Source organism: Pseudomonas sp. LBUM1657 (genome assembly GCF_059716075.1).
In genome coordinates this window covers 4,255,449-4,486,134 of the sequence record NZ_CP166799.1, presented here as the reverse complement: position 1 = coordinate 4,486,134, position 230,686 = coordinate 4,255,449, and the positions used below count along the sequence as shown (strand labels likewise).

General features: G+C 58.5%; 183 protein-coding genes, 3 tRNA genes and 11 pseudogenes (2 of these 197 only partly in view). 99 read left to right on the top strand and 98 right to left on the bottom strand.

Annotated features, from left to right (window positions below; all coding sequences use genetic code 11):
* The 5 genes from ACA055_RS20665 to ACA055_RS20645 form a co-directional block, all read left to right on the top strand.
* Positions 1–8,284, top strand: the 3' portion of a protein-coding gene (locus ACA055_RS20665; RefSeq protein WP_497680333.1) for a non-ribosomal peptide synthase/polyketide synthase. 2,702 nt of this gene lie to the left of the window's left edge; only the last 8,284 of its 10,986 coding nucleotides appear in the window; the start codon falls outside the window, past its left edge; its stop codon occupies positions 8,282–8,284.
* Positions 8,284–20,058 carry a non-ribosomal peptide synthase/polyketide synthase gene (locus ACA055_RS20660; protein ID WP_497680332.1) on the top strand — a complete coding sequence of 3,925 codons (11,775 nt, stop codon included), beginning with the start codon at positions 8,284–8,286 and terminating at the stop codon, positions 20,056–20,058. The genes ACA055_RS20665 and ACA055_RS20660 overlap by 1 nt, the downstream gene beginning before the upstream one ends.
* Before the next feature lie 177 nt (positions 20,059–20,235).
* Positions 20,236–21,192, top strand: a complete 957-nt coding sequence (locus tag ACA055_RS20655; protein ID WP_497680331.1) for an alpha/beta hydrolase — start codon at positions 20,236–20,238, stop codon at positions 21,190–21,192.
* Between the two features lie 6 nt (positions 21,193–21,198).
* Positions 21,199–21,405 carry a hypothetical protein gene (locus ACA055_RS20650; RefSeq protein WP_497680330.1) on the top strand — a complete coding sequence of 69 codons (207 nt, stop codon included), beginning with the start codon at positions 21,199–21,201 and terminating at the stop codon, positions 21,403–21,405.
* Positions 21,406–21,762: 357 nt separating this feature from the next.
* A complete protein-coding gene (locus tag ACA055_RS20645; protein WP_497680329.1) occupies positions 21,763–22,125 on the top strand; it encodes a DUF6124 family protein in 363 nt (120 codons plus the stop codon).
* Between the two features lie 202 nt (positions 22,126–22,327).
* Here ACA055_RS20645 and ACA055_RS20640 read toward each other — a convergent pair whose 3' ends face one another.
* The 5 genes from ACA055_RS20640 to pvdM all read right to left on the bottom strand — a co-directional run bounded on the left by ACA055_RS20640 (position 22,328) and on the right by pvdM (position 30,609).
* Positions 22,328–24,802: a TonB-dependent siderophore receptor gene (locus tag ACA055_RS20640; protein WP_497680328.1), complete on the bottom strand. Its 2,475-nt coding sequence runs from the start codon at positions 24,800–24,802 to the stop codon at positions 22,328–22,330.
* Between the two features lie 241 nt (positions 24,803–25,043).
* Positions 25,044–26,693, bottom strand: coding sequence for a cyclic peptide export ABC transporter (locus tag ACA055_RS20635; RefSeq protein ID WP_497680327.1), 1,650 nt, complete (start codon positions 26,691–26,693; stop codon positions 25,044–25,046).
* A 232-nt stretch (positions 26,694–26,925) separates the two neighbouring features.
* Positions 26,926–27,804, bottom strand: a complete 879-nt coding sequence (gene pvdO / locus ACA055_RS20630) for a dihydropyoverdine dehydrogenase (RefSeq protein WP_497680326.1) — start codon at positions 27,802–27,804, stop codon at positions 26,926–26,928.
* Between the two features lie 142 nt (positions 27,805–27,946).
* Entirely contained in the window at positions 27,947–29,227 is a 1,281-nt protein-coding gene (gene pvdN / locus ACA055_RS20625; protein ID WP_497680325.1) for a pyoverdine-tailoring periplasmic protein PvdN, read from the bottom strand.
* Between the two features lie 32 nt (positions 29,228–29,259).
* The gene (gene pvdM, locus ACA055_RS20620; protein WP_497680324.1) at positions 29,260–30,609 is read right to left on the bottom strand and encodes a pyoverdine-tailoring dipeptidase-like protein PvdM; all 1,350 of its coding nucleotides are present in this window, start codon (positions 30,607–30,609) and stop codon (positions 29,260–29,262) included.
* Between the two features lie 251 nt (positions 30,610–30,860).
* On the opposite strand from pvdM, the gene pvdP reads away from it, so the two are divergent.
* The 5 genes from pvdP (at position 30,861) to ACA055_RS20595 (ending at position 37,477) form a co-directional block, all read left to right on the top strand.
* Positions 30,861–32,480: a pyoverdine maturation tyrosinase PvdP gene (gene pvdP / locus ACA055_RS20615; RefSeq protein WP_497680323.1), complete on the top strand. Its 1,620-nt coding sequence runs from the start codon at positions 30,861–30,863 to the stop codon at positions 32,478–32,480.
* Positions 32,481–32,867: 387 nt separating this feature from the next.
* Positions 32,868–33,662, top strand: a complete 795-nt coding sequence (locus tag ACA055_RS20610) for a hypothetical protein (protein ID WP_497680322.1) — start codon at positions 32,868–32,870, stop codon at positions 33,660–33,662.
* Positions 33,663–33,675: 13 nt separating this feature from the next.
* The gene (locus tag ACA055_RS20605; protein WP_497680321.1) at positions 33,676–34,470 is read left to right on the top strand and encodes a hypothetical protein; all 795 of its coding nucleotides are present in this window, start codon (positions 33,676–33,678) and stop codon (positions 34,468–34,470) included.
* Positions 34,471–34,483: 13 nt separating this feature from the next.
* The gene (locus tag ACA055_RS20600) at positions 34,484–35,278 is read left to right on the top strand and encodes a hypothetical protein (protein WP_497680320.1); all 795 of its coding nucleotides are present in this window, start codon (positions 34,484–34,486) and stop codon (positions 35,276–35,278) included.
* Between the two features lie 12 nt (positions 35,279–35,290).
* Positions 35,291–37,477, top strand: coding sequence for a lipase family protein (locus ACA055_RS20595; RefSeq protein ID WP_497680319.1), 2,187 nt, complete (start codon positions 35,291–35,293; stop codon positions 37,475–37,477).
* Between the two features lie 152 nt (positions 37,478–37,629).
* Here ACA055_RS20595 and ACA055_RS20590 read toward each other — a convergent pair whose 3' ends face one another.
* From ACA055_RS20590 to ACA055_RS20580, 3 genes are read right to left on the bottom strand one after another with little or no spacing between them, the layout of a single operon-like run.
* Complete coding sequence (locus tag ACA055_RS20590) at positions 37,630–39,024, bottom strand: efflux transporter outer membrane subunit (RefSeq protein ID WP_497680318.1); 1,395 nt, start codon at positions 39,022–39,024, stop codon at positions 37,630–37,632.
* A gap of 7 nt (positions 39,025–39,031) precedes the next feature.
* Positions 39,032–41,005 carry a MacB family efflux pump subunit gene (locus ACA055_RS20585; protein ID WP_497680317.1) on the bottom strand — a complete coding sequence of 658 codons (1,974 nt, stop codon included), beginning with the start codon at positions 41,003–41,005 and terminating at the stop codon, positions 39,032–39,034.
* Positions 41,006–42,178 (bottom strand): efflux RND transporter periplasmic adaptor subunit, encoded by a 1,173-nt coding sequence (locus ACA055_RS20580; protein WP_497680316.1) that lies wholly within the window; start codon positions 42,176–42,178, stop codon positions 41,006–41,008.
* 320 nt (positions 42,179–42,498) lie between these two features.
* On the opposite strand from ACA055_RS20580, the gene ACA055_RS20575 reads away from it, so the two are divergent.
* The 6 genes from ACA055_RS20575 to ACA055_RS20550 all read left to right on the top strand — a co-directional run bounded on the left by ACA055_RS20575 (position 42,499) and on the right by ACA055_RS20550 (position 52,266).
* The gene (locus tag ACA055_RS20575) at positions 42,499–42,981 is read left to right on the top strand and encodes a sigma-70 family RNA polymerase sigma factor (RefSeq protein WP_497680315.1); all 483 of its coding nucleotides are present in this window, start codon (positions 42,499–42,501) and stop codon (positions 42,979–42,981) included.
* Between the two features lie 132 nt (positions 42,982–43,113).
* Complete coding sequence (locus tag ACA055_RS20570; protein WP_497680314.1) at positions 43,114–44,451, top strand: lysine N(6)-hydroxylase/L-ornithine N(5)-oxygenase family protein; 1,338 nt, start codon at positions 43,114–43,116, stop codon at positions 44,449–44,451.
* Between the two features lie 522 nt (positions 44,452–44,973).
* Entirely contained in the window at positions 44,974–47,676 is a 2,703-nt protein-coding gene (mgtA, locus tag ACA055_RS20565; protein ID WP_497680313.1) for a magnesium-translocating P-type ATPase, read from the top strand.
* 207 nt (positions 47,677–47,883) lie between these two features.
* A complete protein-coding gene (locus ACA055_RS20560; protein ID WP_497680312.1) occupies positions 47,884–48,297 on the top strand; it encodes a response regulator in 414 nt (137 codons plus the stop codon).
* A 108-nt stretch (positions 48,298–48,405) separates the two neighbouring features.
* On the top strand, positions 48,406–49,032 hold the full coding sequence (locus ACA055_RS20555) for a response regulator (protein WP_497680311.1): 627 nt from the start codon (positions 48,406–48,408) through the stop codon (positions 49,030–49,032).
* Entirely contained in the window at positions 49,033–52,266 is a 3,234-nt protein-coding gene (locus tag ACA055_RS20550) for a transporter substrate-binding domain-containing protein (RefSeq protein WP_497680310.1), read from the top strand.
* Positions 52,267–52,269: 3 nt separating this feature from the next.
* On the opposite strand, the gene dkgB is transcribed toward ACA055_RS20550, so the two are convergent.
* The 3 genes from dkgB to ACA055_RS20535 all read right to left on the bottom strand — a co-directional run bounded on the left by dkgB (position 52,270) and on the right by ACA055_RS20535 (position 54,865).
* Positions 52,270–53,073, bottom strand: coding sequence for a 2,5-didehydrogluconate reductase DkgB (dkgB, locus tag ACA055_RS20545; protein WP_497680309.1), 804 nt, complete (start codon positions 53,071–53,073; stop codon positions 52,270–52,272).
* Between the two features lie 240 nt (positions 53,074–53,313).
* Positions 53,314–53,853, bottom strand: coding sequence for a PaaI family thioesterase (locus tag ACA055_RS20540; protein WP_497680308.1), 540 nt, complete (start codon positions 53,851–53,853; stop codon positions 53,314–53,316).
* Positions 53,854–53,956: 103 nt separating this feature from the next.
* A complete protein-coding gene (locus tag ACA055_RS20535; RefSeq protein ID WP_497680307.1) occupies positions 53,957–54,865 on the bottom strand; it encodes a LysR substrate-binding domain-containing protein in 909 nt (302 codons plus the stop codon).
* A 104-nt stretch (positions 54,866–54,969) separates the two neighbouring features.
* On the opposite strand from ACA055_RS20535, the gene ACA055_RS20530 reads away from it, so the two are divergent.
* From ACA055_RS20530 to ACA055_RS20520, 3 genes are all read left to right on the top strand, one after another.
* Positions 54,970–55,836 carry a pirin family protein gene (locus ACA055_RS20530; RefSeq protein WP_497680306.1) on the top strand — a complete coding sequence of 289 codons (867 nt, stop codon included), beginning with the start codon at positions 54,970–54,972 and terminating at the stop codon, positions 55,834–55,836.
* Between the two features lie 126 nt (positions 55,837–55,962).
* Complete coding sequence (gene ycaC / locus ACA055_RS20525; protein ID WP_497680305.1) at positions 55,963–56,589, top strand: isochorismate family cysteine hydrolase YcaC; 627 nt, start codon at positions 55,963–55,965, stop codon at positions 56,587–56,589.
* 189 nt (positions 56,590–56,778) lie between these two features.
* The gene (locus ACA055_RS20520) at positions 56,779–58,221 is read left to right on the top strand and encodes a mechanosensitive ion channel domain-containing protein (RefSeq protein WP_497680304.1); all 1,443 of its coding nucleotides are present in this window, start codon (positions 56,779–56,781) and stop codon (positions 58,219–58,221) included.
* A gap of 143 nt (positions 58,222–58,364) precedes the next feature.
* Here ACA055_RS20520 and ACA055_RS20515 read toward each other — a convergent pair whose 3' ends face one another.
* The 3 genes from ACA055_RS20515 to ACA055_RS20505 all read right to left on the bottom strand — a co-directional run bounded on the left by ACA055_RS20515 (position 58,365) and on the right by ACA055_RS20505 (position 62,360).
* Positions 58,365–60,794 (bottom strand): TonB-dependent siderophore receptor, encoded by a 2,430-nt coding sequence (locus ACA055_RS20515; RefSeq protein WP_497680303.1) that lies wholly within the window; start codon positions 60,792–60,794, stop codon positions 58,365–58,367.
* 100 nt (positions 60,795–60,894) lie between these two features.
* Complete coding sequence (locus ACA055_RS20510) at positions 60,895–61,854, bottom strand: FecR domain-containing protein (RefSeq protein WP_497680302.1); 960 nt, start codon at positions 61,852–61,854, stop codon at positions 60,895–60,897.
* On the bottom strand, positions 61,854–62,360 hold the full coding sequence (locus ACA055_RS20505) for a sigma-70 family RNA polymerase sigma factor (RefSeq protein ID WP_497680301.1): 507 nt from the start codon (positions 62,358–62,360) through the stop codon (positions 61,854–61,856). Before ACA055_RS20505 ends, ACA055_RS20510 begins: the two co-directional genes overlap by 1 nt.
* A gap of 214 nt (positions 62,361–62,574) precedes the next feature.
* Here ACA055_RS20505 and ACA055_RS20500 point away from each other — a divergent pair, with 214 nt between their 5' ends.
* On the top strand, positions 62,575–63,015 hold the full coding sequence (locus ACA055_RS20500; RefSeq protein ID WP_497680300.1) for a carboxymuconolactone decarboxylase family protein: 441 nt from the start codon (positions 62,575–62,577) through the stop codon (positions 63,013–63,015).
* Positions 63,016–63,036: 21 nt separating this feature from the next.
* Here ACA055_RS20500 and ACA055_RS20495 read toward each other — a convergent pair whose 3' ends face one another.
* Entirely contained in the window at positions 63,037–64,629 is a 1,593-nt protein-coding gene (locus ACA055_RS20495; RefSeq protein WP_497680299.1) for a DHA2 family efflux MFS transporter permease subunit, read from the bottom strand.
* Positions 64,626–65,747 carry an HlyD family secretion protein gene (locus tag ACA055_RS20490; RefSeq protein ID WP_497680298.1) on the bottom strand — a complete coding sequence of 374 codons (1,122 nt, stop codon included), beginning with the start codon at positions 65,745–65,747 and terminating at the stop codon, positions 64,626–64,628. Before ACA055_RS20490 ends, ACA055_RS20495 begins: the two co-directional genes overlap by 4 nt.
* Positions 65,748–66,078: 331 nt before the next feature.
* Between ACA055_RS20490 and ACA055_RS20485 the strand changes: the two genes are divergently transcribed.
* Together ACA055_RS20485 and ACA055_RS20480 are read left to right on the top strand one after the other, a co-directional pair.
* Positions 66,079–66,792: a hypothetical protein gene (locus tag ACA055_RS20485; RefSeq protein WP_497680297.1), complete on the top strand. Its 714-nt coding sequence runs from the start codon at positions 66,079–66,081 to the stop codon at positions 66,790–66,792.
* A 53-nt stretch (positions 66,793–66,845) separates the two neighbouring features.
* A complete protein-coding gene (locus tag ACA055_RS20480) occupies positions 66,846–67,697 on the top strand; it encodes a hypothetical protein (RefSeq protein ID WP_497680296.1) in 852 nt (283 codons plus the stop codon).
* A gap of 32 nt (positions 67,698–67,729) precedes the next feature.
* Here the strand turns inward: ACA055_RS20480 and ACA055_RS20475 are convergent.
* The 5 genes and pseudogenes from ACA055_RS20475 to ACA055_RS20455 form a co-directional block, all read right to left on the bottom strand.
* Positions 67,730–68,207: pseudogene (locus ACA055_RS20475) on the bottom strand (glycine betaine ABC transporter substrate-binding protein); the annotation flags it as partial.
* Positions 68,208–68,242: 35 nt separating this feature from the next.
* Positions 68,243–68,941: a 7-cyano-7-deazaguanine synthase QueC gene (queC, locus tag ACA055_RS20470; RefSeq protein ID WP_497680295.1), complete on the bottom strand. Its 699-nt coding sequence runs from the start codon at positions 68,939–68,941 to the stop codon at positions 68,243–68,245.
* 159 nt (positions 68,942–69,100) lie between these two features.
* Complete coding sequence (locus ACA055_RS20465) at positions 69,101–69,229, bottom strand: hypothetical protein (RefSeq protein ID WP_497680294.1); 129 nt, start codon at positions 69,227–69,229, stop codon at positions 69,101–69,103.
* Between the two features lie 19 nt (positions 69,230–69,248).
* Complete coding sequence (locus ACA055_RS20460) at positions 69,249–69,500, bottom strand: DUF2790 domain-containing protein (RefSeq protein WP_497680293.1); 252 nt, start codon at positions 69,498–69,500, stop codon at positions 69,249–69,251.
* A gap of 99 nt (positions 69,501–69,599) precedes the next feature.
* Positions 69,600–70,013, bottom strand: a complete 414-nt coding sequence (locus tag ACA055_RS20455; protein ID WP_497680292.1) for an ester cyclase — start codon at positions 70,011–70,013, stop codon at positions 69,600–69,602.
* 135 nt (positions 70,014–70,148) lie between these two features.
* Between ACA055_RS20455 and ACA055_RS20450 the strand changes: the two genes are divergently transcribed.
* Positions 70,149–71,027 carry a LysR substrate-binding domain-containing protein gene (locus ACA055_RS20450; protein WP_497680291.1) on the top strand — a complete coding sequence of 293 codons (879 nt, stop codon included), beginning with the start codon at positions 70,149–70,151 and terminating at the stop codon, positions 71,025–71,027.
* Positions 71,028–71,039: 12 nt separating this feature from the next.
* On the opposite strand, the gene ACA055_RS20445 is transcribed toward ACA055_RS20450, so the two are convergent.
* Positions 71,040–72,221, bottom strand: a complete 1,182-nt coding sequence (locus tag ACA055_RS20445; protein ID WP_497680290.1) for an acetyl-CoA C-acyltransferase family protein — start codon at positions 72,219–72,221, stop codon at positions 71,040–71,042.
* Between the two features lie 220 nt (positions 72,222–72,441).
* Here ACA055_RS20445 and ACA055_RS20440 point away from each other — a divergent pair, with 220 nt between their 5' ends.
* The 3 genes from ACA055_RS20440 (at position 72,442) to ACA055_RS20430 (ending at position 76,487) form a co-directional block, all read left to right on the top strand.
* Positions 72,442–72,942, top strand: coding sequence for a sigma-70 family RNA polymerase sigma factor (locus ACA055_RS20440; protein WP_497680289.1), 501 nt, complete (start codon positions 72,442–72,444; stop codon positions 72,940–72,942).
* Between the two features lie 40 nt (positions 72,943–72,982).
* On the top strand, positions 72,983–73,966 hold the full coding sequence (locus ACA055_RS20435) for a FecR family protein (RefSeq protein ID WP_497680288.1): 984 nt from the start codon (positions 72,983–72,985) through the stop codon (positions 73,964–73,966).
* Between the two features lie 97 nt (positions 73,967–74,063).
* Positions 74,064–76,487 (top strand): TonB-dependent siderophore receptor, encoded by a 2,424-nt coding sequence (locus ACA055_RS20430; RefSeq protein WP_497680287.1) that lies wholly within the window; start codon positions 74,064–74,066, stop codon positions 76,485–76,487.
* Between the two features lie 114 nt (positions 76,488–76,601).
* On the opposite strand, the gene ACA055_RS20425 is transcribed toward ACA055_RS20430, so the two are convergent.
* Positions 76,602–77,753: an MFS transporter gene (locus ACA055_RS20425; RefSeq protein WP_497680286.1), complete on the bottom strand. Its 1,152-nt coding sequence runs from the start codon at positions 77,751–77,753 to the stop codon at positions 76,602–76,604.
* A gap of 165 nt (positions 77,754–77,918) precedes the next feature.
* On the opposite strand from ACA055_RS20425, the gene ACA055_RS20420 reads away from it, so the two are divergent.
* A complete protein-coding gene (locus ACA055_RS20420) occupies positions 77,919–78,911 on the top strand; it encodes a diaminopimelate epimerase (protein ID WP_497680285.1) in 993 nt (330 codons plus the stop codon).
* 115 nt (positions 78,912–79,026) lie between these two features.
* Here ACA055_RS20420 and codA read toward each other — a convergent pair whose 3' ends face one another.
* The 5 genes from codA to ACA055_RS20395 all read right to left on the bottom strand — a co-directional run bounded on the left by codA (position 79,027) and on the right by ACA055_RS20395 (position 84,456).
* Positions 79,027–80,265: a cytosine deaminase gene (codA, locus tag ACA055_RS20415; RefSeq protein ID WP_497680284.1), complete on the bottom strand. Its 1,239-nt coding sequence runs from the start codon at positions 80,263–80,265 to the stop codon at positions 79,027–79,029.
* Positions 80,266–80,278: 13 nt separating this feature from the next.
* On the bottom strand, positions 80,279–81,553 hold the full coding sequence (codB, locus tag ACA055_RS20410) for a cytosine permease (protein ID WP_497680283.1): 1,275 nt from the start codon (positions 81,551–81,553) through the stop codon (positions 80,279–80,281).
* Between the two features lie 251 nt (positions 81,554–81,804).
* Positions 81,805–82,635: an alpha/beta fold hydrolase gene (locus tag ACA055_RS20405; RefSeq protein ID WP_497680282.1), complete on the bottom strand. Its 831-nt coding sequence runs from the start codon at positions 82,633–82,635 to the stop codon at positions 81,805–81,807.
* A 208-nt stretch (positions 82,636–82,843) separates the two neighbouring features.
* Entirely contained in the window at positions 82,844–83,200 is a 357-nt protein-coding gene (gene queD, locus ACA055_RS20400) for a 6-carboxytetrahydropterin synthase QueD (protein ID WP_497680281.1), read from the bottom strand.
* Between the two features lie 176 nt (positions 83,201–83,376).
* Positions 83,377–84,456 (bottom strand): patatin-like phospholipase family protein, encoded by a 1,080-nt coding sequence (locus ACA055_RS20395; RefSeq protein WP_497680280.1) that lies wholly within the window; start codon positions 84,454–84,456, stop codon positions 83,377–83,379.
* A 245-nt stretch (positions 84,457–84,701) separates the two neighbouring features.
* Here ACA055_RS20395 and ACA055_RS20390 point away from each other — a divergent pair, with 245 nt between their 5' ends.
* From ACA055_RS20390 to ACA055_RS20375, 4 genes are read left to right on the top strand one after another with little or no spacing between them, the layout of a single operon-like run.
* Positions 84,702–85,010, top strand: coding sequence for a PepSY domain-containing protein (locus ACA055_RS20390; protein WP_497680279.1), 309 nt, complete (start codon positions 84,702–84,704; stop codon positions 85,008–85,010).
* The gene (locus ACA055_RS20385) at positions 85,010–85,342 is read left to right on the top strand and encodes a PepSY domain-containing protein (RefSeq protein WP_497680278.1); all 333 of its coding nucleotides are present in this window, start codon (positions 85,010–85,012) and stop codon (positions 85,340–85,342) included. Before ACA055_RS20390 ends, ACA055_RS20385 begins: the two co-directional genes overlap by 1 nt.
* A 3-nt stretch (positions 85,343–85,345) precedes the next feature.
* Positions 85,346–86,014, top strand: a complete 669-nt coding sequence (locus ACA055_RS20380) for a response regulator transcription factor (protein ID WP_497680277.1) — start codon at positions 85,346–85,348, stop codon at positions 86,012–86,014.
* The gene (locus ACA055_RS20375; RefSeq protein ID WP_497680276.1) at positions 86,011–87,324 is read left to right on the top strand and encodes a sensor histidine kinase; all 1,314 of its coding nucleotides are present in this window, start codon (positions 86,011–86,013) and stop codon (positions 87,322–87,324) included. The genes ACA055_RS20380 and ACA055_RS20375 overlap by 4 nt, the downstream gene beginning before the upstream one ends.
* Positions 87,325–87,471: 147 nt before the next feature.
* Here ACA055_RS20375 and ACA055_RS20370 read toward each other — a convergent pair whose 3' ends face one another.
* Both ACA055_RS20370 and ACA055_RS20365 read right to left on the bottom strand, forming a co-directional pair.
* On the bottom strand, positions 87,472–88,227 hold the full coding sequence (locus ACA055_RS20370; protein ID WP_442965655.1) for a methyl-accepting chemotaxis protein: 756 nt from the start codon (positions 88,225–88,227) through the stop codon (positions 87,472–87,474).
* 102 nt (positions 88,228–88,329) lie between these two features.
* A pseudogene (locus ACA055_RS20365) lies at positions 88,330–88,476 on the bottom strand (HAMP domain-containing protein); the annotation flags it as partial.
* 1,433 nt (positions 88,477–89,909) lie between these two features.
* Between ACA055_RS20365 and ACA055_RS20360 the strand changes: the two are divergent.
* Together ACA055_RS20360 and ctpM are read left to right on the top strand one after the other, a co-directional pair.
* Complete coding sequence (locus ACA055_RS20360; RefSeq protein WP_497684458.1) at positions 89,910–91,226, top strand: Na+/H+ antiporter family protein; 1,317 nt, start codon at positions 89,910–89,912, stop codon at positions 91,224–91,226.
* Between the two features lie 207 nt (positions 91,227–91,433).
* Complete coding sequence (ctpM, locus tag ACA055_RS20355) at positions 91,434–93,116, top strand: methyl-accepting chemotaxis protein CtpM (RefSeq protein ID WP_497680275.1); 1,683 nt, start codon at positions 91,434–91,436, stop codon at positions 93,114–93,116.
* Positions 93,117–93,238: 122 nt separating this feature from the next.
* Here the strand turns inward: ctpM and ACA055_RS20350 are convergent, their stop codons facing one another.
* Positions 93,239–94,180, bottom strand: a complete 942-nt coding sequence (locus ACA055_RS20350; protein WP_497680274.1) for a LysR family transcriptional regulator — start codon at positions 94,178–94,180, stop codon at positions 93,239–93,241.
* A 206-nt stretch (positions 94,181–94,386) separates the two neighbouring features.
* Here ACA055_RS20350 and ACA055_RS20345 point away from each other — a divergent pair, with 206 nt between their 5' ends.
* From ACA055_RS20345 to ACA055_RS20335, 3 genes are all read left to right on the top strand, one after another.
* Positions 94,387–94,881 carry a DMT family transporter gene (locus ACA055_RS20345; protein WP_497680273.1) on the top strand — a complete coding sequence of 165 codons (495 nt, stop codon included), beginning with the start codon at positions 94,387–94,389 and terminating at the stop codon, positions 94,879–94,881.
* A complete protein-coding gene (locus tag ACA055_RS20340; RefSeq protein ID WP_497680272.1) occupies positions 94,881–95,336 on the top strand; it encodes a DMT family transporter in 456 nt (151 codons plus the stop codon). The genes ACA055_RS20345 and ACA055_RS20340 overlap by 1 nt, the downstream gene beginning before the upstream one ends.
* Positions 95,337–95,408: 72 nt before the next feature.
* Positions 95,409–95,576 carry a metallothionein gene (locus tag ACA055_RS20335; protein WP_150766720.1) on the top strand — a complete coding sequence of 56 codons (168 nt, stop codon included), beginning with the start codon at positions 95,409–95,411 and terminating at the stop codon, positions 95,574–95,576.
* 69 nt (positions 95,577–95,645) lie between these two features.
* Here the strand turns inward: ACA055_RS20335 and ACA055_RS20330 are convergent, their stop codons facing one another.
* A complete protein-coding gene (locus tag ACA055_RS20330) occupies positions 95,646–95,873 on the bottom strand; it encodes a DUF6555 family protein (RefSeq protein WP_059405408.1) in 228 nt (75 codons plus the stop codon).
* Between the two features lie 247 nt (positions 95,874–96,120).
* On the opposite strand from ACA055_RS20330, the gene selD reads away from it, so the two are divergent.
* Both selD and mnmH read left to right on the top strand, forming a co-directional pair.
* Positions 96,121–97,155: a selenide, water dikinase SelD gene (selD, locus tag ACA055_RS20325; protein ID WP_497680271.1), complete on the top strand. Its 1,035-nt coding sequence runs from the start codon at positions 96,121–96,123 to the stop codon at positions 97,153–97,155.
* The gene (gene mnmH / locus ACA055_RS20320) at positions 97,155–98,258 is read left to right on the top strand and encodes a tRNA 2-selenouridine(34) synthase MnmH (protein ID WP_497680270.1); all 1,104 of its coding nucleotides are present in this window, start codon (positions 97,155–97,157) and stop codon (positions 98,256–98,258) included. The genes selD and mnmH overlap by 1 nt, the downstream gene beginning before the upstream one ends.
* Positions 98,259–98,384: 126 nt before the next feature.
* Here the strand turns inward: mnmH and ACA055_RS20315 are convergent, their stop codons facing one another.
* Positions 98,385–99,059: a histidine phosphatase family protein gene (locus ACA055_RS20315; protein WP_497680269.1), complete on the bottom strand. Its 675-nt coding sequence runs from the start codon at positions 99,057–99,059 to the stop codon at positions 98,385–98,387.
* A gap of 371 nt (positions 99,060–99,430) precedes the next feature.
* On the opposite strand from ACA055_RS20315, the gene ACA055_RS20310 reads away from it, so the two are divergent.
* Both ACA055_RS20310 and hemB read left to right on the top strand, forming a co-directional pair.
* Complete coding sequence (locus ACA055_RS20310) at positions 99,431–100,141, top strand: glutathione S-transferase family protein (protein ID WP_497680268.1); 711 nt, start codon at positions 99,431–99,433, stop codon at positions 100,139–100,141.
* Between the two features lie 244 nt (positions 100,142–100,385).
* Positions 100,386–101,360 carry a porphobilinogen synthase gene (gene hemB, locus ACA055_RS20305; protein ID WP_497680267.1) on the top strand — a complete coding sequence of 325 codons (975 nt, stop codon included), beginning with the start codon at positions 100,386–100,388 and terminating at the stop codon, positions 101,358–101,360.
* A gap of 124 nt (positions 101,361–101,484) precedes the next feature.
* On the opposite strand, the gene ACA055_RS20300 is transcribed toward hemB, so the two are convergent.
* Positions 101,485–103,020: an FAD-dependent oxidoreductase gene (locus ACA055_RS20300; RefSeq protein WP_497680266.1), complete on the bottom strand. Its 1,536-nt coding sequence runs from the start codon at positions 103,018–103,020 to the stop codon at positions 101,485–101,487.
* A 126-nt stretch (positions 103,021–103,146) separates the two neighbouring features.
* Entirely contained in the window at positions 103,147–105,360 is a 2,214-nt protein-coding gene (locus ACA055_RS20295; protein ID WP_497680265.1) for a TonB-dependent receptor, read from the bottom strand.
* A gap of 385 nt (positions 105,361–105,745) precedes the next feature.
* On the opposite strand from ACA055_RS20295, the gene ACA055_RS20290 reads away from it, so the two are divergent.
* The 3 genes from ACA055_RS20290 (at position 105,746) to ACA055_RS20280 (ending at position 108,370) form a co-directional block, all read left to right on the top strand.
* Positions 105,746–106,831: a DUF1615 domain-containing protein gene (locus ACA055_RS20290; RefSeq protein WP_497680264.1), complete on the top strand. Its 1,086-nt coding sequence runs from the start codon at positions 105,746–105,748 to the stop codon at positions 106,829–106,831.
* A gap of 225 nt (positions 106,832–107,056) precedes the next feature.
* Positions 107,057–107,677 (top strand): cysteine hydrolase family protein, encoded by a 621-nt coding sequence (locus tag ACA055_RS20285; protein WP_497684457.1) that lies wholly within the window; start codon positions 107,057–107,059, stop codon positions 107,675–107,677.
* Positions 107,678–107,746: 69 nt separating this feature from the next.
* Entirely contained in the window at positions 107,747–108,370 is a 624-nt protein-coding gene (locus ACA055_RS20280) for a glutathione S-transferase (protein WP_497680263.1), read from the top strand.
* A 44-nt stretch (positions 108,371–108,414) separates the two neighbouring features.
* On the opposite strand, the gene ACA055_RS20275 is transcribed toward ACA055_RS20280, so the two are convergent.
* Entirely contained in the window at positions 108,415–108,855 is a 441-nt protein-coding gene (locus tag ACA055_RS20275) for a CBS domain-containing protein (RefSeq protein ID WP_131059904.1), read from the bottom strand.
* 411 nt (positions 108,856–109,266) lie between these two features.
* Here ACA055_RS20275 and ACA055_RS20270 point away from each other — a divergent pair, with 411 nt between their 5' ends.
* The gene (locus ACA055_RS20270; RefSeq protein WP_497680262.1) at positions 109,267–111,627 is read left to right on the top strand and encodes a DNA polymerase II; all 2,361 of its coding nucleotides are present in this window, start codon (positions 109,267–109,269) and stop codon (positions 111,625–111,627) included.
* On the opposite strand, the gene ACA055_RS20265 is transcribed toward ACA055_RS20270, so the two are convergent.
* The 3 genes from ACA055_RS20265 to ACA055_RS20255 form a co-directional block, all read right to left on the bottom strand.
* On the bottom strand, positions 111,592–112,062 hold the full coding sequence (locus ACA055_RS20265; protein ID WP_497680261.1) for a DUF1810 domain-containing protein: 471 nt from the start codon (positions 112,060–112,062) through the stop codon (positions 111,592–111,594). The two genes, ACA055_RS20270 and ACA055_RS20265, sit on opposite strands and share 36 nt — an antisense overlap.
* Positions 112,063–112,091: 29 nt before the next feature.
* On the bottom strand, positions 112,092–112,913 hold the full coding sequence (locus tag ACA055_RS20260) for an aldo/keto reductase (protein WP_497680260.1): 822 nt from the start codon (positions 112,911–112,913) through the stop codon (positions 112,092–112,094).
* 123 nt (positions 112,914–113,036) lie between these two features.
* Positions 113,037–114,185, bottom strand: coding sequence for an aldose epimerase family protein (locus ACA055_RS20255; protein WP_497680259.1), 1,149 nt, complete (start codon positions 114,183–114,185; stop codon positions 113,037–113,039).
* A gap of 226 nt (positions 114,186–114,411) precedes the next feature.
* Between ACA055_RS20255 and ACA055_RS20250 the strand changes: the two genes are divergently transcribed.
* From ACA055_RS20250 to ACA055_RS20235, 4 genes are all read left to right on the top strand, one after another.
* A complete protein-coding gene (locus ACA055_RS20250; protein WP_497680258.1) occupies positions 114,412–115,161 on the top strand; it encodes a hypothetical protein in 750 nt (249 codons plus the stop codon).
* Between the two features lie 216 nt (positions 115,162–115,377).
* Complete coding sequence (locus ACA055_RS20245) at positions 115,378–116,163, top strand: sulfite exporter TauE/SafE family protein (protein WP_497680257.1); 786 nt, start codon at positions 115,378–115,380, stop codon at positions 116,161–116,163.
* Between the two features lie 188 nt (positions 116,164–116,351).
* A complete protein-coding gene (locus ACA055_RS20240) occupies positions 116,352–116,951 on the top strand; it encodes a biliverdin-producing heme oxygenase (protein ID WP_497680256.1) in 600 nt (199 codons plus the stop codon).
* Complete coding sequence (locus tag ACA055_RS20235) at positions 116,948–117,115, top strand: ATP-binding protein (RefSeq protein WP_497680255.1); 168 nt, start codon at positions 116,948–116,950, stop codon at positions 117,113–117,115. The genes ACA055_RS20240 and ACA055_RS20235 overlap by 4 nt, the downstream gene beginning before the upstream one ends.
* On the opposite strand, the gene ACA055_RS20230 is transcribed toward ACA055_RS20235, so the two are convergent.
* Positions 117,102–117,470 (bottom strand): VOC family protein, encoded by a 369-nt coding sequence (locus ACA055_RS20230; RefSeq protein ID WP_497680254.1) that lies wholly within the window; start codon positions 117,468–117,470, stop codon positions 117,102–117,104. The two genes, ACA055_RS20235 and ACA055_RS20230, sit on opposite strands and share 14 nt — an antisense overlap.
* Before the next feature lie 180 nt (positions 117,471–117,650).
* On the opposite strand from ACA055_RS20230, the gene ACA055_RS20225 reads away from it, so the two are divergent.
* Positions 117,651–118,187: a DUF4174 domain-containing protein gene (locus ACA055_RS20225; protein ID WP_497680253.1), complete on the top strand. Its 537-nt coding sequence runs from the start codon at positions 117,651–117,653 to the stop codon at positions 118,185–118,187.
* A 129-nt stretch (positions 118,188–118,316) separates the two neighbouring features.
* Here ACA055_RS20225 and ACA055_RS20220 read toward each other — a convergent pair whose 3' ends face one another.
* Positions 118,317–118,952, bottom strand: coding sequence for an HNH endonuclease family protein (locus ACA055_RS20220; RefSeq protein ID WP_497680252.1), 636 nt, complete (start codon positions 118,950–118,952; stop codon positions 118,317–118,319).
* Positions 118,945–119,874, bottom strand: a pseudogene (locus ACA055_RS20215) (AAA family ATPase); the annotation flags it as partial. The pseudogene ACA055_RS20215 and the gene ACA055_RS20220, both read right to left, overlap by 8 nt.
* Positions 119,875–120,388: 514 nt before the next feature.
* On the opposite strand from ACA055_RS20215, the gene ACA055_RS20210 reads away from it, so the two are divergent.
* Both ACA055_RS20210 and ACA055_RS20205 read left to right on the top strand, forming a co-directional pair.
* The gene (locus tag ACA055_RS20210) at positions 120,389–120,766 is read left to right on the top strand and encodes a DUF6124 family protein (RefSeq protein WP_497680251.1); all 378 of its coding nucleotides are present in this window, start codon (positions 120,389–120,391) and stop codon (positions 120,764–120,766) included.
* Positions 120,767–120,783: 17 nt separating this feature from the next.
* Positions 120,784–121,050: a hypothetical protein gene (locus ACA055_RS20205; protein WP_497680250.1), complete on the top strand. Its 267-nt coding sequence runs from the start codon at positions 120,784–120,786 to the stop codon at positions 121,048–121,050.
* Between the two features lie 55 nt (positions 121,051–121,105).
* On the opposite strand, the gene ACA055_RS20200 is transcribed toward ACA055_RS20205, so the two are convergent.
* The 5 genes from ACA055_RS20200 to ACA055_RS20180 form a co-directional block, all read right to left on the bottom strand.
* Entirely contained in the window at positions 121,106–122,539 is a 1,434-nt protein-coding gene (locus tag ACA055_RS20200; protein ID WP_497680249.1) for an N-acyl-D-amino-acid deacylase family protein, read from the bottom strand.
* Between the two features lie 25 nt (positions 122,540–122,564).
* Positions 122,565–123,338 carry an ABC transporter substrate-binding protein gene (locus tag ACA055_RS20195; RefSeq protein ID WP_497680248.1) on the bottom strand — a complete coding sequence of 258 codons (774 nt, stop codon included), beginning with the start codon at positions 123,336–123,338 and terminating at the stop codon, positions 122,565–122,567.
* 195 nt (positions 123,339–123,533) lie between these two features.
* Entirely contained in the window at positions 123,534–124,691 is a 1,158-nt protein-coding gene (gene ampC, locus ACA055_RS20190; RefSeq protein ID WP_497684456.1) for a class C beta-lactamase, read from the bottom strand.
* Between the two features lie 194 nt (positions 124,692–124,885).
* Positions 124,886–126,229, bottom strand: coding sequence for a glucarate dehydratase (gudD, locus tag ACA055_RS20185; RefSeq protein WP_497680247.1), 1,344 nt, complete (start codon positions 126,227–126,229; stop codon positions 124,886–124,888).
* A gap of 24 nt (positions 126,230–126,253) precedes the next feature.
* Entirely contained in the window at positions 126,254–127,600 is a 1,347-nt protein-coding gene (locus tag ACA055_RS20180) for an MFS transporter (protein ID WP_497680246.1), read from the bottom strand.
* A gap of 280 nt (positions 127,601–127,880) precedes the next feature.
* Between ACA055_RS20180 and ACA055_RS20175 the strand changes: the two genes are divergently transcribed.
* Both ACA055_RS20175 and ACA055_RS20170 read left to right on the top strand, forming a co-directional pair.
* Complete coding sequence (locus tag ACA055_RS20175) at positions 127,881–128,594, top strand: FadR/GntR family transcriptional regulator (protein ID WP_497680245.1); 714 nt, start codon at positions 127,881–127,883, stop codon at positions 128,592–128,594.
* Between the two features lie 92 nt (positions 128,595–128,686).
* Positions 128,687–128,917, top strand: a complete 231-nt coding sequence (locus tag ACA055_RS20170; RefSeq protein ID WP_497680244.1) for a hypothetical protein — start codon at positions 128,687–128,689, stop codon at positions 128,915–128,917.
* A gap of 165 nt (positions 128,918–129,082) precedes the next feature.
* Here the strand turns inward: ACA055_RS20170 and ACA055_RS20165 are convergent, their stop codons facing one another.
* Positions 129,083–129,991 carry a DMT family transporter gene (locus ACA055_RS20165; protein ID WP_497680243.1) on the bottom strand — a complete coding sequence of 303 codons (909 nt, stop codon included), beginning with the start codon at positions 129,989–129,991 and terminating at the stop codon, positions 129,083–129,085.
* 97 nt (positions 129,992–130,088) lie between these two features.
* Here ACA055_RS20165 and ACA055_RS20160 point away from each other — a divergent pair, with 97 nt between their 5' ends.
* Positions 130,089–130,952: a LysR family transcriptional regulator gene (locus ACA055_RS20160; RefSeq protein WP_497680242.1), complete on the top strand. Its 864-nt coding sequence runs from the start codon at positions 130,089–130,091 to the stop codon at positions 130,950–130,952.
* Between the two features lie 115 nt (positions 130,953–131,067).
* On the opposite strand, the gene trhP is transcribed toward ACA055_RS20160, so the two are convergent.
* The gene (gene trhP, locus ACA055_RS20155; protein WP_497680241.1) at positions 131,068–132,393 is read right to left on the bottom strand and encodes a prephenate-dependent tRNA uridine(34) hydroxylase TrhP; all 1,326 of its coding nucleotides are present in this window, start codon (positions 132,391–132,393) and stop codon (positions 131,068–131,070) included.
* Between the two features lie 170 nt (positions 132,394–132,563).
* Here trhP and ACA055_RS20150 point away from each other — a divergent pair, with 170 nt between their 5' ends.
* Positions 132,564–133,625 carry an AI-2E family transporter gene (locus ACA055_RS20150; protein WP_497680240.1) on the top strand — a complete coding sequence of 354 codons (1,062 nt, stop codon included), beginning with the start codon at positions 132,564–132,566 and terminating at the stop codon, positions 133,623–133,625.
* Here ACA055_RS20150 and ACA055_RS20145 read toward each other — a convergent pair.
* From ACA055_RS20145 to ACA055_RS20135, 3 genes are all read right to left on the bottom strand, one after another.
* Positions 133,622–133,804 carry a hypothetical protein gene (locus tag ACA055_RS20145; RefSeq protein ID WP_497680239.1) on the bottom strand — a complete coding sequence of 61 codons (183 nt, stop codon included), beginning with the start codon at positions 133,802–133,804 and terminating at the stop codon, positions 133,622–133,624. The two genes, ACA055_RS20150 and ACA055_RS20145, sit on opposite strands and share 4 nt — an antisense overlap.
* A gap of 100 nt (positions 133,805–133,904) precedes the next feature.
* Positions 133,905–134,099, bottom strand: a complete 195-nt coding sequence (locus ACA055_RS20140; RefSeq protein ID WP_003179723.1) for a hypothetical protein — start codon at positions 134,097–134,099, stop codon at positions 133,905–133,907.
* A 233-nt stretch (positions 134,100–134,332) separates the two neighbouring features.
* Complete coding sequence (locus ACA055_RS20135) at positions 134,333–134,695, bottom strand: hypothetical protein (RefSeq protein WP_497680238.1); 363 nt, start codon at positions 134,693–134,695, stop codon at positions 134,333–134,335.
* A 244-nt stretch (positions 134,696–134,939) separates the two neighbouring features.
* On the opposite strand from ACA055_RS20135, the gene ACA055_RS20130 reads away from it, so the two are divergent.
* Entirely contained in the window at positions 134,940–135,758 is an 819-nt protein-coding gene (locus tag ACA055_RS20130) for a shikimate 5-dehydrogenase (protein WP_497680237.1), read from the top strand.
* A gap of 248 nt (positions 135,759–136,006) precedes the next feature.
* Complete coding sequence (locus ACA055_RS20125; protein WP_497680236.1) at positions 136,007–136,525, top strand: cupin domain-containing protein; 519 nt, start codon at positions 136,007–136,009, stop codon at positions 136,523–136,525.
* A 129-nt stretch (positions 136,526–136,654) separates the two neighbouring features.
* On the opposite strand, the gene ACA055_RS20120 is transcribed toward ACA055_RS20125, so the two are convergent.
* The 3 genes from ACA055_RS20120 to moaA form a co-directional block, all read right to left on the bottom strand.
* Positions 136,655–137,302, bottom strand: a complete 648-nt coding sequence (locus tag ACA055_RS20120; RefSeq protein ID WP_438662099.1) for a YceH family protein — start codon at positions 137,300–137,302, stop codon at positions 136,655–136,657.
* Positions 137,303–137,831: 529 nt separating this feature from the next.
* Complete coding sequence (locus ACA055_RS20115) at positions 137,832–138,731, bottom strand: bestrophin family protein (protein WP_497680235.1); 900 nt, start codon at positions 138,729–138,731, stop codon at positions 137,832–137,834.
* A gap of 4 nt (positions 138,732–138,735) precedes the next feature.
* On the bottom strand, positions 138,736–139,734 hold the full coding sequence (gene moaA, locus ACA055_RS20110) for a GTP 3',8-cyclase MoaA (protein WP_497680234.1): 999 nt from the start codon (positions 139,732–139,734) through the stop codon (positions 138,736–138,738).
* 321 nt (positions 139,735–140,055) lie between these two features.
* Between moaA and ACA055_RS20105 the strand changes: the two are divergent.
* Together ACA055_RS20105 and ACA055_RS20100 are read left to right on the top strand one after the other, a co-directional pair.
* A pseudogene (locus ACA055_RS20105) lies at positions 140,056–140,746 on the top strand (molybdopterin-dependent oxidoreductase); the annotation flags it as partial.
* Between the two features lie 472 nt (positions 140,747–141,218).
* Entirely contained in the window at positions 141,219–141,728 is a 510-nt protein-coding gene (locus ACA055_RS20100) for a DUF1993 domain-containing protein (protein WP_497680233.1), read from the top strand.
* Between the two features lie 97 nt (positions 141,729–141,825).
* On the opposite strand, the gene sstT is transcribed toward ACA055_RS20100, so the two are convergent.
* Positions 141,826–143,058, bottom strand: coding sequence for a serine/threonine transporter SstT (gene sstT / locus ACA055_RS20095; protein WP_497680232.1), 1,233 nt, complete (start codon positions 143,056–143,058; stop codon positions 141,826–141,828).
* Positions 143,059–143,338: 280 nt separating this feature from the next.
* On the opposite strand from sstT, the gene ACA055_RS20090 reads away from it, so the two are divergent.
* Positions 143,339–144,493 carry an MFS transporter gene (locus ACA055_RS20090; RefSeq protein WP_497680231.1) on the top strand — a complete coding sequence of 385 codons (1,155 nt, stop codon included), beginning with the start codon at positions 143,339–143,341 and terminating at the stop codon, positions 144,491–144,493.
* Positions 144,494–144,497: 4 nt separating this feature from the next.
* Here the strand turns inward: ACA055_RS20090 and nhaR are convergent, their stop codons facing one another.
* The gene (nhaR, locus tag ACA055_RS20085) at positions 144,498–145,397 is read right to left on the bottom strand and encodes a transcriptional activator NhaR (protein ID WP_497680230.1); all 900 of its coding nucleotides are present in this window, start codon (positions 145,395–145,397) and stop codon (positions 144,498–144,500) included.
* Between the two features lie 135 nt (positions 145,398–145,532).
* Between nhaR and ACA055_RS20080 the strand changes: the two genes are divergently transcribed.
* Entirely contained in the window at positions 145,533–145,775 is a 243-nt protein-coding gene (locus ACA055_RS20080) for a hypothetical protein (RefSeq protein WP_497680229.1), read from the top strand.
* Positions 145,776–145,804: 29 nt separating this feature from the next.
* Positions 145,805–146,554 (top strand): TerC family protein, encoded by a 750-nt coding sequence (locus ACA055_RS20075; protein ID WP_497680228.1) that lies wholly within the window; start codon positions 145,805–145,807, stop codon positions 146,552–146,554.
* 82 nt (positions 146,555–146,636) lie between these two features.
* On the opposite strand, the gene ACA055_RS20070 is transcribed toward ACA055_RS20075, so the two are convergent.
* Positions 146,637–146,807, bottom strand: coding sequence for a hypothetical protein (locus tag ACA055_RS20070; RefSeq protein WP_497680227.1), 171 nt, complete (start codon positions 146,805–146,807; stop codon positions 146,637–146,639).
* Between the two features lie 166 nt (positions 146,808–146,973).
* Between ACA055_RS20070 and ACA055_RS20065 the strand changes: the two genes are divergently transcribed.
* The 3 genes from ACA055_RS20065 (at position 146,974) to ACA055_RS20055 (ending at position 148,234) form a co-directional block, all read left to right on the top strand.
* The gene (locus tag ACA055_RS20065) at positions 146,974–147,702 is read left to right on the top strand and encodes a C39 family peptidase (protein WP_497680226.1); all 729 of its coding nucleotides are present in this window, start codon (positions 146,974–146,976) and stop codon (positions 147,700–147,702) included.
* 92 nt (positions 147,703–147,794) lie between these two features.
* On the top strand, positions 147,795–148,001 hold the full coding sequence (locus ACA055_RS20060) for a DUF6021 family protein (RefSeq protein WP_497680225.1): 207 nt from the start codon (positions 147,795–147,797) through the stop codon (positions 147,999–148,001).
* 17 nt (positions 148,002–148,018) lie between these two features.
* On the top strand, positions 148,019–148,234 hold the full coding sequence (locus ACA055_RS20055) for a hypothetical protein (RefSeq protein ID WP_497680224.1): 216 nt from the start codon (positions 148,019–148,021) through the stop codon (positions 148,232–148,234).
* Between the two features lie 54 nt (positions 148,235–148,288).
* On the opposite strand, the gene pbpG is transcribed toward ACA055_RS20055, so the two are convergent.
* Together pbpG and folD are read right to left on the bottom strand one after the other, a co-directional pair.
* Positions 148,289–149,227: a D-alanyl-D-alanine endopeptidase gene (gene pbpG, locus ACA055_RS20050; RefSeq protein WP_497680223.1), complete on the bottom strand. Its 939-nt coding sequence runs from the start codon at positions 149,225–149,227 to the stop codon at positions 148,289–148,291.
* 238 nt (positions 149,228–149,465) lie between these two features.
* Positions 149,466–150,320, bottom strand: coding sequence for a bifunctional methylenetetrahydrofolate dehydrogenase/methenyltetrahydrofolate cyclohydrolase FolD (gene folD / locus ACA055_RS20045; RefSeq protein WP_497680222.1), 855 nt, complete (start codon positions 150,318–150,320; stop codon positions 149,466–149,468).
* A 279-nt stretch (positions 150,321–150,599) separates the two neighbouring features.
* On the opposite strand from folD, the gene ACA055_RS20040 reads away from it, so the two are divergent.
* From ACA055_RS20040 to ACA055_RS19990, 11 genes are all read left to right on the top strand, one after another.
* Positions 150,600–150,676 (top strand) — tRNA-Arg (locus ACA055_RS20040).
* Between the two features lie 40 nt (positions 150,677–150,716).
* Positions 150,717–150,792: transfer RNA gene (locus ACA055_RS20035), tRNA-His, on the top strand.
* Between the two features lie 56 nt (positions 150,793–150,848).
* Positions 150,849–150,933: transfer RNA gene (locus ACA055_RS20030), tRNA-Leu, on the top strand.
* A 422-nt stretch (positions 150,934–151,355) separates the two neighbouring features.
* Complete coding sequence (gene tig, locus ACA055_RS20025) at positions 151,356–152,666, top strand: trigger factor (RefSeq protein WP_497680221.1); 1,311 nt, start codon at positions 151,356–151,358, stop codon at positions 152,664–152,666.
* A 93-nt stretch (positions 152,667–152,759) separates the two neighbouring features.
* Positions 152,760–153,401: an ATP-dependent Clp endopeptidase proteolytic subunit ClpP gene (clpP, locus tag ACA055_RS20020; protein WP_105344076.1), complete on the top strand. Its 642-nt coding sequence runs from the start codon at positions 152,760–152,762 to the stop codon at positions 153,399–153,401.
* A 107-nt stretch (positions 153,402–153,508) separates the two neighbouring features.
* Positions 153,509–154,792: an ATP-dependent Clp protease ATP-binding subunit ClpX gene (gene clpX / locus ACA055_RS20015; protein ID WP_054596541.1), complete on the top strand. Its 1,284-nt coding sequence runs from the start codon at positions 153,509–153,511 to the stop codon at positions 154,790–154,792.
* A gap of 161 nt (positions 154,793–154,953) precedes the next feature.
* Positions 154,954–157,350 carry an endopeptidase La gene (gene lon, locus ACA055_RS20010; protein WP_045060166.1) on the top strand — a complete coding sequence of 799 codons (2,397 nt, stop codon included), beginning with the start codon at positions 154,954–154,956 and terminating at the stop codon, positions 157,348–157,350.
* 150 nt (positions 157,351–157,500) lie between these two features.
* On the top strand, positions 157,501–157,773 hold the full coding sequence (locus ACA055_RS20005) for an HU family DNA-binding protein (RefSeq protein ID WP_002552737.1): 273 nt from the start codon (positions 157,501–157,503) through the stop codon (positions 157,771–157,773).
* 233 nt (positions 157,774–158,006) lie between these two features.
* Positions 158,007–159,878: a SurA N-terminal domain-containing protein gene (locus ACA055_RS20000; protein ID WP_497680220.1), complete on the top strand. Its 1,872-nt coding sequence runs from the start codon at positions 158,007–158,009 to the stop codon at positions 159,876–159,878.
* A 230-nt stretch (positions 159,879–160,108) separates the two neighbouring features.
* The gene (locus ACA055_RS19995; protein ID WP_497680219.1) at positions 160,109–160,969 is read left to right on the top strand and encodes a DUF2242 domain-containing protein; all 861 of its coding nucleotides are present in this window, start codon (positions 160,109–160,111) and stop codon (positions 160,967–160,969) included.
* Between the two features lie 193 nt (positions 160,970–161,162).
* Positions 161,163–161,309, top strand: coding sequence for a hypothetical protein (locus tag ACA055_RS19990; protein ID WP_497680218.1), 147 nt, complete (start codon positions 161,163–161,165; stop codon positions 161,307–161,309).
* A gap of 3 nt (positions 161,310–161,312) precedes the next feature.
* Here the strand turns inward: ACA055_RS19990 and ACA055_RS19985 are convergent, their stop codons facing one another.
* The 7 genes from ACA055_RS19985 to ACA055_RS19955 all read right to left on the bottom strand — a co-directional run bounded on the left by ACA055_RS19985 (position 161,313) and on the right by ACA055_RS19955 (position 169,244).
* Entirely contained in the window at positions 161,313–162,353 is a 1,041-nt protein-coding gene (locus ACA055_RS19985; protein ID WP_497680217.1) for an AraC family transcriptional regulator, read from the bottom strand.
* A 2-nt stretch (positions 162,354–162,355) separates the two neighbouring features.
* A complete protein-coding gene (locus tag ACA055_RS19980; RefSeq protein ID WP_497680216.1) occupies positions 162,356–163,486 on the bottom strand; it encodes a carbon-nitrogen hydrolase family protein in 1,131 nt (376 codons plus the stop codon).
* 381 nt (positions 163,487–163,867) lie between these two features.
* On the bottom strand, positions 163,868–165,355 hold the full coding sequence (locus ACA055_RS19975) for a hypothetical protein (protein WP_497680215.1): 1,488 nt from the start codon (positions 165,353–165,355) through the stop codon (positions 163,868–163,870).
* Positions 165,356–165,861: 506 nt separating this feature from the next.
* Positions 165,862–166,101, bottom strand: a complete 240-nt coding sequence (locus ACA055_RS19970; RefSeq protein ID WP_497680214.1) for a hypothetical protein — start codon at positions 166,099–166,101, stop codon at positions 165,862–165,864.
* Between the two features lie 156 nt (positions 166,102–166,257).
* Positions 166,258–166,791 carry a TniB family NTP-binding protein gene (locus tag ACA055_RS19965; protein ID WP_497680213.1) on the bottom strand — a complete coding sequence of 178 codons (534 nt, stop codon included), beginning with the start codon at positions 166,789–166,791 and terminating at the stop codon, positions 166,258–166,260.
* Positions 166,781–168,616, bottom strand: a complete 1,836-nt coding sequence (locus ACA055_RS19960; protein WP_497680212.1) for a TnsB C-terminal domain-containing protein — start codon at positions 168,614–168,616, stop codon at positions 166,781–166,783. Before ACA055_RS19960 ends, ACA055_RS19965 begins: the two co-directional genes overlap by 11 nt.
* Positions 168,558–169,244 carry a hypothetical protein gene (locus ACA055_RS19955; protein WP_497680211.1) on the bottom strand — a complete coding sequence of 229 codons (687 nt, stop codon included), beginning with the start codon at positions 169,242–169,244 and terminating at the stop codon, positions 168,558–168,560. The genes ACA055_RS19960 and ACA055_RS19955 overlap by 59 nt, the downstream gene beginning before the upstream one ends.
* A gap of 2,309 nt (positions 169,245–171,553) precedes the next feature.
* Here ACA055_RS19955 and ACA055_RS19950 point away from each other — a divergent pair.
* Positions 171,554–171,988 (top strand): hypothetical protein, encoded by a 435-nt coding sequence (locus ACA055_RS19950; RefSeq protein WP_497680210.1) that lies wholly within the window; start codon positions 171,554–171,556, stop codon positions 171,986–171,988.
* A 125-nt stretch (positions 171,989–172,113) separates the two neighbouring features.
* Here the strand turns inward: ACA055_RS19950 and ACA055_RS19945 are convergent, their stop codons facing one another.
* Positions 172,114–172,323, bottom strand: coding sequence for a hypothetical protein (locus tag ACA055_RS19945; RefSeq protein WP_419712687.1), 210 nt, complete (start codon positions 172,321–172,323; stop codon positions 172,114–172,116).
* A gap of 549 nt (positions 172,324–172,872) precedes the next feature.
* On the opposite strand from ACA055_RS19945, the gene ACA055_RS19940 reads away from it, so the two are divergent.
* From ACA055_RS19940 to ACA055_RS19920, 5 genes and pseudogenes are all read left to right on the top strand, one after another.
* Positions 172,873–173,655: an SIR2 family NAD-dependent protein deacylase gene (locus ACA055_RS19940; RefSeq protein WP_497680209.1), complete on the top strand. Its 783-nt coding sequence runs from the start codon at positions 172,873–172,875 to the stop codon at positions 173,653–173,655.
* A gap of 195 nt (positions 173,656–173,850) precedes the next feature.
* Complete coding sequence (locus ACA055_RS19935; protein WP_497680208.1) at positions 173,851–174,084, top strand: BPSL0761 family protein; 234 nt, start codon at positions 173,851–173,853, stop codon at positions 174,082–174,084.
* Positions 174,085–174,220: 136 nt separating this feature from the next.
* Positions 174,221–174,349: pseudogene (locus tag ACA055_RS19930) on the top strand (hypothetical protein); the annotation flags it as partial.
* Positions 174,350–174,442: 93 nt separating this feature from the next.
* Complete coding sequence (locus ACA055_RS19925; protein ID WP_497680207.1) at positions 174,443–174,661, top strand: antitoxin Xre/MbcA/ParS toxin-binding domain-containing protein; 219 nt, start codon at positions 174,443–174,445, stop codon at positions 174,659–174,661.
* 234 nt (positions 174,662–174,895) lie between these two features.
* Positions 174,896–175,054, top strand: a pseudogene (locus ACA055_RS19920) (LysR substrate-binding domain-containing protein); the annotation flags it as partial.
* A gap of 76 nt (positions 175,055–175,130) precedes the next feature.
* Here ACA055_RS19920 and ACA055_RS19915 read toward each other — a convergent pair.
* The 17 genes and pseudogenes from ACA055_RS19915 to paaF form a co-directional block, all read right to left on the bottom strand.
* The gene (locus ACA055_RS19915) at positions 175,131–175,871 is read right to left on the bottom strand and encodes a GIY-YIG nuclease family protein (RefSeq protein ID WP_497680206.1); all 741 of its coding nucleotides are present in this window, start codon (positions 175,869–175,871) and stop codon (positions 175,131–175,133) included.
* 82 nt (positions 175,872–175,953) lie between these two features.
* Positions 175,954–176,148 (bottom strand): annotated as a pseudogene (locus ACA055_RS19910) (aminotransferase class I/II-fold pyridoxal phosphate-dependent enzyme); the annotation flags it as partial.
* 55 nt (positions 176,149–176,203) lie between these two features.
* Positions 176,204–178,258 (bottom strand): phenylacetic acid degradation bifunctional protein PaaZ, encoded by a 2,055-nt coding sequence (paaZ, locus tag ACA055_RS19905; protein WP_497680205.1) that lies wholly within the window; start codon positions 178,256–178,258, stop codon positions 176,204–176,206.
* A 58-nt stretch (positions 178,259–178,316) separates the two neighbouring features.
* Complete coding sequence (locus ACA055_RS19900) at positions 178,317–179,570, bottom strand: OprD family porin (protein ID WP_497680204.1); 1,254 nt, start codon at positions 179,568–179,570, stop codon at positions 178,317–178,319.
* Positions 179,571–179,604: 34 nt separating this feature from the next.
* Positions 179,605–181,251 (bottom strand): cation acetate symporter, encoded by a 1,647-nt coding sequence (locus ACA055_RS19895; protein WP_497342256.1) that lies wholly within the window; start codon positions 181,249–181,251, stop codon positions 179,605–179,607.
* The gene (locus tag ACA055_RS19890; protein ID WP_497680203.1) at positions 181,248–181,556 is read right to left on the bottom strand and encodes a DUF485 domain-containing protein; all 309 of its coding nucleotides are present in this window, start codon (positions 181,554–181,556) and stop codon (positions 181,248–181,250) included. The genes ACA055_RS19895 and ACA055_RS19890 overlap by 4 nt, the downstream gene beginning before the upstream one ends.
* Before the next feature lie 175 nt (positions 181,557–181,731).
* Positions 181,732–182,808 (bottom strand): 1,2-phenylacetyl-CoA epoxidase subunit PaaE, encoded by a 1,077-nt coding sequence (gene paaE, locus ACA055_RS19885; RefSeq protein WP_497680202.1) that lies wholly within the window; start codon positions 182,806–182,808, stop codon positions 181,732–181,734.
* Positions 182,809–182,841: 33 nt separating this feature from the next.
* Complete coding sequence (gene paaD, locus ACA055_RS19880; RefSeq protein WP_497680201.1) at positions 182,842–183,375, bottom strand: 1,2-phenylacetyl-CoA epoxidase subunit PaaD; 534 nt, start codon at positions 183,373–183,375, stop codon at positions 182,842–182,844.
* Positions 183,362–184,123: a 1,2-phenylacetyl-CoA epoxidase subunit PaaC gene (paaC, locus tag ACA055_RS19875; protein WP_497680200.1), complete on the bottom strand. Its 762-nt coding sequence runs from the start codon at positions 184,121–184,123 to the stop codon at positions 183,362–183,364. The genes paaD and paaC overlap by 14 nt, the downstream gene beginning before the upstream one ends.
* An 8-nt stretch (positions 184,124–184,131) precedes the next feature.
* Positions 184,132–184,413 carry a 1,2-phenylacetyl-CoA epoxidase subunit PaaB gene (paaB, locus tag ACA055_RS19870; RefSeq protein WP_007943393.1) on the bottom strand — a complete coding sequence of 94 codons (282 nt, stop codon included), beginning with the start codon at positions 184,411–184,413 and terminating at the stop codon, positions 184,132–184,134.
* Between the two features lie 27 nt (positions 184,414–184,440).
* Positions 184,441–185,430 (bottom strand): 1,2-phenylacetyl-CoA epoxidase subunit PaaA, encoded by a 990-nt coding sequence (gene paaA / locus ACA055_RS19865; protein ID WP_497680199.1) that lies wholly within the window; start codon positions 185,428–185,430, stop codon positions 184,441–184,443.
* Between the two features lie 364 nt (positions 185,431–185,794).
* Positions 185,795–187,120 carry a phenylacetate--CoA ligase PaaK gene (paaK, locus tag ACA055_RS19860; protein ID WP_497680198.1) on the bottom strand — a complete coding sequence of 442 codons (1,326 nt, stop codon included), beginning with the start codon at positions 187,118–187,120 and terminating at the stop codon, positions 185,795–185,797.
* 99 nt (positions 187,121–187,219) lie between these two features.
* Positions 187,220–188,431: a 3-oxoadipyl-CoA thiolase gene (pcaF, locus tag ACA055_RS19855; protein ID WP_497680197.1), complete on the bottom strand. Its 1,212-nt coding sequence runs from the start codon at positions 188,429–188,431 to the stop codon at positions 187,220–187,222.
* Positions 188,424–188,873: a hydroxyphenylacetyl-CoA thioesterase PaaI gene (gene paaI, locus ACA055_RS19850; protein ID WP_497680196.1), complete on the bottom strand. Its 450-nt coding sequence runs from the start codon at positions 188,871–188,873 to the stop codon at positions 188,424–188,426. Before paaI ends, pcaF begins: the two co-directional genes overlap by 8 nt.
* Positions 188,866–190,383 carry a 3-hydroxyacyl-CoA dehydrogenase PaaH gene (gene paaH / locus ACA055_RS19845; protein ID WP_497680195.1) on the bottom strand — a complete coding sequence of 506 codons (1,518 nt, stop codon included), beginning with the start codon at positions 190,381–190,383 and terminating at the stop codon, positions 188,866–188,868. Before paaH ends, paaI begins: the two co-directional genes overlap by 8 nt.
* A gap of 3 nt (positions 190,384–190,386) precedes the next feature.
* Entirely contained in the window at positions 190,387–191,178 is a 792-nt protein-coding gene (gene paaG / locus ACA055_RS19840; protein WP_497684455.1) for a 2-(1,2-epoxy-1,2-dihydrophenyl)acetyl-CoA isomerase PaaG, read from the bottom strand.
* A gap of 66 nt (positions 191,179–191,244) precedes the next feature.
* A complete protein-coding gene (paaF, locus tag ACA055_RS19835) occupies positions 191,245–192,018 on the bottom strand; it encodes a 2,3-dehydroadipyl-CoA hydratase PaaF (protein ID WP_497680194.1) in 774 nt (257 codons plus the stop codon).
* Positions 192,019–192,378: 360 nt separating this feature from the next.
* Between paaF and paaY the strand changes: the two genes are divergently transcribed.
* Entirely contained in the window at positions 192,379–192,975 is a 597-nt protein-coding gene (gene paaY / locus ACA055_RS19830; protein WP_497680193.1) for a phenylacetic acid degradation protein PaaY, read from the top strand.
* A 207-nt stretch (positions 192,976–193,182) separates the two neighbouring features.
* Entirely contained in the window at positions 193,183–194,106 is a 924-nt protein-coding gene (paaX, locus tag ACA055_RS19825; RefSeq protein ID WP_497680192.1) for a phenylacetic acid degradation operon negative regulatory protein PaaX, read from the top strand.
* A 553-nt stretch (positions 194,107–194,659) separates the two neighbouring features.
* On the opposite strand, the pseudogene ACA055_RS19820 reads toward paaX, so the two are convergent.
* Positions 194,660–194,746: pseudogene (locus tag ACA055_RS19820) on the bottom strand (hypothetical protein); the annotation flags it as partial.
* A gap of 54 nt (positions 194,747–194,800) precedes the next feature.
* Between ACA055_RS19820 and ACA055_RS19815 the strand changes: the two are divergent.
* From ACA055_RS19815 to ACA055_RS19805, 3 genes are all read left to right on the top strand, one after another.
* Positions 194,801–195,502, top strand: coding sequence for a hypothetical protein (locus tag ACA055_RS19815; protein WP_497680191.1), 702 nt, complete (start codon positions 194,801–194,803; stop codon positions 195,500–195,502).
* A 140-nt stretch (positions 195,503–195,642) separates the two neighbouring features.
* Entirely contained in the window at positions 195,643–197,007 is a 1,365-nt protein-coding gene (locus tag ACA055_RS19810) for a DUF6861 domain-containing protein (protein ID WP_497680190.1), read from the top strand.
* An 11-nt stretch (positions 197,008–197,018) separates the two neighbouring features.
* Entirely contained in the window at positions 197,019–197,627 is a 609-nt protein-coding gene (locus ACA055_RS19805) for a GAD-like domain-containing protein (RefSeq protein WP_497680189.1), read from the top strand.
* Positions 197,628–197,654: 27 nt separating this feature from the next.
* Here ACA055_RS19805 and tnpC read toward each other — a convergent pair whose 3' ends face one another.
* From tnpC to ACA055_RS19780, 5 genes are all read right to left on the bottom strand, one after another.
* Positions 197,655–199,244, bottom strand: a complete 1,590-nt coding sequence (gene tnpC, locus ACA055_RS19800; protein WP_497680188.1) for an IS66 family transposase — start codon at positions 199,242–199,244, stop codon at positions 197,655–197,657.
* Between the two features lie 61 nt (positions 199,245–199,305).
* Positions 199,306–199,641: an IS66 family insertion sequence element accessory protein TnpB gene (gene tnpB / locus ACA055_RS19795; protein WP_497680187.1), complete on the bottom strand. Its 336-nt coding sequence runs from the start codon at positions 199,639–199,641 to the stop codon at positions 199,306–199,308.
* Entirely contained in the window at positions 199,638–199,970 is a 333-nt protein-coding gene (gene tnpA, locus ACA055_RS19790; RefSeq protein WP_497680186.1) for an IS66-like element accessory protein TnpA, read from the bottom strand. Before tnpA ends, tnpB begins: the two co-directional genes overlap by 4 nt.
* Positions 199,971–200,814: 844 nt before the next feature.
* Positions 200,815–201,090 carry a LysE family transporter gene (locus ACA055_RS19785; protein WP_497680185.1) on the bottom strand — a complete coding sequence of 92 codons (276 nt, stop codon included), beginning with the start codon at positions 201,088–201,090 and terminating at the stop codon, positions 200,815–200,817.
* A gap of 429 nt (positions 201,091–201,519) precedes the next feature.
* Positions 201,520–202,086, bottom strand: coding sequence for a nucleotidyltransferase family protein (locus tag ACA055_RS19780; RefSeq protein WP_497680184.1), 567 nt, complete (start codon positions 202,084–202,086; stop codon positions 201,520–201,522).
* Positions 202,087–202,316: 230 nt separating this feature from the next.
* Here ACA055_RS19780 and ACA055_RS19775 point away from each other — a divergent pair, with 230 nt between their 5' ends.
* Positions 202,317–202,856, top strand: a complete 540-nt coding sequence (locus ACA055_RS19775; RefSeq protein WP_497680183.1) for a P-loop NTPase family protein — start codon at positions 202,317–202,319, stop codon at positions 202,854–202,856.
* A 418-nt stretch (positions 202,857–203,274) separates the two neighbouring features.
* Here ACA055_RS19775 and ACA055_RS19770 read toward each other — a convergent pair whose 3' ends face one another.
* On the bottom strand, positions 203,275–203,910 hold the full coding sequence (locus ACA055_RS19770; protein ID WP_497680182.1) for a TetR family transcriptional regulator: 636 nt from the start codon (positions 203,908–203,910) through the stop codon (positions 203,275–203,277).
* A gap of 246 nt (positions 203,911–204,156) precedes the next feature.
* On the opposite strand from ACA055_RS19770, the gene ACA055_RS19765 reads away from it, so the two are divergent.
* The 5 genes from ACA055_RS19765 to ACA055_RS19745 are packed head-to-tail and all read left to right on the top strand — an operon-like array spanning position 204,157 to position 215,886.
* Positions 204,157–211,323, top strand: coding sequence for an amino acid adenylation domain-containing protein (locus ACA055_RS19765; RefSeq protein WP_497680181.1), 7,167 nt, complete (start codon positions 204,157–204,159; stop codon positions 211,321–211,323).
* Positions 211,324–211,343: 20 nt separating this feature from the next.
* On the top strand, positions 211,344–212,519 hold the full coding sequence (locus ACA055_RS19760) for an FAD-dependent monooxygenase (protein WP_497680180.1): 1,176 nt from the start codon (positions 211,344–211,346) through the stop codon (positions 212,517–212,519).
* Between the two features lie 39 nt (positions 212,520–212,558).
* Positions 212,559–213,440, top strand: a complete 882-nt coding sequence (locus ACA055_RS19755; protein ID WP_497680179.1) for an SDR family oxidoreductase — start codon at positions 212,559–212,561, stop codon at positions 213,438–213,440.
* Positions 213,437–215,140, top strand: coding sequence for an aldehyde dehydrogenase family protein (locus tag ACA055_RS19750; RefSeq protein ID WP_497680178.1), 1,704 nt, complete (start codon positions 213,437–213,439; stop codon positions 215,138–215,140). The genes ACA055_RS19755 and ACA055_RS19750 overlap by 4 nt, the downstream gene beginning before the upstream one ends.
* The gene (locus ACA055_RS19745) at positions 215,137–215,886 is read left to right on the top strand and encodes a 4'-phosphopantetheinyl transferase family protein (RefSeq protein WP_497680177.1); all 750 of its coding nucleotides are present in this window, start codon (positions 215,137–215,139) and stop codon (positions 215,884–215,886) included. The genes ACA055_RS19750 and ACA055_RS19745 overlap by 4 nt, the downstream gene beginning before the upstream one ends.
* On the opposite strand, the gene ACA055_RS19740 is transcribed toward ACA055_RS19745, so the two are convergent.
* Entirely contained in the window at positions 215,867–216,448 is a 582-nt protein-coding gene (locus ACA055_RS19740) for a TetR/AcrR family transcriptional regulator (protein ID WP_497680176.1), read from the bottom strand. The genes ACA055_RS19745 and ACA055_RS19740 overlap by 20 nt on opposite strands.
* 134 nt (positions 216,449–216,582) lie before the next feature.
* On the opposite strand from ACA055_RS19740, the gene ACA055_RS19735 reads away from it, so the two are divergent.
* The 6 genes and pseudogenes from ACA055_RS19735 to istA form a co-directional block, all read left to right on the top strand.
* Positions 216,583–217,791, top strand: a complete 1,209-nt coding sequence (locus ACA055_RS19735; protein WP_497680175.1) for an MFS transporter — start codon at positions 216,583–216,585, stop codon at positions 217,789–217,791.
* A 245-nt stretch (positions 217,792–218,036) separates the two neighbouring features.
* Positions 218,037–218,315: pseudogene (locus ACA055_RS19730) on the top strand (pirin-like C-terminal cupin domain-containing protein); the annotation flags it as partial.
* Positions 218,316–218,375: 60 nt separating this feature from the next.
* Positions 218,376–218,960, top strand: a pseudogene (locus ACA055_RS19725) (isochorismatase family protein).
* 222 nt (positions 218,961–219,182) lie between these two features.
* Positions 219,183–220,214, top strand: a complete 1,032-nt coding sequence (locus tag ACA055_RS19720; RefSeq protein ID WP_497680174.1) for an IS110 family RNA-guided transposase — start codon at positions 219,183–219,185, stop codon at positions 220,212–220,214.
* A 355-nt stretch (positions 220,215–220,569) separates the two neighbouring features.
* Positions 220,570–220,935 carry an avidin-fold protein gene (locus ACA055_RS19715; protein WP_497680173.1) on the top strand — a complete coding sequence of 122 codons (366 nt, stop codon included), beginning with the start codon at positions 220,570–220,572 and terminating at the stop codon, positions 220,933–220,935.
* 379 nt (positions 220,936–221,314) lie between these two features.
* A pseudogene (gene istA, locus ACA055_RS19710) lies at positions 221,315–222,112 on the top strand (IS21 family transposase); the annotation flags it as partial.
* Positions 222,113–222,270: 158 nt separating this feature from the next.
* Here istA and tssA read toward each other — a convergent pair.
* The 5 genes from tssA to ACA055_RS19685 all read right to left on the bottom strand — a co-directional run.
* Positions 222,271–223,368 (bottom strand): type VI secretion system protein TssA, encoded by a 1,098-nt coding sequence (gene tssA / locus ACA055_RS19705; RefSeq protein ID WP_497680172.1) that lies wholly within the window; start codon positions 223,366–223,368, stop codon positions 222,271–222,273.
* Positions 223,369–223,462: 94 nt separating this feature from the next.
* Positions 223,463–223,981 carry an Hcp family type VI secretion system effector gene (locus ACA055_RS19700; RefSeq protein ID WP_059404755.1) on the bottom strand — a complete coding sequence of 173 codons (519 nt, stop codon included), beginning with the start codon at positions 223,979–223,981 and terminating at the stop codon, positions 223,463–223,465.
* A 165-nt stretch (positions 223,982–224,146) separates the two neighbouring features.
* Positions 224,147–226,642: a type VI secretion system membrane subunit TssM gene (tssM, locus tag ACA055_RS19695; RefSeq protein WP_497680171.1), complete on the bottom strand. Its 2,496-nt coding sequence runs from the start codon at positions 226,640–226,642 to the stop codon at positions 224,147–224,149.
* Complete coding sequence (gene tagF / locus ACA055_RS19690; protein ID WP_497680170.1) at positions 226,639–227,565, bottom strand: type VI secretion system-associated protein TagF; 927 nt, start codon at positions 227,563–227,565, stop codon at positions 226,639–226,641. The genes tssM and tagF overlap by 4 nt, the downstream gene beginning before the upstream one ends.
* 31 nt (positions 227,566–227,596) lie before the next feature.
* Positions 227,597–230,686: the 3' portion of a type VI secretion protein IcmF/TssM N-terminal domain-containing protein gene (locus ACA055_RS19685; RefSeq protein ID WP_497680169.1), read on the bottom strand. The gene runs 795 nt beyond the window's last position; the window shows 3,090 of its 3,885 coding nt (coding positions 796–3,885); its start codon lies beyond the right edge, outside the window — the gene reads right to left on this strand; the stop codon is at positions 227,597–227,599.

Below are 230,686 nucleotides of genomic sequence, written 5' to 3'. Positions count from 1 at the left end.
CCATCAGGTCAAGGTCCGTGGCTTCCGTATCGAGCTGGGTGAAATCGAAGCGCGGCTGCTGCAACAGGACGCGGTTCGCGAACTGGCGGTGCTGGCCCAGGACAGTGTCAACGGTCAGCAACTGGTGGCTTACATCGTGCCGACCGATTCGGCAGTGCTGGCCGATACCGACGCGCAAGCGACCCTGCGTGAAACCCTCAAGGCCGCTCTACGCCAGCACTTGCCGGACTACATGATCCCGGCATTTTTGCTGTTTCTCGATCACCTGCCGCTGACGCCCAACGGCAAACTCGACCGCAAGGCCTTGCCGGCGGTGGACGGCTCTCAACAACAACGGCAACACGTCGCGCCGCGCAGCGCCCTGGAAAAATCCCTCGCGGCGATCTGGCAAGACGTGCTGACCATCAACAACGTCGGTCTGGAAGACAACTTCTTCGAACTGGGTGGTGACTCCATCGTGTCCATGCAAGTGGTCAGCCGCGCCCGCCAGGCCGGGATCGTGTTGAGTCCCAAGGATCTGTTCCAGCACCAGACCATCCGCAGCCTGGCCCAGGCCGCCCGCAGTGGCGAACAACAGCTGATCGACCAGGGCCCGGCCGTGGGCGCAGTGGCGTTGGCGCCGGTGCAGCAGTGGTTCTTCGAGCAAGCGATCCCCGAGTGTCAGCACTGGAACCAGTCGCTGCTGCTGGTACCGCGCGAGCCGTTGAATATCGAGGCGCTGGATCAGGCCTTGGTGAAACTGCTGACGCACCACGATGGTTTGCGCTTGCGTTACCAACAGACCGACAGCGGTTGGCAGCAGGCCTATGCCGCGCCGACCACGGAGACAGTGTTGTGGCAGCGCCAGGCGCAGTCGGTTGCAGAACTCAATGCCTTGTGTGACGAGGCCCAGCGCAGTCTGGATTTGAAAGAGGGCCCGTTGCTGCGGGCACTGTTGGTGGCAATGGCCGACGGCACCGAGCGTTTGCTGCTGGTCATCCACCACTTGGCGGTGGATGGCGTGTCCTGGCGCGTGTTGCTGGAAGATCTTCAGCAGTTCTACAACGGCGGCGCTTCAATGGCGAAAACCAGCACGTATCAGCGCTGGGTCGCCCGTCTACAGGATCATCTGCCAGACTTTGAACACAGCCTCGATCACTGGCAGAGCCAACTACAAAACGCGCCCGTCGATCTGCCGTGCGAGCGCCCGAATGGCGCGCTGGAAAACCGCTTCGAAGAGAAACTCGAACTCAAATTCGACGCAGAACAAACCCGCAAACTGCTGCAACAGGCCCCGGCGGCCTATCGCACCCAGGTCAACGACTTGCTGCTGACGGCGTTGGCACGGGCGGTTTGCGGCTGGAGCGGGCAGGGCAGCACGCTGATCCAGCTTGAAGGCCATGGCCGCGAAGACTTGTTCGACGGCATCGATCTGACCCGCACCGTCGGTTGGTTCACCAGCCTGTTCCCGGTCAACCTGACGCCTGCCGGCGACGTCGGCACGTCGATCAAAACCGTCAAGGAACAGCTGCGCGCCTTGCCGGACAAAGGCCTGGGCTACGGCGCGCTGCGCTACCTCGGCACCCCGGCGATGCGCGCGGAACTGGCGGCGTTACCGCAACCGCGCATCACCTTCAATTATTTGGGGCAGTTCGACCGTCAGTTCGACGATGGCGCGTTATTCACTCCGTCCACCGAAGGCAGCGGCGTGGCGCAAGATCCGTCGGCACCGCTGGGTAACTGGCTGACGATTGAAGGCCAGGTCTACGGGGGCGAATTGTCCCTGAGCTGGGGCTTCAGCCGCGAGATGTTCGACACCGCGACCATCCAGCGTCTGGCGGATGATTACGCGCTGGAGCTCAACGCGCTGATCGAGCATTGCTGTGCCCTTGAAGCACCGCAAGCCACGCCGTCGGACTTCCCGCTGGCGCGGATCAATCAAGCACAACTCGACGCATTGCCGGTTGTCGTTGCGACCCTCGAAGACCTTTATCCACTGTCGCCGATGCAGCAGGGCATGTTGTTCCACACCCTGTACGAACCCGAAGTCGGCGCCTACATCAGCCAATTGCGCCTGGACATCCAGGGCCTCGACCCAAAACGCTTCGCTGACGCCTGGCAAGCCGCCGTCGAGCGTCACGATATTCTGCGCAGCAGCTTCCACTGGCAGGGGCTGGATACCGCGCACCAGGTGATTGCTCGCCAAGTGGCGCTGCCGCTTGAAGTGCTTGAAGCGACCGATGCCGATGCGTTGGCCGACGCCGAACGCGCCCAGGGTTTTGTACTGGGCACGGCGCCACTGTTCCGCTTGAAACTGGTGCGTACTGGCGCTGACGCCTGGCACCTGATCTACACCAGCCACCACATTTTGATGGACGGCTGGAGCAACGCGCAGTTGCTCTCCGAAGTGATCCAGCACTATGCGGCCGGGCAATCGCTGACGGCGCCGACTGGGCAGTACCGCGATTATCTGGGTTGGTTGCAGCAGCAGTCGGCCGCGGCTGGCGAGCAATTCTGGACCGCCGCATTGGCACCGCTGGAAGCACCCACGTTGCTCGCCGAGGCCTTGCGTCCACCCGTGGGCGCCGAGGGCAGCGAGGACTATCGCGTGGCGTTGGACAGCCGCGCGACCCAGCGTCTGGCCGAGTTCGCCCGTCAGCAGAAAGTCACCCTCAACACCCTGTTGCAAGCGGCCTGGAGCCTGTTGCTGCAACGCTATACCGGCCAAGACTGCGTGGTGTTCGGCGCTACCGTGGCGGGCCGATCGGCGCCACTGCCGGGGATCGAAGAGCAACTGGGACTGTTCATCAACACGCTGCCGCTGGTGTGCGCGATGAAGCCGGATCAGACCGTCAGCCAATGGCTGAGCGAGTTGCAAGGCCTGAACCTGGCCATGCGCGAGTTCGAGCATGTGCCGCTTTACGACATTCAGGGTTGGGCGGGGCAGCAGGGTTCGACGTTGTTCGACAGTCTGCTGGTATTCGAAAACTTCCCGGTGGCCGAAGCGCTGAAGCAGGGCGCACCGGCCGGGTTGTCGTTCGGCAACCTGCACAACCACGAGCGCACCCACTATCCGTTGACCTTGGGCATCGAGTTGGGCGAAGGCCTGGGCCTGGACTTCAGCTACGACGCGGCGCGGTTCAGTGCTGCTCAGGTCGCCGGGTTGTCGACCAATTTGCAGCATCTGTTGGTGCAATTGGTCGCAGCGCCGGACGCGGCATTGGGCACGCTGGAACTGCTCGATCAGGCCGGCAAAAACGCTGTGCTCGCGGTTAGCCAACCGGCCTCGGTTGAGTTATCTACAACGCTTTTGGTGCACGAACAAATCGCGGCTCAGGCCGCCGCCACTCCGCATGCAATGGCCTTGCAGGTCAATGGTCAGTCCTTGAGTTACGGCCAATTGAACGCCCAGGCCAACCGCCTGGCCCATCGGCTGATCGACAACGGTGCCGGTCCCTGCACGCGTGTCGGTCTTGCCGTGCGTCGTGGTCCGCAGTTGATCGTCAGCCTGTTGGCGGTACTGAAAAGCGGCGCGGCCTATGTGCCTCTGGACCCGAACTACCCGGCTGAACGCCTGAGCTACATGATCGACGACAGCCGTCTCAACGTGCTGCTGTGCGAATCCGGTCTGCTGGACGATTTGCCTCTGCCGGTGGAATTGCGTCTTTTGAGCCTGGATGAGTCGTTCGGTTATCCCGACAGCAATCCGCAGAATCACGCGGTCGCCGAAGATCTGGCTTACGTCATCTACACCTCTGGCTCCACCGGCCAACCTAAAGGCGTGGCCATCGCCCATGCTGCGTTGCGTGAGTTCTGCCAGACCGCCGCCGATTACTCGGTGTTGTCGGCGGCGGACCGCGTGTTGCAGTTCGCGACTTTCAGTTTCGATGGCTTCGTCGAACAGTGCTTCCCGGCGTTGTGCGTCGGCGCGGCGTTGATCATGCGCGGCGATGAGTTGTGGGATGCGGGCCGACTGGCCGCCGAAATCGTCCAGCAAAATGTGACCGTCGCGGACTTGCCGGCGGCATATTGGTATTTGCTGGCCCGCGAATGTGCCAGCGGTGCGGTGCGCAGCCTGGGCAATTTGCGTCAGGTTCACGTCGGCGGCGAAGCGATGTCGGTGGAAGGTTTGCGCCTGTGGCATCAGGCCGGTTTGAGCCACGTGCGACTGCTCAACACCTACGGCCCGACCGAGGCGACTGTGGTGTCCAGTGTGCATGAGTGCCGCTTGGAGGATGCCAGCGACGCCTTTGGCATTCCGATTGGTCGGGCCATCGCTGGCCGCGCATTGTATGTGCTGGACGCAGCGGGTCAGTTACTGCCCAACGGTGGCGTTGGCGAACTGTGCATCGGCGCTCCGGCCAGCCTGGCGCAAAGCTACTTCGACCGCCCGGCGCTGACCGCCGAACGTTTCCTGCCGGACCCGTTCGCCCGTGAACCGGGCGCGCGGCTGTACCGCAGCGGCGACCTGGCGCGCTACAACGCCCATGGCGATCTGGAATACGTCGGGCGCATCGACCATCAAGTGAAGATTCGCGGTTTCCGCATTGAAATGGGCGAAATCGAAGCCTGCTTGCAAGCCCGGGACGACGTGCGCGAAGCGGCGGTCATCGCACAGGACGGCACGCAATTGGTGGCGTACATCGTGGCCAGCGGCGCGGTGGTTTCTCAGGTTGAATACCTGGAAGGGCTCAAAGCTGTTTTGCGCCAGTCGCTGCCGGAATACATGGTGCCAAGCCACTTGATCCTGCTGGCGAGATTGCCGCTCAACAACAACGGCAAGCTCGACCGCAAAGCCTTGCCGCGCGCTGAAGCCGGCGATGCGCAACGCGAGTTCGTGGCCCCGGCCGAAGGGCTGGAAACGCACCTGGCGCTGATCTGGCAGGACGTGTTGCAGGTCGAACGCGTGGGTCGCGACGACAACTTCTTCGAGCTGGGCGGGCACTCGTTGCTGGTGCTTCAGGTGATCTCCCGCGTACGTCAGCAATTGCAGCTTGAACTGTCGGTGAGCAGCCTGTTCTCTGCGGCGAATCTGGCGGAGTTTGCCGAGCGTGCAGCAGTGGCGAACGTCAGCGGCCAACCGGTCCTGCAACGCGCGCCGGTCGATCAGCCGCAGATTCTTTCTTATGCCCAGCAACGCCAATGGATTCTCTGGCAACTGGACCCACAAAGCTCGGCCTACAACATTCCAGCCGCGCTACGCCTGAAAGGAACGCTGAATCGCGAAGCCCTGCGCGCAGCCTTCGCTCAATTGCAGGCCCGTCACCAAACCCTGCTTACGACCTTCGAACAGGATGGTCAGCAGGCCCGCCCGCTCGTGCACGCCGACATGCCGTTGCAGTTGAATGAGCGTCAACTCGATCAAGCGTCGATCGACACCGCCGTGGCCGAAGAAATCGCCCGGCCGTTCGACCTGCGCAACGGTCCGCTGTGGCGAGTGTTGCTGCTGCAAGTCGGCGCCGACGACCATGTGCTGGTGCTCACCGTGCATCACATTGCCGCCGATGGCTGGTCGATGCAGGTCATGGTCGATGAGTTCAGTGCGTTGTATCAGGCCGCCGTTGAAGGCAAAGCTGCGAATGTGTCGAGCCTGCCGGTGAACTACAGCGACTACGCCCGTTGGCAGCGTGACTGGCTGGAGGCCGGCGAGGGTGCGCGGCAATTGGCATGGTGGCGCGAACAACTGGCGGGCAGCCAGGCACCCCTTGAGTTGCCGAGTGAACTGACCCGTCCGGCCCGTCGTACCGAGCGCGGGGCGACCCTGGCGCTGAACGTCGACCGCGCGTTGCTGGCCGGTTTGCGCCAACGAGCCCAGGAACAACAGGTGACGTTGTTCATGCTGTTGCTGGCGAGTTTCCAGACCTTGCTGCATCGCCAGAGCGGGCAGTCGAGCATCAGCGTCGGCGTGCCGAGCGCCGGACGTTCGCGCATCGAAACCGAAGGCCTGATCGGCTTCTTTATCAACACCCAGGTGCTGCGTGCCGAGATCGACGGGCAGCAACCGTTCAGTACATTGCTGCAACAGGTCAAACAGGTCGCGTTGGGTGCACAGGCGAATCAGGACTTGCCGTTCGAGCAGTTGGTCGATGCCTTGCAGCCGGACCGCAGCCTCAATCACAGCCCGCTTTTCCAGGTGCTCTACAACCATCAACAGCAGTTGGGCGCCAGCGTCGAACGTGCGGTGGCGGACATGCAGGTCGAACGTCTGCATTGGCAGCAACACACCACTCAGTTCGACCTGGTGCTCGATACTCAGGAGCAGGGCGAAACGCTCGACGCCAGCCTGACCTACGCCACCGATCTGTACGACGAAGCGTCCATGCAACGCCTCGCTGAGCAATGGCTGAACCTGTTGCGAGCGGTGGTTGCCGATCCGCAGCAGCGCGTCGCCGAACTGCCGTTGCTGGAAACGCCGCACTACGATGCGTTGATCCAGCACTGGAACCCAGCGTTCCAGGCGCAACCGCCGTCGCCGACCTTGCATCAGTTGTTCGAAGTCCAGGCTGCCCAGCGACCGGACTCAATTGCGCTGGTCTACGAAGGCGAGCAACTGACCTACGCCGCGCTCAATGCCCGGGCCAACCGATTGGCGCGCAAACTGCGTGAACAGGGCGTCGACCCCGAAGTGCGGGTCGGCATTGCCACCGAGCGGGCGATGCCGCTGGTGGTCGGTTTGCTGGCGATTCTCAAGGCTGGCGGCGCTTATGTGCCGCTGGATCCGCAATACCCGGCCGAGCGTCTGAACTACATGATCGAAGACAGCGGCATCACGCTGCTGTTGACCCAACAACACCTGATCGACGGTTTGCCGTCCCGCGACGGCGTGCAGGTGCTGAGCCTGGAGTCGTTGCAACTGGACGCTTACAGCGCCGATAACCTGCCAGGGCTGGCGACCCCGGACAACCTGGCGTATGTCATCTACACCTCCGGCTCCACCGGGCGACCGAAAGGCGCATTGCTCAGCCATGGCAACGTCGGACGTCTGCTGTCCGCCACCGCTGGCGAGTTCAACTTCGGCCCGGACGATGTCTGGACGCTGTTCCACTCCTACGCCTTCGATTTCTCGGTATGGGAGCTGTTTGGCTCGCTGTGCTCCGGCGGGCGTCTGGTGATCGTGCCGTATTACATCAGCCGCGAGCCGCAAGAGTTCCACCGCTTGCTCTGTGATGAAGGCGTGACGGTGTTGAACCAGACCCCGACCGCCTTCCGCCAATTGCTGCCGATTGCCTGCGCCAGCGAACGCAACCTGGCGCTGCGTCAGGTGATTTTCGGTGGCGAAGCCCTGGAAGTCGCGAGCCTGCGTCCATGGTTCGAGCGCTTCGGCGACCAGCAGCCAACCCTGGTCAACATGTACGGCATCACCGAAACCACCGTGCACGTGACCTACCGTGCCATCCGCCTGGCTGACCTCGATGGCAAGGCCCAGAGCCCGATCGGCTTGCCGATTCGCGACCTGCGCTGGTACTTGCTCGACAGCCAGTTGCAACCGGTGCCGGTGGGCGTGGCGGGCGAGTTGTACATCGCCGGTGCTGGTCTGGCGCGGGGTTATCACGGGCGTTTCGGCCTGACTGCCGAGCGCTTTGTGCCGAGCCCGTTCGATGCCTCGCAGCGCCTCTATCGCAGTGGCGACCTGGCTCGCCAGCGCGCCGACGGCAGCATCGATTACCTCGGACGCATCGACCAGCAAGTGAAGATCCGTGGTTTCCGCATCGAGCTGGGCGAAATCGAGGCTGCATTGCTGGCTCAGCCGGGCGTGCGTCAAGCGGTGTTGAGCGTGCATTCCGGCGATGGCGGGCCGCAGCTGTGCGCCTACGTCGTCGCAGAGCAAACCCCGCACGACCCGATTGCCTGGCGCGACAACCTGCGCACCGCGCTCAAGGTCGACCTGCCGGATTACATGGTGCCGAGTCACTGGCTGCTGCTGGATGCCTTGCCCCTGACCGGTAACGGCAAGCTCGACCGCAAGGCCTTGCCGGTGCCCGATGCCGAGGACTGGCAACGACCGTTCGAAGCTCCCGAAGGCGATCTCGAACGGCAACTGGCGGCTATCTGGGCCGACGTGCTGGGCGTGGCGCAGATCGGCCGGCGCGACAACTTCTTCGAATTGGGCGGGCATTCGCTGCTCGCCGCCCAGGCCAGCGCCCGTGTGGAACTGGAACTGGGCATCGAGCTGCCGCTGCGCGCGCTGTTCGAGTCCAACGACCTTCAGGCTTATGCCGCCATGGCCGGGCAACAAGCCCCGGCTGACAACGATGCACGTCTTGATGCGCTTGAGTCGCTTCTCGACGAGATGGAGATCAACTGATGGAACACACCACTGCCCAGCGCATCGCCACCCGCTTCGCCGGCCTGCCTGCCGACAAGCGCCGCGAGTTTCTGCAACGCATGCAAGAGCAGGGCGTGAGCTTCGGCCAACTGCCGATTCCGCCTGCTGCCGAACCGCAAGCGAGTTTCGAACTGTCGTACGCGCAGCAGCGCCAATGGTTCCTTTGGCAGCTCGATCCGCAAAGCTCGGCGTACAACATTCCTGCCGCCCTGCGTTTGCACGGGCCGCTGAATGTCGCGGCGTTGCAGCAGAGTTTCGATGTGTTGCTGGAGCGTCACCAGAGCTTGCGCAGCCGTTTCGTCGAGGACGATGGTCAAGTCGTTCAGACCCTGGCCGAGTTCACTTCGCTGCCGATCGAACAGATTGACCTGCGCGGGCAATCTGAGGATCAACGCCTCGATTTGGCGATGAACAGCGTCGAGCAGGAAATCGCCCGGCCATTCGATTTGCAGCACGGTCCGCTGTTGCGGGTCAGCCTGTTGCAGCTCGATACCGAGGATCATGTGCTGCTGCTGACCTTGCACCACATCGTCACCGACGGCTGGTCGATGGGCGTGTTGGTCGAGGAGTTTTCCCGACTCTATGCCGCCCATTGCCAAGGGCAGGGTGCTGCGCTGGAAGCACTGCCAATTCAATATTCCGACTACGCGATGTGGCAGCGCCGCTGGATGGAAGCGGGCGAACTGGAGCGTCAGCTCAACTGGTGGCGTGAAACACTGGGCAGCGAACAACCGCTGCTCGAATTGCCCACCGACCGCCCGCGCCCAGCGCAACCGAGCCAACGCGGCGCGCGTCTGGACTTCGCCCTCGACGCGACCCTGGCCAGCGGCTTGATGACCTTGGCCAAACAGCGCGGTGTCACGCCGTTCATGCTGTTGCTGGCGAGCTTCCAGGCGTTGCTCTATCGCTACAGCGGTCAGTCCGACCTGCGCATCGGCGTGCCGATTGCCAATCGTAATCGTGCGGAAACCCGTGGCCTGATCGGCTTCTTCGTCAACACCCAGGTCATGCGTGCGGAGCTCGATGGCCGTCTGCCGTTCAGTCAGTTACTCGACCAGACCCGCGCCGCTTCGCTGGATGCCCAGGCCTATCAGGACCTGCCGTTCGAGCGTCTGGTGCAAGCGCTGCAAGGTGAACGCAGCCTCAGCCACAGCCCGCTGTTCCAAGTGATGTTCAACCACCAGCAAGCCAAACCGGCAGCGGTCAGCGGCTTGCTCGCCGGCCTGCGCGTCGAAGCGCTGAACGCCACGGCGCACACCACGCAATTCGACCTGCAACTGGATACTCAGGAAGAAGGCGACAAGCTGTTCGCCAGCCTGACTTACGCCACCGATCTGTTCGACGCCGAGCGCATCGAACACTTGGTTCGTCACTGGCGCAACTTGCTGGCCGGCGTGCTGGCGAACCCGCAATGTCCGCTCGCCGAGTTGCCATTGCTGGATGCCGACGAGCGCCTGCGCATTCTTGATGACCTCAATGACACGGCTCAGGCGTATCCGGGCGAAGTCTGCGTGCAGCGCCATTTCGAAGAACGCGTGATTGAAAACGCTGAAGCGACAGCGCTGGTGTTCCAGGGGCAGAGCCTGAGTTACGCCGAGCTGAACCTGCGCGCCAACCGAGTGGCCCATCACTTGCGCGCCCAGGGTGTCGGCCCGGAAGTGCTGGTGGGGATTGCTTGCGACCGCTCTTTTGAAATGGTTGTCGGCCTGCTGGCGATTCTCAAGGCCGGTGGCGCCTATGTGCCGCTGGACCCGGAATACCCGCTCGATCGCTTGAGCTACATGATCGAAGACAGCGGCATTTCGTTGTTGCTGACTCAGGAACATTTGCTGGCGCAACTGCCAACCCCGGACAACGTGCGCACCTTGTGCCTGCATGCCGAGGCCGATTGGCTGAGCGACTTGCCGAGCACGGATCTTACGAACCTTGCCGTCGCAGAAAACCTCGCCTATGTGATTTACACCTCCGGTTCCACCGGCAAACCCAAAGGCGCAGGCAACCGCCATATCGCCCTGCATAACCGTCTGGAGTGGATGCAGGAAGCCTACAACCTGCTGCCGAGCGACCGCGTGCTGCAAAAAACGCCGTTCAGTTTTGACGTGTCGGTGTGGGAGTTTTTCTGGCCGCTGATGAAGGGCGCGACCCTGGTCATCGCTGCACCGGGTGAGCATCGCGATCCGCAACGCCTCGCCGCATTGATCGTCGAGCAGGCGATCACCACGCTGCACTTCGTGCCGTCGATGCTTTCGGCGTTTATCGGTGCCGATGAGTCGTTGGCCTGCACCTCGCTGACTCGCATTATTTGCAGCGGCGAAGCACTGCCGATGGAGCTGCAACGTCAAACCCTGCGCAGCCTGCCGCAAGCGAATTTGTACAACCTGTACGGCCCGACCGAAGCGGCCGTCGACGTGACCCATTGGACCTGCGTGGAAGAGGGTCGCGACAGCGTGCCGATCGGCCGTCCCATCGCCAACCTGCGCACCTGCATTCTCGACAGTGAACTGCAACCCTTGCCGCTGGGCGCGGTGGGCGAGTTGTACCTCGGCGGCGTCGGTCTGGCTCGCGGTTACCACCGTCGTGGCGCACTGACCGCCGAGCGTTTTGTGGTCGACCCGTTCGGCAGCGGCGAGCGTCTGTACCGCACCGGTGACCTGGCGCGCTATCGCGCCGATGGCGCCATCGACTACTGCGGCCGCATCGACCATCAAGTGAAGATTCGCGGCTTGCGCATCGAGCTGGGGGAAATCGAAGCGCGTCTGCAAGAACATGCCGACGTGCAGGAAGCCGTGGTGTTGGCCCTCGATGGCCCGAGCGGCAAGCAATTGGTCGCGTACCTGGTGCCGCAGAATCGCGCACTGCTCGACGCCACTACCGAGCAACAAGGCGCCTGGCGCGAAACTCTGAAAAGCCATTTGCTCGCCAGCCTGCCGGATTACATGGTGCCGGCGCAAACCGTGCTGATCGAGCAGATGCCCCTGAGCCCCAACGGCAAACTTGACCGCAAGCGCCTGCCAGCGCCGACTGCACAGGTCAGCCAGCGCGCGTTCGAAGCGCCACGCAGCGAGCACGAGCAAGTGCTGGCGCAGATCTGGCAGGACGTGTTGGGCGTGGAGCAAGTCGGGCGTCAGGACAACTTCTTCGAACTGGGCGGCGACTCGATCATTTCGATTCAGGTGGTCAGCCGTGCCCGTCGTGCCGGCCTGAGCCTGCAACCGCGCGACCTGTTCCAACAACAGACCTTGCAAGCCCTGGCCGCTGTCGTGAAAGAACAAGCGGCGCCGCTGGCGCAACAAGGACCGGTGGACGGTGTGCAAAAGCTCACGCCGATTCAGCGCTGGTTCTTCGACGAGCCGATCCCGCAACGCGCGCACTGGAACCAGGCCGTGTTGCTGGTGCCGCGTGAAACCCTCGAATTGCCTCGCCTGCAAGCCGCGCTGCAACGTCTGCTCAAGCAACACGACGCCCTGCGTCTGCGCTTCAGTCAGGTGGACGGCCAATGGTCGGCACGCTATGTCGGTGCTGACAGTGCCGATGTTATCGACATGCTCTGGACCGCTCGCGTGGCCAGTGATGCATCGCTGGAGTCAGTGTGTGACGAAGCCCAGCGCAGCCTCAGTCTGCAAGACGGGCCGTTGCTGCGAGTGGCGTTGATTGCTCAAGCCGATGGTTCGCAACGCTTGCTGTTGGTGATCCATCACTTGGCGGTGGACGGTGTGTCCTGGCGCGTATTGCTGGAAGACTTGCACGCCGCTTACCAAGGGCAAGACCTGCCGCCGAAGACCAGCGCCTTCCAGGCGTGGGCCGACAAACTCGACGCCTATGCACGCTCCGACGCTGCCGTCAGCGAACTGAACTGGTGGCAAACTCAACTGACCGATGCCAGCGACTCGTTGCCAGCCGCCAACGCCCAGGCCAGTCAGGCCGGGCATCTGCGCCAAGGCGTCAGCATCGGTCTGGACCGCGAGCAGACTCGCCAATTGCTGCAACAGGCGCCGGCGATCTATCGCACTCAGGTCAACGACTTGTTGTTGACGGCGCTGGCCCGCACCCTCAGCCGCTGGACCGGCAACGAATCGGCATTGATCCAGCTCGAAGGCCACGGCCGCGAAGAGCTGTTCGATGACATCGACCTGACCCGCACCGTCGGCTGGTTCTCCAGCCTGTTCCCGGTGCGCCTGACACCGACCACCGACCTCGCGGGTTCGATCAAGGCAATCAAACAGCAACTGCGCGAAATTCCCGGCAAAGGCATGGGCTACGGCCTGTTGCGCTACATGGGCGATGCCACGAGCCAAGCGGCATTGGCCGCGCTACCGCAAGCGCGGGTCACCTTCAACTACCTCGGGCAGTTCGACCAGAGCTTTGCCGAGGACGCACTGTTCACCCCGGCCAAGGAATCCAGCGGCGCCGCGCAATCGGCGGACGCACCGTTGCCCAACTGGCTGTCGGTGGATGGCCAGGTGTATGGCGGCGAACTGAAACTCGACTGGACCTTCAGCCGCGAATGCTTCGACCGCAACGAAATCGAAACCCTGGCCGCGAACTTCCGTAATGAATTGCTGGCGCTGATCGCCCATTGCCTGAGCGATGGCGCAGGCGGCGTGACCCCGGCGGACTTCCCGTTGGCGCGCCTCACCCAAGCACAACTCGACGGCCTGCCGGTGCCGCCGGCGCAAATCGAGGACGTGTATCCGCTGTCGCCGATGCAGGCGGGCTTGTTGTTCCACAGCCTCTACGAATCGGATTCCGGCGCGTATGTGAACCAGCTCAGCGTCGAAGCTCGCGGGCTCGACTCCGAGCGTTTGGGCCGCGCCTGGCAAGCGGTGCTCGACACGCATCCGATCTTGCGCAGCAGTTTCCACTTCCCTGACGGCTTCGACGCGCCGGTGCAATTGGTGCATCGTCATCTGCAATTGCCGCTTACCTGCCTCGATTGGCGCAGCCGTGGCGATCAAGCCGAAGCATTGGCGCAATTGATCGACAGCGAACGCCTGCAACTCGATTCGACCCAGGCACCGTTGATGCGCTTGACCCTGGTGCGACTCGACGATGAGCGTCAGCAACTGATCTACACCCACCATCACTTGTTGCTCGATGGCTGGAGTAACTCGCTGCTGTTGAGCGAAGTCTTGCAGCGTTATGCCGGGCAAGAAGTGCAAGCGCCAACCGGACGTTTTGCCGACTACATTGGTTGGCTGCAACGTCAGGATGCCCAGGCCGACGAGCTGTTCTGGCGCGAGCAACTGGCAACCCTGGACAACCCGACGCTGTTGGCGCAGAGCCTGGCCCATGGCGACAGCAACAACCTGTCGACGGCGGCATTTGCCGACCATCGCCAGACCTTCGATGTCGCCACCAGCCAGCGTTTCAGCGAGTTTGCCCGGCAGCAAAAAGTCACCCTAAACACCTTGGTCCAAGGTGCCTGGGCAATCTTGCTGCAACGCTACAGCGGCCAACGCAGCGTTGCGTTTGGCGCGACAGTGGCGGGGCGTCCGGTGGACTTGCCCGGTGCTGAAAGCCAGCTCGGTCTGTTCATCAACACCTTGCCGGTGATCAGCAGCCCGGACGCGGTCGAAAGCGTCGGCCAGTGGCTGACCCGTTTGCAGGCGCAGAACCTGGAGTTGCGTGAACATGAGTTCACTGCGTTGGGTGACATTCAGCGTTGGGCCGGTCGTGCCGGTGAGCCGCTGTTCGACAGCCTGCTGGTGTTCGAAAACTTCCCGGTGGCCGAAGCGTTACAACAGGGTGCGCCGGCCGGGTTGAGCTTCTCGATTCCACAGAACCACGAACGCACCAACTTCCCGCTGACGTTGGCGGCCAATGCCGAAAGTCAGTTGAGCCTGAACTGGAGCTACCAATGCGCCCACTTCAGCAGCGAAGCCATTGCCCGCATGAGCGAGCATTTGGCTGCGCTGCTGGCGGCGATGGTCGCCGCGCCACAGGCTGCATTGAGTGAACTGGACCTGCTGACCGCGCCGGAACGTGCGCAGCAATTGCTGGAATGGAACCCACCGTTCACCGTGGCGGAAAACCCGCTGTGCGTGCATCAGTTGATCGAGGCCCAGGCCGTTACCCGACCGGACGCCACGGCGCTGATCTTCAACGATCTGGAATTGAGCTTCGACGAACTCAACCGTCGCGCCAACCGTTTGGCCCATCACCTGCGCGCACTGGGTATCGGCCCGGAAGTGCGGGTCGGCCTGTCGATGCAGCGCTCGCCGGAGATGATCATCGGCCTGTTGGCGATCCTCAAGGCTGGCGGCGCCTACGTGCCGCTGGACCCGGCCTACCCAGCCGAACGGCTGCGCTATCTGATGGAAGACAGCGGCATATCGCTGCTGATCAGCCAATCGTGGCTACGGGACAAACTGCCCTTGCCGCAAGGCCTGTCGGTGCTGGAAATCGACCGCGAACCGCTGGAGTTCATGGCGGATACCAACCCGGTCAACCTCACCTGCGGCGAAAACCTCGCGTACCTGATTTACACCTCGGGCTCCACCGGCCGGCCGAAAGGCGTCAGCGTGGCCCATGGTCCGCTGGCCATGCATTGCCTGTCGATCGGCGAGTTGTACGGCATGACGCCGGACGATCGCGAACTGCAATTTGCTTCGATCAGCTTCGACGGCGCCCACGAACGTTGGCTGACGCCACTGGTGTTCGGTTCGGCGGTAATGCCGCGCGACGACGAGTTGTGGAGCGTGGAGCGCACCTGTGCCGAGATCGAAAAACACGGCATCACCATCGCCTGCTTCACCCCGACCTATCTATCGCAGATCGCCGATTTCATGGGCGAAGCGGGGCGTGATTTGCCGATCCGTTCCTACACCCCGTGCGGTGAAGGCATGGCCAAGCACGCGTTCGATGAAGTCCAGCAGGTGCTGCAACCCAAGCGCTTGATCAACGGCTACGGCCCGACCGAAACGGTGATCACGCCGCTGATCTGGCTGGCGTACCCGGATACCGAATTCGACTCGGCGTTCATGCCGATTGGCCGGCCGGTCGGTAACCGCAGCGCCTACATTCTGGACGGCAGCTTGCAGCCGCTACCGGTCGGCGTGGCGGGTGAGTTGTACCTGGGCGGCGAGGGCGTCGCGCGGGGTTACCATCAACGTCCGGACCTGACCGCTGAACGTTTCGTGCCGGACCCATTCGTGCCGGGTGGGCGTTTGTATCGCAGCGGCGACCTCGCACGGTTCCGCGCCGACGGCGTCGTTGAATACCTCGGCCGCATCGACCAGCAAGTGAAGATTCGCGGGTTCCGCATCGAACTCGGCGAAATCGAAGCCTGCTTGCTTGAACACGAAGGCGTGCGTGAAGCCTTTGTGATTGACCGTGAAGGCCCGGTAAGCCGGCAGTTGGTCGGTTACGTGGTGCCGCGCGATCCGCTCACCGATGAGCACGATTTGCGTGAAGCGCTGACGTCTCACCTGCGCAGCCGTCTGCCGGCGCACATGCTGCCGGCGCATTTGATGTGCCTGGCCGCGCTGCCGCTGACGCCGAACGGCAAGCTTGATCGTCAAGGTTTGCCGGCGCCTGAAGCATCGCGTCAGAATCAGGATCAAGTGGCCGCCGCGTCGCCGGCCGAAGCGCTGCTGGTGGAAATCTGGCAAGAACTGCTGGGGCTGGAGTCGGTGGGTGTCACCGAGAACTTCTTCGAACTGGGCGGTGACTCGATCATTTCCCTGCAAGCGGTGAGTCGTGCCGGGCAGCGCGGGTTGGTGTTCAGTCCGAAGCAACTGTTCGAGCAGCAGACTATTCGTGCTTTGGCTGCTGTAGCCAGCAGTCGTGAAGCGGCGTTGATCGAAGCGCCAAAAGTCGAGGCTTTTGCCTTAGTTCCGCACATAGCGCCGCACATCGACATCGCCGCCCGCGAGGGGTTGCAAGACCTGTATCCGCTGTCGCCAATGCAGCAAGGCATGCTGTTCCATTGCCTCGATTCGCCGGAGCTGAACCCTTACGTCAACCAGTTGAGCGTGGCGGTGGACGGTTTGCAGGTGCCGCGTTTCCGTGCCGCTTGGAAAACCCTGGTCGAGCGTCATGAAGTGCTGCGCGCAGCATTCCGCTGGCGCGATGGTTTGGCCGATCCGCTGCAAGCGGTGTTCGCTGACGTCGAGTTACCGATCGAAGAACTCGACTGGCGCGACCGAACCGACACCGAACAGGCGTTGAGTGAACTGGCAGCTGCGGAACAGGCAAAAGGCTTCGACCTGAGCTGCCCGCCGTTGATGCGTTTTATCCTGGTTCGCCTGGGTGACGACCGTTACCAGATGATCTGGATCTACCATCACCTGCTGCTGGACGGCTGGAGTGCTTCGCGTCTGCTGGGCGACATGCTGCGCCTGTACCACAACGACAGCCTGCCAACCCTGACCGGTCGCTACGCCGACTACATCGCCTGGCTGCAACGCCAGGACGGCGCACAGGCCGAAGGCTTCTGGCGCGAGCGCCTGGCGTTGCTGGAAGAGCCAACCATTCTGGCCAAGGCCTCGGGTGCCGCAGGTTCCGGTCACGGCGTGATGTACAGCAACCTCGACGCCGAGGCGACGCGCAAGCTGCACACGTTCGCCAAGCGTCAACGCGTGACGCTGAACACGCTGGTGCAAGGCGCCTGGCTGTTGCTGTTGCAACGCCACAGCGGCCAACGCAGCGTGGCGTTCGGCGCCACAGTGGCGGGGCGTCCGACCGGACTGGCTGGTGCCCAGGACATGCTGGGTTTGTTCATCAACACCTTGCCGGTGATCCAGACCCTCGACCCGCAACAACCGCTGGGCGAGTGGCTGCGTGCCTTACAGGATTACAACCTGATGGTGCGCGACTACGAGCACACGCCGTTGTCGGACATCCAGCGTTGGGCCGGGCAGGGTGGCCAGGGCTTGTTCGACAGCATCATCGTGTTCGAAAACCATCCGGTGGACCGTGCCTTGCGCGGTGGCGAGGAAGGTGAGCTGCGTTTTGCCGAAGTCGGCAGCGGCGGGGTGACCAACTTCCCGATGGACTTGATGGTCAGCGCCAACGAAGAAGGTCTGGAAGTCGAATACCTGTTCCTGCGCGATCGCTTCAGCGAGCAGGAAGTGGAACGGATTCGTGCACAACTGGAAGGCTTGCTGCGTGCGTTGCCGGAGGACGCCGCTTGCCTGCTCGGCAATATTGGCTTGCCGGAAGCACTGATCAGCCTGCCGCAAGCGCCTACCGATGACGCCGATCTGCTGCACGCCTTCAATCAGTTTGTACAAACCCAGCCGCAGAAAATCGCCTTGTTCTGTGAGGATCGGGAAGTCAGTTACGCCGAGCTTGAAGCTCAGGCCAACGGGCTGGCGCAGCAACTGATCACACGCGGCATCGGGCCGGAAAGTCTGGTGGCGGTGGCGTTGCCCCGTTCCGAACGCACCATCGTTGCATTCCTCGCGGTGCTTAAAGCAGGTGCGGCTTATCTGCCTTTGGACCTGGCATACCCAGCCGAGCGACTGGCTTACATGCTCAGCGATTCAGCCGCCAGCCTGTTGCTGTGCGACAGCGATCTCGGTGAACGCCTGACCTTAGCCGCCAGCCCACCACGCTTGTTGCTCGATCAACTGACCGTTGTCGACAGCGCCGAGTGCCCGGTTTCCAACCCGCTTCCGGGGCATCTCGCGTACCTGATCTACACCTCCGGTTCCACCGGCCAGCCGAAAGGCGTGGCCGTGGCCCGGGGGCCGATTGCCCGGCATTGCCGCGGCATCATCGAGCTCTACGAACTGGCACCGCGCAGCCGCGAGCTGCACTTCATGTCGTTCGCTTTCGACGGTGCCCAGGAGCGTTGGCTGAGTGTGCTGTTGGCCGGCGGCAGTCTGGTGATTCGCGATGACAGTTTGTGGACGCCGGAACAAACCCTGGACGTGCTGCATCGCCACAGCGTGACCGTGGCGTGCTTCCCGCCGGCGTACCTGCAACAGATGGCCGAGGTGGCCGAACGTTTGGGCAATCCGCCGGCGGTTGAGGTGTATTGCTTTGGTGGTGACGCGGTGCCGGAGGCCAGTTTCGAGCAGGTCAAACGTGCGTTGCGTCCGCAGCGTCTGGTCAATGGCTACGGCCCGACCGAAACCGTGGTCACGCCGCTGTTGTGGCGCGCCGAAGCCAGCGAAACCTGCGATGCGGCCTATGCGCCAATCGGACGTGGTGTCGCCGGGCGTGGTTTGTACGTGCTAGATGCCGACCTTAATCCGTTGCCGGTCGGTGTCAGCGGCGAGTTGTATTTGGGCGGCGAATGCCTGGCCCGTGGTTACCATCAGCGTCCCGGCATGAGTGCCGAACGATTCATCCCCGATCCGTTCGAGGCGGGTGGTCGCATGTACCGCACCGGCGACCTGGTGCGCCAGCGTGAGTGCGGGTTGATCGACTACCTGGGGCGTCTCGACCAGCAAGTGAAGATCCGTGGTTTCCGCATCGAACTGGGCGAAATCGAAGCGCGTCTGCGCAACTGCGCCGGCGTGCAGGATGCCGCCGTGGTGGTGCACGACACGCCGACCGGCAAGCAGTTGGTCGGTTATGTGGTGGCGGCCGGTGCTGTTGGGCTGGATCGTCGCTTGAAGTCTGAACTGCAAGCGCAACTGCCGGACTACATGGTGCCGGCGCGAATCCTGGTGCTGGAGCGCTTCCCGCTGTCGGCCAACGGCAAGCTCGACCGTCGCGCACTGCCTACACCTGAATGGGCGCTCGGTGGATATCGCGCACCGCGCAACGATTTGGAAACGGCGCTGACGGCAATCTGGCAAGAAGTGCTCGGCGTGCCGCAAGTGGGCATCGACGACAACTTCTTCGAACTCGGTGGCGACTCGTTGCAGGTGCTCAAAGTCATCTCACGGGTACGCAGTCAGCCGCAACTGGGCTTCGAATTGAAGCTGCGGGATTTGATGCAGAAACCGTGCATCGCTGAACTCAGTGGCTATCAGGTTGTGGAGCAGGCGTCTGCGCCTGACCCGTTGCTGGCGCTGAATGCGCGGATTCCAAACGTGCCGGCGTTGTTCTGCCTGCACGCCGGTTTCGGCACGGTGTTCGACTACGAACCGCTGGCCCGTCGACTGGAAGGACGGCGCACGGTGTATGGCCTGCAATGCCGCATGTTGCTCGATCCGCAATGGCAGGACGAGTCGCTGCTGGCGATGGCCAGGGCTTACGCGCAACGGATTCGCGCGCAGCAACCTGAAGGCCCGTATTACTTGCTCGGTTGGTCATTGGGCGGGGCGTTGACGCAACTGGTTGCTCACGAACTGGAAAGCCAGGGTGAGACGGTCGCGTTTGCCGGGTTGGTCGACAGCTACGTGGCGGGTACCGCAGAAGCGGGGGACTGGCGCGAGGACCTGGGGGACTTCCTGAAGTTTGTGCTGGGGCTGCCAGCCGATGAGGCTCAGGCGCTGATCGCACTGAAAGCCGCTGAGCTGAATGAGCGCGAGGGCGCCATCGCGGTGATCGAGGCGGCCATGCACGGTTCCAATGAGCAAGCCGCGTTGGGCGCGGGCGAACTCACGCAGATCTTCGCCACCGGTTCACGCCTCAAGCAACTGGCGCTGGCGCATCGGCAGTTACCGCCGATTCAGGTCACGGCGCATCGCTGGTGGGTGGCGGAACGCGACGACGAACGTCGGGTGTTCGAGGCGCAGGTCGGCCGCCATGGCGTTGATCGTTTGTTGGCCGGTGGGCACTACGAGCTGTTGCGCGGTGATGAGTTGCTCGACGAGCTGGAAGACCTGTTGGAACGCAGGCTGGTTATCGCGTAACCCCTGTGGGAGCGGCGGTGCGGCGATCCGACTTGCTCGTGAATGCGGTGTGTCAGCAACATTAATGTCGACTGACACTCCCTCTTCGCGAGCAAGCCCGCTCCCACAGGATTCAGGCTCGTTTCAAAATTTTGTATTACCCGATTTTTGACCTCTTTGTGTAAAAGGATTCGTCCCATGGCTGTGTTGCCAGAACTTGAAGCTTTTCTCGAACTCGCCGAATTCGGCCGGATGACCGGCAAAAGCCGCGCGATGCATGAACTGTCGCCGCAGCAGGCGCGGATTGATTTTGAGGCGTCGTCGGGCTTTCTCGATGTGCCGCTCGACAGCGTCGCCTGCGAGGACTTCACCATCGCCGCGCGGGATGGCCACAGCCTGTCGGCGCGGTTGTATCGCGACGGGCAAGCGGTCGAAGGGTTGCAACCGGTGGTGCTGTATTTCCACGGCGGCGGTTATGTGGCCGGCAGTCTCGATTCCCATGACGCGCTGTGCCGGCGGCTGGCGGCGCAGGGTGGTTTTGCGTTGTTGACGGTGGATTATCGCCTGGCGCCGGAGTGGCGTTTCCCGACACCGGTGCAGGATGCGTGCGATGCCGGCAACTGGCTGGTGCGCGAGGGCGCGGCACGTGGTCTTGACGCAACGCGAGTGGCCGTGGCCGGTGACAGTGTTGGCGCGACCTTGGCGACGGTGTTGTCGATCATGGCGGTGCGTGAACCTGAGGAACTGGTGTTGAAACCCAAGGCGCAATTGTTGGTGTACCCGGTGACGGATGCCACCACCAAGCGCGCATCGCATCGGGATTTCGCCGAGGGATATTTGCTGGAAACGCCGACGCTGGATTGGTTCTATGCGCATTACGGACGCACGCCGGCAGACTTGGCGGACTGGCGCTGCTCGCCGTTGCTGGCCGATGACTTGTCGGACGTGGCGCCGGCGTTGGTGTACCTGGCCGGGCATGATCCGTTGCATGACGAAGGGCTGGCGTATGCCGAGCGGCTGCGTGCTGCGGGTAATGACGTGACGTTGCTGGAACAGCCGGGCATGACCCATGACTTTATGCGCATGGGTGGGTTGCTGAGTGAAGTGGAAGGGATTCACGCGGAAGTGGCGGGGTGGGTGCGTTCGCGGTTGTGAGATGAAATGAAAAAAACCGCCATCTCTTTGAAAGGGAATGGCGTTTTTTTTGTGCCTGGTGGGGGATTTTTGTTGTGGCAACTGTTGTCATCGCGGGCAAGCCCGCTCCCACAGGGATTTATGTTGGCCGCAAGACTTGAGCACGACTCAAAAAACTGTGGAGCGGGCTTGCCCGCGATGGCGGCATTTCAGTCACCACAAACTGATTATTAAACAGTGCTTGATCGCGCTTGTTTAATCGCCCGCAAGGTTACTTCATGAAAGCTACAACACCTTGCGTCGTTGCCTACAGGTACGCCAGAATCCGCCGGCTTGTGCGCCTTGGGCCTGGGTTTTATCGTTTCCCGGTCGCTGAAAATCAGTGATCGGGTTTGGTAGCCTGGGTTTGTTTGTTAGGTGCAGCACCACCTTTTGCCGAGTATTTCTCGTCTCGGCTTTATGGTGGTCATGCGCAGGGCGCCTTTGGGCGCGCCGGTTTCCTAACGCCCGGTCTACCAACCTGCGTATGGCCACCACCCATCGTTTGGTAGCGAAGGTGATGGCTCCTTATATCTGTTAGGAGTTTCATCTATGTTCAAAGTAACCCCCAACCCGCCAGACACCGATCCGACATCCCCCTACGAAAGCCCCGATTCAAAAAAACTCCACGAAGCCGCCGACCGCGCGCTCGATTACTACCTCGGCTCGGCTGCCGATATCAAAGCCATCCCGCGCAAACTCAGCAGCATGTTCATCGTCAACCCGGAGCTCGATACCGAAACCCTGCTGGCCCATGCGTGCGAGTCGCTGGCCTCGGCCAATGTCATGACCATGGATCTGGCGGATCATGTTGAAGGGCCGAGTCGCAACACCCTGCTGGGGATTGCACAGGTCATCATGCTGGGTGAGCTGGCGGTGAATCGGGCGCTGGATAGACTTGATCCGCCTGAGTAGGCATTGGTAGGGCGACTACCGCTTTCGCGAGCAAGCCCGCTCCCACACTTGATCTCGGTCGTACGCAGGTTTTGTATCCACCAAAGATCCACTGTGGGAGCGGGCTTGCTCGCGAAGACGGCATCACAGTCACCACAAATCCCGCGCCCAAAAAAAATGCCCGTATCTCGCGATACGGGCATTTTTCATTTCAGCTCAGCACTCAGAAATCATACTTCGCGGTGAGTTGCAGGTTGCGCGGCTCGCCGGAGAAGGTGGTGCCGAAGTTGCCCAGGCCCGTCAGGTACTTCTTGTCGAAGACGTTGTTGGCATTGACGGTGAAGCTCAGGTGATCGTCGAACTCGTAACGGGTCATCAAGTCCACGAGGGTGTAGCCACCTTGCTTGATGTTGACGGTACCGCCTTCACCACCCCCTGTGTTGGGGTTGTAGGTCTGGCCGTAGAAACCACTCTGCCAGCTGATACCGCCACCGACGGTGACCTGGTTAAGCGCGCCGGGCAGACGGTAGGTCGTGAACGTGCGCACGCTGTGTTCCGGTTTGGTGGTGGACAACGGGAAACCGAAGATGCGTTGTTCGTCCTTGTCGCGGGTACGGGCGTAGGTGTAGCCGGCGGATACGTTCCAGTCTTGCGCCAGTTCGCCGGCCAGTTCCAGTTCCACCCCTTTGGTGGTGGCGCCGGAGATGGCTTCGTACACGTCCTGGCCAGTGCCGTCGGTGGTGACGTATTGGGCGACGTTGTCTTGCTCGATGCGGAAGAAGGCCAGGCTGGCGTTCAGTTTGCCTTCGAAGTAAGCCGCTTTCAGGCCGGTTTCGTAGCTGTCGCCTTCAACCGGTTCCAGGGTCTTGCCGCTGGCGTCCTTGTAGATTTGTGGCTGGTAGATACTGGTGTAGCTGGCGTAGACCGAGTACGTGTCGTTCAGGTCATAGACCACACCGGCGTATGGCGTGACGACGCCATGTTCCTTGTAGCTGGCGTGGGTGTCGGCCAGGGGCGAGCCTTCGTAGTAGGAGTAATCTTCGTTGTACTTGAAGGTGCTCAGACGGCTGCCGAGGATGAACGACAGGTCATCGGTCGGACGCAGGCGTGTGGCCAGGTAAAGACCGTTCTGGCTCTGGGTGCGTTCGTACTTGCCGTTTTTCGGGAATTCCTGTTCCGGCAGATTGCCTTTCCAGTCGTAGATGCTGCCCGGGACCATTTCGAAGGCACTGGTGTCGTACGTCGCACCGGTCTGGCGCGAGTGGGAGGCCATGAAACCGGCAACCAGTTCATGCTCGCGACCGCCCAGGGTGAACGGGCCGGTGACGTTCACGTCAGCGGTGTTCTGCACGCGATGACCTTCCCAGCGACCCCAGTAAAGGAACATGCCTTCACCGGTGGCGCGGTCCGGGTTGCCGCCGCTGGCCGAGGCCAGACGCGTATCGTGATCGGTGGTTTTCTGGTCGAGGCTGAGCTTGAGTTTCCAGTCATTGGCCAGCGCTTGTTCCAGCGAGGCGAAATAGGTGGTGCTGTCGAAATCACGACGGCTCCAGTCGGCACCCGGGTTGAAACTGCGAGAGAAGTCGGTACGGCCGCCGTCGCTGAAGAACGGCGAGTTACCGGTCCAGGAGCTGCCGCGCGGGGTCGCGCTGGACTTGTCGATACCGAAGGTCAGCAGGGTATCGTCGGTCAGGTCGGCTTCGAGGATGCCGTAGAAGAGGTCTTTCTTCTGGCTGTAGTGGTCGATGTAGGAATCTTTGTCCTGGTAGGCGCCCACAAAGCGGCCACGCACGTTGCCGGAATCGGTCAGCGAACCGGAGATGTCGCCTTCGGTGCGGTAGTTGTCCCACGAGCCGGCGGTGGCGCTGACGGAGGCCTTGAAGTCCTTGGTCGGTTTCTTGCGCACCAGGTTGACAGTGGCGGACGGGTCGCCCGAACCGGTCATCAGGCCGGTAGCGCCCTTGATGACTTCAATGCGGTCGAGGCTGGCCGAGTCGTCGCTGTTGTTCGGGTTCTCGCCGTAGACGCCGTCGTAGGGAATGTTGACGCCATCGTACTGAAAGTTGGTGATGGCAAAGCCGCGGGAGGAAAACTCGGTACGGTCACTGTCGTACTTCTGCATCGTGACGCCGGGCGTGTTGCGCAACACGTCGCTGACACTCGTGGCGCCGCGATCGTCCATTTGCTGGCGGGTCACTACGGTGACCGACTGCGGGGTTTCACGCAGGGTCAGCGGCAGCTTGGTCGCTGTGGTGGTCGCGCCAGTGGTGTAGGAACCGGTGTCTTCAGTAGTCAGGCCCAGGGCCTGGCCGGAAATGGTGGTCGCGCCCAGTTGCAGGCTCGAGCCGCCGCCGGACACCAGGGTGACGCCGTTGCCGTTGATCTGGAACGAGATGCCGGTGCCTTGCAGCAGGGCCTTCAGGGCATCAGACGGTTCCAGCGAACCGGACACGGCGCGGGATTTGATCCCGGCAACTTGGTCCGGGCTGTAGAGGATCTGCAGGTTGGTTTGCATGCCCAGTTCGGTCAACGCACTGGACAGCGGCTGGACCGGAATACTCACTTTTACAGGTGCAGCATTGGCCATCGAGCTCCCCAGCAAGGTGGCGGTCAGCAGTACGCTTGTGAACAGGGTGCGGTGCAAAGTCGGGCGCTGTACGGCCAGCGCGAGCGGTGTGCGGCGTGTTTGAGGTCGCATTACTTACCTGAGCTCCTGAAAAAGTGTTGTGCAGAGTTTTTTTGTTAATAAGAATGATTATTAAGACGGGGCACGAACGCAAAACCGGAAAGAAACCGGAAAAATAAATTTCAGAAGAAGCAAAAAAGTTCGCGGGACCTGTGGGAGCGGGCTTGCTCGCGAAGGCGGTGTACCAGGCAACATTAGTGTTGAATGGCACGCCTTCTTCGCGAGCAAGCCCGCTCCCACAGGTAAACAGTGTTCAGGCGGTGGCCAGTTCGGTGACAACCCGTCCGCTTTCCATGCGCACCAGTTGGTCCGCCACGTCGAAGTAGCGGTCGTCGTGGGAGATCACGATGATGGTCTTGCCCAGGCGTTTGAGGTCCGGCAGCAGTTCGGTGTAGAAGATGCGGCGGAAGGTCGGGTCCTGATCGGCCGCCCACTCATCGAACACCAGCACCGGACGTTCTTCGAGCCAGGCATTGACCAATGCCAGGCGCTTGCGCTGGCCGGTCGACAGGTCGGTGGTGGTGAAGTTGCCGTCCTTGACGCTGACCTTGTGCGCGATTTCCAGGCGTTGCAGGTATTTGTTGGCGTCTTCGGGAATGTGTTGATCGCCCTGGACCACGTCATCGAACAGGTAGTAGTCGGCGAAAATGGTGGTGAACAACTGGCGATAGTCATCGCGATTCTGCGCGTCGATCGCCTCGCCATTGACCTGGATTTCCCCGTGTTGCGGCGTGTACAAACCCAGCAGCAACTTGATCAACGTGGTCTTGCCACAGCCGTTCTCACCGACGATGAACGTGATGTCGCCTTGCTTGATCGTGAGATTCACCGGCCCCAACTGGAACGGCGCGGCCCCTTCGGCGGCCGGGAAGCTGAAACGCACATCGGCCAGTTTCAGTTCATGCACGGCTTGCTTGACGTTGCCCTGATCGCTGAGCAGCAAGTGCGGCTCAGGGGTGGAAAATTGCTCGGACAATTCGGCGATGCGGCGGAAGGCAATCTGCGCACGGCTGACGATTGGCAGGGTACTGATCAAGTGTTCCAGCGGGCCTTTCATATACAGCAGCACCAACACGAAGCCGCTCATCACGGTTTTGTCGGCGCTCGGCCAGTAGGTTTGCAGAGCCAGCGCCAAACCGATGACCACGAAGAACAGCATCGAGCCAAAGGTCTTGGCGATCACGAAAGTATTGATCGAACGCACCTGGGTGTTGCAGATGAACTCGGCGGTGGCCTTGATGCCGGAGACGAACATGCGTTGGCGGCGTGGGCGGTGGATGCGCAGTTCCTTGGCGCCTTCGGCAATCGCGTTGTAGTGCTTTTGCAATTCGTCTTCGGCGTCACGGGCAGCCATGAAACCCTGTACGCCCTTGCTCTGGGCGTAGGCCTGAATCGCCGTGCCGATCAGGATCGCGGCGACCATGATCAGGAACATCGGCCACGACAGAATCGCCAGGTAACCCATGCAGCCCAACGTCACGGTGACGGAAATCGCCAGCGGCGCGAAGGCGAAGGCGAAGTCGCTGATGGTGTCGACGTCGTGGGTCAGCACTGGAATCAGTCGATGACTACGATAGCGTTCGATCTGCTCGATCGGTGCCGACAGAACCTTTTCCCCCAGCTGTTTGCGCAGCTTGGCGATGATGTGCTGGCCGACATAGTTGGTGCCGATGTCGGAGCAAATCGAACTGGCGAGCGCCAGCAGGCACAGGCCGGCGAACAACGCCACCACGCCTTGGGTCAGGCCGGTTTCCGAATGCAGGGCATTGTTGATGGTCGCCAGCAACACCGTGACGCTCAGGCCGCCGACCATGCCCAGGAAAATGGACGCGGCGACGATGAGCCGAAAGGGTTTCAACAGGGCGAACAATTCGCCGATGGCGCCACGGGTTGGCTGGGTCATGGAAGACAGTTCCTTGGGTCGTAAAGGCAGATACCCAGTAGAACGTCTGGTGGAAGGCTTAATTTAGAAGGGGGCCGACTGGCGGTGATCGCGAGTCCCGAAGTCACTGACACCACACATAACCCTGTGGGAGCGAGCCTGCTCGCGAAAGCGGACTGTCAGTCGACACCTTTATCGACTGAAAGACAGTCTTCGCGAGCAGGCTCGCTCCCACAGGTTGAGGGGGGCGGGCCTAGAGATCACGCGCGATGCGGAACCCCATCCAGTCCCCACGCTCTTGCGGGTACTGGCTGTTGCGGTTGCCGGAGCGGGAGAACACCGGGGCTTCACCCCAGTCGTTGCCGCGAATCCGCACGGCTTCGCAATTGGGCTCGACCCAGGCGCTGCCATCGGTGGGGGCGCCGACGTAGTTCGGGTGTTCGCAGTCTTCGACCCACTCATAGACATTACCGTGCATGTCGTACATCCCGAAGGCGTTCGGCGGGTAGCTGCCCACTGGTGAGCTGTAGCTGTAACCGTCCGCCGGGCCATAGGTGTTGGCGTGCTTGGCGATGCTGTATTCCTTGCCCTCATCGAACGGGAAGGGGAACGGACCGTTGGTGCCGCCGCGTGCGGCATATTCGCGCTGGGCCTCGCTGACCATGTGGTACTTCTGCCCGGTCTTTTTCGACAGCCAGGCCACGTAGTTTTTCACGTCATCGAAGTTCATGCACACCGCCGGCTGACGTGGGCTCTGCGGATAACGCGGCTTGCTGGCGACGCACTCGCGACCGGGCCGGGTATCACCGTTGGCGATGGTTACGCCACTTTCGCGCACATAGCTGTCCCATTCACCGGCGGTGACGTGGAAGCGGCTCATGGCGAACGGCTTGGCGAAGGTCACTTCGTGCATCGGACCTTCATCGGGTTCGCGCCCGACTTCATCGTCCGGCGTGCCCATGGTGAAGGTGCCGGCGGGCAGCACGACCATTTCCGGGCAGTCGCGGCAGTCCTTGAACACTTTGCCGGGGTGCGGGTGAGTGGCGGCCTGTGCGGCAACCGGCAGCAGGCCGGCCATGAGGGCTGTCAGGGTGAGAGCCTTGAGCGGGCGGAACAACAGTTCTCTGTCCATGAGTTATCTCGAGTAAAGGAAAGCGGGGTGTCACGGCAGACCGTGGGAGCGGGCTTGCTCGCAAAGAGGGAGTGTCATTTGACAATCACGTTGCCTGACACACCGCATTCGCGAGCAAGCCCGCTCCCACAGGAGGCCAGCGTCAGGTTGTTTTGATTAGCAGGGCCATGAAGCGGTCGATATCGTTTTCAGTGTTGAGCAGGCCGGGAGCGATGCGGATCACCGGGCCGACGTCGCGTTCCACGGCGTCGCAGACCACGCGGTTTTTCATCAGTTGGACCGCGACTTCGTCGCAGTCCCGGTCCTTGATCCGGAAGAAGGTGAAACCGGCGGACAGGTCCGGGCTTTTCGGCGTGACCAGTTCGATCTGCGGCTGCTCCAGCAGACGATTCTTGGCGTAGGTATTGAGCCCGTGGATGCGCGCCTGCACCTCGGCCTTGCCCAGTTCCAGGTGCAACTTGAAGGCTTCGTCCACGGCCCAGCGGTGTTCGAAGCTGTGATAGCCGCCGGGGGTCATGATGGTCGAGAACGTGGTGGCTTCGGAGAAGGTCGGAATAATCGGCGTCACGTCTTTGAGCTCGGCTGAACGTGCGCAGATGATCCCGGTGCCACGAGGGCCGAACATCCATTTGTGGGTGCCGGCAATGAAGAAGTCGCAGTGCATGTCGGGGAAATCGAGGTTCTCGACGCCGAAGCCGTGCACACCGTCGACCACATACAGGATGCGATCCTTTTCCTCGCGGTTGCGGTTGTGTTCGTCCACCAGTTTGCCGATCTCGCCGATCGGCAGCTTCACGCCGCTGCCGGATTGCACCCACGTCAAGCCCAGCACGCGGGTTTCGGGACGAATGCCTTTGGCGATCGAACCCAGCACTTCATCCACCGAAAGGGTTTGCGTGTTTTCGAACAGCTTGAGCTTGCGGATCTTGACCCCGTCCTTTTGCTGGCGGTAATCCAGGGCGTAGTTGGTGGCGTAGTGCTCGTGTTCGCTGGTGAGGATTTCCTGGTCCGGGCGTACATGAATGCCGCCGTAAATCATCGACAGGCCTTCGGTGGTGCTGCCGGTGAGGGCGATCTGCTCAGGCTTGGCCTTGAGATATCGACCGGCCCAGACGCGCACGTCCTGTTCGCGCTTTTCGTTTTCTCCTAAGTCCCAGTCCATGGCCAGGCCGGGGTTGCGGTCGAGATTGGCGCGGTGTTTTTCGATCGCGTCACGCACGGGTTTGGGGTGCGAGGTGACCAGGAAATTGGCGAAGTGCAGGTAGTCCGGGTCCTGATTGAACAGCTGGCGCAATTGCGCCCATTTGTCCCGCGGCAGTGCCGGTGGCGTGGCGGCCAGCGCCGGCAGATTCACGGCAGCGCCCAGGGGCAGGCCGGCCGCGAGAATGCCGGCTTGCTTGAGGAATGAACGACGGTTGGTCATGAGCTCGGTTCGCTTGTGCAAAAGAGGGGATTTCAGTGGTTGGCCACCGGTTTGGAAGATTTCTGCACCTGGTCCCAGACCCGCAGGAAATTACCGCCCCAGAGCTTGGCGATATCGGCCTCGCCGTAGCCGCGACTGATCAGCTCGGCCGTCACGTTGCGTCCCTCGCTGACGTCTTTCCAGCCATCGAGACCACCGCCATCGTTGAAGTCGGAACTGATACCAACGTGGTCGATGCCGATTTTCTTCACCGCATAATCGATGGCGTCGCCGTAGTCCTTGAGCGTGGCCTTGGGTTCTTCGTCGATAATCGCGTAGAGCTGGCTGGCGTATTCGCCGAAACGCTGCTCGGACCAGACGGTGATCACCGGGTCGCCCGGCATCAGCGCCATCTCCAGACCTTGCAATGGTTGCAGGTCGAAGCGGGCGCGCAGGGCGTTGAGTTTGTCCTGGGTGGCCTGGCTCAGCGGGCGGATGTAGGTCGGGAAGCCAACAATCTGCACCACGCCGCCACTGTTCTTGATCAGCTGCATTTCCTGGTCACTGAGGTTGCGCGGGATATCCACCAAACCGCGTGGCGCGGAGTGGGACGCAACCATTGGTGTACGGCTCAGCTGGGCGACTTGCTCCAGGGCTTTGGTCGACATCTGCGATACATCGATGATCACGCCGAGGTCGTTGAGGCGGTGCACGGCTTGTTTGCCGATGTCCGACAGGCCACCGAGGGCATCCCGCGAGTCGTTGAAAAACGGCAGCGGTCGGGACGAGTCGGCCCAGGCGTTGTTGCCCACATAACTGAAGCCGAACATGCGCATGCCGCGGGCGGCCCATTTGTCCAGGGCGTTCAGGTCGTTGCCCAGCGGATAGGCGTTGAGCATGCTCATGAAAATCGCGAACTTGCCTTCGCCGTGCAGGCGTCGGAAATCGTCGGGGGTGTAGGCGATGGCGACCTGATTGGGGAAGTCGCGAACCATCGTGCTGATGATTTTGTAGCGGGTTTCCTGCTCGAACCGTGCCTCGTCGACGAACCCGGCGGTGGGGCGGTGAGGGGCGTTGTCGCCGTTCCAGATTTCCGGCCAGCCGAAAATTGTCAGGGCTGCACCGGACAGGCGTCCGCGTCCGGTCTTGACCAGGTCGAATTGCCCGGTGCCGTCCTTGTCGACTTCATTGCCGGCGGTGCCGAAATCCATCGGCACGGTGATGTGGCTGTCGAACGAGAGGATGCGCTCGTGGAGTTCATCGGCCTGTTTCATCACCTTGACCGGGTAACCGGGATTGTCCTTGAACCAGTAATCCCAGGCGGCAAAGCCTGCACCAGCGCTGATCGCCAGGGCCAGCGGCAGGCCGATGTAAAGAGCCTTTTTCGAACGTGGTTTTGTCATTGCCATCTCAGTCAGTTCGCCGTCGAGGTGCAGGCGCAGAGGCCTTTGCTATCTGGGAAGAACGAGTGGCTGGCCAGAAAATTTAGGTGAATCTGATGGCCTCTTCGCGAGCAAGCCCGCTCCCACATTTGATCTGTGTACGCCTCGGTCCAATGTAGGAGCGGGCTTGCTCGCGAAGCTTTTAAATTTATGGGGGCAACAAACGTTCTAGCTTGGATAAAGCCTGCTTCATGGCTGACACAGGTAGGGCAATGACGATTTCTCGACGATGGTTCATGGCAGGCCTGGCGCTGACTGGCGCCGCCGTGCCTGCGGCTTTTTATGGGCATCGCGAATGGACGAAACCGGATCCGACGATCACCCCCGGCGAAGCTTCGTTCGATGTCGCGGATGTTGCCGGCCAGCATTTGGCGAACACCTTGCGCGGTGTCTGGCAGATTCGTTTCGAAGGGCGTGATGCGGGCATCGAAGGCCTGCCACGGGACGGGTTGGAAGTGTTCCTCGACGTCGGTCATAAAGGTCGCGGCCTGAGCGGGTTCCTCGACACGGCCGAGCGTTTGCGTTCGACCGAGGCACCTCGTTACCGGGTGCTCGGCGACCTGGCCGGCGTCAAACCGGCGCAGTTGAGCTGGCGACTGCTTAGCGTCAACGGCACAACCGATTACGAATTCAGCATGGGGCTGGATGAAGTCTGGGCCAGTTTCGGCAACGCTGGCAGCGGCAGCCTCAGTGGCCGGGTGTTGAACCTGGATCGTCCGTTGATGTTGACGGCGCAGGACAATCGTTTTATCGCGGTCAAACGCGTATTCCCTGAAGCCCGCGAACGCACCGGTCTTAACCCGCCGCTGCTGGCCTGGTTGGTGTCCCCCGAGCATCGTTTGTTTCACCAGCTCTGGCATGCGTCCCGGGATAAATGGCACACGCTGTCTGAAGACCAACGCGGCGCCCTGCGTGGCATCGGCTGGCAGCCTGGCCCGCGGGACAAGGAACGCGATGCCCGTGGCAAGCGCAAGGATCGCAATGGTTCGGGCGTGGACTTTTTCTTCATGCACCGGCACATGCTGGGCACGGCGCGCTCGATGCAGGACTTGCCGTCGTGGCCGCATTTCCCGTTGCCTCAGCCGGAACTGGCCCGTGATCGCGTCGGCTTCGCCAACTATTTCGACAACCACGACGGCACCGCGCTGCCGCCGACCTGGCTGGCCGACGACGATGCCGAGTATTCGCAATGGGTCAGCGACATCAAGACCGCCGAGACCTACCACAGCAATTTCCAGGTCTGGGAATCGCAGTACCGCGACCCGCGTTATCTGTCGAAACTGACCTTGGGGCAGTTCGGTTCAGAGGTTGAACTGGGCCTGCACGACTGGCTGCACATGCGCTGGGCCTCGGTGCCCCGCGATCCGTCCAATGGCCAGCCGGTGCCGTTCGCCCGGGATCCGGCGGACTTTTCCGCGCGTTGGTATGCGCCGGAAAACGACTTCCTCGGCGACCCGTTTTCCTCCCATGTGAACCCGGTGTTCTGGCACTTCCACGGCTGGATCGACGATCGCCTGGAAGACTGGTTCCGCGCGCACGAGCGTTTTCATCCGGGGGAGGTCAGTCGGCTGGAAGTCAACGGCGTGGCGTGGTTTGCCCCTGGCCGCTGGGTCGAGATCGACGATCCGTGGCTTGGCCCGAGCACTCATGGGTGCAGCACCACGCCGGGGCTGCAGACCGGCAAATCGGTGGAAATGGACCCCGAGACCATGAAACTGGCGCTGCGGATTACCTTTGGCGATGACGAGAAAAAACTGGCTGACTTGTTCCGCAAAGTGCCGCAGCGGCCTTGGTATGCGCGGAATCTGAAGGCCAAGCCGGTTACCAGTTAAACGGTCGACCGAGTTATCGTTCTTCGCGAGCAAGCCCGCTCCCACATTAGTCCTGCGAACACAGGTCCACTGTGGGAGAGGGCTTGCTCGCGAAGGCGGTCTATCAATCACCACCATTACAAAGCCAGCCACCCCCCGCCAAGCGCCTTGTACAACGCAATACTCGCCTTTTCAGCGCCAGGCAACACCCTCAATACATCGACGCAGCCGAAAGGCCAATAAACATCCAGTACCTGAAAACATTACAAATCCACTGAGGGGCACTTCTGTGATTTGTAACTGCATTTTGGGAAGCGTCTGACATCAATTCGTTTGCGTTCTTGTTAGCGTGGCTCTAAATCCGAATGCGCAATTTGCTCAAGCAGCATTGAATAAGGACATTACTCAATGACAACGTTGAGATCGCAGGCGATGTCGCTGTTTAAAAGCCCTGCCTGGGGTTGTTGCCTCGCATTAACGGCAGGCTGTGCCACTAGCCAGCCGAATACGTTCACCTTCACCGCTGATTTACCGCCCGATTTTGCATACGTCGCAGCGGTTTACTACGTCCCCGCCGAAGGTGAAACCTGCACCGTTAAAACAAAGGACAACTTGGCGCCTGTTTTCAATTACGAATGGCGAAAAGAATACAAACCCGATTCTGAAATAGAGATTCGCATAACGCGCAAAAGCTGCCCGTTGGTGGTTAGGCGCATCAAGCTGGAGATCAAGTCCGCTTATGGCAAGGACTGGGCGGACATCAGTCGGGATAGCGCCCTGGTTACCATTCGCAATGAACTGAAGGAGCAGAACAAAGGCACTTTCAGTGAAACAGGTGAAAGCATCTTTTACGGTCAGTGCCAGTGGCTGTTTCGTACTGCAGGCAAGCCACGCATCCTCAGAAAAATCCTCGACTGCAAAGCAACTGATGAACAGGGTGAGCCTAAACGCGGCCGTCCATTTTCGGCGTACACCCTCGACCAGCTGCCGGGCAAGACAGTGAAGATGAAGATCAAATTGGCGGCGGAGGAAAAGCCCGGTTGGGGAGACACATGGGTCAAGGTGCCCGGTGGTTGGAAGCGGTGTATGGGTAAAGGTTTTGAGGATCAAGACGCTTTTTGCTTCGGTAACCACACCGATTTCAGCACCTTCCAAATGGTGGATGGGCGCATCTGCACAATTTACCCCGGCTGTACGGAATAAGGACATTAATCAAATGCCAATTTTTTCTTCGCACCAGAAGTTATTACTGAAATTTTCAGCCTTGAGTTGCTGCATCGCATTGATCACAGGCTGTGCAAAGAATCAGCCGGATACGTTCACGTTCACCGCCGACTTACCGCCCGATTTTGCTTATCAGGCCATCGCCATATATGTGCCTGCCAAGGGCGAAACCTGCACCGTGCCAGGGGAAAGAGATACGGAAGTTGGGTACAACATGAAATGGCGTGAAAGTTACATGCCGGCTTCTGAAATCGCTATGTACAGGACAGTCAGTGGCTGCCCGTTGGTTATCTGGAAAATTGATCTGGAAATCAATTCCTCCTACGGCAAAGCACGAGGCGATTTCGGTGGGGATTTTGCCACAGTAGTCATACGCGATGAGGTGGAAGACAAGTACAAAAGCTCTTTCGACGAAACGGGGGAAAGTGCTTTTTACGGTCAATGTCAGTGGCTGTTTCGCACCTCAGGCAAGCCTCGCGTCCTCAGAAAAATCCTTGACTGCAAAGCGGCTGATGCACAGGGCACGTTGGACCGGGGACATCCGTTTTCCGCTTACACCCTCGACCAGCTGCCGGGCAAGACAGTGAAGATGAAGATCAAATTGGCGGCGGAGGAAAAGCCCGGTTGGGGAGACACATGGGTCAAGGTGCCCGGTGGTTGGAAGCGGTGTATGGGTAAAGGTTTTGAGGATCAAGACGCTTTTTGCTTCGGTAACCACACCGATTTCAGCACCTTCCAAATGGTGGATGGGCGCATCTGCACAATTTACCCCGGCTGTACGGAATAAGGACATTAATCAAATGCCAATTTTTTCTTCGCACCAGAAGTTATTACTGAAATTTTCAACCTTGAGTTGCTGCATCGCATTGATCACAGGATGTGCAAAGAATCAGCAGGACTCATTCACCTTCACCGCCGACTTACCGCCCGATTTTGCTTATCAGGCTATCGCCGTATATGTGCCCGCCAAGGGCGAAATCTGCACCGTGCCCGGGGAAAGAGACACGGAAGTTGGGTACAACATGAAATGGCGTGAAAGTTACATGCCGGCTTCTGAAATCGCTATGTACAGGACAGTCAGTGGCTGCCCGTTGGTTATCTGGAAAATTGATCTGGAAATCAATTCCTCCTACGGCAAAGCACGAGGCGATTTCGGTGGGGATTTTGCCACAGTAGTCATACGCGATGAGGTGGAAGACAAGTACAAAAGCTCTTTCGACGAAACGGGGGAAAGTGCTTTTTACGGTCAATGTCAGTGGCTGTTTCGCACCTCCGGCAAGCCTCGCGTCCTCAGAAAAATCCTTGACTGCAAAGCGGCTGATGCACAGGGCACGTTGGACCGGGGACATCCGTTTTCCGCTTACACCCTCGATCAGCTTCCGGGCAAAACCGTGAAGATGAAGATCAAATTGGCCGATGAGGAGAGGCCCGGTTGGGGAGACACATGGGTCGAAGTGCCCGGTGGCTGGAAGCGCTGCATGGGCAAAGGTTTTGATGATCAACGTGCTTATTGCAACGGCAATTACACAGATTTCAGCACCTTCAAGATGGTGGATGGCCGCATCTGCACCATTTACCCCGGATGCACTGAATAAGGAGATTTGGACATGACGTCATTGGAACAAGAATTGGCATCACCGTTGAGCAGCACCGTGCTGACGTGCCCCATACAAGGCAAATGGACCAGCTTCCAACTGGTCGACGAACTAGGTTCTGGCGAACCTTACGCGGGACTGGCCTATACAGCGATTGACTCGGAAGGCCAGAAATATAATGGGTACTTGGATCTCACGGGAACAGGTAAGGTAAGTAACCACTTTGCTGGACCCATTGCCCTAATCGTTGACCAGCAATACCAAGGAGCTGATCCTCCTTACAAAGATCTAATAACAAGGCCGCACTACCCGCTCGAAATTACGGAATTACAAGTACGCGCGGAGCAAACCCGCTATTTGAACAAAAACTCAACCCGCACAAAAAACAACCCCGCCCAAGCGTGTGCCGACGAATTCCTCCAAGTGGAAGTGCGCCATTTGGTTAAACATACTTCTCACCTGCCGCCTGAGGTCTATCGACATTACCCGCATAGGCAGGGCAGAGCGAAAATCATGGGTGAACATGGCAAGCAGGGTGTTGCACTGATGCCGCTTAAACACACGGTTCTGGAAGTGCGGCCTTTGCGAGCGTTGCGACCAATGCTGTCGACTGCTCCCGAATTTTGTGCCCTGAACCTCTATCAACTCGCATTGATGGCTACCTTGAGCTACTGCCCCTTTGGCATGAAACCTGAAAAGCTCCCCATTGAAAAAGCCCCTGTAAATTTCCCGCTGCAACCGAGCGTAGGAAACTGGTTCGGAGATGCGTTGGCCAAATCCGATGAACTGTGGCGTGTCGATGCGGGGCAGACCAAAGCTTTCTACCCTCTGTATGAGGATGTGCCGTACTCCAAGCGTCTGGAAATCGTGCCATTCGATCCAGACCTTTATGCGGTTAACAAACCTGATCTGAAAGATGATCAGGAAAATCCTGCGAAAATTCACTTTCTCGATGACAGAAAGCGTGAAGCGAAAGCGACTGATACCCAATCGTTCGTTACACACAACGACGAACTGATCCTGGTTGCCGTGCGTGGAACATCCGAACTTATGGCAGATGGCCTACGCGATGCAGATGCACTCCAAGTGCCGTTTGAAGACGCCGACAGCAAAGTACATCGTGGCTTCTACGAGTCTGCGCAAAAAGCTTACGACTTCGTCGTGAAATACCTGGATAAATTCTACTCCGGGCAAAAACTTCTGATCTGCGGCCACAGCCTCGGTGGCGCAGTGGCGTTGTTGCTCTCGGAAATGCTGCGTCGCCGAACGGAAAGCTACGACATTCAGCTCTACACCTACGGCGCCCCCCGCGCCGGTGACGCCAACTTCGCCAAAGGCGCAGCGCCGCTGGTGCATTACCGTATGGTCAACCACAACGACCCGGTGCCGAGCGTGCCCGGCAGCTGGATGAACACCAAGGCCGAAGTGTATGGCGCTGGAGCGGCGCTGATCTTCGTCAACGTACCTGCCGGATTGTCTGTGTTTTTCGCGGGCATCACCAACTGGACGGGCGAGCCCTACGAACACCACGGCACTTTGCGGCATGCCATGCCGGTGGAATTTGGTCGCAAGGAAAAGTCCTCGATCCTGTGGGAGCCGGGTTGCGACACCATTACCCAACATGCCGCTTGCACCGTGGCAATCCAGCAAAAAAACGGACTACCGGATCGGCCGTCGCTGCTGTCTCAAATTTTCAACGCCGGCAACCACTCGATGGTGGGCGGGTACATTCCAGCGTGCTGGGCAGCGCTGAGGCGTTGGCAAGAAGCGCAGGCGTCGAAACGCTCACTGGTCACCGAGCGGGAATTCGAACGGGTAGAAGCTGCACTGGCAAGCGTCACTCAGCAGTTGCGTAATAAACGGCGTGATTTGCTGGCCAGGCCTGATGCCTATAGACGCGCCCATGAAAAGGTTGTCGATGCCCTCAATCATGAGATCGACAACGTACAAACAACACGGGCTCGGCTGGCGACGCTTCGGTACCTGAGGGTCAGCGAAAAAGATGTTTACGGAACGCTTTCAGCGCAACCGGAACAACTGGCAGACAACCTGCCGCGCTGGCAGGCACATCCGGAAAACCAAGCCGCCGAACAGTTGGCCATGGCACCGGAGAGCGCGAATAGTGACGCGCTATTGTCCTCGATCTACGGGCACACCATTGGGGCGCCGCATACCCTCGATATTGATTCGATTGTTTGAATAAACCGGGCCTCTTCATACTCAGAAACATCGCTTTCGCGAGCAAGCCCGCTCCCACATTAGATCTCCAGTGAACACATTATTTGTGAACACCCGAGATCAAAATGTGGGAGCGGGCTTGCTCGCGAAGGCGGCCTGACAGGCACCGCAAATTACAAAGCCTGCCACCCTCCACCCAGCGCCTTGTACAACGCAATACTCGCCTGCAACCGCGACAACCGCAGCTGCACATTCAAATCCTGCGCCGCATACAGCGTGCGCTGGGTTTCCAGCACCGTCAGCAAATCCTCCGCCCCGGCCTGATAGCGGTTTTGCGCGAGGTTGAAAGCGGTCTGCGCCTGGTTCAGTTCTTCGCCTTGCCACTGGCGCTGTTCGTCCAGTCCACGAATGCTGTTCAGCGCTTTTTCCACGTCGGCGAAACCATTGATGATCGCCCCGCGATACGTCTCCAGCAGTTCCTCGTGACGGGCCGTCGCCTTGTCGCGCTCGGCGCTCAAGCGACCGTTGTTGAAGACTGGCGCGAGCAAACCGGCGGTGAGGTTGTAGAAAGGGTTGCGCAGGATGTCGCCGGCGCGGTCTGCACCGGAGCCAATCTCGGCGGTCAGGGTCACGGCGGGCAGCATGGCGGCGCGGGCGACGGTGACGTCGGCCTGGGCGGCGGCCAGTTGCGCTTCCGCGCGAGCGATGTCCGGTCGACGGCTGAGCAATTGGCTGGGCACCCCGGCCGCGATGGTGGGCCATGACAACTGATCAAAGCGCTCCTGACCGAGGGACAGTTCCTGAACCGGACGACCAAGGAGCGCGGCGAGGCTGATCAACGACTCCTGGGCCTGTTGCTGCACCAGCGGCAATTGCCGTTGTTGCGCCGCGACCAGGCTCTTCTGCTGCGCCAGTTCCAGGGCGGTGGCCGATCCGGAGTCGAAGCGCGTCTGCACCAGTCTCAAGACGTCCTGCGCGTTGGCCAGGTTCAGCTCGGCAATGCGACGTTGCTCTTGCAGCGACAAGCTTTGCGCGTAGCTGTTGGCGACGCCGCTGAGCAGCGTCAGCTCCACGGTCGCCTGATCGAACTCGCTGGCCTGCAGGCCAAACTGCGCACTGTCGCGGGACGCACGTTGGCCGCCCCAGAAGTCGATTTCGTAAGTGGCGGTGAGGTTGGCGTTGAAGTAATCGACGGCCTTGTTATCGCCGTCGGCATCGAGCTGGCTGTAGCCGTTGCCGCGCAGCAGTTTCTGGCGATTGGCGTTCAGGCCGGCCTTGACCTCTGGTAGCCGCGTACCGCCGGCGATTACCGTGTCGGCCTGTGCCTGGCGCACCCGGGCGATGGCGGCGGCCAGGTCGTAACTGCCGACCCGGGCCTGTTCGATCAGGCGATCAAGCTGCGGGCTGCCGAATTGTGTCCACCATTGCAGGTTGCTGCGCGTGGCGCTTTCAGTGTGTGGCGATTGCCAGGAGGAGGGCGGCTGGATGCCGCTGTCCGGGCGCTGGGCAGGACTGCCACAGGCGCCGAGCAGCAGGCAAAGGGTCAACAGGCTGAGTTGCGGCTTCATGGATAGATCATTCACTGGTAAGGGCCGTGACCGGGTCGAGCCGGGCAGCTTTGCGGGCCGGCATGAAGCCGAAGACAACACCGGTGACCAGGGCGCAGCCGAAGGCGCCGAGCACCGCTATCAGGGAGAACGCCACGGCGACTTCGCTGAGAATCAGCACGCCACCGACCACCATCGCCAAGGCGATCCCGGCGAGTCCGCCGACCACCGACAGCATCACCGCTTCGGTAAGGAACTGGCGCAGGATGTCCCGTTGGCGGGCGCCGGTGGCCATGCGGATACCGATCTCGCGGGTCCGTTCGCGCACGGTCATGAGCATGATGTTCATCACACCGATACCGCCCACCAACAACGAAATCGCGGCAATCGAGCCGAGCATCAGCGACAGGGTATTTTGCGTGCGCGCTTCGGCCTGGATCATCGCCGCGTTGTTGGTCAGTTCGAAATCCTTTTTGCCGTTGTGCAGGCGCAGCATCAATTGCTCGATGGCTATTTCCGCCTCTTTGACCTTGCGCGCATCGGCCGCGGCGATGGCCACGTATTCCGGATTGTGGGTGCCGAACAGCCGCACACTGGCTGCTGAATAGGGGATGGCGATGCGATCGTCGCTGTCGGAGTCGCCGGAGCTGGCGCCTTTTTCGGCGAGCACGCCGACCACCTGGAACGGCACGTTTTCAATCAGGATGTATTGGCCGATCGGGTTGGCGACGTCCTTGAGCAACTTGGTCCGCACCTTGTGACCGATCACCGCGACCGCTGCCGCATTCTGTTCATCGGCCTGGGTGAAATAGCTGCCTTCCACCACCGGCCAGTTGAAGATCGCCGGGAAGTTGGTGTCGTTGCCGCCGACGTAGCTCAAGTGGTCGAGGTTACGGAAACGCACCCCGGCTTCCTGGCCATTGACCGGCATGATCCGTTTCACTTGCGGCAGGCTGGCCACCGCCGCGACGTCATCCAGGGTGATGATGCCCAGGGGCGTTCGCGGGTTCGGTGCCGAACCGCTGAGGTAAATGATGTTGGAACCGAACGCGCCCATCTGCGCCATCACCTGACGCTTGCTGCCTTCACCGACGGCCAGCATCACCACCACCGACGCGACGCCGATGACGATCCCGAGCAAGGTCAGTGCGGTGCGAAAGCGGTTGATCCACATCACCCGCCAGGCCGCTTGCACGGCATCGACCAGCTCGCCTTTCCAGGCGCCGGTGGCTTCGGCGCCTTCGGTCAGGCGCTTGCGCAGGTCCACCGCTTGCAGTGCGCCGGGATTGGCGGAGGTTTGTACGTCGGGGTTGTCTTGCGCGCTGTCGCTGATGATCAGCCCGTCGCGAATTTCGATAATGCGTTTGGCCCGGGCCGCCACTTCGCGGTCGTGGGTGATGAGGATGACCACGTGGCCCTGGCTTGCCAGTTCGTCGAGCAGGGTCATGACCTCGGCGCCACTGTGGCTGTCGAGGGCGCCGGTGGGTTCGTCGGCGAGGATGATATGGCCGCCGTTCATCAAGGCGCGGGCGATGGACACCCGTTGTTGCTGGCCACCGGAGAGCTGATGCGGACGGTTGCCGGTGCGCGAGGCCAGCCCGAGCCGGTCGAGCAGGGCGGCGGCGCGGGCGTGACGTTCAGCCGCCGGGGTGCCGGCGTAGATGGCCGGCATCTCGACGTTTTCCTGGGCGGAGCCGGACGGGATCAAGTGGTAACCCTGGAACACGAAACCAAAGGCTTCGCGGCGTAGCCAGGCCAGTTCGTCGCTGTCGAGGGCGGCGACGTTTTCCCCGGCAAAGCGGTACTCGCCCGAGGTAGGACGGTCGAGGCAGCCGAGGATGTTCATCAGCGTCGACTTGCCGGAGCCGGACGCGCCGACAATCGCCACGAACTCCCCGGCGTGAATCGACAGGTCGATGCCGCGCAACACGTGCACTTCAGGGGTGTCGCCACCGCCGTAGGATTTGCGGATGTCCTGCAGGTCGATCAGGGGCGTCAGCATTCAGCCGCCACTCCCGTCGGCAGGGCCGATCAGCAGGTGATCGCCTTCCTGCAAGCCCTCGAGGATCTGCACCCGCAAGCGATCGCTGATGCCGGTGCGCACGTCGCGTTGCTCAATGCTGCCGTTCTTGGCGACCACTTGCGCGGTCTGGCTATCCGCTTGTGTCCCTGCTTGCAGGGCCGCAATCGGCGCTGTGAGAACGTTTTTCGCCTGATCGGCGACGAAGAAAACTTGCGTGGTCATTTCCGCCATCAGCGCGTTGTCGGCGTTGTCGACGTCCAGCAACACGGTGTACAGCACCACCCGCTCGCTGCCGCTTTTGCTTGAGCTGGCGGGGCTGCCGCCGCCCTGGCTGGTCTGGTCCAGCGGCTTGGGCGGCACCGGCAGGATTTGTCGCACGGTGCTGGTCCAACGCCGGTTGCCACCGCTGAGAGTGGTGAACCAGGCCGTCATGCCGGGTTTGACGTGACCGATGTCGGCTTCCGACACCTCGGCCCAGACCGTCATCGGCGACAACTTGGCGATGCGCAAGATCAACGGCGTTTGCTGTTGGGCGTTGAGGGTCTGGCCTTCACGGGCATCGAGCGCGACGACGGTTCCGCTCATTGGCGCATAAATTCGCGTGTAACCGAGTTCCGCCTGATCGCTGCGCAAGCTGGCCTGGGCTTGGCGGATCTGCGCCTGGAACATGTCGATGCGGGCCTGGGTGGCGCGCAGTTCGGCCTCGGCGGTCTGCACGTCCTCTTCGCGGGTGGCGCCACCGGCCTTGAGGTTCTGCTGGCGCTGGTGCTTCTGTCGGGCGAGATCGTGCTGCGCCCGTTGCTCCTGGAGCTGCGCCTTGAGGTTTTCGATGGAGAAACGCCCGGCGTCGAGTTTGGCCTGTTGGGTGGAAGGATCGATCTCCACCAGCAACTGGCCTTCTTTCACCACGTCACCGACTTCCACGTGGATCTTCTGGATCTGCCCGGACGCCTGCGCGCCGACGTCGACATAACGCCGAGGCTGCAGGGTGCCCAGGGCCGTGACGCTGCTCTCAATGTCGGCGCGGGTGACCTGAACGGTGGCGAACTGATCGCGACCGGGCGGGAGGATTTGCCAGGCAGCGACGGCGATAACGGGGATCAGACAAAGTGCTACAAGCAGTGCGCGTCGGGTCTGTCGGGGACGTTTCATGCAGGGTTCCGGCCAATGAATATCGGCCCGTCGTCCAGCCTGCGCACAAAATTCGGCAACAGTTGAACGCTGTCGGGAAGCCGACAGAGACGGGGAGCTGTCCTTTATACGAGAAAAGCAGCGGGGAATTTAGCCGCGGACACATAGCGTTACACGTGTAGTTCAAGACTATTTGTCGGGCAAGGCAAAGCAGTACTTTAAATCTATATGAGAATTACTATAAATTACGCACCTCGAACTGCCACTATCGTGCCACTGCCCATTTCGGCGGTCGTCGATCTGGCTCAAGGATAGAAACCGCACCCGTGCGGCCGGGAGTCATGTTGGAAAACTACTATCGCGAGCTGGTGTGTTTCCTGAACGCCAAGCTGGGCAACCGTCAGGTGGCCGAAGATGTGGTGCATGACGCTTATTTGCGGGTACTGGAGCGCTCCAGCGACACGCCGATCGAGCAGCCCCGGGCGTTTTTGTATCGCACCGCGCTCAATCTGGTAATCGACGACCATCGGCGCAATGCCCTGCGTCAGGTCGAGTCGCTGGACGTGCTGGACAACGAAGAGCGCTACTTCACCCCGTCTCCCCATCATTGTCTCGATCACGGCCAGCGCCTGGAGATGCTCCAGCGTGCCTTGGCGGAATTGCCCAGGCTGTGCCGCGAGAGTTTCCTGCTGCGCAAGATCGATGGCCTGTCCCACCCGGAAATCGCCGCGCACCTGGGTATTTCCCGGGCCCTGGTGGAAAAACACATCGTCAATGCGATGAAGCATTGTCGGGTGCGGATGCTGCAATGGGACGCCCATTGATCTCTGGCGGTTAAATTTTTTTTCATTGTCCTCGTTCCTACTCAACAGACGATCTGCTGTCCTGCTCAAGGCCGGCCAGGTCACTTAGGCTTCCTCCCCGTAGTTGAGGGGTTCATCCAGAGGACACTGGAAATGACACAGGCAATTGCATCGCCCATCGTTCACGACCTGATCGGCGTCGGTTTCGGCCCTTCGAACCTGGCGCTGGCCATCGCTCTGCAAGAGCGCGGGCCGAGCCAGGGCGAGCTGGATGTTCTGTTTCTCGACAAGCAGGCCGACTACCGCTGGCACGGCAACACTTTGGTGACCCAGAGCGAGTTGCAGATTTCCTTCCTCAAGGACCTGGTGACCCTGCGCAACCCGACCAGCCCTTACTCGTTCGTGAATTACCTCAAGCACCACGGCCGACTGGTGGACTTCATCAACCTCGGCACTTTCTATCCGTGCCGCATGGAGTACAACGACTACCTGCGCTGGGTCGCCGGGCAATTCGAAGCCCAGAGCCGCTACGGCGAAGAAGTGCTGACCATCGAGCCGGTGCTGCACAACCAGCAGGTCGAAGCGCTGCGGGTGATTTCTCGCGATACACAAGGCCAGCAGCACGTTCGCACCACCCGTTCGGTGGTGGTCAGCGCTGGCGGTACGCCGCGCATTCCCGAAGCGTTCAAGGCGCTGAAGGGTGACAGTCGCGTGTTCCATCATTCCCAGTATCTGGCGCAAATGGCCAAGCAGCCGTGCGTGAACAACCAACCAATGAGCATCGCGATCATCGGCGGCGGGCAGAGCGCGGCGGAAGCCTTCATCGACTTGAATGACAGCTTCCCGTCGGTGCAGGTGGACATGATCCTGCGCGGCTCGGCGCTGAAGCCGGCGGACGACAGCCCTTTCGTCAACGAAGTGTTCTCGCCGGAGTTCACCGACCTGGTGTTCCAGCAGGCGAGCGGCGAGCGCGAGCGTCTGGTCAACGAGTACCACAACACCAACTATTCGGTGGTGGACATCGACCTGATCGAGCGCATCTACGGCATTTTCTACCGTCAGAAAGTCTCGGGCATCGCGCGTCATACGTTCCGCACCCTGACCACTATCGAAAAAGCCACCGCCACCGAGCGCGGCATCGAACTGGCGGTGCGCAACAACGCCACCGGTGAAGTCACGGTTCGTCTTTACGACGCCGTCGTTCTGGCCACCGGTTATGAGCGCCAGATGCACCGCAAACTGCTGGCGCCGCTGGAGCAGTACCTGGGTGATTTCGAGGTTGATCGCAACTACAAACTGATCACCGACGAACGCTGCAAGGCCGGCATTTATATGCAGGGTTTCTGCCAGGCCAGCCACGGGTTGAGCGACACGTTGCTGTCGATCCTGCCGATCCGTGCCGATGAGATTGCCGGTTCGTTGTATGACCATGGCAAGGCGCGTGGGCATGGCCGTTCGGTGATGGATTTGTTGTTGGCCACTGCCAGCTAATATCTTCGGCGTCTGTCAGGCCGCCATCGCGGGCAAGCCCGCTCCCACAGGGATCTGATGTGGACACAGACTTTGTGAACACCACCGGATACTGTGGGAGCGGGCTTGCCCGCGATGACGGCCTCAAAGACACCACAAACCTTGAAAGCTGAACCCTTCCTGAAGAACCCCGTGATTCCCCCCAATCCACGCCTTTGCAGCGTTTACTCTGTAGAAATCGGGGCGTAAGCTTCGCGCGTTTTCAATCAATAGCGGAGACCCACAGTGGGTACTTGTTCGAGTGACAGTTGTCGGCCGGTTTCAGTAACCGGCATACCCTCGGCAAGATAACGCGCAGCCTTTTTGTGCCGTTGTCTCGCCGAAAAGCGAGCAGCGGCATCCCGAACGCGGCCAGTCCCGGTCCGTGTCCCGACGTCCTCTCATCGACGCTGAACCGTGCGTGATGTTCGACTTTCCAGTCGTCATCGCGGCGCTCTGACACGCCTGCTCGACGGTTTCCCGGCTGATCCTGGGGGAACTGCCATGAACCTGATCCTGCTCAAAGAATTCTTCGCCGGATTCCTGCGCACCCGCCACTTCGCCCGACACTTCCGTCGACTGGCGCTGCTGGAAAACTTCACCGACACCACGGTCAGCCGTGAGGTCCCGCCGACGCTGGCGCAAACTTTAGTGAGCGCCGCCAACAGCGACACCGGCCAACTGCTGGACAATCTCGGCAGCCACACCGACGGCCTGAGCGAACTCGAAGCCGATGCTCGGCGCGCACAATTCGGTATCAACGAAGTCGAGCACGAACAACCGCTGCCGTGGTGGACCCACTTGTGGCACTGCTATAAAAACCCGTTCAACCTGCTGCTGACGTTGCTGGCGGTCATCTCCTGGCTGACCGAGGACATCAAAGCTGCCACCGTGATTTTCTCCATGGTGGTGCTCTCGACCTTGCTGCGCTTCTGGCAGGAAACCAAATCCAACCAGGCCGCCGATGCGCTCAAGGCGATGGTCAGCAACACGGCCACGGTGTTGCGCCGGGATGCGCCACGCACCGAATTGCCGATCAAACAATTGGTGCCGGGCGACCTGATCGTGCTCTCGGCCGGCGACATGATCCCTGCCGATTGCCGGGTGCTCAGCGCCAAGGACCTGTTCGTCAGCCAGGCCGCCATGACCGGCGAATCGATGCCGGTGGAAAAATTCTCTCGCCAGCAGGACTGTGACACCTGCAATCCGCTGGACCTGGACAACATTCTGTTCATGGGCACCAACGTGGTGTCCGGCACGGCCATGGCGGTGATTCTCACCACCGGCAACAGCACCTATTTCGGCGCCTTGGCCCAGCGCGTTGGCGCCGCCGATCGCGCACCGACCTCGTTTCAGACCGGGGTCAATAAAGTCAGCTGGTTGCTGATCCGCTTCATGTTCGTCATGGCACCGCTGGTGCTGTTTATCAACGGTTTCACCAAGGGTGACTGGACCGAAGCGCTGCTGTTCGCGCTGTCGATTGCCGTGGGCCTGACCCCGGAAATGCTGCCGATGATCGTCACCTCGACCCTGGCCAAGGGCGCGGTGTTTCTGTCGCGCAAAAAAGTCATCGTCAAACGCCTCGACGCGATCCAGAACTTCGGCGCCATGGACGTACTGTGCACCGACAAGACCGGCACCCTGACCCAGGACAAGATTTTCCTGGCGCGCAATGTCGACGTCTGGGGCAATGATTCCGATGACGTGCTGGAAATGGCCTACCTCAACAGCTACTACCAGACCGGCCTGAAAAATCTGCTGGACGTGGCGGTGCTCGAACACGTGGAAATCCACCGTGAGCTGAAAGTCGGCACGGCGTTTCGCAAGGTCGACGAGATCCCGTTCGACTTCACTCGCCGGCGCATGTCGGTAGTGGTGGCCGAGCGGGATCACTCGCACCTGCTGATCTGCAAGGGCGCGGTGGAAGAAGTGTTGGCGGTGTGCACGCGGGTGCGTCACGGCGTGGTCGATGAAGCGCTGACCGATGAATTGCTGGCGCGGATTCGCCAGGTCACCGCCACGTTCAATGCTGAAGGCTTGCGGGTGGTGGCGGTCGCCGCGCGACCGATGATTGAAGGGCGCGATACGTACAGCCTGGCCGATGAGCAGGCACTGACGCTGATCGGTTACGTGGCGTTTCTCGATCCACCGAAAGAAAGCACCGCGCCGGCCCTGAAAGCCCTGGCCGCTCATGGCGTAGCGGTAAAAATGCTGACCGGTGATAACGAGCTGGTGACCGCAAAGATCTGCCGCGAAGTAGGGCTTGAGCAGCGAGGCCTGCTGATGGGCAACGATATCGAACGCATGACGGACGCCGAACTGGCGGTGGCGGTGGAGAGCACCAACGTCTTCGCCAAACTGACCCCGTCGCACAAGGAACGCATCGTTCGTCTGCTAAAGGGCAACGGTCATGTCGTCGGTTTCATGGGCGACGGCATCAACGACGCGCCGGCCCTGCGCACGGCCGACATCGGTATTTCGGTGGACAGCGCCGTCGACATCGCCAAGGAAGCGGCGGACATCATCCTCCTGGAAAAAAGCCTGATGGTGCTGGAGGAGGGTGTGCTGGAAGGGCGCCGGACCTTCGCCAACATGCTCAAGTACATCAAAATGACCGCCAGCTCGAACTTCGGCAACGTGTTCTCGGTGCTGGTGGCCAGCGCGTTCATCCCGTTCCTGCCGATGTTGCCGATGCACCTGCTGGTGCAGAACCTGCTCTACGACATTTCGCAGATCGCGATCCCGTTCGATAACGTCGATGAAGAAATGCTCAAGCAACCCCAGCGCTGGCAGCCGGCGGATGTTGGGCGATTCATGCTGTTTTTCGGGCCGATCAGCTCGATTTTCGATATCACTACGTTTGCCTTGATGTGGTACGTGTTCGACGCCAACACCCCGGACCACCAGACCCTGTTCCAGTCCGGCTGGTTCGTGGTCGGGCTGCTGACCCAGACCCTGATCGTGCACATGATTCGCACACCGAAGATTCCATTCCTGCAAAGCCGTGCAGCGATGCCGCTGCTGGTGATGACCGGAGTGATCATGGCCGTGGGCATTTTCCTGCCGATGGGACCGTTGGCGCACTACTTCAAATTGCAGGCGCTGCCATCGCTGTACTTCGTGTTCCTGCCGATGATCCTGCTGGCGTACATGGCGCTGACCCAGGCGGTAAAGGGGTTCTACATTCGGCGGTTTGGCTGGCAATAGGGTGTCGTACTGATCGTTCCCGCGTAGAGCGTGGGAACGATCCATCTCTGTAGGAGCAGTCGAAGGCTGCGATCTTTTGTCTTGAATTCCCCTCCCGCCAGTGGACGAGGCGTCCTGGTTTTTAGGAAAGGTCCTACATAAAGCTCAGTGGGTCTTCCGTAGCCTTGCGCGCTCACAAATCTGCCAACTTCCATAAGGCCGCCCACTGTGCCGAACAAAGCCTTGCGTATCCTGATCGCCGATGAACAACATTTTCACCGCATGAAGATCGAGCGCCTGTTCAATCAGCTCGGCTACTACCGGATAGCGCCGGTACACAGTCTTGAAGAGCTGTTGACCCTGGTCGACTACGGTTGCGAGCCGTTCGATCTGGTAGTCATCAATGCATCAATGGGCGGCGCGGCGTTGAACCTGCCCGATTTCTTGCGCGATAACCGGCAGGTCCATCACGCCTTGATCTACAACGGCCAGCATGCCCGATTGCCGGCAACGCGTGCCGGTGTCCAGCAGGCGGTTCAGGTGAGCCACGGATTGCTGCCTGATTTAGCGAGCATCGAGCGACTGATGGCGATCGTTGATCCTGCACTACCGTTCGTCGGAACTGTCATTTCTGTCAGGTAGAGCCGTACGGATTTCCATGCAACAGTCTTCGCGCAGCCGTTACGTCTAACCCGGGCCTGGCCCATGGGCATTCACGGCCCATCGTCGTGCCTTTGCACAGGAGTTTCCATGAAGTCAGTGCTGATTGCGGACGATCATCCGGTGGTTCGCGCCGCAGTCAAAATCGTACTTATGCAAGAAGGATTCAGGCGGATACACGAGGCATGCAGCGGTAACGAGGTGTTGCCAATGATCCGTGAACATAAACCTGATCTGTTGGTGCTGGATCTGGTAATGCCTGCGCTCGACGGGCTGGATGTGCTGGCCCGCATCGAAGCCAGTGACGTGCCGTGTCGAGTACTGGTCTTTACGTCCCAGGAACCCTTGTTTTTTCAGGAACGTTGCATCCGCGCCGGTGCCTCGGCGTTTGTCTCCAAGACCAATAATTTGCAGCATTTGCATAAAGCGGTGCACGCGGTCATGGCCGGTTACACCTACTTCGCTCAGCTGTCCTCAAGCTCGGTGTCACTGAACACGCTGCAACGCAGCGAAAAGCAGTTGATCGATGCGCTCTCCGACCGCGAACTGACCATCCTCCAATACCTGGCCCGTGGCATCAGTAACAAGGCAATCGGCGAGACCATGAATCTGAGCCACAAGACCGTCAGTACCTATAAGACCCGCCTGATCGAAAAAATCAATGTGACATCCGCGGTGCACCTGAGGGATTTCGCCCTGCGCAATCATCTGATCTGAATGAAAACCCTTTTGCGTCGCCTGACAACGTTGCTATTGCTGAGTCATTGGCTATGGGGTGCGTACGCCTTTGCACAACCACAAACACTGGCCTTGTTGGGACGCTCCAGCGTTGAAGGTTACAAGGTCGAACTGTCTGCGAGCGATTCGCGCTGGTTGCAGCAAAAGGGGCGGCTGGTGCTCGCCGTTTCTGCGCCGGATTATCCACCCTTCGACATCACCACCGCGGGTCATGCGTTCGAAGGGCTGACGGCGGACTACGCCGGTCTGCTCAAGCAGTTGCTGCACGTGGAGATCGAAGTCCAGCGCTACACGTCGCGAGCAGACGCAGTGCGGGCGATCAAGCTAGGGGCGGCGGACCTGCTGGGAACGGCCAATCGTTATGAGGCTGAAGATCCGCAGTTACGGATGTCCAGCGCCTACGCCATCGATCAACCGGTGCTGGTGACAGGCACCGACTCGCCTCAGCCGCTGGACCCGGACCTGGCCGGTAAACGGCTGGCGATGCTGTACCACTATTTACCTGAACACAGCGTTCAGCAGTTTTATCCCGAAGCCGAGGTTCAGCTGTTTCCCTCGACCCTGGGAGCCGTCGGGGCCGTCGCTTTTCGTCAGGCGGATGTGTACCTGGGCGATGCGATCAGCGCTCATTACCTGATCAGCAAAAACTACCTCAACAACGTCGAACTGGCGGATTTTTCGCGCATGGAATCCGGTCGTTTCGCGTTCGCAATGACTCGCGACAACGAACAGTTGCAACGCATCGTCAACAGGGCGCTGGCGGCAGTGCCGACCAATGAGCAAATGAACATCCTGCGTCGATGGGGGGGCAACGGGACGTTCATTTCAGGTACGCAACGGCTGCAATTCAGCGTGGCCGAGCAACGCTGGCTCGATCAGCATCCGCTGCTGAGGGTGGCGATCAATGAAAACCTCATGCCGATTTCCTTCTTCGACAGTGACGGAAAGTTTCGCGGCATCGGCGCTGATGTATTGGCGAAAATCAGTCTGCGCACGGGGTTGCAGTTCGAGATCAAACCGACAAAATCAGTCGCCGAGATGTTGGCGTGGATCAAGACCGGACAGGTCGACGTGGTGGCCGGGATTAGCCCCAGCATTGAGCGTGAAGCCGAATTGCGTTTCACCCGGCCGTTTCTGACCAGTCCGAATGTGCTGGTGACACGCACCACGCCGAACAGTCCCACGACCCTGGATGAAATGGCCGGTAAAACCCTGGCGGTCACTCAGGGCAACAGCGCCGGTGAATTCATTCGCCAGCATTTCCCACAGATCAAGCTCGCCAATGCTCCCTTGACGGCGGATGCCATGGATATGGTTGTCCAGGGCAAGGCAGACGGCGGTATCAATTCACTGATCGGTGCCCGCTACATGATTTCCCGGCACTACCGGGACCGGCTGCAAGTGACCAGCACCGTCGGCACCGATCCGGCCCGCAGTACCCTGGCGACCAGTCGAGAGGCCCTTGAGTTGCATTCGATTCTGGACAAGGCGCTGCTCAGTATCGCGCCCGAAGAAATCGATGAGATGACCCACTATTGGCGCAATGACCTGATGGTGGAGCAAAGCTATTGGCTGCGTCATCGGCAGGACATTCTTCAGGCATTCGCCGCGGCCGGCGCCTTGTTGTTGCTCGCGTTGGGCTGGATCGCCTACCAGCGCCGGCAGATCCGCCTGCGCCAGCATCTGCTGGGCCAATTGCAGGAGGCCAAGGACGCCGCCGACGAAGCCAACCGCGCCAAAACCACGTTCCTGGCAACCATGAGCCATGAGATCCGCACGCCGATGAATGCGTTGATCGGCATGCTTGAACTGGCGCAGAAGCGGGCGGACGAGGGCATCACCGACCGTTCCGCCATCGAGGTGGCGTCCACGGCCGCGCAACAATTGTTGGCCTTGATCGGCGACATTCTGGACATCGCCCGCATCGAGTCCGGGCATCTGTCGCTGACCCCGGAACGGGTGAATCTGCGGGCATTGGTGGAATCAGTGTGTCGGGTGTTCGAAGGCTTGGCACGGCAGAAGAATCTGCAATGGCGGGTCGAGCTGGGCGAGTACAGCGACTGCGACGTACGGGTCGACCCCACGCGCCTCAAGCAGGTGTTGTCCAATCTGTTGAGCAACGCGATCAAGTTCACCCGTGCAGGTGAAGTGAGTCTGACGCTGCGGGTCGAGCCCGGTTTGTCCGGAGCGCTGGCAGTAAGTGTGTGCGTTGAAGACAGCGGCATCGCTATCAGCGCCGCCGACCAGCAGCGACTGTTCAGCCCGTTCGTGCAGGCCGGCAACAACCAGCAGTCAGGTCGCAGTGGGTCCGGACTGGGGTTGGTGATCAGCCGTACGCTGTGCGAAATGATGGGTGGCCAGTTGCAACTCGACAGCGTCCTCGGCCGCGGCACGCGGCTCGACATCAGCCTCGAGCTGACCCCGTTGCCACCGTTACCCGCCGGCGAGATGCCCGGTCGCGAAACACAGAGCCCGACCCGACCGCTGACGATTCTGGTAGTCGACGATTACCCGCCCAATCGGTTGCTGCTGTCACGGCAATTGAGTTATCTGGGGCATAGCGTGTTGGAAGCGGAGGATGGCGAGCGCGGTGTTGCGCAGTGGCGCAAACATGAGTTCGACCTGGTGATTACCGACTGCAATATGCCGGTGGTCAGTGGTTATGAACTGGCGGGGTCGATACGCGATGAAGAACGCGCCAACGGATTGCAGCCGACGCTGATTCTGGGGTTTACCGCCAATGCGCAACCCGAGGAAAAGATCCGCTGCGTGGAAGCGGGCATGGACGACTGCCTGTTCAAACCCATCCGTCTGGCGGACCTGAGCGCATGGTTGGCATCGCGGTTTACCGGCGAGGCGTCCGTAGAGATTGAAGAACCTTCAACCTCGGAGATCGACCTGAGCGAACTGCAACGCTACGTCGGTGCGGACCATGAGCTGATCGAACAATTGCTGCGCGATCTGGCTGTGACTAACCGGGATGATCGCGAGCTTCTGTTGCAGATGCGCGCCAGTGGCAATCATCACGATTTGCAGATACTGGCGCACCGCATCAAGGGCGGCGCGCTCATGGTCCGGGCGGTCGGTCTGATCGACTGTTGCGAACAACTGGAACGTGCCTGCGGCGAGGGCCGCGCGGCACTGATCGACGAAGCCGTCGACCAGTTGCTGCAAGCCATGACGCGCCTGGACCAGAGCCTCAAGCAGGGCTGAAGCTTAATCCCACTGCGGAGCGATGCCTTTGGGGCTGGTCAGTCGCTGGCCCCGATCCAGACCTGCGATCAATGCCATGTCGGCATCGCTCAACGTCATCACGCTGGCTTTCAGGTTGCTGGCGAGGTTGGCGCGTTTGGTGGACGAAGGGATCACCGCGTAACCCAGTTGCATGGCCCAGGCCAGCGTGATTTGTGCCGGGGTGGCCTGCAGGCGATCGGCGATCTGCTGGATGACCGGGTCTTTGAGCACTTCGCCGTAAGCCAAAGTCATGTAGGACGTGATCTGGATGTCCTGGCTCTGGGCGAACTCGACGACTGTGCGGTTTTGCAGGTACGGGTGCAGTTCGATCTGGTTGGTGGCGATGTTCTCGGCACCGACGGCGGCGATGGCTTGTTTCATCAGGTCGACGGTGAAGTTGGACACACCGATCTGCCGGGTCAGGCCCAATCGCTTGGCTTCGAGCAAGGCGCCCATGAACTCTTCGACGGGCACCTGATCTTCCGGGGACGGCCAGTGGATCAGGGTCAGGTCCAGGTAGTCGGTCTGCAATTTTTGCAGGCTCTCTTTGAGGCTGTCGATCAGACGATCCTTGGCGAAGTTGGCGACCCAGATCTTGCTGGTGATGAACAGCTCTTCACGGGCAATGCCGCTGGCGGCGATGGCCTCACCGACTTCGGCTTCGTTCTCGTAGATTTGCGCGGTATCGATGACCCGGTAGCCCAGTTCCAGGCCGGTGCTCACCGAATCGATGACCACCTGACCTTGCAAGCGAAACGTACCAAGACCGAGTGCGGGAATAGACATCTATGACTCCAGGGTTTGCAGTGGGAATGGGCATGAGTATCCGCGCCCGCATCCTTGAGAAAAACCGCTGGATGGGCAAAGCAATGTTTACTGAAAGTCATGAATAGGGTCAGGCTGGGGATTGAGGGTGTTTGGTCTGGCGCCTTCGGGAGCAAGCCCGCTCCCACATTGAATCTGTGTACACACCGGTCCAATGTGGGAGCGGGCTTGCTCGCGAAGGCCACGACTCGGTTTACAGCCTTACCCCCGACCCTCAAGAATCATGCAAGTCGTCGACCCGGTTGCATACAACCGCCCATCCACGTCATAAATCCGCCCCTCGGCCAACGCCGTCGAACGCCCCAGATGAACAATCTTGCCCTCGGCCCGCACCGGTCCGCTGGCGCCAGTCAACGCCCGTACATAACTGATGCGCAAATCCAGCGTCGTGTAGCCCTGGCCTTTTTTCAGCTGTGTATGAATCGCGCATCCCATGCAGGAATCCAGCAAGGTGGCGGCATAACCCCCATGCACGCTGCCCAGCGGGTTGTAATGCCGCGAATCCGGCGTGCCTTGAAAGACGAACAGGCCGGCGGACCATTCGATGGGGATGAAATCCATCAGTGTGCCGATGGGCGGCGAGGGCAGCTCGCCGTTGCCGATACCTTCGAAAAACTCGGCGGGCGAGAGATTGATGACCTCCGCCATGGACAGGCTGCCAGGGCCGGCGAGGCGGGCACGCATGGCGTGTTCCTGAGCGATCCATTGGGCGAGCGTGGCTTCGCGGTTCGGGCTTTGCATGATCATGTCCTCGAAGAGGGGGGGCGGATATTATGGTTGTAATCTCGGACAATATTATGTCCGAAATAAAATCCCCGCTACCCCCACTTATCCTGGCGCTGCACTAGGCAATATCGCTGTGGCTGAACTCCTCCCCCAGAAAGTCGATCAACGCCCGCACCGATGGCAACAATCCGCGACGCGACGGGAAGATCGCATGGACGATCCCGCATTTGGGCGCCCAGCCGGGCACCAGTTCCACCAGGTGCCCGGCGGCGATGTCATCGCGCACCACCACACTTGGTAGATGCGCAATGCCAATGCCCGCGAGCACGGCGTGACGCAACGCCAACAGGTCATCGGTGACCATTCTCGGCGCGTGACGAATCACCGCACTGGCGCCATCGGCACCGAACAGTTCCCACTGATATTCACGCTGCGCCGCCCCCCAATGCAGGCTCGGCAAACCGCTGAGGTCGGCCGGGGAGGCGGGTGACGACAGGCGTTCGCGAAAAACCGGGCTGCCCACCAGGCACTGGGTGCTGTTGCCCAGCACCTTCATCACCATGTCGGTGTTTTCCAGCGGCGGAAAGCGCACCCGCAGGGCGATATCGAAACCCTCGTGGATCAAATCGACCCGGCGGTTAGTGCTCTCGATGAACAACTCCACCAGCGGGTACTTGAGCATGTAGCGGGTCAGCATCGGCCCGACCCAGGAGTTGAGCAGCGCGGTCGGGCAACTGAGGCGCACCAGGCCCTGGGGCTCGGAGCGGTTACGTTCGATCAGTTCGGCGGCGCTTTCCGCTTCCACGCGCATGGCCAGGCAACGCTGGTAATAAGCCTGGCCGATTTCCGTCAGCGAGCAATAACGGCTGGTGCGATGCAGCAGGCGCACACCGAGGCGTTCTTCCAACTGCGAAATGCGCCGGCTGAGCTTGGACTTGGGCATGTCCAGTGCCCGCCCGGCCGCTGCAAAACCACGGTGTTCCACCACTTGAGTGAAGTAATAGAGAGTGTTGAGGTCTTCCACCATCGTTCTCCAAATAGAACGCTAAGGCTGATTTTTGCAGTCTAGTGCATCAAACGCATCGGTTTTAAGCTTTGTTCATCGCGTCACACACCAGATTGGGAGGCAGGATGAAAAACATCATCGGTATCTACACCAGCCCACGGACCCATTGGGTCGGCGACGGTTTTCCGGTTCGCACGTTGTTTTCCTACGACAACCTGGGCAAACACATCAGCCCGTTTTTGCTGCTCGATCACGCCGGCCCCGCTGAATTCACCCCCACCACCGAGCGTCGTGGCGTTGGTCAGCATCCGCATCGCGGTTTCGAAACCGTGACTATCGTTTACAAAGGCGAACTGGAGCACCGCGACTCCACCGGCAGCGGCGGCAAGATCGGCCCTGGCGATGTGCAATGGATGACCGCCGCCTCGGGGATTCTTCATGAAGAATTCCACTCCGAAAGTTTCGCCAAAAGCGGCGGCACCCTGGAAATGGTTCAGCTGTGGGTCAACCTGCCCGCCAAAGACAAAATGGCCGACGCGGGGTACCAGACGATTCTTGACGGCGACATTCCGAGCCTCCCGCTCAAGGACAAGGCCGGCAGCCTGCGCTTGATCGCCGGGGAATTCGACGGCCACACCGGCCCGGCCCGCACGTTTACCCCGATTGACGTCTGGGATCTGCGCCTCAACGGCGGCAAGTTGTTGACCCTGGATCTGCACGAAGGCCGCAACACCGCGCTGGTGGTGCTGCGCGGCACGGTTCAGGTCAACGGCCTGGAACCGGTGCGCGAGGGGCAATTGGCGTTGTTCGAACGCAATGGCCACCAGCTCAGCCTGGAAGCCAATAACGACGCCATCGTGTTGCTGCTCAGCGGCGAACCGATCGACGAACCCATCGTCGGCCACGGCCCCTTCGTGATGAACAGCGAGCAGGAAATCCACCAGGCCTTTGCCGACTTCCAGTCGGGCCGGTTCGGTCGGATGAGCGATTGAAATAATTGTTGTAACGCTGTGGCGTGCCGGGTTGAGCTGACTACGCTTGCCTGGCCGCGTTAAACCAAACATCTGAGTTCACCTACGCCGGCCCGTTCGGCATCGATAAAAAGCGAGGATTACCCCATGACGACTTCCTACAAACGTCTCGACAAGGATAACGCCGCCGTTCTGCTGGTGGATCATCAGGCAGGCCTGCTGTCGCTGGTGCGCGACATCGACCCGGACCGTTTCAAGAACAACGTGCTGGCCTTGGCCGACCTGGCCAAGTACTTCAAGTTGCCGACCATCCTGACCACCAGTTTCGAAACCGGACCCAACGGCCCGCTGGTGCCCGAGCTCAAAGCGCTGTTCCCGGACGCGCCTTACATCGCTCGCCCTGGCCAGATCAATGCCTGGGACAACGAAGATTTCGTCAAGGCGATCAAGGCCACCGGCAAGAAGCAACTGATCATCGCGGGCGTGGTGACGGAAGTGTGCGTGGCGTTCCCGGCACTCTCGGCTTTGGCTGAAGGTTTTGATGTGTTCGTGGTGACCGACGCGTCCGGCACGTTCAACGAGCTGACCCGTCAATCGGCCTGGGATCGCATGTCGTCCTCCGGCGCGCAGTTGATGACCTGGTTCGGCCTGGCCTGTGAGCTGCATCGCGACTGGCGCAACGATGTGGAAGGCCTGGGCACGCTGTTCTCCAACCACATCCCGGACTACCGCAACCTGATGACCAGCTACAACACCCTCACTAACGGCAAGTAACAGCAGCAACACCTATCCAATGTGGGAGCGGGCTTGCTCGCGAAAGCGGTGTAACAGTCAACGTAGATGTTGAATGTTAGTCAGCCTTCGCGAGCAAGCCCGCTCCCACATTGGTTTTGCATCAATTGCTCCTACACTGTGCCCAATCTGTGCGATCTTCCTGCCATTGGCCCTTGCTGGAGTTGTTTGATGCTGTCACTGCTCACCGATCACCCGTTGCTCAGCGCCCTGGCCTTGATCCTGATCGATCTCGCGCTGTGGCGTTTGCTCAGCGCCAGCGGCAGCAACTGGAAACTGCTCGTAAGGCTGGTGATTTTTTCGCTGTACAGCGTGCTGCTGTTCAACGAGGGTTTGAACCCCATGGAGCCGGCGCCCTGGGCGGACAATATCCCGCTGCACCTGGCGGCCATCGGGTTGCAGATCGGCTGGTGGTTGTTCGGTGCGCGCACCCTGACGGTGCTGATCGGCGCGGCGATGATGCAACGGGTCGGGCACACCGGCCGCTTGCTGCAGGACTTGCTCGGCGCAGTGATTTTCCTGATCGCGATCATTGCCGCCCTGGCGTACGTACTCGAACTGCCGGTCAAGGGCGTGCTGGCGACCTCCGGCGCGTTGGCGATCATCGTCGGCCTGGCCTTGCAAAGCACCCTTAGCGACGTGTTCTCCGGGATCGTCCTGAACACCACCAAACCCTATCAACTGGATGACTGGATCTCCATCGACGGCACCGAAGGCCGGGTCACCGATATCGATTGGCGGGCTACGCGCCTGCAAACTGCCCAGGGCAGCATGGCGGTGATTCCCAACTCCCTGGCGGCCAAGGCCAAGATCATCAACTTCAGCCGACCGAGTGACATTTTCGGTGTCTCGATCAGCTTGCAACTGAGTCCGCACGCGCGCCCGCAAACAGTGATCGACGCACTGGAGCGGGCGATGCAGGGCTGTCGCTATCTGTTGACCAAACCGGCGCCGAGCGTCGCGCTCAAAGGTTCCAGCGCGACGGGTGTGGAATACGAAATCAGCGGTTTCGTGGTGTCCATGGATCAGAAACGCATGGTGCGCAATCAGCTGTTCGACCTGGCGTACCGGCACTTGCAGGCCTCCGGTGTCAGCCTGTTGTCGAGTGTTGAACCGACTTCACCTGCCAACCTGTCTCGGCCGCGGGCATTGCTGGACGCCTCGAATATTTTCTCGACCTTGCGTCAGGACGAGAAAGAAACCTTCAGCCAGAACATGAAGCTGCAAACCTTCCGCGCGGGGGAAATGATCCTGCCGGCGGGGGAGGTCAGCGACCATTTGTTCATCATCGAATCCGGCGTGGTCTCGGTGGAGTTGAGCCGTGGCGGGGTCAAGTTCGAATCCGGGCGCATGGGGCCGGGCGAAGTGATCGGAGAGGGCGGGATTTTGTCGGATACGTCGTTGCCAGCGGACTTTAGCGCCAAGACATTCTGCAGCTTGTACCGGATCGAGAAGGAATACCTCAAACCGTGCCTGGATGCGCGGCATGACATCAGCGAAGCGATGAAGGCGTTGCTGGATTTCCGGTTGCACAAGGCGCAGACGCTGACTCAGGAAATGCCGAAAGTGGTGGAGAAGAGGGGGTTTTTGCAGTGGTTGCGGAGTCGGGCTTAGCGACTTGTGGTGGATGGCCGCTGCGCGGTTCGCGGGCAAGCCCGCTCCCACATTTGATCGCATTCCCCTTCGGCAAATCGGTCAATTGTGGGAGCGGGCTTGCTCGCGAAGGCGATGCCAGCCGCGCTACACATCCGGAATAATTAGAAATCCACCGTCGCCGAAACCTTCAATGTCCGCGGCGTACCCTGGGTCAGATACCCACCATTCGCCGAAGCCCAATAAGCCTTGTTGGCAACGTTCTCCAGGTTGGCACGCAAGGTGATTTCCCTATCATCCAGCCTGAAGGCATACCGCGACCCCACATCAAAGCGATTCCACGCCGGGATGCTTTGGGTGTTGGCGGCGTTCAGGTATTGCCCGCCGGTGCGCAACATCCGCGCACTCAGCGCCGCGCCTTCGATCCCCGGCACGTCCCAGTCGGCGCCCACATTGAGCTGAAAACGTGGCACGCCGACGGCGCGGTTACCGTCGTTGATGCCATTGGCGCTGCCTTCGATCTCGGTCTTCATCAGCGTCGCGCCACTGAGCAGGCGCAGACCATCGAGCGGCTCGCCGTAGAGGTTGAGTTCCACGCCTTTGTTTTGCTGCTGGCCGTCGACCCGGAAGATGCCGTTCTGGGTGTAGCTCGACGGTTGTTCGATGCGGTACACGCCCAGGCTGGCGCCGTAGCTGTCCATGTCCAGACGCACGCCGGCTTCGATTTGCTTGCTGCGCACCGGGGCGAAGGTTTCGTCACGGTTGATCGCACTGGTTGGCGGTGTCGGCCCTTTGGCCAGGCCTTCGATGCGATTGGCGTAGAACGACACGTGCTCCCAGGGTTTGATCACCAGACCATAAACCGGGGTGGTGATCGACTCTTCATAGCTGGACGTGCGAGCGCCAGTTGTGGTGTTCCAGCCATCGACGTTCAGCGTCTGGCGTCGTACGCCAAGGGTCAGTAATACGCGGTCGTCGATGAAACCGAGCGTGTCGGAGACGGCGGCGCTGCGCAGGGTGTTCTTGCCGACGATGCGTGGGTCATGAATGTCGCTGCCGAACGACGTCGCCGGTGGTCGTGGTTTATCGGTGACATTGTAGATATTGGTGCTGTAGCGCCCGGCGGTGGCGATGGTTTCGAAGGCCGAGCGCTGTTGGCCCCAGATACCCGCTACGCCGAGGTTCAGTTGATGGCTGATCGGACCGGTGTTCAGATGGCCATTGAGGCCGGCCATCAGGCTTTTGTTGTCCTCGTCATGAGGCGGGTAAAGCATGCCGCCACGGGCGTTGCCATTGAGGTCGGTGAGGGTCAGGGACGAGTACACGCCGTTTTCCCGGGTGTGCTTGGCCCCGCCAGCGACGTAGGCGGTCCAGCTATCGCTCAAGTCATATTCGACGCGAGCCATGCCGAAAGTGTCTTCGAGCTGCGAATAGCTCCAGCTCTGCGCGTAGCCGGCGTTGGCATCAGGCACCTTGGGCACTTTTTGCAGAGTGGAGTCGACGTAGACCACTGAGCGACCCTGATTGATCACCTGTTTCTGGTAGCCCAGGTCGGTCGACACGCGCAGACGATCTCCGCGATAGTCCAGGCCCACGCTGATCAGCGAAGAACGCTGATCTTCATCATCGACGGCGGTATCGCCTTCCCGTTGCAACAGGTTGACCCGGGCACCGAAGCGGTTGTCTTCGCCAAAGCGCTGGCCCAGATCCAGATGCCCACCCACGCGGCCATCGGCGCTGTAATCCAGGGTCACGCTGCGGGTCGGCACATCGCCGGCACGCTTGGGCTGCAGGTTGACGCCGCCGCCGATGCCACTGCCACTGGGCGTCACGCCGTTGACGAAAGCGTTCGGCCCCTTGAACAACTCAACTCGCTCCAGCGCTTCGGTGGCGATGATCTGCCGGGGCAGGACGCCGTACAGGCCGTTATAGGAAATATCATCGGAGGACAGCGGCAAGCCGCGAATCATGAACACCTGGGAGAAGTTGCCGAACCCTGCGGACTGGCGCACCGAGGCGTCGTTGAGCAACACATCGCCCACGCTCTGGGCTTGTTGGTCGGCGATGGTTTTCGCGGTGTAACTGGTGACGCTGAAGGGCAGGTCTTTCAACGCCTGGTTGCCGAGCATGCCGACCTGCGCAACCTTGGCAACCTGACCGCCACCGTAGGTGTCGGCGTTGTCGTCGCGCAGCGCGCTGACGTTGGTGGCGCCCAGTTCCAGCGCGCCGTCGGCAGCCAGCCGCGGTACCACCGTGTAACCGTTGCCACCGGTGCTGATCAGTTCAAAGCCACTGCCCGCGAGCAATTGCGCGAAGCCCGATTGCACACTGTAGGTGCCTTGCAATCCCGGGCTCTGGCGATCGCCCAACTGTGCCGGATCGAACGACAGCGGCACCCCGGCACTCACGGCGAATTGCGCCAGCGTATGGCTGAGCAAACCCGGGCCGATGTTGACGTGAGGACTGGCGCTTTCGTTAACGGTGTCGGCGGCCTGGCTGATGAGAGGCAGCGCTGCCGTTAAGGCCAGGGCAACGCTCAGACTCAAGGCCTTGAGCGGGAAATCGGCGGGACGGTGCAGTGGCGTTGAAGTCATTCGGCGTTCCTGTCGAGCGCGTGGAATTGAAGAGGTATATCCACACACCGAACGAAGCGCAGAAAGGTATCAGGGGGACGTGAAAAAAAAAGCGGCGTCGTCAGACCCTCGGCTCTACCGACAACCAATACCGGGTCAGGCTGCTGATTTTCAGCGGCAGCGTATCGCTGAGCAGACGCAGACTGGCATCGGTATCGCGCAGGGAAAACGCCCCCGACACCCGCAACGCCGCGACATCGGCATGACAGCGCAACACGCCGGGCCGGTAACGGCTCAATTCGCCGAGCAATTCATCCAGGCGCATATTGTTCGCCAGCAACATGCCCTTGTCCCAGGACAGGGCGCTGCTGTCGAAGCTTTCCAATGGCTCGAACCGGTTGAGCTTGAAGCTCTGGCGTTCACCGGCCTTGAGGGTCGTGCTCTGTTGAAGCAACTGCGGTGTAACTTCCACCCTCCCTTCGAGCACGGACACCTGGCTGCGCGAACCATTGATCCGCACGCAAAACCGCGTGCCCAATGCACGGGCGATCCCTTGCGGGGTTTCGACGATAAATGGCCGGGCTCCAGGGTCCTTCGCGGTGCTGATCAACACTTCGCCATCGAGCAGCACGACTCGGCGCTCATGCACGTTGAAGGCGATGTCCACCGCGCTTTCCGTGTTGAGCAGCACCTGACTGCCGTCGGGCAGTTGCAGGTTTTTCTGTTCGCCGACCGCCGTTCGTTGATCGGCGGCCCATTGTTGCCACGGCACATGCTGCGAGGCGATGCCCAAAGGGCCGGCCATCAGCAGCAAACCCAGGCGGGTGAGGGTCTGGCGGCGACTGAGGCCATCCTTGCGCGCGGCTCGCTGCAAAGTCTGGATGGCAAGGTTGGCCGGCACGCTGCGGAATTCTCCGAGCAGCGCTTCGGCCCGTTGCCAGGCCTGGGCATGCTCGGCACTGCGATTGCGCCATTGGGCAATGGCCTGGTGGTCGGATGGCGTCGCCGTACCGGAGTGCAACTGCACCAACCAGTCGGCGGCCTCGCCGAGAATCTGCGGATTGATCACCGACGAATTCATCAAGCGACACTCAGACAGGCAATGAACGCCGCGCGCATGTGCCGTTTGACGGTGATCAGCGACACGCTCAGGCGCGTGGCGATCTGGCCGTAAGTCAGCCCCTCGATCTGTGACAGCAGAAAAGTGTCCCGGGTGATGGACGGCAATTCGCGCAGCAGCGCTTCAATGCGCATCAGGGTTTCAAGAATCAGCAGGCGGGTTTCCGGCGACGGCACTTCGGCGACTGGCAACTGAGCAATGGTCTCCAGATAGGCGCGCTCGATGTCCTGGCGACGCCAGCGGTCGATCACCAGGCCTTTGGCGATGTGCGTCAGCAGCGCGCGGGGTTCGCTGCCGAAGGGTTTGACGACTTGCCGGGTCAACAGGCGCAGGAACGTATCGTGGGCCAGGTCGGCCGCATCGCAGCGGTTACCGAGTTTTCGATGCAGCCATCCCTGCAGCCAACCGTGGTGTTCGCTATAGAGGGTATGGATTTGCTGATTCAAAGGCTGATCGACGGACGACATGGGGGACAGATACTCGTTTCGGGCATCCTGGCCTGAGTGCAATTAAGAATTGATCGCATTCTAGTGGCACCGATCGCGCGCTGGCAATTCTCAATGCGCACTTTCTTTTATGCGGCGCCCCAATGGCCTCCTCGACTTCTGAAATATTGGCTATTTGTGAGCGGGGCAGGCGGGATTAACGTAGTAGCCACCCCGTTTGTGACTGGAGCCCACCATGCAACCTCGTCTCGATTTCTACACTGCCTCCCCCGACGCACTCAAAGCGATGATCGCCCTGGATACCGCTGTCTCCAAGCTGCCGCTGGAAAAGACGCTGATTGAACTGGTCAAGCTGCGCGCGTCGCAGATCAACGGCTGCGCCTTCTGCATCGACATGCACACCGCCGATGCCCTGAAGGGAGGGGAAACCACACGTCGTCTGTTCGCTGTGACCGCTTGGCGCGAAGCCCCTTTCTTCAGCGACCGTGAGCGGGCCGCGCTGGCCTGGACCGAATCCCTGACGCAGTTGAGCCAGACCCACGCCCCGGACGAAGACTACGAAATGGCCGCGGCCCAGTTCACGCCCAAGGAACTGGTCGATCTGACCGTGGCGATTGCCACCATCAACAGCTGGAATCGCCTGGCCGTAGGCTTCCGCAAAATGCCTAAGGCCTGATTTTTTGGAGCCACTCCAGGCTCAATGAGCATCAGCCCTCGGCGCGGTCGGTGGTTGCACCTTGCGCATCAAGGGCACCATCGCCGTGGCGATGATGAAGCAGACCATGATCATCAGAAACGCGTCGCCGTAGGTTTGCGTCTGGGCTTCGCGGTAGGTCAGCAGCCATAGCTGACGCAGGCTGGCGGTGACGCCAACGTCACCACTCTGACCGAGGGCGGCGAAATTGTTGCCGACCTGGGACAGCCACTGATTCAGCGCTTCGTTGGTACTGTTGAGGTTCTCTGCCAACCGGGTGAAGTGCAGGTTGGTGCGGTCGTTGAGAATGGTCGCACACGCGGCGATGCCGATGGCGCCTCCCAGGTTTCGCATCAGGTTGAACAATCCCGAGGCATGTTTGAGCCGCGCCGGCGCCAGTCCGCCGAGGGTCAGCGTCACCGCGGGCGGCACGGCCAGTTGCTGGGCAACTCCGCGCAAGGCTTGCGGCAACATCAATTCTTTAGCCCCCCAGTCATGGGTGATCGGGCTGAAATCCCACATCGACAACGCGAACAGCCCCAGGCCGGTCATCATGATCCAGCGCAGATCGATGCGATTGGCCAGAAAGGCGTAAAGCGGAATCGCCATGATCTGGAACACCCCGGTGGAGAAAACCGCCAGGCCAATATCCAGCGCACCGTAACCACGCACGCGTCCGAGAAACAGCGGTGTCAGGTAAATGGTGGCGAACAGGCCGATCCCGGTGATGAACGAAAAGAAACAACCGAGGGCAAAGTTGCGGTCTTTCAAGGCGCGCAAATCGACGATCGGGTTGGCCACGTGCAGGGTGCGGCCGATGAAGGCCAGTCCGGCCAGGCCGCTGATCCACGCGGTGGTCAAAATCGTGCTGTCGCTGAACCAGTTGAAGCGCGGGCCTTCTTCGAGGGTGTATTCCAGGCAGCCGAGAAACAGCGCCATGAACAGCATGCTCAGGTAGTCGGCGCCCTTGAGCAGCGAGAGTTCCGGCTGGTCGATTTTCACCAGCATCGGCACCGCCACCGCGACGAAAATCCCCGGCACCAGGTTGATGTAGAACAGCCAGTGCCAGGATGAAATATCGGTGATCCAGCCACCGATTACCGGCCCGAGGGTTGGTGCCAGCGAAGCCACTGCCCCGATGGTCGCAGCGGCGATCACCCGTTGTTTGCCGGTGAAGAAAAAGAACGCCGTAGTGAATACCAGCGGAATCATCGAACCGCCGAGAAACCCTTGCAGGGCGCGAAACGCGATCATGCTCTGGATGTTCCAGGCCGCGCCGCAGAGCAGGCTGGCCAGGGTGAAACCCACCGCCGAAGCGCAGAACAACCAGCGGGTCGAGAACACCCGGGACAACCAGCCCGATAGCGGAATCACGATGATTTCGGCGATCAGGTAACTGGTTTGTATCCACGCGGTTTCGTCGGTGCCCGCCGAAAGCCCGCCGCCGATGTCACGCAACGACGCCGAGACGATCTGGATGTCCAGCAGGGCGATGAACATGCCCATGCACATGGTGGCGAAGGCGAAGACCTTGGTCCCCGTCGCCATGTTCGCGGCATCGAACGGTTGCGCGGGGGCGGCGAGGGTGCGACTCATGGCGCGCTGGCCACGGCCGGGATTTGCGACTCTGTGCGGGTATCGACTTCAGCGGTGACTGACAGGCCCGGACGCAGATGGCCGAGCACGCCATCGGCCGGGTCGAGCAGGATGCGCACCGGCACCCGCTGGACGATCTTGGTGAAGTTGCCGGTGGCGTTTTCCGGTGGCAATACACTGAACTGCGAACCACTGGCCGGTGCCAGGCTGTCCAGGTGACCGTGGAAGACTTGCCCCGAGAGCACGTCGGCGTGAATGATCACCCGTTGCCCCGGCGTCATGCGCGCCAGTTGGTCTTCCTTGAAGTTGGCATCGACCCACAAGCCACTGGACGGCACCACCGACAGCAACTGCGAACCGGCCTGGGCATAAGCGCCGGCCCGCGCCCGGCGATTGCCGATCACGCCATCCATCGGCGCCCGCAACTCGGTGTAGCCAACATTCAGTTGCGCCAGATCGCGTTCGGCCTTGGCCTGTACCAAAGCGGCGCGGGCTTGCTGTTTCTGGGTGGCGATCACATTCAACTGCCGTTGCGCGGCCAGCAGTTCCGCCTGGGCCCGGGCACTCAAGGCCTGGGCAGTCTTGAAAGTAGCGTCGGCACGCTGGGCGCTTTCCACCGAAACGGCGTTGCTGCCGACCAGTCGTTTGTAGCGCGCATTGTCGTCCCGGGACCGGGCGGTTTCAGCGCCGGTGGCATCGATGCCGGCGCGGGCCTGACCGATCACGGCGTGTTGCAATTGTTCGGTGGCGTCGAGGTTGGCGAGCAGGGCTTCTTCAGCGGCTACCGCCCCTTCGGCCTTGGCCAGGTTGGCGCGGTAGTCGCGCGAATCAAGACGGATCAGCACATCGCCGGCCTTGACCTTTTGATTGTCGGTGACCAGCACTTCATCGATATAACCCGCGACTTTCGGCCCGATCACCGTGACGTCGCCGCCGATGTAGGCATCGTCGGTTTCTTCGATGAAGCGGCCGGCGGTCCACCAGTGGACGGCATACACACCCATCAATACCAGCGCAGCAATTCCCAGCGTCGACACGAGCAGACGTTTGAGCAGGGGAGGCTTGGATGCGTTCACCGGGACAGCAAGGTCGGGTTCAACGGTGGGCATGCTGGTCATGGGAATTACCTGTAGGAAACGACGCTTAATTACGCGCGTAATATGACGTAGGTAATATTTTGTCGCAATTGGTTTTTGCTGCCGGTCGTCAGGAGTCTGGTAGATCGGGCGGAGCGTTGGCCTGCTTTCTGATGAAGAAGGACGCTTGCAGCCTTGCCTTGAATTTCATGCTGGAAGCCTCAGTCATATTCGGTAAAGCTCCCCTGAAGGTGAGGTTCCATCCCCTGTGCTAGCTTGAGTAGCAACTTTGATGCGTGTAGCGAATGGCTCGCTGTCATCCTCTGCTCAAGCTTACAAACCTCGAAATCTTCACGTGCAAGGACGCTCAGTTATGCCGTTACAGCGGCCCATTTCCTCGCTACCAGCCTGCGACGATTCCGGTAACACCTTTCAGGTGAAAGTCTCCGTTGTGCCGATGACTAAAGCGCTCGCGAAGCAATGGCATGAAAAGGTTCAGCCGCTCGTCAATAACAACTACGCACATGAGGGCTCAACGAGTAAGAAAGTGCGGGCGGATGTTGGATGGCGGTGGCCAACGTATCTAAAACTCGTGGCGATTCATAACTACCTCACTCAAATGCCAGGCAATGCCTCCGAAAAAGGGAAGGCAATGTGTGTTGTCATTTCAAAGGGCGAGCAAAAGTTTCCGATAGGGATGCTTTCCATTGTTCCGAAGCTTCATTGCAATGTTGAGGGTGTTGAACGGCAGAGGGCTTTCACCTGGTATCTGTCTGACGCACCGTCGGAGGCTTATGAACAGTTCTTGAATCAGCCCGCCGTTCGAGGTGTTGCGAAGGCGTTGATTGATTGCACTATCCAGGCTGCACTGGATGAAGGTGATGACGGGGAGTTGTTGCTGCATGCAGATCCGAAGGGTGGTAAGAAACTCATCGAGTTCTATGCAGCCAGTTGCAAGATGAGGCGCCTGTCGCCGACGAATGGATGCATCACTGCGGTATGGCGCAGAGGACGACCTGAAGAGTATTTCCATTTCAACGGAGCAGACGCTCAGGCGTTTTCTGCCCTGTATGATGCTCGGCGATAGTCGGTCATGGTTACGCTTTGCGCTACTTAACGCCGAAAGGTAGAGTGGATTTTATGACAGATGCCATACCTCAACTCTCAAAGGCTGAACTTGCCCACGCCCTTCTCGAGCTGAAGGGGGTCAGTGTTGACCTTGATACTCAAAGTGGTTACGACGCATCAGCGGCGCTGATCTCTGAAATCATGGCCGATCCGATTCAACGAGATCGACTCATTTCATTGCTGGAGCAGTTTGAAGATGAGCATCCCGAGCGTTCGGCCACTGGCTGGGTAAATGATGGTTCACCCATGGACAGGGCTTCAGGGGCAGTGGTTTCAGATGATCTCTGTTTTGATTTGCCGACAGGAACCGAAGATGCTTGTCTGATGGCCGGATCTGCTGGAGCTACTGTTAAAAAATTCTTGAGTAAATATAAGGAAGACATGGTTGCCTCTGTTTCCTATGGCACGTGCGTATCTTCGGAGCTGCAATATGTGCTCAATGAGTCAACTCGTGAATGCCGTGAATGCCCCAAGTATGTTTCTTTTGACGTTGACGCCTGGAGCCAGGTATTGGTCCTGGCCAAGCAGCGATTGCAAAGGGAAGCTACTCGTCGGACCTCTTTTTTATCCAGGCTTGCTCAGGTTTTTCATGAGGTCGACCCCCCAGAGTGGGAAGTTGAAAAGTGTCCAGTTACCAAGGAATCTTTTTTGATTATTTTGAATCATGGAGATGATCGCGCATCCATCGGTTTTATCGGCAACGGTCAACGTGCTTTTGTCATGGTGTCCATCAACGACACTGCTTTGACAATGAATGAGTCCTTCGAAAATTCTCAAAAGTTTGCAGCACGTATTGCGGACTTTTTTACCGATGCTCCAAAGTCCGGTCACAAAGCTATCCAGCATATGCTTAGAGCTCTGTAATGAGATTTCCGTGCGTAAAAAGTGCCTGCATCTGAAAGGGCAAAAGTGGCCACCTTCACCCCATCCTTTCCATCCCGACTGCTAACCCCCACCAACCAAGCCTCCAGCACCGCCGGATTGGCCTTCAACCACGTCCTGGCCGCTGCCCGGGGTTTCTGGTTCTGGTTCAATATCGCGTCCATCAGCTGGTTTTCCATGACCAGCGTGAACGCCATGTTCTGCAGCAGTTTACCGACGTTGCTGCATTCCTTCAGGTAGTCCTTGCGCACGTTGGTGTAGACCGTGGCCTGGCCGAAATTCGGGCCGAAGTAATCGTCGCCGCCACTGAGGTTCATCTTGTTGGCGGGTGTTCATCGGGTGCGGTTCCCAGCCGAGGAACAACATCCATTCGTTCTTGCGGGTGGCGCGTTTGAGTTGGGAGAGCATTGCCGCTTCGCTGGATTCGACGATTTTGAAGTCCTTGAGGCCGAATGCGTCCTTGTCGATCATGCTCTGGATCAGGCGATTGCCTAATTATCATAATTCATACCCCGGCAACGCACTCGCTATTTCAGTTTTAACTTGTCCTTCAGAGTCTTCATTGTTTCAATCCTGTTTTCCAAAAAACTATTCAGTCCTTTTGCGCGAAGATTACAAGCATCGCAGTTGCTACACCCAGCTCCCTTTATTCCGTTATAACAAGTCAGAGTATGGTCGCGGATCAAGTCCAAGCTCCGATGGTGATCGGCCAAGGCCCATGTTTCCGCCTTGCTCAACCACATTAGCGGAGTTTCAAGATGTAACCTGTATTCCATTCCTAGCTCAATGGCGTTGTTCAGCGCCTTGACAAACTCATGCCGGCAATCAGGGTAGCCAGAGAAATCGGTTTCACAAACACCGGTAATCACCGTATGGGCTTGCACTTGATACGCGTAAATAGAAGCTAAAGTTAAAAACAGAATATTTCTACCCGGCACGAAAGTGCTTGGCAGGCTATCCCCGGCGCTGTTTGTGCTGGGTACTGGAATGTTATCCCGCGTTAAGCTGCTAATGGCCAACTCATTTAGCAATGAAGCGTCTAATATTTTGTGCACCGTCACGCCAAGCTTTTTTGAAAGTGTCTGCGCAACTTCAATTTCCGCACGATGGCGCTGACCATAGTCGAACGTAATACAGTGAATTTCATCGTAGAGCGGCAACGCGTGGATCAAGCAGGTTGTTGAGTCTTGCCCGCCACTGAAAACGATAACTGCCTTTTTAGTCATGCTTTTTTCTTCCTTGGGGAATCCCAACATTTAGCTGGGGGGCATTGACCCTATCGGGAAGCTCAAATTCTGGCTGTGGGACGTTTCCGAAATGACCGTCTCCGTTTTCCGGTTATGGCATTTTTGGCGGACGAGCCGCACCTCGTCTGCCTGTCTTGTTTATGAGGACAGCATCAGCGTCGATGGCTGCTGGCAGTTGCGCATGTCCATGACGATTTCCGGCGGCCTTGCGCCATGGGCCGGGGTCAGGAGATGCAGAAGCAGCACGATGACAGCCATCAGATTCATGAGATGTCCCATCGTGTGATCAGCCGTTGGTATTGCCGCAATCGGTGCCCGCTACGAGGTACCTCAGGCTTTTCAGGTCGCCGTGCGAGTCCCGATAAATCATGGTCACCGGCGATGGATTGCATTTGTCTTGCGGCGGTGTGATGGAAATCACGTGGGCAATATCCAGGTGCATGCCGTAATGGTATTGCTCGGTTGCAGTGGGAGTTGGTGCTTGCGCGAGCACCGGGCCCGAGCATGCCAGCGCAATGAACATCAGTAGCTTTTTCATGACGATCACCTTTTTTCAGGTAATAGCTTCCTGTCCGCCAGTGTCTGGCACCGGCGCGCAAAGGGGCGGATTATCAAATGGTCGACGGCTGTGCGGGGTTCACAGACCGATCAGGTCGCGGTGTACTTCCAGCGAATTGCGTTCGACCCAGTTGTGCTGCAGCAGGCCATCGGGTCGCACTTCCCACACCGCCGTGCCGAGCATTTCGAAAGGCGTGAGGCAGGAGCGTCCACCTACAAAACCTTTGTTCTTGCCGGAGAGTTTCCAGCGCGAAGCCACGCGAGTGCCTTCGGTGTTCTGAAAGGTTTCGATGGCGCCGAACTGGAAGTCTTCGATCTTCGACAGGAAGGCGCCGATCCACTCGATGAATGGCTCGCGGCCGGTGATTTCCACGCCGCCGGAGGTAATGACGAAGTCTTCGGCGACGAACCTGGCAGCGGCTTGGGGATTGCGCGCCTGCCAGACTTCGCGCCAGAAGCTTTCGACGATTTCTACTGATGTGTTAGATGACATGGCGTAGCTCCTCTCGGATAAGGACAGGCTGCCCGGTCGTTTAAAACCGGACCCCATGAGAAGGATGTTCGAGGTTTGCCATCTAGAAGTCGAACGCATAATATTTATGGCATCCAGTTGAAAGGCGAATCAATCATGCAGTCCGGCGATCTTGAAATCGATTTGCTCCGAGCCTTTATCGCCGTGGCGGAGACCGGCAGTTTCACCGCCGCTGCCGAGGTGATTGCCCGTTCGCAATCCGCGGTGAGCCAGAAAATACTGCGCCTGGAGGAGATCCTCGGCATGCGTGTGTTCGAGCGCACCAGCCGCACCCTGACATTGACGGCGGATGGCGAACGGCTGTTGGTGGGGGCGCGAAAAATGATGCTGCACTTCGATACGTTCATGCGTGAGATCAAGGCGCCTTCGGCGGTGAATACCCTACGCCTGGGCATCTCCGAAAACCTGGTGCCGACGCAGCTGCCCAGGCTGTTGTCGCGCTTCAGCAAGTTGTATCCGGACCTGGAGCTGGAGCTGACCACCGGGCTGAGCCATGACCTGCTGGCCGATCACGAAGTCGGGCGCCTGGACGTGGTGATTTCCAAGCGCAAGATGGGCACGGCCGCCCAACGGGGGCGGGTTATCTGGCGTGAGCCGTTGGTGTGGATTGCCGCGAAAGACTACGAAATTGAAGGGGCGCGACCGCTACGTCTGGTGATGATGCGGCCTCCCTGCGCTTATCGCGCGATCATGGTCGAGGCCCTGGCCTCGGTGCGACGGGAATGGTCGTCGGCGTGCCTGGCCAGCAACCTCGGCGGGGTGCAGGCGGCGGTTGCCGCGGGTCTGGGGGTAACGGCCCTTGGCACCTCATTCCTGCAGGAAGGCATGCGGATTATCGAGCCGTCGGAAAAGCTGCCGCCGCTGCCGTCCACGGAAGTCGCGGTCATCGGCGATGAGCCCCGCACCCAGCATCTGATGCAACCACTGATCGCGTTGCTGACCGAAGGCCTGATGGCGGGTACGGGGCTGACCTGACAGGCAGGTTTATCAGACCCGCTCGAAAATCGCTGCAATCCCCTGGCCACCGCCAATGCACATGGTCACCAGCGCGTAACGGCCGTTGGTGCGATGCAATTCGTGGATGGCCTTGGTAGCGATGATCGCGCCCGTCGCACCCACCGGGTGGCCGAGGGCAATGCCCGAGCCGTTCGGGTTGACCTTGGCCGGGTCCAGGCCCAACTCCTGACTGACCGCACAGGCCTGGGCGGCGAAGGCGATGTTGGCTTCGATCACGTCCAGGTCAGCGATGGTCAGGCCTGCGCGCTTGAGGGCCAGGCGTGTGGCGGGAATCGGGCCCAGCCCCATCAGTTCCGGTTCGACGCCGGCATGGGCGTAGCTCACCAACCGGGCCAGAGGGCGCAGGTTGTTGACCTGAACCGCGTTGCCGGTGGCCATGACCAGCGCGGCCGCCCCGTCGTTGAGGCCCGATGCATTGCCGGCGGTCACCGAACCGTCCTTCTTGAAGGCCGGCTTCATCTGCGCCAGTTGCTCCAGGGAGGTGGCACGCGGATGCTCATCGACGCTGAACAGTTTGGTCTCTTTACGATCACGGATTTCGACTGCGGCGATTTGTTCGGTGAAGTATCCGTTGGCGATCGCATGAGCCGCCCGCTTCTGATCTTCCAGGGCAAGGGCGTCTTGCATCTGGCGACTGATGCCATTGCGCTCGGCGACGTTCTCGGCCGTGATGCCCATGTGCATGGCCTGGAAGGGGTCATGCAGGATGCCCAGCATGTAATCGATGGCCTGGACGTTACCCATGCGCGCGCCCCAACGAGCGGAAGGCAGCAGATACGGGCCGCGGCTCATGGATTCGGCGCCGGCACCGATCGCGATCTCGGCATCACCCAGCAACAGGGTCTGCGCCGCGCTGATGATGGCTTGCAGACCGGAACCGCAGAGGCGGTTGACGTTGTAGGCAGGGGTTTCTTTCGGGATGCCGGCGTTGATCGCGGCGACCCGGGAGATGTACGCATCGCGGGCTTCGGTCGGGATGACGTTGCCCATCACTAGATGGCCGATTTGCGCCGGGTCCACGGCGGCTCGTTCCAGGGCAGCCTTGACGGCCGTGGTCGCCAGGTCGGCCAGTGGCACATCCTTGAGCGAACCACCGAAGGTCCCGATGGCGGTGCGCGCGGCGCTGATAACAAAGACTTCTGGGGTGTTCATGATGGATTTCCTCGCCTCGGGCTCTTTTTGGGAGCCACTCTAAACGCCGGTTAACGCGGGATCTATGACAAAAGGCGTCAACGAAACTGCTGTTTTTTGCAATGTAGAACAACCGCGAGACTATTGAACGGGGTGGCCTTCGTCGGCGACCAGCGGAACCCATTGCTTCCGGTTAATAGGAAGCATTACTATTCACGCCCCGTCTCCACAGCACACTGCAATGACCCCCAAGTTGCCCCGCAGACACGGCTTTTTCGAGCATTACGAAGAGTTGGTTGGCACCTGGACCCGTCGCCTGAGAAATCGTCAGCAGGCTGAGGATCTGGCCCACGACACCTTCGTGCGGGTGCTTGAGTCCGATTCGGCGGCCGTGCAACAACCCCGGGCCTATTTGCACCAGACCGCGCGCAACATCGCGGTGGATGGTTATCGGCGTGAAGATCGGCGGGGCGCCATGGAGTCAGAGGCGATTGATCACAGTGTGTCGTCGTCCGGCGACCCGGAGCATTTCATGCATGCGATCCAGTTGGCTGATTCCATCGAACGGGCGCTTACCGAGTTGCCGGTCAACTGCCGCAAGGTGTTTGTCTGGCAGAAGATCGAAGGCCTGACCCAGGCCGAAATCGCCGAACGGCTGGGACTGTCCAAGAACATGGTGGAAAAGTATATGATCCGCACCCTGCGGCATCTACGCGACCGCCTCGACGGACTGCACCCATGATCGGCGGCGTCTTCTTATCCCCAGCCAAACAGGAACTTCCATGATGGATACTCGTGATTGTGCGTGCGGGCAAACGACGGTTCGCGACGAGGCGGCGCGGTGGTTTGTGCGTTTGCAGGAACCTGCCGTGGACGTCGAAGAACATCAACGTTTCGACGCTTGGCTGAACGAACACCCTCAGCATCGCGACGAATTTCAATTGCTCCAGGGATTGTGGACGGCGGCCGATCTGGTCCCCGCCGCACGCCTGCAAGCCTTGTGCGAAACCCCGCCGGAGCGCAGCAAACGTCGCCCGATGATGCGTTATGCCGTGGCCGCCAGTGTGCTGGCGGTGGCGCTAGGGGTGGGGCTGTTCAGCGGTTTGAATCATCAGGCGACGTACACGGCTGAGTATTCCACTGCGCTGGGCGAGCGCCGCCAAGTGGCCTTGCCGGATGGCTCGATGATCGACCTGAACAGCCGCAGCCGGGTGCAGGTGCGATTTGAAAAGGACCGGCGCGGCATCGAGTTGACGCAAGGCGAGGCGATGTTCAGCGTCGAGCACGACACCAAGCGGCCGTTTGTGGTCGAGGCGGGAAGCGGCAAGGTTACGGTCACCGGCACCCGCTTCGACGTGCGCCGCGACGCCAGCAAAACCCGAGTCGTGGTGGAGCAGGGCAGCGTCAAGGTCCAGGGACGTGACGCCGTCGACAGCGATTTCATCAGCCTCACCGCCGGCCTCGGTACGCAAATTGATGGCCAGGGCAAAGTCGCGGCAGCGTATGCGGTCAACGCTGGAGAGCTGACCGCCTGGCGAAGCGGCAAGTTGGTTTTCAACAATGCCAGCCTTCGCGACGTCGCCGAGGAAGTCTCGCGCTATCGGGAAAAACCGTTAACCGTCGGCAACGACAAAGTGGGCAATTTGCGCCTGACCAGCGTGTTCAAATCCGACAACACCGACGCGCTGCTCAAAGCCTTGCCGAGCATTTTGCCGGTGGCCGTGCGCACCCTCGATGACGGCAGTCAGGAAATAATTGCGCGATAGATTCAGGTTTTTTTCGAGTTCTTCGTCTTCTTGTCCAACTGCAACTGGTTTGCATTAACAAACGCACACTCTTGCGATCCACAGGACAACGTTCGACGTGAAAACAACCCGCGCTAAAAACAACAAAACATCCTGGCTGCCGCTCGCGCTCGCCTTGGCGATCAGCTCCGCGCTACCTCAAGCGTTCGCCGCCGATGCCATCCATATTCCGGCGCAACCGTTGGGTCAGGCCTTGAGTCAGCTGGGTCAACAAACCTCGCTGCAGGTTTTTTTCAGTCCTGAACTGGTGGCCGGTAAACAGGCGCCCGCCGTGGATGGCAACCTGTCTCCGGAACAGGCCCTGCGCCAGTTGCTGCAAGGCAGTGGTCTGGAATATCAGATCGATGAAGGTTCGGTCACCCTGGCACCGGCGCCGACGTCCGCCGCTAACGGCCCGCTGGAGCTGGGCGTGACCGACATCAAGGTGGTCGGCGACTGGCTCGGCGACGCCGATGCCGCCGTGGTGCAGAACCACCCCGGCGCACGGACGGTGATCCGCCGTGAAGCGATGGTTGAGCAGGGTGCGATGAACGTCGGCGACGTGTTGAAGCGCGTACCCGGTGTGCAAGTGCAGGAAGCCAACGGCACCGGCGGCAGCGATATTTCCCTGAACGTCGGCGTTCGTGGCCTGACTTCGCGTCTGTCGCCACGCTCCACCGTGCTGATCGACGGCGTGCCGGCAGCCTTCGCCCCTTACGGCCAGCCGCAATTGTCCATGGCACCGATTTCCTCCGGCAACCTCGACAGCATCGACGTGGTGCGTGGCGCCGGTTCCGTGCGTTACGGTCCGCAGAATGTGGGCGGCGTGATCAACTTCGTGACCCGCGCCATCCCGGAAAAAGCCTCCGCTGAAATCGGCACCACGCTGGAAACCTCCCAGCATGGCGGCTGGAAACACATCGATACGGCGTTTGTCGGCGGCACGGCGGACAACGGCATTGGCATGGCGCTGTTGTACTCGGGCGTGAACGGCAACGGTTACCGTGAACGCAACAACGGCAACGACATCGACGACGTGCTGCTCAAGACCCATTGGGCGCCCACTGATGTGGACGATTTCAGCCTCAACTTTCACTACTACGACGCCAAGGCCGACATGCCCGGCGGTCTGACCCAGGCGCAATACGACGCCGATCCGTTTCAGTCCGATCGCAACAATGACAACTTCAGCGGACGCCGCAAGGACGTCTCGTTCAAGTGGATCCGGCAGATCGACGACCGCACCCAGGCCGAAGTGCTGACGTATTACACCGACAGCTTCCGTGGCAGCAACATCGCCGCTCGTGACCAGAGGACAATCGGCTCGTTCCCGCGCACCTATTACACCTTCGGCATCGAACCGCGGGTGTCCCGTGTGTTCGACGTCGGCCCGACCACCCAGGAAGTCAGTGTCGGTTATCGCTACCTCAAGGAAGCCATGCACGAACAGGCGAGCCGCCTGGCGCTGGTCAACAACGAGCCGGTGGTGCGTCCGGGCTCGGACGGCCATGTGTACCAGGATCGTACCGGTGGCACTGAAGCCAACTCGGTGTATGTCGACAACAAGATTGATGTCGGAAACTGGACCATCACCCCGGGCATCCGTTTCGAACACATCAGCACCGACTGGCACGACCGCCCTGTGCTCGACACCGCGGGCAGGCCGGTACCGGAAAAGAACCGCAGCATCGAAAGCAACGAACCGCTGCCGGCCTTGAGCGTGATGTATCACGTGTCTGACGCCTGGAAGCTGTTTGCCAACTACGAGACCTCGTTCGGCAGCCTGCAATATTTCCAGCTCGGTCAGGGTGGTACGGGAGACGAGACTGCCAATGGCCTGGAACCGGAAAAGGCCAAGACCTATGAGGTCGGTACGCGCTACAACGATGATGTGTGGGGCGGTGAAGTGACGCTGTTCTACATCGACTTCGATAAAGAGTTGCAGTACATCAGCAACGATGCGGGCTGGACCAACCTCGGCGCGACCACGCACCAGGGTATCGAGGCATCGGTGCACTACGACATGGCGGCACTGGACCCTCGGCTCGACGGTCTGACCGCCAATGCCGGGTTCACCTACACCCGTGCTGTTTATGAAGGTGAGATTCCTGGCTTCAAGGGCCGTGACCTGCCGTTCTATTCGCGCCAGGTGGCGACTGCCGGCCTGCGTTACGACATCAACCGCTGGACCTACAACCTCGATGCCTTCGCCCAGTCCAAACAGCGCTCGCCGGGCGTTGCCGTGAACGCCGATGGCAGCTTCACCGGCAACTACATCACCGAAGGCACCGCGGACGGCCAATACGGCGACATCCCGGGTTACGTGACCTGGAACGTACGCGGCGGTTATGACTTCGGGCCGACGCTGTCGAACCTGAAAGTCGGCGCCGGGGTGAAGAACATCTTCGACAAGCAGTACTTCACCCGCTCCAGCGACAACAACTCGGGTATGTACGTCGGCGCACCGCGCACATTCTTTGTGCAGGCCAGCGTCGGGTTCTGACAGACCGAGGTGGATTCATCGCGGGCAAGCCCGCTCCCACAAGGCTCTTCGGTGGATACACTTTCTGTATTCGACGCCGATCAAATGTGGGAGCGGGCTTGCTCGCGAAGCTTTTCAGACTTTCAACACCTTCCCGCCAATGGCCACCGCCACCAGCAACACCGCCATCAAGCCGAACGCAAAGCTCAAGCTGCTGCCGTGGGCGATAAACCCGATCAGTGCAGGCCCCGCGAGAATCCCCGCATAACCCAACGTGGTAATCGCCGGCACCGCGATGCTTTCGGGCATGACCGTCTGTTTACCCACCGCGGTGTACAGCACCGGCACAATGTTCGAACATCCCGCCCCCACCAGCGCATACCCCACCAGCGCCGCTTCCCAGCTCGGGGCGAAGGTCGCCAGAAACAGGCCTGCCGCGGCCGTCAGCCCACCGAACACAATCACTCGCGTAGCGCCCAGGCGTCGGACAATCGCGTCCCCGGTCAAACGCCCCACGGTCATGGTCAGGGCAAACGCCGCATAACCCAGCCCTGCATACGCCGTGTCGATCCCTCGCTCCTGCGCAAGGAACACCGCGCTCCAGTCGAGCGCCGCGCCTTCGGCGAGGAACACGATGAAGCACATCCCGCCGATAAACAGCACGATGCCGTGGGGAACGGCAAACGCCGGGCCCGAACTTTCGCTGCCATAGGGCAACAGGTGTGGTGCAGCCTTGAACAGCGCGATCAGCAGAAACACGTTCACCACCAGCATCGCGCCCAACGGTGAAACCCCGAAACCGAGCAGGGCACTGACCCCCGCCGCGCCGACGATCCCGCCCAGGCTGAACAGCCCGTGGAAACCCGACATCATGGTCTTGCCACTGGCCCGCTCGACGATCACCGCTTGCAGGTTTACCGTCGAATCCACCGTGCCGAGGCCAGCACCGAAGATGAACAACGCCGCAATCAACGCCGGAATCGACGACACCGTCGCCAGCAAAGGCAGGGCCAGGCAGATCAGCAAGGTGCCGCCGATCGCGACTTTGCGACAGCCGAAGCGCGTGGCCAGGATCCCGGCCATCGGCATCGCCAGAATCGAACCCACCCCCAGACACAACAGTAGCAAACCGAGGGTCCCTTCATCCAGCCCGGCCCGGGCCTTGGCGTAAGGCACCAGCGGCGCCCACGCGGCAATCCCGAAACCGGCAATAAAAAAGGCGATGCGCGTGGACATCTGCTCCAGGCGACCGGGAACGAACGAGGTTTGGGTGTTGAGGTTGGTCATATCAATCCTTGGCAAAAAACGTCGCGTCCCCAAGGGACAGTGATTCACCGGTGAGGGTTCGATCAGCGTCCGGATGGTTTCGCAGTCAGGCAGGGTGACATCCTTGCACAGCCAGCCGTCGTTTCGCGATATGTTGAACTCATCGACGGTTTATAAGGAGACGCCATGACGCCGTTCTACGATGCGCGAGGCAATATCTACGCGGTGGTGACGCCGGGCGATTTGCGCGACAACGGAATCGACATTGCGGAACAAGCCAGTCATGCGGCCCAAACCCGCGACAGCTGGGCGTTGCCCGCCATCGAAGCGTTCTGTGGCTGGGCACCTGGCACACAACCGTCCGGCAGCAAGTCTCATCGCAGTGATGGTTTGCTGATCGGCCCGTTTCAAGCGGTGCCACCTTTTGATCTGCTGATCGTCAACACCGACGGAACCCTGGCCGAGCGCAGCGGCAACGGGCTGACGATTTTTTCCCAGGCGCTCAATGAGCAAGGGTTGCTGCCAGAGGACGGGGTGTGTCTGCTCAGGGTTCATCACGACAAGACGGATGCGGTGTCGCCGGTGGAAACTTCAGTGAAATCGGCGCGGGTCGATGGCGTGTCTGGATTCTGGCTCGACTTGGGAAGACCGTCGTTCGGGCCGCAGGCGGTGGGTGCTCGCGCGGTTGAACGCACGTTGTTAAACGGTCGCGAGGTTAGCCACGTGCAGCCCTTGTCATCACTCGACCCGGCATGGGCCCGCAGCCAATTCGTGCGGATCGGCAATCCTCATTGCGTAACCCTGGTGGAGCGCGCCGAGGCGTTGCCGAGCAATGAGCAAATGCGCGAGGCGCAATTGTCCGACGGGCTGACGCGTATCGCCTACGCCATGCCGGTCGGGGCAGGGGAGCCTTGTGCGGCTGGAGTGAATCTGCAATGGGCGATGCTTGAGTCCGAGGGACGAGTCGTTGCGCGGGTGTTCGAGCGTGGCGAAGGGCCTACGGCGTCATCGGGTACCAGCGCCAGTGCGGTGGCTTGCGCGGCTTGGCGGGTGGGTTGGGTGAGCGCGGGGGAGGTGAAAGTGGTCATGCCCGGCGGCACGGCGCCGATTTTACTGGAGGAAGCGGAGGGGGAATTGAGTCGGGTCAGGTTGTTTGGTACGGCGCTGTTGATGGGGTGATGTCGAGATTGCCTTCGCGAGCAAGCCCGCTCCCACATTTCGATCTCGGTCGTACACAAGACTTTAATGTGGGAGCGGGCTTGCTCGCGAAGAGGCCCGCACAGTCAACGAAGATTCAGGAGGCCCATTCCACCACCGGCATCTGCCGCTTCATCAACACCTTGCCATCGCGAACCGAATACAACGGCAAGCCCTGGCTGCGAATCACTTCGTAATCGCTGTCCGCCGACAGAATCAGCAGATTCGCCGGCCGCCCGCGCTCCAGGCCATAACGATCACCCAAAGCCAAGGCCTTGGCGCTGTTGTCGGTCACCAGGTCCAGCGCGCTTTGCAGGTTGCGGTAACCGAGCATGTGGCAGATGTGCAGCCCGGCTTCGAGCACTCGCAAGATGTTGCCGTTACCCAGCGGATACCAAGGATCGACGATCGAATCCTGACCAAAACACACGTTCATCCCCGCTTCGAGCAACTCGTTGACCCGGGTCACGCCCCGGCGTTTCGGGAAATTGTCGAAGCGTCCTTGCAGGTGAATGCTTTCGGTGGGGCAGGAGATAAAACTGATCCCCGAATGGCCGAGCAGGCGAAACAATTTGGCGCAGTAAGCGTTGTCGTAAGAGCCCATGGCCGTGGTGTGGCTGGCCGTCACCCGCGACCCCATGTCACGACTGCGGGCTTCTTCGGCCAGCACCTCAAGAAAGCGCGAATGCGGGTCGTCGGTTTCATCGCAATGCACGTCCACCAGACAACCGGTGCGCTCGGCCAGGTCCATGAGGAACTTCACCGAACTCACGCCCTGATCGCGGGTGTACTCGAAATGTGGAATGCCGCCCACCACATCGGCGCCCATGCGGATCGCTTCTTCCATCAGCTCCCTGCCGTTACGGTACGACTCGATGCCTTCCTGTGGGAAGGCGACGATCTGCATATCGATCAGGTGACGGCTTTCCTCGCGCACTTCGAGCATCGCCTTGAGCGCCGTCAACTGTGGGTCAGTCACGTCGACGTGGGTGCGCACATGCTGGATGCCGTGGGCGGCGAGGCTCTGGATGGTTTTCTTGGCGCGGGTCTTGGTGTCTTCCTCAGTGATGGTCACCTTGCGCTCGCCCCAGCATTCGATGCCCTCGAACAGCGTACCGCTCATGTTCCAGCGTGGTTCGCCAGCGGTCAGGGTCGCGTCGAGATGAATGTGCGGCTCGACGAAGGGCGGCACCACCAGGTTGCCGCCAGCGTCCAGATCATCGGCGCCCAGGGTGGGCGCCTCGGTCTGTCGGGCGATGCTGCTGATCAGGCCGTTTTCCAGGTACAACTCATGCAAGCCTTCTTGGTTGCGCAGGCGGGCGTTGATGATGTGCATGAGGCGAATCCTTTTATAGATCTTCTTGTAGTGGTGCGTTGGCGGCACGGGCACCGAGTACGCTGGTCAGTAACACATACGTTAACGCGGCGGCGGCAATCCCTACCAGCGGCGCGACCCACGGTGAACTGAATGCGGCGACGGTGCCGACCGCATAAGCGCTCAAACCAGGCCAGTTGAACGCCGGCAGTCGTGCATCGGCCAGACGTGGATATTGACCACGATAGCGAAAGAAAAAGTCCGCCATGATCACGCCACCAATCGGCGGAATGACCGTGCCCAGCAGAATCAGGTAAGGCACCAGCAGGTCGTACATCCCCAGCAGGGCCAGCAGCGTGCCGATCACCGCACCGGCCAGGGTCACGGTTTTACGACGGCCGGTGCGCAGCAGGTTGCAACCGGCGACGGCGAAGTTGTAGATGGTGTTGTCCTGGGTGCTCCAGATATTGAGCAGCAGCATCGCCATCGCCGCCATGGCGAACCCTTGCAACAGCAGCACTTCGACCACGTCGGGCTGCTGATAGACGATCGCCCCATAGGCGCCGATCAATACCATCAGGCCGTTGCCGATGAAAAAACCGATCAGGCTCGCCAGCACCGCGACCCGGGCCGAGCGCGAGAAACGGGTCCAGTTGGTCGCCTGGGTCGCGCCGCTGACGAAGGTGCCGAACACCAACGTAATCGCCGTCGACCAGTCCAGGGTTGCCGTCGGCACCACCGCCAGCAAACCATCGAGCCCGCCGACCTTTACCGTGGCGACCCACATCGACAGCGTCAGCAGCACCATCATCGCCGGCACCGCGATGTACGAGAGAATCTCCAGCCCGCGATAACCGACGTAGGCGGTTGCGCAAAACACCAGTCCAAACAGCACCATCAAGCCGAGGATGGTGCCTTCGCTCAATTCGAAATACTTGCCCAGCACCACGGCGGCCGTGGCCGTCCCCCAGGCGTACCAGCCGATCTGGGTGAACCCGAGAATCAGGTCGCTGAGCTTGCTGCCCACTTCACCGAAGCAGAAACGCCCCATCAGCACCGAATTGAGACCGCTCTTGAAGGCGATGTAACCCAGCGCCGCGGCATAGATCCCCAGCAGCAGATTGCCGACGACAATCACCGCCATCATCTCGCCGAAACTGAACGCCACCCCGAGCTTGCCGCCAGCAAACATGGTCGCGGTAAAAAAGGTGAAACCCAGCAGCACCATGGCCGTCGAGGCCAAACCCTTGCGGGCGTGCATCGGGACTTCGCTGAGGGGGTAATCGTTGCCCGGAGCGTTCTGCGTCATGTGGCGTTCCTTGCTGAATGGGTGACGCGGGAGAGTGTTGCAGCGGTCGTGCCAAACGGAGTTGGTGTTGTTACTTATAGACGAGCCGGCGAAATTGGCCCGGAGAGGGTGCGAAAGCGGTGCAACTGACGGAGCACAGGACCCATGTGGGAGCGGGCTTGCTCGCGAAAGCGGCGGGTCAGTCGCCATTGATGCTGACTGACCCACCGCTTTCGCGAGCAAGCCCGCTCCCACATGGGATATTGGTTTTTTCAGGGGGATTCGTGTTGCGGTAGAAAGCGCAGCAGCGCCGCGATGATGGCTTCCGGTGCATCTTCCTGAACCAAATGCCCGGCATTGGGAATGGGGTGAAACTGCGATCCAGGAATCATCTGATGCAGCGCGTGGCCACGCTCAATCGGAATCCACTGATCATCCTCGCCCCAAAGAATCTGCACCGGGCAGCGAATTGTCGGGTACAGCCCTTCGGCTTCAAGAGTGTAGCGTTCATCCATCTGCGCGATTTGTCGGTAAAACGCCGCTTGGCCCGGATCGCCCAACCACGGTTGCACGTAGGGCGCGAGTTCTTCATCGGGTATGTCGCGCTTGATCGCCCCACGAATATAGGTCGGTACGATGGCCCGTTGAATGTAGTCGGGTAGCCCGCTGAACGCCGCTTCATGCTGGCGCACATGCTGCACGAACGGTGAACCCCAGGGCGTCAGTGCCACCGGGTCGATCAGTGTCAGGCTGCGGTAATTCTTGCCGTTCAGCAGATGCGCGCGCAGGACAGTGGCACCGCCGAAATCGTGGGCTACCACGTCCGGCCGATCCAGGCCCCAATGCTCCAGCAGTTGCGCCAGCAGTTCGTTCTGCACGCCCAAGGACACATCGCTGTCGCATTTCTCGGACAGTCCGTAACCCAGCAGATCAAAGTAGTGCACCCGGTGCGTGGTGATGAAGTGCGGCGCAATCCGGTGCCATACATAAGAAGAGAAGGGCGTGCCATGCACGAACACCAGCGGCGGGCCGTCGCCACGTACGGCGTAGCGAACGGAGTGCCCGTTGAAGCGATAGGTCTGAGCCAGCGGCCAGTCAGTCATGGGTGTGTCCTCTTGGCGTGTGCGAGCCAAAAAGCATAGGCATAAAAAAACAGCCTTTGAAGGCTGTTTTTCATGTCACTGACGAAACGCAGTTTTACTTGTGGGAGCGGGCTTGCTCGCGAAGAGGCCGTGTCAGTCACCATCAAAGCTGAATGTCAGACCGCTTGCGCGAGCAAGCTCGCTCCCACATTGAACGTGCATCGACGGTTTACTCGCCGCGATAGATGCAGCCGCTGGTGCAGGTCTCGTGGATTCGAATCGCACTGAGTTCCGGCAACAATGGCTTCAACTCTTGCCAGATCCACTTGGCCAGCACTTCACTGGTCGGGTTTTCCAGACCAGGAATATCGTTCAGATAGTTATGGTCGAGTCGCTCGTAAAGCGGCTTGAAGATCTCCTTGATCTCCGAGAAGTCGCGGATCCAGCCCGTATGCGGATCGAGGTCGCCGCTCAGGTGAATCGCCACTTTGAACGAGTGGCCGTGCAGGCGGCCGCACTTGTGGCCGTCCGGCACGTGGGGCAGGCGGTGGGCGGATTCGAAGGTAAATTCTTTGAAGATTTCCACAGTGTTTTGAGCTCTGTCAGGTGGCGATCGCCGCGGCGATGTGGGCAGGCGGCGAGTTTAACAGTTTGCGTTTGGGGTTGCGGGAAAACACTGACCAGTGTCCTGTCTCACCAATACGTTCCTGTTTGACGGCAACAGACGCCGTCAAACAGGAACAGTATTGGCGAGACAGGACACTAGAGGGTCAGTAACCGCTCGCCCAAGCGACCATTGGCAGCCAGTTCGAGAAACTCGTCACCCAGTCTGCGGCTTTCATCCATCGTTGCGCGCCAGTATTTTTGCCGGCTCGGCGCATCGCCCATGAAGCGTTTGAAATCGTTACGGTCCGGCAGTTTGCCGTAAGGCAGGCGAGACAGGTATTCCCTGGACGGCGCCAGCAGCAGAACATCCTGCAAACGTGTTGGGCAGGCACGACGCCAGGGCAACGTCTTGTCGAACCAGCCGGGAATCACCCGGTCGGTGAAGTGCGGGTAAAGCACGATGTCGTTGCCGCTGTAGGGCAGATCGAGGTGATAGTCCAGCAGGCCGCCGTCGCGGAAAGTCCCTGCGCCTGCGCCCGGCAGATCACGCACGCCTTCCATCACCATCGGGATCGAGCCCGACGCGAGCAACGCCTGGCGCAAGTTGCCGGCATTCAACGCGACGAAGCGCGAAGGGAAGTCGTTCAGCGCATGGACCGGCGGCGCCAGACGCGGGTCGTGGATGATCAGCCGCTCAAAGTGCCGCGACAACCGCGCGCGACCGCGCAGGTTGTCGGCGATCACCGACGACAGCCCCAGCCCGAGTCGGCCGCGATGATCGTCGGCCAGCAGGCCGTGGCTTTTGACCACCATGATGTTCAGTCGGTAATGGATGTTGTCGAGAATGGCGGCATCGCGGCCGTCGAGCAGCTCATCAAGCATGCGCCGGGAGCTCTGGCTGATCTGCGCCATGGTCACGCCTTTGGCGAAGTTCTGCTCGGTGTAGAGGTGACCGAGACGGCGGATGCCTTCGGCGGCGTCCGGCAGGCAGGCACTGGCGAAGCGCCAGGAACCCACCGATGCACCAATCAGTGAGCGCTCCCTCGGCGCCGCCGGCAGCCACTCGCCGAACAGTGCCAGGTCCAGACCTTGAATTCCCAATGCCTTGGGGCCACCGGCGGCACCCGGCAATGTGCCCACGTCGGCGGCGTTCAAGCCGTTTTCACGGATGCGCGCAAAGGCACGCGGGCCGGCTTTGAGGGTCAGGGAAGGGAACTTGATGTGGATAGCGGTCATACCGGTCTCGATGTCTGGCAAGCGCAGGATTATGTGGGAGCGGGCTTGCTCGCGAAAGCGGTGTGTCAGCCAACATCAATGCCGGCTGATACACCGCCTTCGCGAGCAAACCCGCTCCCACAGGGTTTTGCGCATCTCTGCGATATCGTGTTGCCACTCCCAATGATGGCAATTCAGTTTCAGTTAAGTTCGGCTCGCTAAGGTGGCTCCCGTAGGCAACACATAAAAAAATACGGAGACACCCCATGAAAATCCTGACTGCCCTGTTCACAACAATCATCATCGGCATGACCGCCAGCATCGCCCACGCTCGCGACCTGGGCCCCGACGAAGCCCTGCGACTGCGCGACGCTGGTACCATTGTGTCTTTCGAGAAGCTCAACGCCACCGCACTGGCCAAGCATCCCGGCGCCACGATCACCGAAACCGAGCTGGAAGAAGAGTACGGCAAGTACATCTACCAGGTTGAAATGCGCGACCCGCAGGGCATCGAGTGGGACCTGGAACTGGACGCTGTGAGCGGGCAGGTTCTCAAGGATCATCAGGATACGTAATGAAGGTGTTTTCCATTGCACATCGGCGCGCCGGCAGCCACCTGGCTCTGGCGCTTCTGGCGCTTCTGGCTTTTTGCTCGGTGGTCATGGCCCGAGACCTGGATCAGGACGAAGCCCTGCGCCTGCGCCAACAGGGCGTGATCCTGCCGCTTGAGCAACTGTTGCAGCAAGCGATGGATCGCTATCCGGGGGCCAAACTGCTGGAAGCCGAGCTCGAAGAGAAACACGACGTCTACATTTATGAAGTCGAGCTGCTGACCACCGAAGGCGTGGTGCGTGAACTGGACATCGATGCCATCACTGGCCATTTACTGAAAGACAAGGAAGATTGACCGATGCGTTTGCTCCTGGTGGAAGATCACGTGCCCCTGGCCGACGAACTGATGGCCGGCCTCAATCGTCAGGGGTACGCCGTGGACTGGCTGGCCGACGGTCGCGACGCGGTCTACCAGGGCAGCAGCGAACCTTATGACCTGATCATCCTCGACCTCGGGCTGCCGGGGTTGTCAGGGCTTGAAGTGCTGACCCAATGGCGAGCCGGCGGCCTGGCCACGCCGGTGCTGATCCTCACCGCCCGCGGTTCCTGGGCCGAGCGCATCGAAGGCCTCAAGGCCGGTGCCGACGATTACCTGACCAAACCCTTTCACCCCGAAGAACTGCACTTGCGCATTCAGGCGTTGTTGCGCCGCTCTCACGGCCAGGTCAATCAGCCGATGCTCCAGGCGGCCGGATTGCATCTGGATGAAGGCCGTCAGTGCGTGACCCGCGACGGCGCGGACATTCAGCTGACCGCCGCCGAGTTTCGCCTGCTGCGTTATTTCATGCTGCACCCCGAACAGATCCTTTCCAAAAGCCACCTCGCCGAACACCTCTACGACGGTGAAACCGAGCGCGATTCCAACGTGCTGGAAGTCCACGTCAACCACTTGCGGCGCAAGCTCGGGCGCAGCGTGATCGAAACCCGTCGCGGTCAGGGTTACCTGTTCGGCGGGCAAGCCCGGTGAGGTCGATCCAGCGCCGCTTGAGCCTGGGCCTGATCAGCGTGATGGTGATCGTCGGCCTGGTGCTGGCGCAAACCAGCCTGTGGCTGTTCGAAATGGGTTTGCAGCGCTATCTCGAAGCAGGGCTGCGCAACGACAGCGAAAGCCTGCTGGTGGCGCTGGTACGCGGGCCACAAGGTTTGCAGCTGGATGAGCGGCATCTGTCGCCGGCCTATCAGCGACCGTTTTCCGGGCATTACTTTCGTATCGATTTTGCCGACAGCCATTGGCGCTCACGTTCGTTGTGGGACCAGGAGCTGCCGCGTCTCGACCATCCCGGTCTGCACAGCAACTTGCAACTGGGGCCGGAAGGGCAGCAGTTGCTGGTCTTGCGCTCGGACTATCGCCGCTTGGGCCAGTCGATCTCCATCAGCGTGGCTCAGGACTACACCCCGGTGCGCGAGAGCTTCCTGCGCATGCAACAGGTCGGTCTGGGCCTGGGCCTGGCCGGGCTGCTGCTGATTCTGTTGTTGCAACGGATCACCGTGCGTCGCGCGTTGCGGCCGCTGGAAAAGGCCCGCGAACAGATCGCTCAATTGCAGCAGGGCCAGCGCTCGCAACTGGATGAAGAAGTGCCGGTTGAGCTGGAGCCGTTGGTGGCGCAGATCAACCATTTGCTGGCTCACACCGAAGACAGCCTCAAGCGTTCGCGCAATGCCCTGGGCAACCTCGGTCATGCCTTGAAAACCCCATTGGCGGTGTTGTTGAGCCTGGCATCCAGCGAGAAGTTCGACGCGCAACCGGAGCTGCGCAAGGTCATCCAGGCGCAGCTGGAGCAGGTCCGGCTACGGCTCCATCGCGAGCTCAACCGCGCCCGGTTGTCCGGCGACGCGTTGCCGGGGGCGTTGTTTGATTGCGATGCCGAGTTACCGGGGCTGCTGGCGACGTTGAACATGATCCACGGCGAGCATCTCGCGCTCAGCTACGTCGCCCCCAAAGGGTTGCAACTGCCGTGGGATCGTGAAGACTTGCTGGAACTGCTCGGCAACCTGTTGGACAACGCCTGCAAATGGGCGGATGCCGAGATTCGGTTGAGCGTGGTCCAGACCCCTGAAGGTTTTCGCCTGAGCGTGGAAGACGATGGGCCGGGGATTCCCGAAGACCGGCGCGACCAGGTGTTCAGTCGTGGTACACGCCTTGATGAACAGACTGACGGACATGGGCTGGGGTTGGGGATTGTGCGCGACATCGTCGACACCTGGGGCGGGGTGTTGCGGTTGGAGGAGAGCGAGTGGGGCGGGTTGAAGGTTGTAATCGAATTACCCAAACGCTGACACCCATCTAAAGAACGCTGGAAAAACCTGTGGGAGCGGGCTTGCTCGCGAAAGCGGTTTGTCAGTCACATCAATGCCGGATGTGCCACCGTCTTCGCGAGCAAGCCCGCTCCCACAGTTTGATCTTCAGTGGATGCAGGGCCTGCGTTAAACGCGGAACTGATCCATCAAGCTCTGCTGCTGATTCGCCAGGCTATTGAGCGACTGACTCACCCGCGCCGATTCATTGGCTTGGCCCGACAGCGATTCGGTCACGTCGCGGATGGTCGCCACGTTGTTATTGATCTCTTCCGCCACCGCGCTTTGCTCTTCCGCCGCACTGGCGATCTGCAGGTTCATGTCGCTGATCACCGTCACCGCCTCGCCAATCTGACGCAGCGCCGTCACCGCCTGGCCAACCTGCTCGACACTGCCCTGGGCCTGACGATGGCTGTTGTTCATCGACCCCACCACATCCTGAGTGCCGCTCTGCAACTGTTCGATCACCAGGCGGGTTTCCTCGACCGACTCCTGAGTACGGCGCGCCAGGTTGCGCACTTCATCAGCCACCACGGCAAAACCGCGCCCGGCCTCACCGGCGCGGGCCGCTTCGATGGCGGCGTTGAGGGCCAGCAGGTTGGTCTGTTCGGCGATGGCGCGAATCACTTCCAGCACCGAACCGATTTTCTCGCTGTTGGCCGCCAGGCCTTCGACTTGAACCATCGCCGCGCTCATGTCGGCGGCGAGGTTGCCGATGCTGGTGGTGGTGCGGTCGATCACAGTCAGGCCCTGACGGGTCGCTTGATCCGCATCCCGCGCCGCCTGGGCCGCTTGCGCTGCGCTGCGGGCGACATCCTGAGCGGTGGCGCTCATTTCGTGGGACGCAGTCGCGACCTGATCCACCTGACGGTATTGCTGCTCCATGCCGGCGCTGGTCTGGGTGGCGATGGCGGATGACTGGTCAGCGGTGCTGCGAGCGTCCTGCACCGAGCGTTTAACCTCGGCGATGATCGGTTGCAGCTTGTCGAGGAAGCGGTTGAACCAGCCGGCCAACTGACCCAGTTCATCCTGCTTGTCGTAGGCCAGGCGGCGGGTCAGGTCGCCTTCACCGCTGGCGATGTCTTCAAGCATGTGCGCCACACCGAGAATCGGTTTGGTCACGCTGCGGGCCATCAGCCACACCAGCAACAGGCCAATCAACGCGGCCAGCACGCCCAGGCCGAGTTCGATCAGGGTCCCGGCTGTGTTGCTTTCATCGAGTTGTTTTTTCAGCGCTTCGGCAGGGCCGACCAGGACTTTTTCCGGTACATCGAGCAACACGCCCCAGGCCTTGCCACCGGGAATCGGCTGGAACGGCGCCAGCACTTTCAATTGCTGGTTGCTGTGCAGGCTCCCGGTTTTATTGCTGGCGGCGAGCAGGCGTACCAGCTCGGCACCGTTGGTTTTGTCCACGGTCTCCAGACGCTGGCTGAGTTGGCTGGCATCCGGGCTGTAGCCGGCGAGCAAACCGACCGGGCTGATGATGCTGACACTGGTCTGGCCGTCATAGAGCTTCTTGCTCGCGCCCTGGCTGACCGCTTGCAGGCTGTTGAGGTTGATGTCCACCGACAGCGAAGCGATGACCTTGCCATTGACCATCAGCGGGAAAACGATGCTGGTCATCAGCACCTTTTGACCGTCAATCACGTAGAAATAGGGCTCGATCACGCACGGTTTGAGCGTCGCGCGCGGGCACGTGAACCAGGCGTTGGCCGGTTCGCCGCTGGGGCCAGTGCTGGTGTCGGCCATGTCGCTTTCCGGCAGTGGCATGGAGGTCAACTGGCCTGGGGTCGGTTGCGACCAGTACAAGGCAAAGCGCCCCTTGTCATTGCTGCCGACTTCGCTCTGACCGGCGAACAATTCGTCCTTGCCGTCCAGCGCGTTGGCTTCGAACACCAGAGACAGACCGAGCAGTTCCGGGTTGGCTTGCAGGGCCGACTTGACCTGGCGGGTCAAGTCTTCGCGCAGGTCGAAGGCATCGAGAAAGCGCTTCTCGGCCTGGTCGCGCAGGAACAGCACCTGACGGGAAAAACCATGGCCGTATTGATAGGCGTCCATGAACTGCTGGCGAATCACCAGTGCCTGGTTTTCACCCTGGGACTCGATCCGTGCCTGGGCGGCTTCGTTCAGCATCTCCATGCTCGAGGCTTTCACCAGCGCGGAGCTGTGCTCCATGCGATACAGCGAAAGACCCACCAGCAGGGTCACGATACTCGCCAGGCAAAGCCCGGCGAGCAGGGTGATTTTCCATTGAATGGAAAGTTGTCTGAGCGACATGGAGACGTCCTTATTCGATAAATATCTGATACCCAGCACTGTAACGGCCGTGGTTCGGCTTTCTTTATGCCGTCCATCGACGCTTTTGTGGCACCTGACTGCCTGTGGCGAGGGGGCTTGCCCCCGTTGGGGCATCACACGCAGTTACGCCCATCATCGGCCAAGCGCTTTGACAGCAGGCCGACTCTGCGGCACAGTGCGCGCCCTCTAATAAAACCCATTCTTCAATCCGCTGGCGGCTCTTCGCAGACTGCCGGCCGGGCTCATTCCGTTTGTCTGAGGTAACGATGATTAATGCTGTAATTGCCGCGGTCGGCATCATGCTGATACTCAGCCTGTCCCGTGTGCATGTGGTGATCGCGCTGATCGTGGGCGCGCTGGTGGGTGGCCTGACCGGTGGCCTGGGCATCGACGCGACACTCAAAGCCTTCAACAGCGGCCTCGGTGGCGGCGCGACGGTGGCGTTGTCCTACGCGCTGCTCGGCGCGTTCGCGGTGGCCATCGCCAAGTCCGGCCTGGCCCATGCCCTGGCGGACAAGGCCCTGGCGATGGTCGATCGCCAGCACGCCACCGGCGGGCGCCAAGTCAAGTGGCTGCTGATCGGTCTGCTGTGGGTGGTGGCCATCGCCTCGCAGAACATCTTGCCGATACATATCGCTTTTATCCCGCTGTTGGTACCGCCGCTTTTATATGTGTTGACCAAGCTGCAACTGGACCGTCGATTGATTGCCTGCGTCATGACCTTCGGTCTGATCACGCCCTACATGTTCCTGCCGGTGGGCTTCGGCAATATCTTCCTCAATGAAATCCTGCTGGCCAACGTCGCCCGCAGCGGCGTGGATATCAGTGGCATCAACGTCACCCATGCCATGGGTATTCCGGCCCTGGGCATGGTCTTCGGTCTGGCGGTCGCGTTCATCAGCTACCGCAAGAAACGCGTCTACGACCTGGAAAAGATCGAACAAGTCGAGCAGGTCGCAGTGCAGTACAACCCGCTGAGCCTGATGGTGGCGGGGCTGGCCATCGCTTCGGCGTTCATTATTCAGCTGCTGCTGGACTCGATGATCATCGGCGCACTGGTGGGGTTTCTGATTTTTTCGGTGTCGGGCATCGTCAAGTGGCGGGACACCGATGACCTGTTCACCGAAGGCATGAAGATGATGGCGATGATCGGCTTCATCATGATCGCCGCGTCCGGGTTTGGCGAAGTGATCAAGGCCACCGGGCAAGTGCAAACGCTGGTCGAAACGTCGGCCTCGTGGATCGGCCACAGCAAAGCCATTGGCGCGCTGCTGATGTTGCTGGTGGGGCTGTTGGTGACCATGGGCATCGGCTCGTCGTTTTCCACCGTGCCGATCCTGGCGGTTATTTTCGTGCCGTTGTGCGTGCAACTGGGCTTCAGCCCGATTGCCATCGTGTGCATCGTCGGCACCGCCGGTGCGCTGGGAGACGCTGGTTCACCCGCCTCGGACTCGACCCTCGGCCCGACCTCCGGCCTGAACATCGACGGCCAGCACCACCATATCTGGGACACAGTGGTCCCGACCTTCCTGCACTACAACCTGCCGCTGCTGGCGTTTGGCTGGGTGGCGGCGATGGTGCTCTAAACCTATCCCCCTGATCACCCGAGATCAAATGTGGGAGCGGGCTTGCTCGCGAAAGCGGACTGTCAGTCACATCAATGCTGGATGTGCCACCGTCTTCGCGAGCAAGCCCGCTCCCACAGGAGATCATCGTGACCTTCGCTCAACTTTTGACCCGGCGTGCCGTTAAAGCCTTTAACCACGCCAACAAAATCAAAAAGAGTGAACGTCATGCGCATGAGCCTGAAGGCTAAAGTCCTGTCCCTTGCCGTCCTCCCGGTGTTGCTCTTCGCGCTGGTCATCAGCCTGACCACGCTGTTCATTCTGCAGGAGCAAGCCCGCAAGGAAGTCGAGGAAACTCGCCAGCGCCTGCTCAGTGATGCGAAGGCGACCCTGCAAAGCTACGTCGCCGTCGCCATGTCTACGATCAAACCGCTCTACGACGCGGCCGCGCCTGGCGATGACGCGGCGCGGGCCCAGGTGGTCAAGTTGCTGTCGAGCATCACCTACGGCAAGGACGGCTACTTCTTCGGCTACGACTCCAACACCGTGCGTCTGTTCAAGGCCAACAGCCCCGAAGGCGTGGGCCAGAGCTTCAAGGACAACCGCGATCCGAACGGCGTCTACGTCAACCGCGACCTGGTGAAAGTCGCCAAGGACGGTACCCACTACCTGCAATACAGCTCGACACTGCCGGGCAATACGCAAGTGTTGGTGCCCAAGCTCGGCTACACCGAATACCTGCCCAAGTGGGACATGGCGGTCGGCACCTCGGTCAACCTCGACGGCATCGAAGCGCAAGTGGCAGTGGTTGAAGCCAAAGTCCAGGAACGCATGCAAGGCGTGGTGCTGAGCATCGTTGGGATTGCCGCCATCGTGCTGTTGGTGATCGCCGCTGCCGGGATGCTGCTGGCCAACACCATCCTGCGTCCGTTGCACCTGATGAAAGCCAACCTCGACGACATCGCGGCGGGCGAGGGCGACCTGACCCGGCGCCTGACCATCACCAGCCAGGATGAACTCGGCGAACTGGCCGGCTCGTTCAACCGCTTCGTCGACAAGATCCACGGCCTGGTGCGCCAGATCACCGAAATGACGTCGCAACTGACCGGGCTGGTGAATCAGGTCTCCGACCAGGCTCAACGCTCGGATCAGGCCATGGAGCGCCAGCGTCACGAGACCGATCAGGTGGCCACGGCGATCAACCAGATGTCCGCCGCCGCTCAGGAAGTGGCGAAAAGCGCGCAGAGCGCCGCGGTTGCCGCCCAGCAGACCGACGAAGAAGGTCAGGCCGCCAAGCGTGTGGTGGCCGGCAGCATCGTGAAAATCCATGCGTTGGTGGACGACATTCGCAGCAGCGGCGTGTCCCTCGACAGCCTGCAAAAGGACGTGTCGTCGATTGTCAGCGTGCTCGGGGTGATCCGTTCGATTGCCGAGCAGACCAATCTCCTGGCGCTCAACGCCGCCATCGAAGCTGCCCGCGCCGGTGAGGCCGGCCGTGGTTTTGCGGTGGTCGCGGACGAGGTGCGGGCGCTGGCCAGTCGCACGCAAATCAGTACCCAGGAAATCCAGGGCATGATCGACCGCTTGCAGGCGGGCACCCAGTCGGCGGTGGAAGCCATGCGCCGTTCCAGTGAAGCCGGTGACGGCACTTCCGCCCAGGCCAACGAGGCCGGCGCGTCACTGGACACCATGGCCGAATTGATCGCCACCATCAACTCGATGAACGCGCAAATCGCCAGCGCGGCCGAAGAGCAAACCGCCGTCGCCGAAGAGATCAACCGCAGCGTGCATCAGATCGCCGTGGCCGTGGACAACGTTGCCGATGAAACCCAGCTCGGTGCGCAGACATCTCGCAGCCTGGCTGATCTTGGTCAGCGCCTCGGCAAACTGGTCGGACAGTTCCGTATCTGACACCCCGGAACCTGTGGGAGCGGGCTTGCTCGCGAAAAGGGAGTGTCAGTCGACATTATTGTTGCCTGACACGCCGCCTTCGCGAGCAAGCCCGCTCCCACAGGGATTGTGGTGTTCAATCCTTAGTTTATAGGCCTGTCCCAGTACGGCACTTCGCCAAAACATTCGACAAAAAAATCAATCACCGTCCTGACCTTCACCGACAACCGTCGACTGCCGGGCCAGAGCACGGCGATCTGTTGTGGTTCAAGGCTATTGGATACCTGATAGTCCCCAAGCACCGGCATCAGCGTGCCTTTGCGCACCGCTTCACCAATCAGCCACGACGGAAACATCACCAGCCCCAGGCCTTGTTCGGCGGCCTGGGTCAGGGTGTCGGCGTGGTTGCCGGTGATCGGCCCCTTCACGGAGTAGGGCGTCCAGTCCTGCTGACCCTTGCGAAAAAACCAGCGCTGCTGGCCGGCCACGCCTTTATAGGCCAGGCATTGATGGGTCATCAGGTCTTCGGGATGTTGCGGCGTGCCGTGACGTTTCAGATAAGCGGGGCTGGCCGCCACTTGGAAGCGTTGCGGCGCCAGAATGCGCGCCTGCATGCTCGAATCGTGCAGCGGGCCGATGCGAAACAGCAGGTCGGCGCCTTCCTGCAAGGGGGCGACGTAACTGTCGGTGTGCTGGATATCCAGTTGCAGTTTCGGGTAGCGCTCGCACAGTTTCCCCAGCCACGGGGACAGGTGCCGCTGGCCAAACACCACCGGCGCGTTGATCCGCACCAGCCCGCTGGGCTCGCTTTGCTGTTCCTGCAAGGCCTGTTCGGCTTCCTCCAGTTGCACCAGCATCAACCGTGCGTGGTCACCGAGCAGGCGCCCGGCCTCGGTGGGCGTGACGGCGCGGGTATGCCGGTAGAGCAATTGCAGGCTCAAGGCTTGCTCCATCAGTTGAATCTGCCGGGAAATCGAAGAGGGCGCCAGGCCCTCGCGGCGGGCGACTTCGGAAAAACTGCCGTGGTCGAGCACCGCGACAAACAGTCGAAGTGCCTTGAATCCCAGTTCGTTGAGGCCGTGCATGGCGAATCCTGCTGTGCGAGTTGCGCAAAAGTGTTGTCAGGATGCTCCCATTTATCGCAAAGGATCGCCAACCGATAATTGTGGGAGCGGGCTTGCTCGCGAAAGCGCTGGGTCATTCGACAAACAATGATGACTGACCGAGCCCCTTCGCGAGCAAGCCCGCTCCCACAAGGGTCCGTGTTCTATCTGATGAATGGTGTTCCTCTATGCAATCTTCTTTAATCGATGACGCCGGCGCTGTCGCAATGCCTGCAACAAAACCCGGGTTGCGGCTTTTGCTTTTACCCCTGGTGATCCTGGCCGGCATGGGCCTTTCCGTGGAGGCCGGGTTGCTGGGGCCGCTGGGGGGTCAGGTCGGTCACTTGTGGGCGACCTTGAGCATCTTCGGCGTCGGCTCGGCGATTCTGTTTTTGCTGTTGTTGTTCAGCGGCCCGCAACAGGGCCCGGCGCTGAGCGAGCTGCCGCGTTGGCAGCTGATTGGCGGTTTCCTGGGGCCGATGTACGTGGTGGTGCTGACCCTGGCCACGCCGCACATCGGCATCGCGATGACCATGATTGCGATCCTGTCCGGGCAGGTCGGCAAAAGCGTGCTGATCGACCACTTTGGCTGGTTCGGCGCTACCCGCAAAAAGGTCAACAGTGAACGTTGGCTGGCCTTGCTGCTGATTGTCGCGGCACTTGTTCTGATCGCTCGGGGTTGATGATGAATCTGATTATTTTGTTGGCGGTGGTCGTGGCGGCCGGTGCGGTGTTGAGTATTCAGGCGGCGATCAATGGCCGGCTTGGTGAAACCGTCGGTGTGTTGCGCAGCAGCTTGCTGACCTTTGTTGTTGGTGCAGTGACCACCGGGTTGCTGATTCTGTTTTTCGAACCGGCCCACGCAGTGAGCTTGATGGACGTGCCGAAATGGCAGCTCAGCGGCGCGCTGTTCGGGGTGGTTTACATGATGGTGATGGTCGGTGCGGTGCCGCGGGTGGGGACAGCGGTGGCGACGGTCGCGGTAATCGTCGGGCAGTTGGGGATGGGGATGCTGATCGATAACTTCGGCTGGCTGGGCAACCCGGCGATCGAGCTGTCCAGCAGCCGGATATTGGCGATGGTGTGTCTCGGGTTGGCGTTGGTGTTCATGTATCGCAGCAGTACCCGGCAGGGCTGACGCAAGCTCCTACACTGGTGGTACGGGTCGCATTTGCGAGGCCCGGACGACCACACCCACGGAGTCAGACCCATGATCGACAGTGAAAGTATCTGCGACTGCCCCAAATGTTCCTGCAAACTCGGCGAACATCCGATTGCGCGCCACGGCAAACACTATTGCTGCGAAGCCTGCGCCAAGCACCACGAACATGGCGAAGAATGTGCCAGCAAGGGCTGCAAGTGCGCCCACGCCAAATAGCTCGTCCAAATAAAGTGGAGCCACTCGGGCTCCACTTTCAGTTCTGACTTGCTCCATCCTCCCTGATGTTCAGTTCGCCGGTCGCCAGGTCACGTTCTCGACGCCGAATTTCTCCGCCATCGGCTTGCTGGTCTTCTGCACCTTTTCCCGGCCAAAGCGTGGGATCCGACCCACACCGGCGTCGCAGCTTGCCCAATGCCAGGCCTCCGCATTATCCATTTTGTCCAGGCGGATAATGAAAGACTTGGGGGCGCCATGAAGGGTGTATTCAATGACGAAAAGTTTTGCGTTGTTCATAAAGCCCGTATTCCTCCCTGTGGTAATAGAGGGATCGTCGGGCTTGCGGAAAATTCAGTCGGATTGTCGGACGGCTGCCGCCGGTAGCGACAAGGTTTGTGGCTCGTTGCCATGCAATACCTGCAAACCCCAATGATCCTTGCTGATTGCCCTTGCTGAGCTCCTCGCACAAGGTCAGCGGCAGGTAAACGCGTTACGGGGGCATGCTCTGCTAGAATCGGCGCCATTGACCTCACGAGATACCCCCATGAGCGAGCCGATTCGTCTGACCCAATACAGCCATGGCGCTGGTTGTGGCTGCAAGATTTCCCCCCAGGTGCTGGAGGTGATTCTCGCCGGCAGCGGGGCGCAGAACCTGGACCCGAAACTCTGGGTCGGCAATGCCTCGCGCGATGATGCGGCGGTGTATGCCATCGACGAAGAGCGCGGCGTGGTCTCGACCACCGACTTCTTTATGCCGATCGTCGATGACCCGTTCGATTTCGGCCGCATCGCCGCTACCAACGCCATCAGCGACATCTATGCCATGGGCGGCGACCCGTTGATGGCGATTGCCATCCTCGGCTGGCCGGTCAATGTGCTGGCGCCGGAGATTGCCCGGGAAGTCATTCGTGGCGGACGTTCGGTCTGCGACGAAGCGGGGATTCCATTGGCCGGCGGGCATTCGATCGATGCACCGGAGCCGATCTTTGGCTTGGCCGTGACCGGGCTGGTGGAAAAACGCCACATGAAGCGCAACGACACGGCCACCGCCGGTTGCCTGCTTTACCTCACCAAACCCCTGGGCATCGGCGTCCTCACGACCGCCGAAAAGAAGGGCAAGTTGCGCAATGCCGACATCGGTCTGGCCCGCGACTGGATGTGCACCCTGAACAAACCCGGCAGCCGTTTCGGCAAGCTTGAGTGCGTGACGGCAATGACCGACGTCACAGGTTTTGGCCTTCTCGGGCATCTGGTGGAAATGGCTGACGGCAGCAACGTGACGGCCCGCATTGAATATGACCGCGTGCCACGCCTGCCGGGTGTCGAGTATTACCTCGAGCAAGGCTGCGTACCGGGCGGTACGTTGCGTAACTACGACAGCTACGCCAGCAAGATCGGACGTGTTCAGGAACTGCACAAACGCGTGCTGTGCGATCCGCAGACCAGCGGTGGCCTGCTGATCGCAGTCACTGCCGAAGGCAACGAGCAATTCCTCAAAGTGGCGGCTGAATTGGGCCTGAGCCTGGAACCGATCGGTGAGCTGGTCGAACGACAGACCAACGCGGTAGAGGTGTTTTGATGTCCATCGACTTCACCGATTACCGCGACATCTTTCTCAACGACCGACCGATGATGGATGCCCGCGCGCCGGTCGAGTTTCTCAAAGGCTCATTCCCCGGTGTGGTCAATCTGCCGTTGATGGATGACCACGAGCGCCAGCGGGTCGGCACCTGTTACAAGCAGCAGGGTCAGCAAGCGGCCATTACGCTGGGGCATCAGTTGGTGTCCGGCGAGATAAAAGCCGCGCGGATCCAGGCCTGGGCTGACTTTGCCCGGGCTCATCCGGACGGTTTTTTATATTGTTTTCGCGGCGGTTTGCGCTCGCAAATCGTCCAGCAGTGGCTCAAGGACGAAGCGGGCATCGACTATCGGCGGGTCGGTGGCGGCTACAAGGCCATGCGGACTTTCCTGCTCGACACGCTCGATCAGTCAATTGCCCAGTGCGACTTCGTCTTGCTCGGTGGCATGACCGGCACCGGCAAAACCGAGGTGCTCACACAATTGAGCAACGGGCTGGACCTTGAAGGCCACGCCAATCATCGCGGCTCCAGTTTCGGCAAGCGCGCCACCGGTCAACCGTCCAACATCGACTTTGAAAACCGGCTGGCGGTGGACGTGCTGAAAAAACGCGCCCGAGGCATTGAACAGTTCGTGCTGGAAGACGAGAGCCGCATGGTCGGCAGTTGTGCCTTGCCGTTGCCGCTGTTTCAGGGCATGCAGCAGTTTCCGGTGGTCTGGCTGGAAGACAGCCTGGAAGGGCGGGTCGAGCGGATCCTGCGCGATTACGTGGTGGATTTATGTGCCGAGTTTATCGACGTGCACGGCGATGAAGGTTTCGCGCTGTTTGCCGAGCGCTTGCTGGCGAGCCTGAACAACGTCCAGAAACGACTGGGCGGTGAGCGTCATCGGCGGATGTTGATCCTGATGGAAGACGCTTTGGCTGAACAGGCGAGCAGCGGAGCGGTGGACCTGCATCGGGGCTGGATCGAAGGGTTGCTCAGCGAGTATTACGACCCGATGTATGCCTTTCAGCGGGAGAAGAAGGGTGCACGGATCGAGTTTGCCGGAGAGCGGGGGGCGGTTCTTGAGTACCTGCGGGATCGAGTCAGTCAGCGAGGGTGAGGGTGGTTTTGCCGGCCCCTTCGCGAGCAAACCCGCTCCCACATTAGATCTGCGTCGTACAGATTTAATGTGGGAGCGGGCTTGCTCGCGAAGGGGCCCTGACAGGCGACCCGAATACTGAAGCCACTAGGTCGGGCAAGTCTCCCGACCATTATCCAGCCCTTGCTTGTAGCTGTGGCTCTCCATGCTGGCCTTGCCGTTGTGCCAGGTCAGCGTGAGCACGTACAGCGAGTCGTAGTCGCTGGACTCCCAGTCATCGGTGATGTTCTGTTTCTTGCCGACGGCTTCTCCCGCGACCTTGTTGATCAGCTCCGGCAGGTAGCCGTGTGACCAGGCGGTGTAGATGACCGCGTTGTGATACTTGTCGTTGAGCAGTTCATCGGCCAGGTCGCTGGTGTCGTTGGCCGAGAAGTTGATGTTCACCGGCAAACCGAGCTTGATCGCGCTGGGGCTGATGGTCATCAAGGGGCGGATGTAGCTGTAGGAATTGTCCAGTTCGCCTTCCTCGACATTGCGCGTCGGGTTGGCCGCAAACACGTAGTTGGCCTTGCCGAATTTTTCCGGCAGCAAAGTGGCCAGATCGATAGCACGGTTCAGGCCCTGGCAGTTGAGCTGGCCCAGGCCGCCGGCGGGTTTTTCCGCGTGGCGCAGGAATACCAGCGTCTGAGTGCCGTCCGCCGGTTGGGCGCGGCTTTCGCTGGATTCCAGCGACAAGAACAGCGCGCTCGTCGCCAGCAAGGCGGGCAGAACGACATACGCGCGATGCTTGAAGCGTTTGGCGAATTTGAGAAGGATCATCATGGAATAAAGGGTTCTTCAGCGCATTCGGTTAAGGCTGACAAACCTTTACACCACGAGCGTCCAGCGTCGGGTGTTTTCCATGTCGTTGAGCCGGTCCGTTTCCGAAAGGGCATAGCTCAGAGTCCTCTGAAGCCCATTGGTTCGATTCCGACGAGTGTGCAGCACTGTATCGGTAACCTTGCACGGCTTGGAGCAAAGGTTACCGACAAGATGTTGCGGATTTATGGACACGGTACACCTATAGGCGCTGATGAAGGCTGCGACTCTTTTGATCTTGTTCATCAGCAATATTGATAACACCAAAAGATCGCGGCCTTCGACATCGCCTGCATTATGATCGTCCCTCTCAATTTTCTTCGTGGATCCTTCCCATGACCGATCTGTCCGCGTTCCCCATCACCCGAAAATGGCCCGCTCAATACCCCGATTGGATTCAGCTGTATTCCCTGCCGACCCCCAATGGCGTCAAGGTTTCGATCATGCTCGAAGAGATCGGCCTGCCCTACGAACCGCATCGCGTGGGCTTCGACAGCAATGATCAACTGTCCCCCGAATTCCTGTCGCTGAACCCGAACAACAAGATCCCGGCCATTCTCGACCCGCACGGTCCGGACGACCAACCCCTGGCGCTGTTCGAGTCCGGCGCGATCCTGATCTACCTGGCCGACAAAAGCGGGCAACTGCTGGCCCAGGAGTCAGCAGCGCGCTACGAGACCATCCAGTGGCTGATGTTTCAGATGGGTGGTATCGGGCCGATGTTCGGTCAGGTCGGTTTCTTCAATAAATTCGGCGGCAAAGACTACGAGGACAAACGTCCCCGCGACCGCTACGTGGATGAGAGCAAACGCTTGCTCAAGGTGCTCGACGGGCGTCTGGAGGGGCGCAACTGGATCATGGGCGAGCGCTACACCATCGCCGACATCGCGATTTTTCCGTGGGTGCGCAACCTGATCGGCTTCTATGAAGCCGGCGAGTTGGTGGGCATCCAGGACTTCCCGAATGTCACTCGGGTGCTGGAGCGCTTCCTGGCCAGGCCGGCGGTGGTGCGCGGGCTGGAAATCCCCAAACCAGTCTCGAACTGATCCACACCAAATCCTGTGGCAGTGGGTTTGCTCGCGAAGAGGCCGTGTCAGCCGACATCAATGTTGAATGACACACCGCCTTCGCGAGCAAGCCCACTCTCACAGGAGTCTTGTGTTGGCTCGAAGATTATTGCGATTCCAGCAATGCAGTCTTGAGCGTTCGACGTTTGTGCGCTGCACCTTGCAGGGCATAAGCTCTACCCCCTTCGACTTTCTTCTCGTCCCTCGATTTTCAGGAATACCCATGTCCAGTCAGTTCCCCGAAGCACGTCCACGCCGTCTGCGCCGCAATGCGAGCCTGCGCAGTCTGTTCCAGGAAACCGAGTTCAGTTTGAATGACCTGGTGCTGCCGATCTTCGTCGAGGAAGAAATCGACGACTTCGTGCCGATCAAAAGCATGCCCGGTGTGATGCGTATTCCGGAGTCGAAACTGGCGGGCGAGATCGAGCGCTATGCCCGGGCCGGGATCAAGTCGGTGATGACCTTCGGCGTGTCGCACCATCTGGACAGCAGCGGCAGCGACACCTGGAGCGACAACGGCCTGGTGTCGCGCATGTCGCGCATCGCCAAGGATGCGGTGCCGGAGATGATCGTCATGTCCGACACCTGTTTCTGTGAGTACACCGACCACGGCCACTGCGGCGTGCTGCACAACCACGAGGTCGATAACGACCTGACCCTGATCAACCTCGGCAAGCAAGCCGTGGCGGCGGCTCGTGCGGGTGCCGATGTGATCGCCCCGTCGGCCGCCATGGACGGGCAGGTCCAGGCCATTCGCCGCGCGCTCGATGAGGCTGGTTTCACCCAGACCGGGATCATGGCCTATTCGACCAAATTCGCTTCGGCGCTTTACGGTCCGTTCCGCGAAGCCGGCGGCAGCGCGCTCAAGGGCGACCGCAAAAGCTATCAGATGAACCCGATGAACCGCCGCGAAGCGGTACGCGAATCACTGCTGGACGAACAGGAAGGCGCCGACGCACTGATGGTCAAACCCGCCGGCGCGTACCTGGACATCATCCGCGATATTCGCGAAGTATCGCGCCTGCCGCTGTCGGCGTATCAGGTGAGCGGCGAGTACGCGATGATCAAATTCGCCGCCCAGGCCGGGGCGATCGATGAAGATCGTGTGGTGCGTGAAAGCCTCGGTGCGATCAAGCGAGCGGGGGCGGATTTGATTTTCACCTACTTTGCGATGGACTTGGCCGTGGCCGGGATTTAAGACCACCCAATATCCAATGTGGGAGCGGGCTTGCTCGCGAAAGCGGAGTGTCAGTCAATCCAAATGTCGACTAACCCACCGCCTTCTCGAGCAAGCCCGCTCCCACATTTTGGACGGTGTTGAATCAGGGTGAGCCGAAAAACGGCCGGATCCCGTGATCCCTGAAATACCGCTCGATCACCTTCGGATCGGAGCACGTCTCGGCAACCGCCACGTACGTATCCGGCCGCAACAGGTAAAATCCATTACGCCCCAGGCCCGCTGTTTCAAACGCCGGCCGCCAGTCAAAAACATGCAACGGCAAATGATGTTCGTGGCACCAGGCGATCATTTCGTCGCTGGTGTCGCCGTACACATGCACCTGCCAGGTCGGACACTTCAGCGATCCGAAATTGTCTGCTTCACCGTCGTGCGCCCAAGGCAGCCGGTCGCCACCATGAACGTGCCCGGCAACACCGGTGCTCAACGGCATCCCGCGATAATTGAGGGTGATCTGCGACACCGTGCGAAACAGCAGCTCGCGGCTGGTTCCCAGTGAGGCGATTTTGGGAATCAGAAACGGCGCGACGCGGGTGCGCAGCAAATCGGCCATGCGGCCTTCGGCAGTGACGAAACTGAACACGCGGTCGGTGGTGGCAACCAGTTTGCGCGCAAAGGCAATGCGCTCGGTTTCATAGGTGTCGAGCAATTTGGCCTCGGCACCGCCACTCAATACCGCCGCCAGTTTCCAGGCCAGGTTGATGGCATCGCCAATGCCGGTGTTCATGCCCTGGCCACCGGCCGGGCTGTGGACGTGGGCGGCGTCACCCAACAGAAACGCGCGCCCGGTGCGAAAGTGATCCGCCACCCGATGATGCACGCGATAGGTCGAGAACCAGTTCACCTGTTCGATCTGCACCTTCAGATGCTCGATGGCCCGGCTGCTGACGTCTTCGAAACGCAGGGTTTCGGCCTGTTCGGCGCGCTCGTCGCGGACCGTGCCGATGAGGCGTGCGCGACCTTCGCCTTTCAAGGGAAACACGGCGAGAAAATCCGCTTCATCCAGGTCCAGGTGCAATTCGCCATTGAGTGCCGGCCCGCTGGCCTGCACGTCGGCGACGTAGAAAACCTGCTGGTAAGTGCCGCCGGGAAAACCGGTGTCGAGGGTCTTGCGCACGATCGACCGGGCGCCGTCGCAACCCGCCAGATAACAGGCCTGACAAGTTTCCTGCTGGCCATCGGGCAAGCGCAGTCGGGCGGTAATGCCGTCGCCGGTTTCCTCGAAACTCTCCAGCTCAGTGCTGCGTTCCACCTTGATGCCAAAGGCTTCAAGACGTTCTATCAGCAGCCGTTCGTGTTCATCTTGCGGGAACATTTCGAGGAACGCGTAGGGTGTCAGGCCTTCGCCGATGGTGGACAGCGGCAAGCGTGCCACGGGTTCGCCCTTGACCCAGAAATTGGCGGCCGCCACTCGGTGGCCGTTGCGCACAATGGCCTCGCTGAGGTCGAGCTGACGAAACAGCTCCAGCGTCCGCGCCTGGACGGCCAGCGCCCGCGACGTGGTGCCAGGTGCCGAGGTCTTGTCGAGAATCCGCACCCGGATGCCCTGTTTGCTCAACCACAGCGCCAGTACCAGACCGGTCGGGCCGGCGCCGATGATCAGCACGTCGCTACGGTTCATGAGCCTGTCCTCCGCGGTTGGGTGGATCTAGTATGGTTCAACCCAGACATACGGACAGGTTGACCGCCCAACGGAACAGGCCCCGCAGCCGTGAAGCTGCGGGGCCTTTTTGTTGAACCGTGGTGATTAGAAGTCGATGGTGCCCGACAACTTCGCCACCCGTGGTTCGCCCTGGGTCAGGTAACCGCCCTGGGCCGATTCCCAGTATTTCTTGTTGGCCAGGTTCTCGATGCCGAAGCGCAAGGTCACGTCTTTTTCCTGGACCTTGAACGCGTAACGGGCACCGGCATCAAAGCGATTCCAGGTTGGCAGGCTGAGGTTGTTGGCCGCATCGGCGTATTGACCACCCGTGCGCAGCATCCGCGCATTCAGCGCAACACCTTGCAGGCCGGGTACGTCCCAATCCGCCGAGGCGTTGAACTGGAAGCTCGGCACGCCGATGGCGTCGTTGCCGTCATTGAGGCCGCCCTGGGTTTTCTTCAGTTCGCTGTCCATCAAGGTCAGGCCGCTGATCAGGCGCAGGCCGCTGATGGGCTCGCCAAAGACGTTGAGTTCGACGCCTTTGTTGACCTGTTCGCCTTCCCGCACGAAGCGCGCGGTGGTGGCGTCGACGATTTCGGTGTAGCCGTCGCTCGGTTGCTCGATGCGGTACACACCGAAGCTGGCGCCGTAGGTGCCCATGTCGACTTTCACACCGGCTTCGAGCTGCTTGGAGCGTGCGGGTGCAAACGCCTGATTGCCGTTGATGACGACGCGTCCGGCTGCCGAAGTAGGCGACGTCGGGCCTTCAGCCAGACCTTCGATGCGGTTGGCGTAGAACGACACGTATTCCCAGGGTTTGAACACGATGCCGTAGACCGGGGTGGTGATCGACTCGTCATATTTGGAAGTCCGGGTGCCGGTGCCGTAGGCGAAGCCCTGGACCACCAGTTGCTGGCGACGCACACCGACGGTCACCAACAGGCGGTCGTCGAAGAAGCCCAGGGTGTCGGACACCGCGCCGCTGCGCACGAAGGTCTTGCCGACGATGCCCGGATCGTTCACGTCGCCGCCCGAGAAACCAGGCCCCGGCGCCGGTACTTCGACCGGATGGTAGATGTTGTTCGCATAGGGGGTCAGGTCGAAATCGAAGGCACTGCGCTGTTCGGTCCAGATTCCGGCCAGGCCGAAGTTGAGTTTGTGGCTGACCGGGCCGGTGGCGAATCTGCCATTGAGGCCGGCCATAACGCTTTTGTTGTCTTCGTCGTGGGGAATGAACGAGCCGCTGGTGGTTGAACTGCCGTCGTTGCCGACCAGCGTGGTGGAGTTGTAGCGCCCGACTTCGCGGGTGTGCTTGGCACCGCCGGCGGCGTAGGCGGTCCAGTTGTCGTTCAGGTCGTATTCGGCGCGCATCATGCCGAAGGTGTCTTCGATCTCGGTGAATCCCCACCTTGGCGCGTAGTTGGTGTCGGCCGACGGCGCATCCGGGATGTGCGTGGCGGTGCCGATGTTCACCGTGTTGCGGCCACCGTTGACCCGTTGTTTCTGGTAGGCGAAATCGCCGGAAATGCGCAGGGCGTCACCGCGGTAGTCGAGGCCGATAGCGAACAGCTTGGAGCGCTGGTTTTCGTGATCGATGCCGGTGTCGCCTTCCCGTTGCGCCAGGTTGACGCGGGCGCCGAAGCGGTTGTCTTCACCGAAGCGCTGGCCGATGTCCAGGTGTTCGCCAATGCGCCCTTCATCGTTGATGTCGGTGGTGAAACGGCGCAACGGCACGTCCCCGGCGCGCTTGGGTTGCAGGTTGACGCCACCGCCGATGCCGGAGCCGGTCGGGGTCACGCCATTGATGAACGCGTTCGGGCCTTTGAAGACTTCCACGCGCTCCAGGGCGTCGGTGGAAATGATCTGCCGCGGCAGGACGCCGTATAGGCCGTTATAGGAAATATCGTCGCCGGTGAGTGGCAAGCCGCGGATCATGAAAATCTGCGCTTGGTTGGAAAACCCGCTGGCCTGACGCACCGAGGAATCGTTGAGCAGCACGTCGGCGACATCTTCGGCTTGCTGATCCTGGATCAGTTGCTCGGTGTAGGACGACATGGTGAACGGCACGTCCATGATGTCCTGATTGCCCAACACACCCAGCTGTCCGCCGCGCGCCACCTGACCACCGGCATACGGCGGGGGCAGGGCGGACGGCGAGGGGGCCGGGGCGTTGATGTTGACGTTGTCCAGCACCACCGCCTTGCCGCCGTTTTCCGGATCGGTCGCGGGCGTTGCTGCATGGGCGGTCACGGACAGGGAGCACAGCAAGGCGAGAAGAGTCGGGCGAAAGGGCACGCCGATTCGGGCTGGAGTATTCATATTTCGTACCTGGCGGCGCGCCGCGAGTGAGAAAAAGAAAGTGACCGCGCGGGAACTCCTTGCGCAAATACGACTCCAGAGGCGAATGGTAGTGGTTCTCAGTCACGCCGTGCAATCAGTTTGTCATTACGGTGTGAAGGTAATGATTAATGACTGATGGGCCATGGCTGTCGGTAAAGGCGCAATTCATGTGGGAGCGGGCTTGCTCGCGAAGACGGTGTGACAGTCAATACAAGTGTCGACTGCCCCACCGCCTTCGCGAGCAAGCCCGCTCCCACAGGTATGTGTGTCCGTTGAAGGAACAGTGCGTCGTCGGGACAGTCATAGCCTGCGCCATGCCATTGGTCGTATGGTTAACCCGGCTCAACGGATTTGATGGAGCGACATGCAAGCCAATCGATTGATCATGAGCGTCGCCGCGCTGCTGGTACTGGCCGGTTGCGGCACTCAACGGATTCAGGAACCACCGGCGCGCAAGCCTGCCGTAGTCAAGGCCGAGATCATGCGCCTGCTGCCGGCCAAGACCGTCGACCGGCAAGGCTGGGCCACTGACATTTACGCAGCCTTTGCCGCCCAGGACATTTATCCGTCCACGCAAAACCTGTGCTCGGTACTGGCGGTCACCGAGCAGGAGTCGACCTTCCAGGTGGACCCGCCGGTGCCAGGCCTGGGCAAGATCGCCCGGGACGAGATCGACCGTCGCGCCGCCAAAGTCCATGTTCCCGGCCTGCTGGTGAGCGGCGCGCTGCAGGTGAGTTCATCCAATGGCAAAAGCTACAGCGATCGACTGAATGCCGCGCGCAGCGAAAAGGAGCTCAGCGCGATTTTCGATGATTTCATCGGCATGGTGCCCATGGGGCGGACCCTGTTCGGTGGTTTCAACCCGGTGCACACCGGTGGCCCGATGCAAGTCAGCATCGACTTCGCCGAACAACAGGCCAAGGATTATCCATACCCAGTGGACGGCACGATTCGTCGCGAGGTGTTCAGCCGACGCGGCGGCATGTATTTCGGCATCGCACACTTGCTCGGTTATCCGGTGAGCTACCAGCAGCCGCTGTACCGCTTCGCCGATTTCAATGCCGGTTGGTACGCCAGTCGCAACGCGGCGTTTCAGAACGCGGTGAGTCGTGCTTCGGGTATACCGCTGGCGCTGGACGGTGACCTGGTGCGCTACGATTCCATCATGCCCGGCGCCACGGAATTGGCCGTGCGCACACTCGGCAAGCAGCTGGGCATGCGCAATCCGACGATCAGGGACCAACTGGAGGAGGGCAAAAGCCTCGAATTCGAGGAAACCCGTCTCTATCAAAAGGTCTTCGCGTTAGCCGAAAAGGCCGAAGGCCGCTCATTGCCACGTGCGGTGCTGCCGGGGATCGTGCTGCAGAGCCCGAAAATCACCCGCAAACTCACCACGGCGTGGTTTGCCAAGCGGGTCGATGAACGTTATCAGCGGTGTATGAAGCGTTAAGCGGTCCACCAGTTAAGTGCAATCCATGTGGGAGCGGGCTTGCTCGCGAAGGCGGTGTGACAGTCACATTGATGTTGAATGTAATGCCCTCTTCGCGAGCAAGCCCGCTCCCACAGGTTCGTCACCTCGACTGACGGGACGGCGGTCGTCGGGTGGCACCGGCGCTGTCCATGGCGCCTTCTACACTGGTTAGCTGGCGCGTACCGTTGCCCTTCCGAGGAGTCGATCATGACCAGTCCCTACGTTCCCGCCCATACCGGCTTGTTGCTGGTCGATCCTTACAATGACTTTCTCAGCGAAGGCGGCAAGTTACACGGCCATGCCAAACCGGTGGCCGATAGCGTGGGGACGTTGGCCAATCTGAAAACAGTGGTGGAGGCCATTCGCAAGGCCGGGATTCAGATTTTCTACGTGCCGCATCACCGCGCCGAACCCGATGAACTGGCTCGCTGGAAACACCCCAGCCCTTATCAGCAAGGGGCCAGCCGCGCTCAGGTGTTTGCCGCCGGAACCTGGGGCGGCGAGTGGCATCCGGACTTCCAGCCCGAGGCCGGTGATGTGATCGTCAAGGAGCACTGGGGCGGCAGCGGTTTCGCCAACACCGACCTGGACTTTTTGCTCAAGCAGCACGGTATCGACAAGGTCGTGGTGGTGGGCATGCTCGCCAATACCTGCATCGAAACCACCGGCAAATTCGCCGCTGAACTCGGTTACCACGTAACGCTGGTACGCGACGCGACGGCAGCTTTCAGCCCGGAAGCGATGCATGCCGCCCATGAGATCAACGGGCCGACGTACGCCCATTCGATTGTCACCACGACGGAGTTGCTCGCGGCGCTCGGGTGATGACTAAAAGAAATTATTCCGCGGGCAGAGAGTCAGCTGCTACAAAGAGACCATCCCAAGGAGGTGTTTATGTACCAGCTCTACGGACATAAGAACTCGGGCGCGGCAGCGATTGAGGCTGCGCTGGAACTCTGTGAGATCCCCTATCGATTCATTGACGTTGAATCGTCCCCGGAGGCAGCCAAAGCCCTGGAGAAACTGAACCCGCTCAAGCAGATTCCGACGCTGCAATTGCCCGATGGCGGGGTTCTTACCGAGAGTGCAGCGATCCTGATTCATCTGGGGCTGACGTTTCCCAAGTCGAAGCTGCTGCCGGTAAACGCCGCCGAACGCGATCAGGCCATCCGCGGTCTGGCGTACATCGTCAGCAATTGCTACGCGGCCATCGGCATCATCGACTATCCCGAACGCTGGTTGGCCAAGGCGGATGAAGCGTCCAGGCAAAACCTCATGGTCGGTGCCCGCGAGCGCCTGCATTGGAGTTGGGAAGTGTTTGCCGATCAGTTTTCCGGCGAGCTGTATCTGGGCGATGAAACACCGGGAGCGCTGGATGTGCTGGCGGCGGTGGTCACGCGGTGGGCGGGGAGCCGGGAACATTTGCGCAGTTCCCGACCGGGTTTTTTCGCTTGGCTGGAACGTATCGATCGTCACCCGATATTGGCGCCGGTTTTCGCCCGGCACTGGCCAGCCTGAACATCCCCAACCAATGTGGGAGCGGGCTCGCTCCCACAAAGGGACTACTCGCCGCGAATGTACTGCTCCAACTGCCGAATCAGTTCCGCTTGTTCGGCGATGGCTTCCTTGACCAGGTCGCCAATCGACAGCAAGCCGATCAACTGGCCGTTTTCCACCACTGGCAAGTGACGCAGGCGTTTGTCGGACATGATGCCCATGCAGGTTTCGACGGTTTGATGGGTGTCCACGGTGATCACCGGCGAGACCATGATGTCTTCGACCGGCGTACCGACGGAGGAGCGGCCCTTGAGCACCAGTTTGCGCGCATAGTCGCGCTCGCTGATGATGCCGACGACCTCGCCATTCTTCACGACCGGCAAGGCGCCGACGTTTTTCGCGGCCATGACCATCAGCGCTTCCAGCACCATTTGATGAGGCGCAATGATGTGGACTTCGTGATTTTGTTCAGCCTTTAACTTCAGTAGCTGGGCGACGGTTTTCATGGCGGTTTCTCTGGTGTTGTCGTTGTCCTTGAAGAATCGTAGACACTGGCGCAGAGGGCAAGGCAGAAAGCGGCAGATAACACTCAAAAAACGCCATTCGGCGGATTTTCTTCGGTAAAGCTCGTGTGCCAGGTCGATAAACGTTCGCAACCCGGCGGGAACATGACGATTGGCCGGGTGGTCGATGCACGGGAAATGCACAACCGGCGCACGTAACCTTTGGCATGACGCGGACCTGTGGGAGCGGGCTTGCTCGCGAAGGCGGTGGGTCAGTCAATACAAGTGTCGACTGGCCCACCGCCTTCGCGAGCAAGCCCGCTCCCACAGGGTGCGAGTGGTCAGATCAATCCGAGTGTGCGGCGTCGATGACGCGTAGAATTGCAGCCTTGATCAGGTATTGAGGTTGCAGTGGTGGATTTACAGCGGGGCTTCGTCCTGACCCGGCATTGGCGCGATACCCCGGCCGGTACGGAAGTCGAGTTCTGGCTGGCGACCGATGCCGGTCCCCAGCGTATCCGCCTGCCTCATCAACCGTCCGTGGCATTCATCCCGGCGGCCCAGCGCGAGCAGGCTGAAGCGTTGCTGCGCGGCGAAAAGAACGTCGAGCTACGACCGTTGGCGCTGCAGGACTTTGAGCATCGCCCGGTGCTGGGCCTGTATTGCCAGCAACACGGCCAGCTGATGCGCCTGGAAACCGCGCTGCGCAAGGCCGGTGTCGACATGTTCGAAGCCGACGTGCGCCCGCCGGAACGCTACATGATGGAGCGGTTCATCACCGCGCCTGTGGTCTTTGGCGGCATACTCGATGCCGAGGGCCTGTTGCTCGACGCGCAAATGAAACCCGATCCCGACTACCGGCCGACGCTCAGACTGGTCTCCCTGGACATCGAAACCACCGCTCAGGGCGAGTTGTATTCCATCGCGCTGGAGGGCTGCGGCGAACGCCAGGTGTACATGCTCGGCCCGCCCAATGGCGATGATTGCGAGGTGGATTTCCAGCTTGAGTATTGCGATACCCGAATCCTGCTGCTGAAAAAACTCAACGAATGGTTCGCCCGGCACGACCCCGACGCGATCATCGGCTGGAACGTCGTGCAGTTCGATCTGCGTGTGCTCCACGAACACGCAAGGCGCCTGGCAGTGCCGCTCAAACTGGGCCGTGGTGGCGAAGAAATGCAGTGGCGCGAGCACGGTAGCCGCAATCATTATTTCGCTTCGGCCGCCGGCCGGTTGATCATTGACGGCATCGAGTCCCTGCGTTCGGCGACCTGGAGTTTCCCGTCGTTCAGCCTGGAAAACGTCGCGCAAACCCTGCTCGGCGAGGGCAAAGCGATCAGCAAGCCTTACCAGCGCATGGACGAAATCAACCGCATGTTCGCCGAGGACAAACCGGCGCTGGCCAAGTACAACCTCAAGGACTGCGAACTGGTGACGCGGATTTTCGCCAAGACCCAGTTGCTGACCTTCCTGCTGGAGCGGGCCAGCGTCACCGGACTGCCGGCGGACCGCAGCGGTGGTTCGGTGGCGGCGTTCACGCACCTGTATATGCCGCTGATGCACCGCCAGGGTTTCGTCGCGCCCAACCTCGGCGGCAAGCCACCTGAAGCCAGCCCCGGCGGGTTTGTCATGGACTCGCAACCGGGGCTGTACGAATCGGTGCTGGTGCTCGACTACAAAAGCCTCTATCCATCGATCATCCGAACGTTCCTGATCGACCCGGTGGGCTTGATCGAGGGACTCGAACATCCTGATGACAGCGAGTCGGTGCCGGGCTTTCGTGGCGCACGCTTTTCACGAACCCGGCATTGCTTGCCGGCCATCGTCGCCCGAGTCGCCGAAGGTCGGGAAACCGCCAAGCGCGAACACAACGCGCCGCTTTCCCAGGCGCTGAAAATCATCATGAACGCCTTCTACGGCGTGCTCGGTTCCAGCGGCTGTCGCTTCTTCGATACGCGCCTGGCGTCGTCCATCACCTTGCGTGGGCACGAGATCATGCTGCGCACCCGTCAATTGATCGAGGCCCAGGGCCACGCGGTGATTTACGGCGATACCGACTCAACCTTCGTCTGGCTGCGCCGCGCCCACGGTCAGGAAGAAGCGGCGCAGATCGGCCGCACGCTGGTGGATCACGTCAACCAGTGGTGGCGTGAACATGTGCAGCAGGAATATGGACTGGAGAGTGCGCTGGAGTTGCAGTTCGAAACCCACTACAAACGCTTCCTGATGCCGACCATTCGCGGTGCGGAGGAGGGCAGCAAGAAGCGTTATGCCGGGCTTGTGACCCGCGCCGATGGCACGGACGAGATGGTCTACAAGGGCCTGGAAACCGTGCGCACCGACTGGTCGCTCCTGGCTCGTCAGTTCCAGCAGGAACTCTACTCACGGATCTTCCATCGCAAACCCTATCAGGACTATGTGCGCGATTACGTGCGCAAGACCCTGGCCGGTGAGTTCGACGACCGGCTGATCTACCGCAAACGCCTGCGCCGCACCCTCGACGACTATCAGCGCAACGTCCCGCCCCACGTTCGTGCCGCGCGGATCGCCGATGACTACAACGACCAGCAGGGCCGTCCACGGCAGTACCAGAACGGTGGCTGGATCAGCTACGTGATCACCGTCGCCGGCCCCGAGCCGCTGGAAATCCGCAGCGCGCCCATCGATTACGACCATTACGTCACCCGGCAACTGCAACCGGTGGCGGATGCGATCCTGCCGTTTGTGGACGACGACTTTTCAACCCTGATTGGGGGGCAGTTGGGCCTGTTTTGAATCCATCAGCGTTAACGTCCAGCCGTCCGGTATGCCGTGGAAGTACTGGTCCAGTGCCTGTTTGAAGAGATTGTCTTCGGGGGCGATCTGGGCGAACAACGTCATGGATGAGTGAAATTTGAGATCGTCGGGATGGCCGAAGATGGCGGCAATCGAGCTCTTTTCGATTTTTAGCACCAGCCGGGTGCAGGCACGCAAGCGAGAGCCCAGTAGCGGATGCTTCAGGTACGCCACGGCTTCCTCGGCGGAACGAATGGCGAAGTGGCGCGACATCTCACTGCCGCCTAACCCGGCGAACTGGGGAAAGATGAACCACATCCAGTGACTGCGCTTGTGGCCGGCGTTCAACTCGGCCTGAACCCGGTCGAACACCGGGTCCTGCGCCTGGATAAAGCGTTGCAGATTAAAGGAGTCGAGCTGATCGGTGCTTCTCATGCAGAAGCCCTCTGTCAGACCGCGATGGCTCAGACCATGGCCAGTCGCTGCTTTCGTTGTGGCGCGCGAAACGCTTGGTCCAGCGCCTCCAGACTCTCCTTTTCGAGCTGCAATTGCGCGGCTTGCGCATTGAGTTGCACGTGCTCGGGGCTGACCGCTTTGGGGATGGCGATCACGCCTTCCTGTCGCAGGATCCATGCCAGCGCGGCCTGTGCAGGTGTCACCCCGTGACGGGCGGCGACTTGCTTGAGCGTGTGGTTGTCGAGCAGTTGTCCGCCCTGGCCAATCGGACAATAAGCCATGACGGGCTGTCGCTGTGTGCGGCACCAGGGCAGCAAATCGAATTCTATGCCCCGTTCTTCCAGGTTGTAGAGTACTTGATTGGTAGCGCAGGCCGGTGCGGCCAGCTCTTGCAGGTCATCCACGTCAAAATTGGACACACCCCAACGGCCGATCTTGCCTTGTTCACGCAACCGCTCGAAGGCATCGACCGTTTCCTCCAGAGGGTACTCACCGCGCCAATGCAACAGGTATAAATCGATGTAATCGGTGCCCAGCCGTTGCAGACTGCGCTCGCACGCCTGGGGGATACCTTTGCGGCTGGCGTTGTGCGGATAGACCTTGCTGACGAGAAAGACGTTATCGCGCAGGCCCGCGATGGCTTCGCCGACCACCTCTTCAGCGCCCCCTTCGGCGTACATTTCCGCGGTGTCGATCAGGGTCATGCCCAACTCGATGCCCAGGCGCAGTGCTGCGACTTCTTTGGTGTGTTGGGCGTGATCTTCACCCATGCGCCAGGTGCCTTGGCCAATGACCGGTACGTTGACGCCGGCCAGTTCGAGGGTCCGCATGAAAACCTCCTTTGAGTTACTCGATGGATACTACGGTTGGCAGCAGAATAGCCCGCAGGTTCCCTGGCATGTAGCAGCAGCCTCGCAGGATCGGCTGCTGCAACATACCCAAACGCAGAGCGGTTACTTGGCGGAGAACTTCAACACCGTGCTCTGGGCATATACTTTGCCCGGATCGAGTCGCGTCGACGGGAAGTCCGGCTGGTTCGGCGAGTCAGGATAGTGCTGGGTCTCCAGCGTGAACGCACTCCAGTGCGCATAGGTCTTGCCGGCCTTGCCCTTCACCGTGCCGTCGAGGAAGTTGCTGGTGTAGAACTGCACGCCAGGTTCGGTGGTGTAGAGCTGCAACCTGCGGCCGGACTGCGGGTCGCTGACATCGGCGGCGAGCTTGCCCAGGTCGCCGTTGGCGTCCAGCGCCCAGTTGAAGTCGAAGCCACCCTGTTTCGGTTCGGCAAATTTCAACTGTGGATGATCGGCCTTGATGTTTTTTCCGATGGCCGTCGGCTGCGTGAAATCCATCGGCGTGCCGGCCACCGGAGCCAATTCACCGGTCGGGATCAGCTTGCCGTTGACCGGTGTGTAGTGAGTGGCGTGCAAGGTCGCGACCTGTTTCAGCACATCACCGTTACCCGCGCCGGCCAAATTGAAATAGCTGTGGTTGGTCAGGTTCAGCACCGTGGGTTTATCGGTGGAGGCCTTGTACTCGATGCGCAGCTCGTTGTTCTCGTTGAGGCTGTAGGTAACCTCGGTTTTCAGGTTACCGGGGAAACCCATTTCACCGTCCGCCGACACCTTCGTCAGCGTCACGCCCACCGAATCCTTGCCGTTGCGCGGTTCGGCTTTCCAGACCTGTTTGTCAAAACCCTGGGGGCCGCCATGGAGCGAATTCGAGCCGTCGTTGAGTGGCACTTGATAGCGCTTGCCGTCCAGTTCGAACGCACCGTTGGCCAGGCGATTGCCGAAGCGCCCGATGGTCGCGCCAAAGTACGCCGTGCCGCTCTGGTAGCCCTGAACATTATCGAAACCCAGAACAATGTCCTCGAACTTGCCGTTTTTATCCGGGACTTTCAGCGACTGCAGAATGCCGCCGTAGGTGATGACGGTGGCTTGCAGGCCATGGCTGTTGCGCAAAACGTATTGCTCGACCGGCGTGCCGTCATTGGTTTTTCCAAAGGGCTTATGTTCGCTGGACAAACCGGCGGCCTGGGCGGAGAGGGAGGCGATCATCAGGGACAGTCCGAGGCAGCAGAGTGGGTATCGGGAGTGAAGCATGGTTGACCTTCCTTCTTGTTGTTTTGGTAGATTAGTCAGACTACTGATCGAGTTTTAATGCGATCAAGGAAGGATTTATAGCTTAAGTGCTCAGTGTTGCAATTATAAAGTATGACTAATAAGGCTTGCGGACCGTCGGCACTGCACTTTTTCAGCTTTCATGGCTCTATCCTTGGCCAGCCTGCGGCGATCCCCACCGCCGGCCCATGCCCAAGTCCAAGAACCCATGGCTCGAGTTTCACCCCTCTTTGTTTCGCCAATCCGTCGCTGTTGTCTGGTGCTGGCCGGGCTGTCGATGTTCGCCTCCACCGGTTGCAGTCAACAGCAAGGCCAGGACATCGTCAGCCAGTTCCGCGAAGGCAAGCCCCAGGAATTCCTCCAGACCAGCGTCGACCGCATGGCGACCCTGACGATGCGCGACAATCTGGACAGCCTTTACCTGCTCATGAGCAAGCTCTACCTGCGTAACCCGGACGAGCTGAAAAAGTCCGGTTTCCTCGATGCCCGCACCGCTGGCAAACAAGTGCGCATGGCCATCGAGCAGCAACAGCCACTGCCCACCCTGGGTGGCAAAAAAGACCTGGCAGCACTCAGCTATGCCATGAGCCCGGAGTTCCTTGGCGACCGGGTCGGTGCCTTTATTTATGCCATTGGCAGCATGCTGGTCACCGCCCACGGCAATCGTCTCGAGTTCTACATGACCGATGCGATCAACCCGACGTTCGTTAACAACGCCGCGCGCAACATTGAAAAAGCCACCTGGATACTGAGCCAGCGGCAAAACAAGAACGGCGAACCCTTGCTGTTCTCCAACGAAATTTCGGAGGAGGGCAGCAACCTGAGTTTCGCCGTGGAGTTCGGCAAGATCGTCGCGCGACTGGACCTGCTGACACAGATGCTCGATGAGCGCTACCGGCGGATCGGTCTGAATTACGCCCAAAGCCTGTTGTTCCTCAATTTCCTTCCCGTGCAGTGAGCCCCTTTGTGGGAACGGGCTTGCTCGCGAAGAGGCCGTGCCAGTCGACATTTATGTTGCCTGACACACCGCTTTCGCGAGCAAGCCCGCTCCCACACAGAATTGAGGTGGCTTAGGGTTTAGGGCATAACGATAGACCGCATCGATATAAGTGGTTATAAGAAAAATCGCTATGCTGCGGGCCAGTTTTCCCCTGCGATCTTTGTGGACGTATCGATGGATTTAGTGAATTTCGGGTTGATCGTGGCCGGGCTGGTCGTCGGCTTTATTGTCGGCATGACGGGCGTGGGGGGCGGTTCGTTGATGACTCCCATTCTGCTGTGGTTCGGCATCAACCCTGCGACGGCGGTCGGTACCGACCTGTTGTACGCGGCCATCACCAAATCCAGTGGCGTGCTGGTTCACCGGAAGAACCAGAACATTGATTGGGCCATCACCGGATGGCTGACCCTCGGCAGCGTGCCGGCGGTGGCGATGACGTTGTGGTTCCTGAGCACGTTGCATACCTCGCCGGATGCCATGAACGCTGTGATCAAACAGGCATTGGGCTTCGTCCTGTTCGCCACGGCGCTGGCGATTTTCTTCAAGAAGCGCTTGCTCGATTTCGCCCACAAACGGGCGGGCGGCAACTACAACCCCAGCGGTACAAACCTGAATGCGATGACCGTCATCACCGGCCTGGTCCTCGGCACAATGGTCGCGCTGACGTCCATCGGTGCGGGCGCCCTGGGCACCGTGGCGCTGTTCATTCTCTATCCGCTGCTGCCGACCCGCCGGCTCGTCGGGACTGAGATCGCTCACGCCGTGCCCCTGACCCTCGTCGCAGGCCTTGGCCACGCGAGCATGGGCAATATGGACTGGCAGGTGCTCGGTTACTTGCTGGTCGGTTCGCTGCCGGGGATTTACCTGGGCAGCCACCTGACCGGACGCATTTCCGATGAAGTGTTGCGTCCGTGCCTGGCCACGATGCTGGTGCTGATCGGCTACAAACTGGCGTTCTGATCCCCGCCGTTCCAGAAACAAACCACCTCCTGCGTCATATAGGTGCTACGGTGGAAAGCCAACCTTCATTCGCTCACGAATGACCTGTCGGCATTTCCCCTGTGATCGACAAGGAAGAGGCGGCCCGTGTACGCGCTCATCACCGAATACCAACTCCACGAAGCCGGGTATTGCCTCGACACACTGTCGTGAATGCCCCGCCCAAAAGCCTGCCGCTGATTCTCAGTGAGCTGCGCATCGCAACGACCCGCCAGCATCAGGTGCTGGAAAAGCGCATCCCGTTTTTCACGGCCGATCTGCTGCTTTATACCCGGCTGATCGAGGCCTATTACGGGTTTTATCGGCCGCTGGAAAATCGGTTGTTCCAGCTGGCGATGAACATTCCCGACCTGGATTGGCTGATTCGCAGCAAAACCCCGTCCCTCGAAGCAGACCTGTATGCGTTGGGGCTGGACGCTGCCGCCATTGATGCCATTCCCCTGTGCACGTTTTCCTTGCAGACCCGCTCGGTGGCCGATGTGCTGGGCGTGTTGTACGTCCTCGAGGGCGCGACGCTGGGCGGGCAATCGCTGCGCAACGGGCTGTACTCGCGCCTCGGCGTCGATGAGCACACGGGCGGTCGTTTTTTTGCGGTGTATGGCACGTCGACCTTGTTGATGTGGCGCGGTTTCCTGGCGTGCCTGTACGAAGTGTGTGATCCCATTGAGCGGGCGCGGTCGGTGGTCGCGGCCCAAGCCACGTTCGCGGCCTTCGAAAGTTGGCTTGAGCGCTGCGAGGTGTTGGCATGAATCGCCTCAACGATCCCAACGGCAGCGGCCTGGGTTTATGCATCTGCCGCAGCATCGTCCAGGCCCACGGCGGAGAGCTTTGGGCGGAAAGCGAACCGGGGATTGGCAGCGTGTTTACCTTCTCCATCCCGGCCTTGATGGCTGACGTGGCTAGGGTCGGGTAAGAATTTCCAGCAGATGCCCGTCCGGGTCATCGAAATACACCCGCCGGCCGCCGGCATAATCGTTGATCTCATTCCGTCGCTGCTTGCCGGGGTCGGCCCACCACGGCTGCCCGCGGGCTTGCAGGCGCGCGAAGGCCGCATCGAAATCGTCCTCGCCGATCAAAAACGCATAGTGCTGCGAGGCAATCGGCGGGTCATTGTCGTAGAAGTCCAGCGACACGCCATTGTCGAGCTTGACGATCAGCATCGGGCCGAAGGGTTCCGGGGCGGGCAGGCCGAGGATGTCTGCCAGATAGTTTGCCGACGTCTGCTTGTCGCGGCACCAGACAATGGTGTGGTTCAGCTGAGCGCTCATGGCGAGGTCCTCACGGCGGATCAGATGGGTCGTTTCGAGCTATGAGATTAGCTCAGCCTGTTGCGCAATGACCGCCCTGACCTAAGCTTTGGGCAAGGCGAAACACAATTGCGGTACGTCACCCGGAACGATCGCCGCGATGCGCAATCATTAGAGCGTGGATATCAAAAGGAGATGCGCATGCTCATCAGGTCATTGACCCTGGTTACCCTGCTGGCCTTCGCCGGCCCCTTGTTCGCCGCCGATGGCGACTCACCTCTGGATATGGACAAGGGCAGGTCCCGGCCGTTGATTGTCATCGCTCCGAGCACGGTTGACCCGACGTGGGTCAACCTGAAAAAGTCGCTGGATGAACCGGCCAATCGCCAGGCCTTCACCGAGCGAAACATGGTGCTGTACACCGTGCTCAATCTGATGGGCCAACGCGACGGCAAAGACCTGGACCCGCAAAGCACCGCAGCGCTGATCCGCTCGCTCAAGTTAGGGGCCGGGGCCAAGGCCAAGGTGATTCTGGTCGGCAAGGATGGCGAAAAGAAACTTGAACAGTCGGAGGCGATTGCGCTGAAGGACATTTTCAAAACCATCGACGAATTGCCGGCTGCCGAGAAAGAAGCCACTGTGCCGACACCACCGCCCGTGGCTGAACCTGCCCAACCCAAAGGCGCGAAAAGCAAACCTGCCAAGCCCGCCAAACCGCCGCAAATGCCGGATGATTGATCCCCATACAACCTTAGTGAAGCGAGGCTTACCTGTGGGAGCAAGCTCGCTCCCACAGGTTTTGCACCAGCCTGCAATTTTACGGCGCTATGCAATCTTGTCCACGATGCCTTCCTCGATTGGTAGCTTCTACGGACGGTCCAAAAAATGACGAATCACATTGACCAGCACGGGTGAGAAAGGTCGAAGACGTTGCTCTGCATCAGGCGTTTGCAGGTCCTCCAGAAGTAATCCCAAGAACTCTTCGTCCTCATACTGCAACTCATCAGGTTGCAGGAGTTCGGTGTAAATCAACGTATCTACCAGCGCTTTGCGTGCACCAACGAGACCTCGATTGCTCTCTTCGGTATGACCCAGATTCAATGCTTCGATAGAAGTTCTGGCCCGGTCGGTGTTCCCTGTTACCAACCCAGACAGATAAAACTTCAACTCTGTTTCGCATTCATCCATCAAGGGTGTCAGGGGTAATGATCGTTTGCCTCGGCCATGTCCGCATTGATGGGGTCGCTGGCAACTTGCGACGATATTGGATAAATCCAACGTGCGATTCGGCGCATGATCCTGAGCCTCAACATGTTCGTTATGAGCGCCGTCAATTGTGATTGACTGACAGCAATACGCACACAAACCGTATTGTTGCGAGATACACGCTGAGCGAATAGACCGACTCTCTTCAACTGGCAGATCCCGGTAACGTAGCGTGATGTTCAAGCGTTTCCATTGAGTCAATGTCTGGGGTTCAACTCCTTTACTGATCTTACGCACGGCGCAACTCCAGCTTGCGGATCAACAATGCCGCCTTCGCCAGCTCTAGATGACCCTCTGGAAGCTCGAGTGAAAGCTCGGAAAAAAGTTTCTTTGCTTCGGCCAGATCACCGTCCTGCAAACGCTCAAGTAGGCGATTCAAACGTTTCTGAACCTCGCTGTTGCGAATATCAGTGTCCATGACTTCCAGCAGAACTTGATTGGCATCAAGTCCATAAAGGCCATTGCGTTCCTGAAGTTCGCCATCATCCAGCACGTAGCACAACACGTCTTTTGTGTCGCTTATGACAAGCGGGGAGTGGGTCGTCAGTACGAACTGGCAATTGGGGAATGTTTCACTCAACTGCCGAATCAAGCTGCGCTGCCATTTGGGGTGCAGGTGCAAATCGACTTCGTCGATCAGGACGATGCCATCACCCTCCAACGGGTTGTCCAAAGACTGATTCATCATCGCCAATCGACGAGCGATATCGCCGACCAACGCCATCATCGACTTCTCGCCTTGCGAGAGCTGGGAGACATTGAGCGTCACGCCGTTTTTGTCTATCGCCATGTGCAGGCGCGGTTTGCGCTGCACTCGCAGGTTGCTGAAGCCAGGCATGAACGCGGCGATAGCGGAGCGAACCGCTGTCAACTGACGATCGCGTGACGAAGCCTTCATTGTGGAAAGGGTTTTCCAGATGTCACTGTCCTTGCCGAACTTTTCGGAAATCTCGGCCAAGGCAGTATCAGACACGCCGGTTTCATTTTCGCTGTCTTCGCGTTCTCGAAACCATTCAAAGAACCGCCGGAAATCGACGCCGCGATTCAGTGAGTTGTCGTAGCCGTCGAGTTCGTCGAAGGTGTGTTTGGTGCGGATTTTTAGCGGAATTTCCAGGACTGAACGCTCTACTGGGTAGTAGGCGATCAATGGGAATGAGGATTTATTTGGGGGTCAGTCGATTTGAATACTTGAGCGCGCATTATGTCATTCCCGGCCACGGATTGATCCGATGCCGTTTGGAGGCTTGGGAAGCCCATTAGATACAACGGTTTCGGTCGCATCACAACGATCATAAGGAAAAGATGTTTGTAACGGCATGCGCAAGAAATGAACGTAGGCAAGGGCCTTCATATGCTTCGGAGATTTCCTGCAAAGCGTGGTGGTGTCGGTGAACTGGTGCGCTGGGGAGCGCGACGATAACCTTCTCCAGCCGCTGCAAAATCAGTGGTCGGATGTGGAAGTCCGGTGATTACCGAGAGCGCATGTGCACCTGTAAACACATGTTGGCGTTTTTTTATGCCAACATTGTTGCTTATGGCGGCTGTGCGCAGGAGCACTCTTGAGTGCACTGGGTTTCTTCTCGGTACCCCGGACTTCCACACCTGCGTACAGCTGCCACCCTCCCGTGGAAGTGAGTTCGGCAGTTTCCATAAATTACCGAGGCTTTTCATTTATGAAGAAAGTCAGTCCCAACCCTCCCGAATCCCCAACCGATTCAGATCCCCTCGACCCCGTTCCACTTTCCGATATCACCGAACCCGCCGTCAGCGCTCGTCTACGTAATCCCAACCACGCCGACCCGGTCAGCCACATCTTCACCATCCTCCCGGGCGTCGATACACCAACCCTGCTATGCCATGCCTGCGAAACCCTGGCGTCGCTGAATGTCCTGATCACGGACCTGGCCTGCAAACTGGAAAGCTCCAATCGCAATGTAGCGCTGTCGATTCAGCAGTTAGCGGTGGTAGGCGAATTGTTGGTGAACCGCGCACTGGACAATATCGATCCGCCCGATGGCGCGACCGCTGTTCAGCCAACAACTCAACATTAAGCAGGGGAGATTCAACCATGGCTCGATACATGCCGATAACGGGCATCGACTGCAAAATACCGTCCTTGCTGATTGATACAGAGGCGCCGGTGGATGTGTTGCATGACACGGCGGCGTACCGCATTCGCTGCGTGACTCAACTGCTGGAAACCCTTTCCCTGGGCGAGGGGGTCAGCCGTGATGCGTTGCTGTTGCAGGACTTCGCGCGGGTCTTGGCGATTCCGATGCGCGATGGTTGTGATTTGATGGATGTGATCGGGCGACGATTGCAGTCGCAGATTTAACGGCTGTAACGAAATAGGGCGACCTCAAGAGGTCGCCCATTTTTGTGAGTAAAGTTCATCGACGAATGAATTGCCCACTGCGTGCCTCAGTGCTTTGGCCCTGACTGTAAGACAACACACCGTTGACCCAAACCGCCTCGATGCCTTGTGGTGCCAGCGTCGGTTGTTCAAACGTCGCGCAGTCGCGGATATTCCCGGCGTCGAACAAGACAAGGTCGGCACAGGCACCCACGCTGAGTCGACCGCGATCGCGCAGCCCAAAGCGTTCGGCCGGCAGTCCCGTCATCTTGCGCACGGCTTCCTCCAGCGGAAACAGTCCTTGATCGCGACTGTAATGCCCGAGCACTCGAGGGAACGTGCCCCACAATCTGGGATGCGGGCGCGGGTCGTTGGGCAAGCCGTCCGAGCCGATCATGGTTTGCGAATAAGCGAGGATGCGTGACACATCGGCCTCATCCATCTCGTGATAAATCGCACCACCCGGTTCCAGCCGTCGTGCGGCGTCGAGCTGTGAAATGCCCCAGAGCCCGGCGATGTCCTTGAGATTTTTTCCGGCCATTTCGGGGTGCGGTGAAGACCAGGTGATCTGTATTTTGAAGCTCTCGTCCACGATGCTGGGGTCGATGGTGGTCGAACTGGCGGCATAGGGATAGCAATCACATCCCACCGGATGCTGCTGCCGAGCCGCTTCAATCCGGCCGATAATCGCTTCGCTACGTCCCCAGTTCCTGCGTCCTGCGCATTTGAGATGCGAAATGATCACGGGCACAGCGGCCTCACGACCAATGCCGATGGCTTCGTCGATGGCTTCGACAATAGCGTCATCTTCGGAGCGAATATGGCTCACGTAAATTCCGCCGGCGTCTTGCAGGGTGGCCGCCAGGCAATCAACTTCTGTCGTGGGGGCTTGCAGGGCATTGCGATAGGCCAACCCGGTGCTCAACCCCAAAGCACCTTGTTCCAGCGCAGCCTTGAGGTCTTCGCGCATGGCTTCGAGCTCGTGGATCGTCGCCGGGCGGTCGAACTGTTCCATATGGTTCGCGCGCAATGCGGTGTGCCCCACCAGCGCGGCGACGTTCACCGCAGGTCGCACCGCTTCGATAGCTTCTGCATAGGCAGTAAAGCTCGGGAAGTTGAAGTCCGCGGCCTCACCGAGAAGATTCATCGGGTCCGGTGGTTCGCCGCGAAGGCGCACGCCGGCCGCGCTGATGCCGCAATTGCCGACGATTACCGTGGTCACGCCCTGGCAGATTTTAGGCAACATGGCTGGCTGTTTGAGTAGCGCCAAATCATCATGGGTATGGACATCGATGAAGCCCGGGCAGAGGACTTTGCCGCGACCGTCCACCACGTTCCGGGCATCCAGAGCAGGGAAGCTGCCAATCGCATGAATCCTGCCATCCACTATCGCGACATCCCCGACAAAGGGCGGTGCGCCCGTACCATCGATGAGCGTGGCGTTGCGGATCAGGATTTCGATGACGGTCATGCAGGGTGCTCCAGCTAAGCGGGATTCAATCGCCATAGATGTTGTAATCGAAGTATTTCTTCTCAACCTGCTGGTAGGTCCCGTCGGCGCGCAGGGCTTTGATAGCGGTATTGAAACGCTGGGCCAGATCAGTGTTGCCTTTGCCCACCGCAATGCCGGTGCCTTCGCCAAAGTACTCCTTGTTGCGCAGCTCCGGTCCGACGAAAGCAAAGCCCTGGCCTTGCGGCGTCTTCAGGAAACCCTCTTGCAGCGGAGCGGCATTGGCGATGGTGCCGTCGAGCCGGTCGGACTGCATGTCCAGGTAGATTTCCGACTGGGAGCCGTAGCGAACAATGTCAGCGCCCAGCGGCTGCAGCTTGTCGGTGGCATAGCGATCCTGGGACGTGCCGCGCTGCACGCCGATGCGCTTGCCTTTGAGCTGTTTGAAATCATCATCGACTGGCGAGCCGGCCTTCATCACCAGCCGTGCCGGGCTCGCATAATATTTGTCGGTGAAAGTGACCGAACGCTTGCGCTCCTCGGTGATCAGCATCGAGGAAATCACCGCATCGATTTTGCGCACTTTCAGCGACGGAATCAGGCCATCGAACTCTTGTTCGACCCAAACGCATTTTGTCTGCATTTGCGCACACAGGGCATTGCCGATGTCGTAGTCGAACCCGCCGATACTGCCGTCAGATGTCTTAAAGGCGAACGGCGGATAAGCGGCTTCGATGCCGATGCGCAGGGGTTTGTTCTCCGCCATAGCACTCGTGACACACAAGGCCAATGCAAATCCCAGGCACGTTGTTTTTTTCATGATTTATCTCCTGTTCACAAGGGCGGTGGGTTGTCAGTGAGCGATATGGATGTATTTGTCTATAATGGACATATAGGTCCAGATTCGTCAATCACGACGCGTTAACGAAAATGGGCGACCTGAAGAGGTCGCCCATTTTATTTTCCGGCGCTGAACCCTGTGGGGGCCCGCTTGCCATAGGCAAGTGGTTCCCGGTTATTTGCTCAGTGCGCTCAATACTGTGTGAGCAATTTTGACCCGCTCGGGGATCGGGTAGTTTTTGTTCGCCAGGATCACGATGCCAATGTCTTTCGAGGGCACGAACGCGACGTAAGCGCCGAAGCCACCCGTCGAGCCGGTTTTGTTGATCAGCACGTTGTCCGGTTGTGGTTGCGGAGGGTTCAGCCACTGGGTTTTGTGAGCCTCCATCGCCATTGGCGTCGAGTTACCGTCCAATAGTCCCTCCAGCGTGATCGGGTAGCGATACATCTCCCAACCCAAACCCTGGGTCATGTCGCCAACCGTGTAATAACCGGTGTGAGTCGTGGCGATTGCTTGCTGCAAAGGCTTTTCCAGACCCTCAGGTTTCATGTTCGCCTCAACGTACCGAATCATGTCCGCCGCGCTGGTTTTCACCCCATACGCCTCGGAATCCATCGCCCCAGGCCCCACCCGCACGGGTTTGTCCTCTTTGTTATAGCCCTGGGCATAAAGCCCCATCTGATCCTGAGGCACGTCGAGGTAGGTGTGCTTCAAGCCGAGTTTCGGCAGCAGGGTCTTTTCCATCACGTCATCAAACGGCGCGCCGATGCTTTTTGCTGCCAGATAACCGAACAGCCCCAGGCTCGGGTTCGAATACTGCCGATGGCTGCCTGCGGGGTATGTCGGTTTCCACTGCTGGAAATAGCCGAGCATCGTGTCCGCCGAATCCGCTTCGGTCGGAAATTGCAGCGGCAAGCCGCCAGCGCTGTAGGTGCCCAGTTGCAACACGCTGATGTTGTCGAACGCACTGCCGCGCAATGCCGGCAGGACCTGGCTGGCCTTGTCGGACAGGGACAGTTTGCCCGTCGCCTGGGCGTAGGCGGCGAGGGTGGCGGTGAAGGTTTTGCTGACCGATCCGATTTCGAACAGGGTGTTTTCGGTGACGGGTTGTGCGTTTTCTTTCGAGGCCACGCCGTAGTTGAAGTAATGCTGCTTGCCATCGAGGGTCACGGCCACGGCCATACCGTGTATGCCTTGGGCCTGCATGATGGGGCGGACGGCGTCGTTGACCACCGTCTCGATGTTATCCAGCGCAAAACAAGGGCTGGTGGCGAACAAGGCCAGGCAGGCCGCCAGAATTTTTGGCCGGATGCTACCGGTGTTGTCTTTCATCGTTTCATCGGATTTCATTGGGCTGACCGCTCGTTTCAGAACGGTCATTAAACCCCGTCGCCAACGGCCGAGCCAAATTTCTGTGGGAGCGGGCTTGCTCGCGAAGGCGGTCTATCAGTCACATCGATGCTAGATGTGCCGCCGTCTTCGCGAGCAAGCCCGCTCCCACATTGAGTAATTGACCGGGCAGAAGACTAGCGAACCAGACACGGCCGTTTGTTATCGAACGTCCATCCCGGGATCAGAAACTGCATCGCCACGCTGTCATCCCGTGCGCCCAGTCCCATGCCTTTGTACAGCTCATGGGCCTTGGCCAATTGGTCCATGTCCAGCTCCACCCCCAATCCCGGTTTCTTCGGCACCTGCACGCAGCCGTCGACGATTTGCAGCGGTGCTTTGGTCAGGCGTTGGCCGTCTTGCCAGATCCAGTGAGTGTCGATGGCAGTGATGTCGCCCGGCGCCGCTGCCGCGACATGGGTGAACATCGCCAGGGAAATATCGAAGTGGTTGTTGGAATGCGAACCCCAGGTCAGGCCCCATTCGTGGCACATCTGCGCGACTCGCACCGAACCCTGCATGGTCCAGAAATGCGGGTCGGCCAGGGGAATGTCCACCGATTGCAACTGGATCGCGTGGCCCATTTCGCGCCAGTCAGTGGCGATCATGTTGGTCGCGGTTTTGAGGCCCGTGGCCCGGCGGAACTCAGCCATGACTTCGCGTCCCGAGTAACCGTTTTCCGCACCACACGGGTCTTCGGCGTAAGCCAATACGTGATGCTGATCCCGGCACAGGCGGATCGCTTCCTTCAGTGACCACGCGCCATTCGGATCGAGGGTGATGCGTGCCTCGGGGAAGCGTTCGGCCAGGGCAGTGACGGCTTCGATTTCCTCATCGCCACTCAGCACGCCGCCCTTGAGTTTGAAGTCCTTGAAGCCGTAGCGCGCATGGGCGGCTTCGGCCAGGCGCACCACCGCGTCGGCCGTCATGGCTTTCTCGTGACGCACGCGGAACCAGTCGTTATCGGCCTGCGCTTCGCTGCGGTAGGCCAGATCGGTTTCGTTGCGGTCACCGACATAAAACAGATAACCGAGCATCTTCACTTCGTCGCGCTGCTGGCCTTCGCCGAGCAGCGCAGCGACTGGCACATCCAGATGCTGACCGAGCAGATCGAGCAGGGCGGCTTCGAGGCCGGTGACGGCGTGAATGGTGATGCGCAGGTCGAAGGTCTGCAAACCGCGACCGCCGGCATCGCGATCGGCGAAGGTCTGGCGCACCTGGTTGAGGATCTTCTGATAGGTCCCGATCGGACTGCCGACCACCAGGCTGCGTGCATCTTCCAGGGTCTGGCGAATGCGTTCGCCACCCGGTACTTCGCCGACGCCGGTATGCCCGGCGTTGTCCGTGAGGATCACGATGTTGCGGGTGAAAAACGGGCCGTGGGCGCCGCTCAGGTTGAGCAGCATGCCATCGTGGCCGGCCACCGGAACAACTTGCATGCTGGTGATGATCGGGGCTTTCGCGGCTTCTTGTGGGTTCATTTTCAGGTCCTTTAAAAGCAATGTTCAGGCGTGGTTGGGCGCTGGTTTGCCCAAGGCAACGGCAGGTGCGGTTTTCGGTGTGTTGCGTGCGGCAAAGACGATGATTGCGGCGATGATCGAGGTCGCGGCCAGGCCATACAGACCGCCCTGGATCGAGCCGGTGTGTTCTTCCAGCAGGCCGAATGTGGTCGGAGCAACGAAGCCGCCGAGGTTGCCCACCGAGTTGATCAAGGCGATCACCCCCGCGGCGATGCGTGCATCCAGGTACGCCTGGGGAATCGGCCAGAACAGTGACGAAGCGGATTTGAAACCCAGCGCCGCAAAGCAGATGGCGACGAAGGCGAAGATCGGCCCGCCGGTGGTGGACATGAACATCCCCGCCGCAGCGATCAACAGCGCAGCAGCGACCCAGGCTTGCTGGTTTTTCCATTTGGCCGACAGCGAGGCGAAGGCGTACATGCCGACGATCGACAACAACCACGGGATCGAGTTGAACAGGCCGACCTGAATGTCACTCAGATCGCCCATCTTCTTGATGATGCTCGGCAGCCAGAAGGTCGCGGCGTAGATGGTCAGTTGGATGAAGAAATAGATCAGGCAGAACAGAATGATCTGGCGATCCTTGAGCAGTTTGCCCAATGACGGTTTGATCGGCGTCGCGGCTTCGCGGGCCAGTTGTTCGTCGTCGATGGCCTTGACCAGTGCGTCCTGCTCCGGGCGGGTCAGCCATTTGGCGTCGTGGGGTTTGGAGTCCAGCCAGAACCAGACAAACACGCACAGGCACACTGAGAACATGCCTTCGATGAAGTACATCCATTGCCAGCCGTGCATGCCGAAACCGCTGATTTGCAGCAGCAATCCGGACAACGGGCCGGAGATCAGCGAAGCAATCGCCGAGCCGCTGAGGAAAATGGCGATCGCCTTGCCGCGCTCCACACCGGGCAACCAGCGCGTGAAGTAATAAATCACCCCGGGAAAGAACCCGGCTTCAGCCACGCCCAGCAGAAATCGCAGGATGTAGAAGTGGGTTTCGTTCTGGATGAACGCCATGCACGCGGCCACGATGCCCCAGGTCAGCATGATCCGGGTCAACCAGATTCGTGCACCGACTTTTTGCAGGAGGATATTGGAGGGCACTTCGAACAGCGCGTAACCGATGAAGAACAGGCCGGCACCTAGACCGTAGGCGGCAGCGCCGATCCCCAAGTCGTGTTCCATGTGGGTGCGCACGAAGCCGATGTTCACGCGGTCGATGTAGTTGACGATGAACATGATGACGAACAGCGGCAAGACATGCCGTTTGACTTTCGAGATGGCTGATTTCAGGACCGAATCAGTGCCATCGTTCATCCCGGATATGGATGTATTCACTGCGTTTTCTCCCACTCGTTATTTTTATGCGGGGTGTGTCTAGGTGTTGCTTGTTGATAGACATCATACAACTACATTTTTTCACACTGCAAGGGTCCTGGCTCAATAAAATGGTGCTTTACCGATGCGTTATTAATATTTGGCTGATCGTTTGTGGTCTGATTGATGGCGTTATTGTTTGATTTGTTGAGTGTTGTCATACAAGTAGGGCTTCAATTTCTAAGGTTTGCAGTCGATCCCGGTGCTACGATTCCGTTAGCCCTGCTTTCGGATGATCGCCATGCAAGAAGACCTCGACGCGCCTGCGCGCAAGCGCACCCACAACCTGGCCCATGACCTGGTCGCCAAACTGACCCAGAGCATCCTGCTCGGCCAGATGCTGCCGGGGGACAAGCTGCCGTCAGAGAACACGATTGTTCAGGAGCACGGGGTCAGTCGCACCGTGGTGCGCGAGGCGATCTCGAAGCTGCAGGCGTCCGGGCTGGTGGAAACCCGGCACGGCATCGGCACCTTTGTGATCGAGCGGGCGCCGGAGCAAGGATTGCGGCTGAACGTCGATACCGCGCTGGGGGTGCGCAGCATTCTGGAGTTGCGCATGGGTCTGGAAACCCAGGCGGCCGCGCTGGCGGCGATGCGCCGCACCGATCAGCAATTGGCGCAGATGCGCCAGGCACTCGACGACTATCAAAGCCTGCTGACCAACAACGACAGTTGCGTCGAAGCCGACAAGCGCTTTCACCTGCTGATCGCCGAGGCCACCGGCAACGTGTGCTTCACCGAAATCATGCAGCACTTGGGCAACGCCATGATCCCGCGTACCCGGGTGAACGCCGCCGAGCGTGGCGCGGTGGACCTGAGCAAACTCGGGCAACTGGCCAACCTCGAACACGAAGCGATTCTGAACGCGATCAAACGCCAGGACGCGGAGGCCGCACGGGCGGCCATGTGGCTGCACTTGAGCAACAGTCGCGACCGCTTTTCGGCGGATCGCTGACAACCGTTTGTCTACTCGATTGCACGCCGTTCACGCGCTCGCTTCCAACGTGTACGGCCCAGATTTGCTGGACCTCATCAGTGAGGTGCGTCATGGCTAACGACTCAATGTTCCAGGGTGGAACGTCCAACATCGACCCTACCAGACCGATCCCCGGCACGGACGAGTTGCCGCCGGATCACGATACTCCGCCCGGCAGGGACCCTTCGCTGGACCCGGCCAGCGCAGACTCGGATCGACCTGAAGACTGGATGGACCCGGCAGCGGACGAAGACGTGCCGCCAGCGGATGAGCCAACTCCTTTATCGGACGACAGGAGATAAACAGAACCCGGCCGGTGCGCCGGGTTTTTTGTGGGCGGCAGGTTTACCGCGTTATCGTTCTTCGCGAGCAAGCCCGCTTCCACGTTGATCTTGTGAACACTAGAGATCCAATGTGGGAGCGGGCTTGCTTGCGAAGGCGTCCGCCGCATCACCACACATCAGCGATCAAACCCGAGCCACCCCAGCCACCACCCGCCGCTCCAGATTCAACGCCAGCACACTGACCAGCACCACCAGCGCCCCAGCGACGATCATCAACGTCGGCCGCTCACCCAGTGCAAAAGACGCCATCGCCATGGCCGTCGGCGGCACCAGATACAACGTCATCGCCGCGCGGCTCAGGTCCACATGAGTCAGCACGTAGGCCCAGGCGAGGTATGCCAGGGCGCTCGGGAAAACCCCCAGGCCGATCACCGCCAACTGCACATGAAGCGGCGCACTCATGACCTGGCTCGCCAGGCCGGGAAGATAAATCAACAGCAGCGCCGTCCCCGCCCAGACCGTGTAACACACCAGCGTCAAGCCGTCGTAGCGCCGGGCGTGATGCTTCTGCAGCGCGAAGTAGACACTCCAGGACAGCGCCGCCAGCAGAATCAACAGGCCATGGGCATCGATGCTGCCCAACCCGTGATCGCCGGCGACCACAATCACTACGCCGATCAAACCCAGAAACACGCAGCCCCAACGCCACGCGCTCACCTGGTCCTTGAACACGAAGCGCGCCAGCAGTGTGCTGAACAGGGGCGTGGATTGTGCCAACACACTGGACGCACCTGCGCTGACACCTTGTTGGCCGAAATTGATCGCGACGTGATGCAGGCTCACCGCAAAGAAACCGAGGGCGAACATCAGCGGCAGATCACGGAGGCTTGGCAGGCTGATACCCCTGAACAGTGCGACCACGGCCATGAACGCCGACGCCAGCAGAAACCGCAGCAGCGCCAGATGGCCGGGGTCGTAGGCCTGCAAACCGATGTGGATACCGGTCGGGGAATATCCCCAGCAGAGCACGACAAAGGTCATGGCCAAGATGATTTTCACGGGAGAACGGGAAGGGGTTGTGAGCGGTTGCATGGTCGGGCACCTGTGGGCGTATGCACCGAGTATCGGGAAGCCTTACCGTTCTCCGCAACTGACTTATACTGCGGAAACTGTTCACTTTTGGTGATGTATGGAGCTGGCGCAGATTCGCATGTTCAAAACCGTTGCCGACGTCGGCAGCATCGCCCGTGCGGCTGAGTTGTTGCACTGCGTGCCGTCGAACATCACGGCGCGGATCAAGGCCCTGGAGGCGGAACTAGGTGTCGCGCTGTTCCTGCGCGAAGGCCGAGGGTTGCGAATCAGCCCCTCGGGGCAGACCTTTCTTGCGTACGCCTCGAAGATTCTCGCCCTGACGGCTGAAGCCAAACGCGCGGTGGACCCCTCGGCCGAGCCGTCCGGGCCGTTGCGCATTGGTGCCATCGAATCGTCGGCCACCGGTCGCTTGCCGCGTTTACTCGCCAAGTTCCACAAGCGTTTTCCGGCGGTGGCCCTGGAGCTGACCACCGGCACCTGGAGCCAATTGCTCGATGACACCGTCAATCACCGGCTCGACGGCGCGATCGTCGCGGTGGATGTCGAGCGCTCACAACTCAATCGCACGCCGATGTACCGCGAAGACTTGCTGCTGATTGCCTCGACGTCGATGGGGCCGGTGCGCGATATCACGGATTTGCAGGACAAGACTGTGTTCATGTGGCCCCAGGGCTGTCCTTACCGGGCGGCGCTGGAGCATTGGTTGTTGCGCCAGGGGCAGGCGTTGCCGATTGTCAGCCTGGCCAGTTACGGGGCGATTGTCGGCTGCGTCAGTGCCGGCGCGGGCGTCGCCCTGGTGCCCAAAGGCGTCTTCGATCAATACGCCAAGGGCGCCGGTTGTTCGGGGTATGAATTCCCCGAGCTGACCGCCATCGACAACCTGTTTTACTGGCCTGAAAACGCCGGGGTGCACCCGGCGCGGGAAGCGTTTGTGGCGATGTTGCGCGAGGAGTTCGCGTGAGTCCCTGTGGGAGCGGGCTTGCTCGCGATAGCGGTATATCAGCCACATAGAGGTTGAATGTGAAGGCCTCATCGCGGGCAAGCCCGCTCCTACAGGAATGGGTGGTTCTTCATAATCACGTGACGCTGATATCTCGCATCAACAACCCGAAACTCAAATCCACCGCATCAGGTATCGGCAGATACACCGTATGCCCATCCCCTGGCGCCACTTCAATCGGCTCGCCTTTAGCGTTTTGCAGCTCATGCAAATCAAAGTGAAAGTTGCCCTTGGGGGTCATCAGTTCCATGTGATCGCCCAGGCCAAACCGATTCTTCACTTTGACTTCGGCCAACCGGTCACGGCGCTCACCGGTCAACTCGCCGACAAACTGCTGGCGCTCCGACACCGAGCTGCCGTTCTGATAGTTCTGGTATTCGTCATGCACATGCCGACGCAGAAAACCTTCGGTGTAGCCGCGCTGGGCGAGGGATTCCAGATCCGTCATCAGGCTGCGGTCGAACGCCCGGCCGGCCACCGCATCGTCGATGGCCCGGCGGTAAACCTGGGTGGTCCGGGCGCAATAGAAGTGCGATTTGGTCCGGCCTTCGATTTTCAATGAGTGCACGCCCATCTGCGTCAGGCGCTCGACATGCTGCACCGCGCGCAAGTCCTTGGCGTTCATGATGTAAGTGCCGTGCTCATCCTCGAAGGCCGGCATCAGTTCGTCAGGGCGATTGGCTTCTTGCAGCAGGAACACCTGATCGGTGGGTGCGCCGATGCCCAGGGTCGGTTCGGGCTGGAAAGTCTGAACGATTTCGCCGAGCTGGTTTTCCGTGGCCGCGTGTGCCGAATATTTCCAGCGACAGGCGTTGGTGCAGCTGCCCTGATTGGCGTCGCGTTTGTTCATGTAGCCCGACAGCAGGCAGCGACCGGAATAGGCCATGCACAGTGCACCGTGGACGAACACTTCCAGCTCCATGGCCGGGACTTGCTGGCGGATCTCGGCGATCTCTTCCAGGGACAGTTCCCGCGACAGGATGATCCGGCTCAAACCCTGTTGCTGCCAGAACTCGACACTCGCCCAGTTCACGGTGTTGGCCTGTACCGACAAATGAATCGGCATCTGCGGGAAGTGCCGGCGCACCAGCATGATCAGGCCCGGGTCGGACATGATCAGCGCGTCCGGCGCCATGGCGATGACCGGTTCCAGATCCTTGAGGAAGGTCTTGAGCTTGGCGTTGTGCGGCGCGATGTTCACCACCACGTAGAACCGCTTGCCCTGGGCCTGGGCCTCGTGAATGCCGAGGGCCAGGTTGGCGTGATCGAATTCGTTGTTGCGCACGCGCAGGCTGTAGCGCGGCTGGCCGGCGTACACCGCATCGGCGCCGTAGGCGAAGGCATAACGCATGTTTTTCAGGGTGCCGGCGGGGGCGAGCAGCTCAGGTTTGACGAGGATCATGGCAATGTCGGTCGCAAAAGCCGCCGAGGGTAAGCGTCTTGCCCGCGGGGTTCATTGATCTGGATCTATGCTTGATGAACAAACGGATGGCACTCGCGCGAACCGTGGCGGACTAAGCATCAGGACGGCTCTTCAGTACAAGAGCATGCGCGCACTGACATGGATCGGACATGAACGAACAGACACTGCAAAACAAATCACTGGTGATTTTGCTGGGCCTGGTGACCGCCGCCTTCATCTGGATTCTGCTGCCGTTCTATGGCGCGGTGTTCTGGGCGGTGATCCTCGGCATCCTCTTTGCGCCGCTGCAGCGCAAGATACAGTTGAAACTTGGCTGGGAGCGCAACCTGATATCGCTGCTTACCTTGGGCATCTGCCTGGTGATCGCGATCCTGCCGGTCATCATCCTGAGCATCTTGCTGGTTCAAGAAGGGGCTGCGGTTTACAAGAACATCGAAAGCGGTGAACTGGACATTGCCGGGTATGTGACGCATTTCAAACACAGCCTGCCGCTGTACCTCCAGCAGTTGCTTGATCGGTTCGGGGTAGGCGAGTTAGACGGGCTGCGAGAGAAAATCATCAAGAGTGCGGTGACGGGCAACGAGTTTATCGCCACGCAGGTCTTCAGTTTCGGTCAGGGCACTTTTCAATTTCTGGTGAGTTTTTTCATCATGCTCTACCTGCTGTTCTTCTTTCTGCGGGACGGCGCCGAGCTGGCGCGCAAAGTTCGCGCGGCCGTGCCGCTGCAGGAGCACCAGAAACGCCGTTTGCAGCTCAAGTTCAATCGCGTTGTGCGGGCGACGGTGAAAGGCAACCTGCTGGTGGCGATCACGCAGGGCGCATTGGGCGGTATGATTTTCTGGTTCCTGGACATCCCGAGCGCGTTGCTCTGGGCGGTGCTGATGGCCTTTCTGTCGCTGTTGCCAGCGGTGGGGGCGGGTATCGTCTGGGCGCCGGTGGCGGCGTTTTTCTTTTTCTCCGGGGCGATCTGGCAGGGCGTGGTGCTGGCGCTGTTCGGGGTGTTCGTGATCGGCCTGGTGGACAACGTGCTGCGCCCGATTCTGGTGGGCAAGGACACGAAGATGCCGGACTACCTGATCCTCATCTCCACCCTCGGCGGCCTGGCGATCTTCGGCCTCAATGGCTTTGTGATCGGGCCATTGATCGCTGCGCTGTTCATTTCGAGTTGGGCTATCTTCATCGAAACCAAGCCGCGGGTTCAGCTGCCTTAGGCGCTGAGCTGGCCCTGGCCGATTCGTTGCGACAGGGCTTGGGCGGCCGGCAACGAGGTGAGCGGACCGCTGATCGCTTCGCCGTCCTGCACCAGATACCAACAGGCGAGCAATCCTAGCTCTCTAAGCGGTGCGGGAACGGCGCTGCCGATAACGGACATGATCTGAACCTGGGACATAAGTACCTCCATCAATCTATGGAGCTACCTTACGGACCTGCCGGTTCAAGCGACAATCAACGCTTTCGATAGTGGTCATTGATGCCAATGAGTCTTGGGTCTAGTCGACCACCAGATCAAGCATATGAACCACTTCCTGCTCATTGAGCAGGCCTTTGCGCACCAGGTTTTCTGCCAGCAGCGAAAGAAACTTGGCGCTGCGATGGCCTTCCAGGTGCTTGAGTTCGGTCAGTGCGTTGTACACCTTGCTGGAAGTGCACAAGCCGACAATGCGATGCGGGTTTTGCGTGGGCATGAGGTCGTCCTTGTTGTTATCAACCTGTTGTTTTCGGACAGATCCAAGCTTGCGGACCTGATATGGCATAAATATGACCGTTTTCACCAAAGCGGGGGAAGGGCGGCGAGTCAATCTTGCCAACTTGAACCGTTAATACTGTCCCGACAGCGACCTTGACGAGATTTATTCAGACCTGCGCCGACAAACGGTCATAAAAAAGCCCCGCTGACGAGGCGGGGCCTGATGAGCCGTTACCAACGACCATAACCATGGGGCGGGCCGTAGTAACCGCGCGGTGGACCGTAGTAACCACGGGGCGGACCGTAATAAACCGGTGGCGGGCCGTAGTAGACCGGTTGTTGCACGTAGACCGGTGCCGGCTGGTAATAAACCGGTGGGGGTTGCACGTACACCGGTTGAGGCTGAGCGTAAACCGGTTGCTGCACATAGACGGGCCGGTTGCTGTTGATAATTGCCGAGCCGACGATGGCCGAGCCGACGATCGCACCAAACACCGCCGGCCCTTGCCAACCGTGACCGCCGCCAGCTTCTGCCTGCCCTGCGATAGCAAAGGCACCGATCAGCAAGGCCACTGTGGGGATTTTACGGATCATGATAATTCCTCGGTTCTTCGACCCGGCGCTTGCGTCTGCAATAGACCCAAGGATTGTCGCGGGGATACTTCTAAGACAGCGTTTTTTTGAAATTCAGCACAGCCGTTGGGTAAATTTTGTGTAAGGTCTGTACCGGCTTCCTTACGGTCGTGCGAGGCCCCGCCAAGGCACGTCAATATGATCGATCAGAACACGATGGCCGGCTAATCCCGTCCATCTGAAAGTGCTATTGAAGGAGATTCACATGCAGATGAACCCCAACAAAGACACCCAGCTGTGCATGTCCCTCTCGGGGCGCCCCGGGAACTTTGGCCTGCGATTTCACAATCATCTGTACGAACAACTCGGCCTGAATTTCTACTACAAGGCCTTCAGCAGTCAGGACCTGCCAGGCGCCGTCGGCGGCATCCGGGCCCTGGGCATTCGTGGCTGTGGCGTATCGATGCCGTTCAAGGAAGCGTGCATTGCGCTGGTCGACGAGCTGGATGCGTCTGCGGCGGCCATTCAATCGATCAACACCATCGTCAACACCAACGGCCACCTCAAGGCTTACAACACCGACTACATCGCCATTGCGCAGCTTCTGGAAACCCACCAGGTGCCCAAGGAGTCGACCTTTGCCCTGCGCGGCAGCGGCGGCATGGCCAAGGCGGTGGCCAGCGCGTTGCGCGATGGGGGCTACCAAAACGGCCTGATCGTCGCCCGTAACGAACGCGCCGGACGCGCGCTGGCCGAATCCCTGGGCTATCAATGGCAAGCGGAGCTGGGCTCGCAGCGGCCACAGATGCTGATCAACGTCACACCGATCGGCATGACTGGCGGGCCGGAGGCCGATCAATTGGCGTTCGATGCGCAAGTGATTGCATCCGCCGAGACTGTCTTCGATGTGGTGGCGATCCCCTCGGAAACACCGCTGATCGTGCGCGGTCGGGCTGAAGGCAAGCGGGTGATTACCGGGCTGGAAGTGATTGCGATCCAGGCGCTGGAGCAGTTCGTGTTGTACACCGGGGTACGACCGAGCGATGAGCAGTTTCAGAAAGCGGTGGCGTTTGCCCGGAGCTGATCCCACCACTTGTTTGTTGGTTGTACCGGCCCCTTCGCGAGCAAGCCCGCTCCCACATTGACTCTGTGAACACTGGAGATTCAGTGTGGGAGCGGGCTCGCTTGCGAAAGTGGCGACCCAGTCCCAAGCCAAGCCAAGCCAAGCCAGGACAACTGCCCCACAGGGATCTTGCCCGCGATATCCCCGCCTATACTGGTCGCCTGCAAGCAAAGACTTGCCCCCCATACAAACCGTGACCGAGGTTTTTCATGCATCCCGCCATTCTCAACGTGGACCAGGCCGAACTCCTGCCGCTGCCCGAAGAATTTGCGCCCACCGGTGAAACGGCTGGCCGTTATCAACAACGCATGGCGCGCATCGGCCAGCAACTGGGGGCGCAAAAGCTCGGTTATCGCTTGTACGCGCTGGAGCCAGGCATGCGTGGCAGCCCGTTTCATAGCCATCGGGTCAACGAGGAGATGTTCTACATCGTGGCCGGGGAAGGGGAAGTTCGCCTGGGTGCCGAACGTTTTCCGATTCGTGCGGGGGATGTGGTGGCTTGTCCGGCGGGCGGTCCTGAAATGGCGCATCAGATCATCAACACCAGCAGCGGTGAGCTGCGCTATCTGGCGATCAGCACCCAGCAATCGCCCGATATTTGCGAGTACCCGGATTCCGGCAAATATGTGGTGATGGATGACTTCAAGGTCGACGCCGAGGGCAATGCGTCGGGCTTCGTCGCCGTTGCCCGGCAGGCTGATGGTGTGGATTACTGGGACGGCGAATAGCAACAGACACCATCAATCCAATGTGGGAGCGGGCTTGCTCGCGAAGGCGTGTGTCAGTCAACGATGATGTCAATTGACACACCGCTTTCGCGAGCAAGCCCGCTCCCACATTTAGATTGTGGTAACCGTTTATTCGAGCCGTGCCAGCCGCTCTTCCAGCGCTGCAATTCGCGCCTCTAGCTCTTCGATCCGCTCGACCGACACGCCGCTACCCGCGCCACGTTCTGCCGGATTCTGGCGTGCCGCGAGGATCACTTCGATATCCGCCGGATCGCCCAGGGCGTGCATGTAGCGGTCTTCGCGCTGGCCGGCCTGGCGCGGTATCAGCAGCGCCAGACCGCGAGCGATCAAGCGTTCCAGTTGATGCACGACCTGTTCGGCATCTTCGAAATCATGCATGCGGCCACTGCGGGTCAGCAGTTCATTGACCGTTTGCGGACCACGCAGGAACAGCAACCCGGCGAGAATGACCTGCGCTGGCACCAGTTCCAATGCCTTGTCGACCTTATGCTCCCAGCGATCCGCGCGGCTGCCCATCACCAGTTTGGTGAAGCCGCGGCCTTCGAGGGCGCGCAAGCTCTGGCCGACCTGGCCCTGGGTGAGGTTCATCACCGGCTCGCGACTGGTTTTCTGGTTGCAGGCAATCACCAGGGCGTTGAGGGTCAGTGGATAGGTTTCCGGGCTGGTGGCCTGTTTTTCGATCAACGACCCCAGGATGCGGATTTCCGTGCTGTTGAGTCGCGGCTCGTCAAAGGTCGTCTCTTGCTCGGTGCTCATAGGTTCTGGACCCTTACAAACAGTTAGGTTCATGGGCGATGACTGGTTGGCCTGTACTTTAGCTGAAGAGCAGCGATACCTGGTCAGACTTCTCGCGTATCCAGTTGTAATAGCGAGAACCTACGGATATTCAAACATTGCTTCAAATCGCTTGTTTCGATTCAGTGATGGGTATTGTCGAACATCGTGCCCGCCTGGTGTGAGGGGCTGTTAGTTCGGAACAATAAATATCAGTTCTAGGGATTGAATAGCTGCTGGGCTTCAGCAAAACACTTCTCGGCGATTGCCGAGCGCGGTTCTGTCTTGCGCATGACAAGGAACTTGAGTTGTTTAATGTCCATGACGGCACCGGATGGCGGAGGAATGAGAAGGTAAGTATTGACGCAGGTGCCGAAGACACATACCGAGCTCAACAAACATCCCATGTGGGAGCGGGCTTGCCCGCGAAGGGGCCGGCCCATTCAGCATCGATGTCGACTGTCAGTCCGCTTTCGCGAGCAAGCCCGCTCCCACAGGTGGTCGGTGTCCGTCAGCTCAACACATAGTCCACCGGTTCCAGTTTTGGCGGCAGTTGCGTCACACCCAACGCGGCCAGAACGTCCCGCTCGATGGTGCGCACGATGGCATCGGTGGGCAGGTCGTTTTCATCGCGACCAAACGGGTCCTCCAATTCATCGCCAATCGCATCCAGACCGAAAAACGTGTAGCTGACAATGGCCGTGAAAATCGGGGTCAGCCAGCCCAGGGGTTCGGCCATCGCGAAGGGCAGCAAAATGCAAAAGAGATAGATCGTTCGGTGCAGCAACAAGGTGTACGGAAACGGCAACGGCGTGTGTTTGATGCGCTCACAAACCGCCTGCGCCTGGGTCAGGCGCGCCAGATGATTGGCCATGATCGTATAGCGCCACTCACTGATCACCCCTGACTCACTGAGTGCCGAACACTGCTGACCGACCTGCAGCAAAATCTGTCCGCTGATGTCGACAGCGTTCGTCTCGGGTATCGGGTTGAGCCAGTCGCCACTGGCCGCCAGCTCACTCTCCCCGCGCAGTTTTGCATTGAGTGCATGGGCGAAGCCGCAGAGATTACTGAGCAGGGTGTGTCGCTCGTTCGTGTTCTGGACGATATGGGTTTCGCGAATCATCGAGCGTATCTCGACCATCACGTCGCCCCAGGCTTTGCGCGCTTCATACCAGCGGTCGTAGCAGGCGTTGTTACGAAAGCTCATGAAGATCGATAACGACAACCCTAGCAAGGTGAAGGGCGTTGCACTGACCTTCGAGAAATAACTGGGGTGCAATGTTTCGACGAGCACGATGGCCGACGCGAGCAACGTCACCATCAGGCTGCGCCAGGCAATTCGCTTGGCAATCGAGCCCTTGAGCGAAGTCAGGACGCCGATCAGATTGGGTTTGGGTCTGACGATCATGTCTTCAGCCGCCCGTCATGTTCATGAAGCGCACGACCTGAACATCGTCGTTGACTTCAAAGTTATGCCGATAGGGTTTGAGTTTCATCGCCTCGATGATGACTTTCTCCAAGCGCTCGGGGTGGCCGGGATGGCTGCGCAGGACCGCCTTGAGATCGACGGAATGCTCATTGCCCAGGCACAGCAGCAGACGACCTTCAACAGTCAGCCGAACCCGATTGCAGGTGCCGCAAAAGTTGTGGCTGTGGGGGGAGATGAAGCCCAGGCGAATCTGCGGCGCCTCGGCCAGACGCCAGTAACGCGAAGGGCCCTGGGTCGACTCGGCGGAGTCGATCAAGGTGTAGCGTTCGGCGATTCGTTCCCGCACCTGGGCGCTGGAGTAAAACGACTCTGCGCGGCTGTGTTCATGGATGGTGCCCAGCGGCATTTCTTCGATGAAAGAAATGTCGAGTTGGCGGTCGATGGCGAAGCTCACCAGATCGTTGATCTCATGATCGTTGCGGCCCTTCATCACCACGCAGTTGAGCTTGGTGTTGCGAAATCCCGCTTTGTTAGCCGCGTCGATGCCTTTGATGACTTGCGCCAAATCACCGGTGCGGGTCAGTTCGCGAAAACGTTGCGGGTCCAGGCAATCAAGGCTGATGTTGAGGCGTTTGACCCCGGCCTCGAACAGGGGATCGGCGAGCTTTGCCAACTGCGAGCCATTGGTGGTCATGCACAATTCGCGCAGGCCGGGCAGGGCGGCGATCTTCTCGCACAGTTGCACGACACCCGGCCGAATCAGCGGTTCGCCGCCGGTCAAGCGGATCTTGCGAGTACCCAGCGCCACGAAGCTTTCAGCCAGTTGATAAATCTCTTCCAGCGTCAGCACCCTTTGACGCGGCAAAAACTGCATGTCTTCGGCCATGCAATACACGCAACGGAAATCGCAGCGGTCAGTGACAGACATCCGCAGATAGTCCACGCGCCGGGAGAACCCATCGATCAAGACTCGCTCTGACATGAAATCCTCGCCTGCAACCATCAGCTGAATATTCCGTTGTTAACGGACTTGTTGAGTGCAGGCTAAAAGCAACTTGGCAGGCCGTCCAATCACTAATGATGACCAAGTGATCGACGGGCTCTATGATGGATTTTTCTTGCGAAGAAAATTGCTTTCTTATATCTGTATCTATTTGATTTGTAGATAAGAAAATCGGTGATAGATCCCTTCGATAATGTGGTCATTAATAGCGATTAGACAATATTTACACCCCGTTCATATTCTCGCTCCGTCATTTGAACAAAGACTTGGATCAGGTCGAAGCCGTCACGGAGAAGAACCATGTCTCAAGTCGACCGTTACAAACCCTACAAGGGCGCTGCCGCCGGTTGGGGAGCGCTGATCAGTGTGACCAAGAGCTGGCTGGGCAGTGAAAATGCCCTGAAAAATATCCGCGCCATGCTCAAGACCAACCAGAACGGTGGGTTCGATTGCCCGGGCTGCGCGTGGGGCGAGTCGCCGGAAAGCGGCATGGTCAAGTTCTGCGAGAACGGAGCCAAGGCGGTTAACTGGGAAGCGACCGGCCGCCTGGTGAACCCGGCGTTCTTAAACAAATACACCGTGTCAACCCTATCCGAAAGCCTGGGCGTGGGCAAAGGCACCGTGGTGTTTGATGATCTGGAGCATGCCGACGCGATTTTTGTTATCGGGCAGAACCCCGGCACTAATCACCCGCGGATGCTTGAGCCGTTGCGCGAAGCGGTCAAGCGTGGGGCGCAGGTCATCTGCATCAACCCGCTCAAGGAGCGGGGACTGGAGCGCTTTCCAGCATCCACAGCACCCGCTGGAGATGCTGACCAACGGCTCTGAACCGACCAACACCGCCTACTTCCGCCCGGCGTTGGGCGGCGACATGGCGGTCATGCGCGGCATGGTCAAATGCCTTCTGCAGTGGGAGCGCGAAGCACAGGCCAGCGGCGGCGAACCGGTGTTCGACCATGCCTTCATCGCTGAACGTGGATCAGGTCTGGATGACCGCTATCGCGGGGTCTACGGCATGCGCGATGTGATCTTCGTGAACGAGCAGGACATTCGCAAACTGGGCTTCGAGCCGGGGCAGAGAGTCGATCTGGTCGCGCTCTGGGACGATGATCGCGAGCGTCGGGTCAGCGGTTTCACCCTGATCGCCTACGACATTCCGCCAGGCCAGGCTGCCGCGTACTACCCGGAAACCAACCCGCTGGTGCCGCTGGAAAGTTTTGGCGACCGAACATTCACGCCAACCTCCAAGTTCGTGGCCATTCGGCTTGAACAGGCAGGCGCCAGTAACGTGATCCTGTCGTCCGTCGCGTAGTTCATATCGGGGCGGCAGTAACTGCCGTTCCGGTTCAACGCAAACCTTTCGACCTTTGTTGGCTGATGGCTGGATAAAAGACCGGCCGCAGGAGGGGCGCGCATGGCTATAATCGGCCGACGTTTCCCTCCTGTCACAACATGAGACTGCCATGACCATTTCCCTGTACGCCGCTTCCGTTCCGGTTTTCCAACAAATGCTCAACGCCCTGAGCGACGTCCTGAACAAGGCTGAAGCCCACGCCACCGCCAAGAACATCGACCCGAACGCTTTCCTGCAAGCCCGTCTGTACCCGGACATGTTCCCGCTGGTGCGTCAGGTGCAGATCGCCGTTGATTTCGCCAAAGGCGTTTCTTCGCGTCTAGCCGAAATCGAAGTACCGAAATACGACGACACCGAAACCACCTTCGCCGAGCTGCAAGCGTTGATCGCCAAAGTGCTGGCCTACATCGGCGAAATCAAACCGGAACAGATCGACGGCAAGGAAGGCATCGAGATCGTGACGCGTCCGGGCACGCCGAAAGAGAAGCGCTTCACCGGCCAGGCTTACCTGCTGAGCTACGGTCTGCCGCAATTCTTCTTCCACGTCACCACCACCTACGCGCTGCTGCGTCACAACGGTGTGGAAGTGGGCAAGCGCGATTACATGGGCGCGTTCTAAACCGCCCGGGTACAAAAAAGCCCCCGCAGCCTGAGTTGCGGGGGCTTTTTCATAGGTAAGCATTTGTTGTCTACACCGCTCCCCCAGGGATTTGGGTTTAGGCCAAACGCTGGGCTTTCTGATCTTCACCCAGGCACGCCGCGGCGGTGAACAGCACGTCGGTGGAGGAATTCAGCGCGGTCTCCGCCGAATCCTGCAACACACCGATGATGAAACCAACCGCCACCACCTGCATGGCGATTTCACTCGGAATGCCGAACAGGCTGCACGCCAGTGGGATCAGCAACAATGAACCGCCCGCCACACCCGAAGCGCCACAGGCGCAAATCGCCGCGACGATGCTGAGCAAGATGGCGGTCGGAATGTCCACGGCGATGCCCAGCGTATGCACGGCCGCCAGGGTCAACACGGTAATGGTGATTGCCGCGCCAGCCATGTTGATGGTGGCGCCGAGCGGGATCGAGACCGAGTAAGTGTCTTCGTGCAGGCCCAGGCGTTTGCTCAGTTCCAGATTGACCGGAATATTTGCCGCCGAGCTACGGGTAAAGAAAGCGGTGATGCCGCTTTCCCGCAGGCACATGATCACCAGCGGATACGGGTTGCGACGCAATTTCCAGAACACGATCACCGGGTTCATCACCAGCGCCACGAACAGCATGCAGCCGAGCAAAACGGCCAGCAGATGCACGTAACCGATCAAGGCACCAAAACCGGATGTGGCCAGCGTCGAAGCCACCAGGCCGAAGATCCCCAGCGGCGCGAAACGGATCACCAGCTGAACGATCAAGGTCACGCCATTGGACAGGTCGCCGAGCACCTCGCGCGTGGTGTCACCGGCATGCCGAATCGCAACGCCCATGCCGATGGCCCAGGCCAGAATGCCAATGAAGTTGGCATTCATCAGCGCACTGACCGGGTTGTCGACCACGCTGAGCAGCAGGCCTTGAAGCACTTCGCTGATGCCCCCCGGCGCGGTCACTGCAACGTCGGGGGTGGACAGCACCAGGTTCGACGGGAACATCATGCTGGCAACGACCGCGACCACCGCGGCAGCGAAAGTGCCCAGCAAATACAGAAACAAAATCGGCCGGATGTGGGTTTCCTGGCCATGCTTGTGGTTGGCGATCGAGGCCATGACCAGCACGAACACCAGAATCGGCGCGACGGCTTTCAGTGCTGCTACGAAGACTTTGCCAATGAACGCGGTGGGCTTAGCCACTTCCGGCGCGACCAGCGCCAGGGCAATCCCGGCAATCAGGCCGATGATGATTTGCGTGACCAAGCTGGTGCTTTTCAGGCGTTGCAATAGCAAAGGGGATGAAGCGGTCATAAAACGGCATCTCTGATTTTTTTAGGTGCGGGGTATCACGACATCAATGCCAATGACTGGCCGATGAGTAAGGTGTACGTATCGCGGGGCGCGGACTTTATCACAGGGTCGTCTTCATCTTTCAGACCTGTGACGATCTGCCACCCAGGTTTTCAACGCGACAGGCAGGAACGTGCAACCACGTTCGGAAACACTCTGTTAAGATTACGCATCCTCATTTTCATGTTCTGCCAGTGGGCCTTCGGGCTATCGCTGGTGTCGTCGTTTTCTGGAGTTCTGCATGCTGTTGCCCATCCTTCTGTTGTCCGCCGCCGGTTTCACGGTGCTGACCACGGAATTCGTTATCGTCGGCCTGTTGCCGGCGATTGCCCGAGACCTTGCAATCACCATCCCCCAGGCGGGTTTGCTGGTGACCTTGTTCGCGTTTACCGTCGCGGCGTTCGGGCCGTTCCTGACGGCGTACTTCGCCAGGTTTGAACGGCGCAAACTGTTCATCTCGGTGCTGATCATGTTCGGCCTGGCCAATACCCTCGCGGCGTTCGCGCCGAACATCTGGGTGATGGCCGCGGCCCGATTGATTCCGGCGTTGGGGCTGCCGGTGTTCTGGGCCCTGGCCAGTGAGACGGCGGTGGACATCGTCGGGCCGGACTACGCCGGGCGGGCCATTGCCAAGATCGGTTTCGGGATTGTCTGCGCCACGGTGTTCGGCATTCCCGTGGGCACGCTGATTTCCGATGCGTTCGGCTGGCGCAGTGCTTTCGGCATCCTGGCGGTAATCGCGTTTGCCAAGGCGCTGCTGCTGTTTATCTACCTGCCGAAAACCAATCTGCATCAGCATCAGGTGAGCTTCCGTTCGCAGTTCAAGATCCTGCGCAGCCCGCTGATGCTCGGCCATGTGCTGCTGTCGATTCTGGTCTTCAGCGGCATGTTCACCGCCTACACCTACCTGGCGGACATCCTTGAGCGCCTGGCCGGTTTCAATGGAACGGTGGTCGGTTGGTGCCTGATGGGCTTCGGCGCGGTCGGGCTGATTGGCAACTCGCTGGGCGGCCGCGCGGTGGACCGCCATCCGCTGATCGCTTCGGTGACGTTCTGCGCGTTCATGATCGCCGGGATGGTGGCCTTGGTGCCGAACATCCATTCGCCCCTCGGTCTGGCGGCGGCGATGGGCATCTGGGGCGTGACTCAGGCCGCGTTGTTCCTGGTCAGCCACGTGCGCCTGATGAAAGCCGCACCCGAAGCGCCGGCGTTCGCAGCGTCGCTGAACATCGCCGGGGCCAACCTCGGGATCGGCCTGGGCGCGATGGTCGGCGGCCGGGTCATCGACTCGGTTGGCCTGGGCGGCTTGGGTTTCGCTGCGGCCGGTTTCATCCTTGTGTCGATCCTGTTGGCCATGGCGCTGATGACCTTCAAACCCCGCGAAGTGTGCGCCTGACGGCTCACAGTTCGGTAAACAGCTCGCGTCGGGCACCTTCGGTAATGGCGACAATACCGGGGTGCTTGACCTTGCGCTCCACCGAAATGGCGTAGAACGATTCGCTCACCGCGTCGGTTTGGCCAATCAACTCCACGCCATATTGGCGTTTCACTTCGTCGGCAATCACGCTCGGGCCGATGAAAATCCCGCTGCCCGATTGGCCAAAAGCCTGCATCAACGCGCTGTCGTCGAATTCGCCGACGATGCGCGGCTGGATCTGCTGCTCGGCGAACCAGCGCTGCAAGCGACTGCGCACCACAGTTTCCGGCCCCGGAATCAGCAGCGGCGCACCGTGCAGGCTGCGGGGGAAATCCTGACCGTAGCGCGCCGCGAGTTCAGCGGTGGCGAAGAAGCTGATCCCGCATTCCCCGAGTTTCTGGCTGTAGCCCTTGATGTCCAGGTGCGACGGCATCGGGCTGTCAGAGATCACCAGGTCCAGGCGCTGGATGGCCAGGTCGGCGAGCAAGCGTTCCAGTTTGTCTTCGCGACAGGTGATGCGTAGCGGTTCACTCAATTCCATGGTCGGCGCAATCAGGCGATAGACGATGGATTTGGGCACCACGTCGGCCACGCCCACGCGAAACAGAATCTGCTGCTCATTGGGCTGCGCGCGCAGCATCAACTCCAGTTCGCCGCCTAGTTGAAACATTTGTTCGGCGTAGGGGAGGGTCTGGCGGCCGGCTTCGGTGAGTTCGAGCTGCCGACCGACCCGGCGAAACAACTCGATGCCGTAGGTTTGTTCGAGCAGGGAAATCTGCCCGCTGATGGTCTGTGGGGTCAGGTTCAACTGCTCGCACGCACGCACGATGCTGCCAGTCTTGGCCACCACCCAGAAGTAATGCAGCTGTCTATAATTGAGCATAGCTACCTACAGTTCGTAAAAATCGAAGTATAGCCGGGAAAAATACGAATTTTCCTGAAGTGTTCGCCTCCTTAGAATGCCCCGCTATCGACGGATCGCCTATTTGGTCCTGTCTGTTCTATCGAGGAAATCATCATGAAGCTCAAAACCACGGCGCTGCTGATCGCCTCTTTATTGGTACTGGCCGGCTGCGATCAAGCCGAAAAGAGCGCTCAGCAACTGATGGGCAAGGCCGCCGAAACCGCCAAACAGGCCATCGACGACACCCACAAAGCGGCGGAGCAAGCAATCAGTGACGCCACTGGCGGGTTGATCAGCAAGAAAGAACAATCGGGCAAAGAGTCGGACAAAACCGACTCTTCGTCCCAGGAAATCTAAACCGTCTTACAGCGAGCCAGGACTGACCCATGGAATACCTTTTACAACTTGCCGCCAGCCCCACCGCCTGGGTCGCCCTGGCCACCTTGATCGTCATGGAAATCGTGCTCGGCATCGATAACCTGATCTTCATCTCGATCCTGACCAACAAACTGCCGGAGCAACATCGACAGAAAGCGCGGCGCATCGGTATCGGCATGGCGTTGATCCTGCGCCTGGGGTTGCTGAGCACCATCGCGTTCATCGTCCAGTTGACCGAGCCGGTGATCGACCTCTTCGGCCATGCGTTCTCCTGGAAAGACATGATCCTGATTGCCGGCGGCCTGTTCCTGTTGTGGAAGGCGACCAGCGAAATCCACCACAGCATGGACCCTGCACCGGATGATCCGAAGTCGGCGACTTCTACCGTGACATTGGGCTTCGCCGCTGCGATCGGTCAGATCCTGATGCTGGACATGGTGTTCTCCATCGACAGCATCATTACCGCCGTCGGCATGACCGAGCATTTGCCGATCATGATCATCGCGGTAGTGGTGTCGGTACTGGTGATGTTGCTGGCCGCTGATCCTCTGGCCAAGTTCATCAATGACAACCCGACCGTGGTGATGCTGGCGCTGGGCTTCCTGATCATGATCGGCATGACGCTGATCGCCGAAGGCTTCGGCGCCCACGTACCGAAAGGCTACGTCTACGCGGCCATGGCATTCTCGGCGGCGATCGAGGGGTTGAACATGATGTCGCGCCGGGCAAGGCAGAAGAAGGTAGCGACTGAAGCGTAACCGGCGATAAACGAAACGGCCGCCTGGATTCGAAAGAGTCCAGGCGGCCGTTTTTGTTTGGGCGGCTGAAAAAAAACGCCAGTCAGTGGGCGGAAGCGTGGCGTGGAGCTGATTTATCGGTTTTAGCAACCGATGGCGGCGGGGCCGGATGGTGATGGTGCCGACGGGTAATCCGCAGCACTCCCCACAACATGGCGGCGGCCACGGCCAGCCAGCCGGAAATCAACATCACGATTGTCATTGTCAGGCTCATCGGTGCCTCCTCTTTGCCCTGCTGCGGGCACACGCACTTGCAAATGACAGTCTAGTCGCTGCCATGTTTCAGGCTATTGACCAAAGGTCGGCTGGTACCAACCAGTTCGCTCTATCGAATGCAATCAACTGCCGGTTAAGGCTATACCGCTGCCGCGTGGCGTCCTATGATCAACGGCCAAGCCGGGAGCGCGAACGCCTGGCGTCTGAATAAGAGAGTGATGATGGTGCGGGTATTGTCTCGAATTCTATCGGTGGCGCTGGTGGTCGGTTGCGTTGCCGGACTGGCTGGCTGTGCCGGCAGCGTTGCCCCTGAGATCAAGCGACTGCCGGAGCGCGTTGAACTCAGCGGCAGGTTCTACCGGGGCGTGGCCAATCAAAGCGGACCGCAAGTATTGGCCAGCATGCTGTCCCAGCAAGGCATCGTGATCACGCCGGGGCTGCTCGACAAGCCTCTGCGTTTACCGGGCGCCGAGGCCCAATTGCAGCAGAACATGCAGAACCTCGCTCGCGAGTACGGCATGGTCGTGTATCCCCTCGACGGCAACTTGCCGGCACTGTTGACCCAAGTCGCGGCCGGCTATCCGGTGATGGTGCGCTTCACTGAAGGTTCGGCGTTCTGGGCCGAACCCCGTTACGCCATTCTTGCCGGCTACAACCGTCAGAAACAGACCGTGCTGCTGCGCGCCGGGATGAATCGCCGGGCGTTGATGAGCTTCAGCTCCTTCGAATCGGCCTTCAAGGATGCCGGTGGCTGGGCGGTGTTGATCCAGCGGCCGACCCAGATTCCGGCCCAGGTCGATCAACAGCGCTGGCTCAAGGCCGCGAACGATCTTGGCCAGGCCGGTCAGGAGCAGGCCGCCGCCAGGGCGAAGAAAGCGCTGGGCGGACAGTAAGTCCGTTCGTCATCTGCCGGGCACCTCCACACGTTGCCAGCCTCTCATCTATAGCGCCCGGATTTTTCCGGGCCGATGATCAGGAGGCGCCCATGGCACATTCCAATACCCCCACCGGCCCGCACTCGTCTGAGCATTCGTCCGGTGATGACCTGGGATTCGATCCCGATTCTCCGGACCTCGCCGATCCTCAGGTCGATCCCGTCGGACCTGCCAAGGCGCCGAGGGATGTGAAGCCGGGCGACAACAGCAAGGCGCCGGCGAAGCCTTACGATCCACTTGCCGATCTGAAACCCTGAGCCTGAGTGAGGTGCGTATGTCTACCGATTCGAGTTTCAACGACAAACGTCCGGACAGCGTTCCAACCACCCCTGAAAAGGACATCGACCCCGTGATGGACCCGAACGATCCGTTAAGGGATCCGTTGGCCAGGCCGGCGGTAGTGACAACCGAGCATCCCCAGGGCCGCAAAGAACCGAGTGCTGGAGACGGCGTTCCGGATGACGATCAAATGCCACTGCCAAACGATTAGTGTTGGACGAAAAAAGCCCCGAATAATCGGGGCTTCTTTTTTTCTGCAGCTTGTTTACTTCGATGCTTCCACAACACCGGTCTGACGATGTTTGAGGTTTTTATCGGATTTGTACTGCAAGGCTACGGACGGCACATCCGCGCTCCTGCCGGTTTCCACCCAGCTGCGAATACGGCTGGCATCGGCGAAGTGGGTGTATTTGCCGAAAGCATCAAGGATCACCAGCGCAACCTGGCGATTACCCATGCTGGTCACCAGCACCAGGCAGTGACCGGCTTCGTTGGTGAAACCGGTTTTTGTCAGCTTGATGTCCCAGTTCGGTTTTCTGACCAGATGGTCGGTGTTACGAAAACCCAGGCTGTAGTTGGGTTTGCGGAACGTGACGGTTTTTTCCTTGGTCGTACTCAGTTCAGTCAGCAGCGGGTACTTGTGCGCGGCGATCAGCAGTTTGCTCAGGTCGCGAGCGGTGGACACGTTACGCGGGGAAAGGCCGGTCGGTTCGACGAAATGGGTACTGGTCATGCCCAGTGCCTTGGCCTTGGCGTTCATGGCGGCAATGAATGCGACATAGCCGCCCGGATAGTGGTGGGCCAGGCTCGCGGCGGCGCGGTTTTCCGAAGACATCAGGGCAATCAGCAGCATTTCCCGACGTGGCAATTCGCTCTTGAGCTTGACCCGGGAAAACACGCCTTTCATTTCCGGGGTGTCGCTGATGTTGATTGACAGGTATTCGTCCATGTTTTGCCTGGCTTCAACCACGATCAAGCCTGTCATGAGTTTGCTGACGGAAGCGATCGGCACAACCACGTCAGGGTTGCTGGCATAGATGACTTTGTTGGTCTGCATATCCATCAGCAATGCGCTGCCGGAAGCGATCTTCAATTGTTTTGTATCTCGCGGCGCCGAGGTGGTTTCGGCGGCGGTGACTAATGGCGTGATAACAGTCCCTGTAAGTGCAAAAAATAGGCTCAGGATGGAAAGACGGATTTTCACGCTGGCAGACTCATAAAGTGTGGATAAGCCGTTCTGTAACGGGCTGTTTCTTTGAAAACGACGCATTTTAGGAGTATGGCTGAAGAACTGTCGATGGTTGTTCCATGAACAGGTGAAAGTCCTCGAAAACCCCTACAAACAATAGGTTTCCGGCGAGTGGTCGTATTTTTTATCCGGGCAAAAAGAACCCCGCCATTGGCGGGGTTTTTTTGTTCGTCGCTGCAGTGCAAACGCGAACTCAGCTGTGCAGTGTTTCCGCTGCGTACAGCGTGTTTTCCAGCAGGCAGGCACGGGTCATCGGGCCAACGCCACCCGGGACCGGCGTGATCCAGCCGGCGCGGGGCAGGGCGGTTTCGTAGATCACGTCACCGACCAGCTTGCCGTCGTCCTGGCGGTTGATGCCGACGTCAATCACGATCGCGCCTTCCTTGATCCACTCACCCCTGACCAGACCAGGCTTGCCGGCGGCGACCACCACCAGGTCGGCACGACCGACGTGGCCTGCCAGATCCTTGGTGAAACGGTGGGTGACGGTTACGGTGCAACCGGCCAGCAGCAATTCCATCGCCATCGGGCGGCCAACGATGTTGGAAGCCCCGACAACCACGGCGTCCATCCCGTAAAGATCGGCACCGGTGCTTTCCAGCAGCGTCATGATGCCTTTAGGGGTGCATGGGCGCAGCAGCGGAATGCGTTGGGCGAGACGACCGACGTTATAAGGGTGGAAGCCGTCGACGTCTTTGTCCGGACGAATGCGCTCCAGCAATTTGGAGGCGTCCAGGTGTTCAGGTAGAGGAAGCTGAAGCAGAACGCCGTCTATAGCCGGATCGTCGTTCAGGCGATCGATCAGATCGGTCAGCGCTTCTTGAGTGGTTTCGGAAGGCAGGTCGTAGGCTTGGGAAATGAAGCCGACCTCTTCACAGTCTTTACGCTTGTGCGAGACATAAACCTGAGAGGCAGGATCGCTGCCGACCAGGATCACCGCGAGGCCGGGCGTGCGCAGGCCTTGCTGGCGACGCTCGGTGACGCGTTTGGCGATCTGCTGGCGCAGGCTGGCGGCGATCGATTTGCCGTCGATTAGTTGTGCAGTCATTGCGCGTGATTAACCATCGAGAGGGGAAAAAAAGAGAACGCATTCTCGCATGTCATGAGGTGAGGGCAAAGGCGCTTGGTCTGCAAATTCCCCTAACCCCTTTAATTAAATGAATTTTTTTTAAAAAAGAGTTGACGACCTTCAGGCTCACCTATAACATTCGTCGCACTTGTCGGGCACAGCCTAGCACTGGTTAAGAAGGTCGAGCAGAGTTGATGTTTAATTCGGTGAGACTGAAAGCACTTAGTTTGTAATCGTCCAAGAATACAGATTAACAAGGCGCCCGTAGCTCAGCTGGATAGAGCATCCGCCTTCTAAGCGGATGGTCGCAGGTTCGAGTCCTGCCGGGTGCGCCATTAGGCAGCTTTGGCACAAGTAACGCAACATGGCAATATGGTGGGCGTAGCTCAGTTGGTAGAGCACGGGATTGTGACTCCCGTTGTCGAGGGTTCGATCCCCTTCGTCCACCCCATATTTAGAAAGGCGCCAGATTAATAATCTGGCGCCTTTGCTTTAAAAGCTTGATACGCGGATGTGGTGGAATTGGTAGACACACTGGATTTAGGTTCCAGCGCCGCAAGGTGTGAGAGTTCGAGTCTCTCCGTCCGCACCATACAAGTAGCTATTTAATAGCAGAAAACGGCGCAGTACCTGAAAGGGGCTGCGCCGTTTTTGTTTTAGAAGTCTGAAATTTTCAAAGCGGCCGCAGGTCCTGGGTCGAAAGGGTGGGTCGAGTCGTCGGATTTATGTTTCGCGATGATGCCGATTCGCCCGTCGGTCCCCTTGTGGGGTCGGCTGTCAGGGGCGGATTGCCGGTTCCTTCTATATATAGAAGGATTGGTGCAGAGCCCTGGCAGGATTGGTTGTATTTGCTAACAGGGCGAGGCACAACCGTTTGTCCCCGCCTATAAACTGCCTGCTGCTTTTTTACCCGTTTTCAGTAGGGTGACTTCTTGAGTTTGACCCACTAGAATGCATGCCCTTGATTCTGGGGTCGGAAACGGCCGGCTAACGTCTGTGCAACGAGGAATATCCATGCAAGTTTCTGTTGAAAATACTTCTGCTCTTGAGCGCCGCATGAGCATCACCGTGCCGGCTGAGCGCATCGAGACTCAGGTCAACAAGCGTCTGCAGCAGACTGCCCAAAAGGCCAAGATCGCTGGCTTCCGTCCAGGCAAAGTGCCAATGAGCGAAATCAAGCGCCGTTTCGGTGCTGATGCGCGTCAGGAAGCCGTTGGTGACGTGATCCAGTCCTCTTTCTACGAGGCTGTAGTTGAGCAAAAGCTGAATCCGGCTGGCGCTCCTTCGATCGAGCCGAAATCGATGGAAGCCGGCAAAGATCTGGAATACGTCGCAGTATTCGAAGTGTTCCCTGAGTTCACCGTTGCTGGCTTCGAAGGTATCACCGTAGAGCGCCTGAGCGCTGACGTGGCTGATGCCGATCTGGACAAAATGCTGGACGTGCTGCGCAAGCAGAACACCCGTTTCGAAGTGGCCGATCGCGCTGCCCAGAACGAAGACCAACTGAACATCGATTTCGTTGGCAAGGTCGACGGTGAAGTGTTCGCTGGCGGTTCTGCCAAAGGTACTCAGCTGGTTCTGGGTTCCGGCCGCATGATCCCTGGCTTCGAAGAAGGTCTGGTAGGTGCTAAAGCAGGCGAAGAGCGTGTTCTGAACCTGACCTTCCCAGAGGACTATCAGAACCTTGATCTGGCAGGCAAAACTGCTGAGTTCACTGTTACCGTGAACACAGTTTCCGAGCCAAAATTGCCAGAGCTGAACGAAGAGTTCTTCGCTCAATTCGGCATCAAGGAAACTGGCCTGGAAGGCTTCCGCGCCGAAGTTCGCAAGAACATGGAGCGCGAACTGCGTCAGGCGATCAAATCCAAGGTCAAGAATCAGGTAATGGACGGTCTGCTGGCCACCAACCCGATCGAAGTGCCTAAGGCTCTGCTGTCCAACGAAGTTGACCGTCTGCGCGTGCAGGCTGTTCAGCAGTTCGGCGGCAACATCAAGCCTGACCAACTGCCAGCCGAGCTGTTCGAAGAACAAGCCAAGCGTCGCGTTGTGCTGGGCCTGATCGTGGCGGAAGTGGTCAAGCAATTCGACCTCAAGCCTGACGAAGCTCGCGTTCGCGAAATGATTCAGGAAATGGCTTCGGCTTATCAAGAGCCTGAGCAGGTTGTGTCCTGGTACTACAAGAACGACCAGCAACTGAACGAAGTTCGTTCGGTTGTGCTGGAAGAACAAGTTGTGGATACTGTTCTGCAGAAAGCTAGCGTGACCGACAAATCGGTCTCTTACGAAGAAGCGGTCAAGCCGGTAGAAGCTCCACAAGCCGACTGATTGTTTTTGCGGTAAGAAGTACACACCATAAGCCAGCCTTCGTGCTGGCTTATGCGTATTCAAGACATAACTATTTGGGAGTGACTGCGAGACATGTCCCGCAATTCTTATTATCAGCAGAGCTCTGACATCCAGGCCGCAGGCGGCCTGGTCCCGATGGTTATCGAGCAGTCCGCCCGTGGCGAACGTGCCTATGACATCTACTCGCGCCTGTTGAAGGAGCGAGTGATCTTCCTGGTGGGTCCGGTAGAAGACTACATGGCCAACCTGGTGGCGGCGCAACTGCTGTTCCTTGAAGCGGAAAACCCGGACAAGGACATCCATCTTTACATCAACTCACCAGGCGGTTCGGTGACTGCAGGCATGTCGATCTACGACACCATGCAGTTCATCAAGCCAGACGTGTCCACTACCTGTATCGGTCAGGCATGCAGCATGGGTGCCTTCCTGCTCGCTGGTGGTGCAGCCGGCAAGCGTTTCTGCCTGCCGAACTCGCGCATGATGATTCACCAGCCGTTGGGCGGCTTCCAGGGTCAGGCGTCGGATATCGACATCCATGCCAAGGAAATCCTCCACATCCGTTCGCGTCTGAACCAGCTGTTGGCTCATCACACCGGTCAAAGCCTCGAAACCATCGAGCGTGACACCGAACGTGACAATTTCATGAGCGCTGAGCGTGCGGCTGAATACGGCCTGATCGACTCCGTGATCGACAAGCGTAAAATGCCCGCCTAAGCAGCCCAAATGTAGGTGGTTGGGTTAAACCGACCGCCTGCGGACTTGAAAAAGCCCGCAATAGCCTTCATCTTGTGTTGCAAGCCTATCGGATTTGGATCGATCGAATGACTGACACCCGCAACGGCGAGGACAACGGCAAACTGCTCTATTGCTCCTTCTGTGGCAAAAGCCAGCATGAAGTGCGCAAATTGATTGCCGGCCCCTCGGTCTTTATCTGCGACGAGTGCGTCGACCTGTGCAATGACATCATCCGTGAGGAGGTGCAGGAAGCCCAGGCCGAAAGCAGCGCGCATAAATTGCCTTCGCCTAAAGAAATCAGCGGCATCCTTGATCAGTACGTGATTGGTCAGGAACGTGCGAAAAAGGTTCTGGCCGTAGCGGTGTACAACCACTACAAGCGCCTGAACCAGCGTGACAAAAAGAATGACGACGTCGAACTCGGCAAGAGCAACATCTTGCTGATCGGCCCGACAGGCTCGGGTAAAACCTTGCTTGCCGAAACACTGGCTCGCCTGCTGAACGTTCCGTTCACCATTGCCGACGCAACCACCCTCACCGAGGCGGGTTACGTGGGTGAAGATGTCGAGAACATCATTCAGAAGCTGCTGCAGAAGTGCGATTACGACGTAGAAAAAGCCCAGATGGGCATTGTCTACATCGATGAGATCGACAAGATCTCGCGCAAGTCTGACAACCCGTCGATTACCAGGGACGTTTCCGGTGAAGGCGTGCAGCAGGCCCTGCTCAAGTTGATCGAAGGTACGGTCGCTTCCGTTCCGCCTCAAGGTGGTCGCAAGCATCCGCAGCAGGAATTCCTTCAGGTCGACACCCGTAACATCCTGTTCATCTGCGGTGGTGCGTTCTCCGGTCTGGAAAAGGTTATTCAAAACCGTTCCACCCGTGGCGGCATCGGTTTCAACGCAGAAGTGCGCAGCAAGGAAGAAGGCAAGAAAGTCGGTGAGTCCCTGCGTGAAGTCGAGCCTGACGATCTGGTCAAGTTCGGTCTGATCCCGGAGTTCGTCGGTCGTCTGCCGGTGCTTGCCACGCTGGACGAGCTTGATGAAGCTGCGTTGATGCAGATTCTCACCGAGCCAAAAAATGCTCTGACCAAACAGTACGCCAAGCTGTTCGAGATGGAAGGTGTGGACCTGGAATTCCGGGCCGACGCTCTTAAATCGGTCGCCAAACGTGCCCTGGAACGCAAAACCGGTGCCCGTGGACTGCGCTCGATTCTCGAAGGTGTATTGCTCGACACTATGTATGAAATCCCCTCGCAGTCCGAGGTGAGTAAAGTAGTGATCGATGAAAGCGTTATAGAAGGCAAGTCCAAGCCACTGTATATCTACGAAAACAGTGAGCCGGCTGCCAAGGCTGCGCCAGACGCCTAAGCGTCACGCTGCTGGAATAAAGAAGGGGCCTTCGGGCCCCTTTGCTATTAGCGCGTTTTAACACTGTCTTTGCGCTTGTTTTTTTTGAAGGCAGCCCCCATCTTGGTTTCAAGCTTACTTCCATCTGTTTACGGCCTTATGGCCGCCGTAGAGGCGAAATCATGAAGACGACCATCGAATTGCCTCTCCTGCCATTGCGTGATGTTGTGGTTTATCCGCACATGGTTATCCCGCTGTTCGTGGGGCGCGAGAAATCCATCGAAGCCCTCGAGGCCGCGATGACGGGCGACAAGCAGATCCTTCTGCTGGCTCAGAGAAACCCTGCTGACGACGATCCCGGTGAAGATGCACTCTATCGCGTAGGTACCATTGCGACCGTCCTGCAGCTGCTCAAGCTGCCTGATGGCACGGTCAAGGTTTTGGTCGAAGGTGAGCAGCGGGGCGCCGTTGAGCGCTTCAGCGAAGTGGACGGCCACTGCCGTGCCGAAGTCTCACTGATTGACGAAGTCGACGCGCCTGAGCGCGAGTCGGAAGTGTTTGTCCGCAGCCTGCTGGCTCAGTTCGAACAATATGTGCAGTTGGGCAAGAAAGTCCCTGCTGAAGTCCTGTCGTCGCTCAACAGCATCGACGAGCCAGGCCGCCTGGTCGACACCATGGCCGCGCACATGGCCCTGAAGATCGAGCAGAAGCAGGAAATTCTCGAAATCATTGATTTGTCCGCTCGGGTCGAGCACGTTCTGGCGTTGCTGGATGCCGAGATCGATCTGCTGCAAGTCGAAAAACGCATTCGTGGTCGCGTTAAAAAACAAATGGAGCGCAGTCAGCGCGAGTACTACTTGAATGAGCAGATGAAAGCCATTCAGAAAGAACTCGGCGACAGCGACGAAGGCCACAACGAAATCGAAGAGCTGAAAAAGCGCATCGATGCCGCCGGTCTGCCGAAAGATGCCTTGGCCAAGGCCCAGGGCGAATTGAACAAGCTCAAGCAAATGTCGCCAATGTCCGCGGAAGCGACCGTGGTGCGTTCGTATATCGACTGGCTGGTTCAAGTGCCGTGGAAGGCTCAGAGCAAAGTGCGTCTGGATCTTGCGCGCGCAGAAGACATTCTCGACGCCGACCATTACGGCCTGGAAGAAGTCAAAGAGCGGATCCTCGAATACCTCGCCGTGCAAAAACGTGTGAAGAAAATTCGTGGTCCGGTGTTGTGCCTGGTCGGTCCTCCTGGGGTGGGTAAAACCTCTCTGGCGGAGTCGATTGCACACGCTACCAACCGCAAGTTCGTCCGCATGGCCCTCGGTGGTGTGCGCGATGAAGCGGAAATTCGTGGTCATCGCCGTACTTACATCGGTTCGATGCCAGGAAGATTGATTCAAAAGATGACAAAGGTGGGTGTCCGTAACCCGCTGTTCCTGCTCGATGAAATCGACAAAATGGGCAGCGACATGCGTGGCGATCCGGCGTCGGCGTTGCTGGAAGTGCTCGATCCCGAGCAGAACCACAACTTCAACGATCACTATCTGGAAGTCGACTACGACCTGTCCGATGTGATGTTCCTTTGCACCTCCAACTCCATGAACATCCCGCCGGCGCTGCTGGACCGGATGGAAGTGATTCGTCTGCCGGGTTACACCGAAGACGAGAAGATCAACATCGCCGTCAAATACCTTTCGCCCAAGCAGATTACTGCCAACGGCTTGAAGAAAGGCGAGCTGGAATTCGACGCTGAAGCGATCCGCGACATCATTCGCTATTACACTCGCGAAGCCGGTGTACGGGGGCTGGAGCGCCAGATTGCCAAGGTTTGCCGCAAGGCGGTCAAAGAGCATGCGATGGAAAAACGCTTCTCGGTGAAGGTCACTGCCGACATGCTGGAGCACTTCCTGGGCGTGCGCAAATTCCGCTACGGCCTGGCTGAATCGCAGGATCAGATCGGTCAGGTAACCGGGCTGGCGTGGACTCAAGTGGGCGGCGAACTGCTGACCATTGAAGCCGCTGTCGTACCGGGCAAAGGCCAGCTGATCAAGACGGGTTCCCTGGGTGACGTGATGGTCGAATCGATCACAGCAGCCCTGACCGTCGTGCGCAGCCGCGCGAAGAGCCTGGGGATTCCCCTGGACTTCCACGAGAAGCGTGACACTCACATCCATATGCCGGAGGGGGCGACTCCGAAGGACGGCCCTAGCGCCGGTGTAGGCATGTGCACGGCTTTGGTATCGGCATTGACCGGGATTCCTGTGCGCGCGGACGTCGCCATGACGGGCGAAATCACGTTGCGCGGTCAGGTATTGGCGATCGGTGGTTTGAAGGAAAAACTGCTCGCTGCTCACCGTGGCGGAATCAAGACTGTGATCATTCCTGAAGAGAACGTACGCGATCTGAAGGAAATTCCTGACAATATTAAGCAAGATCTACAGATTAAACCGGTTAAATGGATTGACGAGGTCCTGCAAATTGCGCTGCAATACGCGCCGGAGCCCTTACCGGATGTGGCTCCCGAGATAGTTGCAAAGGATGAAAAACGCGAGTCTGACTCTAAGGAAAGAATTAGCACGCATTAGTACGCATTTGCCTGGGGGGCTTCCTTGACAGCTTTTTAGAGCCCTTGTTATAAAGCGGCTCTTAAGTAGTGTCTGTAGGCCATTCAGCACTCGTTTTTGCTTCACCAAAAAACTTAGAATCATACTCAAATAGATATAAGGGGACTTAGAGTGAACAAGTCGGAACTGATTGATGCTATCGCTGCATCCGCTGATATCCCGAAAGCTGCTGCTGGCCGTGCGCTGGACGCTGTAATCGAATCCGTCACTGGCGCTCTCAAGGCCGGCGATTCTGTTGTTCTGGTTGGTTTCGGTACCTTCTCCGTCACTGATCGTCCAGCTCGCATTGGTCGTAACCCACAGACCGGTAAGACGCTGGAAATCGCAGCCGCTAAGAAGCCAGGTTTCAAAGCCGGTAAAGCACTGAAAGAAGCTGTCAACTAAGTTCGATTCAGGTTTTTGCCTATCCGGGTCGGGGTCATGCCTGACCTGGCAGCGGAGCGGTAGTCCAGTCGGCAAATTGCCGATCCGAGACACCGAGGCTCGCAAGTTCGAGTCATCGGTCCGCTCCGCCAGTTACGAGAAGGCGCATCCTCGGATGCGCCTTTCTTCTATCCGGATTCTACCCACGCTCCACGGTTGCCTAATTTTGAAGTTCAACCGTTTCTGGGGGACGCATGCTGCAGAATATCAGGGACAATTCACAAGGCTGGATTGCCAAGACCATTATCGGGATCATCGTTGTACTGATGGCGTTCACCGGTATCGAGGCCATTTTCCAGGCTACGACCAACAGCCAGGATGCGGCCAAGGTCAATGGTGAAGAAATCAGTCAGAACGAGCTGAGCCAGGCGGTCGATATGCAACGCCGTCAGCTCATGCAACAGCTGGGCAAGGACTTCGATGCTTCCTTGCTCGACGAAAAAATGCTGCGCGAATCGGCCCTCAAAGGTTTGATCGATCGCAAACTGCTGCTGCAAGGCGCAGAAAAATCGAAATTCGCTTTTTCCGAAGCGGCTTTGGATCAGGTGATCCTGCAAACGCCTGAATTCCAGGTGGATGGCAAGTTCAGCGCAGAGCGTTTCGACCAGGTTATCCGTCAACTCGGCTACAGCCGCATGCAATTCCGCCAGATGCTGGCTCAGGAAATGCTGATCGGTCAGCTGCGAGCTGGCCTGGCGGGTAGCGGTTTCGTCACCGACGCACAGGTTCTGGCCTTCGCCCGTCTGGAAAAACAGACCCGCGATTTCGCTTCCCTGAACGTCAAGGCTGACCCGGCGGCTGTGAAGCTGACCGACGATGAGGTCAAGGCCTACTACGACGAACACGCCAAGGAATTCATGACGCCGGATCAGGTGGTCATCGATTACCTCGAGTTGAAGAAGGCTTCCTTCTTTGATCAGGTCAGCGTCAAGGACGAAGACCTGCAAGCGGCTTATCAGAAAGAAATCGCGAACTTGTCAGAACAACGTCGGGCCGCGCACATTCTGATCGAAGTGAACGACAAGGTGACCGAGGCGCAAGCCAAGGCGAAGGTCGAAGAGATCAAGGCGCGCCTGGCCAAAGGCGAGAAGTTCGAGGCCCTGGCCAAAGAGCTCTCCCAGGATCCAGGTTCGGCTAACAACGGCGGCGACCTCGGTTTCGCAGGCCCTGGTGTTTACGATCCAGCCTTCGAAACAGCGCTGTATGCGTTGGCCAAGGATCAGGTTTCGGAGCCGGTTCGCACCGACTTCGGTTTCCACCTGATCAAGCTATTGGGTGTTGAAGCGCCTGAAGTACCGACACTCGCCAGCCTGAAGGACAAGCTCACCCGCGAGCTGAAAACCCAGCAGGTCGAGCAGCGTTTCGTCGAGGCGACCAAGCAACTGGAAGACTCGTCGTTCGAAGCTTCCGATCTGGCTCAGCCAGCGCAGGACTTGAAACTGACCGTTCACACCTCCAAGCCGTTCGGCCGTGAAGGTGGCGAAGGTATTGCAGCCAACCGTGCCGTGATCGCCGCTGCGTTCAGTCCTGAAGTGCTGGATGAGGGTGCCAACAGCACCGCCATCGAGCTCGACCCGGAAACCGTGATCGTGCTGCGTGCCAAGGAGCACCTGAAGCCTGCGCAATTGCCACTGGAAAGCGTCGATGCAAGCATTCGCGTGCAATTGGCCAAGGAGCACGCCAGTGCAGCGGCCAAAACCAAGGCTGAAGAGCTGATCGTCAGCCTGCGCGACGGCAAGACACCGTTGGACAAGGCGATTGACGGCCAGAGCTGGAAAGTGACGCAGGCAGCCACTCGTGGCCAGGAAGGGATTGACCCCACCGTGCTGCAGGCGCTGTTCCGCATGCCAAAACCGGCAGCCAAGGACAAGCCAACCTTCAGCAACGTGACCCTGTCCGATGGTAGCCTGGTGATCGTACGTTTGAACGGCGTGAACGAAGCTGCGGCGCCGACCGAAGAAGAGAAGGCTCAATACCGACGCTTCCTCGCCTCGCGCATTGGCCAGCAAGACTTTGCGGCTTACCGCAAACAGTTGGAAAGCGAAGCGGACATCGAGCGTTTCTGATGCCCGACTGAGTTTTTCGCTACATAAAGACCCCGGCCGAAAGGCCGGGGTTTTTTATGGATGAAAGGTCAACCGGCCGGGGTACCCCGTCGCATGGGGCGTTGTCGAGCGACTTTTTCCTGTAAGCGGCAGTCATTACCCTTGTAACTGTTTCAAGACACTAATCGGTGCGACGCTAAGCATCGATCTGTTGCACAATACGCCTCGGACCGTTTTCTTCAGGATGTTCAATGTTTAAATCAATTCCCATGCGTGTTGCCGGGCTGGCGTTTGTGCTGGCCACCGCGGCCGGTTGCTCGTCGGATAAAGCCGCCATCTATGAGCATGAGAACTTCGACGACTCCGGAACGTTTTCCCGTAACTACCCGGTGACCGATGCACAGACCTGCGAAGCTGCCCGTCGGGCGTTGCTCAGCCAGGGGTACATCATCACCAGCAGCGATCCAAAACTGGTCAGTGGCCACAAGAGTTTCCAGCAGACCGGCGATACGCACATGGAGATCAGCTTCAGTGTGGTCTGCGCCGATGACGGCACTGAGGGGCATCATGCCACTATGTTTGCCAACGCCCTGCAGGACCGTTATGCGCTGAAGAAGACCAACAATTCCGCCAGCCTTGGTGTAGGTGTGTTGGGCTCGGTGTCGATGCCGATTGGCTCGTCCGACGACTCGATGGTCAAGGTCGCCAGCGAAACCGTTTCGTCGGCCAAGTTCTACGAGCGTTTCTTCGCTCTGGTCGAGCTGTTCCTGCCGCCGGAAGCGAAGAAAGCCGCGCATATCCCCGAAAAGCCGAAAACCGATTTGGGCGTACCTGAAGCCAAGGCTGCACCGGCTCAATTGGCGCCGACGCCAGCACCCGCAGCAGAGCCTGCTCCAGCCCCGGCTGCGGAGCCCGCACCCGCACCGGCTGCGGAGCCCGCACCCGCACCGGCTGCCTCGGAGCCGGTTGCACCACCGCCTGAAACCGCGCCGATTACTCCGGCCGAAAACACTGAGCCGGCACCGTCCACGGAAACCGCGCCACCACCAACGGACTCGAGCCTGCCTCCACCGACCGAGCCGATTTCGGCCATGCCTGTTACTTCCCAGTAGTCGGGTCTGACGTCAAGGGATCGTGTCAAACGATCACCTAGCGGTCCTTAAAATTGATCCACGTCACCCCAGGCCGTTGTCCTACGGCCTGTATCGAAAAAATCCTGTGATAAATTCCTGACTGCCTGCTACGTTTTATTAAGTAGCAACAGAGTGTCGTGCCCGCGTCATTTTTCTTTCACGTGGGCACTTTATGCTCAGGGCGCTGGTCATTTATTCAGGCTTTTTTAAACGAACGGTGGGGGATTCAAAAATGGACGATTATCAAGAAGAGTTACTCGAGTATCAGGCATTCGAACTGGACCCGCTGGAGCCCGCAGAAGACGCTACCGAGCTGTAAGCGTCAGGCGGATTGGCGATGACTGCGGCGAAACTCGCCGGGTGTCTGGCCGTTCCAGCGTTTGAAGGCCCGTTGAAACGCTTCGGCTGAGGCAAACCCCAACAGGTAGGCGATTTCTCCGAACGCCAGTTCGGTATCGCGGATATAGGTCATGGCCAGATCGCGACGTGTATCGTTAAGAATCGCGCGAAATTGCGTGCCTTCCTCGGCGAGTTTGCGACGCAAGGTCCAGGTCGGCAGCTTCAGGCGTGCCGCCACTTCTTCCAGGTCGGGTTCCCGACCACCATTGAGTAACGGCCCCAGTAACTGAGTGATGCGTTCACGCAGGCTGCGGGTGCGTGTCAGTTGCTCAAGTTCCCGTTCACACAGTTGCAACAGGTGCCGCCATGTACTGGGGCAGTGCACCGGATTACGTTGAGCGAGGCTGGCCAGACTCAGACGCAATTGATTCTGTTCGGCGCCGAACTGGATCGGGCAATCGCCAAGCACGGCATACGCCTCGCGGTAATCCGGTTCGCAAAACTCGATTTCGATGCGTTCGGCGCGCAGTGGTTCAGGGCTTACGCTGGACAATTGCTGCAACCATCCCGCGATGATCGAGTCCACCACGAAGCGGTTATAGGCGTTGTAAGGGCTGATGGAGTAGAACCGCAGCCAGGCGCCTTGGGCGTCTTCATGAAAGCTCGACTGACCGCGATAGTTGGAGCCGTACAAAGCTTCGAAGCGAATCAGGCAACGCGCCGCTTCTCGCACCGTCGGCGCCTGTGCAGCGGTGACGCCGGCCAGACCAGCCTGGCTCAAGCGGCTGAGTTGGCCCATGCGCAAACCCAATGCCGGGTCGTTGGTCAGCGAAATGGCACCGTGGCCCAAGCGCATGTAGCGTGGGATTGAGAGCCGAGCGCCGGCTTCACCCAACCGCGCTGCATCCAGGCCGTATTGTTCGAGCAGTGGCTGCGGGTCTATGCCGTGGCTGCGCACAGCGTCTGCCAGGCTATGAACAAAGCCCACCGACAGATCACCGAGCCGCATCGGCAACGGTTTCATGGTTACAACCAGAGGTTCAGCAAACGCGCGCCACGGGCATTGCCGTCGGCGAAATGCTGCCCGTTGCGACTGAGAAAACTTTGCCCGGCGCTACCCTGATCCCAGAACTGACCGCGCAGGAATACGCTCATGCCGGCAACGGCCTGGCTGCTGGGCGGTTGAGCGGTCAGTGTCAGGCGATGCCAGGCCTGGCCTTCGCTGAGTTCGCCGGCCTTGAGACTGACGGAACCGGGTGTCGACAGCCCCTTGTAACCGCGCCAGGGTTTATCCCAGGTGCCGCGCCCAGTGACGAATGCCGGGACGGCGACAAACTGTGCGCCCTGGTCGTCGAGCTTGCGGTAGTTGTCCGGGTACCAGCTGTCACTGCCGATCAGCACACCGAGGCGTCCGGCCGGGGTGTCGACGACGTTGAGCGTATGTTCGCCATTGGCCTTGATGACGTCATGTTCATCGAAGATCGGATGCATCTGGCGCTGGGGCTGGCCGATCGGCAGGCCGTCGCGGCCGAACACCACACTGCTGTTGTACAGCGCGCCGCGGCCGATTTTCAGGGTGCCGTCGATGACACTGGGGTCGGGCAGTACGATGGAACCCGCCACCAGCGTCACGTTGAATTCTTTCGCCAGACCACCAAACAGTGCCTGGTAATCCTTGGCCATGCCCTTGGCCTTCATGCGCAGGTGAGCATCGTCCAGACGGTTGTCGCCCTCGGCGCTGATCAGTGCGCGGACGAACTTCAAGGGGTTGCTCACCGCCAGCCAGTTCATGGCTTCCTTGAGCGTGGTGGCCTGGTACAGCTCGTCTTTTTCGCCGCTGACCATCAACCAGGTCCCGACGTGTTCGGGCAGCACGACGATGGTTTTTTCATTCAACAGCCCCTGTTCCCGGGCCTTCTGCAAATAGGCCGCAAGCTTGCGCTGCAAACGCTCGGAGCTTTGATAGTCGGTGGGAAACAACTCGGGCTGGATACCCAGCAGGTTGCCGCGATCGGCAGGCGTGCCCTGATCGACGGCGAGATCGATACGCAGGTCCGACAGGTAATGCCCCACCGGACGATCCGCGGCCCACATGGCGTAGGTCGTGAGGGCGGCGATCAACGCCATGGAGAAGGTCAGGTACAGAAGTTTGCGCATGGAAAACAGTCAACGGCCGTGTGCAGGCATAAGTTTTCATTATGATTAAAATCGACGGCTACAGCAAATCAATGGGTTGGCGGCGAAGTTTCCATCTCTCTTAAAATTAAATTTGCACCTAATGTGAGATTGGTATGGTTCGTGAGCTCTGGCAGTGAAGACGATACACCTATATGAAGCAAAAAAAATTTACAAGCACGTAGCGACGTACGACTGGTTTGAGTTTGAAGTATTTAAACGATATTTTGGATCGTTTTTTGTGACTTCTTGCAGATCAGCAGCAGTGCTAAAAAGAGCTAAAGAGCTAAAGAGCTAAAGAGCTAAAGAGCTAAGGCGCAGAGCGGAAGGAGAGGGTAAATTGCAACAAGTGTTATAGGTATTCTAGTTATGATGTTTAATCACAACTCTCAAAGGACGCCTGGAGTAAAAATTCATAATCGCTTCTTTTGCTTGAGTTCGACTTACAATAATTTGTCCCTTTATATAATCAGGGTCGGATTCGGTGAGTGCATAGATTTTATTGGCGGCAATCAAACTGGATATTGCTTTAACAGTGCATCCTGTTTCTGCGCAGAGAAAATTAAGTGTGGTATATTTTTTATAGTGAGCTTTTATTTTTTTTAAAATTTCATTTGAGACAAAATGATTACACCTAAATTCAGTAAATTTTGCGAATCCAGTTGAAATAAATCTTGTATGAATTAAATGTTGGCTGCACTTTACTTTTAGTGCTACTTCCTTCAGTGAGTGGTGGTTGTTGCGCCAAATAGTCGCTTCTTCTAAACTATCACCAGTGCAATACTCTCGCCCGACTGTTCCGCGTGAAGGTAGAGCATGAGATAATCTAAGCAGGCCACAGGCAATCATTGGTTTTATATCTTTAACATTGACGCGTAACAACTTGGCCGTTTCCGCAAAATTCACCAAGTTATTTGGTCCGAGCGGCTGTTTTATAATGTTAGCTGCCACGTCATTCATCGCATTTAATAGCTCCTTTGGTAGATGGTCTCGACGGTATACCGGGATGTTCGTTACGTACGGGGGGGAACCTATTCTGATAGGGGCACAATTTGAAAGTAAGTAATCAATTACTTTGGCGTGTAATGTGGTTCTGGAGCGGATTTCAGATTTGAGGATGTATTTCTCATTAAACTGCCTGACTGAGGATAGTGGTGTAAAAAATCCTTCAAACTTATGAAGAACTACTGTCTTTAGTAATCCGGACTTTAGAAGCCTTCGAACTCTAGCTGGAGTAGTGTGTAGTAATTCGGCGGTTTCGTTGGTGTTAAGTAGCTTGAATTCTGGTGATATGGTCGTAGGTTTGGTAATTTTATCCCAGGTGACAGCATCATGATTCATCATGGATTCGCACATGTCCGGGCAATTATACAATGCTGGTTGTACGTATTCGTTAGCGTGAATGCAGCGTTGCTCAGATTTTAACTGTGTAACATTTTGCTCGGTTGAAAATACGAACTTAAGTTCTTTTTCGTCGAAGAGTAAATCGCTGCAACAACATCCGGTAGGGTGCCTATTGGGTCTCGCCTGCTGAGAGGAGAAAAGAAACTCCATACCATATTTGCTTAGAGTTGTATCTTGACTGAGGATGAAAGGGGCAAGCAGGGCGCGGCGATGTAAAGAAGGAAATTGCTTCTGTAATTTAATAATTTCGTTAAAAAACGCAGTTTTTTTTCCGTTGGCAATGTTAACGCAGATCTCCATGAGAAATGAGCGATTATTGGTAGTGGACAAAAATCTAAGTGCATTCATACAAGACATAAGCAGGTCAAAAAAATCCGCATTGTTCTCATGCATGGCACAATCAATGATTTTACTGAAGTGATCGTGCACAACAGTAGTGGGGGCCATGCGTAGATCAAAGCCACACTCGCAGTAGTAATCGGCAAGTTTCAACCAGTTAAGAGGGGTGCTGCATTGGGGGCACGTATGAATATAATTTTCATTGTGAATGGGGCAAACGTCGGACCAACGAAAAGTGTGCATTTTGTTGAGATAACCGGCGCGGATGCAAGATGGGCATAGTGCCAACGTAACCCGTAGCATAGACGCAGGGTATAGTACACCGTCGATGCTGATAAAATACCGGGTCCCATCCCGCCTTAATACATGAAACGCACGATTAATTAGCTCTTTATCTTCCAGTGTTAACCTTTCGTGCCGCGTAAAAAGTTTGTGAGCTGGGGAGCCTTGCCATAGACGAGAAACATCGCCATGTAGCTTCAATTTGAAGGCCCGATTAAAGACATCAAGATTGTTAAAGCCATTGCATGCTGCCGTGCGGAGTAACATGCTGATCGCGCTTTCATCTTGCTCAGGTATGGGCGTGTGGCATAGGCGAAACATGGAGACACCGATTAATATAAGGATTTCCTAAGTTGAGCGAGAGACATTTCATAAGGGTTTTTTTTTGTAACTCGCGTTGTAAAGTTGATACGGTCTGCGCTGATTGAAAAGTCAGATGACAATAAATTTTGGTCATCACGTTCTAAGGCATCGGTTATTGCTTCATACAGCAGAGTGCGTATTGAACGCATGTTCCCGCCCGTGAGGGCGTATAGTGCTAACACCATTTTTTCATCGGTTAATGCAGGCATTTTTTTGAATTCCATCGTCCTGGCGATTTCGATAGAAAATGCTCGGATAAGCCTAACAAGATCGTTGTACTCCTTGGGAGAACCAAGTGTGAATGGATTTAGACGTGCAATATGTGGGAAGCGACCAGATAATGCAGAGTGGTATTTAATGATTTCCTAACATACAGGTGTGCCGACTAAAATAACTTCTCCCCTAAATAAATCAGTTAGTACTTTTATCCAATCACAAACGCTTTCTTGTGTCCGTATAGCTCCTCGTCGTAAAAGGTGTTGGAGTTCATCCAAAAATATGAGCTCCGTTTGACAACTGGTTAATAATGCCCTCAGCCGGTTTTCTAGGGCCCACATGGGTTGGTAGGTGCTGTCTGTTTGGAAGCACTGAAGTAAGGCGACAACTACTCCTTTGATTGTGACGTTGTTAGGAATGATGCAATAGATTGAAGGATAGAGTTCTTGAAGGCCCCCCTTAACTTTCAGTGTTGAAGCTTGATCCAGTTTAGCGATTACATGGTCGCAAACACGGGTTTTACCTGTGCCTGGTTCGCCAAGTAACAATGCGCAGCTTGGTTCACCCCTAAGTTTGGTAGCTTGTATTGAACGGTTAATTGTATTCAATGCCTCTCGAAATTGCGGGTGTGCAATTGTGAAAGATTTAAAACGCAATAGTTTTGCTTGCGCTTCACTGTTCATTGGAACCACCCTTTAGAAAAAATGTGGGGTAGTCTGTAGAGTCAACTATGGTTAGTGGACGTTGTGATGGTAGCGATGGTGGAGTCCGTTTTTTTAGTGCGGTTTTTTCTTTGCGCGACTTACCTTTGTAAGATTCTATCAACTGGTTAAGTTCATACATTTTCTGGGAGGCTTTACTGCCATCAAAATCTCGTTTTTCATCTTTGAATGCCTGCAAGACTCGTTCATGATCGGAGAGGGTTAAACCATTCTGATAGCCACTGCGGGTCGCGTATGCCGGGTGCCAATCTTTAGGAGTATCGGGATGGGCCACCCAGACTGTGCCAAGATCGCAGGGATTAAAATAAACAAAGGCTTTTTGTTGAGCCGACAGCCGCTCGGCAACTTCGGGTAAGCCAGGCCCTGTCCAAAACAAGTGTTTTGATTGCACCCTGCCTCGAGAGATTCTTAACCGCCACGTGCTTAAGCACAGTTGTTGAAGATCGTCTGCAGAATAGCGCTCAGCGGGTGGAGACAGCTTTTCCAATTCTTCGCGTTTTTTTGCAGGGCTGGTACCTAGACCCTCATGATAGGTGTTGTGATATACCTCCAGCCACGCTTCAAAGGCGCTGCGCAGTTCGTGAAGTGTCATGCAGGCGCGATCTTCGGAGGGATAGTCACCTAGCGTGAGGTGGCTACTTTTAGTGGTGCCTGGCAGGTTGTTGCAAAAACTCGTATTAACTGTGCCAAAAAAGCGTTCGATGAACGCCTTGGCATCGGGATCCCCTACGGGGACATAATCGATAACAATACCTAGCGTATTGAACGTATTTTGGACCCAGTTGTTAAAAACCTCCGAGCCGCGATCGGTAGTGACACTCGCATATTTACCGTTCCTAATAATTGCGCGGATCGCCGCCCGAATGGTTTTTTCCGCGCAGGGCGCACCTATGTCTATATCATAACCAGGGCACTCTCGACATGCAGGGTTGAATAACGCTGATAAGATAGGACGACCGATACAGCTACCTTGCTGATCGATTACATTAACATTCATGGTCAAGGTGTCATATTGAACGTTGGCGTTCAGATCATTATCGACATATAAATGCCCGCCGAACTTATGGAGCCGCTGCGCAGCTTTCAAGCCCTGTCGTTTACGGGTCACTAGAAAGCGGTCCATCGCTAATATTCTACGTCTAAAAGTTGCATACGACGGAATTTCTAGAGCTAAATTTCCAAGGTTGGATCGGCGGTTATTTTCAACTGTTATATGTGCCTCTAACAATTTATATGAGTGCGTTACGGTAGGGCATTCTCGTTGCAGGTAAGAGGTTTTGATGTAGTGGGTAATGAGTTCTTCCACAAGGTGGGGAGTTCGTTTCGCTCGTTTTGAGTCATAGCGTTTGAGTAATGAAAAGGGGTTTCGATTACTCATGCGGTATTTGTGAGTCCACCTCCACACTGTTGAGACGCTGGGGGCGTGCAGGTCGCCAATTTTATCAGCTATACGTCCTATCAATGCCTTGGTGGCATCTTTTGGTAAGCGACCTTTCAATACTTTGTTACACGCTTCAATGTACTTAAGGCGATATCTGAAATGCTCCTGTTGTTTGGCTGGTAACGAAACTAATTGTGAGGCCTCGCTCAAATCAGCGGGCGCTCGTTGGTGTTGGACTAAGACTCCTTTCTGTTCCATCGTGGCAAATGAGTCAAAGTCAAGATAACGGTGATAGTGATGAATTAGCGAGCACAGAGAGATCGTATTATCTACAATCGAAATAATTTCATACACTTGGCTGTCCAGTGTATATTGTGCACCAATTTTCGGAGTGGTTGTGTCCATCTTTTCGACCCTCAAGTAGGGTGTTCAATGTTATCCGTTTGTTTAAGTTGAAAGTCAAACTTTGGTCGAACATTGCTTTGTAAGTGGAGCGGGCGCTTGGTCTGTTACCCATTGCAAACAGATCTCCCAGCCTAATCGGATAAGTGACCGCTTCGAGTTGTCTAGCGCAGTCGCCGAGTTCATCTTTGCCAACGTTAAAAGAGTGAAGATACAAGAACTTTAAGTTTCTCAATATTTCGCCTTTACGAATGGTGTTTTCGTCGGCAAATCTTAATGAGTGACCCCTGCTACTGAAGTAGTGACTGGCTGCACCCAGTTTGGTCTTGACTCGGCTAGAAAGCTTTTCGAAGTTTGCTTTGACTTCGGTGTAATATAGTGATTCGGAAGTCTCTACTAGAAAATCAGGTATGTAGTCTTGAGTTTTCTCATTGACGCATATTTTAAACGCGCCGGGACGAGCATTATAGCATTCCACTATAGGGTCAAACTCAAGGAGAATGCAATAATCGGCCTCCAGCATGCTATCGCAAACGATTTGTCTCTGGTTCTTCTGAGAGGGGAAATAAACAGTATGTTTACCAAGGTAAAACTTCTTCGGTAATTCGTTGAGGGTTTGTAAAGTATGCATCAAACACCTCCTTGTTTGTCCTGGTTGTGGTTGATCGGCGGGCCTATTCCACAGAGTTTACATAAAATTTCAAATGTTCTTCGAAGCCGTCTAGTTAATAAATTGAATAAATCCTATTTGTTGTTAACTGCTGCTCTCTGGAAAAGAGCGGTAAATCGATTGAGCTTATGAAAGTCTCTAATTGATAAAAATTATTATTGCTACTCCAAGCGAAGAATACGGATGCTCGGTGGCTCATATGGTGGCAAGGTGATTCTATTTTTGGGAGCCATTTTTGGTGTGAGCGCTAGGGTAAAAATAAACCTCATTGTTTGATTTTTCTAGAAGTAAGCGATGAATGGTGCGAGTGGGTTAAATATGTAATCAATAGAAGCTGTTGCGTCAATTGATGTTTACCTTAGTTGGTAAAAAATTTACCTTGGTTGGTAAATTAGTTCTAATATTTCGAAATTACACGTACATCCATCCGATCTCCCATCTCGAGCGTTTCGCCAGGGTGTTGACACTCTTCCAAGGGAGTAGTGGCACATGTTCGGCAGCGTTGCTGGACCTTCTTATGTGCGGCTTCGTTCGGGCAAATGTTTAAGGGCGATCTGACCTTGTTCCGCTGGGGCGGGCAGCTCTTGGCAATCGTTGACGTGTTTTGTTCGGATCAATCAAGGGGGCGAATGCAACCTGTGCGCCCGGTACCCCCGTGGTGAGAGATTCTTCCAGGAGTTAGTTTTTGCAGATGTTTTCTTTGCCGGTTCCCATGTTATAAATGTCGGAGCTTAGCGAGTTAAACACATATCGAATTTTGCTCACTGTCTGGCTATTTTTGTGGCTGACAAAAACTCGCCCCTCGGTGGATATATATGTTTTTGGTTGTCGCTTGTATTTTTTCAATACCGTGAGTTTTTTATCGTCATGCATACCCGTTAATCATTTTCTCTAGAGTTGTTAGGGGGGTATGAAGCCTCTGGCTAGATGGGAATTATAGCTTCTGTTTGTTATGGACGTGCGCACTGGAAACTACTTGTAAGTCGTCGTGCGCTGCGCTCTATGGCTCTATGGCTCTATGGCTCTATGGCCATGGGGAGGGGGTTAGTGTTTCTTTCTCATCGAAGTTTGATAAGGCCGCTGCCCGGTTTCTTTATATTTGTAACGCCGCTATATATTCCGTTTTGGCTTTATCGTTTGGGGGCAAGTCCTAAATATTAATGCGCATTGATCTGCCGTGCCCAGCAGTTGTGTGTGCTGTGCTTTTTGAGAGGCATTGGAAGCTTGAGGTCGGTATCTAGTCAGCAGCTACGCGCACTACTTTGTTTCAATTAGTCGAGAGTAGCAATGGTTTAGCAACGTGCGAAGTGCCATCTATTTATCTGTCGTTAATATGGCAAGTATTTAATGTAGTTGTATTGTTTGGATTCAATTAATATGCCGACGCATATATCTTTATTCTATTGGACTTGCGGTAGTTCTGCGACATGCTCGATTTTCGCATTACGGCTTAGTGATGTCATTATGCCGTGCAGCGTATTATTTTGTACTGTATTACGTAGCATGTAGTTACGCTGTACAAAGGCGGCAATCACACATCTGTTTTTCAAAGTTACTGACACGGGGTAATTCAAAGTTACCCAAGGTGATGACCGTTTATCGGGAATTTAGTCGCAGTTTAGTATCATTTAACGGGTAACCAGCGACTATTGAGGGCGTAGCCTCTCGCGCTTATTCGTCTCAGTGACGTGCATACTTATAACCTGGGGTTAACTTTTAATGAGTTTTGATGCCGATTGGACGTTTAATACTCCAGCATCGGCAGACGATTAGTTACATATACTAATACGACACCTTGCAAAAGTATGCCGCTGTCTTTCCGCCGCGCAGTGAATAGGTGGTCGACGGATGCTGAAGCAGCACGCTCTCACGGCTTTTTCGCCATCTGGAGTTGCCGCTCCTCGTCGTTTAATGCCTGCTTCGAGCTGAAGTGGCAGCCGAATGCGTCATGGGAGGAGGTGGTCGAGCCTTGAGCTGGGCCAGACCCAAAGGAGGCCTCGGCGGTTGAATGGCTGAGGAGTGGCCTGGCAGGAGCGTCCACTCTGGCGACTAACTTCGACTCGGTCATCGTGGCGCTTGTTGCCGTATGTACTGCCGCTACCCTCCCGCGGGCGTACACAGGATTCCGGTGGTTTCATTGGCCTCACGCTTGAAGTATGTTGGACTTCGCTGCCGCATTGATCTAATGACGGCCACCTGATAACGATTGGCCGGACGTTGGTGTACGGTCTTGCTCATCACGGAGTTCCACTCGCGGCGGGTGTCCCAAGATGTCTGATCAGCCTCTGAGATACGGTAGTTACCAATGGTTTGAAGAAACCGCAGAGGAGCTTCCGCTCAACTCGAGTGAGCTCGAGGTGCGCCTGGCCATCGCCGAGTTCGTAATTCGGCGGGTTGCCGGGACACCCACCGGGGAAGAAATTTTCAATGGGTTGTTACAGCTTTTTCAGAATCGATATCCCCACCACAAACTGCTTTCGCATTATTTGCTCAGCCCTGGTTGCTTGGCCCCGGACGGCGAGGACGGCGAGGACGGCGAGGACGTTGAGCCAGAGGCGGAAGAAACGACTTTGGGATTCGGCGCACTCGATGAGCGGCTGGTCAATAACCTGCGCCATCGCGATGAAAGCGTGGAGCCATCCGGCCCGTTGGCGGGAGTAGGTCCCGATCTCCCGCCTGGCGACACTCGTCGTCGAAAACCGTAAGTCAGCAGTCCTGACAGTGACAAAAGCGGATCGACAGATAGTGCCCTCACGTCTCCGGCGGTGATGAAGGGGGTAATTCACTCCCCCGTTGTGGCGTTTTGTGGGGTACAGCTCGCGTCAGAGCTTCACTCCGGCGTCATCATTACCGCGAGGGTCATCTTGATGAATTCTTCATTTCGGTCGATCGCCACCAGGGCGCCGCGTACGTTATCCGCGACTTCAACCGCACCACGCTGCTCTACCCAGTTTGAAAGTTCCAGGATGGCAGCTTCCAGGGCGAGTTGGTTTTCATTGAGTTTGGACAACAAGGAAGGCAGCAGGTCTGAGGTGGGCATGGTGTTTTCTCCGTGAAGAGAAAAGCGTAGCAGGGCGTGGCGGCCTCCGATGGAATTAGCTGGCAGTGGCTGCTTGTGGAAAGCAACTGAGGCTGGGATGGGTAGCTCGCGTGAATCGTTTTTCAAAACCTGGGCTTAACCAGACGTCATGAGTAGCCACTGTAGAGCGGTGTAATCGGATTGGTCGCTCTTGTCGTTCCGGTTTTCCTCAGCCCCATTGCTGAGATTGGCAAATCGGCTAAGCCTGGGAATGGGAGCAGCTTCGCGCTAGACCGCTTTGACCGATTTGGCGGCCAGTTCCAGGCTCGCTCGATCGGCGGCGTACACCGCATCGATTAACCTGTCTGTGGCCCATCATTTGGCGACCAATATCTGTTCGACGCCGGAGTCTGCCGACAGCTTGCGGTCTTTGTTCAAATGGTGATCCGTTTAAATTTACGGCCATGTACTCAACACATCCGATATCAACACAACGCAGGGGCGCGCGCCATACGCATCCATAATGCTCAGCCGCAGCTCCTTGAAGCGTAAAGCGGGAAGATTGGTACCATGACGGTCATAGAGCAAGCTGTAGACGCACTGCAGAAGGCCAGCAAGGTGGTCTTTTTCACCGGCGCTGGCATCTCCGCCGATAGCGGCATTCCCACGTACCGCGAAAAACTTTCTGGAATCTGGGCAGGATACGATCCAAGGGATTTAGAGACGGCCAAGGCCTTTCGAGAAAACCCAGCATTGGTATGGGGATGGTATCTGTGGCGGCGCCTCCGTGTTGCTCAAGCAAAGCCCAATGCCGCACATCTTGTGATACCGCGCATGGCTAACTCACAACGCCAGGTTTCTGTTATTACCCAGAATATTGACGACCTCCATGAGCGAGCGGGCTCGTTAAATGTGGTGCATTTGCATGGCAGTTTGGCAATGCCCAAGTGCTTCGCCTGCCATCGGCCTGCGGTTGTGTCACCAGATCAATCAGTAGTGCCGGATGAAGGCGCTCTGATCGAGCCTCCTAGGTGTCAGCGTTGTAACGGCAAAATGCGTCCTGCGGTGGTCTGGTATGGAGAGGATTTACCAGCCCTGCCTTGGAAGACTGCAGTAAACCTGGTGAAGGATTGCGATCTGCTGATCTCAGTCGGCACCTCCGGGATCGTCATGCCTGCCGCAGGCCTTCCCGACCTTGCGTTGGCGTCTGGAGCTTCGGTCATTCATGTGAACAAGGTCGACGTTGCAATGGGTGAACCGAGGGAGTTCATGCTGATGGGGGCTGCCACCGAAGTACTGTCGATGCTGCTCGAAAGGATAGAGACGGGTAAGTCCAGGAAGCTTGAGCTTTGAAGCTGCGTTTCGAACACGCGTTTCTGATCTGCCCATTAGACCCCCACAGGCGTCAGAAAGGTGTGTTGGCGGACGCTTACGAATAAGGTTTATAGGGAATTATAGAGCGATTATAGAGCGATTATAGAGCGACTATAGATGACCGAATCTGGTCGCCTTGTATTGGACTGACGACCTCAACGCGTGGAGGCTTAAATGACGATGCCATTTGAACGGAGCAGGTCTGTCGCACAAACTCATGCTTTCCTGACGGAACTTGCTCGCGACACAGAAGTGCCCGAACGCATTAGACAAAACGCTCAATTCCTTTTACGCCACTTTCCGACTAAACATGATGTTCTCCAGGCTGGCCGAATTGAAGAGCAAGCGAAAAAATTAGGGATAGGTGTATTTGGCCCCGTTTTTTGCTCCTCAACTGAAGACTGGTAGCAGCCCATCACGGTAGGCAACTTCCGACCCACGCTGTGTGAAAACGTCTGAAACTGCTCAATCTTCTGATCGTCTAGATCATGGTGGGGATGATCATGAAGTGATTCATTAAGGTGAGGCTCGGACGCAGGTCGCCTTGGTGCCGAGGTGCCTGGATGATTACGTTGCCGAAGAAAAACCAGTACAGGTGATCGACGTTTTCGTCGATGAACTCGATCTGGGTGCACTTGGTTTTGAAGGTGTTGATCGGAGTTCCGTGGGGCGCTTATGTTGGCTGGTACGATGTGCACACCGCCATGCGGTGTGTGGACGCCGATGCGCCGTTCGGTGAGTGGCGGCGTCACCCGCATGATCCAAAATGACTGCGTGGCGATTATTTCTTACTGCGCTACGGCCGATGTTTGAGGAGATCTTTGAGGCTCAACTGACCGCCACACATTGGATGTCGACTCCGAATAAAGCCCTAGGTGGATCTGCACCGATCATGCTCTGTGAAACGGAGATAGGCGCTAAGCAAGTTTGCCGCGTCCTTCAGGCCCTAGCTTGGGGGGCGCAACTTAAAAGGAGCATGGTGTGACTCATACTTGCACAGGCGAGTGCGTGTCCGGCACGACTGACCGGAAATGACCGACATTTGTAGTTGCGGATATTTTTGTTACGGATTCGCCTCCGCCTCCGCTCCCGCCCCCATCAACCGGCACATTTCTCGCCTGTTCTTAGTTATGACGACATTGTGACCTTGGGTGATCAGTGCAAGCATACGACAGAATCGCCGGCGAACCTGGCTACAACTGAAAGTAGTGTGCATCGCTTGACGGAGGTGTCCGGCATCCTGCACAGCCCCGCCGTGGCCACCGAGCGCGCTACCTGTGACGTCAGCCTCGATTGCCTGCGCTTGCACTCATCGCCCAGTTTCGGCCTGCGGTGGTTGATGCCGCGTCTGGAGCAGTTTCGCGAGAGTCACCCGGATACCTAGGCGGGATTCTACGTGATCGTAGTGAGGACTCACTTGAGCCCGCAATTTCGCTTTTGCTTATAAATGCGGACTACACGCTGCTGGTAGGCTTGAGACGTGTGTGTTTTCTTCGCCCCTCCATCAGCACCGCCTTTGCTTCTTCTCTATTACCGGATTGGCAGTGAAGGATGTATTGCCCAAGCCTCGCCTGATTCTCGAAGTCGATCTCCAGCCAATCCAGCTCGGCGTCAACATACTGAATAATGTCTTCGAGTTTCGCACTGAACCACTCACCGTTTGTGCGGTACTGAGCAAAATGCTCGTGACACTTCGTCTCCGCCGCAAGGCAGTCTGCAACCTTGGCATTGACTACATTGACTAGCACGCTCCCATGGCCGCTCATCTGTGCGCGCTGGCGACGACCTGCCGTCTTGGTATGTCCGATCTTGCTGAGTCCTGTCATCCCATCGAACAAGACATAGACATAACCGACCAGTCGGTCAGGCGGGCTCGTTGGGTTCCCAGGCGCACGCGAAGCGAGATGCGGGAGAAACTCCTTCGCGGCTTCCACGAAATGCGCCCAGGTTGGGGTTACATCGAGGTCTTTGAGGCTCTTTAAAATCCGCCGCTGTCCAACGTTTTGATCAAAGTCATCCGCATGCGCCAAGCGGGTGGCCTCATTGACAATCATGCCCCAGCCTAGGAGTGATAGCTCTCTCTGTAAGCGCGTCGCAGGCAGGTCGAAAGCAGCCGCCAAGTCGGCGAGTTCAACCTTTTGCACTTGTTCGACCATGCCGCTTTCCTGAACTTCGTTTTTGATGTTGTTGGCCATTTGAGTAACTTCCCGTTTAAGCACCCCGTAAGCAGAGTGGTAGAGATAATACTTTTCATACAAGCACCTCTTTTTTTGTAGGTTAAGTCAAGCAGTTGACTTCGGAGAACGCATCACACACATGATGCAAATTGTTAGAGTTCAGGCCGGTTACGCAGATACGTCCACTATCTAAGGCATAGATGCCATGCATCTCCTTCAACCGACGGATCTGTTTCGGATTTAGCCCGGTATAGGCGAACATGCCTTGCTGGCTGGCGATGAAGCTGAAGTCGTGGTCAAGCCTGCGGACCTCAGAAGCAGGCTTGACCGCTAAACGCTTTTGGGTCCGATTACTCCTCGCGCTTCACCACCAACGTCAAAATGTCGTAACTGGCGACCAGTTCGCCCAGCTGATTGGTGACTTCCACATCCCACGCCACCACGCCTTGCGGAATGCCTTGCGGGCTCTTTTTGCCCTGGTCGATTTTGCGCTTGCAGGTCAGGCGCGCCTGGATGGTGTCGCCGATGCCGACCGGGTTGATGAAGCGCAGAGTGTCGAGGCCGTAGTTGGCCAGTACCGGGCCGGGCGCCGGGGACACGAACAGGCCGGCCGCCGCCGACAGCACGAAGTAACCGTGGGCGATGCGTTTGCCGAATTGCGATTCCTTGGCGGCGATGTCGTCGAAGTGCATGTAGAAATGATCGCCGGACAGGCAGCCGAAGTTCACCAGATCAGCCTCAGTCACAGTGCGACGGTGGGTGAGTAGCGATTCGCCGATCTGCAAATCCTGGAAGAAGCGGCGGAACGGGTGCACTTCGGTTTCGATGACCTTGGCGCCGCGCACGTATTCGCCGGTGACGGCGGCTAGCATGGTCGGCGAGCCTTGGACTGCTGCGCGTTGCAGGTAGTGTTTCACCGCACGCAGGCCGCCGAGTTCTTCACCACCGCCGGCACGACCCGGGCCGCCGTGCTTGAGTTGTGGCAGGGGCGAGCCGTGGCCGGTGGATTCGGCGGCGGATTCGCGATCCAGCACCAGCAAGCGTCCGTGCCATGCCGCCGCGACCGGGATGGCCTTGGCGGCGATTTGTGGATCCTTGGTAATCAGACTGGCCACCAGACTGCCCTTACCGCGAGCGGCCAGGACCAGTGCTTCATCGAGGTCGTCGTAGGCCATCAGGGTGCTGACCGGGCCGAACGCTTCGATGTCGTGAGCGCCACCTTCGGAGTGTGGGTCGCGGGCCTGCAACAGGGTCGGTGCGAAGAACGCACCCTGGCTGACGTTTTCACCGCGCGGTTCGAAACCGTCGCGGGCGCCGAACAGCAGGTCGCTGCTCTGCAACAGGCTTTCCAGACGCTCGGCGACGTCTTTTTGCTGATCGTGGGAGGCCAGCGGGCCCATGCGCACGCCTTCCACCGACGGGTCACCGACCACGACTTTTTTCAGTCGATCGCGCAAGCGAGTGGCGACCGCATCGATGTGTTTGGCCGGGACAATCGCGCGGCGGATGGCGGTGCATTTCTGCCCGGCCTTGGTGGTCATCTCGCGAGCGACTTCCTTGATGAACAGCTCGAACTCTTCGTCGTCCGGGGTCACGTCCGGGGCGAGGATGGCGCAGTTCAGCGAGTCGGCCTCGGCGTTGAACGGAACCGAGTTGCGGATCAGGTTCGGGTTGACGCGCAGCTTGGCAGCGGTGTCGGCGGAACCGGTAAAGGTCACCACGTCCTGGCCTTGCAGGCGATCGAGCAAGTCACCGGTGCTGCCGATGATCAATTGCAGGCTGCCCGCCGGGAGCAAACCGGATTCGTCCATCAGCCGCACCACGGCTTCGGTCAGGTAGCTGGTGGCGCTGGCCGGTTTGACGATGCATGGCATGCCGGCGAGAAAGCTCGGAGCGAATTTTTCCAGCATGCCCCAGATCGGGAAGTTGAAGGCGTTGATGTGCACGGCCAGACCGCCGCGTGGCACCAGAATATGCGTGCCGGCGAAGGTACCGAGTTTGCTCAGCTGCATCGCCGGGCCTTCGTGGACGATGTTGCCCGACGGCAATTCCCGCGAGCCGAGGCTGGCGTAGGTGAACAACGTGCTGTTGCCGCCTTCGATGTCGATCCAGCTGTCTGCACGGGTGGCGCCGCTGTGGTGCGAGATCGCGTAGAGCTGTTCCTTGCGTTCGCTCAGGTACAAGGCCAGGGCCTTGAGACGCTGGGTCCGTTGCTGGAAGTCCAGCGCCATCAGCCCGCTGACGCCCTGGCGGCGACCGTGCTCGATGGCTTCGGCAAGGTCTGGACGCTCTTCGTGGGTGCGCGCAATCTCATGGCCGTCGATGGCGCTGCGCAGGACCTGGGCGCCGTGTTGGCCGATCCAGCGACCGGCGATGAAACTCTGCAGGGTAGGGGCGTGAGGCATCACGATTCCTCCAATGTATGAAAAGTGTTGGCGCGACCGTGACCGCGCCATTCAGGGATTACCAAAGTGCCAGGGTGTAACCGACAATCAGCCGGTTCTCATCGAGGTCGGTGGTCAAGCCATTGCCGGAGCGGAAGGTCACGTTGCGCCAGCGCAGGCTGACGTCCTTGAACACGCCGCTCTGGATCACGTAACTGATGTCGGTGTCGCGTTCCGTTTCGCGGCCGTTATCGACGCTACCGGCCTTGACGTGGCGGCCGTCGGTGTAGCGGGTCATGAAGGTCAGGCCGGGGATGCCTTGCGCCGCGAAGTCATAGTCGTAACGCAACTGCCAGGAGTCCTCGTCGGCGCGGGTGTAGGTGTTGAAGGTCACCAGGTTGACCACGTACGGATCGCCGCCGTTGAGGAACGGAAAGGCGCTGTCGCCGGACAACTGCTGGTACGTGGCACTGACCTTATGGGCACCGTGGGACACGGTGAACATGCTGTTGAAGTTGCGGTTGTCGATGCGCCCGGCACGCTCGGCGCCATCGCCGCGGCTGTCGAAATAGCGAATGTCGCTGCGCAGGTTGAAACCGTTGCCCAGCGGCTGGGTGTGCACCAGCCCGACGAACTGCTGGCGATAGATCTGATCGAGCTTGCCGTAGTAGTAGCTCAGGTTCAGTTGCGGACTGAAAGCGTAGCTGCCGCCAGCGAAGTCGAAGTGATTGCTGCTGGTGGCGCCGAAGCCGATGTCATCGTTGCTGGAAGAGTCCCGCAGGTTGGCCTTGGTCAGGCGCCCGGCATTGACCGTCAGGCCACCGATTTCCTGGCTGGTCAGCAAGCCGCCCTCAAAAGTAGAACCCAGCAGGCGGGTGTCGTTGTAGGTCGCCACCGGCAGCAAGGGTTGCAGGGTGCCGAGCTTCAACACGCTTTTGGATACCCGCAGCTTGCCGGTCAGCCCCAGCTGGCTGAACTCGTCAGCCGGTTCATGGCTGTTCGGGCCAAACGGCAACAACCCGGTGCCACGGCGATCCGCGCTGGAATCAAGTTTCAATCCAAGCTCCCCCAGCGCGTCGAGACCGAAGCCGAAGGTGCCATCGGTGAACCCCGACTCGACGCGCGCAGTGAAGCCCTGCGCCCATTCCTCGGCCTTGGATTGCGGCGCGTTTTCCTGACGGAAATCGCGATTGATGTAGTGGTTGCGCATTTCAATACGGGCCTTGCTGTCGTCGATGAAGTCGGCCATGGCGCAGGGTGCGACCATGGGCAGACTCAATGCGGCGGCCAACGAAAACAGTGATTCGTAGGGTGCGGTACGTGCGGGCTTCATTATTTTTATTCCCTGCCATCAGATCGATCGTTGTTTAGTGCTTGCTGGCGCCGGAGGCACCGATGCCAGTCATCGAACGGATGAACTGCGCCAGATAACGGCCACGCTCAAGGGCTGCGCGGGGCGAGGTATCGGTGACGGAAAACACCCAGGCGCTTAAAAACGCCAGGCTCATGGAGAACAGCGCCGGGTTGGAGTAGGGGAACAGGGCTTTGTCGTGATGCAGCACGTTGACCCACACCGCCGGGCTCAGCACCAGCAAGACAATCGCCGAAGTCAGCCCGGCCAGACTGCCGGTGACCGCGCCGCGAGTAGTCAGGCCTTTCCAGTACATCGAGAGGAACAGCACCGGGAAATTCACCGACGCGGCAATGGCCAAGACCAGCCCGGAGAGGAAGGCAATGTTCTGCGATTCGAACAACAGGCCTAGGATGATCGCCAGCACGCCGATGCACAGCGTGGCAATCCGTGAGACGCGTATTTCCTGCTGCTCGCTGGCTTGGCCCTTGCGCATCACACAGGCATACAAATCGTGGGACACCGCCGACGCGCCGGACAACGCCAACCCGGCGACCACCGCCAGAATGGTCGCGAACGCCACCGCCGAGATGAAGCCGAGGAACAGGTTGCCGCCGACGGCTTGCGCCAGGTGCACAGCGATCATGTTGCCGCCGCCGATGATTGCGCCGCTGGCATCACGGAACGCTGGATCGGTGCCGACCATGACGATTGCGCCGAAGCCGACGATAATCAGCAGCAGGTAGAAATAGCCGATGAAACCGGTGGCGTAGAATACGCTTTTGCGCGCTTCCTTGGCATCGCTGACGGTGAAGAAACGCATCAGGATATGTGGCAGGCCGGCGGTGCCGAACATCATGCCCAGCCCCAGCGAGATCGCATCGATCGGGTTCGACAGCAAACCGCCAGGCGCCATGATGGCGTTGCCTTTGGCATGCACGGCGGTGGCGCCGGCGAACATCGCTTCGGTGCTGAAACCGAAATGCTTGAGCACCATGAAGGCCATGAAAGTGGTGCCGAACAGCAGCATCACCGCTTTGATGATCTGCACCCACGTGGTGGCGAGCATGCCGCCGAAGGTCACGTAGAACACCATCAACACGCCGACCAGCATCACTGCGTAGAGGTAGTCGATACCGAACAGCAACTCGATCAACTTGCCAGCACCCACCATCTGCGCCACCAGGTACATCAGGGCCACGGTCAAGGTACCGAAGGCCGAGGTCAGGCGCACCGGGGTTTGTTCCAGGCGATAGGAGACCACGTCGGCAAAGGTATATTTACCGAGGTTGCGCAGGCGTTCGGCGATCAGGAATAGAATGATCGGCCAGCCCGCTAGTACGCCCAAGGCGTAGAGCAAGCCGTCATAGCCATTAAGGAACATCATCGCCGAGATGCCGAGGAAGGACGCCGCGGAGATCATGTCGCCGGCAATCGCCAGACCGTTCTGGAAACCGGTCATGCCACCGCCCGCGGTGTAGAAGTCGCTGGCGGAACGGGTGCGCAACGCGGCCCAGCGCGTGACGCCGAGGGTGAACAGGACGAACACCAGGAACATGCCGATGGCGTTCCAGTTCAGTGGGCGGGACGCGCCGTCGGCCGCTGCCGCGAAGTCAGCGACACAGGCCAGGGGCAGCAGGAAAAACGCTAGAAGCCGGCTCATTGGGCGCACTCCTGCTTCAGTTTTTCGTTGAGCGGGTCGATCACGTTGTTGGCGCGATAGACGTAGAAACCGGTCAGCGCGAATGCCAGTACCACGATGACCACGCCGACCAGCATGCCCACGCTGGTTACGCCGCCGCTCAGGGATTGGCCGAGGGTGGCGGGGGAAAACGCCACCAGCAACACGAAGCCGAAATAGATCACCAGCATGATCAGCGACAGCGACCAATAGAGGTTCTGTTTACGGCGGACCAGCTGGATGAAGTCGGGGTGCTGGCGGATGAGTTCTACGTCTGTGGGGGTCATGGCGCGCTCTCTGTGTTGTTGTTTTTGTTGTGGGGTGAAGCAAATTCTGTGGTGCGACCCTGTAGGGGCGAGCCTGCTCGCGAAAAACGTCGGGGCGACGCGTTAATCCAGGAAAAACGCGTCTTCGTTGACGACCATCGCGAGCAGGCTCGCTCCTACAGGTTTTGTGTTGTTTTCAGAGCTGATCGAAGTCGAGGACGACTTTGTCGCTGATCGGGAACGCTTGGCACGACAGCACGTACCCGGCCGCGACTTCGTAATCTTCCAGCGCGTGGTTGCTGTCCATTTCCACTTCGCCTTCGATGACCTTGCACTTGCAGGTCGAGCACACGCCGGCCTTGCACGAGTAGGGCAGTTCGGCGCCCTGGGCGTTGCCGGCGTCGAGAATGCTCTGGCTGTTGCGTGGCAGGTCGAATGCCAGCGCGCGGCCATCGCTGATCACGGTGATCTGGCTGATGGCGGCATCCACCTGGCGCGCTGCTTCACGGGCTTCGCGTTTCTGCTGGCTGCCGGCGGCAGCGAACAGTTCGAAGTGAATCCGGTCCGGCGCCATGCCCTTGGCCTTGAGGCTGTCGCGCACGGTTTCTGTCATCTCCTGCGGGCCGCAGATGAAGGCGGCGTCCAGCGTCTTGACGTCGAGCCATCGGCTGAACAGCTGCTCGCATTTTTCGGCGTTGATCCGGCCGTTGTACAGGTCGACATCCTGCTGCTCGCGGCTGAACACGAAGATCAGGTTCAAGCGCTGCAAATAACGGTTTTTCAGATCTTCCAGCTGTTCGCGAAACAACGCGCCAGAGCTGGAGCGGTTGCCATACAGCAGGGTGACGCGGCTGTGCGGCTCGGTTTGCAGGGTGGTCTTGATGATCGACAGGATCGGCGTAATGCCGCTGCCTGCCGCCACGGCCAGGTAATTGCCATGGCGCGCCGGGTCGAGGTCGACATGAAAGTGCCCGGCCGGCGGCATCACTTCCAGGCTGTGCCCGGCCTTCAACTGCTCATTGGCAAACGCGGAAAAACGCCCGCCCGCCACACGCTTGATGGCGATGCGCAGCTCACCGTCGTTGACCCCGGTGCAGATCGAGTAGGAGCGGCGTACTTCTTCGCCGTCCATCTGGGTGCGCATCACCAGGTGCTGGCCCTGGGTGAAGTGAAAACTGTCTTGCAGGTGCTGCGGAATCTCGAAGGCGATGGACACCGCGTCACGGGTCTCGGCGCGCACGTCCTTGATGGTCAGGCTGTGAAATTTGCTCATTATTGTTCTCCAGCTGAGACGGCCGATCGCCGCTCAGATGCACTTGAAATAGTCGAACGGTTCGCGGCAATCGACGCAGCGGTACAAGGCCTTGCACGCGGTGGAACCGAATTCGCTGAGCACTTCGGTGTGCGCGCTGCCGCATTGCGGGCAGACGATCACCGGGCTTTCGCCGAGCAGGCTGCGCTTGCTGGTGCTGCCGTCGGGTGGTGCGATGCCGTAGGCGCGCAGGCGTTCGCGGCCAGCGTCGGTGATCCAGTCGGTGGTCCAGGCCGGGGTCAATTTGCGCTCCAGTTGCGGCGCCTTGAACCCGGCCAGTTCCAGTGCCTCACGGATATCACCTTCGATCACTTCGGTGGCGGGGCAGCCGGAGTAGGTCGGCGTGACCACCACGTGTAAGTGCCCGGCCTGCCAGTCAAGATCGCGAACGATGCCGAGGTCGACCACGCTGACCACCGGCACTTCCGGGTCCATGACCTGCGCCAAGGTCGCCCACGCGGCGGCCAGGTCGGTCGGTTGTGCCGGCCGTGCGCCCTGGTCGCTGGCGATCAGCTCACCAGGTTGCATCGGGGTACGCTCGGGGCAGGAACTGCATCTCGGCCAGCAAAATGCCTAGGTGTTCGGTGTGCAAACCCTTGCGCGCATTCAGGTAGAAATAGCTCGGTACGGCCGGCACGGGCAGGATGGCGCTGGCGAAAATCGCGCTGACCTTGGCTTGCCACGCCGCAGCGACTTGAGCCGCGTCCGGGGTGATGCCTGCATCGCACAAACGTTGTTCGCTGTCATCGGCGCTGGTCAGTTCGACGGTGAAACGCCAGACCTCGGGGATGGCCGCGAGCATGCGTTTGTGGCTTTCCTCGGTGCCGTCACCCAGACGCTCGACCCACTCGCCGGAGCGACGCAGGTGATAGGTGACTTCCTTCACCGCTTTGGCGGCGATCCCAGCGATACGTTCATCGCTGGATTGGCTCAGGCCGCTGAGCACTTGCAGGTGCCAGGCGTCGTAGAGGAACTGCTTGAGGATGGTCACCGCGTAGTCGCCGTTGGGTTGTTCCACCAGCAACAGGTTGCGATAGGCGCGCTCATCGCGGCGGAACGCCAGGTGATCGGCGTCGCGGCCGTCGTCCAGCAGTTCGGCGGCGTAGTCCAGCCAGTTGCGGGCCTGACCAACGAGGTCGAGGCCGACGTTCATCAGCGCCAGTTCTTCTTCCAGTGCCGGCGCCTTGCCGCACCATTGGCACAGGCGCTGGCCCTGGATCAGGGCGCTGTCGCCGAGGCGCAGCAGGTATTCGATCAGATCAGTCTTAGTGTTCATGGTCGACCTCACATGTGCCCGACTTCGGCCGGCAGCTCGTAGAAGCTGGCGTGGCGATAGACCTTGTCGTCCGAGGGATCGAACAGCGGGTCTTTTTCATCCGGGGAGGAGGCGGTGATCAGCGCCGAAGGCACCACCCACAGGCTCACACCTTCACTGCGGCGGGTGTAGAGCTCGCGGGCGTTCTCGATGGCCATGGTGGTGTCGGCGGCATGCACACTGCCGACGTGCTTGTGGTTGAGGCCGTGCTTGCTGCGCACGAACACTTCAAAAAGGGTCCATTCAGACATTTCAGTGACTCCACATCAGGTGGCCGATCAGGCGGCGTTCTTGTTCTGTTTTTTGCGAGCGTGGGCGACCGCGGCTTCGCGGACCCACGCACCGTCTTCAATGGCTTTGCGGCGGGTGGCGACGCGTTCCTGGTTGCACGGACCGTTGCCCTTGAGCACTTCGTAGAACTCGCTCCACTGGATGTCGCCGAAGTCGTAGTGACCACGTTCGGCGTTCCACTTCAGGTCCGGATCGGGGCAGGTGCAGGCCAGCAGTTCCAGCTGCGGGATGGTCTGGTCGATGAAGCGCTGGCGCAGTTCGTCGTTGCTCTGGCGCTTGATCTTCCAGGCCATGGATTGGGCGCTGTTCGGCGAGTGTTCGTCGCTCGGGCCGAACATCATCAGCGACGGCCACCACAGGCGGTTGATCGCGTCCTGGACCATGTCTTTTTGCGCCTGATTACCGTGGCGCATCATGGTCAGGAGGATTTCGTAGCCCTGGCGCTGGTGGAAACTTTCTTCCTTGCAGATGCGCACCATGGCTCGGGAGTAGGGGCCATACGAAGTGCGCTGCAACACCACCTGATTGACGATCGCCGCACCATCCACCAGCCAGCCCACCGCGCCCATGTCGGCCCAGTTCAGCGTCGGGTAATTGAAGATGCTCGAGTATTTGGCCTTGCCGCTGTGCAGCTTGGCGATTTCTTCGTCGCGGTCGGCGCCGAGGGTTTCCATGGCGCTGTAGAGGTACAAGCCGTGGCCGGCTTCGTCCTGAATCTTCGCCATCAATTGCAGTTTGCGTTTGAGGCTTGGCGCGCGGGTGACCCAGTTGCCTTCGGGCAGCATGCCGACGATTTCGGAGTGAGCGTGCTGGGAAATCTGCCGGATCAGGGTCTGGCGATAGGCATCTGGCATCCAGTTTTTCGCTTCGATCTTGATTTCTGAATCGATTTTTTCCTGGAAGGCGCGTTCCTGTTCGGACATTTCCGACAGGTCCTTGATGCGCTTGACGCCGGTTTCTACGAGCTGTGCGTACATGGAGGGTCTCCCGCCGTGAATCTGTTTGATGGCATGGAGAACTTTATAAGCGATACGGAAATTAATATCAAACATAAAATATAGTGTCGTGTTGTTTTTTGTATCGCTTTGAGATGAATGGTTGATTGGGTGCGGGATAAACACAAAACCTGTAGGAGCTGGCGTGCCAGCGATGGGCGTTAGCGATGACGCGTTTTCATCGAATAAACGCGGGGCCTGAAAATCCATCGCTGGCAAGCCAGCTCTTACAGGGTGGGGGCATCCGCAACGACCAGGTTGGCGGCTTTCACGAGCAGGCTCGCTCCCACAGGGAAGCGCGGGCAAAAAAAACCCCGCAAAAGCGGGGCTTAAAAGGGTGCAGCAGTCATGCTTTCGGGCGTTTATCCATCACGTGGCAAGCCTTGCCTTCAGAGCGCTTGATCGAATGCAGAGGCTGCAAAACGATCCGCGAACTGATCCCGATATACGTCTTGATATGCCGGCTCAACTCGCCACAGACAGCCTTCTGCTGATCATCACTCAGATGCTGATGTTCAGCCTTCAGCTCGACATGCACATCCACGCTGTCCAGATTCCCGTTGCGATACAGGTGAATCTCATAACACTCTGAAAGCTGTTTGATTTTCAGCACCTGCTCCTCGATCTGCGTCGGGAACACATTGACCCCGCGAATGATCAGCATGTCATCGCTACGCCCGGTGATCTTGTCGATCCGTCGCATCGGCCGCGCAGTCCCCGGCAGCAAGCGCGTCAGGTCGCGGGTCCGATAGCGGATCATCGGCAGCGCTTCTTTGCTCAGGGAAGTGAACACTAACTCACCCATCTGCCCATCCGGCAACACTTCACCGGTGACCGGATCGATAATTTCCGGATAGAAGTGGTCCTCCCAGATCGTCGGCCCGTCCTTGGTTTCCGCGCATTCCATGGCGACACCCGGTCCCATGATTTCCGAGAGGCCATAGATGTCCAGCGCAGTAATGCCCAAACGGTTCTCGATGGCGCTGCGCAGTTCGGCGGTCCACGGCTCGGCGCCGAAGATGCCCAGGCGCAGGGCCAGTTTGTGCGGGTCGATGCCCTGACGCTCGATTTCATCGGCGATGTTGAGCATGTACGACGGCGTGACCATGATGATGTCCGGCTGGAAATCCCGGATCAGTTGCACTTGTTTTTCCGTCTGGCCGCCAGACATCGGAATCACCGTGCACCCCAGGCGTTCGGCACCGTAGTGCGCGCCCAGACCACCGGTAAACAGGCCGTAGCCATAGGAAATGTGCACTTTGTCACCACGGCGGCCGCCCGCAGCGCGGATCGAGCGCGCGACCACGTTGGCCCAGGTGTCGATGTCGTTCTGGGTGTAGCCGACAACGGTCGGTTTGCCCGTGGTGCCGCTGGACGCGTGCAGGCGCACCACGTCATGCATCGGCACGGCGAACATGCCGTAGGGGTAGTTGTCGCGCAGGTCGGATTTGGTGGTGAACGGAAACTTCGCCAGGTCTTCCAGAGACTTGATGTCGTCCGGGTGCACGCCCAGCGCATCAAAGCGTTGCCGGTACAGCGGCACGTTGTTGTACGCGTGTTTCAGGCTCCAGCGCAGGCGATCCAGCTGGTGCTGACGGAGTTCGTCGATGCTGGCGGTTTCAATCGGGTCCAGCACTGGATCAAGCACGGTTTTGGCAATTGGCATGTTCATAACTTCACTCGAATTATTTTTGTGTTTCAGCCCTTTCGCACAAGGGCTTAGAGTGCATGCCCCAAGGATACCTCTCGGCTCTTCGGGAATCGCGGTTCTTTAGTCGGACAGGCGCTCGATGATCAGCGCGATGCCTTGGCCAACGCCGATGCACATGGTGCATAAGGCGTAGCGACCCTGACGTTCTTCCAGTTCATGCAGGGCGGTGGTCACAAGCCGTGCGCCGCTCATCCCCAGCGGGTGACCGAGGGCAATGGCGCCGCCGTTGGGATTGACCCGCGGGTCGGTGTCGCTCATGCCCAGCTCACGCAGCACCGCCAGCCCTTGCGCGGCAAACGCTTCGTTGAGTTCGATCACGTCCATGTCGGCAAGGCTCAAGTTAGCCAGTTCCAGTACCTTGCGCGTTGCCGGCACCGGGCCAATGCCCATGATCCGGGGCTCGACGCCGGCGGTGGCCATCGCCACCACCCGGCCGCGTGCCTTCAGCCCGTGGCGTTGGGCGACTGCCGGGCTGGCCAGCAGCAGCGCGCAGGCGCCGTCATTCACTCCCGAGGCATTGCCAGCGGTGATGCTGCCGCCTTCGCGAAACGGCGTGCCGAGCTTCTGCAATTGCTCAAGCGTGGTGTCGCCGCGCGGGTGTTCGTCATGCTCGACGATTTTCGCCGGGCCTTTGCGCTGGGGGATTTCCACCGCGACGATTTCTTTGGCCAGGCGCCCGCTGGCCTGAGCCGCACCGGCACGTTGCTGGCTGCGCAGGGCGAAAGCATCCTGGTCGGCGCGGGAGATGTTGAACTGTTCGGCAACGTTCTCGGCGGTCTCCGGCATGGAGTCGATGCCGTAGGTTTTCTTCATCAGCGGATTGACGAAACGCCAGCCGATGGTGGTGTCGTAGACCTGCGCATCCCGGGAAAACGCTTGCTCGGCCTTGCCCATCACCAGCGGTGCGCGGGACATCGATTCGACACCGCCGACCAGCATCAAACCGGCTTCGCCACAGCGAATCGCCCGCGCCGCCGTGCCGATGGCATCCAGTCCGGAACCGCACAAACGGTTGAGCGTGGTGCCCGGCACGCTGACCGGCAACCCGGCCAGCAGCGCCGACATGCGTGCGACGTTGCGGTTGTCTTCGCCGGCCTGGTTGGCGCAGCCGTAGATCACATCGTCCACGGCATTCCAGTTGACCTGCGGGTGACGGCGCAGCAGTTCGCGCAGCGGCACCGCACCGAGGTCGTCGGCACGCACGCTGCTCAAGGCGCCGGCGTAGCGGCCGATAGGGGTCCGCACCGCATCGATGATCAAGGCGTCATTCATTCGGAGTCTCCGGCGTCAGCACAGTGCCGCGCACTTTGTAGGATTTGCCATGGAACAGCGCGATCAGCTGGCCCTGTTGGTTTTCAATGCGTACGTCGTAGTTGCCGGTGCGACCGGAGCGGCTTTGCTCGATGCAGTCGGCGGTCAAGGTGTCGCCCAGGCGCGCCGGGGCGATGTAGTCGATGCTGCAACCGATGGCGACGGTGGCGTCGTTGTAGCTGTTGCAGGCAAAGGCAAACGCCGAGTCGGCGAGGGCGAACAAGTAACCGCCATGGCAGGTGCCATGGCCCTGGATCATGTCGGCGCGCACGCTCATGCCGACGCGGGCGCAACCCGGTGCGGCGGAGAGCAGGCGCATGCCCATGGCCTGGCTGGCGGCGTCGCGCTTGAGCATCGCTTGCGCGCAGTTGCTGGCCAGGTTCATGGCTTCATGGTTAGTCATGAAACGTCCTCCCTTGTGCAACGCGACGACGCAATAGCAGCGACGGCCGATAGCGTTCTTCGCCGTAATTCGCTTGCAGGTTTTCCAGCACCTTCAGGATGTGGGCGAGGCCGATGGCGTCGGCCCACGCTAGCGGGCCCTGCGGATAATTGACCCCGGCACGCATCGCCAGATCGATGTCGGCGGCCGAGGCCACGCAATTCAGCACGGCGTCGGTCGCTTCGTTGGCGAGCATCGCCACGGTGCGCAATACCGCGAGGGCCGGGCTGTCGCTGAGTGGGCTGACGGTGAACCCGGCCCGTTGCAGCAGCGCGACCGCGTGTTCGAGGGCCGATTGGTCGATGTCGGACGCGTAACTGATCGCGAGGCGGCTGGCCTTGGCGTAATCAAAGGCCAAATCGAGCAGGATCAGATTGCGCAGCCCGTCTTCCCGGGCGCGCTGGCAGGCCATGCGTCCGTCGCTCAAGGCCAGCACCGCGTCGCCGACGCGCAACAAACCCTGGCCGTCGCGCTGAATGACCTCGACGTTGTGTTCACGCAAGCGTGGGATCAACGTGTTGGCGATGCCGAGATCGCCCTCGACTACGCAGGTTTCAACGGCAAAATCGCTGCTGATCGATGTCGGCTGCGGACGCTCCGCGCCTTCGGCATAGCGGTAGAAGCCATGCCCGCTCTTGCGCCCGAGACGCCCGGCCTCTACCAGCTCTTTCTGGATCAGCGAAGGCAGGAAGCGAGTGTCGCCGTAATAGGCGTCGAACACCGAACAGGTCACGGCGTAATTGACGTCATGGCCGATCAGATCGGTCAGTTCGAACGCGCCCATGGCAAAACCACCGGCCTCGCGCATCAGCGCATCCAGCGTCGGGCAATCCGCCGCGTTTTCCTGCAGCAGGCGCAGGCTTTCGGCGTAGAACGGACGGGCCACGCGGTTGACGATGAAACCCGGCGTCGAGCGGGTGTGCACCGGTTTTTTGCCCCAGGCTTTGGCGGTGTCATACAGGCACGCGGCCAATGCGGGATCACTGGCCAGGCCCGAGACGATTTCCACCAGGGCCATGACCGGTGCCGGGTTGAAAAAATGCAGGCCGAGCAGGCGTTGCGGGTGATTCAGTTGCGCAGCGATGCTGGTGATCGACAACGAAGAGGTGTTGCTCGCCAGCAGGCAGTGCTCGCCGCAGATGCCTTCCAGCTGGCGGAAGAGGGCGCGCTTGACCTCGAGATTCTCGACGATGGCTTCGATGATCAGCTCGCAATCGGCCAGCACTTCTATGGCTTCCACGGCTTGCAGGCGGGCGATGGTGGCGGTCCGCGCCTCGGCCGAGAGTTTGCCTTTCTCGACCCGTTTGCCCAGTTGACGGTCAATGCCATCGATGGCCTGAGCCGCGGCGCCCGGACGATTGTCGAGCAATAGCACCGGGTGGCCGGCCTGTGCGGCGACCTGCGCAATGCCTGCGCCCATGGCGCCGGCTCCAATCACCGCGATGCGTGCGTTAGTATTCAGTGCAGTCATGACTCAGCGCCCCTTGAAGCTTGGGTTGCGTTTTTCCATGAAAGCGCTGACGCCCTCACGGTAATCCTCGCTGCGCCCGGCCAAGCGTTGCAGGTCTTTTTCCAGTTCCAACTGTTCGTCGAGCGTGTTGCTCAGGCTGGCGTTCAGGCTGCGCTTGATCAGCGCCAGGCCGTAGGTCGGCTGCGTAGCCAGGTGACGGGCGAGCGTCAGGGCTTCATTGCGCAGTTCTGCGTCATCCACGCAGCGGTAGATCAGGCCCCATTGTTCGGCTTGCTCGGCGGACAAGCGATTTCCGAGCAAGGCCAGCGCCTTGGCGCGGGCCATGCCGACCAGGCGTGGCAAGGTCCAGGTGCCGCCGGAATCGGGGATCAGGCCGATTTTGCAGAAGGCTTGAATGAAGCTCGCCGAACGCGCCGCCAATACCAGATCGCAGGCCAGCGGAATGTTGGCCCCGGCCCCGGCGGCCACGCCGTTGACCGCGCAGATCACCGGCATCGGCAGGTCGCGCAGTTGGCGGATCAACGGGTTGTAGAACTTCTCGATGGACTCACCCAGATCCGGCGCGGCACTGCCCGGCGCAACATTGCGGTCGCTGAGGTCTTGCCCGGCGCAGAAGCCGCGACCTTCACCGGTCAGCAGCAAGACGCGCACGTCAGGACTCTGGCGGACCTGTTTCAGCGCTTCCTTCATTTCGCCATGCATCTGCGCATTGAAGCTGTTGAGTTGGTCCGGCCGGTTGAGGCTGAGCAGGGCGACGCCGGCCTCGATGGAAAACAGGATGTGTTCGAAGTTCATGGTCATGGCGCTCTCTGAGAGGTCGTTCGCTGCTTTTTCGGTGGTGAGGGATGGCTGATCGGCGGGTTATTCGCCGGTGAAGGTCGGCGTGCGCTTTTCCTGAAAGGCCCGGATGCCTTCATCACGGTCGCGGGTGCCGGCCAGCACGGTGAAGGCATAGCGTTCGAAACGCAGACCGCTGGCGAGGTCGGTGTCCATCGCCTTTAGCAATGATTCCTTGGCCAGACGCACGGCCAGCGGTGCTTTGCCGGCAATGCTGCGGGCGATCTGCAAGGCACGTTCGACGGTGAATTCCGGTTGGGTCACTTCACTGACCAGGCCGGCGCGTTGGGCCTGACGAGCGTCGATCGGCTCGCCGGTCAGGACCATTTGCATCGCCATGGACTTGCCGACCGCGCGCAGCAAACGCTGGGTGCCACCGGCGCCCGGCATGATTCCCAGGTTGATTTCCGGCTGGCCGAAACGGGCATCTTCGCCGGCGATGATGATGTCGGCGTGCATCGCCAGTTCACAGCCACCGCCGAGGGCGAAGCCGTTGACGGCGGCGATCAGCGGTTTGTTGAAGCGGGTGATGGTCTGCCACGACGCCTGGCGCGGGTCGTCGAGAATGCCGACCAGATTGCGCTCGGCCATTTCCTTGATGTCGGCGCCGGCCGCGAAGGCTTTGCGGCTGCCGGTCAGGACCACGACGCGGGTGTCGGCGTCGGCTTGCGCGGTCATCAGTTCGGCAGCCAGTTCACCGAGCAATTCGGTGGTCAGGGCGTTTAACGCTTTTGGACGCTGCAGGGTAATCAGGCGGACGCCCGGTTCGAAAAATTCGACGGCAAGGGTTAGAGGCATGGCGGATGCCCTCACGGTGCACGCTCGGCTGTAATGCCGGCTCGTTATTGGATCGGCGCGGTAGGCCGGTTTTGCCCGAGTATACCTGTAACGTGATACTCAAATGCAATACGAAAATATAATTAATGTGTCTTATCGGTATTTTTTTGGTTTGTGAGGTGCTCTTTCAATGGATTGCGTAGCGCGCTGGATGTGTCTATTTCATTGGTTATAATCAATGTTTTTGGGTCTAAATGGTGTCCGGAGATGGCGGTATTCACAAATGATACGGTTTTTGTGCTTTGTGATTAGAAAAGCGATGTGATACAAAATGTACGTGTATCGGCATCGCTTTTTGAATGCTCTATGAGGAAACGTCCCATGACCTGCTACAGCCTTGATGGCCTGACCCCGGTGGTTGATCCCACCGCTTACGTGCATCCCTCAGCCGTTCTGATCGGTGATGTGATCGTGGGCCCGCATTGCTATGTCGGGCCGTTGGCCAGCTTGCGCGGGGACTTCGGCCGGATAGTGCTGGAGGAGGGCGCCAATTTGCAGGACACCTGCGTCATGCACGGTTTCCCGGACAGCGACACCGTGGTCGAGCGCAACGGTCACATCGGCCACGGCGCGGTTTTGCACGGTTGCCGGATTGGCGCCAACGCGCTGGTGGGGATGAATGCGGTGGTGATGGACAATGCGCGCATCGGCGCCCGCTCATTCGTCTCGGCAGCCGCCTTCGTCAAAGTCGGATTCGAATGCGCCGAACAGTCGCTGGTAATGGGCGCACCGGCCAGCGTCAAGCGCAGCCTCAGCGATGAAGAAGTGTCCTGGAAGCAGGCGGGCACTCGCGAGTATCAGCAACTGGCCAAGCGTTGCCTGGAACAGATGCAAGTCTGCGAGCCGTTGACCGCACCGGAACCGGATCGCCCGCGCATCAGTGACAGCGGCTTGCGGCCCAAGGGCAGTGCTCTATGACCGGCACGATCCCTGTAGCAGCTGCCGAAGGCTGCGTTCGAGCGCGAAGCGGTCGCCTTCACGTTCACACGATCATGCCGAATCACCGCATGCGCAGGTTTGACGGCCGCTGCGTAGCCGAACGCAGCCTTCGGCAGCTGCTACAGAGATACGTGTGAACCTTTTGAAAACGGTATATTCCTTTTCTTTTTTCAGCTCGGTACGCCCATGTCGTCCCTGACACCTTTGAACCATCTGATTACCCGTTTCCAAGAGCAGACGCCGATCCGCGCCAGTTCCTTGATCATCACGTTGTACGGGGATGCCATCGAGCCCCACGGCGGCACGGTGTGGCTGGGCAGCCTAATTCAATTGCTCGAGCCCATCGGCATCAACGAGCGGCTGATCCGCACCTCGATTTTCCGTCTGACCAAGGAAGGCTGGCTGACCGCCGAGAAAGTCGGCCGTCGCAGCTACTACAGCCTGACCGGCGCCGGTCGCCGGCGTTTCGACAAGGCGTTCAAGCGGGTCTACAGCTCCACCGTGCCGGCCTGGGATGGTTCCTGGTGCCTGGTGATGCTGACGCAACTGACCCAGGATAAGCGCAAACACGTGCGCGAAGAGCTGGAATGGCAAGGTTTTGGTGCGATCTCGCCGGCTGTGCTGGCCTGTCCTCGCAGCGACCGGGCCGATGTCAACGCGACCTTGCTCGACCTTGGCGTCCAGGAAGACACCATCGTTTTTGAAACCACCGCGCAAGACGTGCTGGCCTCCAAGGCCCTTCGTCTACAGGTGCGCGAGAGCTGGAACATCGAGGAGCTGGCGGCCCATTACAGCGAGTTCATCCAACTGTTCCGACCGCTCTGGCAAGCGCTTCGCGAGCAGGAAAACCTGCAGCCTTCGGACTGCTTCCTTGCACGGGTCCTGCTTATTCATGAGTATCGCAAACTGCTGCTGCGCGACCCGCAACTGCCGGACGAGTTGTTGCCCGGTGATTGGGAAGGTCGTGCAGCGCGCCAGTTGTGCCGCAATATTTATCGGTTGATCTACGCCAAGGCCGAGGAATGGTTGAATAGCGCGCTGGAAACCGCCGATGGTCCGTTACCGGACGTGGGTGAAAGTTTCTATCGGCGGTTCGGCGGGCTCAAGTAGTCCGTTAGCATTCAGGTAGAGTGACTGTTCAGGAGAACCCGTAGATTGGCGTAGATAGTAAAAATAAGCCTGCGTGAGGCCCGACATGATTTCTTCAATTGCACAGCGCCGTGATGGGTTCGATCAGTGAATCCAACAGATCAACCAGATCTGTGGCGCCTTCCGGCCAGACGAGTCCAGGTGCATCGGGCTAAAGAGGTAATTTGGCGTGTGAGGAAGGAACGCGCTGGGCATCTTCAGCAGCAGATCGCCAATTGCTTAGTGTAACCAGTGTCACTCCAACGACCTTCGGCTAATGCGGCGCAGGTGCGATACCAATTGAGCCCGGTACCTCAACCAATTGAACAATTGGAGTGTTTTGGGGAAGTCCCCTAGTCCAGGCAGAAGGTGTACGAAAGCCTCCAACATGGCCCGATGGCGTGCCGGCTAGGTCGACGGATGGTTTGCCCGCATTATGTCCTAGCCGCTGGCTAGATAGACCCCGCGGCTAGTGATATCTGCCAAAGCGCTGGTGAGCCGCAGGATCAAAATGCAAACCCTTCAGCTATCTGAGTCAACATCTATTTAACCCGGCAGGTGCCTGGATGATTGAAAGCATCGCAATTGGGCTTTTGCCCGAGAAGCGATTTTTGGACCTGGAAAGCCAACGCTTCGCCTTCCCGTCGTCCTCAAAGAGCGCCTCGGCCCTGCCCGAGTGCCTGAAAACAGCGACACGCCCACACCGGCCTCGATGAACGGAGTGATCGTCGACAGCGTTGGCCGTTTCGCCAGCGAGCCCGCAGTTGCTCTACTACCCGAGGGGGATCTTGACCGAGACAGGGGTGGATATAGAACAAATCAAGCATTCGAAGGGGGCCTCAAAGAAGCTTACGGCGTTCTTGCCAAGAAAAACTTTGATAAGGTGCGCATATTTGATATTGAGCAATTTTTCAGCAAATCAAATACCTTCAGAAAGAGGGTGCTGGATCAATTTACGAACTACAGACAGGAGTGGAGAAACGCATCTACTTACGATCACAAGTTGGACTTCAGCGATAGTGAAGCTTTCCTTGCGATCGTCTCAGTAACAGCGTTTTCATGTCTTCTTGTTGATGAGATCGCCTTGCAACTGGCGCGCGACCGAGAAGAGGAGGCTGCAAAGTTATTGGCTCAGAGGATAAAGAACAAAATTAACTTTGCAGAAGAAGATCTTATGGGTCGAGTTACAGAAGTCCTTAAGTCGTATTTCACTCTTCGTTCCTTGGATGAGTTGGAAAGTAACTCATATCCTCAGTGGTTGGGGTCGGTGGCGGGATTTTTGTCCGTATGCGTCCGGCGAAGTCATCTAGCAGGTGAATTTGTAGACGTCCGACGTGGGTATCCTTGGACTATCCTGACTCTGCGTCGCCCTGCCTAAACTACAGGGGAATGGGAATCATCTAGCACAAGCCTTTCGACTGCCGCTGCATTCAGGTTTGGATCTCTAGAGATCACTTTTGACAGAGCATGGCACAAAGCTTAACTTTCCCAATTCTCCCCCGATCGCAGGAGCGATGAATGTCTCTATGGACAAGGATCCCCAGCTGGCTCGATATAGAGGCTTATGCCGAACGCCTATTTAGTACGCGCGGCCTAGGGGAACGCGAAAGTGGCATGAATCCTCTCAGCCCACCCCGTTCCATAAATGCACCTAGTATCGATCTGATCTACCGCCGGATCAGATGTGTCCGTCGAGCATGTGATTTGGGCGAAAAAGAGGCCGCCAACAGCATCCTGAAGCGCTTTTCTGACCTTGATATTCGAAGCATCCTTGATGAGATGATTAGCGCAGTGGTCGACATGGCAATGATCATTATCGGCAGTGCGCTAACCGGCGCCACGATAGGTGGAGGGATCGGATTATTTGCAGGCGGCATAGGCGCGTTCCCAGGCGCGACGGCAGGAGCCCTGGTTGGTGTGCAAGCGGGAGCGTGGATTCTTGGCGTACTGGGGCTGGCCTCGATTGCTGAATTCTTTACAGAAGGCCTTAAGCCGATAGCTACGGGCTACATTCGTGGGGTTTCCACCGCTTGGAACGGCCCTCGAGAGCGAACGGGTAATCCGTTGAGCTCCTTTTCCGACGACAGCATGGCAGCACAGCAAGGTGCGTGGGATATTGCACGCTCTCATGAGGCCGTAGTGATTCTCCTGCTAAGCGCTATCGTTGCTTATCTGACGCGAGGCCGCGGAAACGCAAGTGTGCTCGCAACCGAGATGCGAGGCAGCGAGCGAGGTGCAAAACTTGGTCATTGGATGCTCAAGCATGAAGAAGCATTGAAAAAACGCCCCGACCTACAAACGGCAGAGCCTCGCAGAGGCGCACTTGGGCCGCAGGAACCACCACCGAACCGCCCATCTGGAAAAGACAAAGAACCGCCCAAGGGCAAGCCAAATACTATGCCCCGCCATGACGTCGAATGCTTCAAGGCAGACAAGATGCCGGCCTCTAAAGTCGGAGAGTTCGAGCGGCAATTGAAGGGGCAGGAGGACGGGCTGAATCGGCTGACGGTTGATGAGTATCTAGAGAATATCGCTAATCCGGTGAAACGCAGTCCGGCTGCTGCCAGAACGGCTCGCAAGGATCTGCAAGATCAATTGGAAGAGCGTTTTCAAAATGATTTTCCAGACTTGGATGTACTCGAAGCGGAGGAAGCTGCAATTAAAAAAGCCAAGGAAACGATGGCAAACCTTGCTGGACTGCACAACCCCGATCTGAGTGCTGGTGGCAAGGATATCATCGGTGATTTCGGTGACCGACAGGTTAACTCCAGCATTGGGCCTCAGTGGAGACCAAAAATTCAAAACCTCAAAGCAGCTGCTGAGAAAGTGCCAGAATCCCTGCGAGATTCAACTTTCCTTAACGTGAAATTACATAAGTGCTGAAGGAGGCATCCGTGGACAAGGTATTTGCTAGGTTTCTAGAGAAGTTTGGTGGCCCTGTCGACCGCCAGGACGTCCCAGTGTCAAGTATCGAGCACTATAGGGGGAAACTGCCCAATCAGCTTCTGGAATACTGGACTGAGCACGGCTGGTGCGGATACGGTGACGGGATTTTTTGGATAGTGAACCCGCAGGAGTACGAGGGAGTGGTGGCTTCCTGGATTGAGGGGACGGAACTTGAAAAGCGCGACACTTACCACCTGATTGCACGTGGTGCGTTTGGCGACCTATACCTGTGGGGTGAGAAAACGGGATTTTCACTAAAAATAACTAGCGTCTTTTCTCGATGCGTAATCCATGATTTTGAACCCACACCCGAACAAATGGATCGTAAGCTTCAAGACTTTATCGTGTCCAGAAAAGTGGACTCTAACGATGTAGAAGATTTGTTTAGCCCTGCAAGAAGAAAGCTCGGCACGCTGCGCCATGATGAAATGTATGGTTTTGTTCCAGCGTTAATGCTTGGCGGATCGGCATCTGTTGATCATGTTGAGAAACTAAAAGCAGTGGAGCATTTAATCTTGCTGTCCCAGCTTGCAGAGCTTGAGCCATATAGCTTTTAAGGCATGCATGCGTGCCGCCTAGAGTATTTAATCCAGTTGCCACTTATGCGGCAGCAACTGATCGATTTCACTCGCCCGCTGCGTAGGGAGCCGCGTGAGAACATCCTTCAGATAGGCGTACGGATCATGACCATTCAGCTTCGCTGACTGGATCAAACTCATGATCGCCGCAGCCCGCTTGCCGCTGCGAAGCGACCCAGCGAAGAGCCAGTTCTTGCGTCCGAGAGCCCACGGCCGGATCTGGTTCTCCGCCCAATTGTTGTCTATGGGTACGGCCCCGTCATCAAGGTAGCGCGACAGCGCCGCCCAGCGTTTCAGGCTGTAATCGAATGCTTTGCTGATTGCCGAGCCTTCGGGCACAAGATCACGCTGGGCGCTCATCCAAGCATGTAGTATGTCCATTACCGGGACGGCTTTTTCTTGTCGTATTCGACGCCGTAAATCCGGCGGCTGGTCGCGCACTTCGCTCTCGATTTCGTACAACAATTGGATATAGCGCAAAGCTTGCTCGGCGAGCGTGCTTTTATTCGTCGCATGCAGCTCGAAGAACTTGCGCCGTGCATGGGCCATGCACCCGATCTCGGTCACGCCAAGTTCAAAGCTGGCCTTGTAGCCACCAAAATCATCGCACACCAGCTTACCCCTCCAGTCTTTCAGGAAGTTGCGAGCATGCTCACCGGTGCGGCTGGGGCTGAAGTCGTAAACCACTGCTGCTACGTCCGAGAACTGGCTGGTAGCATAGGCCCACACATAAGAACGGTGGGTTTTCTTCGAACTCGGAACGAGCATCTGCACCGGTGTTTCATCGGCATGGATAACCTGCTGTCCTAGCACTACGTCGCGCAGCGCATCGACCAGCGGCTGCAACTCAACTCCAGTCACGCCAACCCATTGAGCCAATGTTGAACGTGGAATCGCCAGGCCCGCCCGACCGAAGATCGACTCCTGACGGTAAAGCGGCAGGTGGTCGGCAAACTTGGCAATCATGACGTGGGCCAGCAGCCCGGCGGTTGGGATGCCCTTATCGATGACTTGAGCCGGCACCGGCGCCTGGATCAGCGTTTCGCAGTCATCGCAGACCCATTTGCCACGGACATGACGCTCAACGGTAAACACGCCAGGCGTGTAATCCAGCTTCTCGCTGACGTCTTCACCGATGCGCTTGAGTGCACAGCCGCATTGGCAGTGAGTGTTGTCCGGTTCGTGGTGGATCAAGGTGCGTGGAAACTCTGGCGGCAAAGCAGTGCGCTTGGGTTTTTGCTTTTTCTCGGCCGGAGTTATAACTGCCTGCAAGCTTTGAAGCTCTGCTTCAGTTGCCGCGATATTGGTATCGATCAGGTCATCGAGCAGGCTGGCCTGCTCAGGATTCATCTGCTCGCTGCGCTTGGCAAATTTCAAACGCTTGAGTTGGGCGATCTCGTGGGTCAGCTTCTCGATCACCGTCTGATCACGGTTGATCTTCTTGCCCATCGTCTCAACGGTTTTACCCATCGTTTCGACCGTCTTGCCCAGCGTGTCGACCTGGTGGTCGAGCGTCTCGACACGCTGCATCAACTGCGCGGCCAAGGCGCGCAGTTGTTCAGGGGGCAGGTGATCGAGATTGGGTAGCGAAGTCATGGGGCCGATTTTGCCAGAGCAGGCAATTCGCAGCGATAGACCGATAGGCTAATGGCAGCCGTTAAAGCAGTGTGATCGAGCCTCTAAAACCTGCGCTTTGCCATGGCAGACCCAGCACCAATGCCTGAAGTTGCTCGGTATCCAGTTCCATTTCAGAGCCATGGCGAATGCCAGGCCAGTGGAACTTGCCTTGGTTCAACCGGCGCGCCGCGAGCCATATTCCGAAGCCGTCATGCACCAGAACTTTCATCCGATTGGCACGGCGGTTGGCGAACAGATAAGCACAGTGCGGCTGCGCCGCACCGAACACCGCGATCACCTTGGCTAACGCCGTTTCGGTGCCTGCGCGCATGTCCATCGGCTCCGTGGCGAGCCAGATGGAATCAATGCGAATCATCGCAGCAAGTCTCGAAGAAAGGTTGCGCAAGCAGCGGCATTTTCAGTCGGCCAGTTCACTTTGATAGTGCCACGCGGGTGCTGGATTTCAACACAGATATTGGACGATGCAGCTTGCGAGTTTGCTCCCATCAGCGGCATGGGGAGCGGAATAAATGCAGGTTGCAGCGCGGTGCTTTTCGGCGTTTGCAGCCGAATCCATTTGTGGACGAGGTTTGCGTTGATGCTATGGCTGAGCGCGACGCTGGCAATAGAAGCGCCGGGTTGGGCACACTCTTGAATGACCTGGGCTTTGAAGGACTTGGAGTAGGAACGGCGTGTTGGTTGCATAAAATACCCGTTTAAAGGCTAGAACTGGTGCCCACTTAAATTTAAGTGCACACCATGTCTTGGCTTTGCGGGGCTGGGTAGATGACTTGGCCGGACGGTTACTTTTGTCCGCCATTTTTCCTGACGCGGATGTGTTGTCTGAGGCCCAAATTGCCGGTGGAGACAGAAAGCTTGTTGCAGACATTCTGGTGAAGAGCGGTGATCAGTCAGTAGTTGTAGAGATCAAGAATACAATAAATATTCGCACTTACGAGTCGATGCTAGTTCAGCTTGAGAACGCCATCGCCAGCGCTGGACACCGAGACGGAATCGTTTTTATCTCCCTACCATGGTTAATTCTGCGGAAGTATTTGAGAAAAATAGACTTTTCAACAACGGTGAAGGTCGTCTTAAAGTGCTCATCGCAGTCCCACTCTAACAACTCGCTGTGGGTGACGTTAACCCGCTCTGAATCCTTAATGCCGCAAGGCTTCACATCACCCGAAGCGCACCTGAGTGCGGCGTTTAGGGGAGGTAGATCGAAAGCTGCCTTAAGTAAGCGAGCGTTTTTGGTCGATTGCTGTCTTGTCCTCAAGAGTGGCTATCGACCAAAAAGATTTTGGCCTTAGTGTTCATCTTAAATAACGGGCTTCATGAGCGATTTTTGCGATGTAAATCCTCAAAATCATAGCAAAGGCTTTCGCTCTAGATAGATACTCCATCGAGGGCTATTAAACCAGTTGGTGGATCCCCAGAGACAAAATCAATCCACCGCATAGTCGATCTATTGCTTTTACCTCCCTTGGTACGCGCAAGCAATCTTAAGTTGCGAAAGAGCTATTGCGACCATTCCATACCAAGCCGTTTAAACCACCAATGCAACTGCTAGTATCGACGAAAATGTGCCTAGTGAAACGTAGGCGGGTACGCTGGCTGAAAAAACAACTGCATAGAAGGCTACGAACTTTAGGTTACCAATGTTGGTAACCACCCCCTGAATAAAGGACTGTCTGCAACTACTGGCGATGGCATCATTTTGCGGGTCGAGAGGATGCTTTCCTGCGTTCATCAGCAGTCGGAATCCGAACCCCATCAGATAGGCAGCCCCCAGAACCTTTACAACAAGCGCAGCCCAAGGCAACGCAACAAATACAACCCCGAGTCATGACTAGTTATATCTTTTGTTATGTGTAGTCAAGCCTCACACAACCAAGGTCTACCGGCATATCAAATGACTAATGGATAGTCCCTCTACGCATGGCGATCACTCCTGCGTGCAGGAGCGTCCGGAATGGCTACTTTCGGCCGATTCTGTTGAAAAAGTCGGCCATGGTTTCCACTGCAGAAAAGTAAGCGCTTGAGATTGAAATCTTTACTTTGTGCAGAGGATTCCGAGCTCAGATTTCGCATAGCTGCGCGCAAAAAAGGCGTTTTCAGCAGCCAGTATGTGGGCAATCTGGAAGGACCGACTTTTTCAACACAATCGGTCGATTGCAGCCCGTCGTGACAGGTAGCAATCAGCTCTCATCTCCAATAAATTGCCTCATCGGCATACTCCGCGCGTTCCGATTCAACTTTGGATTTCTACGATCCTGAGCCAAGGCCAGCGAGCTTGATAACTTTTCGCCTTCTGATCGAACAGATCTGGCTTGGGATTCTTTGGATTGATACGAAGTAGCCCTTGCTCTGTGTCGGCCAGGCCGTTGGGAGCATAGACTTCGCCAGTTTCAACATCCAAACCAATGCAGGTACCGGAAATTAGGTAGCGATCAATCCCGTCTTTAGCCGACTGAAGCTGAGGATAATCCCCGCCAAACCGCTGGTTGTACCACAAGTGAACGCGAGCCTGATTCTTGATCTCAACGTTAACTTCGAGGTCTTGGAAGAGACGCTGAGCTGAGTTGATGACCTCATTCTCGGCCTCCCAAGACAGATCGTTGTCGAAGTAAAAAACGTCGTAATCCTTCACCCCCCAAGCTGGCGGCAGTTGTGACTGATGATTCCAGACGGCTTGGAACAGGCAACCCGCAGTGAGCATGCATTGATTCAAACCGAGTGAAGGTAAACGTGAGGTGATTTCAGTATTTATTGGATTGGCCATTGCTATCCTGACCAACCTTTCGACAGTCAATGTCATTTTCATCCCTTTGGAATCGATCTAGTCCTAGCGACGGACAGTACATCATAGATTTGTAAAGTTTCGCGAAAGACAGCGTTTTTACACACTGGCCAGAAATAGTACTTGGATGAACGTCTTCTGGCCGGAAGCAGCCCGTAACGCTGACCGCTTGTTGTTGACGGAGACTGGCATTGACGTAAAATCGCCACCCCCCAAAAAATCAGCTTGCATAGCGAGAAGGAGCTTCGATGCTGCGGGTGATGATTGTTGGGCAACCCGGGTCTGGTAAAAGCACTTTGGCGCGTAAGCTTGGCCAGCTTACGGGCTTACCGATCATTCATATCGACACTATCCACTGGCAGCCAGGGTGGGTCGAACGGAGCTGGGGCGAGAAGACGCATCTTTGTCGGGAGATCGAGGCCCGTGAACGCTGGATATTCGAAGGTGGCCATTCAGCCACTTGGGACAATCGGGTGGCCCGCGCAGATCTTTTGATATGGATTGATCGTTCGGCGACGCTTCGATTCTGGCGCGTAGTGCTCAGAACGCTGCTCCAGTGCGGTCGGTCTCGGCCTGACTTGCCGGAGAACTGCCCCGAACTGCTGGCGAATCTGCCGGAGTTTTTTAGATTCATGTGGCGGACGAAAAAATCAGCGCGAGCAAAGATGCAGCAACTCGTGGCGACTGCGCCATCCACTTGCCGCGTGGTCTGTCTGCGGTCCAATCGGGATACCAGAGTTTTTCTCGCGAGCATTGGAAATTTGACTGGCCAGGCTCCGCGAGATTGATAGACGGTTGACTACTTCAGTACGGAAATTGCCTGTTGCGACCGGCAGCTCTTGGCCGGTTGCTGCCCCTCGCGACAGGCAGCGTTCGGCCAATACCAGACTTTCGATGTGTTTAGGGAACCAAGGGCGATTCATGAGCCACATGAATGCGTCACGCCACGAAGTTTGTCGTGTTGGATTAGCTTGTCAAAGCGCGGCAAATCATTGTTCTGTAGGAAAAGCAGACGGTCGCAGTCAGCTACCGCACGATTTCCAGATCATGACTCACTTTCTTAATGTCGAGGTGAAGGAAGCATCAGCACCTCCGTCAATCATTACGATCTGGCGATTGCAGATGGGATGTCTGATCAATCGCGTAGCGTTTGGCGGCACACACCTCGCGCATCGGCAATGTGCGTGCAATCGTAGCTCGGGCAAATTACCCCGTTTGGAGGGCCGGAAAATTAAAACCATCCTCAATGATCGCAAAAATCTCATCAAGAACATCTGAGTAAAGCGCAGATGAAGATCTTTTTTTCCACAGGTCATGGGCAGCTATATGGGCGTAATCCAGCGCCCACGCGACTACGCTTGGGCGAATGTCATTCTCTGCATTCACCCCCATTCTCCCAGCGATGAGCGCAACAATGGAATCTCGGCGACTTACCCCATTTTGCAGCGTTTTTGCACGGATCAGAGGATGGCTTCTCAGCAGCTCCTGAAGCGTCATGAAACGATCCGCATCAAAACCATATGATCCCTTCTCACAACTCCTTACGACATCTACAGCAGCATGCCTCAAGGCCGTCAGAACAGGTTCGTGGGGTGGGCGTTCACCCAGCGCGGCGATGAATTCCTGATGCTCCGCTTCTTGATAATCCAGAACGACATCCTCCTTGCAGGAGAAATATCGAAAAAATGTACGAGCGGAGACATCCACTTTCTCGGTGATGTCTTCGACTCGCGTTTCATCATATCCCTTCTCAGCGAAAAGCTCATAAGCCGCTGAAATCAGGGCATCGCGCAACATAAGCTTCTTACGCTCACGCCTGCCTACCTCTTCTTTTTCCGCCACGCGTCTGTTTCCTCGATTAGGTCAACTCACGGTACCTGACCAAACATTATTACCACCAAATGACAATTGCGCAATTTTAATAAAATACACATCACAATAAATGCCTGTTGACTTCTTTTGTCACCCAATGACAATATTCACATGCCTTCTCATTTTGCAGCAGTGAACGTAAGACAAAGCTGACAAACACGTCTCCTGCCTTGCCACTTGCTGCTGCTTAAATCATCTAAAGGGAGTTAGATCGCGATGAACAGTGCTGTCGATGAAAAGCAATCCGCCTCGCATACAGCTCAACTGCTCAACCCGTTTGAGCGTGATATCTGGTTTGAATCGCAAAAAGCACCTCACAGCCACCAGTTCACCGTGGCCCTGTGCATTTGCCTGCCAGGGTCGGTCGACGTAGAGAGGTTGAAATCCGTCGCTGAGAACGTTCTGCGATCTGAGCCCGCTTGTTTTAAGACATACCATGACAATGATGGCCATCCGACTGTACGACAAACATCGTGCAAGATCGTCGCAGAGCTATTTGAGCTCACCGATGAATCCGGCTCGGCGGCTTTTTACGAAGAATGGTCCCGCCATTCATGGAATCTCTCCTACGCCCCATTGGTTGAAGCGGCTATCGGGCAGGTTGGCACCTCAGTGATGCTCATGATTCGAGCGCATCACATCGTGATCGACAACTGGGCATTGGACGTGTTGTCCAGGAAGATTTTGAACGTTTTTGAAGGAAGGGAAGCCCTTCCTCAATTAAGTATTCACGACTACGTTGAAAACCACGCTGCAAAGACTCCCGCCCTGCACAGTGCAGCGCTTCATCATGCGATCCGTGAGGTTGCAGGCACATTCAACAACGTGAACCCCGTACTTTTTACGAAGGCCGGCCCGAGGCTCTCCTCGTCCCATCGCTATCGCCGTACATTCACGATCTCGGCTGAAGACGTTCAGCGCACCCTGGGTATCGGCATGACGCCCTTCATGACCGTTTCCGCCTCATTGGCGGTATTGCTGTCATGCCAATATGGCAGCGAGCATTTTTTGATTGGGGTGCCCTTCCTCAATCGGGGCCAGGCAGACATCACCGCAGTCAGCCAAAGAGCCAACACGCTTCCCGTCAGCGTTCAGGTCAGCCACGCTCACACGCTTCGAGACGTTGCAGTTTCACTCAAACAACAGGTCAGCTTTATCAAGGAAAGAGAGTCCATCCCCTTTGGGCAACTGGTCTCTGAAATCGCGAGTTCTGGTCACAATCGACAACTGTTCGATGCGACTGTTTCATACCTACGTTACCCGCAAACAGATGAAGGTGTGCCGGCGTCGACTCACAGAAGCATCGCACACGTTCATGCGCAAGACGCGGTTGCCATTCACTTGCATACCTACGGAAAGAATGCCGATGTATGCGGTGAAATTTGCCTCAACAGTGCGGCTTTCGATTCAGAGTGCCATGCATCGGTGTTTCTCGACGCGTTCCTTCAGTTGGTTGATGGCTTCCTGACTCAGCTGGACAAGCCGTTGGACCAAGTAAGTCTTCTGACTTATGAGCAAGCTGAGACACTCCGGACATTCGAAGAAGGGCCGACCAAGCCTTACCGTGAAAAAGACACTGTCATATCGCTGTTTCGAGCGCAGGCAACACGAACCCCCGGCAACATAGCGTTGCGTGACCACGACAATGCAACTTTCACCTATGGTGAATTGGACAATTGGTCCTCGGCGATCGCCACAGAACTGGAAAACCATGGCGTAGGGCCAGGTGACGTCGTTGCTGTATCAATGATCAGGTCGCCACAACTCATGGCGGCGATCTTTGCCGTACTGAAAACGGGTGCGGCTTACCTGCCAATAGATAGCGAATATCCCGCAGACCGCATTCAGTACATGCTTGAGGACAGCAACGCGAAACGGGTGATCACCAACCTACCTCAGGTGATGAGCAGTGATGATCCACGCAGGTTTGATCTCGACGCAATACCCATGGAGCTTGCGAGCGAAGTCAATTATGTCAGCAAAGCTCGGCCCCAAGATCCCGCCTATATCATCTATACGTCGGGCTCGACAGGCAGGCCAAAAGGCGTCGTGATTGAGCACCACTCGGTAATCAATCGCCTGGAGTGGATGCAAGAGATTAATCCGCTCTCCAGTAACGATGTGATCCTGCAAAAGACCCCTATCTCTTTCGATGTTTCCGTATGGGAGCTTTTTTGGTGGAGCATGACAGGGGCGTCAGTTGCACTGTTGGAGCAAGGGGCGCAGCGAGACCCTCGCGCGTTGATTCAAGCCATCAGCAATCACAACGTCACAGTGGCCCATTTCGTTCCTTCGATGTTTGAACCCTATATTCAGGCTTTGGCAGACGATCGAGAACAACTGCTGAGCGTACAGAGCCTGCGCTGCCTGTTTACCAGCGGCGAAGCACTCTCCTCTGCCGTCGTGAATAAATTCCGCAAACTATTCACAGGCGAAACGCACCCGCCCAGGTTGATCAACTTATATGGTCCGACCGAGACGACCGTGGATGTCACCTGGTATGAGCTGGACCTGCTGAGCAACTCAGATATTGATGAAGTGCCGATTGGTTTCCCCATCAACAACACGTCAATACGTATCGTCTCCCAACATGGTGTCAGGCAGCTCGTTAACGTACCTGGAGAACTGCAAATCGGCGGCGTTCAGTTGGCAAGAGGCTACCTGAACCGCCCGGAACTTACTGCTGAACGTTTCATTACCGACCCCGAGGATGGACGTCGCTGGTACCGAACCGGAGATCTCGCCGCATGGGCAAGCGACGGTTCTATCTTGTATCTGGGGCGAATGGACGGCCAGGTAAAAATCCGCGGAAACCGCATTGAGTTAGGCGAAATCAAGGACACGCTGCTCAATCTGCCAAACATTTTGAATGCCGAAGTCGTTGTTGAGCAGGACGATATGCGGGGCAACCATTTGGTGGCTCTCTTCGTCAGTCGCATCCCACAGGCTGAACGCTCATTGCGCGAGCAAATGGCTAACGCTCTACCAGCGTTCATGCTTCCTTCCCGATTCGTAGCCCTTGAGCATATCCCACTCACCCCCAATGGAAAGTTCGACCGTGGCCAAGCCTTAGCGATGGCCAATACCAAGCAAAATACAGCGCCAAAAGCAGAGTTGAGTGTGACAGAACGCCTGGTTACCGATATCTGGGGGGGCATTCTCGGTCAGCGGGACATTATTGCAGAGGACGATTTCTATTCAATCGGGGGCGACTCAATCCTGATGCTGAAGGTGCGCTCGGAATTAGAGAAGCACGGATATGACGCCAACTTGTCCGATCTAAGTGACCACACCACGGTTCGAGAACTGGGACGCTTCCTGGAGCTTACCGCAGCCAGCGTAACGCTTCCGAAAGCTGCACTGAATGCGTTTGAACTGGTCACTGACAATGAGCGCAAGCGCCTTGCAGAACTGGCCGTAGACGCCTATCCCATTTCGCAACTGCAACTGGGGCTCCTTTTCCATAGCCGAGAGCAAGAGCAAAGCAGGGTCTACAAAGACGTTTTCCGCTACACCCTGAAGATGGACTGGTCTGAGCAAAAATTCCGGGAAGCTCTACAGGGCTTGATCAAGCGACACCCGGCATTGCGCACTACGTTCAACATCGGCGAATACTTAACCCCGCTTCAGCTTATTCACAAGGATCTGTCGGTAAACGACGTTCTGGCCGTATATAAACCACTGGCACGCGCCTATGAACAGGACATAGCCAAGCATATGCGTGAGTGGTCCGCGCACAACTATTCGTTTGCTACAGGCCCACTGTTCAACGTAGCCGTTTTCATTAACGAATCAGGTTCCCCTCTTGACCTGGTGCTCAGCTTCCATCATGCAATCCTTGACGGCGGTAGCGTCGCGAACCTGATCCGCGAACTGCTCCTATGTTATGCGAGGGGTAATGATGAAGGCCTGGGGTATCCCGCGCGCGATTTACCGAACCCGTCGCTCTTTGTTCAGGACGAACTGGCTGCAATGCAAAGCCATGAGCATCGAGCTTACTGGAAAGGCCATCTGGACGGTGCCACCAACACCCTGCCGATTGGGCTCGCGGGGCACCTAGAGAGCGCGGATACAGGGATGTTCTCGTATCGTTTTTTTGTTGAACCCGCCCTCGATGACGCATTGGTCCAACTGGCAAAACGCGCTCACCTGCCCATTAAGACGTTCTACCTGGCAGCCCATTGTTCGGCGATAGCGGCAATGAGCAATGTGAGAGACGTGCTAACGGGGGTTGTGACTCACGCACGCCCCGAGATCCGACACGCCGAACACATTCTCGGACTGTTTCTGAACACACTGCCGTTACGAGTCAACCTGGCCGATGTCAGCGCTCAACAACTGGTTGAGTCAATCTTCCGACACGAGAAGGCTAGCCACCGCCACCGTCGATTCCCATTGAGTGAAATTCAGAACGACAATTCAGACGTATCCATAAGCACAGCGTTCAACTACATCCACTTCCATGTACTGGAGGAAGTCGCCGCACAAACCGGAATCGAAATCGCAGCCTTTGACCCGCAGGAAGAAACCAGTTTTGCCATTCTCGTGAATGTGATGCGCGAGTTCTCGGGCGCTGACGTCGCAATCCGTGTGGATATGGATGGGGCAACCTATGCACGAGAACAAGGTGAAGTCTTTGCCCGGCTTTTCAACGATGCGCTGAAACGCTTGGCCTATCAACCTCACGCAGAGGCAATCCTCAGGTCACCGATTGCGCAATCCGGTTATCTTGCCACGGGGCCAGCAAGGGAGGCATTCATTCCCGTGCCTGCGCAGATCCTTCAGGCCACGCGTCACAAAGGACAGGCTGTTGCTGTTACCTATGAAGATACACAGTGGACCTACGCGCAACTCTGGGACGCCGCCGGCAGGATTGCGTCTCTGCTCAGCAGCAAAGGGGTGCAACAACAGGACGTTGTCGGCTTAGCATTGCCACGCTCTCTCGAGCAGATCGCCACAGCCTTGGCAACCCTACGATTAGGTGCCATCTGTCTACCTATCGACGTGTCTTATCCAGTCGCACGCATTGAACTGATCCTGAAATTCGCAGCGCCAACAGTAGTCGTAACCCGGTCGTCCGTGAACGAACTGCCTGATTTCGCTATGCGCCTGGATCTCACCAATGACCTCATGCAAACGGTTGAGGCAGGATGTCCAGAAGTCGCGATTGAGTCGACCGACACCGCCTACATTTTGTTCACGTCAGGCTCCACAGGCACACCAAAAGGGGTCGCAATGCCTCACAGGGGGATGGCAAACCTGGTCGACTGGCAGAACAAATCGGCCAGTGGCGCCGTTGGGTCGACACTCCAATACGCGCCGCTCAGTTTCGACGTTTCGTTCCAGGAAATTTTCTCCACACTCTGCGCGGGTTCGACGCTGCACCTGATTGGCGAAGAGGAACGCCGTGATCCCTCGGCCCTGCTCAGGTTTATGGACCGCAAGTGCGTGGAACGAGTATTCATGCCCTACATCGCACTGCAGCAACTGGCAGAAGCGGCTGTCGCCCTTGACCTGTTTCCTCGCAACCTGCGCGTTGTCGGCTCGTCGGGTGAGCAATTGCGGGTTACCCAAGAGATCCGTGCATTGATGAGAAATCTGCGCGGGGGCATTTTGGAAAACCAATACGGCCCTACCGAAACCCATGTGGTAACCAGCTATAGCATGAGCGGTAACCCTGATTACTTCCCGGCATTACCGCCTATCGGTAGTGAGATTGACGGAGTGGGTATCCTTATTCTTGACGACGGTACCCACGTCATTCCTGACGGGGTACCAGGAGAAATCTGCGTTTACGGAGACGCACTGGCGTCCGGTTACTACAAAGCCCCGGAAGAAACAGATAAGAAATTCATCCTCCACGATCATGTACCCGGCAAATTGTTTTATCGAACCGGTGACGTCGGTATCAAATGCGCCAATGGCACCGTTATCAGCCTTGGCCGGAATGACAACCAAGTCAAAGTTCGTGGCTACAGAATTGAACTGTCGGAAATCGAACTCAAGGTCCTTAGCTTTTTTGAAACCCGCAACGAACACATTGAAGTGGCGGTGATCGCGAAGCCGCGCGATGAGCACGACGCCTACCTGGTCGCCTACCTGGCAGGAAGCGGGGCGCAGGACGACGAGGTGCTGTCCCAACTCAGACATTACCTCAGCGAGGAATTGCCGACGTACATGGTGCCAACCCACATGGCTTGGATCGCGCAGATGCCAACCACGCCCAGCGGCAAAAGGGATGACGCCACGTTGCGCAAGCTGAACGTCCAGTTGGGAAACGCTGTGAATCACCGGGAGCCTAGCGGCGAGTACGAAACGCAGCTATGCCAGTTGGCAGCCGAGCTCCTGAAGACTCCGAAAATTTACCCCCAACAGAGCATCTTCGATTGTGGGGCCACGTCGCTGACAGCCATGCGCTTGGTCGTGTTGGTTGAGAAGCTGTACGGAATCAATGTACCCCTGTCTTCCTTTGTCAGTGCACCGACCATGGAAAAGCTCAGCGTGCTGATTCAGAAAGGCGGTGGCGCATTCACGTTCGACCCACTGGTCCCCTTGCGCGAAACCGGGCAGCGCACACCGTTGTTTCTTGTCCATCCCATGGGCGGCAATATTCTCTCGTACCTGCGCATGCTTCCGCATTTACCTGCCGAACAGCCTCTCTATGCGCTGCAAGCATCTGGCGTCGATGTAGGCTCTGAACCCATCCCGTCTGTCGAGGCGCAGGCGAGTTTGTACATCAAGGCAATGCGTCGAATCCAGCCAAAAGGCCCGTACGTCATCGGCGGCTGGTCTTACGGTGGGTTCATTGCATTTGAGATAGCCCATCAGCTGATACAGGCAGGCGAGTGCGTTGCCAATGTACTGATTCTGGACACCATGGCACTTAGTTCACATGCCCAGGGCAAAGCCAGTGATGACGCCTTGCTGAGTTGGTTTTTTTGGGAACTGCTCTGGACGTCGAGGGGCTCCGAGCTACCCGTCCAAATTGTTCCTGATCATATTGCCACGCTTCAGGAGCGCTTCGACTTCATCACTGATCACGCAATCTCCATTGGTGCAATTCCGGCCGGTAGCACAAAAGCCGTCATGCAGCGGCTGTTCGAGGTGTATCGCACCAACTGGGAGGCGGCGACACAATACAACTACGAGGCGAAATGCCCAGAACTGGATATCACCCTGATCCGGGCAATTGAACCGCTCCCCCCCATCCTTCGGGATATGCACGACACCATCCGCAGTGAATACAACGACCCACTCAATGGTTGGGCGGCCAAAACCTCGGGAGTGGTCAAGTTGATTGAAGTTGGCGGTGACCATTTGACCATCATGGAAGAACCTTTTGTCGGTGCGCTCGTCACCGCAATTCTTGAAGAAATCAAATAACTATGGATCAGGGTCAGAACATGAAAACCAAACCAGTTGCGCTCATTATCGGAACCGGAGTCGGCGGCTTGTCGTGTGCAGTCGCCTTGAAGAAAATTGGCTGGTCAGTGCGTCTTTTCGAGAAGGCTGACAGCATGAGAGCCACCGGTTCCGGGCTCTCGGTGATGTCGAACGCCAGCGCAGCAATGAAAAAACTGCTCGATATAGATCTTGGACTGGAGCACTACGGAGCCGAAATTCGCAACTTCGAGATTCGGCATAAATCCGGATTTCTCCTGAAACGCCTTCCGTTCCAGGAAATTGCCGAGGAGCAAGGCTCTCCCAGCGTCTGCATTTCCAGACAGCAACTGCAAACCGCCTTGCTGGACAACCTGGGGGAGGTAGACATCAGCCACGCAAAACGATTTGCAAGCTACAACGAAAATGATGACGCCGTACACGTGAGCTTCGAAGACGGGACCATGGCCTCAGGCGATATCCTGGTCGGTGCGGACGGTTACTATTCCGCAGTGCGCGATGCAATGGGGATACCCAGCCAGGTGCAAGAGGCTGGATACATCTGCTGGCTCGCACTGGTCAAATATGATCATCCGCAAATTACCCCTGGCTATGTCGTGCATTACTGGGGCAAGGGCAAGCGGATTGGCATCATTGATATCGGAGGTGGGTGGGTCTACTGGTGGGGAACAGCCAATATGTCGAACCAGGAAGCTGTTGGCTGGTCAGGCACAAGCGCAGACGTTGGGAAGGTCTATGAGGGCTGGCCAGCCATTGTCTCGGACATCATTCACGCCACTCCAAGCGAAGCCATCATCACTGTCGATGCAAAAGACAGGTCCTTTCCAGCGACTTGGTCCAAAGGGCGTGCAACGCTGCTAGGAGATGCAGCGCATCCAATGCTCACAAGCCTGGGCCAAGGGGCGGGCTTGTCCATAGAAGATTCAGCCGTGCTTGGGCATGTCCTTTCGACGTCAACGGACCATCAAGCGGCTTTGCGACGATATGAATCGATCCGCCAACCCAGGGCAAAAGCCATCGTAGACGCATCGAGGGCGCTGAGTGATGTCGAGCAATACGACCAATTCCTCCCTCGACTGAAACGCGACGTTGGCATGCTGCTCGCCCCCGCAAAAACCATGCGAGAACGACTCCAGGCGTCAATGCTGTTCGACGATTTTGCAGTACACGCCCAGTAAGTAACCCCACGGAAATCTTCAGCCAGATAAGGGATTGTCATGTCTAAAAAAAGCGTACTTGTTACCGGAGCTTCTTCGGGCCTGGGCCATGCGGCAGCGTTGATGCTTGCTCGCAAAGGCTTTCATGTTTTCGCTGCTGCAAGAGAGATTCGTGGAGTGTTTAACGGGCAAGCCAATGTGGAGGAAGTCAGACTCGATATCACCGACGATGAGTCAGTTGCGCAGGCATTAAAAAAAATCGCGGCAAAGAACACTGCCTACCCTCTGTGGGGGCTGATAAACAACGCCGGCATTTGCGTGCCCAGCCCGCTCGAGATGCTTAACCCGCAGGAGCTGCGCAGACAACTTGACACTAACGTCATAGGACAACTGCAGGTCACTCAGGCCATGCTGCCTCTTCTGCGTGAAAACCAGGGCCGCATCATCAACATCACTTCTGGCCTCGGAAGTATTGCGGTTCCTTACTTGGGTGCCTATTCCATCGCTCAGTTTGCAAAGATGGCATTCACTGATGCACTCCGTAGAGAGCTGGCCAGCTCTGGCGTCACGGTCAGCGTCGTACAGCCAGGTGCGATCTACACACCTATCTGGGATAAATTTCTCGCAACCGGCCAAGAAATCTTGGATCAGGTAAGCGGCGAGACGCGGCAAATTTATGCTCGCTCGTTCACCGATTTTCTCAAACGAAGCGAAGCACTGGCCCGCGTTGCCACCACCAGCGAAACCGACTTCGCTGAAGTAATCCTTGAAGTGCTGACTACCCAGCAGCCTCTGGCTCAATACAGTGTGGGCGATGATGCGCAAAGTTTTGTGGACATGGCAAAGTCAGCCACCACCGCAGAACTCGATACGATGTTTGCGGCCCAGATGCCCACCAAGGCGGACTTTGTTTTGCCTCAAAAGATCGGCCAGGCATCATGAACATACGCAGATTGAAAATGTGGCGTGATCAGCATTGCCCCATGTTGAATAGTGCGATTGTGGCCGTGAAATCCAGGCAGCCTTACAGTCCGTTTTCCGATGAGTTGACAAGCTATGAAAATGTTCAGATTGAACAGGGCGAGATCAGGTTCAAGCGCTTGCTTGACTCGAAGTTTCAGATCGACCGTCGCCGCTTAGCGGACACAGGGGAGAAAAGAGTCGGTACGGAGACATCGCCTTATGGGTTTCCATTGGGCATTTCATACCGCGCCGAAAACTTCGATAGCCTGGTTAAAAAGGCCAATCGCTCGATGAGCAAATGGGAGCACTTGAGTGTTGAGCTTCGAAGCGCATTGTTATGCGAAGCTATCACGCGAATTCATGCAGACTCCTTCCTGTTTTCTCACGTCGGCATGCACACCAGTGGACATGGATTTTTCATGGGTTTTCATGCCAACGCCATCCATGCCCAGGCGCGAGCGCTTGAGTCCGTTGCCCGTATTTGTCAAATAACGGCAGAGTTGACCCAACAACTTGACTCCGAACTCACTGTAGGAGACGCGCGGCCACAGCGTATTTTGCGCAACTTCCAGCCAAAGCCTGCTGGCCTTTCTCTGGTGTACTCGGGACGGGTCGCCCCCACCTGGGGGGCCTACCCGTGCGTGTTCGCCTCATTGGCTGCGGGCTGTCCTGTTATTGTCATACCCCACCCCGAAGCCACCCTGCCGCTGGCATTGACCATAAAAGCGATTAAATCAGTGTGTGCGGAAGCGGGTGTTTCAGAAGACATCATCAACCTGTTTTGCTCTGATAACGGCGCGGATTACAGAAAGGCCGCGCAACATCGCTCAGTGAAGCTGATTGATTACATGGGCAAATCCGAATTTGGCAAGTGGTTGCGTCAGCATGCATGGCATGCCCGCGTCATGACCCAGCAAAGTGCCCAAACCTCCGTGTTTGTGCACTCTACAGACAACTACGACGGCATGATCGAGAATCTGGCGTTCGGTCTGTGCTCTTACTCAGCACAGCTGTGCACTTCGCCTCAGAACATCTACGTGCTCAAGGACGGCATTCAATTACCTGACAAGATCATAACGGTCGACACATTCCAGCGTGACCTGGTGGCCAAGATCGATCAATTGCTGCAAAGATTTCGGCCACCACGTGATCTGCTGGGTGTGATCATCGGTAAACAAACCGTCGCCGATATCCGACAATGTGAAGGTGCCAGATTTGCCAAAGTATTGCGCCACTGCGAACTGCTGCAGGATCCCGATTTTGCTGATGCGCAGGTGCTGACGCCCTCTGTCATTGCCGTGCAGCCTGGTTTTTCCAGCAGCCTCGACTACTACGCCAAGGAAGTAGCTGGCCCAGTCTCCTTTGTCATTGTCAAAGATGACCTCAAGGCTGTTGCCCGTGAACTCAGCCACGTCGGCCAAGAGTTCGGTGTGCTGGGACTGGGGCTCTACACCACCGATGCAAATGTTGAAAAAGCAATGAAGTGTGTCGCTGCGGACATTGGCGCCCTGCTGTCCGTGAATTTCTGCAGTAACTATTTCATCAGTCAGTGTTCGGTGTTTACCGACATCCACGGCGGCGCGGTTAACTCATCCTCAGATGTCACTTATGGAGCTCCAGGGTTCTACCATTCTCGTCTGCGCATGACAGAAGACAGAAAGGTGGTCTGCACACCATGAGTTCAGCACTTCGCCTATGGCCCTTCAAATACCCGGCGCTACCTCGACTGGAGTTGTTTTCACTCCCCGTCAAGGACGTAGTCGAGCGCGATATGCCGCTGGCAGAGGACTGGCTGGCGTGCGCCATAACATCCAGACGCAAGGAGTTCGCAGCCGGCCGAATCTGTACGACTGCAGCGCTTCAGGCGTTGGGTGGAGACGGCGGGTCGTTGCCTATTGCCAAGCCATATCGTTATCCGAAATTTCCAAAGGATTTCAAGGGGTCGATTACCCACACTCAGGAGTGCGCACTGGCATGTGTGGGCGATGCAGAACGATACCTTGCCATTGGCCTGGATGCGGAGCAGATGGTAGAACATGCAGAACTTGAACAAATGGCCAATCACGTCCTTACTTCGACTGAGCTGAACCAGTTCAAAAAAATGGATAAAGGACGGGCGCTAACCTTCTTCTATCTGTGTTTTTCAGCAAAGGAAACCTTGTTCAAGACACTGTTTCCTCTGTGTCATACCGATATGGAGTTTGCCGAGTCCGAGTTGGCCTCTTGGAGCGATGAGGGCGTATTCACACTGCGCCTTGTCACCGACCGAGTAGGCGACAGGTTTGAGAGCGGCACGCTGTTCTGCGGGCTATGGTCCACGCATGCCAATACGCTGATTACATTGCTCGCCCTATCCCGTAAACAAGTATCACCTACCTTGGACTCGGCTTCCTATGTTCCTGATTTCAGTTACGGACGCCCTTAAGCAAAATTTCAAGTGCCGCCAATGCTTGCACAAGCCTTTTTGAGCCTGGTTCAGCTTCCGCTATCCAGAATGCTGCTTCGCACAAGCCTCCATGGATCAGCATCGCCAGTGCTTCAGGATCGGTTTGCATCACCGTTTCTTGCAGCATCATCTGTTCAAGCATCTTTTGCAGGGAGGCTGTGCAGTGCCGATGCGCTTCAGGTGGGGAGCCTCCTAAGACAGCTCGCGCATCTCGCAGCACGATCCGCTGGATCTCAGGCTCTTGAGCCATCTCCAGGTACATGCGACAACGATCCCTAAAGCCTTCCCAGGCGTTTTCGGTGGCGTCGGACAGTGTTTGCAGCCGCGTATCCATCTCAGCATCAAGCTCAGAGACCACAGCCGTGAGCAATCCCTTTTTGTCGCCGAAATGGTGGTACAGCGCACCCCTTGTCAGGCCCGCCATAGCGGTCAAATCGTCCATGGATGCTTCGGCATATCCCTGCTCGCTGAACACCTTGCGTGCGGTTTTCAGCAATGTGGCACGAGTTTCTTCCATATCAGCGCGTGTCCGTCGAACCATGATGTCTCCAATGCCAACAAGCTATTTACATTCACTGCGTATGATTATATGATTTTAATCATACGCAGTGAATGTATATTTTCAGTTCTGCAAAGCCTCGGCAAGCTGAACTCATTCGATAAGGAGTATCGAGCATGGCTAATCCGTACCGAGTACTATTCCAAGCCCCAGGCACCAAGGGGTTTTCCCTCGCTGGCCTTCTTGCCCGGCTACCGCTGCCCATGACAGGCATCGGGATCATCACCATGCTTTCGCAGTTGCGCGGTAGCTACGCGCTGGCGGGTGCGGTTTCAGCCACTTTTGTTTTGACGTATGCGTTAATGTCGCCTCAAGTTTCACGCATGGTGGATCGATACGGGCAGCGCAAAGTATTACCGTTATCCGCCGGCGTCAGCTTCTTGGGTATTCTGCTACTGCTTGGCTGTACCTATTGGCATACGCCCGATTGGACATTGTTCTTAGCCGCTGTGTTGGCGGGTTTCATGCCGAGCATGTCGGCGATGGTCCGCGCTCGGTGGACGGCAATCTACAGGGGCAAACCACAGCTGCAAACAGCCTATTCACTGGAAACCGTATTGGACGAAGTGACGTTTATCGCGGGCCCGCCGATTTCGGTTGGTTTGAGCGTTGCCGTCTTCCCCCAGGCAGGACCGTTAGCAGCGGTTGTACTCCTTGCGATAGGTGCACTTGCTCTAGCAGCACAGGTATCCACCGAACCGCCGGTAGAATCGGCCGAAGAAATGAGCACCCGAACAGCGTCCATTTTTCGGTTAGCGGACGTTCGGTTGTTAACGTTGCTGATGGTTGCGATGGGCGTCATCGTTGGAACGGTCGATATCGTAAGTGTCGCGTTCGCAGAACAAATGGGTAGTCCGGCAGCGGCCAGTATCGTACTGTCGTGCTACGCCATCGGCTCATGCGCCGCAGGCCTGTTGTTCGGCGCTCTCAAACTGAAAACGCCACTGCATAAACTCTTACTGCTGGGCGGCCTTGCAACCGCCGCAACAACACTGCCTTTATTGATGGCTGGCAATATTGCCAGCCTCTCAGGCGCGGTATTGGTTGCAGGTTTGTTCTTTGCGCCCACCATGATTGTAGCGATGTCTCTGGTAGAGCGAATTGTGCCGGAGCGGCAATTAACCGAAGGTATGACCTGGTTGCTGGCGGGCTTGAACGTGGGTGTGGCGATGGGTGCTGCTGCGTCTGGCCAACTGGTGGATATGGAGGGCGCTCGCTTTGGGTTCAATATTGCACTCGCCGCAGGAGTAGCTGTACTGCTGGTAGCTATTTGGGGGCACCGGCGCATGCGAGAGCATTCAATGGCAGCATCGTATTCGGTATGAAGGCTAAGCGAAGATGCTCCGCGTTTAATGAGATCCGTAACAAGCAAAAAGCCTGCATCGCTGCAGGCTTTTTTGTTATCTAGCCCAATGACCAAGGTTTTAGACCGTTCGCTACCGCATCACCTCCAATGCGCGCCTCACCTGGTCAACATCCACATGGACGTATTTCAGGGTCGTAGCGATGCTTCGGTGGCCTAACAGATCCTTCACAATGTGGAGATTGCTCTTGGGCTGCTTCATCAGCGTCGACGTTCGTGATGCCAATCGACGGTCAGGTGTCTGTCGACGGCCAGGCGTTCGACCTGACTGATCCCAAGGCGCCGGTCAATCTTCCTCAGGGCGCGGATCGGCTTGTCACCCTGCAAGCCAGGACCGGAAATGCCAAGGTTGTCATGTTTTCCGGCACTCCGTTGAATCAACCGGTGTTTTGGCACGGGCCAATGGCCCTCGCTTCGATGGACGCGCTGGCCACAGCGGTAGACGGCTACCGGCGCGGTGAGTATGGAATGCTGCACGCCCGTTAACCGATTCATAGATCCAACAACCGGGGTACGTACCCCATCATAGTCGCCAGGAGAATCACCATAACATTTGAAAACTTCAATGCTGACAATGCGGCCCTACTGCTGATCGATCACCAGGTCGGGACCATGGGCTGGGCTAAATCCATGCCCTTCGAAGAACTCAAGCGCAACGCCCTGATGCTAGCCAAAGCAGCACGCATCCTTAAGCTTCCCGTCGTACTGACTTCCAGCATGGAAGAATATGCCCAAGGCCCGCGGCTGAGCGAACCGGAAGAGATCCTTCCGACTGAGTTTGCCGGCCGCATCAAACGCATGGGCATCGTCAATGCAATGGACGATGAAAACTTCGCCGCAGCCGTGAAGGCGACAGGTCGCAAGAAGCTGATCATTGCCGGGGTGACCAACGATGTGTGCACCGTCTACCCGGCGCTTTCGTTGGTTCGTGATGATTAAGAAGTGCAGGTAGTCGCCGATGGGGGCGCCTCGCCTACCGCCATGGCGGATGACATTGCTTTGCGCCGTATGGATAAAGCCGGTGTGACGCTGACCACCACCAACCAGCTGATCGCCGAACTGGTAGGCAGTTGGGCAACACCGGAAGGCGGCGAGTTGGTTCAAAAGCTTATGGAAGCCTTCGACAAATAAAGAAGCTTCCAACGGCCCGGAATACCTCCACGCGGGGTGTCCGGGCCTCCGTTGATTGCGAAACAGCGTGTTTCTGGTTCGACAGTGCTGACCGACTGCTTTGGCCGGTCGTGAAAGGCAGAAATCGGCCAAAAGCAATGGGATGGACTCCTCCTCACTTCGGCATCTTGAGTGCCAGACTGAAAGTGCGAACCACAGTCAACAGTGAGAAGGAGTCCACACATGAAGCTTATGCGAATTGGGGTCGACCTGGCCAAGAACGTATTTCAGATCCATGGCGTGGATTGTCATGAGAAGCCGGTCTGGCGGCAGCGGCTACCACGTGATCGCTGGCTTCAAACGGTGCTGGAAAAGGTCGAACCTGGTTGTGAGATCGGCATGGAGAGTTGCGGTGGGGCCCATCATTGGGCGCGGCAACTCGAAGCTCTCGGATTTCGAGTCAAGCTGATCGCCCCCCAGTTCGTTAAACCTTATGTCAAAAGCAACAAGAACGACGCGAACGATGCCGAGGCGATCTGCGAAGCAATGAGCCGACCCAGCATGCGCTTCGTCGCCATCAAGACGATCGAACAACAGGATATCCAGGCGACGCATCGCATCCGGGCCGGCTTAATCGAACAGCGGACGGCCAAAGCCAATCAGATCCGTGGGCTGGTCGCCGAGTACGGTCTCATTGCACCGAAGGAATTGCTGATGCTGCGTCGTGCAATACCGTGCTGGCTAGAGGATGCGGATAACGGTTTGACGGCACGCTTTCGTCGTCTGCTGGATGGTTTGTGGGACGACCTTCGTGCGCTGGATGGGCGTGTATGCAAGCTCGACGACGAGATCACTGCGATCGCGACAAACGAGCCGTCCGCCGTTCGCCTTCAACAGCTGCGCGGTGTCGGTCCAATGATCACCACAGCGCTCGTCGTCGCTCTCGGTGATGCCCGTCAGTTTGCCAATGGCCGACAGTTTGCCGCCTCGCTGGGACTGACACCGAGGCAACACAGTTCTGGTGGTAAGGATCGACTACTCGGTATCAGCAAGCGCGGTGATACGTATCTGCGAACATTGATGGTGCATGGCGCACGCTCGGCGCTACGCACAGCCAAATCCAAAGAGGATCGGCTCAGCCAGTGGGCCGTTCGTTTAGCCGAGCGATCGCATCCCAATGTGGCCGCTATTGCGCTGGCCAACAAAACTGCACGCATGGCTTGGGCGATGCTGCGTCACGGCACTGATTACCAACCGAATCAGGCAGCGGCCTGATCTATTTACCCGACGTGTTCTACGAGAGAAACAACTCTTAACCACGATTGCGAAGCAACCTGAACGATGGCAAACCGGTCGAACCGGCGTCGGCAAAACCCTTGAATGTCCAAGTGCGAAAAGCACGAAAAAGCGATCGGGAGCCGGCGCGCGAATAGCCCATCATGGCCCTGCATCGAAACGATGCCGTATTTAGAGGCCGAATATACGTGTGCAGTCGGCACGGGCGCCAAAGCAACGGGGCTTGCAATGAGGAGGAGTCCATATACGGACTTTCAGATGGAACCCTCTACGCAGCCTGGTTTAAGGTAGGCTCAGGCAGGAATGGATTTCTCACTGGAAGGACACGACACTTATGGAAATCGCTTTTTCCCTAATCAACGAGCGTTTGAACAATCGCCGATTCACAGTAGCGAACAACACCAAAGGTCTATCAGGTGCTGGCACGATATTTCATTACTTTGTTGAAGATGGTGCTATTACCAGCCGCTACCAAGGCCGACGGATCCGTATAGGAAGCCAGGTTGGTCGCGTGACAGGCCCCGATACCATTGAACTTCTTTACCACTGTTTAACCACGGATGGTGAGCTTCTTGCTGGTTGGTCACGCGGTACGGTGGGGGTGGATCAAAATGGGCGTACGACTCTTCACTTCGTTTGGGGTTGGTTGTCCGGTGCGACTGGAGGTGGCGAGTCTAATTACGTCGAGTTAGTCGAATAGCTAAACGGTTTTACTTACATTGGCAGACACTCATCGACTGGCTGCGAGGAGCGGTCCCTGGACAGCTCATCCGCGCTCGCGCGGCCAGTGAAGCACAATCGTTACGATGAAAAGATAGACCGTCAGGACTTCAGCTTTGAGCGTCCGCTTCTGGCCGATTGACGCCTGTCGTGAAGGGTCGATTTTGACCAAAGCTGACGTTGCATTTGCCGACGGGCATATGGACTCAGGGGGGGGCTGGAATTAAATGCAAATTGGCACAAAAAGTATGCATGCACCTAAACGGGATCCGTCAATCTGTTGCCGCTGACCGAAAACTGACCCAGGTGTTCAACTACTTCTGCTCACTTTCCGAGAAGGAGAACACAGGGTGATCAGCATGGAAATGTTGGGGAAAATTCGGAGGATGTACTTTCGCGACAAGCTGTCGCTGCACCAGATCGCCTAGCGTACCGGGCTGTCGAGAAACACCATCCGAAAATGGGTTAGAGCACCCGAAGCCACTCAGCCGGCGTACCAGCGGTGCGAAACCTTCAACAAACTCGGCCCATTCCACGAGACGCTGGAGCAGGCGCTGAAGGCTGATTCGTTTCGGGCAAAGCACAACCGCAGGAGCGCCAAAGCACTCTTTGAGCAGATCAAAGCCCAGGGTTCTGACGGCGGCTACAGCCAGCTCACAGCCTTCATCCGCTCGTGGCGCGGTGAGCAAGGCAAATCGTTACGTGCCTTTGTGCCGCTGACGTTTGCACTCGGTGAGGCTTTTCAATTTGACAGGAGCGAAGAAGGTCTGCTGATCGGCGGCCTGTTCCGACGCATCCAGGTCTCCCACATGAAGCTGTGCGCCAGTCGCGCGTTCTGGCTGGTTGCGTATCCCAGCCAAGGCCACGAGATGCTGTTCGATGCCCATACGCGCTCGTTCAGTGCGTTAGGTGGGGTGCCACGTCGCTGCATCTACGACAACATGAAAACGGCTGTCGACAAGGTTAACAAGGGCAAAGGCCGCACGGTCAATGCTCGGTTTTCCGTGATGTGCGCGCACTACCTGTTCGATCCGGACTTCTGCAATGTCGCCTCGGGCTGGGAAAAAGGCATCTTTGAAAAGAACATGCAAGACAGCAGACGACGCATCTGGCTCGACGCTCAAGACTGCATGTTTCACACCTTCGAAGAATTGAATGAGCGCCGATCACATCCTGAATGTTCTAGCTCGACTGACCTCCACTGCACCACCTCCTTCCGTAGAAACCAACCTGCAACTCAAGGTAGCGCCTGTCGCCAAGTCGATGTACGGCCGCAATCAAATGTGGGAACGAGCTTGCTCGCGAAGGCGGTATGTCAGGACTTCGCTTCCTTGGTCCCCAGCACATCGCGGATGCTGTCCACCACATTGCTGTCTTTGATCACATCGATCAGCCAACCCTCGAGCGGCATGTTGCCCCATTTGATCGCGCGTTCGATCAGATAAGGGACGGGGCTTTGGGGCTCGGTCTGTTTGAAGAACTGGGCGATGCCCGCCAGCAGGGTGAACGCTTCATCGCGGGTCTGCGGGGTGGTTCGAAGCGGTGTGCTTGAAAGACTTTGTTCAGGCTGGGTCATTGCGGAACCTGCGGGTTGTTCGCCAGTGCTTTCAGGGATGGCCGGAGCCGGCGCGACAGGGGCCGGGGTCAGTTCGATGCCCCGGTCCTTGAGCAGTTTTTCCGCCAGTTGTCCTGCGCGGAACAGAATGTCATTGAGCCCAGCAAAGCTCGGAGCTTCAGGGCCAAAGTGCCTGTCCGCGGTGCTCTGAAGCTGCTGGCAGGCTTTCAGGCAGGCGGCTATCTCGCCGGCCTTGAGGCGCAGATGATCCGAGTCGGTCAGCACCACCGAACGCTGGAAGACTTCCGCGTTGATCTTGCCTTCGTCGAGGGCGGCCCGCATCGCCTGAGGGTTTTGCAGCGCCAGGTTTTCGATGTGCCTGGATTCGTCATAGCGAAGCAGACCGTAATATTGCCCCTGGGTGATCGGCAATGCGCCGACGATGTCCGCCAGCGAGGTTTTCATCCACGCCAGGCGTGCGGCGCGTTCATCGACGCCGTCCTCCAAGGAGGGAAACAGATCCGCCCAGAAGGTTTGCAGAATGCGCTCGGCCAGCGTCAGGCCGAAGGTAATACCAACAAAATGGTACTTGTGCGCCAGGCCTTCACTGAGCCAGGCGACCAGCATCAAGTCTTTGCTCTGTCGAGCCAGGCCTTGTGCAGCCAAGGTAATGGTCAGATCCCAATCGGAAGCCTTGAGATCGGTTTGCCAGTCACCCTGGGTAAGGTAATCGGGGTCTGCTCGACGAGCTTCCTTCACCTGATCGAACAAGGTGGAAAAACTCAAGTCTTCACCGCTCCCCTCATTGATGGGCGCTGTCAGTTCGGCCAGCGAAAGGTCGTTGAGAAATTCAGACATAGGCAACTCTGATCAAAATAAAAGAACACCGCGCCTGTTTGGCAGGCACGGTGCTGAATGCGGACCGCGTGCGCGGTCCGCTATCGCTACGGGCTTAAGCGAAAACTTTGTTCGCCGTGCGATCCCAACCACCGGTGACGTTACCGCCGCCCTGGCCATCGGCACGGCTTTGTTGGGTGTAGGTAGTCTTGATGCGCGCGAAGTTGAAGCTGATTTCTTCAATCGGCAGATCGCTGACCGCTTTGTCTTCGCCGCCCTGACTGCCGCCGGCGACAGCCTTGACGGAGGAGACCACGACTTCTTCCAGGTTGATGGTCAGGTAAGTGACCTTGTCACCGCCCGCGCGGTTGACGTTCAGCTGGATCTTGGCGATGTGAGTGCCTTTGCAGCAGGCTTCGAACAGCTTGGCAGAAGCCTTGTCAACGGCTTTGCGGATGCTGAAATCGCTCAACGACACACGCTCCGACGAAGCACCGCCCGAAGAGCTTGCAGTCGCGGAAGTCGCCTGAGTTGCGCCGTACTCGTAGCCCAGCACTTCGATCCAGTCCTTGTGCTTGTCGTCGAGCACTTCACCTGGAATGCCTTCGATCTGAATGTATGCGTCAAATGCCATTTCTAATTTCTCCTTACCTTCATTTAAAGGGCTGTAACAACCTGCGGACAGATCACAACCCTTCGTTTTTAACCTCTTTGAAACGATCAAGAGAGGTGTCTTACCGGCCTGGGCCGAACTTCAAGCGGGCCCAGGCAACAGTTTTCCTTCACAAGCACGGCCGACTCAGTTGAGCGCCCGTACTTCGATTTCCACGCGCCGGTTAGGTTCCAGGCACTGAATAAGCTGCGCTCTTGGTTGCTGCATGTTGCATTTGACCAAGGGCTTGGTGCTGCCTTCGCCGACGGCTTCCACCAGTTCACCCGGCACGCCTTTGCCCACCAGGTAGGTCTTGATGGTTTGTGCGCGCTGCCGGGAAACCTGCAGGTTGCCCCGTGGGTCGCCCAGTTGATCGGCGTGCCCGGCGATGATGATTTTGCCGATGTCAGGCGTGCTCAACAGCTTGCCGGCGATGGCGCTCAACTGGCCCTGACCTTCGGTTTTCAGGCTCTGGAAGTCGGCACGGCCAAAGGCGAACAAGGTGTCCGATTCCAGGGTGATGGTCTCGATCGAGCGCAACGATTGCGTGAGCAAACTGTTGATGTAGTTACGCGAACTGGAGGTCAGGAACGCGTTATCGAGGATCCGAGGCACGTCTTCCTCGTGGATCTGGTCGCTGTAGAAATTGGTCTGCCGGCTGGCAAACTCGTAATCCTGATTCGAGGCCGAAGCGTCATTCGAAACACCGATGGTCTTACCGGTCTGGCGGGTAATCGCCGGGTACCAGTAATCTGGCATTTTCGCTTTCAGGAACGCCGGATCAGCCTTTTCGCGCTGGGCACGCGAGAGCATGACGTAGGTGTCCAGCGTCGTCTTGCCGAACGCCGCGATGGACTGCGCCCGGTTGTCGCTAGGCAGCGCCTTGGGTTCGACACTGTCCACGCCGGTCACGGGCAGCAGTTCCTTGCTGTTGCGCTGATACACCTTGAGGGTGGTCAACAGGTACAGCGAGCGGGTCAGGTTGTCGGCGGTCGGCTTGAGCATCACGCTTTCCAGCCGGCTGAAATACTGACTGCGCACCAGCGGCTCGACTTTGTAGCCCTGGTAAAGCCCCAGGCGCATGCGCATCGGCACACCTTCATCGTGGTGCTGCGCGTAGTAATGGGCGGTCCAGAAGCGCATGCGATCCAGCGTTTGCCAGTCGGTGTATTGCCCCGTCGCCGAAGCGTCGGCTTTGGCCGCCTGGGCCAGTTCCGTGGAAATAGTCTGCACGGTGTTTTTGTTGTTCACATAGGACCAGCCCAGCAAGCTGCACAGCAGCACCGCGACCAGACCGGCACCACCAATCCACGCCGCCTTGCGCCGACGTTCGCGATGGTTGGTGGTGTACAGCGCCACCAGATGCTGGTCGGGAATGATGACTTTGCGGAACAGGCTGTTGATGAACAGCGGACGCGGTTGCGCATCGCCGCTGGCGATCTCTTGATCACTGTCCAGTGAGAAACGCTCGGTAACCTGGCGCGTGTGCCCACCCATTTCCGGTTGGTCGGCGTCCAGTGCACTGGTGAAATAGAAGCCGCGCAGCAGTTCGGCCTTTTGGTACGGGTTGGCGCGTAACAGCGCATCGACGAACAACTGCAGCCTCGGCTTCAGCGCCGCCAGTTCCAGCGGAAAGCGATACACCGCTGAATCCTGGCGGGTGATCTGAATGTCCTGCATGACCAGTTGTTGACTCGCCACCTGCTGCCAATAGCTGACTAACTCGTCCATCGCCACGCCGAATTGACGGCCCCAGTCGGCCTTTTCGTACCCTTTATGGGAAAACGTCTTGCCCATGACTTCGCCGCGGGCAACGTCATCCAGTTGGCGATAGAACGGGGCAAAACCCGGCACCAGATCACACTTGGTGAACACCAGGTAGACCGGCAGGCGCACTTCCAGCAGCGCATGGGTTTCCTGGATGCGTTCGCGCAGGCGCTTGGCAATACGCTCCTGGTCTTCGAGCGACGTTTGCAGAATGTCGTGAATGCTGACGGAGACGATCAAGCCGTTGAGCGGCCGACGCTGGCGGTGCTGACGCAACAGTTGCAGGAAGGCCCGCCATTTGCCGGCCTCTTCCTGGTTGTTCATGTAGCGACCGGCGGTATCCAGCAGGACGGCTTCGGAACTGAAAAACCAGTCGCAGTTGCGGGTGCCGCCCAGGCCGGCGACACGCGCACCTTCACGCTCCGCATACGGGAAGTTGAGGCCCGATTGATAGAGCATCGTACTTTTGCCGGCAGCCGGCTGGCCGATCACCAGGTACCAGGGCAGGGCATACAGCGCATCCTTGGGATTGCTGCCCCGCGGCTTGTTGCTGTGCAGCCGCTCGATGCTCTGCAACAGGCGCTCGCGCAACAGGCTGACTTCTTCGCGGTCCGCCGGGCTGGCGTTGAGCACCGCTTGATCGGCGTCGTCGCGCAGCAGCCCTTCAAGGTTGTGGTGTCGCGACACGCCCCGATAAAGCAGCAGCACGTAGCCGGCCGAGAGCAGCAGGAACAAGCCGATGCCGGTCAGCAGGCTGTTCAGCGAGCTGAAATCAAACGCACGACCAATGCCCCACACCACGAAAATGGTGAGGAAAAAACAAACCCCCAGAATGTAGGGTTGGAAGCGCAAGAAGTAATACTTGATCTTGTTCATACGGACTTCAAATCCAGCGCGTCGACAAAACGGTCGATAACGTCATCAAGAGGGCGGTCGATTTCGGGAAAGGCGTGTTTCGGGTGGTGCTCATCAAATGCATCGAATGACGCCAGCACGTCATGGCTCTGCAAGCGGTTGCCGCTACCGGTCAGCACGCGATAGGCATCGCTGTTGTTTCGTGACGGGAAACAGATCAGCCGGGGGCGCATAAAGTCGTCTGCCAACAGACTGACCTGCGGCACGCCGCTGCCGGCGGTCATTCGCGCCAACCAGGTGATCCACAAATCGGCGGTCGGATTTTTCAAACCTCTTTCCGCCGGCAAGGGCAGGGAAATCCCCATCGGCGTTGGCTGATGCAGATGGCTTTTGAACGCCAGCAGCCGGGTCAGTACGGCATTGGTGACAAATTCCGGGAAGGCGCCTTCCAGCGCGGTGGCGATGTCGCGCAGGTTGAAGTTCACCAGGAACTTGTCATGCACGCGCCGGAACAACTCGAAATCCTGACCTTGCAACGGGCGCAAGGCCTTGATGCGGTCGAACAGCACGGACGTACTTTCGCCCTGGGCGGCCATGTGCAGCAACGGCCTGATCTGCCCGCTGAATAGTTCGCTCAGGGTGAAAGGATTGACCAACGTCCCGGAGTCGCTGGCTTTGACCGTTTGAAAAATGAAAAACGGATAACGCCGCTGGCTGGAATCCCTCGAGCTGATCAAGCCGCCGACCAACCAGTTGCCACTGCGTGCGCGGTAGCTGAAAAAGCACACCGGTAACGCGTCGAACAACTCTCGCCAGTCCTCAAGAGGCTGCAGGGCGGCCAATGCGCCTTGCAGCCAGGCATCGAACTCGCAGACGTCGTCGGCTGCACCGTGCAGGCTGACGAAGTCCGGGCTCGCGGGCACTTTTCCGAAACAGCCAATCATTGGCCGTGTCCCTGATTCAAGGCGAGCGTGCTCACTGGACCCGTCCGCCGCTGGCGTTGAGTGCACTCAGTGCCTTGACGTTCGCCAGGTCGGTCAGCTTGACGCCGCCGTAGTTGCGCACGGCGAGGCTGACCTGGCCACTGGCGGTGTTCCAGCTGAAACGTTGCTGGATACCATCCAGATCGCTGACGCGGGCGCTGTCATTCATGCGCAACAGGCCCCAGCGACCGGGGTAGTCGAACACCGTGATGCGTTCGCCGCTCAGCGTGACCACGTCCATGCGTGCACCCGGTGCGGTGGTGGTGCCCGGCCAGGAGAAGCGGCTCCAGCTGGTCTTGCCGTTGCGATAGTGCTGCACCTGACCGTCCAGGGTGAAGATGATGTCGGTGAACCAGGCCGCTGGCTCCAGCATGATCTCAAAACCGTTTTCCCGGTCCGACAGGCTGGCAATGACCTGGCCCAGTGAGCTGGCCTTGTCGATGCTGTTGACCATGTTCGGATTGACCAGCGGCGTTGCTTTGCTGGCGCTGCTCATGCCGAGGCCTTCGCCCCCGGACAGATTGCCGATTTCGTTGCGCTTGAAGTTCGGCAGCAAGCCGGATTCGGGGTCGACGAAACGCTGCAGGTCCTTGACCGAGGCTTCATTGCGACTGCCTGCCGCGATCGGGTAACGGTGCGCCATGACTTGTTCCCAAGGCTTGGTGATCTGTTGTGCCCAGGCCTTGGCGATCTGCTCGCCGGCCGGATCGCGCAGGGTTTCCCAGGCGAACTGAATCGGCAAACTGAACAGGCCTTGCAGCGAAGTCGACAGGCCGCCCTGACTGGTGTCGACGGTGGTCTCCACGTAGTTGCGCACGCTGGTGACTTCGCTCGGCTGACCTTCCAGGGTTTCGCTGATCAGTTGCTTGCTGCTTTTGCCGACGTCTTGGGAGCGCTGGATGTTGTTCATCCGCACTTTGAGTTTGCGCAACGCCGCCAGGTAGCGATCCATGATCGTGCTGTCGGCGCCCTCGGCGTTTTGCACGGCGAAGACCCGCGACACCGGCTCGAAGCGCTTGGCCAGGCTGCCGTCGTCCACCGCAGGCAACGGTGAAATCAGCGCATTGGGCGAGGTGTCCTGCCCATCGAAAATCCCCGTGACCTTGCCCCAGAAACCGTCATCGCGCTTGATCCCCGGTTGCTGCGTTTCACGCGGTGCAGGCACATCCCATTGGGTGTTGTCGTTGACCGCTGCAAGCAGGTTTTTCACCGGCGAGTTCTGCACGTCGCTGAGCAGCGACAGTTGTTGGGTCGCGTTGGCCATGTCAGTGAAATGGCGAACACCGACGCTGTCGATCAGGGTGTACCAGGCTTGGGTGTAGTCGCGTTTGTAACGCGTCATGAACTCACGGATGAAGTTGGCTTTCTGCACCAGGCTGTCGCCGCCTTCGCCATCGAGCACCCAGTCCGATTCGTTTTGCAGGTTGCCCGACAGCAGTTTGATCAGCTCAGGCTTCACAAACTGTTCCCAACCCTGACGGGTGAAAATCGCCGGCACCGCTTCGCTGCCGTACAACAGCTGACGCCCTGGCAGCGGCACCAGATCGCTCAGGCCCACGGCCGGGAACTGGCGGCTGGACTCTAATTGCAGGCGCAGATATTCACGGTCCACCAGCGAGCTGGAAATCATGAACGACTTCAAGCTATTGCGGGTTTCGCTGATCAATTGCTCGTTACGTGGCAGGGACGGCGCCTGGCCATTTTTCAGCAGTTGCACGTAGACCGGCGAGTTGTCCTGAATAACCGCTGTGCTGACCGGGTTGTCGGTATTGGCGGTTTTGGCCCAGGCAACCGGCAACGCCGCGCCGACGAACTCTGGCTCAGGATGGGTTTCAGGTTGCGTCAGCATCAAGTAGAGCTTCAGCGCGTTATAGGACTCGATGATGGAAGCGACCTGGCGCTCATCCAGTCGACCGAGCATTTCTTCGGACAACGAGAGCCCACCGGTGGTCGCCGACAGTTCTGCGGCGTCGCTCGCCGTGGCCGGATTACGCAGTGCGGTCAACGTATCCCCGCGCACCTTGTTCGCGGAACCCTTGGCCGCAGCGCTCAAACGACTGGTGACATCACCGGCGCTGCGCGGAACGCTGCTCAAGCGGGTCGGCAGTTTCAGCCCTTGCGCGCGAGCTTTGGCTGACGGACTACCGGCCTTGGCGGGCGCCGCCGCGAAGCTGTTCTGCGGGTCCATGGTTTTTGCGAACTCATTGAAGGCGCGCATCTGCAATTGAAGTTGCAGGGTGATCGGTTCGAGCGCCTGAGTACGCAACTGCTGCAAATAAGCAGTCTGTGCGACGCGGTAGATGTCGTCACCCCGATAGAGGCCAGCGCTGAGTTGCAGCGGTACGCCTTTGGCACGGTACTTCTCGATGGCGGCGAGTTGATCGCGGAGCAATTCCAGGCCTTGGCCCGAGGCCAGCAACTCGGCGCGCCCCGGTGATTGCTGCAGCTCGTTGAGTTGCTCGCGCAATGCGGCCAGCCACTGACGGTTGTTCTGGAAGGACAGGGTTTGCCAGCCAATGAACACCAGTGCGGCGAGCACGGCCACACCCAGCACGGCCGGGCTGAAGGATTTGTTGTGTCCGGAACGCGACTGATAAAGTGTCAGGTCGCGGTCCGGGAAAATCACGCGGCGGAACGTATCGGTAATGAAATAGCTGCGGTCACTGATTTTCTTGCCGCTGCTGGGTGTGTGCTTGTCGTGCTCGGCTTCTGGCAGCAGTGAAAACGACTCGGCGAGATCTTCTTCATAGACCTGGCTCAGTTGCTGATCGGTCTGCAAAGCACTGGTGAAATACAGGCCGCGCAACAACAGTTGCGTACCCGAATGACCGGTCTGGGCGAAGTGCTGGAGAAACTGTTCGAGCACCACCGACAGTTCGGAAAAATAGTTCGGGAAGTTCAGCAGCGCGCTGTCGGCATCGGCGCCCAACGCAATCATCTGCGCGTCGACGTGACGGCGAATATGACTGTGCAGGTTGGCCAGCTTGGCATCCAGCACCGGGCGCAAACCCTGGTTGCGGATTTCCGACAAACCGAAGGTCATGCCCAGCGGTTGCTGACGTTCGTTCAGGTCCAGGCCGTC

What these genes read in the sequence shown, in the direction of transcription:
- sstT (WP_497680232.1), bottom strand. Translation starts at nt 143,058, where the DNA reads ATGACCGCTTCATCCCCTTTGCTATTGCAACGCCTGAAAAGCACCAGC.
- ACA055_RS19995 (WP_497680219.1), top strand. Translation starts at nt 160,109, where the DNA reads ATGTTTAAATCAATTCCCATGCGTGTTGCCGGGCTGGCGTTTGTGCTG.
- moaA (WP_497680234.1), bottom strand. Translation starts at nt 139,734, where the DNA reads ATGTCAGAGCGAGTCTTGATCGATGGGTTCTCCCGGCGCGTGGACTAT.
- ACA055_RS19750 (WP_497680178.1), top strand. Translation starts at nt 213,437, where the DNA reads ATGAACATACGCAGATTGAAAATGTGGCGTGATCAGCATTGCCCCATG.
- ACA055_RS20505 (WP_497680301.1), bottom strand. Translation starts at nt 62,360, where the DNA reads ATGTCGTCCGTCGATCAGCCTTTGAATCAGCAAATCCATACCCTCTAT.
- ampC (WP_497684456.1), bottom strand. Translation starts at nt 124,691, where the DNA reads ATGAAAGACAACACCGGTAGCATCCGGCCAAAAATTCTGGCGGCCTGC.
- ACA055_RS19965 (WP_497680213.1), bottom strand. Translation starts at nt 166,791, where the DNA reads ATGAACAGTGAAGCGCAAGCAAAACTATTGCGTTTTAAATCTTTCACA.
- ACA055_RS20310 (WP_497680268.1), top strand. Translation starts at nt 99,431, where the DNA reads ATGACCGATCTGTCCGCGTTCCCCATCACCCGAAAATGGCCCGCTCAA.
- ACA055_RS19935 (WP_497680208.1), top strand. Translation starts at nt 173,851, where the DNA reads ATGACGATGCCATTTGAACGGAGCAGGTCTGTCGCACAAACTCATGCT.
- ACA055_RS20100 (WP_497680233.1), top strand. Translation starts at nt 141,219, where the DNA reads ATGACCATTTCCCTGTACGCCGCTTCCGTTCCGGTTTTCCAACAAATG.
- ACA055_RS20330 (WP_059405408.1), bottom strand. Translation starts at nt 95,873, where the DNA reads ATGAACAACGCAAAACTTTTCGTCATTGAATACACCCTTCATGGCGCC.
- ACA055_RS19900 (WP_497680204.1), bottom strand. Translation starts at nt 179,570, where the DNA reads ATGAAGCCCGCACGTACCGCACCCTACGAATCACTGTTTTCGTTGGCC.
- ACA055_RS20350 (WP_497680274.1), bottom strand. Translation starts at nt 94,180, where the DNA reads ATGCACGGCCTCAACGAACTGGGATTCAAGGCACTTCGACTGTTTGTC.
- tnpA (WP_497680186.1), bottom strand. Translation starts at nt 199,970, where the DNA reads ATGCAACCAACACGCCGTTCCTACTCCAAGTCCTTCAAAGCCCAGGTC.
- tnpC (WP_497680188.1), bottom strand. Translation starts at nt 199,244, where the DNA reads ATGACTTCGCTACCCAATCTCGATCACCTGCCCCCTGAACAACTGCGC.
- ACA055_RS20645 (WP_497680329.1), top strand. Translation starts at nt 21,763, where the DNA reads ATGTTCAAAGTAACCCCCAACCCGCCAGACACCGATCCGACATCCCCC.
- tssA (WP_497680172.1), bottom strand. Translation starts at nt 223,368, where the DNA reads ATGTCTGAATTTCTCAACGACCTTTCGCTGGCCGAACTGACAGCGCCC.
- paaY (WP_497680193.1), top strand. Translation starts at nt 192,379, where the DNA reads ATGACCTGCTACAGCCTTGATGGCCTGACCCCGGTGGTTGATCCCACC.
- ACA055_RS20370 (WP_442965655.1), bottom strand. Translation starts at nt 88,227, where the DNA reads ATGGAGCAGCAATACCGTCAGGTGGATCAGGTCGCGACTGCGTCCCAC.
- ACA055_RS20300 (WP_497680266.1), bottom strand. Translation starts at nt 103,020, where the DNA reads ATGAACCGTAGCGACGTGCTGATCATCGGCGCCGGCCCGACCGGTCTG.
- ACA055_RS20160 (WP_497680242.1), top strand. Translation starts at nt 130,089, where the DNA reads ATGGAGCTGGCGCAGATTCGCATGTTCAAAACCGTTGCCGACGTCGGC.
- ACA055_RS20530 (WP_497680306.1), top strand. Translation starts at nt 54,970, where the DNA reads ATGAAAAACATCATCGGTATCTACACCAGCCCACGGACCCATTGGGTC.
- paaH (WP_497680195.1), bottom strand. Translation starts at nt 190,383, where the DNA reads ATGACTGCACTGAATACTAACGCACGCATCGCGGTGATTGGAGCCGGC.
- trhP (WP_497680241.1), bottom strand. Translation starts at nt 132,393, where the DNA reads ATGATCCTCGTCAAACCTGAGCTGCTCGCCCCCGCCGGCACCCTGAAA.
- ACA055_RS20205 (WP_497680250.1), top strand. Translation starts at nt 120,784, where the DNA reads ATGGCTCGATACATGCCGATAACGGGCATCGACTGCAAAATACCGTCC.
- ACA055_RS20165 (WP_497680243.1), bottom strand. Translation starts at nt 129,991, where the DNA reads ATGCAACCGCTCACAACCCCTTCCCGTTCTCCCGTGAAAATCATCTTG.
- ACA055_RS20610 (WP_497680322.1), top strand. Translation starts at nt 32,868, where the DNA reads ATGACAACGTTGAGATCGCAGGCGATGTCGCTGTTTAAAAGCCCTGCC.
- ACA055_RS20425 (WP_497680286.1), bottom strand. Translation starts at nt 77,753, where the DNA reads ATGACCAACCTCAACACCCAAACCTCGTTCGTTCCCGGTCGCCTGGAG.
- ACA055_RS20245 (WP_497680257.1), top strand. Translation starts at nt 115,378, where the DNA reads ATGGATTTAGTGAATTTCGGGTTGATCGTGGCCGGGCTGGTCGTCGGC.
- ACA055_RS19895 (WP_497342256.1), bottom strand. Translation starts at nt 181,251, where the DNA reads ATGAGCCGGCTTCTAGCGTTTTTCCTGCTGCCCCTGGCCTGTGTCGCT.
- ACA055_RS20345 (WP_497680273.1), top strand. Translation starts at nt 94,387, where the DNA reads ATGCAATCTTCTTTAATCGATGACGCCGGCGCTGTCGCAATGCCTGCA.
- ACA055_RS19810 (WP_497680190.1), top strand. Translation starts at nt 195,643, where the DNA reads ATGTCTCTATGGACAAGGATCCCCAGCTGGCTCGATATAGAGGCTTAT.
- ACA055_RS20460 (WP_497680293.1), bottom strand. Translation starts at nt 69,500, where the DNA reads ATGAAAAAGCTACTGATGTTCATTGCGCTGGCATGCTCGGGCCCGGTG.
- tig (WP_497680221.1), top strand. Translation starts at nt 151,356, where the DNA reads ATGCAAGTTTCTGTTGAAAATACTTCTGCTCTTGAGCGCCGCATGAGC.
- ACA055_RS20075 (WP_497680228.1), top strand. Translation starts at nt 145,805, where the DNA reads ATGGAATACCTTTTACAACTTGCCGCCAGCCCCACCGCCTGGGTCGCC.
- pcaF (WP_497680197.1), bottom strand. Translation starts at nt 188,431, where the DNA reads ATGAATGACGCCTTGATCATCGATGCGGTGCGGACCCCTATCGGCCGC.
- paaZ (WP_497680205.1), bottom strand. Translation starts at nt 178,258, where the DNA reads ATGCCTCACGCCCCTACCCTGCAGAGTTTCATCGCCGGTCGCTGGATC.
- paaI (WP_497680196.1), bottom strand. Translation starts at nt 188,873, where the DNA reads ATGACTAACCATGAAGCCATGAACCTGGCCAGCAACTGCGCGCAAGCG.
- tssM (WP_497680171.1), bottom strand. Translation starts at nt 226,642, where the DNA reads ATGAACAAGATCAAGTATTACTTCTTGCGCTTCCAACCCTACATTCTG.
- ACA055_RS20120 (WP_438662099.1), bottom strand. Translation starts at nt 137,302, where the DNA reads ATGAGCACCGAGCAAGAGACGACCTTTGACGAGCCGCGACTCAACAGC.
- ACA055_RS20055 (WP_497680224.1), top strand. Translation starts at nt 148,019, where the DNA reads ATGTCTACCGATTCGAGTTTCAACGACAAACGTCCGGACAGCGTTCCA.
- paaK (WP_497680198.1), bottom strand. Translation starts at nt 187,120, where the DNA reads ATGAACATGCCAATTGCCAAAACCGTGCTTGATCCAGTGCTGGACCCG.
- clpX (WP_054596541.1), top strand. Translation starts at nt 153,509, where the DNA reads ATGACTGACACCCGCAACGGCGAGGACAACGGCAAACTGCTCTATTGC.
- ACA055_RS20255 (WP_497680259.1), bottom strand. Translation starts at nt 114,185, where the DNA reads ATGCTTCACTCCCGATACCCACTCTGCTGCCTCGGACTGTCCCTGATG.
- ACA055_RS20390 (WP_497680279.1), top strand. Translation starts at nt 84,702, where the DNA reads ATGAAAATCCTGACTGCCCTGTTCACAACAATCATCATCGGCATGACC.
- pvdO (WP_497680326.1), bottom strand. Translation starts at nt 27,804, where the DNA reads ATGGACAGAGAACTGTTGTTCCGCCCGCTCAAGGCTCTCACCCTGACA.
- ycaC (WP_497680305.1), top strand. Translation starts at nt 55,963, where the DNA reads ATGACGACTTCCTACAAACGTCTCGACAAGGATAACGCCGCCGTTCTG.
- ACA055_RS20575 (WP_497680315.1), top strand. Translation starts at nt 42,499, where the DNA reads ATGTTGGAAAACTACTATCGCGAGCTGGTGTGTTTCCTGAACGCCAAG.
- ACA055_RS19765 (WP_497680181.1), top strand. Translation starts at nt 204,157, where the DNA reads ATGAACAGTGCTGTCGATGAAAAGCAATCCGCCTCGCATACAGCTCAA.
- tagF (WP_497680170.1), bottom strand. Translation starts at nt 227,565, where the DNA reads ATGATTGGCTGTTTCGGAAAAGTGCCCGCGAGCCCGGACTTCGTCAGC.
- ACA055_RS19950 (WP_497680210.1), top strand. Translation starts at nt 171,554, where the DNA reads ATGTCTGATCAGCCTCTGAGATACGGTAGTTACCAATGGTTTGAAGAA.
- ACA055_RS20070 (WP_497680227.1), bottom strand. Translation starts at nt 146,807, where the DNA reads ATGAGCCTGACAATGACAATCGTGATGTTGATTTCCGGCTGGCTGGCC.
- codA (WP_497680284.1), bottom strand. Translation starts at nt 80,265, where the DNA reads ATGCACATCATCAACGCCCGCCTGCGCAACCAAGAAGGCTTGCATGAG.
- clpP (WP_105344076.1), top strand. Translation starts at nt 152,760, where the DNA reads ATGTCCCGCAATTCTTATTATCAGCAGAGCTCTGACATCCAGGCCGCA.
- ACA055_RS20515 (WP_497680303.1), bottom strand. Translation starts at nt 60,794, where the DNA reads ATGACTTCAACGCCACTGCACCGTCCCGCCGATTTCCCGCTCAAGGCC.
- paaF (WP_497680194.1), bottom strand. Translation starts at nt 192,018, where the DNA reads ATGCCTCTAACCCTTGCCGTCGAATTTTTCGAACCGGGCGTCCGCCTG.
- ACA055_RS19960 (WP_497680212.1), bottom strand. Translation starts at nt 168,616, where the DNA reads ATGGACACAACCACTCCGAAAATTGGTGCACAATATACACTGGACAGC.
- ACA055_RS20660 (WP_497680332.1), top strand. Translation starts at nt 8,284, where the DNA reads ATGGAACACACCACTGCCCAGCGCATCGCCACCCGCTTCGCCGGCCTG.
- ACA055_RS19735 (WP_497680175.1), top strand. Translation starts at nt 216,583, where the DNA reads ATGGCTAATCCGTACCGAGTACTATTCCAAGCCCCAGGCACCAAGGGG.
- pvdM (WP_497680324.1), bottom strand. Translation starts at nt 30,609, where the DNA reads ATGACAAAACCACGTTCGAAAAAGGCTCTTTACATCGGCCTGCCGCTG.
- ACA055_RS20385 (WP_497680278.1), top strand. Translation starts at nt 85,010, where the DNA reads ATGAAGGTGTTTTCCATTGCACATCGGCGCGCCGGCAGCCACCTGGCT.
- ACA055_RS20170 (WP_497680244.1), top strand. Translation starts at nt 128,687, where the DNA reads ATGGCTAACGACTCAATGTTCCAGGGTGGAACGTCCAACATCGACCCT.
- ACA055_RS20640 (WP_497680328.1), bottom strand. Translation starts at nt 24,802, where the DNA reads ATGCGACCTCAAACACGCCGCACACCGCTCGCGCTGGCCGTACAGCGC.
- ACA055_RS20395 (WP_497680280.1), bottom strand. Translation starts at nt 84,456, where the DNA reads ATGACCGCTATCCACATCAAGTTCCCTTCCCTGACCCTCAAAGCCGGC.
- ACA055_RS19945 (WP_419712687.1), bottom strand. Translation starts at nt 172,323, where the DNA reads ATGCCCACCTCAGACCTGCTGCCTTCCTTGTTGTCCAAACTCAATGAA.
- ACA055_RS20335 (WP_150766720.1), top strand. Translation starts at nt 95,409, where the DNA reads ATGATCGACAGTGAAAGTATCTGCGACTGCCCCAAATGTTCCTGCAAA.
- ACA055_RS20585 (WP_497680317.1), bottom strand. Translation starts at nt 41,005, where the DNA reads ATGCTGACGCCCCTGATCGACCTGCAGGACATCCGCAAATCCTACGGC.
- ACA055_RS19745 (WP_497680177.1), top strand. Translation starts at nt 215,137, where the DNA reads ATGAGTTCAGCACTTCGCCTATGGCCCTTCAAATACCCGGCGCTACCT.
- ACA055_RS20230 (WP_497680254.1), bottom strand. Translation starts at nt 117,470, where the DNA reads ATGAGCGCTCAGCTGAACCACACCATTGTCTGGTGCCGCGACAAGCAG.
- ACA055_RS19985 (WP_497680217.1), bottom strand. Translation starts at nt 162,353, where the DNA reads ATGAAACCGTTGCCGATGCGGCTCGGTGATCTGTCGGTGGGCTTTGTT.
- ACA055_RS20130 (WP_497680237.1), top strand. Translation starts at nt 134,940, where the DNA reads ATGCAGATGAACCCCAACAAAGACACCCAGCTGTGCATGTCCCTCTCG.
- ACA055_RS20540 (WP_497680308.1), bottom strand. Translation starts at nt 53,853, where the DNA reads ATGCAAAGCCCGAACCGCGAAGCCACGCTCGCCCAATGGATCGCTCAG.
- ACA055_RS20380 (WP_497680277.1), top strand. Translation starts at nt 85,346, where the DNA reads ATGCGTTTGCTCCTGGTGGAAGATCACGTGCCCCTGGCCGACGAACTG.
- dkgB (WP_497680309.1), bottom strand. Translation starts at nt 53,073, where the DNA reads ATGTCTATTCCCGCACTCGGTCTTGGTACGTTTCGCTTGCAAGGTCAG.
- ACA055_RS19715 (WP_497680173.1), top strand. Translation starts at nt 220,570, where the DNA reads ATGGAAATCGCTTTTTCCCTAATCAACGAGCGTTTGAACAATCGCCGA.
- ACA055_RS20080 (WP_497680229.1), top strand. Translation starts at nt 145,533, where the DNA reads ATGAAGCTCAAAACCACGGCGCTGCTGATCGCCTCTTTATTGGTACTG.
- ACA055_RS19780 (WP_497680184.1), bottom strand. Translation starts at nt 202,086, where the DNA reads ATGACATTGACTGTCGAAAGGTTGGTCAGGATAGCAATGGCCAATCCA.
- paaE (WP_497680202.1), bottom strand. Translation starts at nt 182,808, where the DNA reads ATGAGCAAATTTCACAGCCTGACCATCAAGGACGTGCGCGCCGAGACC.
- pvdP (WP_497680323.1), top strand. Translation starts at nt 30,861, where the DNA reads ATGACGATTTCTCGACGATGGTTCATGGCAGGCCTGGCGCTGACTGGC.
- ACA055_RS20280 (WP_497680263.1), top strand. Translation starts at nt 107,747, where the DNA reads ATGTACCAGCTCTACGGACATAAGAACTCGGGCGCGGCAGCGATTGAG.
- ACA055_RS20605 (WP_497680321.1), top strand. Translation starts at nt 33,676, where the DNA reads ATGCCAATTTTTTCTTCGCACCAGAAGTTATTACTGAAATTTTCAGCC.
- folD (WP_497680222.1), bottom strand. Translation starts at nt 150,320, where the DNA reads ATGACTGCACAACTAATCGACGGCAAATCGATCGCCGCCAGCCTGCGC.
- ACA055_RS19925 (WP_497680207.1), top strand. Translation starts at nt 174,443, where the DNA reads ATGACTGCGTGGCGATTATTTCTTACTGCGCTACGGCCGATGTTTGAG.
- paaX (WP_497680192.1), top strand. Translation starts at nt 193,183, where the DNA reads ATGTCGTCCCTGACACCTTTGAACCATCTGATTACCCGTTTCCAAGAG.
- ctpM (WP_497680275.1), top strand. Translation starts at nt 91,434, where the DNA reads ATGCGCATGAGCCTGAAGGCTAAAGTCCTGTCCCTTGCCGTCCTCCCG.
- ACA055_RS20455 (WP_497680292.1), bottom strand. Translation starts at nt 70,013, where the DNA reads ATGTCATCTAACACATCAGTAGAAATCGTCGAAAGCTTCTGGCGCGAA.
- ACA055_RS19970 (WP_497680214.1), bottom strand. Translation starts at nt 166,101, where the DNA reads ATGCCTGCATTAACCGATGAAAAAATGGTGTTAGCACTATACGCCCTC.
- ACA055_RS20490 (WP_497680298.1), bottom strand. Translation starts at nt 65,747, where the DNA reads ATGACCAGCATGCCCACCGTTGAACCCGACCTTGCTGTCCCGGTGAAC.
- ACA055_RS20315 (WP_497680269.1), bottom strand. Translation starts at nt 99,059, where the DNA reads ATGATGATCCTTCTCAAATTCGCCAAACGCTTCAAGCATCGCGCGTAT.
- ACA055_RS20495 (WP_497680299.1), bottom strand. Translation starts at nt 64,629, where the DNA reads ATGAGTCGCACCCTCGCCGCCCCCGCGCAACCGTTCGATGCCGCGAAC.
- ACA055_RS19775 (WP_497680183.1), top strand. Translation starts at nt 202,317, where the DNA reads ATGCTGCGGGTGATGATTGTTGGGCAACCCGGGTCTGGTAAAAGCACT.
- paaD (WP_497680201.1), bottom strand. Translation starts at nt 183,375, where the DNA reads ATGCAACCTGGTGAGCTGATCGCCAGCGACCAGGGCGCACGGCCGGCA.
- ACA055_RS20340 (WP_497680272.1), top strand. Translation starts at nt 94,881, where the DNA reads ATGATGAATCTGATTATTTTGTTGGCGGTGGTCGTGGCGGCCGGTGCG.
- ACA055_RS20550 (WP_497680310.1), top strand. Translation starts at nt 49,033, where the DNA reads ATGAAAACCCTTTTGCGTCGCCTGACAACGTTGCTATTGCTGAGTCAT.
- mgtA (WP_497680313.1), top strand. Translation starts at nt 44,974, where the DNA reads ATGAACCTGATCCTGCTCAAAGAATTCTTCGCCGGATTCCTGCGCACC.
- ACA055_RS20115 (WP_497680235.1), bottom strand. Translation starts at nt 138,731, where the DNA reads ATGATCGTCAGACCCAAACCCAATCTGATCGGCGTCCTGACTTCGCTC.
- ACA055_RS20135 (WP_497680238.1), bottom strand. Translation starts at nt 134,695, where the DNA reads ATGATCCGTAAAATCCCCACAGTGGCCTTGCTGATCGGTGCCTTTGCT.
- lon (WP_045060166.1), top strand. Translation starts at nt 154,954, where the DNA reads ATGAAGACGACCATCGAATTGCCTCTCCTGCCATTGCGTGATGTTGTG.
- ACA055_RS20200 (WP_497680249.1), bottom strand. Translation starts at nt 122,539, where the DNA reads ATGACCGTCATCGAAATCCTGATCCGCAACGCCACGCTCATCGATGGT.
- tnpB (WP_497680187.1), bottom strand. Translation starts at nt 199,641, where the DNA reads ATGATTCGCATTGATTCCATCTGGCTCGCCACGGAGCCGATGGACATG.
- ACA055_RS20090 (WP_497680231.1), top strand. Translation starts at nt 143,339, where the DNA reads ATGCTGTTGCCCATCCTTCTGTTGTCCGCCGCCGGTTTCACGGTGCTG.
- ACA055_RS20260 (WP_497680260.1), bottom strand. Translation starts at nt 112,913, where the DNA reads ATGCGGACCCTCGAACTGGCCGGCGTCAACGTACCGGTCATTGGCCAA.
- ACA055_RS20650 (WP_497680330.1), top strand. Translation starts at nt 21,199, where the DNA reads ATGAAAAAAACCGCCATCTCTTTGAAAGGGAATGGCGTTTTTTTTGTG.
- ACA055_RS20655 (WP_497680331.1), top strand. Translation starts at nt 20,236, where the DNA reads ATGGCTGTGTTGCCAGAACTTGAAGCTTTTCTCGAACTCGCCGAATTC.
- queC (WP_497680295.1), bottom strand. Translation starts at nt 68,941, where the DNA reads ATGACTAAAAAGGCAGTTATCGTTTTCAGTGGCGGGCAAGACTCAACA.
- ACA055_RS20140 (WP_003179723.1), bottom strand. Translation starts at nt 134,099, where the DNA reads ATGCCCACGCAAAACCCGCATCGCATTGTCGGCTTGTGCACTTCCAGC.
- ACA055_RS19760 (WP_497680180.1), top strand. Translation starts at nt 211,344, where the DNA reads ATGAAAACCAAACCAGTTGCGCTCATTATCGGAACCGGAGTCGGCGGC.
- paaC (WP_497680200.1), bottom strand. Translation starts at nt 184,123, where the DNA reads ATGAACACTAAGACTGATCTGATCGAATACCTGCTGCGCCTCGGCGAC.
- mnmH (WP_497680270.1), top strand. Translation starts at nt 97,155, where the DNA reads ATGTCCATCGACTTCACCGATTACCGCGACATCTTTCTCAACGACCGA.
- ACA055_RS20440 (WP_497680289.1), top strand. Translation starts at nt 72,442, where the DNA reads ATGACCCCCAAGTTGCCCCGCAGACACGGCTTTTTCGAGCATTACGAA.
- selD (WP_497680271.1), top strand. Translation starts at nt 96,121, where the DNA reads ATGAGCGAGCCGATTCGTCTGACCCAATACAGCCATGGCGCTGGTTGT.
- ACA055_RS20195 (WP_497680248.1), bottom strand. Translation starts at nt 123,338, where the DNA reads ATGAAAAAAACAACGTGCCTGGGATTTGCATTGGCCTTGTGTGTCACG.
- ACA055_RS20405 (WP_497680282.1), bottom strand. Translation starts at nt 82,635, where the DNA reads ATGACTGACTGGCCGCTGGCTCAGACCTATCGCTTCAACGGGCACTCC.
- ACA055_RS20535 (WP_497680307.1), bottom strand. Translation starts at nt 54,865, where the DNA reads ATGGTGGAAGACCTCAACACTCTCTATTACTTCACTCAAGTGGTGGAA.
- nhaR (WP_497680230.1), bottom strand. Translation starts at nt 145,397, where the DNA reads ATGCTCAATTATAGACAGCTGCATTACTTCTGGGTGGTGGCCAAGACT.
- ACA055_RS20500 (WP_497680300.1), top strand. Translation starts at nt 62,575, where the DNA reads ATGCAACCTCGTCTCGATTTCTACACTGCCTCCCCCGACGCACTCAAA.
- ACA055_RS20060 (WP_497680225.1), top strand. Translation starts at nt 147,795, where the DNA reads ATGGCACATTCCAATACCCCCACCGGCCCGCACTCGTCTGAGCATTCG.
- ACA055_RS20450 (WP_497680291.1), top strand. Translation starts at nt 70,149, where the DNA reads ATGCAGTCCGGCGATCTTGAAATCGATTTGCTCCGAGCCTTTATCGCC.
- ACA055_RS20210 (WP_497680251.1), top strand. Translation starts at nt 120,389, where the DNA reads ATGAAGAAAGTCAGTCCCAACCCTCCCGAATCCCCAACCGATTCAGAT.
- paaG (WP_497684455.1), bottom strand. Translation starts at nt 191,178, where the DNA reads ATGAACTTCGAACACATCCTGTTTTCCATCGAGGCCGGCGTCGCCCTG.
- codB (WP_497680283.1), bottom strand. Translation starts at nt 81,553, where the DNA reads ATGACGCAGAACGCTCCGGGCAACGATTACCCCCTCAGCGAAGTCCCG.
- ACA055_RS19720 (WP_497680174.1), top strand. Translation starts at nt 219,183, where the DNA reads ATGAAGCTTATGCGAATTGGGGTCGACCTGGCCAAGAACGTATTTCAG.
- ACA055_RS20590 (WP_497680318.1), bottom strand. Translation starts at nt 39,024, where the DNA reads ATGAAGCCGCAACTCAGCCTGTTGACCCTTTGCCTGCTGCTCGGCGCC.
- ACA055_RS20065 (WP_497680226.1), top strand. Translation starts at nt 146,974, where the DNA reads ATGATCAACGGCCAAGCCGGGAGCGCGAACGCCTGGCGTCTGAATAAG.
- hemB (WP_497680267.1), top strand. Translation starts at nt 100,386, where the DNA reads ATGTCCAGTCAGTTCCCCGAAGCACGTCCACGCCGTCTGCGCCGCAAT.
- ACA055_RS20295 (WP_497680265.1), bottom strand. Translation starts at nt 105,360, where the DNA reads ATGAATACTCCAGCCCGAATCGGCGTGCCCTTTCGCCCGACTCTTCTC.
- ACA055_RS19890 (WP_497680203.1), bottom strand. Translation starts at nt 181,556, where the DNA reads ATGACCCCCACAGACGTAGAACTCATCCGCCAGCACCCCGACTTCATC.
- ACA055_RS19940 (WP_497680209.1), top strand. Translation starts at nt 172,873, where the DNA reads ATGACGGTCATAGAGCAAGCTGTAGACGCACTGCAGAAGGCCAGCAAG.
- pvdN (WP_497680325.1), bottom strand. Translation starts at nt 29,227, where the DNA reads ATGACCAACCGTCGTTCATTCCTCAAGCAAGCCGGCATTCTCGCGGCC.
- ACA055_RS20225 (WP_497680253.1), top strand. Translation starts at nt 117,651, where the DNA reads ATGCTCATCAGGTCATTGACCCTGGTTACCCTGCTGGCCTTCGCCGGC.
- ACA055_RS20580 (WP_497680316.1), bottom strand. Translation starts at nt 42,178, where the DNA reads ATGAAACGTCCCCGACAGACCCGACGCGCACTGCTTGTAGCACTTTGT.
- gudD (WP_497680247.1), bottom strand. Translation starts at nt 126,229, where the DNA reads ATGAACCCACAAGAAGCCGCGAAAGCCCCGATCATCACCAGCATGCAA.
- ACA055_RS20600 (WP_497680320.1), top strand. Translation starts at nt 34,484, where the DNA reads ATGCCAATTTTTTCTTCGCACCAGAAGTTATTACTGAAATTTTCAACC.
- paaB (WP_007943393.1), bottom strand. Translation starts at nt 184,413, where the DNA reads ATGTCTGAATGGACCCTTTTTGAAGTGTTCGTGCGCAGCAAGCACGGC.
- ACA055_RS20510 (WP_497680302.1), bottom strand. Translation starts at nt 61,854, where the DNA reads ATGAATTCGTCGGTGATCAATCCGCAGATTCTCGGCGAGGCCGCCGAC.
- ACA055_RS20435 (WP_497680288.1), top strand. Translation starts at nt 72,983, where the DNA reads ATGATGGATACTCGTGATTGTGCGTGCGGGCAAACGACGGTTCGCGAC.
- ACA055_RS20465 (WP_497680294.1), bottom strand. Translation starts at nt 69,229, where the DNA reads ATGAATCTGATGGCTGTCATCGTGCTGCTTCTGCATCTCCTGACCCCG.
- ACA055_RS20595 (WP_497680319.1), top strand. Translation starts at nt 35,291, where the DNA reads ATGACGTCATTGGAACAAGAATTGGCATCACCGTTGAGCAGCACCGTG.
- ACA055_RS20290 (WP_497680264.1), top strand. Translation starts at nt 105,746, where the DNA reads ATGCAAGCCAATCGATTGATCATGAGCGTCGCCGCGCTGCTGGTACTG.
- ACA055_RS20485 (WP_497680297.1), top strand. Translation starts at nt 66,079, where the DNA reads ATGCCGTTACAGCGGCCCATTTCCTCGCTACCAGCCTGCGACGATTCC.
- ACA055_RS20420 (WP_497680285.1), top strand. Translation starts at nt 77,919, where the DNA reads ATGACGCCGTTCTACGATGCGCGAGGCAATATCTACGCGGTGGTGACG.
- ACA055_RS20145 (WP_497680239.1), bottom strand. Translation starts at nt 133,804, where the DNA reads ATGTCCCAGGTTCAGATCATGTCCGTTATCGGCAGCGCCGTTCCCGCA.
- ACA055_RS20445 (WP_497680290.1), bottom strand. Translation starts at nt 72,221, where the DNA reads ATGAACACCCCAGAAGTCTTTGTTATCAGCGCCGCGCGCACCGCCATC.
- ACA055_RS20555 (WP_497680311.1), top strand. Translation starts at nt 48,406, where the DNA reads ATGAAGTCAGTGCTGATTGCGGACGATCATCCGGTGGTTCGCGCCGCA.
- ACA055_RS20520 (WP_497680304.1), top strand. Translation starts at nt 56,779, where the DNA reads ATGCTGTCACTGCTCACCGATCACCCGTTGCTCAGCGCCCTGGCCTTG.
- ACA055_RS20235 (WP_497680255.1), top strand. Translation starts at nt 116,948, where the DNA reads ATGAATCGCCTCAACGATCCCAACGGCAGCGGCCTGGGTTTATGCATC.
- ACA055_RS20000 (WP_497680220.1), top strand. Translation starts at nt 158,007, where the DNA reads ATGCTGCAGAATATCAGGGACAATTCACAAGGCTGGATTGCCAAGACC.
- ACA055_RS19700 (WP_059404755.1), bottom strand. Translation starts at nt 223,981, where the DNA reads ATGGCATTTGACGCATACATTCAGATCGAAGGCATTCCAGGTGAAGTG.
- ACA055_RS20570 (WP_497680314.1), top strand. Translation starts at nt 43,114, where the DNA reads ATGACACAGGCAATTGCATCGCCCATCGTTCACGACCTGATCGGCGTC.
- ACA055_RS19990 (WP_497680218.1), top strand. Translation starts at nt 161,163, where the DNA reads ATGCTCAGGGCGCTGGTCATTTATTCAGGCTTTTTTAAACGAACGGTG.
- ACA055_RS20480 (WP_497680296.1), top strand. Translation starts at nt 66,846, where the DNA reads ATGACAGATGCCATACCTCAACTCTCAAAGGCTGAACTTGCCCACGCC.
- ACA055_RS20635 (WP_497680327.1), bottom strand. Translation starts at nt 26,693, where the DNA reads ATGACCCAGCCAACCCGTGGCGCCATCGGCGAATTGTTCGCCCTGTTG.
- ACA055_RS20275 (WP_131059904.1), bottom strand. Translation starts at nt 108,855, where the DNA reads ATGAAAACCGTCGCCCAGCTACTGAAGTTAAAGGCTGAACAAAATCAC.
- ACA055_RS20175 (WP_497680245.1), top strand. Translation starts at nt 127,881, where the DNA reads ATGCAAGAAGACCTCGACGCGCCTGCGCGCAAGCGCACCCACAACCTG.
- ACA055_RS20125 (WP_497680236.1), top strand. Translation starts at nt 136,007, where the DNA reads ATGCATCCCGCCATTCTCAACGTGGACCAGGCCGAACTCCTGCCGCTG.
- ACA055_RS19740 (WP_497680176.1), bottom strand. Translation starts at nt 216,448, where the DNA reads ATGGTTCGACGGACACGCGCTGATATGGAAGAAACTCGTGCCACATTG.
- ACA055_RS20250 (WP_497680258.1), top strand. Translation starts at nt 114,412, where the DNA reads ATGGCTCGAGTTTCACCCCTCTTTGTTTCGCCAATCCGTCGCTGTTGT.
- ACA055_RS19755 (WP_497680179.1), top strand. Translation starts at nt 212,559, where the DNA reads ATGTCTAAAAAAAGCGTACTTGTTACCGGAGCTTCTTCGGGCCTGGGC.
- ACA055_RS19915 (WP_497680206.1), bottom strand. Translation starts at nt 175,871, where the DNA reads ATGGCCAACAACATCAAAAACGAAGTTCAGGAAAGCGGCATGGTCGAA.
- ACA055_RS19955 (WP_497680211.1), bottom strand. Translation starts at nt 169,244, where the DNA reads ATGCATACTTTACAAACCCTCAACGAATTACCGAAGAAGTTTTACCTT.
- ACA055_RS19980 (WP_497680216.1), bottom strand. Translation starts at nt 163,486, where the DNA reads ATGCGCAAACTTCTGTACCTGACCTTCTCCATGGCGTTGATCGCCGCC.
- ACA055_RS20265 (WP_497680261.1), bottom strand. Translation starts at nt 112,062, where the DNA reads ATGAGAAGCACCGATCAGCTCGACTCCTTTAATCTGCAACGCTTTATC.
- paaA (WP_497680199.1), bottom strand. Translation starts at nt 185,430, where the DNA reads ATGTACGCACAGCTCGTAGAAACCGGCGTCAAGCGCATCAAGGACCTG.
- ACA055_RS20150 (WP_497680240.1), top strand. Translation starts at nt 132,564, where the DNA reads ATGAACGAACAGACACTGCAAAACAAATCACTGGTGATTTTGCTGGGC.
- ACA055_RS19975 (WP_497680215.1), bottom strand. Translation starts at nt 165,355, where the DNA reads ATGGCCCCCACTACTGTTGTGCACGATCACTTCAGTAAAATCATTGAT.